Genomic DNA, 224210 nt, shown 5'->3' on the forward strand with positions numbered 1-224210 from the left:
TGATCTGCGAGGCGGTGACACCCATTGACTGCATCTTGGCTGGGTCGAGAATGACCTCGATCTCGCGGCTCACCCCGCCCCAGCGGCCCACTTCAGCCATGCCTGAAATGTTGTTGAGCCGCTTGGCCACGACATCGTCGATAAACCAGCTCAATTGCTCGATGGTCATGTCATCGGCCTGAACCGCGTAGATACCGAGGAAACCGCCTGCGATCTCGGCCTTGGAGATGCGCGGTTCCAGAATACCGTCAGGCAGATTGCCGCGGACCGAATCAAGCGCGTTCTTGACCTCGATCACCGCATCATCAGGATCGGTGCCGATCTCGAATTCAACGAAGGTGTTCGAAGACCCCTCGCTCGCGGTCGAATTGACCGACTTCACCCCGTTGATCGAGGCAAGCGAACTCTCGACAACCTGCGTGATCTGGTTCTCGATTTCGGTCGGCGCCGCGCCCGGCTGCGAGATCCGAACCTGGACGCCGGGAAATTCGACATCTGGATTGTTCGTGATGTCCATGAAACGGAAGCTGACAAGACCAGCGATCAGAAGCGCGGTGAACAGCACCAGCGGAATCACCGGATTGCGGATCGACCAGGCGGAGATGTTGCGAAAGTTCATGTGCCTACTGCCTGTTTTGCTTCAATGCGCCGCGCCAATGCGCGACCCGTAGTCTTTCAGTTACGCGCGCCGGATGCGCGCGGATTTGCGTTCAATCTTCCTGGCGGCGCGGATTGACCTTTTCACCAGGATTGAGGAAGCCGCCCGCGCTCAGCACGATCATTTCGGTGCCCACGAGCCCTCCGGTAATTGCGATTCCCTGCGGCGTAACAGCGCCCGTGGTGACAGCGGTACGGACCGCCTCGTTCTCACCATTGATTACATAGACAAAGCTGCCCTCGGAGTCGGCCAGAACCGCGCTTTCGGGGAGTACGGTGGCTTCGTATGAGCCGCTTTCGATGCGCGCAGTGGCAAAGCCGCCTGGGCGCAGTTCGGGCGCATAGGGAAGCGCGATCCGTGCGGTGCCCTGCCGACTCTGAGCATCAATCGTGGGCGAAAGTTGCCAGACCTGCCCGGTAAAGCTCTTGTCCGATCCGGTAGGAACGACGCTGGCCGAAACGCCTTGCGAAAGGCCGGCAAGCTGCGTTTCGCCAAGCTGGGCGAGCAGTTCCATCTCACCGCCACGCGCGATTGAGAACAGCGGTGGCGATCCGCCGCCAACCGTCTGACCCGGCTCGACATTGCGTTCAAGGACATAGCCCGAAGCTGGCGCGACGATGCTGAGACGCGCGGTCCGGGCACGCAATTCTGCCAGCTGAGCTTCGGCAACGCTCACGCGAGCAACGGCCGAATCGCGCGTTGCCGTCAGCCGGTCAACATCGGCCTGTGAGACGAAACCGCGCTCCACCAGCTGCAAGGAACGGTCGAGATTGGCCTGGGCCAGTTGGGCGTCGGCTTTTGCCACTTCGATCTGGGCTGCTTGCGCTTCTGCCTGCCGGGCCTGAACCGAACGGTCGATCACAGCGAGCACCTGCCCCTGTCCGACCCAGTCACCAGCGTCAACTCGAACCGAAACCACACGCCCGCCTTCGCCAACAACGCCAACCGGCATCGGCCGACGCGCAGCGAGCGTGCCCGGTGCTTCGATTACACCGCTGACAGTTGTCTTGCCCGGAGTGATGACCGTGATGACAGGTGCCTGCGTGTTATCATCGCCAGCCGCAACCGGATCACCGGCAGAGAGCGCGAAATAGGCCGCGATGGCGAGCAGGAGCGCAAACAAACCCCCGCCAGCGATCAGCAAGATCTTGGGCAGCGAAGAGCTGCGATTCAAACCATGCCGTGCAGCAATATCACCACGCAGATCGTCCTGTGCCTCGGCAGTGATGGTAGTCTCGAAATTCATTACAGTTCCCTTTTGCGGGCGGCATATCTGGGTCTGACCCAACTGGCCGTTATGATCGACCAAGTGTATTATAGATATAAGTCACCCTTCGCAATCCCTATAAGCAAGCACGCAAATCGGGGCAATCCGCGGTTCGACTGATGACTTTGAGCCTAGACGAAGGGAGATTCGGCCCCCTTGGAGCCCAGACGCAAAGACGGCGCGAACTTCCCGTTATGGAAGCCGCGCCGCCTGTATGCCTGAAACGGAAATCCGGTTCTTAGCGAACACGTCCCCGCTGGATCAGATTGACGATGCCGAGCAGGACTACCGCTCCGACAACCGCTACACCCAGTCCGGTAAGCGAAAACTCCTGCACACTGCCGGTGATACCGAGCAGCGGACCGGCAATCATATTGCCTACGATCGAGCCGACGCAGCCCACAACGATGTTCCAGAAAATGCCCATCGAGGCGTCGCGGTTCATAACCATGCTTGCCAGCCAACCGGCGACACCGCCAACGACCAATGCGATAATCCAACCGACCATATTCTTTTCTCCCTCATTTACAGCAGGTTGCGCCCTCAAAACGGAGCGCATGTGCCACTGCCCACGGCTTTATAGGCCGCGGTGGGAGAGGTCTAGCGGGTTTGGGGTGCAAACGCCAAGTCGAACAGCAAATTCAATCGCAGTTGTTCGGGTCTGGGGCTGTCTTTGTGAGCAAATTGGAAAGCGCGTATGCGCGAATCTAGTACTTCAGCTGGCGCTCGTAGAGGTCGCGGTAATGCTGGATACGAGTCACACGCAGGCCCTGCATGCCCGAGCGATCAACTGCGCGCTGCCACGAAGCGAACTCTTCGAGAGTAAGCCCGTAACGCTCAAGCACTTCGTCAATCGTCAGCAAGCCGCCATTGACAGCTGCAACAACCTCCGCCTTGCGGCGAACGACCCAGCGTTTGGTGCTGGGCGAAGGCAGGTCGTCGATCGTCAGCGGCTCGCCGAGCGGGCCGATCACCTGTGCGGGGCGGATGTCCTGGTTCTCAATCATCAATCTTCTCTACCGTCGCCTGTCACTTCATTGTCCCGGTTGCGGGGCTTGGGGGGTGCTTGTGGGGGTTCAAGCCCTTGCTGCTCCCGGGTTATGTGCGGCGAGCCTTTGCAGTGCTCTAAAGCAACAGGGTTAACGTCCCGTTCCTCTTCCTCGCGGGTTCTGAAATAGCGCGCCGCCGCATCGGCAAAGCTGCCACCGGCTGCCTCGATATTGCCGCGCGAGTCGCGCCGCAAAACCAGGCGCAAATCGCGCGCAGCGTTGAGGCGTGCTGTCAGCTCATTCCATTCGATCAGGCGCAGCGCGCCGCCGCCACCAGCACCGCCGCCGCTTGCCGGAACCTCCGGAGCGGTGTCGATGCTGCCAACCAGCAGACCTCCATCAAGCGCATCGCCGCCACCGAACTGACCGGCGATTCGATCTGCGAATCGGCCTTCGATCGGGGCGCTTTGCGCATGGGGAACAGGCTTTGCCTTTTCGAACATGAGCCTGCTTATAGAGTCGGGTTCTCAAGATGAGGTAAAACCGCTCTTTACCAGTGCTTAGGACAATTGCTGGGCCATTTGGCAACCGGATCGGGGCGAATTGCGAAGCGGTCAGGCGCGCGGGGTGGCGGTTTGCCGGGCTCTTGCCTATATGGCGGCGCGATCATGAACACCCCTTCTGCCCTAGACCCCGCGCTTGCCGAGCGGCCCGATTTCGGGCTCGACGCAGCGGCTTTGTTCGACTTGCCGCGTGATGCGAGCGAGTGCCGCATCGTTGTTGCAATGAGCGGCGGGGTCGATTCGTCAGTGGTCGCTGCATTGGCAGCAGAAACGGGCGCCGAGGTGATCGGGATCACTTTGCAGCTCTACGACTATGGCGCAGCAACTGGCCGCAAAGGCGCGTGCTGCGCTGGCGACGACATTGCCGATGCGCGCGCTGTCTCTGACCGGCTGGGGATCGCGCATTACGTCTTCGACCATGAAAGCGCGTTTCGCGAAGAAGTGGTCGAGCAGTTTGCCGACGAGTATCTCGCGGGTCGCACCCCGGTCCCCTGCATCCGCTGCAATATGGGCCCCAAGTTTACCGACCTGTTCCGCATGGCGCGCGAGCTGGGCGCGGACTGTCTCGCGACCGGGCACTATGTAAGGCGGGTCGAAGTGGCAGAGGGTGAAGGTCCGGGGCCGCACCTCTACCGCGCTGTCGATCCCACGCGTGACCAGTCCTACTTCCTCTATGCGACAACGCGCGAGCAGCTCGACTATATCCGCTTTCCCCTTGGCGGCTTGCCCAAAACGAAAGTGCGCGAGCTCGCCGAAGCCGCTGGCCTGCGCAATGCGATGAAGCCTGACAGTCAGGACATCTGCTTTGTGCCCGACGGCAATTATGCCGGCATCGTCAAAAAGCTGCGCCCCGAAGGCGGCGTGCCGGGCGCGATCGTTCACGCGGCCTCGGGCGAGGTTTTGGGCGAGCACAAGGGCATCGTCCATTACACGGTCGGCCAGCGCAAAGGCCTCGATATCGGCGGCCAGCCTGAACCACTCTATGTCATCAGCCTCGATGCAGCGACACGCGAAGTCCGCGTTGGCCCCAAGCGTATGCTTGCGGTCGAAAGCGCTGAAGTGATCGAGACGAATGTCATCGGCACAGTCCCCGAAGGCGCTGCGCTAACTGCCAAGGTTCGCAGCCTGTCCAAGCCGGTTCCGGTCACGCTGGACGGCCCGCTGGGTGATGGTGCGACCACGACACTCCGCTTCGAGACTCCTGAATTCGGCGTCGCACCAGGTCAGGCAGCAGTGATCTACGCCGGAGAGCGTGTGATCGGCGGCGGGTGGATCGACTCGACGACTTCGGTTGCGTCTTAGCCCTGCCACTCCTCCAGCACGCAGCCATAGCCTTCACGATAGGTCGCGGTTGACGCGGTGACGAGCGGGAAGCTGGCGGTGACGCTTTGCGCTTCGACATCATCGGAGAGCGAGACCAGTTCCATGCCCGCCAGCTTGTCCTTCTCGCAATCCTCAAGACTCCGGCCAGCGACAAAGCGGCATGAACACCCGACCCGCGCAGCGTAGGATGTGCCGACTTCGGCATAGCCTGCGATGGGAGCACGGTTGAACCACACAGCCGCTGCGATGGCGATGACTGCCAGAACCAGCAGCCAGAGAGTGACTCGCCCTGCGAGTGAGCGCTTCGAAGCTCGATTTGCCATTGCTTTGTTGTGACCTGTGTTGAATTGAGTGCGCGATGTTTGTCCGTTCCCGCACCTCTATCGCCGCAAGCGCGCTCCTGCCAGCCCTTGCCTTTGCAACTGTGTCCTGCGGCGGGCCAGCCGTTCCTCCTATGGAGCCGCTGACCGAAGAGGCGCTCGCTGCGATTTCGGAAGATGCGGGTGCGCCCAAGGATCAGCTGGCGCGCGCGGTGGATGATCTCTTCGCGCTCGAAGGGCTCGGCGAGACGCGCGCCGTCGTGGTCTTCGCCGATGGCAAGGTCGCAGCCGAGCGTTACGCGCCGGGATATGATGCCGAGACGCGGCATGTCAGCTGGTCGATGGCCAAGACCGTAACCGCGACGCTGATCGGGATGCTGGTTGCGGACGGCCTGCTGAGCGTCGATGAGCCTGCGCCGGTTCCGATGTGGCAACGCAGCGGCGATCCGCGTGCGGACATCACTTTGCGCCACCTGCTGCAGATGCGATCCGGCCTGCGCCACACCGAGGCAGGCGATCCGCCCTACGATTCGAGCGAGGTGCGCATGCTCTTCCTCGACGGGCGCGACGATATGGCGCGCTGGGCGAAGGAGCAGCCGCTTGAGGCAGAGCCGGGCGAGCGCTTCGAGTATTCCTCCAACACCACCGTCATCCTTGCCGACATCGCCGCGCGCGCGTTGACGGATAGCGAGGATCCCGAGGCACGGCGCAAGGCGGTGGCCGACTACCTCGAAGAACGCCTGTTCGCACCGCTCGCCATGACGTCGATCGTGCCCGAATTCGACGCGTCGGGCACGATGATCGGGGGCAGTCTGATGCACGCGACCGCGCTCGACTATGCCCGCTTTGGCGAGTTCATGCGCCAAGGCGGCCGCGCGCCGGGCGGCGAGCAATTGGTCCCGCGCCGCTGGATCGAGGCGATGACCACGCCCAGCCCAGTGTCCGAACATTACGGCTACCAGACTTGGCTCAACCGGCCCGAGCCTGATCTGGAACGCGGCCATCCGCTCTTCCCCGACCGCGCGCCTGCGAGCATGTTCGCGCTGATCGGGCATATGGGCCAATATGTGATCGTCTCTCCCGACCAGCGCGTGACAGTGGTTCGCCTCGGCCATTCAAACCGTGAAGAACGCCCGCCGATGTTGCAGCAGGTCGCGGACGTGCTCGCGCTCTATCCTCAGAGGTAGAACGAGCCTTCCACCACGGTCACGCAAGGCCCGCCTAGCCACGCGCGCCCATTCTCTCCGGCTCCATCAAGCCTTAGCGTGAGGTCGCCCCCGCGCTCGCTCGCCTGATGCGCACGAAGGTTGTTGCGGCCAAGGCGATCAACCCAGAACGGGGTCAGCAGCGAATGGGCCGAGCCTGTCACGCTGTCCTCATCAACTCCGCCGCCGGGCACGAAGACGCGGCTGACGCAATCGTAGCCCGATCCGGCGTCGCCGGGCGCGGTGGCGATGAACTGGTCATTCCCCATGGCTCCCAGTTCGCGGATCTGCGGCTCAAGCGCGCGCACTTCGGCTTCGGTTTCGTAGAGGAAGATGTGGTAGCGGATGTCCTTGCCCTGCGGCCGATAGATCGCCGCCGGATTGCCGCCCATCAGCGCCGCCGCTTCCTCGCTGGTGCCAGGCGCAGTCACCGTTGCGGGCAGGCCGACTTCGTAGCCATCGCCGTCTTTGCGCACTTCGAGGATGCCGGACTTGCGCGTCCTGAACGTGACCGCTTCTCCGCCATCGCGGGTGAGCAACACATGCCCCGCCGCCAGCGTCGCATGGCCGCACAAGGCGATCTCGTAAGTCGGGGTGCACCAGCGCAGCTCCCAGTCTGATTCGCCCGTCTCATCACGCACGACAAAGGCAGTTTCGGCGAACAGGTTCTCTCCGCCGATCCGCACCAGCACATCGTCAGGCAGCCATTTGTCGAGCACCATCACCGCCGCCTGATTGCCGCCAAAGGGCTGCGCGCTGAAGGCATCGACATGCCAATAGGGGATCGATTGGGGCATCTGGAAAGTCCTTTACGGGTAGAGCAGACTGTCGCTCCAGCCGGAGCCGTCTGCGGATCGGATGAACAGGCGGCGATCATGTAGCCGGTTTGGGCGATCCATCCAGAATTCGATTCTTTGCGGAGCTAAAGTGAAGCCTGTCCAATGCGGCGGACGCGGGACTTCGCCTGCCTCCTCATGCTCGATGCGCAAGGCTTCGACGCGGTCGATATAGGTCTGGCGGTCGGGCAGCTCGCGCGACTGGTCGCTGGCCGCGGAACCGACCTGACTGACATAAGCGCGCGAGTGGAAGTAGGTATCGGCGCGCTCTGGCGAGACCTCTTTGAGCGGCCCCTCGATCCGGATCTGGCGGCGCTGGCTCTTCCAGTGGAACAGCAGGGCTGCGTGCATGTTGGAGCGGATCTGCTCACCCTTGCGGCTTTGCGCGTTGGTGAAGAAGGTGAAGCCGCCCTCCTCGCCTTCATCCACGCCATGCCCTTTCAGCAGCACCATCCGCACCGAAGGCCTGCCATCAGCCGTTGCGGTCGCCAGCGCCATCGCATTGCTATCGTTGGGCTCGCTCTCCCGCGCCTGCGCAAACCACTCGTCAAACAGCTCATAGGGATCCGCGCCAGAGGGGATCGCGCTGTCGGCCAATTGGGCGTTGTCGAGGGTCTTCGAGTCGCTCATGCGCAGGCTCCGGTAGTCATGATACGTTGAAACATGGACCGCATGTTACACGGTCCAGAGCAAATAGTTTGCGCACCCAATTCTTGCGCAAATTGCGTGCTGCGAAAGGGAGTGCCTTGGCCATCCCACCCAACTAAGCGTTTGCATCGGAGTAGGAAAGCGCGCAAGCGATCTTGCACCTCTTAACCGTCTCACCTAGCTAACACACACCATGGCTGATCCTTACCGCACTCTTGGCGTTGCGCGCACATCTTCTGAAAAGGAGATTAAGAGCGCCTATCGCAAACTCGCCAAGGAGCTGCATCCCGATAAGAACAAGGACAATCCCAAAGCGGCGGAGAAGTTCTCCGACGCGACCAAGGCCTATGATCTGCTGTCCGACAAGGACAAGCGCGCGCAGTTCGATCGCGGCGAGATTGACGGTGAGGGCAATCCGCTCAATCCGTTCGCAGGCATGGGCGGCGGGCGCGGATTCGGGCGCGGCTATAGCGGCGGTGCCCGGCCGGGAGCAGGCGGTGCCGGCGGCTTCCGCGATCAGGAATTTAACGGTTTCGGCACCGATGATCTGGATCTGGGCGATCTGTTCGAAGGTCTGTTCGGCGGCCGCGCGCGCACGCAGGAACCTCCCCGCCGCAGCGGCATGGGCGGGTTCGGCACGCGCCCACCTCCACCTCCAAAGAAACGCGGCGCGGATATCCAGTACCGGCTCGCCGTGCCATTCGTCGACGCCGCGGCGGGGCGCGACCAGCGGATCACGCTGGCCGATGGCAAAGCGATCAATCTGAAGCTGCCCGCCGGTGTCGAGGACGGCACCCAGATGCGGCTGAAGAATAAGGGCCATGATGGTCCGGGCGGCAAGGGCGACGGGATCGTTCTGGTCGAAGTCGGCCCGCACCCCTTCTTTCGCCGTGAAGGCGACAATATCCGCATGGACCTGCCGATCACGCTCAACGAAGCGGTCAATGGCGGCAAGGTGAAGTGCCCGACCGTCGATGGCCCTGTGATGCTGACGCTCAAACCCGGTGCCAATGGCGGCACGGTCATGCGCCTGACAGGCAAGGGCTGGACCCGAAAATCGGGCAAGGCCAAGGACGGTAATCCGGCGCGCGGCGATCAGCTTGTCACGCTCGAAATCCAGATGCCCGAAGACCTCGATGGGCTGAAAGAGCAGCTGGGCGACTGGGAAGATCCGGCCAGCCCTCGCGACAAATTCGGTCTTTAGCAGCGGGGTCGCTGGGCGCATTGGTAAAGGGCACAAACCCGCACACGGCCTATCACGGGGTTGCGATCCGCTCGCTTTCTCCCGAAGCCCGCCGCCTGCGCGCGCTCGATCAGCCCGCCTATTTCTTCCGCAACCATGAAGACGCGCCGCCGCAGCCCGGATTGTTCGGCTTTGCCGCGCATTATCTGGGGCCGGGCACGCGCATTTTCGAAGTCGTGCGGCGCACAATTGTCGGCACCTATCATGATGGCTTCATCCATGCCGGCAATCTTGCCTATCTGGCGATGCTGGCCTTCTTCCCCTTTTTCATCCTCGGCGCGGCTTTGTTTGAGCTGCTGGGCGGGCGTGATCGGGCACTGGAATTGGTCACCACAGTGCTGATCGCGATGCCGCCTACGGTCAGCCGCGCGCTCGGTCCGGTTGCGGAGGAGATCATCTATGCCCGCGATGGCTGGCTCTTGTGGTTCGGCGCGGGCGTTGCCTTGTGGACGGTCTCCAGCCTGATCGAGACGATCCGCGATATCCTGCGCCGCGCCTATGGCACCCAGCCGATCCACGCATTCTGGAAGTACCGCCTGTTCTCAGCCGGATTGATCCTTGGCGCAGTCGTACTGCTGATGGTCTCGCTGTTTGCGCAGGTCGCGCTTGGCACCGCGCAGGTGGTGATCCTCTCGGCCTTCCCGCAATTGTCGGGCGTGCTCGACACTTTGCGGCTGTCGCAGATCGTGCCCGCGCTTGGCCTTGTCGGCTCGCTCTATCTGTTGTTCTACACGCTGACGCCCGAAGAATACCGGGTGAAGGCCTATCCCAAATGGCCCGGTGCGCTCTTTACTGCGCTGTGGTGGCTGAGTGTGACGAGCGCGATGCCGGTCATCCTGCAACGCTTCTTCACCTACAACCTCACCTATGGCAGCATGGCGGGAATTATCATCGCGCTGTTCTTTTTCTGGCTCGTCGGGCTTGGCCTCGTTATCGGAGCTGAATTGAATGCAGCGCTTGCCGAGCCGGAGAAGCTGGCGCGGACGCGGGACTTGAACGAGGAGACGGATACATGACGCAGCAGATGCCGGGACTTATGGAAGGCAAGCGCGGACTGATCATGGGGCTCGCCAATGACAAATCGCTCGCCTGGGGGATTGCCAAGCAGCTGGCCGATCACGGGGCTGAGCTGGCATTTTCCTATCAGGGCGATGCGCTGGCCAAGCGGGTAAAACCGCTCGCCGAGCAGCTTGGCAGCGACTTTGTGGTCGAATGCGACGTGTCGGACATGGACTCGCTGGATGGCACCTTCGCCGCGATCAAGGAACGCTGGGGCACGCTCGATTTTGTGGTCCACGCGATCGGCTTTTCGGACAAGAACGAGCTGCGCGGCAAATATCTCGACACCAGCCTCGACAATTTCCTGATGACGATGAACATCTCGGTCTATTCGCTGGCCGCTGTCGCCAAGCGGGCGGCCGAGCTGATGCCGCCGGTCCAGGAAGACGGCAGCGGTGGCGGATCGATCCTGACGCTGACCTATTATGGCGCGGAAAAGGTCATGCCGCATTACAACGTGATGGGTGTGGCCAAGGCGGCGCTCGAAACATCGGTGCGCTACCTCGCCAATGATCTGGGACCGGACGGCATCCGCGTGAATGCGATCAGCGCCGGTCCGATCAAGACGCTGGCCGCCAGCGGGATCGGCGATTTCCGCTACATCCTCAAATGGAACGAACTCAACTCACCGCTCCGCCGGACGGTGACGATTGACGATGTGGGCGGATCGGGGCTCTATTTCCTCTCTGGCCTGTCATCGGGTGTCACGGGCGAGGTCCACCATGTCGATGCCGGTTATCACACGGTCGGCATGAAGCAGATCGACGCACCCGACATCTCGCTGGTTTAAGCTCGCTTCGATGCGAATTCTGGTCACCGGCGCAAGCGGCTTTCTGGGCCGCGCGATCCTGCGCGCCGGGGCTGATGCCGGTCACACGATGGTGGCTGCGAGCCGGAATGGTGAGGCGGTTGACGGGGCTTCGGAGGCGCTTGCGACCGGCGACCTTGTTGAAAGCGCCGCCTCGCTTGACCTGTCAGGCGTGGATGCGGTCATCAATTGCGCGGCGCGGGTGCATGTCCTGAAGCGCGAAGATGCAGCGCGGGCCAAGGCGCAATATGACGCAATGAACGCAGCTATGCCGGTGGGACTTGCCCGCAATGCGCAGGCTGCGGGAGTGAGGCGCTTCATCCAGATCAGCTCGGTCGCAGCCATTGCGAGCGCAAGCGCAGCGGGCGAAGTGCTGGACGATGCGAGCCTGTCTGCACCCACCACCCCCTATGGCCAGTCAAAGCTCGCCGCGGATCTGGCCTTGGCCAAACTTGCGCAAGACGGTTTCGCGGTCATCTCGCTGCGCCCGCCAGCAATCTACGGGCCCGGTGTCGGTGCGTGGTTTGCGATGCTCGCGCGCGCCGCAAAGGCAGGAATGCCGCTGCCGGTGGGTGCGATTCGCAACCTCAGGAGCTTTGCCTATGTCGAGAATGTTGCCAATGCAGCGGTGACGGCGGCCGCCGCATCGGAGGAATTGCTCCAAAGCGGATCATTTATCGTCTCCGACAGCCTCCCCATCTCCACCGCGCAGCTCTATTCAAAGCTCCTCGCGATTGCCGGTCACAGGGACCGTGTGTGGCGCTGGCCCGAAGCTTTGATCCGGCCCGCTGCGCGCCTTGTGCTGGGATCGAGAGCGCAGAGCCTGCTGGGCAATGCGGCATTCGATGGTAGCCGGTTTGCGCAAGCGTTTGACTGGCAGCCACGCTGGAACATGGACGACGCGCTGCGCCTCACCCTGCAAGGGGACTAAAGGCTCCGACGGCGCTAGAGGCGGTGGAGCGCGGAAAATGAAGCGGATTCTCGACATTGCAGTGAGCGCCGCGGCCCTGCTCGTCCTTGCCCCTGTCATGCTGGTGGTTGCGCTGGTGGTGCGACTGGATTCGAAGGGACCGGCGCTGTTCTGGTCGCAGCGTTTCGGGCGCGACGGCAAATTGTTCTGGATGCCGAAGTTCAGGACCATGCGCACAGACGCTCCGCAATTGCCCACTCACCTGCTCCCCAACTCAGTAGATTTACTTACCCGCAGCGGGCCTTTTCTTCGGAAAAGCAGTCTGGATGAATTGCCTCAACTTTGGAGCGTTCTGGTCGGTCACATGAGCCTGGTCGGACCCCGCCCCGCTTTGTTCAATCAGGGCGATCTCATTGAAATGCGTAGCAAAAATGGGTCGTCCGTACTGCTTCCGGGTATCACCGGATGGGCGCAAATCAACGGGCGCGACGCTTTGACACTATCTCAGAAAGTTGCTCTAGATGCTGAATATTCACGGCGTCAGAGTATGGTGTTCGACATGAGAATACTAATTCTGACTGTAGTTAAAGTATTCCGCGCAGAATCTATCACGCATTAGCGTCTTAATTCTGTCTGCGGGGTGATCGCATGACTTGAATTAGGGCGTTTAATGCTTGGGTCCAATCTTTCCGATATTGCGGAAAGGCGTGTCGCCGCGTTGCTGAACGCAGGGATAGACATTGCCTCGCGCAGCATGAACTGGCCCCGCCCGGCCAAACGGCTGGCGGTGATGGCGCTGGATGCGATGCTGTGCGCGATTGCGGTGTGGATCGCATTCTCGCTGCGGATCGGAGACTTGCAGGCACCCAACAAGGCGCTGCTCACTTTTACCGGAGCGATGCTGTGCCTGTGGTATCCGATTGCGCTGCTGCGCGGCGTTTACAGCGCGATCTTCCGCTTTTCCGGCCGCGGGGCAATCATCGGCCTTACTCTGGCGGTCAGCCTGCTGACGGTGCCGATGGCGGTGCTGTTCATGGCCATCCCGCAAGACGGCGTGCCGCGCACAATGGCGATCCTCGGGCCGATTGTGTTCTTCCTGCTGGTCGCTCTGTCGCGGATCGTCGGACGCTATGTGCTGGTCGATCTGTTTAACGCCCGCAGCGCCGGTGACATGCGCAAACATGTGGTGATCTACGGTGCGGGAGCGACCGGACAGATGCTGGCGAGCGCGCTCGGGGTGGAATCGGGCATGCGGGTGATCGGCTTCATCGACGATGACCGGGCAAAGTGGGGGCGGCTGCTCGATGGCAGGCGCGTCTATCGCAGCGCGCAAGTGGCCGACCTGGCGCGGCGGCGCGGGGTGACGGACATCGTACTGGCGATGTCGGAAATCAGCTTTTCACGGCGCAAGCAGATTATCGCCGCGCTCGAGCCGCTGTCAGTCAATGTCCAGACTTTGCCACCGATGCGCGATCTGATGGCGGGCCGGATCAGCGCCGATGCACTGCGCCCGATAGAGGTTGAGGACCTGTTGGGGCGCCCTGTGGTGCCCCAACATGGTGATCTTCTCGCGCGGCAGGTGCGCGGCAAGCTGGTGATGGTTACCGGCGCAGGCGGCTCTATTGGCAGCGAGATTTGCCGCCAGATCCTCGCCCAGCGCCCCGCCGGTCTGGTCATGGTAGAGGCCAATGAATTCGCGCTGTTCCAGATCGAGCGCGAGCTGGACGCCGCTTTGGTGAAGGCGGGTGAAGCGGCAAGGCCCGCTCTCTATGCCCGCCTAGCCGATGTCTCGAACCCAGCGGCGGTCGCGCGGCTGTTTGCCGAATTTTCTCCGCAAACGATCTTCCACGCCGCCGCCTACAAACATGTCCCCTTGGTCGAGGACAATGTGGTCGAGGCAGTGCGCAACAATGTGATGGGCGCGCGGCTGATGGCGCGCGGCGCGCTGGGCTGCGGCAGCGAGCGCTTCGTCCTTATCAGCACCGACAAAGCCGTCCGCCCGCCCAATGTGATGGGCGCAAGCAAGCGGATGTGCGAGATCATCTTGCAGGATCTCGCGCGGCGTTCCGGGCGCAGCCTGCAGGCCAAGACCGTGTTCTCGATGGTGCGCTTTGGCAATGTGCTGGGGTCGAGCGGGTCGGTCGTCCCGATCTTCCGCCGCCAGATCGAAGCGGGCGGCCCGATCACTGTCACCCACCGGGAAGTCACGCGCTACTTCATGACCATCTTCGAGGCTGCGCAGCTGGTGATTCAGGCCGGCGCGATGGCGCGCGGGGGTGAGGTGTTCCTGCTCGATATGGGCGAGCCGGTGAAGATCTGGGATCTGGCGCGCAGCATGGTCCGCCTCGCCGGTTTGAGCGTGCGCGATGCGGATAATCCGGCAGGCGATATCGAGATTGTCGAACATGGCCTGCGTCCGGGCGAGAAGCTCTATGAAGAGCTGCTGCTGGGCGAACATTCCGAAGCGACCGAACATCCGCGCATCATGCAGGGAAATGAGACATGCCCCGCTCCGCGCGCGGTGGCGAGCGTCCTTGCCGAGCTGGACGAGGCGATAGCGCGGGGCGATGAGAATGCGTGCAAGGCTGCGCTCAAATCGCTTGTGCCGACTTTGCGGTTTGAGCCGAAGAGCGCCCCCGATGCTCCCGATGCACCGGCACCGACGCCCATCCGGCCTGATCTGGTCACAGCCACACGGGCAGAGGCAAAACTGGTCGCGCGCCCTGCGGCAACGCCGCCGGCTGGTCAGGGCTAGGCGGCTATGCTCAAACAGGTTCGCGCCGCTTGCACGCCGCTCAATGTGTTGCTCGCCTATATTGCGCTGGTCTTCGCCATGGGTGGAGGCGCGCGCGATGACATCGCCTCGCTTGTGGTGCTGCGGCCGCTCTCGGTCGGAGTGCTGTTCTATGCGCTGGTGATCGCGCGCGGCGAAGCCATGAAGGCCAATCGCGTGCTGTTGGGGCTGGCCGGAGCTTGGACCGCGCTGGTTGCACTTCACCTCGTGCCCCTTCCCCCTGCCATCTGGCACAATCTGCCGGGCCGCGAGCTGGCTGTGGCGATCGACGAAGCGGCAGGCCTTACCGGCCAATGGCGCCCGATCAGCCTGGTCCCCTATCGCACTTTGAACAGCCTGCTGTCGCTGACTGTGCCGCTCGCCGGACTGGTTCTGGCGGTGCAATTGCCGCGCGATCAGCTGCGGATGAGCGCCTATGCCCTGCTCGCGCTCGGGATGGTGAGCGCCTTTGTCAGCCTGTTGCAAGTGAGCGGGGGAGGAGCGGGCAATCCGTTCTACTTCTACCGCATCACCAATGGCGATTCAGCGGTCGGCCTGTTCGCCAATCGCAATCACAACGCCATTCTGCTGGCGCTTTCGATTGTTACTCTGGGCGCGCTCGCGGCGCTCCACCGGCCCAGCCGAGAATGGCAGGTCCATTGGCGGCTTGTGCCTGGCGGGATGGCGCTGGCGCTGATCCCGTTCCTGATTATCACCCAGTCGCGCGCGGGGCTGGTGCTGGGCGTGCTGGCGCTGGGTGCATTCGCGTGGCTGCACCGCCCGCAGAACTCGCAATATGGCCGCGGGCAGACAAAACCGGCAATCAGCCCGCGCTTGATCGCAGGCGCTACCGCGGCGGCGGCGCTTGCCGGAGTGACCTACCTGTTCAGCGCGGGCAATGCCCTCGACCGGTTGATGACGGGCGGCGGGGGAGATGACGAGCTGCGACTCGCGATCTGGCCGGTGACGCTTGATCTGATCGCCCAGCACTTTCCGGTTGGTTCGGGCATCGGAACCTTTGTCGAAGTCTATGAAGCGGGAGAGCCTGCCTCCACTTTGGGGGCTTCCTATGTGAACCACGCGCATAACGACTTTCTCGAAGTGCTGATGACAGGCGGCTTGCCGACGGCCCTGATCGCGGCTGGCGGGGCAATCTACCTCCTCATCGCAGGCATTCGTGCGCTGCGTGAAGGCGGTGGAGCCGACGCTCCGCTGCGCCGGTTGGGCTTTGTAACTCTCGCCATTTTCGCTGCTGGCAGCCTTTACGATTACCCGGTGCGCACCCCCAGCCTCGCACTTCACTTCATTCTGGCTCTTGTTTGGATTGCGGGCCGCGAGGCGGCGGCTACCCAATCCAATCAACCGGCCAATCAAAAGGTTAGCCGGTCGTCCTCCGCGCTCAAGACTGCCGGAGGCTCTCATGCAGAAGCCGCGTGCTGAGCGCGCGGGAGACAGGGTCCAGTTCGATGAAACCACACCGCCAGACGCTCGCGCATTTTTCCGCCATCGCGCTTGCCGCCGCCTCGCTTTCGGCATGCGCCTCGACCCCGCCATTGGGCGGCGCGCCGGGGCTGTTGGTGGTGACCGCTACGCAATTGCCGCCGCCCGCTGCGGGAGAGGCGAATTTCGCCGCGCGGCCCTATCTCGTCGGCCCATTCGACAAGCTCGTCATCGACGTTTTCGGCATTGAGGAGTTGAGCGGGCGCGAGGTGCAGATCGACGCAAGCGGACGCGCCTCCTTCCCGCTGGTCGGCTCATTCGAGGCCGCGGGCAAGACCCCGCGCCAGATCGAAAGCGAGCTCGCGGCGGCACTGGCAGGCCAATACATTCGCGACCCGCAAGTGACCGTGAACCTTGAGGAGACGGTCAGCCAGGTCGTCACCGTTGACGGGCAAGTGCGCGAGCCCGGCCTTTACCCCGTGATCGGGCGGATGACGCTGATGCAAGGCGTCGCCACCGCCAGCGGCCTCACCGAATTCGCCAAGGTCGATGATGTGGTGATCTTCCGCGAGGCTGGGGGGCAGCGTTATGCCGCGCTCTACAATCTCGGCGCGATCCGGCGCGGAATTTACGGCGATCCGGAGATTTATGCGGGCGACATCGTGGTCGTGGGCGAATCGCATTCGCGCCGCATGTTCCGCGACATTCTCGCCGCCACCCCGCTGCTGACCGCGCCGATCATCGCGCTGCTCCAGAACAATTGAGGGGACGAGCGATGAACAACAACAACCTCATCCCGATGCGCGGCTCCGTCCAGATGGGCGCACCTGCTCTGCCGCCAGTGCCGACGCCGCAGCTCAATATGCGGCCAATCCTGGTTGAATATCTGAATATCCTTCAGCGGCGCAAATGGACCATCATGGCGGTGCTCGCCGCTGCTTTGATGGCGGCCTTGGTTATCACGCTGCTTACCCGCCCGACCTACACGGCGACCACGCAGGTTCAGGTCAGCCGCGATGAGAACAACGTCACCAATGTACAGGGCGTCGAATCCGAAAATGCCGGACGCGATCTGGAGTTTTACCAGACCCAGTACGAGCTGCTCGAGGCGCGTTCTTTGGCAGAGCGGGTGGTGCGGCGGCTTCGGCTGGATTCGAACGACAATTTCTGGGCCGCGCATGGCGTTGATCCGGAGGACCTGACTGCTGGTGATACCGCTCGTTCTGGCACCTCCAGCGCAGCGATTGCCAGCAGCACGGCAAGCGATCCGCGCGGCAACACCAACACTTTGGAACAAGCCGCAATCGCCACTCTGCTTGAGAATATCGCGATCAACCCCATTCGCGGCTCGGCACTGATCGACGTTGACTATTCCTCCTTCGACCCCGCTGTTTCGGCGCAGGTCGCCAATGCCTGGGTCGATGAATTCGTCGCGCAGTCGATCGCGCGCAAATACGATTCCACTGCAGAGGCACGCGGTTTTCTTGAACAACGGCTTGAGGAGCTGCGCGGGCGGGTGGAGGAATCCGAACGCGCGCTGGTTGATTTCGCCACCGCGCGCAACATCGTCACCATCACCAGCGATGCCGGCGGTCAAGGCACCGCGCAAATCCGCGAACGCACGCTTGCGGCGGAAAACCTGCAAGGCCTCAACCAGCAGCTGATCGAGGCCACCGGCGCGCGGATCGAGGCCGAAGCCGATTTGATCGGCAGCGGCTCTGCGCAGACCACAGCGACGCTTGCTGCCTTGCGCGAACGCCGCGCTTTGGCTGCCTCGGAACTGGCCGAATTGTCGGTCCAGTTTGAACCCGGCTACCCCCGGGTGATGGCTCTGCGCGAGCAGGTTGCAACGCTCGATGACGCTATCGCCAGCGAACAGTCGCGGATTTCGGGTGAGACGCGCGAACGCCTGCAATCGGCCCGCCTGCGCGAGGCCGATCTGCGCGCGCAAGTGAGCGGGCTTTCGGGCGAAGTGCTCTCGCAGCGCCGCGATGCGATCCAGTACAACATCTTCCAGCGCGAAGCCGACACCAACCGGCAGCTCTATGACAGCCTGCTCCAGCGCTACAAAGAGATCGGCGTTGCGGGCGTCTCGGCCAGCAATATCGCGGTGATTGATCGCGCCCAGGCCCCCGACAGGCCCTCCTCGCCCAATCTGATGCTCAATCTGGTGTTCGCGATGCTGGTGGGCGTGGTCGGCGCGGCGGGCACGGTGTTCCTGCTCGAACAAAGCAATGAAGGCCTGACCGATCCGAGCAAGGTGCAAGAATTGCTGGGCATCCCGCTGCTGGGCAGTGTCCCGCTGATCGCCGAACACGAAGACCCGCGCGAGCTGGTCGCCGACCCGAAGACCGAGATTTCGGAAAGCTACATCGCGATCCGCTCTGCGCTGGCCTTCACCACCGCGCATGGCGTGCCGAAAAGCTTCATGCTCGTCAGCTCGCAGCCGAGCGAGGGCAAGAGCATGAGCGCATTGGCGCTGGCGCTGGTCCTGGGCCGGATGGGCAAGAAGGTGCTGCTGGTGGATGCCGATCTGCGCAACCCGTCGGCGCATTCCTATCTGGGCACGCACCGCGAGAGTGGCTTGTCGAACTATCTGGCTGGCAATGACGATGTGCACGCGCTGATCCAGCAGGTGCGCGAGAATGTCGATCTGCTCGCCTCCGGCCCGACTGTGCCGAGCGCGGCTGAGCTTTTCTCCAGCGACAGGCTCACGCTGCTGATCCGGCAGATGGAGGGTGAATATGATCACGTCGTGGTCGATTCCGCGCCGATCCTCGGCCTCGCCGACGCGCCGTTGGTCAGCCAGACGGTTGAAGCGGTGCTGTTCGTTGCCGAGGCGGGCCGCGTATCTGCGCGCGGGCTAAACTCGGCGCTCGAACGCATGGCCGCCAGCAGCGCGCCAGTGGTCGGGGCGATCCTGACCAAGCTCGACCAGAAATCCTCGCTCTACGGTTATGGCTACAGCTACAGCTACGACTATACTTCCAGCGAAGAGCGGCAGCTTGAAAGCGCCTGAGGCTCCTCGAACTTTCGCCAGCCACGCGCCGGCAAAGGCGGGGCGGGCCCTGCGAAGGCGCGCGCTTTATGCGGGGCTCCTCCTAGCGCCGCTCGCGCTGTTCAGCTCGGCCTATTCGCTCGCCGTCGCGACCGACACGCGCCAGCCGCAATTCTCGCAGCAATTCTATCGCGGCCTGCCCAAGGCGAAGGCGCAGCTGGGCGATCTGGCGATAGCGAATGCGCTGAGCGATCCGGCAACCAGCGCGGCGCAGCAATCCGCCGACCTTGCACGCAACTTGCCTGACCGCGCACGGGCCATGATCGACGCCAAGGCGATGTCGGCGCTGATCGACACACCCTATGCCGCAGGAGCGCTGCGCCAGCTTGCCTTTCTGGAGCGCGATTCCGAGCGGCGGCACACTTTGCTCTCGCTGGCCAGGCAGATCACGCGGCGCGATGTCGGGGCGGCTGCGCAAATGGCCGAATTGCAGTTCCTCGACGGGGAATTCGCGCAAGGTCTGGCGACGCTCGATCAGGCACTGGTCATTTCCGCTTCGCTTGATGAGCGGATATTCCCGCTGATGCTGCGGGCCACCCAGAACCGCGAGTTCGCCGCGATTTTGCGCGAGGCGATGGCAGCCGATCCGGTGTGGGGCGAACGACTGGCCAGCCATGCCAGCACCAACCCTGCATCTGCGCCCTATTTCGCTGCAATCGCTGACGCATTGCCTTCGGACTCGCGCGGATTGTCGCTCGATTATGGCGCACCATTGGTGGCCGGACTGGCGGCGGAGGGTCGCGCCAGTGCCGCCTTTGCCGCTTACGCTGCCTATTCGGCCGGTGCGCAAGACGCCTCCGCCTTCGGCACTCGCCCGCTGGCCCCACTCGACTGGCAGTTGGTTGACCGTATCGAGGTCGGCGCAAGGCTGATCGGCACCGGCGACAAGGTGGCGGAGATCTTTGCCGGACCGCGCCGTTCTGGTGAGGTGGCGCAAATCCTGCTGCGCCTGCCGCGCGGCCAACACAGGATCGCGTTGCAGCTGGCCGATCCGCGCGGGTCGGGTGCGACATTGCACCTTGCGCGCATATGCATGACTGACGAAGCGGCCGGAGAGACTTCGACAAGCGCTGCTTACATTGTCGAAGGACGGATCGCGCTCAGCTTTGCAGTTGCCGAAGGCTGCACCTATCAATCGCTACGCCTCGAAATAGAAGCCAGCGCCGAAGCGTTCAGCGCATTGGTCGAAAGCGTCGCGCTCGAGCAGGTGGCAGCGTGAGAGTGCTCGCCATCATCCCTGCCCGGGGCGGCTCGAAGGGGTTGCCGGGTAAGAACCTGCGGCTTCTCGCTGGCGAGCCGCTCATCACATGGTCAATCCGCCATGCGCTTGGTTCGGCGTGTGTGACAGATACGCTGGTCAGCACCGATTGCCCCGAGATCGCCGATGCCGCGAGACAGGCGGGCGCGCTGGTCCCCTTCCTGCGCCCCGCCGACCTCGCCTCGGACTGCGCGGCAACCGAGCCGGTGATGCTCCACGCGCTTGCCGCGATGGAGGAGGCGGGCATGTCCTATGACGTTGTCGCGCTGCTCCAGCCGACCTCACCGCTGCGCAGCCCGGGCATGACCGACCGCGCCCTTGCGCAATTACAGAACGAAGGCGCCGATAGCTTGCTCTCGGTTACGCAAAGCCACGCCTTTTTCTGGCAGAACGACCCGGTCCGCGCGAGCTACGATTACCGCAACCGCCCGCGCCGTCAGGACATCGCGCCTGCCGAGCGCCACTACCGCGAAACCGGCTCACTTTACCTCACTCGCCGCGAGATATTGCTGCGCGAGCGCAACCGACTCGGCGGCAAGATCACCCTTTTCGAAACCCCCGAAAGCGAGAGCTTCGAAGTCGACAGTCTGACCGACTTCCGCCTCCTCGAAACCCTGATGAACGAGCCTGTCTGCGCATGATGATCGACAAGAACTTGCGACCCTTTGTGGTCTTTGCCGAGGAAGAGCTGCTGATTGCCCTGCGCAAGATCAGCGATAATCGCCGCGGCGCGGTGCTGTGCGTCTCGCAGTCAGGGCGGCTCGAAGGGGTGCTAACCGATGGCGACGTGCGCCGCTGGCTGATCGAATCCGCCCAATTCGATTTTGACGTCAGCGCGTTGCAGGTCGCCAATACCGGCTTCACCGCCGCGCGCGAAGGCATGTCCGAGGGCGAGATCGAGGCGATGTTCTCCGACCGGGTCAGCTTTGTCCCGGTGCTCGATGCGCAGGACCGGGTGGTGGCGGTCGCGTGGAAAGATGCACGCACGATCACGATCGGCGAGCGCGCGATTGGGCGCGATGAGCCCTGCTATGTGATCGCAGAGATCGGCAACAACCATAATGGCAGCCTCGACCTTGCGAAAAAGCTGATCGACCTTGCCGCCGAAGCCGGAGCCGATTGCGCCAAGTTCCAGATGCGCGACATGGCCTCGCTCTACAAGAATGATGGCAGCGCCAGCGACGACAGCGCCGATCTGGGGGCGCAATACACGCTCGATTTGCTGGCGCGGATGCAGCTTTCCAATGATGAGATGATCGAGGCTTTCGACCACTGCAAAAGCGCCGGCATCCAGCCGCTTTGCACGCCGTGGGACGAAGCCAGCCTCGCCGTGCTCGAGGATTACGGCATGCCCGCCTACAAGCTCGCATCGGCTGACCTCACCAATCACGAATTGCTCAGCGCGATGGCGCGCACAGGCAAGGTGCTGATCTGCTCGACCGGCATGTCGACCCAGGCCGAGATCGAGGATGCGGTCGCGGTCCTGCGGCCCCACGCCGCGCCCTATGTGCTGCTCCACTGCAACTCGACCTATCCCGCGCCGTTCAAGGACATCAACCTCGCCTTCATGGACACTTTGGGCAAGTATTCGAACGGGCTGGTCGGATATTCAGGGCACGAACGCGGATTCCACGTGCCGGTCGCTGCGGTCGCGCGCGGGGCCAAGGTGGTGGAGAAGCACTTCACCATCGACAGGGGGATGGAGGGCAACGATCACCGCGTTAGCCTGCTTCCTGATGAGCTGCGCGCCATGGTCGAACAGATCCGCGAGGTCGAAGCGGCGATGGGCACCAATGCACCGCGCATGGTGACGCAGGGCGAGATGATGAACCGCGAAGTGCTTGCAAAAAGCGTCGTCGCCGCGCGCCCGATTGCGGCAGGCGCAGTGCTTTGCGAAGAGGATCTCGCGGTGCGCAGCCCTGGTCAGGGCCTGCCGCCCTACCGCCTCAAAGAGCTGATCGGTCGGCCTGCCAAACAGGCCATGAAACCCGGCGACTTTTTCTACCCCAGCGATCTCGAAGACGGGCGCAGCAGCGCGCGGCCCTATCGGTTCAACCGCCGCTTTGGCGTGCCGGTGCGCTATCACGATTTCGAACGCATGGCCGAGGCGAGCAATCTCGACCTCGTTGAATTCCACTTCTCCTACAAAGACCTCGAAGTGGACATCGCCAAGGCGCTGGGCGGGCGCAAATTCGACATCGAACTGGTGGTCCACGCGCCAGAGCTTTTCGCGGGCGATCATGTGCTCGACCTGTGCTCACCCGATGCCGATTACCGCGCGCATTCGATCGCCGAATTGCAGCGTGTGATCGACGTGACGCGCGAGCTTGCCAAACACTTTGCCGATCACGGTCCGGTGCCGATCATCACCAATGTCGGCGGCTTCAGCGCAGACCGCGCTTTGCCCGAGGCGCAGAAGCCGGAAATGTATGCGCTGGTGGCCGAGGCCATCGCCTCGCTCGACTGCGACGGGGTCGAGATCATCCCGCAGACCATGCCGCCCTATCCGTGGCATTTCGGCGGGCAGCGGTTCCACAACCTCTTCATGCAAGCCGACGAGATCGCGGAATATTGCAAGGCCAACAGCGCCCGCATTTGCCTCGACATCTCGCACAGCGCGCTCGCGGCGACGCATGCGCGCGCCAGTTTCAAGCAATTCCTCGAAACCGTTGGTCCGTTCACCCGCCACCTGCATGTGGTCGATGCAGAGGGTGTCGATGGCGAAGGCCTGCAAATCGGCGAAGGCTCGATCGACTTTGCGATGGTCGCCGACGTACTCGACCGCACCGCCCCCGACGCCAGCTTCATCCCCGAAATCTGGCAGGGACACAAGGATAGCGGCGCGGGTTTCTGGACCGCGCTCGACCGGTTGGAAACATGTTTCTAGGCGACATCCCTCCCCGCCGGATCGGCCTGGTGGTCGATCATCCGCAGCGCGACCTCGATGGGCTGTGCCTGGTCGCGCAATTGCTCGCCGAGCGCGGGCATGAGACGGTGTTGCTGCCGTTCTACACCCAGCATTTCGACCTCCCCAATGTCGCGCTCGATGCGATTGTGCTGAACTATGTCCGGCCTGCCAATCTGGCACTGGCAAAGGCGGCCGCCGCGCGCGGGATCGCGCTGGTGGTGCTCGACACCGAAGGCGGGCTGATCCCCGAAAATGGCCCGACATCGGCCAAGGGCATTGCGCGCTTCCTGCGCTCATCCGGGCTCGACATGCAGCTGGCGCTCTACCTGTTCTGGGGTGAGCATCTGCGCGAGACTATTGCCGCCGAAACGCGGCTCGATCCGCAGCGATTGATCGTCACAGGATGCCCGCGTTTTGATCTGTCGCAGCCCAGTTACAGCCGCGCCCAGTTCAGAAAGGATCGCGTGCTGGTCAACACCAATTTCCCTGTTGCCAATCCCGCCCATAGCGGCGGCTCTTCGACCGATGCGAAGGCGATGGGCAGTGTCGGCTTCAGCGAGAGAGAAATCGCCGATCTGGCGATGATAGTGCGCGAGGCGATGGATAACATGATTGAGGCGGTGCGCGCGCTCGCTTGCGCCCGGCCAAAGCTGCACTTTGCCATCCGCCCTCACCCCTTCGAGCGTGCCGAGCCTTACAAACGAGCCTTCGCCGACCTCGCCAATGTCAGCATTGAGCGCGAAGGCACAGCCATGGAAGCGCTCGCCGGATCGCGGTGCCTGCTCCACATCAATTGCACCACCGCGATTGAGGCTGTCCTGACCAACGTGCCGCCGATCTCGCTCGATTTCGTCAATTCGGACAGGTTGGAGGCGATGGCCCGCTTGCCATCGCAGATCAGCCATCGCGCAGGGCATCTGGAGGCGGCATTGAACCTGATCGACAGGGCCGAGACACTGCCGCCGGGGCAAGCGCATGATTGCATCACGCCGTTCTTTGGCGCGCTCGATGGCAAGGCCGCGATCCGCGCTGCGGAGGTCCTGGCCAGTGCGCCGCTTCCCTCATCGGCGGGGAGCGAACGCCAACCGCTGCGGCGGCGCATCACCGCAAGTCTAGGTGCCGCCATCGGGTCGAGCGCAATCGAGGATCTGCGCCGCAAATTCAGTCCTGCCCGCAGCGCGAAGAGCTTCTCAGCCGAAGAAGTGCGCCGCCGGATCGAGCGCCTGGCCCGCGCCCACGGACAAGATCCCGCCAAAGTGGATCAGTTACGCTCGGGGCTGGGATTGCCAATCGAAGCGCTCAAACTTAGCCCTAGCCCTTCCCGCGAGGCGCATGAATTCAATGCCTTCGGCCCAAACGAGGACCCCCAGAATGCTAGACGGTAAATCCCTATTGATCACAGGCGGAACCGGTTCTTTCGGTAAGGCGTTTGTGCGGCGGGTACTCGAAGAATATCCTAAGATTGCCCGTCTCGTGATCTTCTCGCGCGACGAGCTGAAACAGTTCGAGATGCAGCAGGAATTCTCTCCGCAAGAACACCGGGCCTTGCGATATTTCCTCGGTGATGTGCGCGATGAGGCGCGGGTGCGACGGGCGATGCAAGGGATCGATTATGTCGTGCACGCGGCCGCGCTCAAACAAGTGCCCGCGGCCGAATACAATCCGTTCGAATGCATCAAGACAAATGTTCTGGGCGCGCAAAATGTGATCGAGGCTTGCCTTGACGCTGGCGTCAGCCGCGTGGTCGCGCTCTCGACCGACAAGGCCGCAGCCCCGGCCAATCTCTACGGCGCGACTAAGCTGTGTTCGGACAAGCTGTTTGTCGCCGCCAACAATATCCGTGGCAGCCGCAACTTGCGCTTCTCAGTCGTCCGATACGGCAATGTCATGGGCTCACGCGGGTCGGTGATCCCGTTCTTTCTGGCGCGTAAGGACAGCGGAACCCTGCCCATCACCGATGAGCGGATGACCCGGTTCAACATCTCGCTCGCCGAAGGTGTCGACATGGTGATGTGGTCTCTGGGTCACGCAAAAGGCGGCGAGATTTTCGTGCCCAAGATCCCCTCCTACCGGATCGGTGACGTGGCCGAAGCGATTGCGCCTGAGGCTGAAAAGACAATTGTCGGTATCCGTCCAGGCGAGAAGATTCATGAAGAGATGATCACGTCGAGCGACAGTTTCTCTACCGTCGATATGGGCCGCTATTACGCGATCCTGCCCGCCGGCGGAGAGGAGATCGTCGCGCAATATTGCGCAGAGAATGGCGGCGAGCCGGTGAAGCCGGGCTTTGTCTATAATAGCGGAACCAATCCCGACTTCCTCTCGGTAGAACAGCTGCGTGAACTGATTGCAGATGAACAGTCTGGTGCCGCGCCTCCACGCCCGATGATGCAGGCAATCGCGCGCAAGCCCGCTGGGCAGCCCGGCGCGAATGGTGCGCGCGCGACCAACGGATCGGCCACGATAATGCCGGTCAGCGCGACTGCGAATTGATTGATTGCCGGCCAATGCAAAAGGTCGCCAGCCTCGACACTTTACCCGCCGGCGAAACTGACCCCGGCAACAGCCATATCCCCTATAGCCGCCAGCAAATCGGCGCGGCTGATATTGCGGCTGTCACTGATGTTCTGACCTCGGATTACCTGACGCAGGGGCCCGCAGGACCAGCCTTCGAAACCGCCTTTGCCGCCCGCCATGCGGTTGCCCATGCTGTCGCGGTGTCGAATGCGACGGCGGCGCTGCACATTGGTTGTATGGCTCTAGGGATCGGGCCGGGAAGCCGGGTGTGGACCAGCCCGATCAGCTTTGTCGCCAGCGCCAATTGCGCGCTTTTTTGCGGCGCGCAGGTCGATTTCGTCGATATCGATCCGGCAACGCGCAACATGTCCGTCGAAGCCTTGCGTGCAAAACTCGAACTGGCCGAGGCCAAGGGGACGCTGCCCGACCTGCTGATCCCGGTGGATTTCGCCGGGTTTCCTTGCGACCTCGCCGAGATGCGGTCGCTGGCCGACCTCTATGGCTTTCGAATCTTGCAAGATGCCAGCCATGCAACCGGAGCCGAATATCGCGGATCACCGGTCGGCAGCCACTATGCCGATGCCTGTGTCTTCAGCTTTCATGCCGTCAAGATTGTAACAGCTGCCGAAGGGGGCATGATCGTCACGCAAGATGATGCCCTCGCCGAGCGGCTGCGCCTGCTGCGTTCTCACGGCGTCACTCGCGATCCCGACGTCATGGAACGTCCGGACGAGGGGGCGTGGCACTACGAACAGACGGCGCTTGGTTACAATTACCGGCTCACAGATCTGCAGGCAGCCCTGGGCCTGTCGCAATTGCGGCAGATGGATGAATGGCGCAGCGCTCGCGCAGAACTGGCCGCGCGCTATGATCGGCTGTTTGCCGATGCGCCACTGCGCCTGCCCGCGCAGCAGCCGGATCGCAAATCCGCTTGGCACCTCTATGCCGTTGAGATCGATGCGGAGCGAGCGCCCCCGCGCAAGGCTGTGTTCGATGCAATGCGAGCAGCCAATATCGGGGTGAACGTCCATTACATCCCGATCCACACCCAACCCTATTATGCTCGCCTGGGCTTCTCCCAAGGCGATTTCCCAGCGGCAGAGGCCTATTACGCCCGGGCGCTTTCACTGCCGCTTTTCCCCGCATTGAGCGCCCAGCAGCAGGACCGGGTGGCCGATACGCTGTTGAAGCTGGTGGAATAAGGCGGTGGGCGGAAATCTCGCGATTATCCCCGCGCGCGGCGGCAGCAAGCGGATCGCGCGCAAGAACATCCGCCACTTCGCCGGACGTCCGATCCTGTGCTGGAGCATCGAGATCGCACAGAAAAGCGGCTTGTTCGACCAGATCATGGTCAGCACCGATGACGAGGAGATCGCAGAGGTTGCGCGCGAGGCGGGCGCCGAGGTGCCGTTCATGCGCTCGGGCGAGGCGGCCGATGACCACGCCCCGATTGCAACGGTCTTGCGCGAGGTGATCGGCAGCTATTCCGCAAACGACCGAATCTTTGACCGGATTTGCTGCCTGTTCGCCACCGCCCCCTTCATCGAGGCGGAGGATTTGAAAGCGGGGTTTGACCTGCTCGACAATAGCGAATTCGAAGTCGTTATCCCCGTCGCGCGCTTTGCCTATCCGATCCAGCGCAGCCTCTCGCGAAGCGGGGCCGGGCGGGTGCTGCTCAATCATCCCGAGCACGCCGACACACGCTCACAGGATCTGGCCGAGGCCTATCACGATGCCGGTCAATGGATCTGGCTCAATCCGGCCTACCTCTCTCGCGTGCAGCCACTGCTAGGCCCGGCCACCGGCTCGGTCGTTATCGACTCAAGCCGGGTCGAGGATATCGACACCGAAGAAGACTGGCGCCGCGCCCAGTGGAAATTTGAACGGCTGCAACAAGAAGAAGCCACGCTGTGACGCGGCTTTATCAGCGCCTGCCCGCGCTCGAGGCCAGCTTGAACGGCTATTCACTGCGCTGCGTTCAGGATACCGATATCGAAGCGATCCGCCGATGGCGCAACGCGCAGATGGAGGTGCTACGCCAAGCCGCGCCGATTTCATCGCTTGAGCAGGAGCAATATTTCGCGCGCACGATCTGGCCGCAAATGGAACTCGAGCGACCCCGGACCATTCTGGCCGCGATCCTGCAAGGCGATCGTGCGATTGGCTATGGCGGTCTCGTCCACTGCGCATGGGAGCATAAGCGGGCAGAGATCTCGGCCTTGTTCGCGCCAGAAATCGCCCGTGATCGCTCCGCCTATCGCGCCGCCTTGTTGGCCTTTCTGGAGATGATCCGCGAGACCGGATTTATGAGGCTGGGCTTTAACCGCCTGACTCTGGAGACCTACGATATCAGACCGTTTCATATCGGCGTTCTGGAAGAGGCCGGTTTCCAGCTTGAAGGGCGGCTGCGCGACCATGTGGTGATCGACGGAAAGGCAACCGACAGCCTGCTTCATGCCGCTTTGGCGAAAGATCAGCAGGCGGCAGGTGGGCGGATCACCTCATGCGCGACCCGTTCGATCCGCGTGCCGGCAACGGGCGGAGTGTAGGCTCCGACATCAAGGCCCAGCCGCGCTTTGATCGCCCAAATTGCGTCGGTGAAACCCAGCCGGTGGCGAAAGCCCACAGTGCTCGAAAACCTCGGGTTGATCTCGAATATGACGGGCGTGCCCGCATCCATCCGCAGCTGAATATTGATCGACCCTTCCAAGTCGAGCGCCTCGGCCACTTGCTCGCATGCGAGGGTCAGGCGCGCATCATGCACCACCTCACCCCTGCCGGTCAGGCCGCCCTGAAGGCGCCTGCGAAAACAGAGCGAGCGCGTTGCCTTCGCACCAAAACGCGCGACACCGCACGTATACTCGCTTGCCTCGTCCTTGAGCCAGCGCTGCCACAGATTGCCGCGATAGTCGCCGGCAAGCGCGTCAAACTCACCCCGCGCGACAAAGCGCAGACCCTTGCTGCCCTGCCCGCTGCGCGGTTTGATAATGCAGTCAAAATGGCCCGGCTCGTCCTCGCCCACGATCCCGCTTTCGGGCACCGCCAGCCCCGCCTGACCAAGCACCTGCGCCGTCACCAGCTTGTCCAAACCTGTGCGAACCGCCGTGGCATTGGCGCTGATGATCGCAGCGCCCGCTAGCTCACCTGCAAGCATATCTTCCGCGCTCAACCGGGCCAATTCGGCCTCGGCAAGCGGGATCACATGGCGCGCGCCGGTCACAGCGATCAGCGATTCGAGCGCGGCGAGAAAATCAGGTGCATCGGCGCGCGGCAAAGTGTGAAAGCTATCGACAAACTCCGCCCCCACTGCGCCCGCGTCGCAATCCGCGCCTATGATCGCGGCGCCGGGCAAGGCTTCGCGCAGCACTCTGGCCAGCGCGATTCCGATGTCGCCGCCTGCGCCAGTCAACAAGATCGGGCCTGCGATCACGCTTGCAGGCCCATGCGCTTGCGGGTGAGCGGATTGCTGAGCGCTTTCAGGCCCGGATCACGGCGGCGGCATTCGGCAAGCAGCCCATGGACCTGAAATTCGGTCCTGCGAAAAGCCGTTGCTCCGGTTTCGGCATGGAAGATCGCCCATGACGCGAGCCCGCCAATATCGCGCGGTTGGCCGACCGATCCGGGGTTCAGGATTGCTGGCCCGCCCGCTCCAACCCGCATGAACGGATAATGCGTGTGGCCGAGCCAGATTGCGTCGGCGTCAACGCCATGGGTCAGCCGGTCAAACCGCGCCGTCGGGGCATCGGGATAGATATAGGCGTCCGGATCAAAGGTCGCGCCATGCGCGAGGTGGATGCGATACTCGCCCAAAGTGATGTCGCGGCTGACAGGGTGGGCGGCGAGCCAGTCCCATTCGGCCTGCCCCAACTGATCCAGCGCCGCGTCGATGGCCGAGCCATATTGGCCGCGATAGGCATCGCGCGCCGACGGGTCATCGCGCGCAGCAAGCGCCATCCGGTCGTGATTGCCCTGAATACCAACGCAATCAAATGCGCTCAGCGCCTCGATCACGGCGCGCGGTTCGAAGTAATAGCCGACATAATCGCCCAGCAGGATGAGCCGCTCGATTCCCTCGGCGCGCACCTCTGCCAGAACGGCATCGAGCGCGTCGATATTGGCGTGGATGTCAGACAGAACCGCGACCTTCATGGCGCGAAGCCGCATTGGCGAAGGATATCGCGAGCAACCTCGTGCGGGGATCGAAGGGCGGCGCGCGGAGCGGCATTGGGATCGCCTTCCTCACGCAGCCTTTGCTGCATCTTCGTGGCGATCACTCCGGGCTGAATGATATGGGCGGTGACAAAGTCATTCTCTGCCTCGAACACCCGCCACGCCATCGCCGCGGCGGCTTTGCTCGCACAATAGGCCCCCCAATTCGCAATCGGTCGCAACGCAGCCCCGCTCGAGATATGGACCACGTCGAGCGGCACTGTCCGGCTGCGCGCAATTTGCGCAAGCGCACGGGCAATGGCCAACGGGCTTGTGACATTCACTCTCATCGCTTCGTCCATCTTCGCCTTGAAATCGGCATCCTGCGCCGCGCCATGCGGCAGAACAGCTGCGATATCGAAGAAGGTGATGCGCGAGAATTCGAGATCGCTCAGCATCGGACCCACAATCGCAGGCCAGTTATGCGGCCGCGACAAATCAGCGGTGATCTGGTCCAGCGGCCCATCCGCGATCGGGCCGCGCGCGATGGCGATGCAGACGATCTGCTCGCCCGCAACTCCGCCCGGCCTCTCGCCTTGCACTTCGGAGAGGACCTCGCAAATGGCCTTGCCCAGCCCGCTGCCGGCACCGGTTATGATTGCAAGCCTGCTCATGGGCGCTGCCTCGCGCGATTATGTCCATTGCCGATGTTGGTCTCGTTGCAATCACGCGCGCCGACGAAGAGTGAAGGCAGGAGAATTTTCGGGAGCTTACTATGAGCCAATCTGTCATCATCGCGGGCCGTCCGATCGACGCATCCCATCCGCCTTATCTGATCGCGGAGATGTCGGCGAACCATAACAACTCGCTTGAGCGTGCTCTGGCAATTGTCGATGCTGCGGCAGGTGCGGGGGCGCATGCGATCAAGTTGCAGACCTACACCGCCGATACGATGACGCTCGATTGCGACCGCCCCGGCTTCGTGATCGATGATCCGGCCAGCTTGTGGCACGGCCGTCATCTGCACGAATTGTATGACGAGGCGCATTTGCCGTGGGAGTGGCACACGCCGATCTTTGCGCGCGCGGCCGAGCGCGGGATCGCCTGTTTGAGCTCGCCCTTTGATGAAAGCGCGGTCGCCTTTCTCGAAGAGCTGGGAACGCCCGCCTACAAGATCGCGTCGTTCGAGCTGGTCGATCTGCCGCTGATCCGCGCCGTGGCAAGGACGGGAAAGCCGATGATCATGTCCACCGGGATGGCAACGCCTGCCGAGATTGACGAGGCCGTGCGCACCGCGCGCGGATGCGGGAACGATCAGATCGTCCTGCTCAAATGCACGAGCACCTATCCCGCGAGTGCCGAGAATACGAACATCTCCACCATCCCGCATTTGCGCGCCATGTCGGGCTGCGAAGTGGGGCTGTCGGACCATACGATGGGCTGCGGCGTGGCGGTTGCCGCGACGGCGCTGGGCGCGGTTCTGGTCGAGAAGCACTTCACCCTCAGCCGAGCGGATGGCGGGGTGGATTCGGAGTTTTCGATGGAGCCTGCCGAATTGGCCCAGTTGCGCGAAGAGACCGAGCGCGCGTGGCAAGCCGTGGGGCAAGTGCGTTATGGCGATGTGCCTTCCGAAGATGCCTCGCGCACCTTCCGCCGCTCGCTCTATATCACACGCGATCTGGCCGCTGGCGAGGTGATCGATGAAAGCGCGATCCGCTCGATACGCCCCGGCTTTGGCCTCGCGCCCAAACATCTCGGCACGCTGATAGGCAAACGCGTTTCGCAAGATGTGGCGCGCGGGACGCCCGCGAGTTGGGATCTGGTGGGCTAAAGCCGCGCGAACTTGCGCAGGTTGGGGCACCGGCATGCTCAAACCGGTTGGCGCCGCTCGCCTGCGTGAACCGATTGCCAGGCTGCCGCAAAAGCAATCCTGTCCCCGCGTGCGACGATATGCCCTTCCACCGCCCAACAGGCGAGGAACAGCGCGATCTTGATCCAGTAGGTCTCCGTCAGAACGAAGGTGAGCATCCCGCCGGTAAAGTGCAGCGTTATCCCGAAATAGACATAGAGCCCCAGCACTGACGTCATGACCAGATTGCGGTAAAGCAGCCGCAGAAACAGGCTCAAGAAAAGTGACGCGATCAAGCCGGCAAGCGGCAGCGTGAGAAATGGCAGATAGGCACCGAGCAGTTCGAAATGGACCTCGGGATAGCCGCCATTATAGGCCTGCCCCAGCTCGGTCAGCTCGGCCGCGCGGAAATAGCCTAGCTCTTTGGTCATCAGATACTGGATCGTGCTGTTACGCTCGAAATCGATCGGATCGAGCACCTCGCCAATCGCGTGGTCGTTGATCGGATCGGATGTGTTGCCGAAATCGACCCGGTCCCATGAATTGACCCAAAGCTGCACCGGTTGAACCAGCACGCGCTCGCTGATCTCGTAAACCGGATCGCGATAATCACGGACATTGTAATAGGAATTGTAGAGCAGCCCGGCGACCATAAACACCGAGGCAAAAACGGCCATTATCCGCACCGGCCTCGACGTGATGATGCGCTGCCCCAGCATGCCCGGCTCCAACTCACCGATCCGCCCTGCCTTGCGCGCCAGATAGACCAGAGCGACCGGCATCAGGTAAAACGACACCAGCACAAAAAACACGCTGAAACGGTTGCCGGTTATGACCCAATAGGCAGCCAAAGCGGCGGCAAGGAAGGCGAAGCGCATATCGAAACCCCGCCCATTGATCCGCGGCAGGATGGTGAATGCTCCGAACAGGAAATTGAGCAGGAAATTGAGTTCGTAGGCCGTTATGTGGATCGCGCCTGCGCTTTGCGAATAGGCGATCCGGTCAATGCCCTGCAGGATCGGGACGGTGCCGGTCAGGATGAAGTTGACCGCGAGCAGGCCCAGCACACCTGTGCCCAGCACAAAGGCGCCGTGGCCAGCCAGCTCGTGATAATTGCTGTAGGCCGGTCGCAGCGCGGCCAGCCGCGCAAAGCCTTTGCCGCGATCGGGAAAGACCAGCATCAGCGGCACGATGAAAGCGAGCGCAGCGTAGATGAAGACAGGCGCAGCGCCATTGCCGCCGATGAACTGGTTGAGCTCGCGCGTGTAGAACGGCCCGAACACATCGAGCGCAGTCACGTCAATCGCGCGGTAGATCAGCGGAAAGATCGTGAAGAACCCTGCAACAAACAGCGCAAAGCGTGAGCGCAGAAGGTGCGCGATCAGCAGCAAGAAACCCGCCAGCGAGAGGATGCTCAGCACGCTCATACCAGCGCCTGCCCTAGAACCGCGCGCACCAGCTCACTCTCCTCGCTCGCATCCACAAAGCGGTTTGCTCCGGCAAAGATCCGCGGGGCGGTGGTGAAGGTAGCGGTGAAGAGCGCGCGGCTGTGCCCGGCCAGGACACGGCTGCCCATATGCAGGCAGCGCGAGGTCTCGACCGCGAAGGCGCTGAGTTTGGGGGCGATCATTTGCTCCAGATCGGAGGCATCTGCGCGCGCCATCAGCCAGTCGTCAGGGGCGTGGCTGCGCAAAGGCTGTCCGGCAAGATCGGATTGCGGGCCCGGCAGGAATGTGAAGGGGCCATCCGCCTGTGAGCTGACATCGGTGAGATAGACGAAGACCTTGATCGTACGGACATCGTCATGGTCGCGGTGCCACAATTGCGACTGGCTCAGCTCGCCCGAAACAGGGCGCGAAACGGTCAGCAACACATAATCGAGCAACGGCAGAGTGCCGAGCGAGCGCGCCAGAAATCCGAGCAAGGCGGGTTGCAGCGCAAAGCGGGTGAAGGCGCTGTCATGCGGCATCTTCCCGTCGATGAGATCGGCATCAAGCGGGCGGCTCCAGAATGCCTTGTTGCTGGTCCCATCGGGTGAGGCGCTGGGTACCCCATCTCCCCCGGCAATCCGAATTGCGGCCGCCTGTTCGAGGTCCGCCAGAGCGCGCGGATCGATCAGGCCGTCAAGCCGGGCAAAACCATTTGCAGCGAGAGCGTTCGCATGGGCCTCTATCTCGGGCCCGTCCGGCAACTGCTCTGTCAGGGCGATCCGTTCGGCCAGAATGCGGCCCATCGAAACCTTGCGTGCGGATTTGACCAGCGAGGCTGCAGGCGAGCGCAGAATGCGATATTTGAGCCGCGCGGCGAGTCTAGACATGCGCCTTCCTCCCGAACCGCGATGCCTTGGCCAGGAACACGGTCAATTGCTCGCGCTCCGCACCTGTCAAAACGAACCGCCAAAGCGCGCCTGTATAGAGCAGGCCCCCGATCGCCAGCGCAGCCGCGCCGATGATCCAGCTTTGCTGCGACAAGGCAGCCGCCGCCGGACCGAGCAAGACCGCACCCAGCAGCGAGGACAGGCACACCGGACCGAGCAACGCCGCCCGCATCAGCGCCGCAATCCGCACGCCATGCGCGAGGCGAAAGACAATGAGAGTGCATACGAACATCGCCGCACCGGATATCACCAGCGCGCCAAACACAAAGCCGAGACCCCACCGTTCCAGACCTATTGCGAGCGCCGCGACAAATGCGATCACCAGCGCGAGATTGACTCGGACAAATAGGCGGAAATGCTCTTGCCGGGTCAAAGTTGCGCTGCAGTAATTGCTCGCCAGAAACAGCCCCTGAAAGGCCGAGAACGCGGCCATATATCCGGCCAGATGTCGATATTGTTCGCCCACCCACAGCTCAAGCAGGACCGGCGCGAACACTGCCGCTCCCACGAGCAGCGGGGTCGCGACGAGGTAATTGGCGCGCAGGCCCTTCACCGCAAATCCGGCCCGCCGTCCCTCGCGCTCCTCCACGTCACCGCCCGCATCAAGCCCCGCAATATGCGGCAAAACCGCAGCGTTGAGCGAGCCCTGCAGCGTCTTGATCACGCGCGGGATCCGGGTGGAGAGCTGATAGGCTGTAAGCATGACGGGCCCAAGCAATGCGCTTACGAACAATTCCGGCAGACGGTTAAAGCCCTGACTGACCAGATTGCTTGCAAAGACCGGCCCCGACATTCGCGTCAGCCCCCGAAAATGCCCCTGCGCTGACAGGCCGGGACGCAGACTGAACCACCCGCCCGACCCGCGCCATGCGACCAGCGCAAAGGCGATTGTCAGCACAAGGCCAAGCAGCTGCTCAAACAGGATCAGCGCCACCAGATCGGTTGTGGTCTGGAGCAACACAAACACACCGGCCGCGAAGATCAGACGGTCAAGAAACTCCCATACCTTGGTCGTCGCGAGCTGCTGACGCCCGGCGAAATAGGCTTTGATGACAAGACCGGGAAACCCGATCAGCAGGCCCGCCCCGATCACGGTGAGCGCGAGCCGCATCTCTTCACGGTAAGCGGGCGGGACGGGAAACAGATCGACAAAGCCGGACTGTGCGAAGGCAATCACTCCGGCTGCCATCACAAGACCGATCAGGACGAACAGGTAAAATCCGCCTGAAAGGATCCCGCGAAACGCGGCCCGGTCCCCTTCCGCCTCGAACCGGGCAAGGAAGCGCACAATCGCGCCCTGAAACCCCAGCTCGGCAAGGTAGGAAAGGCCGATAATGTTGAACAATTGCAGCGTCAGCCACAGCCCGTACCGCTCAGGCCCCAGCATCCACAGCATGTAAGGCACCAGCAATATCGCCAGCACCATGGCGGAGGATTGCTGGACAAAGCTGAAAGAGGTGTTGCGCAGCAAGGCATGCCTCCGCGCACCCTGAGCCATATCGGGGGCCACCCCCGGGGCCAAATCGGGGGCGGGCGCTTTTTCAGCCTGCTTTTCGCGCTCGGACAGAGCCTCTCTCCCGCATTGCTCGTTTGTTGCTTTGGCCTGGCTCCAATGCCTCGGCATTGGACCTAGAATGGAGCGCCAAGCTTTGGTCTGCGCCCTATGAATGGATGCCGCTGGAGGGGTTTTGGTTTCCTCCGGCTGCGATCCATCACGAACCAAGGTGAGGCCAAACGTGCAATCCCTGATCATCTCGACTTTGGCGGAATATCAGACCGAATTCTGGGCGCCTGTCGGCAAAGAGCTTGAGGCGCGCGGCTGCGCTGTGACCTTTGTTTCCTGCGACACACGCAGCACACAGATGCTCCGGCAGGCAGGGCTCGACGTGATCGAGGCTACTTTGAGCGCGCGGCTGGCCGCTTTGGGAACCTCCGATGCGGAGCAAGTCTGCACCGCTCACGGGATCGCGAACCCAGCCGCCTTGCTGACGCATGAGCGGTTTGCATTTGCCGAGCGCGACAGCGACCTGCTGCTGCGCAAACTGGCGGGCTCGCTGGTGGTCGGCGACATTGCCCTCGAACGCGCGCGGGCCAAGGGCGATCCGGTTCTGGTGCAGGAGCTGGGCGGGTTCCTCTCCGTGCTCGGCCTGCATCACGCGGCGCTTCATGCCGAGGTCGAAAGCCTGTTTATCGAGCCGAGCTTTTTCAAAGGGCGGATGCTGTTTGTTGCCAACACAATCGGCGCGCTCCGGCTGGAGCGGGAGGCGCGCGCGCCTGTTCCGCCCGAGCTGGACGCCTATTTCGACGAAGCCCTGTCCAGCGGCACTGTGGTGATCCCGCAAAAGGACAGGCACCACTATTCCGGAGCTGCGAAAAAGCTCCTCAACACCCGCAATATCCGCCGGCTGGTGGAGAAGGTGCGCGACAAATACCTGCTGGGTGCAGAGCAGGAATTCGGCGCAATCGGGCATCATGTGCGCACGCATCTGCGCATGCTCGGCGCCTCGATCCGTTTGCGCGGAGAATTCACCCCGCTCGGTGAGCTTGGCCGGTTTGTGTATTACCCGCTGCATGTGCCCGGCGATGTCGCGCTGACCTTGCGCTCGCCCCAATATCTCGATCAGTTGGCGCTGCTCGATTACCTTTGCCGCACTGCCCCTCTGGGTACGGTAATCGCCACCAAAGAGCATCCTGCGATGATCGGCGCTGTGCCGAGCGAAGGGCTGCTAGCGCTCAAGCGGCGCTATGATCACTTCGCCATCCTGCCGCCCTCGACCAACAATTACACCGTGCTGCGCGAAGCGGCGAGCATCGTGACGGTCAACTCCAAGAGCGGCGCTGAGGCCGGACTGCTAGGCAGGAATGTGATTGTACTGGGCGATGCCTTTTACCGCGAGGCACCCTTTGCTCACGCGCTGGGCCAACTCGGCGAGGTCGGACCAGCGATCGCTTCGCATATGTCCGGCGCGCTTCCCGATCCGGACGAGACAGCGACGCGCGGCTACTTCGCCGCGCTTTGGCAGCAAACCTATCCGGGAGAGCTGTATGTAGCCGATGCGCAGAACGTACCGCGCTTCACCGGATCTCTGTTGCAGGCACTAGCGGATGAGGCATGGAACCCTGCCGACAATTCTGACGCTCGGATGTCAGCCTAAACGCGGTCAAAGACCAGCAAAGTGCCGAAATGGCGGTGGCTTGAAACAAAGTCGAGCCGCCGCGTTTCGACAATGCGGATCAACCCCTCCGCCTCAAGTTTGCGCGCCGATTGCACAATCGAGCGCTGGTAGTCCTGCCGCAACACATAGGACCAGGTGGCAAGATCGCGCAGCGAGCTCATGCCCAAAAGCTCAAAGCTCGGCTCGATCAGGATCGCGCGCTTTGCACCCGCTGCGACAATGTTGCGAAAAATGCTCTCGGTCTCGCGCGGCAATTGTTCGAGGCAGTAATGCGAATAAACCGTCTGCCCCTCTAGCCTTTGATAGCCGGGAGAGGCCGGGTCGAGCAGGTCGATCCGGTCAAACTCGGCGCGCTCTACGCTGTAATGATCGGCGATTGTACGGGCGACTTCGACACCGCGCTGCGACAGATCGAGGCCGAGAAAGCTCTTGTCCGGCAATGTCGCGGCAAGCTCGAACACAATCGCGCCGGTCCCGCTCCCCAGCTCGACCAGATGCGGCGTATCGGGCGCAAATTCCTCCATTATCGAGGCAAGTCTGTGCCGGCGATATCGATAATAGCTGCGCGCCGGCATCGTGTGCAGCCGCCCCTCTACGGTGACCCGCAAATCGCGGTGCAGGTGCGCCCGTTCGGCATAGTCCGTCAGCGTCGGGTTGAGCAGCCAGGCGGCGGCGGCCTGTTCGCGCTTCCAGTCACCCGCGTCATAGTCCTGTTCAACCAGAACGCGGTCCCGGCTGCGGCGCTTGAGCACTTTGTGCGCGGCATCCACGCCTATCGAGCGCAGATAGACGAGGCTCGCCTTTACTGGCGCAACCGGGCGCGCGCCCACGGGAGCACAGGCTTCGAACGTCTCGGGCTGTGCGATGGAATGGCTGGTCACAGGCATATCCTTCTAAAGTGGTTCTTTCTGGACAGCGCGACTGGCGCTCTATCGGGTAAGCTCGCCGCGATTTGGCAGGTGAAAGCGCATGGTGGCAAACTCAGTTTCCTCGACCTCGGATGCATCAAGAGACGGTTTGGTCTCGATCATAACCCCTGCCTACAAGGCCGCCTCGGTTATCCGGGAGACGATTGATTCGGTGCAGGCGCAGACCCACACCAATTGGGAGATGCTGATCGCGGAGGATTGCGGACCCGATGACACTCGCAACGTGGTGCGCTCCCTGTCGCGCGGGGACAGCCGGATCAAACTGATCGAGCTGAGCGCGAATGGCGGCCCTGCTGCTGCTCGCAATCGTGCGCTCGCCCGGGCTAAGGGTCGCTGGATCGCCTTTCTCGACAGCGACGATCTGTGGCTGCCCAACAAGCTTGAGCGGCAAATCGATTTTCACCGGCAGATCCCCGATGCGGTTTTGTCCTTCACCGGATTTCGCCGGATCAGCGCCGATGCCAGCGCGACGGGGCTGTATATTCCGGTGCCTGCGCAGCTGACCTATCGCCAATTGCTCGGCAACACCGCGATTGCGACATCGAGTGTGATTGTGGACCGGGACAAGTCCGGCCCCTTCACCATGCGCCAGACCTATTATGACGATTTCGCCTGCTGGCTCGCGCTCATCAAAAATGGCGGGATTGCTGCCGGTCTGGACGAAGACCTGATGCGCTACCGCGTGATGGATGCCTCGGTCAGCCGCGACAAGCGCAACAGCGCGCTGCAAGTCTGGAACGCCTATCGCCGGATCGAAAAACTCGGCCCGCTGCAAAGCGCGTGGTACTTCTCCCAATATGCGGTGCGCGCGGTGAACAAATACCGCCAGTTCTGATCAAAGCTTCGGATGCGGGCGCCGATTCACTCGAGATCGGCTGCACTTCGGCTTTGCGATTCACCCGCTTCGGACCAATCCTGAAACCCGTTTTTCGCGCATTGAAGAAAGGTCGATTGTGGTGAGCAATTCCTCAGGTAGATCCTATGGCCGCCGCCGGGTTTTGGTGACAGGAGGGGCGGGCTTTCTCGGCTCACACCTGATCGACCGGCTGCTGAAACGCGGTGACGAGGTGTTGTGCGTCGACAACCTGTTCACCGGCGACAAAAGCAATATCGATCACCTTGCTGGCAACCCTCGCTTTGAATTCATGCGGCACGATGTGTGCTTCCCGCTGTTTGTCGAAGTGGACGAGATCTGGAATCTCGCCTGCCCCGCCTCTCCGATCCATTATCAGCACGATCCGGTGCAAACGACCAAGACGAGCGTGCATGGCGCGATCAATATGCTGGGCCTAGCCAAACGGTTAAAAGTGCCCATTTTCCAGGCCTCGACCAGCGAGATCTATGGCGATCCCAGCATCCATCCGCAGCCTGAGGAATATTGGGGCAACGTCAACACGATCGGCCCGCGCTCCTGTTATGACGAGGGGAAGCGCTGCGCTGAGACTTTGTTCTTCGATTATCACCGCCAGCACGGGCTCGACATCAAGGTTGCGCGGATATTCAACACTTACGGCCCGCGCATGCACGCTTCTGACGGGCGGGTGGTGTCGAACTTTATCGTTCAGGCGCTGAGGGGTGAAGATATCACGATCTATGGCGACGGCTCTCAAACGCGCAGCTTTTGTTATTGTGAGGATCTGATCGAGGGCTTCATCCGCTTTATGGAAGCAGGACCAGACGTTCACGGGCCGATCAATCTGGGCAATCCGGTTGAGTTCACGATCCGCCAATTGGCAGAGACGGTGCTGGCCAAAATCGGCGGACGGTCAAAGCTGGTCGAAGAGCCGCTGCCGCAGGACGATCCCTTGCAGCGGCGACCCGACATAACAAAGGCGAAGCAGCAACTTGACTGGAAACCTTCGATCGAGCTCGATGAAGGCCTCGACCGCACAATCGCCTATTTCCGCACAATTGTGGCTGAAAAACCGGCGCGCATTGGCGAGAGGCATTTGGCTGGTGTAAACGCTTAAGGCCTAAGGGGCCTATCCATGCGTACAGTGCTCATCACCGGATCAGCCGGATTCATCGGCTATCACCTCGCTCAGCTCTTACTGAACGAAGGGTTTCGCGTGGTCGGCTATGATGGGCTGACCGACTATTATGATGTGCGGCTGAAAGAGCGGCGGCACCAGATGCTGCTCCAGAACGCCAACTTCTCCTGCAAGGTCGGGATGCTGGAGGATTTCGAGACGCTTCACGCGCTTGCGCTGGCGGAAAAGCCTGATGTGATCGTCCATCTCGCGGCGCAAGCGGGGGTGCGATACAGCCTCGAAAACCCGCGCGCCTATGTCGATGCGAACCTTGTCGGCACATTCAACGTGATGGAATGCGCGCGCGAGCTGGAGGTTGATCACCTGCTGATGGCTTCGACCAGCTCGGTCTATGGCGCGAATGAGGACATGCCCTTTGGCGAGCGCGAGAAATGCGACACCCCGCTCACGCTCTACGCCGCGACCAAAAAGGCGAACGAGGCGATGGCGCATTCCTATGCACATCTGTGGAACCTGCCGACTACGATGTTCCGCTTTTTCACGGTGTACGGGCCGTGGGGCCGCCCGGACATGGCGCTGTTCAAGTTCACCCGCGGCATTCTCGAAGGCTCGCCGATCGACATCTACAACAATGGCGAGATGTTCCGCGACTTCACTTATGTCAGCGATCTGGTTCGCGGGATCAGGCTGTTGCTCGATGCGCCGCCTGTCCGCCCGGAAAGCGCCGAAGACATTCCCGAATGGGACTCGCTCTCACCCGCCGCACCGTGGCGCGTGGTCAATATCGGCAATAGCGACAAAGTCCGTCTGATGGATTTCGTTGAAGCGATTGAGGCGGAGTGCGGGCGCGAGGCGGTGAAGAACTTCATGCCGATGCAAAAGGGCGATGTGCCCGCCACATGGGCCGATGCGACCTTGCTGCGCGAGTTGACCGGATACGCCCCGCAAACCGAGGTGCGCGAGGGGATCCGCCAATTCGTCGCGTGGTACCGCGATTATTACGCAGTTTGATTTGGGGTCTGGTTAGTCGCCGGATTCCGGAGTGGGAGGCGGCAAATCTTCCTCACCCGGCAGCGGCGCCGAACGCTCGCGCTCCAGCCGTTCCAGATATTCACGCTCGATCTGTTCGACCCGCTCCTGTTCGGCAGCGGCATCTTCGTCGATGGTCGAAAGGCGCTCCTCCCGAGCTTCTTCGATCAGCTGGCTGAACCGGATATTCTCGCCTTCCGCGCGGTCGGCATAGGCGGCGTCGATCAGCTGCTGGGTGCAACCTGTGATCCCGCCCGCGCCTGCCGGACTGCAAGACAAGGTCCCGAACTCGCCGATATAGCGGATTGTCTCGACCTGACGGCTCCAGCTGCGGTTTTGCGGGGAGTCGCTTGAACGCAGGTTGGAGGGGATACGATAGCGATCTGCATTGACCACGATTTCGCAAACCACGATCTCGCCTTCGGCGGTAGGCTCGGGACATTCGCTTTCGTCATAGGCGATGACCATGTTCACCCGTTCGCTGCGCTGTTCTTGCGCGGCTTCCTGCGCGGCAGCGGGGCTAGCCACCGCAAGAGCGGCCAATGAGGCGACGAGCGCGAGATGCGAGTGCTTGAGCATTTTTATTCCTCTTGATTGCGCTTCCTTGCGCGAATTTCTTATCCTGCGCCTATATAGCAGCGGCTGAACGGGTTCTGAAGTCGCCGCGAGATTGCGTGCGCCTCAAACCCGCTCGCTGATCCGGATTGCGAGTTTGCAGCCCAGCCGGATCGCGCCCGATAGCAGCGGATAGGCGGGCGCGTTCTCCGCGCCATTGGCAAGCGCGGCGTCGCGGTGTTCGCGTTCATCCTCGCGGAATTCTGCGATCATTTCAGCAAGTTCGGGATCGGAATCGGTTTCGGCCAGCCGGTCGAGCTGCTGCGAATAGTGGTTGTCGATCTCTTCCTCGATCGCGGCGGTGCAAGCCATCGCGGCTTCGGGTCCGAGCAAGGCGGTGCCTGCACCCAGCGCAAAGCCTGCTGCCGACCAGAAAGGCTGCAAGGCAGTCGGGCGCACGCCCCGCTCTGCCATCAGTGCGTCAAAGCGCGCGCGGTGGCCCTCTTCCTGCTCGGCCATGTGGCGGATTTCAGCCGAATGCGGCCCGCGATCACCCATAACGGCGAGCTGACCTTCGTAAATACGCGTCGCGCCGAATTCGCCGGCTTGGTCGACCCGGATCATGCGGTGCAGTTCGCTCTTGTCCATATTGCGCTCCTGATTTGTGAGCGTCTTACTTCCTAAAGGCCGCAAGCGCCACAACCGCAGCGCCGCCAACGCAGGAAATCAGGAAATTCCAGCCTGCCAAAGAGATGCCGAACAGGCTCCACGGCGCAACATCGCAGCGGATGATCGGCGCGGCGGAGACGTCCATTACGTCGATTGCCGAGGGCAATGTGCTGCAACCGGTAATGCCTTCCCACCAGCCATATTCGACCCCGGCGTGAAAGCCCCCGATCAATCCCGAAGTGATGATCGCAAGTCCTGCCAGCGCGGCCCAGACCCGGTGCGGCACGATGACAAAGGACAATCCGGCGAACAGCAATGCGGCGAAATGCGGCCAGCGCTGCCACCAGCACATCTCGCATGGAAACAGGCCAAAGACATATTGCGATATATAGGCACCGCCCAGCAATCCGCCGGCGGTCGCCAACGCCAGCGCGCGCGCTTGTTGAAGTCCGTTCATTGCTTTTCCTTAGGCGCTTTCCCACCAGCCGTGCGGTAGCAAGTTCCTAGCGGCGAATGGCCACCGAACTTGCCGTCGTGCGGCGCAAGGTTTCGAGCGCGTAGTGCAGCTGGAAGTCGTCCACGCCCTGCTCTTCAAGCTGTTCAGCGGTGAGCTGGAAGCGAGGATCCTCGATATTGTCGTCCTCCATCTCCGCATCATCAATGCCCAGCTCGTTCACAAGGTGCCCGCGCAGATCACTCTCGCGCGTCTGATAGCGTTCGCGCAAGGCAAAATCGGGATCAGACAGCTGCGGCACACGGATATCGGGAGTGATCCCGCCTTCCTGCACCGACTTGCCCGAAGGCGTGAAGTAACGCGCCGTGGTCAGTTTGAGCGCGGCATCAGGGCCGAGCGGCAGCAGCGACTGGACCGAGCCTTTACCAAAGCTGCGCTGACCCATCACCAGCGCGCGGCGGTGATCCTGCAAAGCGCCTGCGACAATCTCCGAAGCCGAAGCCGAACCGGCGTCGATCAGGACGATCACCGGAGTGCCCTCTGCCATATCGCCGCGGAACACGGTTTCGGCATCGTAGAGCAAAGTTTCACCGCGGGCGCGGCCGCGCTGTGACACGATGCGGCCCGAATCGAGGAACAGGTCGGACAATGCGACCGCTTCATCGAGCGAACCGCCCGGATTGGAGCGCAGATCCAGCACCAGGCCGTTCATCCGGCCCGTTGCTTCTTCCTTGAGCGATTCCCACGCGCGGTAGACATCGACACCGACATCGGCGGAGAATTCGTTGACCGAAATCACCCCGATATTGCCCGCCTGCAAGGTGTGTGTCACCGGCTCGAGTTCGATCACGCCGCGCGTCACATCGACTTCAAACGGCCCATCGCGGCCCGGACGGAAAATCGTCAGCCGGATCGAAGTGCCCGCTTTGCCGCGCATGCGCGCAACTGCATCGTCGAGGTCGCCGCCATAGATCAGGTCGCCGTCAAGGTGCGTGATATAATCGCCCGCCTTGATCCCCATTTCGTCAGCCGGGCTGCCGCGGAAGGGCGAGATCACCTTGACCGCGCCATCTTCCAGAATAACCGAAAGGCCAAGACCGGAATAATTGCCGTCGATCATGGTCGTCAGGCGCTGAAGGTCGCTGCCATCGAGATAGGCGCTGTGCGGATCGAGCGCTGCGAGCATCCCGTCAATCGCGCCGCGCACCAGCACTTCATCTTCGACCGGCTCGACATAATTGGCCTGAACGCGCTGCATGATCGTGTAGATCTTTGCCAGTTCGGGTCCGGCGCGGCCATCGACCTGCGCCATCGTGGCGGTGGTTGCAGGGATAAGCGCGACAGCGGTGACAAGAGCGGCGCTGCGAAGCAGATTGGCGATCTTCATAAAGGCAAATGGCTCCTTCCAATGGTGTATTGCTATAGAATCGGGGCCATGAACGCCAGATAACTTCGATAAGCGACATTTGCCGTCCCGCAACGGGGCAATTGCGGGTCATGCCCTTAGCAAAGGGCTCTGCGCGACCGGGCATGGGTCGCTCGCGGTCGTGGTGTATTTAATTGAGGAAATTGAGCGGGTTAACCGGCTCTCCGCCGCGCCTTAGCTCAAAAGTGATCGCTGGGTCTTCGCTGCCCGCTACACCCAAAGGTGCGCCGGTTATCACTTGATCGCCCACTTCAGCATCGATCCGCGCCAGTCCGGTGACGAGGCTGGTCCAGCCGCCTTCGTGTTCAATAATGACGATTCGACCAAAGCCGCGATAGGGTCCGGCAAAGGCGACCCTCCCCGATCTTGGCGCGACCGCCTGCGCACCGGGCGCGGGAGCGAGAGCGAGGCCGGTGGAGCGCAAGCCGCTGTCGCGCAGCTCTCCAAATCCGGCGATCGTGCGGCCTTGAACGGGAAGCTGGAAGCGCGGGGGAATTGTGCTTGACGGGCTGGCTGACGGAGTGGGGTCGCTGGCAAGGTTTTCGTCCGGCACGCGCGTTCCCGCACCGCCGAGATTGGCCGGGCGCATGATCGGGCCGGGCAATGCCGCAAGCTCGCGGCGCAGAGCTGCTGCATCATCAATACTGTCGATCAGCCCGTCGAGATCGCGCGCTTCTTCGGCCAGTGCCAGCGCGCGTTCGCCCTCACGCGCCGCCGTACTGCGGGCTTCTCTCGAGGCCAGACGTTGACGCGTTTCCAGCGCGGTCAGTTCGGCGCGGCGTGCACGCAAGGCCTGCTCGCTATCGCCCAGATTTGCGAGCGCCTGCGCGGCGCGTTGCTCCAACCGCCGCCCTTCCTCCAGCTCTCCGCGAAGCGCTGATGTGCGGCGGCGAATCTCCGGCACCGCGGAATCTAGCACCGCGCGGACATAGACCAGATCCTTGAGCGATCCGGGCTGCAAGGCAGACAATGCGAGCGGGCGGCGGGCCGTGGTCTGTAGCGCTCCGGTCAGGCGGACCAAAGGCTGCTGGCGCTGCGCCAGCCGGTCGGACAGCGCGGCGCGCGCAGCCTGTGCGAGCGAATAACGTGCGCGGGCAGCTGCGATGTCAGATTCGGCCGCCTGTATCTGCGCTGCAACAGCGGCGGCTTCGCGCGCGGTCTTCTCGGCGGCTTCTGTGGCTTCGTCTGCTTCGCGGGCGAGCCGGTCTGCGCGTGCTTCGGCGCGCTGGCTCTCGCGGGTGGCGCGTTCGAGTTCCGCTTGCGCTTCGTCGGGTTCGAGCACGGCGACATCGCGCTGGGCAAAGCTGCTCGGCACAGTCAGCGCCAGCGCGACACAAGCGGCGCCTATAGCGACAGAAAGGAACAGAGTGCGGCGCATCACAAACCTACCCTGCCCGATGATAGGGATGGCCTGCAAGGATGCTCGTCGCGCGGTAGAGCTGCTCCATCAACATCGCGCGGGCGAGGAGGTGCGGCCAGGTGGCCGGACCAAAGGCGAGCAAGAGGTCAGCCTCGGCCCGCTCTTCTGCCGAATGCCCGTCCGCTGCGCCGAGCACAAAGCGTGTCTCGCGCATGCCATCGTCGCGCCATCGTTCGAGCACCTGCGCCAGTTTCTGCGACGCCATCGCCTTGCCGCGTTCGTCGAGCAGCACGGTCTTGTAGGGGGCTTGCGGTTCGGGAATCTTCCCGCCCGTCTCCGGCAATTCGGTCAGCGTTACCGGCCAGGTCAGCCGCTTCTCATAGCGCGCGACCAGCTCCGCTTCAGGAGAGCGGGCAATCTTTCCGCGAGCGATGACGTGGAGAAGAATAACGAAGACCTTTCAAGGCAAGTGCAGCCCTCAGGCGCTTCCAGCTGTCGCTTCGCCGCCTTCGAAAGACCACATGCGCTCTAGGTTGTAGAAGCTGCGCACTTCGGGGCGGAAGAGGTGAACCACCACATCGCCCGCATCGATCAGCACCCAGTCTGCCGCAGTCAGCCCCTCGATCCGCACGGGACCGTGGCCAGCCTGCTTGACCTTCTCCGCCAGTTTCTGCGCCATCGCAGCCACTTGCCGGGTCGAGCGCCCGCTTGCGACCACCATGAAATCGGCAACCGAGCTCTTGCCCGCAAGCGGGATCGAGACGATTTCCTGCGCCTGATCGTCGTCGAGCTGGCGCATGACCAGTTCGTGCAAGGTTTCCTGCGAGGAATCAGCGGGCATAGGTGGAACAGCCTTTATTGTTTCCGCCGAAGCGGGGCCTGCCTGTGTCATAGGCAAAATAGTTTCTCCAGATAGCTTGGTTCGGATGAACGTCGGCGCACGATGCGGCAAGTCGAGGTTTGAAGCGGCTGAAATAGCCGTTCATACTGCCTCGCCCTGTGGGTTGTAGCGCGGAATTTGGCGAAAAGTCAGACGATCACGCACCGGGATGCCTCGATACCTTAAGGCCCAATCGGCATCATCACGGCGAATGGCCGTTGCCGAGCGTGGGTCTGGATCGAAAGCCATGAATATCAGGGCCGGTGTACTCCCGAAATGTGTCGTCCCGCGTTTTCGAAAACTGGCGGCAGACACGCGGTATTGTCTGAGCCATGCCATAGCGGGGCTCGCCATAGCAGCCGCGTTATAGCCCGGGCGGGCGATCACTGCAATCGGCATGGTCCGCGCGATCACGCGCCAGTCTTTCCAGCGGTGAAACTGCGCAAGATTGTCCGACCCCATCAGCCACACAAAGTCGCGCTTGGGATAGCGGCGTTTGAGCGCGCGCAGAGTATCGACGGTGTAGCGCGTGCCCAGTTCGGCCTCGATCGCGGTGGGCACGATCGGCGCGCGGTGCGCCTGCACCTCGGCTGATTTGAGCCGCGCGGCGAGCGGGGCCATGCCCTTTTTCGGCTTAAGCGGATTGCCGGGCGATACCAGCCACCAGGCCTCGTCCAGCCCAAGCGCCTCTATCGCAAAGCGCGTGATGCGGCGATGTCCGCCATGGGCAGGGTTGAAACTGCCGCCAAGAAGCCCCGTTCTCATTCCCGATGAGCCGCCAATTAGGGACGCGCCTGACCGGTGCCGCGCACCAGCCATTTGTAGGTTGTCAGACCCTCCAGCGCGACCGGCCCGCGCGCGTGCAAACGCCCGGTAGCGATCCCGATCTCCGCGCCAAGTCCGAACTCGCCCCCATCGGCGAATTGCGAGGAGGCGTTGTGCATCACAATCGCGCTGTCGACGGCGGCCAGGAAATGCTCAGCCGCAGCTTCGTCATCTGTCACAATCGCGTCAGTGTGCGCTGAGGAGTGGCGATCAATATGCGCCAGCGCTCCCGCCAGATTATCGACCATTGCCGCCGATAGAACGGCGTCGAGATATTCGGTGTCCCAATCCTCATCCGTCGCAGGAACAATGCGCGGGTCCAGCGCGCAGATCCGCGCGTCACCGCGCAGCTCGCATCCGGCATCGAGCAGGTCGCCGAGCAATGCTTTTGCCTCGCCAAAGCCTGCATCAATCAGCAAAGTCTCCATCGCTCCGCAAATTCCGGTCCGGCGCATCTTGGCGTTGAGCGCGATGGCCCGCGCCATCTGCGGGTCGGCGGCAGCGTGGATGTAGGTGTGACAGATCCCATCGAGATGGGCGAGCACCGGCACGCGTGCATCCTGTTGAACACGGGCGACAAGGCTCTTGCCGCCGCGCGGCACGATCATGTCGATCAATCCGCTCGCGGTCAGCATCGCGCCAACAGCCGCGCGGTCCTGCGTCGGGATCAGCTGGACGGCGGCCTCAGGCACACCGCCTTCGACCAGACCCTTTTGAAAGGCGGCTAGGATCGCGCGGTTCGACTGCGCCGCTTCGCTGCCTCCGCGAAGAAGCGCTGCATTGCCCGCACGCACGCACAGGGCTGCGGCGTCGGCGGTCACATTGGGGCGGCTTTCATAGATGATCCCGATAGTGCCGACAGGCACGCGCACCCGGCTCATCCGCAGACCGTTGGGTCGCTCGCTCTGGTCGATCACTTGCCCCACCGGATCGGGAAGAGCCGCGACGGCCTCCACCGCGCTGGCGATGCCCTCCAGCCGCGCCTCATCGAGAACCAGACGGTCGAGCATGGCCGGCGAAAGTCCGTTGGCGCGTCCGGCTTCGACATCTTGCGCGTTGGCCGCAAGGATCGCTTCGGCCCCACTGCGGATGTGCTTTGCAGCGAGTCGCAAGGCAGAGGCGCGCGCGGCGCTGTCCATGCCTGCCAAAACGCGCTGCGCCGCGCGGCCCGCACGCGCCATCATCCCGACCAGTTCATCGGGAGATTGCGCTTGGCTGGAGTCAAAGGACTGGGGCTGGTGATTCATCGCATTGGCAATAGCAGGGCGTTATGGCGCTGTCAGGCCAGACTCGTTGAGAGCGTTGCCAGCCTGCGAATCACCCAAAACCCGCGCCGAATCGCCCGCCCGTTTACCATATGGTCAGTTTGTAAGGATGCGACAGACGCACGTTTCGTCGCAATATTGCTCGCATATGAACGCTTCACCGCGTTAAATCATCAGTTCAACGGTTACGCTTTGGTGAAGATTCGATTCTTTACAACTCGCTTGGTAGCTGTCCCTGCCTAAGCATAAGAACATAGGTCGGGGCCGCTTTGCCGGAAAATTCAGATAGACGCCCGTTAGGGGAAAGGCTGCGCTCGTGGTTTCCGGACCGCGAGTTTTTTATGCGGTCTGACGGGCAAGTCCGTTTCATCAAGATTTCTTCGCGCCTGCAAATGGGCGCTGCCGCAGCGGCGGCGTTGCTCGCGGTTGGCTATGCCGGTTCGATGGGCGTCATGGCCTGGAACAAGTATTCCGCCGAAGCGAGCCTTGCTTCATTCCAGGACGAGAAGGCCGAAGTCGCAAGCGCGCAGGAACGCCTCAGCGCCTATGGCGACGATATCGATCAGGTGGTCGAAGACCTCACTCTGCGTCAGGAAGTGCTCGACAATATGGTCGAGGTGCTGCCCGAGGAAATTCGCACCGTCGATACCAATGTGACCGATTCCAGCGAGGAAACCGCTGAAACGATCGAACAGGTCGGTGCGTTCTTCCCGCAGGCTCGCGGCCTTGCCGAAATCGAAGCGCGCCAGCTGGCCTTTGTCGAGAACATGACCCGCTATGCCGATTGGCGTGCGGCGCGCGCCGAAGAGGCGCTGCGCAAACTCAACCTCGATCCGCGCGCGATGGCACGCGTCACCCGCGCCGAAGCGGAGGCCGCCATGGGTGGTCCGCTGCAAATGCTCGCGACGTCTGCCGACGGTTCGCTCGATCCGCGTTTTGAGCGCCTTGGCCTCAGCCTTGCCCGCATGTCCGCGCTCGAACGCGCTCTCGAAGGCGTGCCGCAGGTTGTGCCAGCCGCTGACCAGCGCATCACCTCGGCGTTCGGTTATCGCCGCGACCCCTTCACCCGCCGCAGCGCGATGCATAGCGGGATCGATTTCAAGGGCGCCTATGGCTCACCGATCATGGCAGCTGCCACCGGCGAAGTGACATTTGCGGGCTGGAAATCAGGCTATGGCAAGGTGGTTGAGATTAGCCACGGCAACGGGATCATGACGCGCTATGCGCATATGTCTCGGATTGACGTGGCAGTCGGGCAGTCCGTCGATGCGGGCCAGACTGTGGGTGGCCTTGGTAGCACCGGACGGTCTACTGGTCCCCATCTTCACTTCGAAGTTCGAGTCAACGGCCGCCCGGTCAATCCGCGGCCCTTCCTGGAGAAAGCCCCCGATGTTCTCGAAGAAGCCCGCGGAGCAGGAACGGTCCGCGAACCGCGCCCCCGCCCCTAGACCCCAAGGAAAAAGCATGGCCAACGGTAACTCCACCTTCTCGGTGATCGGCTCAGACGTGTCGATTACCGGCGATATCAGCGCTTCGGTTGACCTCCATATCGACGGCAAAGTCGAAGGCGACATCAAATGCGCTTCGCTGGTTCAGGGTGAAGCCAGCGTTATCAAAGGCGGGATTACCGCCGACACCGCGCGCATGTCGGGCAAGGTTGTTGGATCGATCACGGCGAAAGAGCTGGTGATCCTCAAAACCGCCAAGATCGAGGGCGATGTGCATTACGACGCGCTGACGATCGAACAGGGCGCGCAGGTTGATGGCCGCTTTGCTCCCAATTCGCAGAAGCCGGCCGCAGCAGCGCCCGCCGCCAAGCCAGCGACAAGCGAAGGCGACCCGCAATTGCGGATGGCCAACTAAGCCTCCGACCGGTTGGAATTTTGAAACGCCGCAGCCCCGCCGGGTTTGCGGCGTTTTCTATTGGGGTGGCAGCACCTCGGCGCGCAGGGCCTTGCGGTCGAGCTTGCCAATAATGGTCTTGGGAAGCTCGTCGCGAATGACGACTTCATCGACACGCTCATGCTTGCCGATCCTCTCGTTGAGCCAGGCCTTGAGCGTATCAGCGCCAATATCCGCGTCAGGATCATCGAGCGTCACAAAGGCGCGCGGGACTTCACCGAGATAATCATCGGGTACGCCGATCACGAGCGCCTCTTTGACGGCTTCGTGTTTGACAATCGCGTCTTCGACCACGCTCGGGAAGACCTTGAACCCGCCGACTGCGATCATGTCCTTGATCCGGTCGACGATGGAGAGGAAACCGTCTTCGTCCATCGCCGCGACATCGCCGGTCCGCAGATATTGCTTACCATCGCGGGTCACGAAAGTGTCGGCGGCGGTTTCGGGCCGGTTCCAGTATCCGCGCATGATTTGCGGGCCGTGGATCGCCAGCTCGCCTGGCTCACCATCGGGCGCGAGCTTGCTTGGATCCTCTTTGTCGAGCAGCACGATCTCGGTTCCCGCCACCAGCTGACCGATTGTGCCGCGTTTGCGCGTGCCCTCATAGGGGTTGACCGAGACGACGCCCGCGCTTTCGGTCAGGCCGTAGCCTTCTACCAGCCGCACGCCGGTGGCCGCTTCGAACTTTTCATGCACGGCGGACGGCATCGGCGCGCCGCCGGATATGCAGACCTTGAGCGATGAGAGATCGGTCTTGGCGAGATCGGGATGGTCGAGCAGCGCCTGAAACATGGTCGGCACACCGGGAAAGCCGGTGGTCTTCATTGTCTCAATTGTCTTGAGTACTTGCTTGGCTTCGAAGCGGGGAACCATGGCAATCGATGCACCGCAAGCGACTGCGTGGTTGAGCAGCGCGGTGTTGGCAAAGACATGGAAGAATGGCAGCGCGCCCATCATCACTTCGCTGCCGGGATCTTCGAAGGGATTGATCGCCGCGACCTGCTGCGCGTTCTGGGTGAGCTGGCTGTGCCCCAGCATCGCGCCCTTTGGCCGGCCGGTTGTGCCGCCGGTATATTGAAGCAGCGCGAGGTCTTCATGCGTAACCTCGGGCAATTCGGATGGCTCGCGCAGCATGTCTGCCCATTGGCGCGTATCTGTGCCCCAATCGACATCGGCGATCTGGCTGCGCTTGAACAGCTTAAGCGCGAGACCCTTTACCCACGGAAGCATTTCGGAAAGCGAGCCAACCACCAGCGATTCCAGTTCGGACGTCGCAAGCACTTTCGCCGCTGTGCCGTAAAGCTCGGGCACGTCGAGCGTGACCAGCACCCGCGTGCCGCTATCGCTGACCTGCCAGTTCAACTCCTCAACTGTGTAAAGCGGCGAGAAATTGACCACCACCGCGCCCGCCATCATCGCGCCGTAATAGGCCGAGGCGTAGATCGGGACATTGGGCAGGAACAGCCCTACCCGGTCGCCCGGCTTGATCCCCGATGCGATCAGCCCGCCAGCAAAGCGGCGCGCTTCGGCATGAATGTCCTGATAGGAATAGGTCCGGCCCAGAAAATGGAGGAACGGCGCTGCTGGATTGCGCTGGACAGCCCGCTCCAGCATTTGCGGCAAAGACATATCATCGAACGTCGCATCCCAGGGGGTGGGGTGATGATAGGGGGCGGTATTGACACTCATGTCAGTAATCATGCCGCAGCGGGCAATGACGCACAACAGGCTGTTTCAGCCAATCTGGCGATTTTGTGTATCCTGTAACGCAAAAGCGCCGGTCGAGCCCTTGCTCAACCGGCGCTTTCAGAATGCGTGACCACCGATCGAGGCGGTGGCAAACGAGGCGGCGGGATTACTCGCCCTCGGGCTTTTCTTCCCCGTCTGCATCGGCTTCCGCTTCGGGAGCGGCTTCTTCAGCGGGCGGATCTGCAAAAGTCGGCGCAGGGGCAGCCTCTGCTTCGCCCGATTCCTCGGCTTCGCGCTTGGCGGCAAGCCATGCTTCGGCTTCGGCTTCCTGCGCGGCTGCGGCAGCAGCTTTGACGTTGGCGTCGCGTTCGGCGCGCAGCTCTTCGATCAGCTTGTCCTTGTCGCTGCGCCCGTCGACGACCACGCCTTCGGGAACGGCTTCTTCAGTAATGCCAGCGCGCTTGGCCGCTTTGGCGACCACCGCATCAAGTTCGCGCTGCGAACACAGGCCCAAAGTCACCGGATCCTTGGGCTGGATATTCTGGATGTTCCAGTGGCTGCGTTCACGAATCGCGCCGATCGTGTTGCGGGTGGTGCCGATCAGTTTCGAAATCTGCGCATCCGACACTTCCGGATGGCTGCGCAGGATCCATGCGATCCCGTCGGGCTTGTCCTGACGCTTGGATACCGGCGTGTAGCGCGGACCCTTGGTGCGCGTGACCTCGACCGGAGCCTTGTGCATCACCAGCGAGTAATTCTCGTCCGCCTGACCCTTCTCGATTTCGCCGAGCGTCAGTTCGCCAGCATGGACCGGATCGCGGCCGGTATATTTGCTGCCAGCAAGATCATCCGCCATCGCTTGCACTTCGAGAATGTGAAGGCCGCAAAATTCGGCAATCTGCTCAAAAGACAGGCCGGTGTGATCGACCAGCCAGGTAGCAGTGGCGTGCGGCATCAGCGGCTTTGGCTGATCCTTGTTAGCCATGGGAATCTCCGTAAAAATGTAAAGGGCCGCCCCTTTCGGAGCGGCCGTTGCGTAGGCTCAGATAGGGCAAAGCTTTGCGGACGGCAAGCGATTGATCGGGGGGAGACCAAGGCGCAACCCAATCGGCCTCGGCGGGCCGCGTCAGCTTTCCATCGGAATGAAGCCCGGCAGGCCTTCGATCCGCTTGATCCAGCTTGTGATGTTGCCGAACTCGTCAAGCGCAATCCCGGCTTCATCGGCGACATGGGTGTAAGCAAAGAGCGCGATATCAGCGAGGCTCGCCGTTTCGCCAGTGAGAAAGGCGCGGCTTGCAAGTTGTTCATCCATCAGCGCAAGCGCGGCGTGCCCCGCCACCTTCTTGCTGCCGATTTGCGCACGCTGCTCGGGAGAGAGGTTCTCTTCACCCACAAACTTCATCCAGAACCGCAAGGTCGCGACATTGGGTTCGTGGTTGTATTGTTCGAAGAACATCCAGCGCAGCATGTCGGCCTGAGCAAAGCGATCTTGCGGGATGAGGTCCGATCCGCTCGCAAGATACCAGCACGCCGCATTGCTTTCGGGCAGGAAACGCGCCTGATCTCCCTCATCAATCTGCAGAACCGGAATGCGGCCATTGGCATTCACATTGGCAAGAAATTCGGGGGTGCGGGTCTCGCCGCGCAGGATGTCGTATTCGCGGCATTCGAGAGGCACGCCCAGCAGCGCGGCAGTCAGCTTGATCTTGTAACAATTGCCGCTGCGCGAATATTCATGAAGCGTGTAAGTTTCAGCCACCGCCAACCTCCAGCACAATCTTGCCGATATGCTCGCCTGCTTCCATGCGCGCATGGGCCTTCGCCGCATCGGCAAGCGTGAAGGTCTGATCCATTACCGGCGCCAGCTCGCCTGCGGCAAAGAGCGGCCATGCATTGGCGGCGATCTCATCGGCGAGCGCGGCCTTGAAGGCGTCCGTGCGCGGGCGCAGGGTTGAACCGGTCAGTGTCAGGCGGCGCATCATGATGAGCGGCATGAACAGATCGGCCTTGGCCCCGCCCAGCACGGCGATGGTCACATGCCGTCCGTCTTCGGCGAGGCATTGCAGGTTGCGCGGAACATAATCGCCCGCGACCATGTCGAGCACCACATTCACGCCTTCGCCGCCAGTGTGCTCCTTGACCGCCTCGACAAAGTCCGCCTCGCGGTAATTGATCGCAAGATCGGCGCCCAGTTTGCGCGCCGCTTCGCATTTGGCTTCATCGCCGCAGGTCACGATCACTTCGACATCGAAGGCCTTCGCCAGCATGATCGCCATCGTGCCAATCCCCGAAGTCCCGCCATGGACCAGCAAACGCTCGCCATCGCGCACCATTCCGCGCTCGAAGACATTGTGCCAGACAGTGAAAAGCGTTTCGGGGATCGCGGCGGCGGTTTTGAGGTCGAGCTTACCCTCCATCGGCAGGCAGTGCTGCCACGGAGCGGTGCAAAACTCGGCATAGCCGCCACCGGGGGTGAGGGCCGCGACCTGCTGGCCAAGCATCTCTGCCGGAACATCCGCGCCAAGGGCCACCACCTCGCCTGAAACTTCGAGCCCCAATAGCGGCGAAGCACCGGGAGGCGGCGGATAAAGTCCCGCACGCTGGGCGCAGTCAGGCCGGTTCACGCCAGCATAGGCGACTTTGATCATCACGTCCTGGGGGCGCAGGTCAGGCACAGCGACTTGGCCTGCCTCCAGCACTTCGGGGCCGCCGGGCGCAGCAAACTGGATCGCCTGCATCACCTCTGGAAGAACTGGCCCATTCGCCCTTGTCATTGTCATATCCCCGTTTGCCTTGTCCGGCATATTCAGTGCGATCCCGAATAGGCCGGTAGCAAATACCCAGCCTGCGCATTGACAGCAAGCGGGCATAATTGCGATGTTGGGCACAATGGAAGAGGATGACCGCCCGAGAGCCAAAGGAGACGCTGCGAGCAAGCTCGCTGCCGAAGACCTCGCCCCCTATTCGCAGGATGAATTGGGAGAGCGGATTGCGCTTCTCGAAGCCGAGATTGACCGCGTGAAGGCGCACCGCGACAAGGTAGCCGCACACAGGGCTGCTGCTGACGCTTTGTTCAGCAGTCCGGGATCATGATAGCGCACCTAATAACCGATCCCGATTCGCAATCGCGCAGCTGCGCCCCATATAGTTCTCGTTTCTACCCCGCCGCCGCCCAACAGAGACCCTAAATTCATGCCCAGTTTCGCCCAAAACCTCGAACGCACCCTCCACAACGCGCTCGCCCATGCGTCAGAGCGACGCCACGAATATGCCACGCTCGAGCACCTTCTGCTCGCGCTGATCGATGATGAGGACGGCGCGCAGGTCATGGCGGCTTGCGGCGTCGACCTTGCCGAACTGGGCGAGGTGGTGAAGCAATATCTCGACCAGGAATACCAGTCGCTCAAGACCGAGGAAGAGGCCGATCCGCAGCCGACAGCGGGATTCCAGCGGGTGATCCAGCGCGCGATCCTGCACGTCCAGTCCTCCGGCAAGGACACGGTGACGGGCGCGAATGTGCTGGTGGCGCTGTTCTCCGAGCGCGATTCCTACGCGGTCTATTTCCTCCAGCAGCAGGATATGAGCCGGTTGGATGCGGTGAGCTATATCAGCCACGGTATCGGCAAAGGCGGACGCCAACTTGAATCGAATGCCCCGCAAGGCAATGAAGAAGGCGCTCCTGCCGAGGCTGAGGTCACTAAAGATGGTGGCAAGACCAAGGAAACCGCGCTCGACCAGTTTACCGTCAACCTCAACAAGAAGGCCGAAGACGGGCGGATCGATCCGCTCATCGGCCGCGGCCCCGAGGTTGACCGCACGGTGCAGATTCTGTGCCGCCGGTCAAAGAACAACCCGCTCTATGTCGGCGATCCCGGCGTCGGCAAAACCGCGATTGCCGAAGGGCTGGCGCGCAAAATCGTCGAAGGCGATGTGCCCGAAGTGCTCGCTGATGCGGTGATCTATTCGCTCGATATGGGCGCATTGCTGGCTGGCACGCGCTATCGCGGCGACTTCGAGGAGCGGCTTAAACAGGTTGTGACCGAGCTTGAAGCGATGCCCGACGCGATCCTCTTCATCGACGAGATCCACACGGTTATCGGAGCTGGTGCAACGAGCGGCGGGGCGATGGATGCTTCCAATCTGCTCAAACCTGCGCTGTCGAGCGGGACGATCCGCTGCGTCGGTTCGACCACCTACAAGGAATTCCGCAATCACTTCGAGAAGGATCGCGCATTGCTGCGCCGTTTCCAGAAGATCGATGTGAACGAGCCGACGATCGAGGATACGATCAAAATCCTCAAAGGGCTGCGCACCGCCTTTGAAGAGCATCACAATGTGAAATACACGCCCGACGCGCTCAAAACGGCGGTCGAGCTGTCGGCGCGCTATATCAATGACCGCAAGCTGCCCGACAAAGCGATCGACGTGATCGACGAGGTCGGCGCGATGCAGATGCTGGTCCCGCCCAGCCGCCGCAAGAAGAAGATCACCGCCAGGGAAATCGAAGCGGTCGTCGCGACCATGGCACGCATCCCGCCGAAATCGGTCAGCAAGGACGACAAGAAGGCGCTCGAGAATCTGGAGCGTGATCTGAAGCACGTTGTCTTCGGTCAGGACGAGGCGATCCACCGCCTGTCGACCGCGATGAAGCTGAGCCGTGCTGGCCTGCGCGATCCGGACAAGCCGATTGGCTCGTTCCTGTTCAGCGGACCCACCGGCGTCGGCAAAACCGAAGTCGCGCGTCAGCTGGCCTCGATCATGGGGATCGAGCTCAAGCGCTTCGACATGTCCGAATATATGGAGCGCCACAGCGTTTCGCGTCTGATCGGCGCGCCTCCGGGCTATGTTGGATACGATCAGGGCGGTCTGCTCACCGATGCGGTGGATCAGAACCCGCATTGCGTGCTGCTGCTCGACGAAATCGAAAAGGCACACCCTGACCTGTTCAACATCCTGCTTCAGGTGATGGATAATGGCCGCCTGACCGATCACCACGGCAAGACGGTCGATTTCCGCAATGTCGTCCTCATCATGACGACCAATGCCGGCGCTGCCGCAATGGCGACGCAGGGCATCGGCTTTGGCGATGTCTCGAAAGAAGATGCGGGCAGCGAAGCGGTGAAGAAGATGTTCACGCCGGAGTTCCGCAACCGTCTCGATGCGATTGTGCCCTTCGCCTATCTCGGCAAGAGCACCGTTGCCCGCGTGGTCGACAAGTTCATTCTCGAACTCGAACTCCAGCTCGCTGAACAGAACGTCCACATCCAGTTCGACAGCGATGCGCGCAATTGGCTCGCGGATAAGGGCTATGACAAGCTCTACGGCGCGCGCCCGATGGGCCGGTTGTTGCAGGACAAGATCAAGCAGCCGCTCGCCGAGGAGCTGTTGTTCGGCAAGCTCACCGATGGCGGCGAGGTTCATGTCAGCATCAAGGACGGCAAGCCGAGTTTCGAACTCACGCCCGCGCCGCCCAAGGCCAAACCCAAGCGCAAGACGGCAGGTAAGAAAAAGCCTGCTGCCAAGAAAGCTACGCCCAAAGATGACCCCAAGGGCGACGCGAAGCCCGAGGAATCAGGCAGCGATAAGGAAAGCTGATCTCACGCGCTGGCAGTTAGCCGCAGGTTGACGCTTGAACTTCACAATTCACCCACTAGGTTTCAATTTGAAACGGGAGAATTGCGATGTCTATCAAAGATCAAACCATACCTGTCTGGACCCAGATGCTGGGCGTGCTCGATGGGTTGCTGGCAAAGGCCGAAGCCGATCCGCGCGGTGATGCACTGCTCGAAGAAACGCTTGCCGAGGACATGCATCCGCTGAGTGTGCAGGTGCGCTTTCTGGTCAACATGCCGGGCGAAGCCATGGCGCGGCTCACCGGCCTCGACTTCACTTCACGCGATGACAATCCCGCCACTTTGGCCGAGGCGCGCGGCTGGATTGCCGAAGCCAAATCGCAGCTCGAGGAGTGGGCCTCGCGCGATTTCATCGCTGCCAATGCTGCGGTCGAGTTGGCCATTCCGAACGGCATGAATTTCGATCTGAGCGCGAGCGAATATGTGCGCGACTGGGCTTTGCCGCAGTACTACTTCCACACCACCGCCGCCTATTCGATCCTGCGCAAGGCCGGGATCGCGCTGGGGAAGGCCGACTTCGTGCCCTACATGATGCGCTATCTACGCCAGAGCTGACTTTCAGGAATCGCGAAACGCCGCCTCGACCGCTTCGAGGTGGTGTTTCGCATTCTCTGCATAATGCGCAGTTCCGATCCGCATACCGGCAATGGCCGCGTCGTTCAGTTCCTTGAACTTCTTGGCCGGACGGCCCGCCCAAAGCTCGCGCTCGCCCATCACCTTACGCTCGGTCAGCATCGCGCCTGCACCGAGCATTGAGTCGCTCGCAATCACCGACTTGTTCATTGCGATCGCGCCCAGCCCGACAAAGCCGCGATCGTGGATCGTGCAGCCGTGGATCATCGCCATATGCCCGATCAGCACGTCGTCGCCGATCACCAGCGGGCACCCTTCCTCATCGCCCGGACGCGGCGGGTCGCAATGAAGGATCGAGCCGTCCTGGATGTTCGAGCGCTCGCCAATGCGGATGGTGAATACGTCCGCGCGAACAACGCAATTGTACCAGATCGAGCTGCCCGCCCCGATCTCGACATCGCCGATGATTGTGGACCCCGGCGCAATGAAGGCGGTTTCGTGGATCTTTGGCACCTTGCCGTGGATCGGGATGATATTGGCACCGGGATGTCGGTTCATTTGGCTTGTTTCCATTGTTCAGGCGTCAGGGAGTACTGGATTAGCGGGCTACCCTCATCGGGATCGCCGAAATCAAGGTCGCGGCGACGTTCCATGCCGAGCTTTTCCATCAGCTTCCAGCTGCCCACATTCTCTTCATTGGTGAGCGCAACCAGATGCGGCGCGCCCACCGGCCCGAAAGCCCAGTCGATCACCGCGCGCATAGCCTCACCTGCAAGCCCAAGCCGCCAGCGATCCTCGCGCACCAACCAGCCGATCTCGTGATCGCCCTGATTGGGGGCGAGCGGATGATCGACGCGTTTCACCCCGCAATGGCCGACAAGTTCGCCGGTCGCTTTTTCGATCATCATCATGAAGCCAAAGCCTTCGCGAGCGAACCAGCCCATCGTCTTGGCGTGTTTCGCCTCGATCTCGTGCAGTTCCTTCACCCCGCCCAGATGCTCCATCACAGCGGGCGTGTTGAGCAGGCGGTATTGCAGTTCGGCATCGCCTTCACGCGTTTTGCGTAGCACCAGCCGATCGGTTTCGATCACGATGTCACCCACGATGACGCTCCCAGCTATCGCGACCTATCGAATAGACAATGATCACGGGATTGCCGGGATCGAAGTCGCTGTTCTCGAAATCAAGATCCTCGCGCCGCTGCATGCCGAGCCGCCGCATCAGGCCCCAGCTGCCCGCATTGCCCTCAACCGTGAGCGCGATAACTTCATCGGCACCGAAGCGGTCAAAGGCGAGGTCGAGCGAAGCAATTGCCGCCTCTTTGGCATAGCCCTGCCCCCAGGCATCCTCGCGCAGCCGCCAACCGGCCTCCATCATACCGATCGGACCGCCCTCCTGATTGCAGCGTTTGAGGCCGCAAAAGCCGAGGATTGCGCCATCTTGCTTGCGTTCGAGCGCCCAGAAAGTGTGTCCGTGATCGCGCTTGTATGAAAGCAAGCGGTCCTGCGCAGCCTCGCGCTTTTCGGAATCGCACACGCCGCCCAGCCATCGCATCACCGCAGGTGTGTTGGTGCCCGCCCAGAATTCTTCCCAATCATCCTCGCGCCAATCGCGCAGGATCAGGCGCGCGGTCTCATGATGAAAGTCAGCCATTGAGCAGGCGCGCAGCATGCGCTGCGTGATAGGTCAGCACGCCCGAACAACCGGCGCGTTTGAAGGCCAGCAGCTTCTCCATCAGCAACGCGTCGCGATCCCCGGCGCCGACCGATTCCGCGGCCTCAATCATCGCGTATTCGCCAGACACCTGATAGGCGAAGACCGGCACGCCAAAGCGCTGCTTCACGCGGTAGATGATGTCGAGATAGGCGAGGCCCGGCTTGACCATCACGCTGTCCGCGCCTTCGCCCAGATCCAGCTCGACCTCGCGCAGCGCCTCATCCGCATTGGCCGGATCCATCTGGTAGCTTTTCTTGTCACCCTTCAGCAGGTCGCCCGATCCGACCGCGTCGCGGAACGGTCCGTAGAACGCGCTCGCATATTTGGCGGCGTAGCTCATGATCTGGACGTTGTGATGCCCGCCCATTTCAAGCGCCATGCGGATCGCGTGGATACGGCCATCCATCATGTCTGACGGGGCGATAATGTCCGCGCCCGCCTCAGCCTGATTGATCGCCTGATCGACCAGCACCGCGACCGTGTCGTCATTGGTGACGTAGCCTTTGGCATCGAGCAGGCCGTCCTGACCATGCGACGTGTATGGGTCGAGCGCGACATCGGTGAGAACGCCGATATCATCGCCGCATGCATCCTTGATCGCGCGGATGGCGCGGCACATCAAATTGTCCGGATTGAGCGCTTCAGCTCCGTCATCGGAGCGACGATCACTCTGCGTGTTGGGGAAAAGCGCGACCACCGGAATGCCGAGTTCGACTGCTTCCTTTGCGCGTGCGACAATCCCGTCAACCGACCAGCGAGAGACACCCGGCAAGCTTACAACCGGGTCCTCCACCCCATCGCCTTCGGTCACGAAAAGCGGCCAGATCAGGTCGGCAGGTGTGATCAGGGTTTCGCGGTGGAGCGCACGGCTCCATCCAGTCGCGCGGGTGCGGCGCAGGCGGGTGTTGGGATAGCTTCCGGTCATTTGCGAGCGGTGTTGCCCGAAATTGCGGCCTCGATCAACGCGCTCAATTCGATCGGCGCGCGATGTCGATCTTCTCGATCTCGCGCAAGGGCTCTTCTGTTTCGCTCGGAAGCGGTTCGAGATCTTCGAGCGCAGCGCCCGGCTCGATCTCGCGCAACTGGAGCAGCTGGCGACGGAAATCGAGCAATTCGGTGCCCGAAAGCACCGAACGCGTGACGAAATCGACGCTCGCCGGATTGATCGCGCGTCCGCTGCGATACATTTCATAATGAAGGTGCGGGCCGGTCGACAGGCCGGTTGACCCGACATAGCCGATCACCTGTCCCCGCCGCACGTCCTGACCGCGCCGAACAGCCATGCGGCTCATATGGCAATAGCGCGTCTGCAATCCGCCGCCATGGTCCAGCCGCACGGCGATCCCGCAGCCGCCCGCGCGCCCCGCAGAGGTCACGCGGCCATCGGTCACGGCAACGATCGGCGTGCCATGACGCGCGCGGAAATCCATTCCCGAATGCATCCGCCGATAACCAAGGATCGGATGGCGGCGCATCCCGTAGCGCGAGGAAATTGGCCCCGGAACCGGAGCGACCAGCCCGCGGCGTTGCTCGCCCACGCCCGATGCCTCGAAAAACCGGTCATTCGAGCCCCAACGCATCAATTGCGTGCGCGGCTCGCCTGCACGATCGATGCCGGCATAGAGCAGCTTGCCCGCCTGCCGCTCGCCCGTTGCAGCGCGGCGATAGGCGATGATGATGTCGAACTCGTCCGAAGAACGCACTTCGCGGTCCATATCGATCTGGTCGTCGAGCACGCGCAGATAGTCCTGCACCGCGCTCGCCGGAACGCCCGCAGCGCGCATGGAACGGTAAAGACTCGATCCGACATTGCCGCGCACCCGCAAGGGCGTGTCGTCAACGCGGATCACATTGCGGGCAAGCGAGAGCACTCCGCCCTGCCCGGTTTCCGCATCAGCATTCTGACGCCCGATCTCTAGCTCGAGATCGAAACGCGCGCGGAACTTCAGCGCATCGAGCGGGCGCGGGGAATCGCTGTCGGGACGGCGGCCCAGAACGAGGTCAATCTGGGTGCCGGGCTCAATCTCGGACAGTGGCATTGCCCCGCCGATCAGAGCGCTGACCTCGCCGATATCGCGCGCTGAAACGCCTGCACGGCGCAGCATGCTGGCAAAGCTGTCTCCCGGGGCGAGCGTTGCCAGCCGCTCGATCTGCGGACGCTCGGGCGCGCTTGCCAATGGAATCACGTCCTCGGTTGGCCCCATCCGGCGGCCACTATCGCCGCCCAGCGCCAGCGGCATAATCATCTGGCTGCGAAATTCGTCGCGGATTTCCTCGCCCTCGGGCATCGCCGAGCGGGCCTCGAGCGGGGTCAGGTTGGGCCAGAATGCCAGCGCGAGTGCTGCCAATGCCACCATAGTGCCCAGCCCGCGGAACCAGCGGCGGCTCCCGATATTCTCGGCCAGATCGGGGGCAAGATCGAGACCTTCGAGCCACGCCGAGGCGCTCAGCTTCCATTCGTCATAACGCTCGCCCCACCCGCGCACGCGGGCGAGCACCTGACGTTTGACCTGCGCCTGTTTGGATGGCGGCGCGTATTTCTTGGAGTTCTGGAAATAAGGGGCAAGTTCGCGCGCGGTTTCGGCATCGACGCGGTGATCCCGTGTGCGTGCACGCCCATCGTCCCGGCCCGCATCATTTGCGCCGGGATTTCTGTCCGGATGGTCGCTTGGCGTGTCCAATGGTCCTGCTTTTCACCGCAATATCTTGAGCTCAGTGCTCGTAGCGCACCCTTCTGGCGATTTATGGTAAATCTGCACTTAACGCGCGATCAGACGAGTCTCGCATGCGATAAGGTGTTTTGCCTAAGGGGCAAGCCGGTGCGGGGATTTGTCCCGAGACAGGATTGCGGCGCGAGTGCGAGGCTGACACAAGGCAAGGTGTGAGCTCGCTTCCCCCCTCCCGATATGCTGACGACAGCCGCGTGCGCGCAGTGCTCGGGCCGACCAATACCGGCAAGACGCATCTGGCAATCGAGCGGATGTGCGCGCATTCCTCCGGCATGATGGGCTTCCCGCTGCGATTGCTGGCGCGCGAGGTTTATGACCGGGTGCGCGCGATCAAGGGGGATGACCAGGTCGCGCTGATCACCGGCGAAGAACGGATCGAGCCGCACAAAGCGCGCTATTTCTGCTGCACGGCCGAAGCGATGGACCGGCTGGGAGCGGGCGAAAGTGGTCGCCATGCCTTTGTCGCGATTGACGAGGCGCAGATCGGCGCTGACCCGGAACGCGGGCATATCTTCACCGACCGGCTCCTGCATGCGCGCGGGCGGGAGGAGACGATGATCCTTGGCTCAGCGACGCTCGAGCCCATCGTGCGCCATCTGATCCCGCGAGCCGAGATGGTAGAGCGCCCGCGCTTTTCCACCCTCACCCATTCGGGAACCGCCAAGCTCTCTCGCCTGCCCCCGCGCAGCGCGATCGTCGCCTTCTCGACCGAGCAGGTTTACGCGATGGCCGAGGCTTTGCGCCGGTTTCGCGGGGGTGCGGCGGTGGTAATGGGCGCGCTTTCGCCCGAGACGCGCAACAAGCAGGTCGAGCTGTTCCAGAATGGCGAGGTCGATTACATCGTCGCCACCGACGCGATCGGCATGGGGCTCAATCTCGACCTCAACCACGTCGCCTTTGCCGCGCTGTCTAAATTTGACGGTCGGCGCAAGCGGCGGCTGACCCCTGCCGAGATGGCGCAGATCGCCGGACGCGCTGGACGGCATCAGCGCGATGGTAGCTTCGGCACTCTGACAGGTGGTGGTTCGCGCTCCGGTGCTCCGCTCGAATTTTCCGAGGAAGAGATCTACGCGATCGAGGAGCACAAATTTGCTCCCCTCACCAAGCTCTATTGGCGGGAGGCCGAGCCGCGCTTTGACACGCTTGAAGTTCTGATCGGCGACCTCGAAGCCAAACCCCACAGCGAAGTGCTGCTCGCCGCACCCCAGGCGATTGACCTCGCGGTGCTCAAACGCCTCGCAGAGGAGCCGCTGGCCGGTTCGATCAAGGGTTCGGGCAGCGTGCGGCGTTTCTGGGAAGCGTGCTGTCTTCCCGATTTCCGGCAGGTCGGAGTCGACCCGCATGCGCGATTCGTGGCGCGGCTGTGGCAGGATCTGCGCGATGGCTATCTCGGCGCCGATTTCATCGCTGCACGCATTGCGGAACTCGACCGGCCCGGCGGCGACATCGATACTTTGCAGGGAAGGATAGCCGCGATCCGTTCCTGGGCCTATATCTGCCAGCGACCCGACTGGGTGCTGGCGCGCGACGAGATGGCAGCGCGTGCGCGCGCAGTCGAAGCGAAGCTCTCCGATGCGCTGCATGCGCGGCTCACGGAACGCTTCGTCAACCGGAGGACGACGATCTTGATGAAATCACTGGGACAGGATGGCAGCGCCCTGCCTGTGACCCTTGAAGCCGACAATTCGCTAACCGTTGAAGGCGAGGTGATCGGCAAGCTTGATGGCTTCCGCTTTGTGGTCGATCCGCAGGCAGGGCTTGGCGAGCGCAAGATGCTGCTCGCGGCTGGCGAGAAGGCCCTGCCCGGCATTCTGGCACAACGCGCCGAGCAATTGCTGGCCGCGGGACTTGATGATTTGATTGTCGAGCAAGGGTCCGTCCAGTGGCATGGGCAAAAGCTGGCAGAGATTGTGATCGCGGACGATTTTACCGCACCGAGGCTGGAGTTCGCACGCGAGCTTTCTACGCTGCCGGATGCTGCCAAGGCCAAGCTGGAGACAGGCCTTTCCGACTGGTTGACCGCACAGCTCGAACCGCTCAGCCCCTTGCGTAAACTGGCCGAGGCTGCGCGCGATCCGCAAGCGGGCAGCGAAGCGCGTGCTTTGCTGATTACACTGGTCGATGCGCGCGGTGTGGTGAGCCGTGAGAAAGCCGGCCTAGAACATCTGCCCAAGGAAATGCGGCCCTTTCTGCGCAAGCTTGGCGTAACATTCGGTGCGCTCGATATCTTTGCCGCAGCCCTGCTCAAACCAGCGCCGCGCCGCTTGCTTCACGCTCTGGGCCTCGACAAACGGCCCCTGCAAGAGATGATGCTGCCCGTGCTGGCCGATAACAAAACCGTTCCGGCGGGATACCGGCTTGCGGGCAGTCAGCTCATCCGCGTTGATCTGGCCGAAAAGATCCTGCGCGCCGCTTTCGATGCCCGGGCAAAGGCGAGCGCTGCCAAACAGCGCAATCCGCGCTTCCGGCTTGATCTTGCTCTGCCCATCTCGATTGGTCTGGAGCAGGACAACGCGCAAAGGCTTCTGGGCAGCGCGGGTTTCCGGCTTCAACGCGCCCGGGTCTTGCCCGAAGGGGCGCATGGGCCAGCCGCGCCAGACAGCTGGTTATGGCGGCCAAAGCGGCCCGGCGAAGAGAATCGCAAGGAAGCAAAGGGCCGCGGCAAACCCCGCCATACGGGCAAGAAAGGCAAGCCAGGCAAGAAACCGCCCCAAAAGCGCGGCGCGCAGGGCGCACGCAAACCCAGAGACAGAACGGTAGATACCGGCCCTGCCCGCGCTAGCGGTGCGTTCGACAAATTGGCGGACCTGCTCGGCGGTTGAGAACACAGTGAGCAGGCAGTGAGCGCGCAGTGAGCACAGGGGATCAAACCTCGATCCGGATCGACCGGCTGCTGGTTTACCTGCGTTTTGCCCGCACGCGCTCTGCTGCGCGCACCATGATCGAGGGGCACGCTTTGCGGCATAATAGAAAACATGTGCAGCGCGTGAGCGAGAGTGTCGCTATCGGCGATGTGCTGACTGTGGTGGTTGGCGGCGAGGTCCGCGTGGTCGAACTTTTGTCGATACCCACCCGGCGCGCATCGCCCGCGCGGGCCAAGTCTCATTATCGTGAGCTTGACCCTCAAGCCTAAATGCCCTTAGCAGCGCGGCCAATTGTTGATCAGAGTTTTAGCCTAAGGGGGCCTGTGCCCCGAACTATCCGGATGAAAGACGCCCAATGACTTACGTCGTCACCGAAGACTGTATCAAATGCAAATACACCGACTGTGTCGAGGTGTGCCCGGTCGATTGCTTTTATGAAGGCGAGAATATGCTCGTCATCAATCCCAGCGAATGCATCGATTGCGGCGTGTGTGAGCCCGAATGCCCTGCCGAGGCCATCCTTCCCGACACCGAAGACGGGCTTGAGAAATGGCTCGAGCTCAACACCAAGTTCTCTGCTGAGTGGCCCAACATCACGGGCCAGAAAGACCCGCCCGCCGATGCCGACGATCACAAGGGTGAAAAGGGTAAGTTCGAAAAGTTCTTCAGCCCAGAACCGGGCGAAGGCGACTAATTTTCACGGTCTTTTGAACGCTCACAAACGCATATTCTAACACAGGTAAGCCTGTTCGATTCGGGCGACTCGCAATTTTGTTGCGATTGTGTTATATAATGCTGCAACCGCGCTGGTTGGTCCCGGCGCTGGCGATGAAAACCGGAAAGGCCAACAACCAGCAACACCAGACTTGGACGGTTCCTGTGCGGGGCCCGATGTCTTTGAACAAGACGCGGGGCCGAAAGGAAAACTTGTCTGTCATTTGCTGGCTTGGAAGCCGCTAGAAAGGAACTTGCATGGCAAGCAATGCGCCCGCCTTCACTGTTGGCGATTATGTTGTCTATCCCAAGCACGGCGTTGGCCGCGTGATCGAACTTCAGAACGAAGAGATCGCCGGCATGCAGCTTGAACTCTACGTCCTGCGTTTTGAAAAAGAGCGCATGACTTTGCGCGTTCCGACCAACAAGGTTGAGTCGATCGGCATGCGCAAGCTGTCTTCGGACAAAACGCTGAATGAAGCGATGGAAACCCTCAAGGGCAAACCCAAGGTCAAGCGCACCATGTGGTCGCGCCGCGCCCAGGAATACGAAGCGAAGATCAATTCCGGCGAGATCGTATTGATCGCCGAAGTGACGCGCGACCTGTTCCGCCCCGACGATCAGCCCGAGCAGAGCTATTCGGAACGTCAAATCTTCGAAGCTGCCTCCAGCCGCCTTGCGCGCGAACTGGCTGCGATGGAAGAAACCGACGAGCCGACAGCGCTCGAGAAGATCCTCGAAGTTCTGCGCGAGCACGCGCCGCAATATTACGACAACGACGAAGACGACAAATAGGCGCTTCGTTGCTGTGAAAGATTGAGGGCCGCCCTGCGACAGGGTGGCCCTTTTTCGTTGGGCAAGCGAGGTTCAAAGTTACAACTAAGTTATATCTTCGCTTGAATTGCCTTCAGAGGTGTATTATGTGCACAACACGGTTTCAGAAGGCGGAGAATTCACATGAATATTTGGTTTGCAAAACGCGCGGCCCCGATCGCAGCGCTTGCCTTGGGCGCAGGTTTGGCCGGTTGCGATGTCAGGATCGATAGCAATTGGGGTGAGGTCGAAGGCGTTGCCCTCGAAGAACTCGACATGTCAGGCGAAGCGCCCGACACGATCCAGCTGGCGGGTCCGGACCGCGTCATCATCAGTGAAGGCGATGAGCTGACTATCACGCTCGAAGGCGACGCCGAGGCAGGCGAAGCCTTGCGCTTTGATCGCAATGGCGACCGGCTTACAATTGCGCGGGACCAGAGCATCTTTGACGGATCGGGCAAAGCGATTGTCCGGATGACTCTGCCCGCGCCTGAAAATCTTGAGATCGCCGGAAGCGGTGAAATCCAGGCCGCGGCCGTCGCAAGCAATGCCGAACTCGAGATCGCTGGTTCAGGCAGCATTACGGTCGATGCAGTCGATGCAGAACGGCTCGAAGTGGATATTGCCGGATCGGGTGATGTGCGCGCAGCAGGCACTGCCGATACGCTCGACATCGACATTGCGGGTTCGGGCAATGTCCGATTGGGCGAACTGCTGGCCGAGGACGTCTCGGTTGGAATCGCTGGTTCGGGTGATGTTGAACTCGCCTCCAATGGCCGCGTCGATGCCAGCATTGCCGGTTCTGGGGACGTCCGCGTCACCGGTTCGGCGACTTGCCATGTAACCACCGCAGGCTCCGGCTCGCTGACCTGCCGCCCGGCTGACACGGCTGATGAGGCCGCAACGCAAGAGGGCTCGGAAGACGCTTCGGAAGACGCGGCGGAAACCGGGGCGGAAGACGCAGCGGAAGAATAGTCCGCCAGTCTGGTCCTGACCCGGCTTGCATTCCAGACACGAGCGCGCATTGTACCGCCATGCGCGCTCGTTCTCTTTTGGGCCTCATGGCCGCCTCACTCACTCTTTCAGGGTGTATCGCAAGCACAGTGGCCGACGTCGTGACAGCGCCAATCCGTGTGGGCAGCCGCGCGGTTGACCTTGCCACGACCAGCCAGTCAGAAGCTGACGAGGCCCGCGGCCGCGAGATCCGGCGGCGCGAAGAACGGCTTGGCAAGCTCGAGCGCGACTATCGCGAACAGGTCGAGGAATGCGAGGACGGGAGTCGCAGCGCCTGCCGCGAGGCGGAAGAGACCCGGGCCGAGATCGAAGAACTTCTTCCCACCATCCCGGTTGAGCCCGACGATTAATCCGCAGCTGCCCGGCGCAAGCGGTCATTGATCGCGCGCCCAACCTCTCCATAGGGAATAGGCGCAACCGCGATGCGCGGTTTCGGGGAAGCCGCCGCCTGATGCATGCAGTCGTAAAGCCGCGCCGCCGCTTCGTTGAGATCGCCTGCACTCGAAAGCGTGCAATCGCCTTGGACAAGCCCAAACCCGATGAAGAATTCATCCTCTTCAGCCCTCGCCGCACTCAGCCGCAGCTTCTTGCCGGGCGAATAATGACGCGCCAATTGTCCGGGCGCTTCGATACCGATCGCCTCGCTCTCGGTTTCCGGCCCGAGAATTCGCTCAAGCGTTTCCCTGGTGACCGGTCCGGGGCGCAGCAGGTTCCATCCGCCTCCAGCTCGCAGTGCCACAATCGAGGATTCCAGCCCCTCCTGACTCGCGCCGCCATCGACCACGAGTGAGCAAGCAGCTCCGAGCGACGCGATGACATGTTCGGCGCGTGTCGGGCTGATCCCCTCGCTGCGATTGGCTGACGGGGCGGCAAGCGGAAAGCCTGTAGCTTCGAGCACTGCGCGCATGGCCTTATGCGCGGGTTGACGCAAAGCAATGGTCGGCAATCCCGCCGTCACGGCGCCGGCGATGGCAGCATCCTCGCGCAGAGGCAGGATCAGAGTGAGCGGACCAGGCCAGAACCTATCAGCCAGATCGCGCGCGCGTTCGTCAAAAACCGCCAGCTGCTCGGCCTGAGCAAGGTCGCTGACATGGACGATCAGTGGATTGAAGTCGGGACGCCCCTTGGCGGCATAGATCGCTGCCACCGCATCGGCACTATCAGCCCGCGCCGCGAGGCCGTAGACCGTTTCAGTCGGGATCGCGACAAGACCACCGGATTCGAGGATTCGCACGGCTCGCGCGATTCCTTCGGCGTCGGGGGCCACCACTTCCGTAACGTTCTTGCCGCTCATGCGCGCTCGCTATAGTCTTGCGCGGCAACTGCCAAGATGCAGACGCACTCGATGCACTTCACACAGGACCAGAATCGCCCGTGACACCCTTTACGCCGCCTACCCAAGACCAATTGCTGGCCATCCGCGTCAATGCAGGGATCGAAGACCTCGCCCGAAGCGAGAAGTTCGCCCATGCCGAGCCCGATCTGGTCGAGGCGGTTGTCGCCGGCGTGGGCGATTTCGCCGCCGGAGAATTCGCGCCGCTCAACCGGGTGGGTGATCTGGAGGGCGCAGTGCTCGAGAACGGCGTGGTCCGCCTGCCCGATGGCTACGGCGCAGCCTATCAGGCCTATGTCGAGCAGGGCTGGAACTCGATTGCCAGCTCGGTCGATTATGGCGGGCAAGGTCTGCCTTTCACCCTGTCCTGCAATGTGCTGGAAAATCTCGGCACCGCGAATATGGCGTTCAATCTGCTACCAATGCTGTCCGTCGGCGCGATCGAGGCGATTGAACATCACGGCAGCGACGCACAAAAGTCGACATTTCTGCCCGACATGGTCAGCGGCAAATGGTCGGGAACGATGAACCTGACCGAGCCTGCCGCCGGTAGCGATCTGGGCGCCCTGCGCGCGACCGCCGAGCCGATCACCGACGGAGAACATGCCGGCAAGTACAAGATCGCCGGGCAGAAAATCTTCATCACCTGGGGCGATCACGAGCTGGCGGAGAATATCATCCACCTCGTCCTCGCCCGCCTGCCCGATGCACCCGAAGGATCGCGCGGCATTTCGCTCTTCATTGTGCCCAAATACCACGTCAATGCCGACGGTTCGCTTGGACCGCGCAACGATGTGCGTCCGGTTAGCCTTGAGCACAAGCTCGGCATCAACGCCTCGCCCACCTGCATCATGTCCTATGGCGACAATGGCGAATGCATTGGCGAACTGGTTGGCGCAGAGAACCGCGGGCTGATGGCCATGTTCACGATGATGAACAATGCGCGCATCAATGTCGGCAACCAGGGCGTGCAGATTGCCGAACGCGCGGCGCAGCAGGCCGCGGCGTTTGCGGCAGAACGTGTGCAATCGGCGCGCGCTGGCTCTCCCGACAAGACTCCCGTGGCAATTATCGAGCATCCCGATGTGCGGCGCATGCTCCTGCGCATGAAGGCGCTGACCGAAGCGGTTCGCGCGCTGCTCTATTACTGCGCGGGGCAAGTTGATCGCGGGACCATTGGCGATGAAGCCGCTGCCAATCGCGCCGAAATCCTCGTCCCACTGCTCAAGGCATGGGGTACCGACACCGGAGTTGAAGTCGCAGGGATCGGAGTCCAGATCCATGGCGGAATGGGCTTTGTTGAGGAAACCGGCGCAGCGCAGCACTGGCGCGACTCCCGCATTGCCCCGATTTACGAGGGCACAAACGGCATTCAGGCGGCAGATCTGGTGACGCGCAAGCTGGGCCTTGAAGGCGGCGAGGCGATGATTGCGCTGTTCGAGGAGATCGGGCGCGATGCCAGTGATGAAGCAGGATTGGCAGCGCTGGCACTGGATTGCGCCAATATCGCCCGTTGGATGCGCGATGATGCCAGCCTTGATGATCGCCTCGCGGGCAGCGTTCCGTTCTGCACTATGGCGGCAGTCGCAGTCGCAGCTTGGCAGCTCAAACGACAAGCCGAGGCTGTGGCAAAGGGTGCAGCACCTGCTTTGGAAGAGATCAAGCCTGTGACAGCGCGCTTCTTCCTCGATCACATTGTTCCGGAAGCCCTTGGCCTCAAAGCCAGTGCGATTTCAGGGGCAGAACTGCTTTACGCTCTCTCTTCAGAAACACTGGCCGGATGAAGTGGGTGTGACCGGCCGGCGTGATCTTTGGGAACGGATTGCCTCCGCACTCGACCGGCTCGCACCGCCAGTGGCTGCGCCTGTCGATTGGTTGTCGCACTGTGCCTATGTCTGGGACGGAGGATCGGCTCGCCCGATTGTGGCATTGGAAACGGTCGGACTCGCTAAGTTGCGCGGGATAGACGAGCAGAAAAGCGCCATTCTCGCCAATCTCAAACGTCTCGCAGCGGGCGCAGCGGCACATGACATGCTCCTGTGGGGCTCGCGCGGAATGGGCAAGTCGGCGCTGATCCGTGCTGCAATTGACGAACTGGCTTCCGGTGACGATGGCGGGGTGGCTCTGGTCCAGATTACCTCCGGATCGCTCCCACGCATTGCCGATCTGCTGGTGGAGCTTGGCGGGCAAGAGCGCGCCTTCCTCCTCTACCTCGATGATCTCGGCTTCGATAGCGGTGCGGCTCAGGATAATCTGGCGCTGCGCAGCCTGCTCGATGGTGGCGTCATGGCACGGCCTGCAAATGTCCGGTTGGCCGTCACCTCGAACAGGAGGGCGATTGTCGCGCGTGATTGGGATGAGAGCAATGCGCGGCACGAACGCGACGAGCGTGATAACGCACTGGCTCTGGCCGACAGGTTCGGCCTGACATTGGGTTTTCACCCTTGCGATCAGGAGACCTATCTGGAGATCCTGCGCGCCTATACCGACCCACTCGATATCGAAGTGGATGAAGAGGAAGCGCTCAGATGGACGATTGCTCGCGGCAGCCGATCAGGACGCAGCGCCTATCAATATGCTTGCGAACTGGCCGGACGGGCGGGCCTCAAGCTTTAATTGACCTGCTGACCGGCCTGTTGGCGCAGGAAATCTTCCTCGAACACGGCTCTTGGATCAACCAATTCGCGCTGCGGGCGCAGCGGCTCGCTTTCAAGCTCGGCGATTCCAGCACCTGGCGTGCTTTCAGGGGCAATGGTGCGCCAGATGATGCCAGCAGTGTCGTCCGAAACCAGCAGTGAGCCATCCCCGGCCCACTCCACCCACGTCGGACGGCCTTTGGTGGTGCCGTCTTCATTGAGGAAGCCTCCCAGAACGAGAGTCGGCGCGCCTGTCGGATTGCCGAATTCGTCAAAACCGACATAGATCACGTCATAGCCAGAGGGTGGCTTACGATTCCACGATCCATGGCGCGCGATAAAGGCCCCGCTGGCCATTTCGTCGCCCATCCGGTGGCCTTCTTTAGTGAAAACCAGGCCTAGCGCGGCCACATGTGGCCCCAGCGCATATTCTGGGTTGCGCACATAGCTGTCGAGGAAGCGCGGCATCGGCGCTTCGACCCGGCGGTCGAAATTGTCGTAGTAATAGATCCACGGCCAGCCGTAATTCACGCCAAGCGGGACATTGGTAAGGTAATCGGGCACGAGATCCGAACCGAGCATGTCGCGTTCATTGACCGTGGTCCACAATTCGCCGCTCCACGGGCTGAAATCGAGGCCATTGGGGTTGCGCAGACCCGCGCCGAATGGACGGTAAGAGCCGGTTTCGAGCGTGTATTCCCAGATCATGGCGCGGCCTTCTTCGACCGCCATGCCCGATTCGCCGATATTGCTAACCGAACCCACTGCTATGAAAAGGCGGTCGCCATCGGGATGCAGCTCCATATTGCGCATCCAGTGCCCGCCGCCTGCTGGCAGATCCATAAGCTTGCGGCCCTCGCCGGTCACTTCGAGGCTACCCAACTCGTAATCATAGGCCAGAACGGCGTTGTGATTGGCGACATAGAGCGTGCCGTCCGCCCAGCTCATGCCGGATGGCGAGTCGAGACCCTCTGTCAGAATGACCTGCTGCAATTCAGCCGCGCCGTCGCCATCGGCATCGCGCAGCAGCACGATTTCATTGGGAGATTCGCCTGCGGCGCCCGCTTCGGAGAAGAGATAGCCCGCGACCCAGCCGCGGATAGTGTCCATGATCCCGCCATCGCCGCCTTCGCTTGCCGGAGCGCGGGTGAGCGTCACCAGAACATCGCCATTGGGCAGCGCATAGAGCACACGCGGGTGATCGAGCCCTTCGGCGAAGCGGTTGACCGTGAAGCCTTCCGCCGGCTCGGGTGCTTGACCCTCTTCCCAGCCCACCGGCTTGGCAATCTGGACGGTCGGGAAGCTCTCTGCCTCCGGGGCCTGCAATGTGGGTTCGGGGCCCGTGACCTCATCGACCGAGAGATCGGCAGTGTCGCCGCGCGACAGGTAGTAAAGAAATGCACCGACGATTACGATGAAGACGACGAGCGCGATTGCGAGCTTGCGAAGAATACCCATGTGGGCTGGGATAGTTTAGCGGCAGGTTCGCGACAACAGCTTAATGATACAGGATCACCCGCGATGTACGATTTCCAGCCTGACCCCGCGCTCGGCAAGGCGGAGCTTTATCGCCAGTTGTGCGATGCCGCCGACGCTCTGACCCGCGATGAAGTCGATGGTGTGGCCAATATGGCCAATGTTGCGGCGCTGATCTGGGAATTTGTGCCCGAGCTGAACTGGGCGGGCTTTTACCGGATGGGCGCCAATGCAAATGGGGCCAAGGAACTGGTGCTTGGGCCGTTTGTGGGCCGCCCCGCCTGTATCCGCATCCCCTTGGGCAAAGGGGTGTGCGGCACCGCTGCGAGTGAGGGGGCGACCCAGTTGGTTGAAGATGTGCATGCTTTCCCGGGCCATATTGCTTGCGATGCGGCGAGCCGGTCGGAAGTTGTGGTGCCAGTGATGCGCGCAGGTGAAGTTGCTGCCGTGATCGACCTCGACAGCCCCGAAGCGGCGCGATTTGATGCCGAGGACGCTGCTGGTCTCGAAAAACTGGCCCAAATCCTCGCTGAACGGATCTAGGGCCCGATCACCTTAGGCAAGGCTTTCGCCCCGAAACGAGACAGCACCCCTCGCGCAGCTTGGCCATGCGTCTGCGAGGATGATAAACCCTGCGCTAACCATTTGAAACGTCACGCGGGTGCGAGTCGCGCCTTAGATTCGGGGATTTACGCATGCATTTAGATAACAAGCTCCGCAGCATGAGCATCTTGGCCTTCGCCACTGCAATGGCTCTGCCCGCAGCTGCCCAAGCGCAAGTTTATGCTCCCGCCCCCATGAGCGATGCCGAAGTACAATCGCTCCCGCCTGAGTACCAGTCCGGTCCGGTAACTTCGGAGTACACCGAAACTTCGGTGGACGAATATGGGGTCGAAACAATCACCCGCACGCGTCGGATTGAGCACCCTGCGCCCTATCCCGGTAGCGAACCTGCCCATACAGCTACATATGCGCCCACCTATCAAGAGGCCAGCTACGCGCACGCTGGAAGTGTGTTTGAGCGCGATCAGTGGCTCGATGAGTGCGAACGCCGCACCAATGGCCGTTCGAACCGCGAGAAAGGCGGGATTATTGGAGGCCTGTTGGGTGCAGTCGCAGGCGGGATTATCGGCAATCGCGCCTTTGACAGCGAACGCCTGGGCGGCACACTGCTTGGGGTCGGAGTTGGCGGCCTGGCGGGCGGATTGCTCGGCAGCCTGATCGGCGGCGGTCGTGATGATCGTGGCGAATACGATTGTGAGGCCGCGCTTGACGGGTATCTGTCGCAGTATGGTCACTCTGGCACGGTTCCTGTGACACGCGTCGCAACCCGCTCGATTCCGGCCCGAGCGCCTGCTTATGCGGCCCCCGCCTACCCTGCCTATGCCCCACCGGTTCAATATGGCTACGGTTATGCTCCGGCTTACCAGTCCTATGGCTACACCTACCAACCGCCGCAGCAGGTTGTGTATGTACCCGTTCAGTACCAGCAACAGCAGCGCGTGATTGTGCGCGAGACCGTGCGCGAGGAGGAAGTGCCTACTGGCGCGACTCGTTCGATCCCCAGGCCGGCTCCTGCAACCACGCCTGCCCCGGCGGCACCCCGACCGGTTCCAGCGCAGCCGCGCTACATCAAGGGCAATTGATCGAGCAGCAAAGTTGCGCAGCGCAACTTTGGCAGATGAAAAAATCGGGCCGAAGTGACTAGCTCACTCCGGCTCGATTTTTGTTAAGCCTTTGATATAAAACTAGATATCGCCACCGGTAAGGCGCTGACAAAGCATGTCCAGCTGATCCAGTGTCGCGTATTTGATGGTGATTGCACCAGAGCGCGGATCTGTGTCGGCCTTGATCCTGACATTGAGGCCGAGATATTCCTCCAGATGCCGTTGCACCGCGACGATATCAGCATCGGCACCAGCATGAGGAGCACTTTCTGCTTCGGCTCCTTTGATCGACTTCGCGACCTTGCGCACCAATTTCTCGATTTCGCGGACTGACAGGTTGTCGTTCACCGCTTGTCGCGCGAGCGTTGCCGCGTCTTCGCGCCCGATGAGTGCACGAGCATGCCCCATCGACAATCTTCCAGCCTCGACCAGATCAAGCACTGCCTCAGGAAGGCCGAGCAGGCGCTGAATGTTGGCAACGTGGCTGCGCGATTTCTCGACCATTCGCGCAATTTCGGCCTGAGTCATGCCCTCTTCGTCTGAAAGCCGCTGATAGGCTCGCGCTTCTTCGACCGGATTGAGGTCTTCGCGCTGCAAATTCTCGATCAGTGCCAAGGCCATAACCTCACGATCATCCAGATCGCGGACCAGAGCGGGAATTTCGTGCAACCGCGCCTTTTGCGCCGCGCGCCAACGACGCTCGCCGGCGACCAGCTGATAACGGCCATCGCCAAGCGGTCGGACGATGATGGGTTGGATCACGCCGCGCTTCGAGATTGACGCCGCAAGTTCCTCAAGCGCCGCTTCGTCAAAATGTTTGCGGGGATTGCCCGGAAGTGGCCCGATCGAGGCAATTGTGAGTGACTTCAGCGGTGAATCCAGCGCATCTCCATCGGAAGAGCTTGCTCCACCCTCCCCGCGCACCAAAGGCTCTTCGCGCTTGGTCTCTCCCATGAGCGCACCAAGCCCTTTGCCGAGCTTCTTCTTGCGGTCAGTCGGTCCGCGCTGCGGCACCGAAAAACGGATCGGATCGCTTGATTTACTCATGCTGCTTCCCTTTCAGGGGGGAATCGACCGATCAATTCTCGCGCCAACGCGATGTAAGCGCGGCTACCGGTGCAGGAATGGTCATAGACGAGCGCGGGCAATCCATGGCTCGGAGCCTCAGAAAGGCGGACATTGCGCGGAATCACCGTTTCAAACACTAGGTTTCCGAGACAATCACGCACTTCTTCAGCAACTTCGTCGGTTAGCCGGTTGCGGCGGTCAAACATCGTCAGTGCAACGCCAATGATACCCAGCGTGGGGTTGAAGCGCTGCTGCACCCGCTCGACAGTCTGGAGCAGCTGACTCAGTCCCTCGAGCGCGAAAAATTCGCATTGCAGAGGCACGAGGAGTGTGTCCGCAGCACAAAGGGCGTTTAGCGTGAGCAAGCCCAGCGAGGGTGGACAATCAATGAAGCAAATTTCGTGGCCGCCGTGATTGCTCAAGGCGGTGCGCAGGCGCGCGGTGCGCTCTTCGACCGACACAAGCTCAACTTCTGCCCCGCTCAAGTCCACCGTAGCCGGCACGATGTCGAGGCCAGGTATGCTTGTTTCGACAACAGCCTCGGCGATCGGAACCTCATCCACCAGAAGATCGTAGCTCGAAATCTCGCGCGAGCTCGCATCAACTCCAAGGCCGGTCGAAGCGTTGCCTTGCGGATCTAGGTCGATGAGCAGGGTGCGCCAGCCTGTCGCCGCCATCGCGGTTGCCATATTGATCGCGGTTGTGGTCTTGCCCACGCCGCCCTTTTGATTGGCAATCGCAATTGTCAGCATTTCGCGCTTTTCCCTCCGCCCCTGTGGTGGGGCTCCCTCTCGGTTTACATCAGGTTGTGAGTTCATTTGCTCACGATGATACCGGCTTCTTGATCGGTCAATGAGTGTTTCACGTGAAACATCTTCCGAATCGAAGCTTTTGTTGCATTCAATTCGTGCGCTGCAGATCGACCTTTGGGCAAGAGATAGCGCGTCGCCTTTGTGGAGAAGGGTGCGGATAACCGGAGGAGTTTTTCCAGCGGTGCGAAGGCGCGTGCCGAAATGACCCAGCTTTCAAACGGTGTGACCCGTTCGAGTCGCTGGCCTTCAACCACACAATTATCAAGTGCGAGCTGCTTGACGCAAAACTCAAGAAACTCGACCCGCCGCGCGCGCGATTCAACCAGAACCACAGGGATATGCGGTCTAAGGATGGCAATCACCAAGCCCGGCAATCCCGGTCCAGCGCCCAGATCCATCCATGGTCCTGGGGCGCCGTCTTCATATGTTTCACGTGGAACATGTTCGAGCAATTGCGCGCTATCCGCGATATGGCGAGTCCAGATCTGAGCCTCTGATGGCTTACTGATCAGGTTTTGCTTCAGGTTCTCGGCTAGCAACAATTCGCAGTAGCGGACCACCTTTGCCATCGATCGCTCGTCAGCAAGGCTTTCAACATAGGCACGCGCCTCTGCCTCCGTCGAGATTAGCTTGGGTTCGGTCACGCGGCACACTGCCATCGGCGAGCATGGACCAGCAATGCCGACAGTGCGGCAGGTGTGATTCCCGGAATCCGTCCCGCGGCAGCAAGAGTGGTTGGAGCTGCGGAAGTCAGACGCTCGATCATCTCGTTGGAGAGGCCTGGAACACCATCGTAGGGAAAGTCCGACGGTAAAGGCAATTCTTCACTCGCCCTGAGGTCGCGCAATTCCGCTTCCTGACGGGCAAGATAGGGTGCGTAGGCCTCATCCTCAGCCATTTCCTCTACCAGGCTGCGATTGGCGCCCTCCAACCCGTCCAGCCATGGCATGAGCGCTGCGAGCGAGACACCGTCATGCCGTAGCCACTCACTGAGCGGCTTTTCCCCTCCATCACGCCGTACATTGAAACCCTTGTCCGCGAGTTCCTTCGCATGGACTTGTTTGGCAAAGGCGCTTGCAACGTCAGTCCTGAGTGTTTCGCGTCCTTCGAACCAATCTTTGCGTTCCTCGGCAATACAGCCCGACGCAATCCCCAGCGGGGTTAGGCGGGTCGAGGCGTTGTTTGCACGCAGGCGCAAGCGGTACTCGGCACGTGAAGTGAGCATGCGATAGGGCTCGCTCACCCCTTGCAAAGTAAGATCATCGATCATCACGGCGATGTAGGAGTTAGCACGGTCGAGCGCCGGTGCCGCCTTACCCAGAACCGCAGCAGCAGCCTCCAGGCCAGCCACACAGCCCTGCGCGGCCGCCTCTTCGTAACCGGTTGTGCCATTGATCTGCCCTGCACAATAAAGCCCCGGAATGGCGCGCAGCTGCAAGTCAGGGGTCAAAGCACGAGGGTCGATGTGATCATACTCAACGGCGTAACCCGGCACAGCCATCTCAACCGACGCAAGACCGGGCATGGCGCGGAGCATACCAAGCTGCACATCGACCGGAAGCGAGGTGCTGATCCCGTTGGGATAGACCAGGTGTGTTGTCAGCCCCTCGGGTTCCAAGAAAACCTGATGGCCGTCGCGGTCGCCAAATCGGTGGATCTTGTCCTCGATCGATGGACAGTAGCGCGGTCCAGCAGCATCGATCGCACCAGAAAATAGCGGCGAGCGATGCAGGTTAGCGCGAATAATCTCGTGGGATGCCTGTGTGGTGCGGGTGATCGCGCAGAAGATCTGCGGATTGGACCGGCGTGGCGTGAGAGCCGACATAGTCCAATCTTCATTATCCGAAGGCTGTTCATCAAGCGCCGCCCAGTCGATAGTCCTCCCGTCGAGCCTCGGCGGGGTCCCGGTCTTGAGCCTCGCCATCGGTAGATCAGCATCGCGCAATTGTTCAGCGAGCCGGATCGCTGCATTTTCTCCAATCCGTCCACCTTCAAAGCGTTCTTCTCCGCGAAACAGGATTCCGCCGAGGAAGGTGCCCGTACACAATACAATCCGCTGCGAGGCGAGAATTGTCCCGTCGGCGAGTTCCAACCCGCTCACCGCACCGCCCTCGAGGGTCAGAGACGCAGCCTCTCCTTCAACTAGCGTCAGGTTTGCCTGGTGGCGCACGATCCGCTGAACCTCAGCTTTGAACAAGACCCTGTCCGCCTGCACGCGCGGGCCCCAGACGGCACTGCCCTTGGATCGGTTGAGCATGCGGTAGTGGATCGCGCCAGCATCCGCAGCGCGGCCGATCACCCCATCCAACGCATCCACTTCGCGCACAAGGTGACCCTTACCCAACCCGCCAATCGCGGGGTTGCAGCTCATCGCGCCGATTGCATCGAGGTCGAAACTAACAAGTCCCGTGCGCGCACCCATCCTTGCGGCGGCACAGGCCGCATCAACACCGGCATGTCCGCCGCCGATCACAAGGACATCAAAGCTCTGCATGGCGCGCCAGATAGGCGTTTGCCCTCGAAGGGTCAAAGGCCAATCACCAAAACTGTTTCACGTGGAACACAATGGCATGGGCCCTCCAGGAGGTCACTTCCCGATGCAGAACCGCCCAAACAATGTATCGAGCATATCCTCCGTCGTTGCCCGCCCAATCAATCGATCGAAAGCGAGCCGCGCGCTCCGCAGTTCCTCGCCAACCAACAAGAGATCGCTCTGCTCCAGCGCGGCACGAATAGCAGCGTGAGCCTCCTCCAACCGTGCAACTTGCCGAGCATTGAGTGCGCCCTCCCCCGCCTTGGGCAAGGCAGAGCGTGCCTCAACGACCAGAGCCAGTTTCAGATCCGCAATACCCACTCCATTGGCTGCCGAGACCACATGAGCCCCGCTGGCTTTGGGTGCGAAATCCGGTGAGTCCGAGCGGGCTGCAATCTCCCACGCGTCTCGTGGCCCAGCTCCCTCTGGCCCGAGCCAAAGAACGAGATCAGCGCGCACCAACTCACTTCGTGCGCGATCAATCCCGATTTGCTCGATTTCTTCACCTCCTTGATCGCGCAAACCTGCAGTATCGACCAAAGAGAAAGGCACACCCATGATTGCCACCGATCTCTCGATCACGTCGCGAGTCGTCCCGGCAATTGGCGACGTGATCGCAGCTTCACTATCAGTCAGGGCATTGAAGAGTGTTGATTTGCCCGAATTCGGCGGACCGGCAAGGACAACCCGAAAGCCCTCTTTGAGCTTTTCTGCACGCGGAGCCGAAAGCGCTTGCTCAAGCTCCCCATCCAACTCGGCGAGGCCTTCGGTAAACCCCGCCGGCAATTCGCCAACATCATCCTCGTCAGAGAAATCCAAAGCCGCTTCAACCTGTGCCGACAATCTCAGCACTGCCTCACGCCATGATCCCACTTTCGCAGAGAGGCGCCCGTCAACATTGGCAATCGCAGCGGCACGCTGAAGCTCGGTTTCCGCCTCCAGCAAATCGGCAAGCCCTTCAGCCTCAGCCAAATCTATCCGACCATTGGCAAAAGCACGGCGGGTAAACTCCCCCTCCCCTGCCGGGCGCAACCCTTCGATCTTTGACAATGCGTCAGAGACCGCAGCCAGAACCGCTCGGCCGCCATGACAGTGGAGCTCCGCACAATCCTCGCCAGTCGCCGTCGCTGGTCCGGGGAACCACAGCACCAGCGCTTCATCAAGCAATTCGCCGGATTGGCTGCGCAATCGAGCAAGGCTCGCGCGGCGAGGTTCGAAACTACGACCTGTCAGCGCCTGCAACGCAGCACCCGCCTGCGGACCGCTGATCCGTAGGACAGCAATCGCGGCAGGGGGAGACCCGCTAGAAACCGCGTAAATAGTTGAAATCTCGTGCTTTACCACCAGTTTTTCGTTCCCGGTGCGCGATCCAGCAACCTAGTCGTCAGACGAGCCCTTTTTCGTCCCACTCGATGAGGAGCCACCTGAGCCGCGCATTCCGCCTTCTACAAAGTTCTGGAATAGCTTGAGGCCCATTTGGCCCATTGGTGCGAGCGCCTGGGCATATTCCTGCAATTGCGCGGGGTTGCTTACCCCCTTCATCGCCTTGGCGATGTTGTCGACATAGGCGCTATTGGCTTCGCTTACATCGGGAAGCCCCATGAAGCTGCGCGCCTCTTCGGGCGTACATTCGATTTCGACATTGATCTTCATGGGTGACTCCCTTGGTTCCACCATTGGTGCTGATACGATGTGTATTTGGGTTTGCACATCCCTTCTCGCAATGGCTAGACCGCGCAAAGAAACGAACCAAGAGGGAAATGGGAACCATGGGCGAAGCCGTTAGCATCGAACAATCGCTCGCCAACTGGCACCGCGTTGCCGAAAATGGCAGCAAAGCGGACGAGCTCAGTGCGATCCTGCACGAAAATGCTGTGTTCCACTCACCCGTCGTCCACACACCCCAGCGCGGACGCCCGATCGTGCATGCCTACCTGTCAGCAGCAGCTGTGGCGCTTGGAAATGACAGCTTTCGCTATGTTCGAGAAGTCGCCAGCGGGAACACGATTGTGCTCGAGTTTGAGACCGAAATGGAAGGTATCCACGTCAACGGGATCGATATGATCACATTCGACGTAAACGGTCTCATCACCGATTTCAAAGTGATGATCCGCCCACTCAAGGCTGTGAACAAGGTTTGGGAAATGATGGCCGGACAGCTTGAGAGCCAACGCTCCTAAACATTTGGAGGAGAGAGGAAATAGTCGCCTCGCGTCTTAGGATCGATCGGCACGCCCAATACAGCCTGAATACCCAAAAGCCCTGAGAGCCCACCAGCCCCGATCGCCACACCCAAGGCGATGTGCAAGCCACCCCAAAAGCTCAAAAACCAGAGCAGGATCGGGCGCGGCTTCGTGCGGAACAGCTCTCGATTTGGAACGTCGGCCTCGCGCAAGATCTCCGAGGCCAGGCTGTGATCTTCCGCCGTGACGCGCAGGCGGTATCCGCCATAAGCGAGCGACTCATAGATAGTGGCGGTGTAATGCTCCCCATCCATGCTGACAAAGATGCCATATCCGCGGAGCATCGAGGCAATCTCGATAACCTCGAAGCGCGACAGAAAAATCGCCAGCAGCACCATGGTGCCCGGACGATGCTCCTGATCGCTGACCCCTTCGAGCATTGCGCGCAGACTACTGATTCATCGTGTCGAAGAAGTCTTCGTTGGTCTTGGAATCCTTCATCTTGTCGAGCAGGAATTCCATCGCATCCACCGTGCCCATCTGCATGAGTATCCGGCGCAGCACCCACATCTTGGAGAGTTTGTCCTTCTCCACCAGCAGCTCTTCCTTACGCGTGCCGGACTTGCCAACATCGAGCGCGGGGAAGATGCGTTTGTCGGAAACCTTGCGGTCGAGAACAATCTCCGAATTACCGGTGCCCTTGAACTCTTCAAAGATCACTTCGTCCATGCGGCTGCCAGTGTCGATCAGCGCGGTGGCAATGATGGAAAGCGAGCCGCCCTCCTCGATATTACGCGCTGCACCAAAGAAGCGTTTCGGACGCTGGAGAGCATTCGCATCGACACCGCCAGTCAGCACCTTGCCCGAGCTCGGCACCACGGTGTTGTAAGCACGGCCAAGACGGGTGATCGAGTCCAGCAGGATCACGACGTCATGCTTATGCTCGACGAGGCGCTTCGCCTTTTCAATAACCATTTCAGCGACTTGAACATGGCGATTGGCCGGTTCGTCAAAGGTCGAGGAGATAACCTCGCCCTTCACGGAGCGTTGCATGTCGGTGACTTCTTCAGGCCGCTCGTCAACGAGCAGTACCAACAGGAAGACTTCGGGATGATTGTCAGTGATCGCCTTGGCGATATTCTGCAGCAACACCGTCTTACCCGTGCGCGGCGGCGCAACGATCAGCGCACGTTGGCCCTTGCCTTGCGGTGAAACTATATCGATCACCCGCGCCGACTTATCCTTCACTGTGGGATCATCACTGTCGAGATTGAGCTTCTGATCGGGATAGAGCGGGGTCAGATTGTCGAAATTGGTGCGGCGGCGAACAGCGTCAGGCTCGTCGAAATTGACCGTTTTGAGGCTCGTCAGCGCAAAATAGCGTTCGCCTTCGTTCGGCGCGCGGATTTCACCTTCGACGGTGTCACCTGTGCGAAGGCCCCATTTGCGAATCTGGTTGGGCGAGAGATAGATATCATCAGGACCAGCGAGGTAGTTCGCCTCGGGCGAGCGCAGAAAACCGAAACCGTCCTGCAGCACCTCGATAGTGCCGATACCCATGATGTTTTCTTCGTATTCCTCATCCTCAGCGAGCTCGCGCAGGATGCTGAACAGGAGATCTTGACGGCGCATGGTCGAAGCGCCTTCGACGCCCAACTCCTCAGCCATACTGACCAGTTCTGCCGGGGTGCGTGCTTTCAAGTCTTTGAGATGCATTGAATTTGTACTTTCGAACTTAGGAGATAGCCGGCGGGTCGATACCTCTTTGGACGAGGTGTCCTGATGATCTGGACGCGCACTTTGGAAATCGCAGCGCGCATTCGTAATTCTCAGCAGGGCATTCAGGTCGAGGTTGGGCTTGGAGAAAGCAGACCAGGCCACGCTTGAATGCGCAGCCGATGCCGTTTTGAAGCGTGCAAAATACGAGCGACGCGGCTCAACGTCAATCGGCAATGCGCAGAGCGAAAGCTCTAGAAGGGTTTAAGCACCACCAGCATCACGATGAGCAGCAGCAAAAGACCCGGAACCTCACCGATCAAACGCAAGGTTTTCTCAGTCAGCGGGCGCTCACCCCTCGCCATCTTCTTGGTCTGTGCCACCAGCCAGCCGTGATAGCCGGATAACGCGAAAACAAGCGCAAGTTTTGCATGCAACCAGCCATACGAAAAATAGCCGAACCCGAATGCGAGTGAGAGCCCGAAGATCCAGACTAGCAAAATGCTGGGAGTAAGGATGATCTTGCGCAGCTTACCCATCCGCTCGGCCCATTTGGCCTCGCCCTCGGAACCGGGCGCATGATCGAGCATATAGATGGCTTGGCGCGGCAACATGAACAGCCCGGCAAGCCAAAATACCACAAAGGTGATGTGACCAACTTCGAGCCAAGGCGAAATGGCTAGCAAAACATCCTTCATATCCGTCCTCTAAGCTCCGCGCACAGCACGAAGCAATTGTTCAACATGGTCAATCGGCGTGAATTGCCCGATCCCGTGACCCAGATTGAAGACATGCGGCCGCCCTTCAAATGCCTCGATGATCGCGCGCACGCGCTTGGGCAGTTCAGGCCCGCCTACCTCGACCAAAAGCGGATCGAGATTGCCCTGCACCGGCATCTCATCAGGCAAGACCAAATGGGCCCATGCCGGATCAAGCGTCTCATCCAGCCCGATAGCATCCACACCGGTTTCACGCGCATAGGCTGGAAGCTTGGCCCCTGCTCCTTTTGGAAAACCGATCACCGGAGTTTCCGGATGCGATTGCTTGATCGCAGCAGTGATCCGCGCATTGGGTGCGATGACCCAGCGTTCGAATTCGTCGGGTGCAAGGCTACCTGCCCAACTGTCAAACAGCTGCACAGCCTCGGCGCCAGCATCGATCTGACCGCGCAAATACTCGATCGACATATTGGCAATCGCATCCAGAATCGCCGCCATCCGCTCTGGATCGCGGTATGCGAGCAAACGCGCTGGTCCCTGATCCTTCGAGCCCTGCCCTGCGATCATGTACGTCGCCACGGTCCAGGGAGAGCCTGCAAAGCCCAGCATCGTCACTTTGTCGCCGATCTGCGCGCGGGTGCGCCGCACCGTCTCATAGACCGGATCAAAATGGGCTTTATGCTCGGTGAATTGATCGAGAGTGGTTTCGAGCAGCGTGGGTGAAAGTTTCGGCCCCTCGCCAGCCAGAAACTCCAATCCCTGCCCCATCGCGTGTGGAACGATTAGAATATCGGAAAACAGGATCGCGCCGTCAAAACCAAAGCGCCTGATCGGTTGAATCGTCACCTCGGCTGCAGCTTCGCTGTCATAGACCAGCTCGAGAAACCCGCCCTTTTCAGCGCGAAGTTCCCGATATTCGGGTAGATACCGCCCGGCTTGGCGCATGAGCCAAACGGGAGGGATTTCTTGGGTTTTACCTCTGAGGGTATCGAGCAAGGGGCCAGGCATGGCGTTCCTCTAATCAAATAAATTATAAATTTAAAAGGATTGTTGGAGTCTGTTGGGCCTGTGGAAAGCGGGAATTACCAGCTCCTGCCCGATTTGTTCGTCTCCGATGATCAAACTGGAAGCCGGCGAATCTGCGCGGCTGCGCGGTCAACCATTATCTATCCCCGTTCTCCCCAGCCTGTTGGCAAATCATTTTCTGTGTCGAGAAAGCTGCGGGCCCAACCTGCCCTAGTGAGGATGAAATCCCCTCCCCTTCTTGTCGACAGTTCTCTCCCGTGGTTTATGCCTCCCACTATCCACAAGCAGACAAAGAGCATCTGATCCACCCGATGAACCGCTTGAATCTCCATTTGGTCTCTGACTCGACCGGTGAAACGCTGGAGATGATCGCGAAGGCTGCGCTTGCGCAATTCGACGATCCAACAGTCAGCCGGCATTTCTGGCCAATGGTACGCTCGCGTCAACATCTCGACCGGATTGTGCCCGATCTTGCCGACAATCCAGGCCTTGTCCTGTTCACACTGGTCAATCCGGACACACGCGCTCGGCTGGAAGAGCATTGCCGTCATCTCGGACTTCCAGCCGTGCCGGTGCTCGACCAGGTGACCGCGGCTCTTGAGGCTCAATTGGGGCAAGAAGCGCATGGCCGCCCCGGCCGCCAACACATGATGGATGCCGACTATTTCAAGCGCGTGGATGCGATCCAGTACACAATCGCGCATGATGACGGGATTGGATATGAGGATTGGGAGGACGCCGATATTGTTCTTGCTGGTGTCTCTCGCAGCTCCAAAACCCCAACCAGCATCTATCTCGCCAATCGCGGATACAAGGTCGCCAATATCCCATTGGTGGTCGAAAGCCCGCCCCCAAAAGCGCTGTTTGGCCTACGCCACCCCTTGATTGTCGGCCTTACCACTGCGCCAGAGCGGTTGGTGCAGATCCGGCGCAACCGGCTCTTGTCGCTCAACGAGGGCACCGAAACCTCCTATGTCGACAATGAGCGTGTTAAGGCGGAGACCCAGTTCGCCCGCCGTATGTTCGCCGACAATGGTTGGCCGGTAATCGACGTGACGCGGCGCTCGATCGAGGAAAGCGCGGCGGCAATCATCCGGTTGGTGCAGGAACGCGATCGCAAGGACCGGGTTGTCGGTGGAGTGTCCAAGCCAATATGAGCACGCCCCAGCTAATCCTCGCTTCCAAATCGGCCTCGCGCCGCGCAATGCTCGATGCTGCTGGTGTTCAATATGACGCCATGCCTGCAGATATTGACGAACGCGTGATCGAGCAGAACTTGCGCGGCGCAACTTCATCCGAGATTGCCGAGGCATTGAGCGTGGCAAAAGCGGTCGCATTGGCGGGTAAGCACCTCGATGCATTGGTTCTTGGAAGCGATTCGCTCGTTGTGGCTGGTGGCAAGCGTTTCGACAAACCCACGTCGCGGGATGATGCTGCCGAGCATTTGCGGTTCTTTTCCGGTCAGGTGATCGAGTTGCACAGCGCAGCAGCGCTGGTGCGCGGTGAAACCTGCGAATGGAGCCATGCGGATTGCGCGCGGCTTCATGTGCGCGAACTTTCTGAGGTGTTTATCGAGAACTATCTGGAACAGGAATGGCCTGAAATCAGCTACACAGTGGGCTGTTTCCGGATCGAGGCAATGGGGGTTCAATTGTTCGAGCGGATCGATGGCGACCAGTTCACAGTGCTCGGCATGCCACTTTTGCCCGTTCTTGGCGCCCTGCGCGAACAAGGCGTGCTCCTCTCGTGAGCGCAACGCAAGTTCATGTGATTGGCGACCCGATTGCGCAGTCCAAATCTCCGCTGATCCACAATTTCTGGCTCGAGAAACTTGGGCTCGAAGGCGAGTATTCCAGCGAGCAGGTCACAATTGAGGAATTGGCCAGCTATATCGAACGGCAGCGCTCCACGTCCGGCTGGGCGGGTTGCAACGTCACAATGCCGCATAAGCAAGCGGTGCTGCCATTTCTCGACCAGGTCGATCCGGTCGCGGCGCGCCTTTCAGCAGTGAACACTATTGTCCGCGGGGCGAATGGAGAGCTCACCGGGTTCAACACTGATGTTGGCGGATTTCTCGAACCGCTCAATGCGATCCTGAAGGCTCGACACCTGTTCCGGATGGCGAGGATCCTCGGCACAGGCGGTGCGGCCAGAGCGATCATCGCAGGTCTGGCCGATCATGGGTTCACGCTCGTCGTTGCCGGACGCAATCCCGACAAAGCACGGGCAATGCTGGATGAACTCGCACCCGGCGGCGAGCATCACGCCGTGCACTTGTCGCACTTTGCACGTCCCACCGACTTTGTTTTTGATGACCGCGAAGGCTGTCTCGATCTTGTTATCAATGCGTCGCCTTTGGGAATGACCGACAAACCCCCGCTTGAATTCGATTGGAGCCACGCGCCGCCAGGCAGCATTGCCTATGATATTGTGACCAGCCCGCTTGAAACATCTTTCCTGAAAGGTGCAGCGCGAGCGGGCCACCCCGTTATTGGCGGGTTGTCGATGCTGATCGGGCAAGCGGCGATCGCTTTCGAAAAGTTTTTTGGTGTCTCAGCTCCGCGTGATTGCGATAGTGAATTGATGGAGTTGTTGACCCGATGACACGTCCAACAATTATCGGCCTCACCGGCTCCATCGGCATGGGCAAGTCAACAGTTGCCGCGATGTTTGAACGCGCTGGCGTTCCCGTATTTGACGCCGATGCCGAGGTGCGCGCGATGCAAGGGCCTGAGGGTGAGCTCAATGCAGAGATCGAGACAGCCTTTCCAGGATCGACCGGCCCCGATGGTGTGAACCGTGAAGCGTTGGGAAAAATCGTCTTTGCTGATCCAGAAAGACTCGCTGCGTTGGAAGCTATCGTCCACCCCGCAGTTGCTCGAAAGCGCGCGGATTTCCTTGCTCAGAACGCGGATCAGCCGCTGATCCTGTTCGATATCCCACTTTTGTTCGAACGCGGTGGCGATGCCGCAGTTGATGTGGTTGTGGTGGTATCCGCTCCGGCCGAGGTGCAGCGCGAACGGGTACTGGCCCGGCCTGGAATGACCGCAGAGAAATTTTCCCACATACTTGGCCTGCAGACTCCCGATGCTGAAAAGCGTGAGCGGGCCGACCATGTGATCGACACAGGCACTACCCTGGTCGAGACAGAGGTTCAGGTGCATTCCTTGATCGAGCGACTTCGCCAGATAAGCCAAGAATAGCGTCTCAATCCTCTTGCGCATCGGCAAACATGGGCCGATAACACAGCCAATGCGTGAAGTGATTTTCGACACAGAGACGACCGGACTGGACCCCAAAACTGGGGATCGGATGGTCGAAATCGGATGCGTCGAAATGGTTGGCCGAGTTGAAACCGGCAATTCCTATCACGCCTATTTCAATCCTGAGCGCGACATGCCCGCTGCGGCCGAGGCTGTTCACGGGCTTTCCAGCGCCTTCCTTTCCGGCAAACCGCTATTTGCTGACACTGCCGGCGATTTGCTCGAATTTTTGGGCGATGCACCGCTGGTTGCGCACAATGCGGGGTTCGACTTTGGATTCCTCAACTCCGAATTGGAATTGATCGGGCGCGAACCGATATCGATGGACCGGATGGTTGATACGGTCGCGATTGCTCGCAAGAAGCATCCAGGTGCTAAGCTATCGCTCGATGCGCTCTGCTCCCGCTACGGAATTGATCGTAGCCACCGCGTCAAACACGGTGCGCTGCTCGATGCAGAATTGCTGGCGCAGGTCTATGTTGAACTGACAGGTGGCCGGCAGATCGGGCTTGAACTGGCATCAGAGGCAAGCGCCTCGGAACGCGAGTTGATCGATGCGGCAGACCGCACAATCGTGGATGCTGCACCGCGAACTCGCCGCGAACCGCGGCTGTACGGTGCCTCGCAAGAGGAACTGACACGGCACAGAGACTTTGTCGCCGGGATCAAAGACGCGATCTGGTCTCGTTGACTGCGCCGCCCATGCGGCCGCCTGAAACGATGACTGCGAATAAAGGGAGGACTCACTCGAATGGACATCCGCATATCAGGACACCAGGTTGAAACCGGCACCGCTTTGCAGGAACACGCAGCGGAGCGATTGGGCGGGATTGTCGAGAAATATTTCGAGCGAGCGATCTCCTCTCACGTCACTTTCGGCAAGGCACCCGGCGGAACATTCACGTGCGACATTGTCACACATGTCAATCAGGGCATGATCCTAAAGGCACAGGGCAGCGCACATGATGCGCATGTTGCACTCGACAACTCAGCCGCGAGAATTGAAAAGCAGCTTCGCCGCTATAAACGCCGACTCACCGACCGTCACGAACGCTCGATGCAGGTTCGCGCCGAAGAAGAGGCGGCCTATACAATTTTCGCCGCCGACGAACCCGAAGAAGAGGTTGTCGCCGACGCACCTCCCATCATCGCGGAAACCAGCACATTCATTCCGGAAAGCAGCGTTGCCGACGCTGTAATGATGCTCGATTTGCGTGATACGCCTGCTTTGTTCTTTAAAAACGCTGGCACTGGGCGGCATAATATGGTTTATCGCCGCTCAGACGGCTCGATCGGCTGGATCGAACCGCGTTAGGATCTCGACAACCCGCAGACGGTAAGAAACCGTAGGGTGAATGGAAGATCCAGCTCACGAAGGAAAGGATGCTCGCCGCACCCCGTTTTCGCGGCATGCCTCCTTTATTTGCGGGTCTCCTAAGCCTTGATTGCAAGGCAGAAAACTTGTGGGATTTTAGGTTCGTAATGGACATCAACATCACCATCAAACCTGAGGCGGTAGCCTTGGTTAGTCTCGATTCGAGTGGCCAGATTCTTGCGAAGACTTCAGATATCTTTGCGCAGACCTATGGGCTCGATGCGGATGAAATACTCGAAGGGCTCGAGCAGCGCGAGGCGCTGGGCAGCACTGGATTCGGTCGCGGTGTGGCAATCCCGCATTGCCGATCAAACGCTGTCTCTCGCCCAACGGCGGCAATCCTGAAGCTTGATCACCCGGTCGACTTCAAAGCTGCGGATGCGATCCCTGTTTCGCTGGTGTTCGGGCTGGTTTCACCTGAAAATGCGGGTGCAACGCATCTTCACGCACTTGCCGCAATTTCGCGTCTGACCCGCGATGAAGCCATGCTTGGCGCGCTACTCGATGCACCTGATGCGGAGGCGTTGTTTGCCTTGCTAACCAATCAATTCCTGCGCAATGCCGCCTGAAAACGAAGGGGCTGAGCTGCATTATCGGGCGCTTGAGAGGCTTTATGTCTCTGCCCCGGTCAACCGCGTGTTCGATTCGAAACTTGAGATCACGGGCAAAGGCCATTCGCGGCTGACTTTCACGGTAACCAAGGACGTGTTCCACGCAGCAGGCGCGGCACATGGTACGATCTATTTTAAGATGCTCGACGACGCGGCTTTCTACGCGGCCAATACGCTGGCGACTGACCGCTTTCTGCTCACCACTAGCTTCAACCTTCATTTCACCAAACCGGTGCGAGAAGGCGAAGTTGTCGCGGAAGGCCGGTGGGTTAGCGGCAAGCGGCGCGTGTTCGTCGCCGAATCGCGCCTGATCGATGCTGAAGGCGATGAAATCGGGCGCGGCACAGGCACTTTCATGCGCTCTCGCATGGCTCTCTCCGGCTTGCCTGGCTACACCGCCTGAGCAGTGCATTGAGCGAAAGACTTCCCGCACACCTTGAAATTTCCGGCCTGATTCGCCTCGCCGAATCAAACGGAGGAAGTGCGATGGTGCTCAACAAAGGTGAGCGCGACGCTGGAACCGTTTTGATTGTTACCATGTTTCGCGGAAGAGATGCTCGGCTATTCGAAAGAATGCCACAGCTCGACGGAACCAGGCCTTTCATTGTTACTAAATCGCAAGATACTGAAAATCCACATGATTTCTCAGGGTATCTTGAGCGCCGCCAATCCCAAGACCCTGATATCTGGGTTTTGGAGGTGGATATCGACGATCCGGAACGGTTCATCGCACTTTTGCCGCGTTAACTTGACGTAGTTACATTTGTGACTATTTGCCCGTCTCGCTTCCAGGCGGAGGCCCTGTGAACGGCAATACGGTCGTTTGAGGGGCACGCAGACGGGGAGCAGCCGGCAGGCTTACGTGGACCACCTCCTAATTTCGCGAATCTTCGCAAATGTCCTCGCCTGTGTCTGTGCTCGCTCACCGCTCAGTAAGTAGATCCTATGAGTCGTAAGACTTATTCGCTCAGTGCTGTCGCTATTGCGGCGATGGCCAGTTTGAGTTTTTCCAATGCCGATGGCGCTGTTGCCATTGCGCAAGACGCCGCCGAATTGGCAGCGCAAAATGAAGTCGCACAATCCGAGACCGAAGAACTGGTCGAAATTGTGCCTCAACAGCCGGTCTTTGTTGCAGAGGAAGTCGTACAGACGCTTCCCGTACAGGACGCGGCCTCTGAAACTCGATCAGAATTTGAAGCATCGTCACTCCGCGAGCTTGTCGGCATTGTCGACAGCGAAGGCCAGTTGACGGAGCAAATGCGTTGTCTCGCAGGCGCTGTCTATTTTGAAGCGCGCGGTGAGCCGCTTGATGGGCAACTTGCGGTTGCGCAGGTTGTGATCAATCGCGCAGAGGATCGCCGCTGGCCAGCAAGCTATTGCGGTGTTGTCTATCAACGTTCGCAGTTCTCGTTCGTCCGCGGCGGCCGGATGCCGCAGATCAACACCTCCTCTGCCGCATGGGACCGCGCGGTCTCTGTCGCACGCATCGCACATGATGGTTTGTGGGAATCCGAGGCCGCCGACGCGGTCTATTTCCACGCTGACTATGTTCGCCCGCGTTGGAGCCGGTCAAAGACCCGCCTCACCCAGATTGACACACATGTGTTCTATCGTTGAGCTAAGCCTCTAGCGAATTTCGAGAAGCCCCGCCCGATCCGGCGGGGCTTTTTGATTCCAGCGGCTAATCTGCAAGAACCGCCCAAGTCGGCGCGTGATCGCTGGCCTTCTCGCGCCCGCGATGCTCCCGATCGACACCAACCGCATCTAGCCGATCTGCCAGCTCAGGGCTCAGCAGGATGTGGTCGATGCGAAAGCCGTGATCTTTCTGCCAAGCGCCCGCCTGATAATCCCAATAGGTCCAAACTCCGCCGCGCGGATTGAGCGTTCGAACCGCATCGCTCCAGCCATCAGCAAGCAACCTGGCATAGGCGGCGCGTGACTCAGGCTGCATCAGTGCATCAGAGGCCATTGCATTGACGGCGAAAACGTCATCATCTTCGGGAATGACATTGTAGTCACCCAGAACTGCGGCGGGGACCTCTTCGGCCCAAATATGCGCCATGCGCGCGCGCAGTTTCTCCATCCAGGCAATCTTGTAGTCGAACTTGGGGCCCGGAAGTGGGTTGCCGTTGGGCAGGTAGATGCAGACGATGCGGGTCACAGCGCCGTTTTTGGAGATATCCGCTTCGAGATAGCGCGATTGCTCGCCCTCACCCTCTTTCGGGCCATCTATGCCCAAACCGCGCTGCACCTCTTCGACTGAATAACCAGCCTGAGTGTCGGCAAGGATCGCCACACCGTTAAAGCTCTTCTGCCCGTGCCAGATCGGCTGGTATCCCAACTCCTCAAATTCGGAAGCAGGAAAGTCCTTGTCCTGACATTTGATCTCCTGAAGGCAGGCAACTGACGGCCGCGTTTCCACGAGCCATTCCTTGAGGCGAGGAAGGCGGGCTTTGATACCGTTGATATTGTAAGTGGCGATCTTCATGCGAGGCTTACTGCCTCACAATGCCTGACGGGGCAAACCTATATCCCGAAGGATGATCCGCAGCCGCACCCAGCCGCAGCCTTGGGATTTTCAACCTTAAAGGCCGCACCGCCGAGCGATTCGACAAAATCCACTATGCTGCCACCGACCAGATCGAGGCTGATCGGGTCGACCAGCAGTTTCACCCCATCCGTCTCGCTGACGCTGTCATCGCCTTGTGCGCCATCGGCCAGATCGAACTTGTACTGAAATCCGGAGCAGCCACCCCCCTCGACCGAAAGCCGCAGGATTGCTGGCTTGGATTGCTTCTCTGCGATCCAGGCAACGCGCTTCGCTGCGGCGGGTGTGAGGGTGAGTGTTTCAGCCATACAGACGATCTAAGCCTTGGCCGGCCGATCCTCAAGGGGCGGCTGCTTTGCTTAGGCAGTCTGAATGTAATCCCGCAACGCCGCTGCTTCGTGTTCGACCGCGTCGATCTTGTCCTTCACAAGGTCACCGATCGAGATGAAGGCAACCAGCTGATCGTCATCCACCACTGGAAAATGGCGGAAACGGCGGCGCGTCATCAAGGCAAGTGCATCGTCAATCGAAGTGCTCGATTCGATCGTAATCGCGGGCGAAGTCATGATTTCCCCAACCGAGCCATCGAGACAATCGCGCCCCTTCTCTGCAATCCGGTAGATGATGTCGCGCTCCGAAACGATCCCCGCAACTTTGCCATCACGCAGAACCGGCAAGGCCCCAATTCGCTTTCCCGCGAGCATATTGACGACTTCGGTCACTGGAGTTGCGACATCGCAGGCTATGATCTCGCTCGAGCTTCTGTCGCCAATAATCTTTGCAATCGTCATCGCGGTGCTCCTCCTGTTTTGGGAAAGTGCCACCAATCGGGCGAAAAGGCGAGTCCTGCCAAAATCGTAAGAACGCTTATGCAGCGGGGCTATCCCGATGCAATTCTACCATTGCCAAGTTTTGTTTGGGTGCGCATGGGGGCGACATGGTCAAGAAATCCCCCCTCGACGACCCTGCCAATGCTGCGCATGCTTGGGCGCGCTATCGCAAGATCATGCGGCTTTTGATGTTTGTCACCATGGCCACTGTGACTATCGCGATCGGGCTTCTCTATGCCTATAATGGCGCAGTTTCAGTGCATTATTATATCGCAGCAGCGCTTGGCATCGCATTTACGATGCTGCTGGGCGGAGGCTTGATGGGCCTTGCCTTCCTGTCAAATGGCACCGGCCACGATGAATCGGTCGACAACAAACTTCCTGACGCAGACGAATTGTGGAGTCCAAAGGACGACAATCAGTCCTGACCGGGGGCCGTCAGGCGAAAATCCTCTACAGGCACGCCGCCAACCAGATGTTCTTCAATAATCCGGTCGAGCGCAGCGGGACTGCATGAGTGATACCAGACACGGTCCGGCCAAACGAACGCGATTGGCCCCTTTGAGCAAATCTGCAAGCAGTCGGCTTTGCTTCGCTGGATTCCTCCTCCTGCCCCGCGCGGATGCGAAGCGGTTCGCTTCGGGCCAGCAAGCCCGTGTTCTTTCAACCTATCTTTGAGGAACTGCCACGCGGCCTCCCCTTCCTCGCGCGCGCAGCACTTTTGCTTTTCCGAAAGCGCGCACAAGTAGATGTGGCGCTCGACCTGCGTGTCACCATCGCCGTATTTCTTCACCAGTGCGGTTTGCGCCGCGAGCAGATCCAGATCACTCATTCGGCGGCGCTGCCTTCATCTCCCTCCGACTTCAGCCAGCGATCCAGCCAAGCGAAAACGGTGTTGTGCCATTGCAGCGAGTTTTCCGCGCCGAGCACCCAGTGATTTTCATCGGGGAACACTAGCAGTTGCGAAGGAATGTCGCGCTCCTGCAGTGCGGTGAAGCTTTGCAATCCCTGCGTGTAAGGCACGCGGAAATCCTGCTCACCGGCAATCACCAACATAGGCGTGCGCCAGTTGTCGACGTGATTAACCGGGTTCCAGCGCTCGTAAGTTTCGCTCGCTTCGGAATAGGATCCGCCAAAGTCCCAGCGCGGGAACCACAACTCTTCGGTCGAATAGTAAAAGCTGCGCATGTCGAAGAGGCCGTCATGCTGGACCAGACAGTCGAACCGGTCGGGCCAATTGCCAGCGATCCAGTTGACCATATAGCCGCCATAGCTCGCCCCCATCGCACAGGCGCGCTCGCCGTCAATCTGCGGGTCGAGTTCAAGTGCGGCGGCAAGGCCAAGCTGCAGGTCTTCGAGCGGCTTGCCGCCCCAGTCCCGATTGATCGAATCCATGAATTCCTGCCCGTATCCGGCGCTGCCGTGGAAATCGACCGAGATCACCGCGTAACCCTGGCTGGCAAGAACGCGCGGGTTCCAACGGCTAGACCAGCCATCGCGGAAAGAGCCTTGCGGTCCGCCATGGATGTATAGGATCGCGGGGATCGAGCCTTCCTGACCTTCGAGCCGTGTGATTTGGCCCCAGACCGTATCACCATTGGCTCCGGCAAAGCTGAAGCGGGTGGTGACGGTCGTTGCCATCTCACCCATCCGGCTGGTCGCCGCATCGGTGAGCGGGCGAGCGGTGCCCATATCACTGGCGAGAAAAAGCTCGGAAGGAACGCCGATAGAATCGCGTGTGAAGAGCAGTCGCTCACCTGCGATAGGCGTGAGGTTGCCGATATGCGCTTCATTGCCGGCCATCAGGTTCAGCTCGGTCACTTCGCCGGTTTGCGCATCGATGCTAAAAGCGGGCGTGTCGAGCACATGCGTTGCCGTGGCAAAGATCGTGCTGGAATCTGCGCTCCAGCTGAGGCCGCCGAAGGATAGGTCGGTGTCTTGGGTCAAAGCGCGGATTTCACCGGTTGCAAGATCGCGCACATGGATCACAAGACGGTCCGCCTCGTATCCCGGTCGCTCCATTGCGACATAGGCGAGGTAAAGGCCGTCAGGTGACGGTACAGGCGAAGCATCATATGCTTCGTTTGCAGCGGTCAACGAAACCGGAGCGCTGCCCGAAAGGTCTGACCAGTAGATGTCGAGATCGGTGGATAGCGGCTCGCTAGAATTGGCTTCGCGCGCCACGAAATAGAGGCCCGAGCCATCGGGTGCCCAAGCGATATCTTCGCCGCCGCCGAAAGGCATGGTCGGTGTGTTGCCGATTCCCATCCCGCCATCGACCGCCACGCCGTCGCCAACGGTTTGACCACCTTCAAGCCCGAAGACAAAGACACGGTTGAGAGTACCGGGTTCGATCCAGCGGTCCCAATGGCGGTAAAAACCCCCATCGCCTTCATAAAGGCGTCCCGTTCCGAGCCCTTCACCTTCTTCCGCGCACCCGAACTGGGTGCATTCGCGATCGACCTCGCCCCAAAGTGCGATCGCACTGCCATTCGGCGCGAGTTTGAAGCCTGCAATGTCAGTTCCGGGGATGTCTGCGACCGGCATAGGGCCTGTCACATTGCCATCAGCCTCAAGCGCCACGCGCCAGACCCGTGCGCGCTCTTCAGATTCTTCGTCAGTACTTTCGTAGCTGATGAAATAGAGGAAACTGTCCGGGCCGAATGCGAGCGAGAAACCGCGCAGACCCAATTCAAACGCGACCGGATCGGCACCCGGCGTTTGAAGGTCGAGCACATAGTGCGTCGGCGTCCGCTTGAAGTCTTCTGGATCGGTATTTGTCACCGAATAAACTGCATAACGCCCATCCGGCGTAACCGTCGGCCCGCCAAGGCGCGGCATGGTAATGAGATCGCGCGCCGACATAGGCGGCTTGTCCACACCCGGCACCGCGCTCACGGCAGTTTCGGTATGCGCCTCTGCAGCGAGCGGTGATGTTACGACCAGCGACGACGCCGCAAGCAAGGCGGCTTTCAGAATAGTGTTTCCCATGGAAGTGGGACTAACCGGACTATGCGCGGGTTTCCAGCGAAACCGCAGGGCGCGCGCTGCTTAGCCGCGCTTACTGGTGATCCGCGCGATTTCGGCCTGAACCAACGACTCAACCATCTGGGGGAGATTCTTGTCGAGCCATTCTGCCAGCATCGGTCGGAGCAATTCGCGGGTCATCCCTTCGAGCGAGGTTTCGCCCGAGCGTACGATCTGCGGTCTTGCCGGTGGTTCGGCGAGCATGGCCAGCGCTGCGAGGTTTTGCTGCATTGCGCCGCGCACCTCTTCGGTGATTAGCGAAGTGTCGTCGCTTGCTTCTTCGCTCTCGTCGAAATCTTCGGACAATTCCATTTCAGAAAGGTCGAGTACTTCGTCCTCTGCGTTTAGCGGTGTTGCTTCAACGGTTTCGTCAGACCGGGTGTCCGCTGCTTTGGCCTCTTCGACTTTGCGCTTGCGGGTACGGATTGCGGTATCGCGGCTGTCGCGCGCGATCACTTTCTTGATCGACTCAAGAATTTCCTCAACCGATGCTTCGTTCTCATTCGCCACGGATCAGCCCCCGAAGAATTTGCGACGTTAACCATTCGAATCACGCATTTGCGCGTTTCTCACGGTTCCAATACGGGGCCAATCAAGTCCTCGCCAGCGTCAATGTCAACGGTTCTGGTCGAATTCGGCGAAGGTTCCGAGTCGCGGTCCCAATCCCAGAAGCGGCCATCAACCCGGTCAGAATTGACTTGCGGATCATAGAGCGGGCCGCCGGTATCGAGGTTTAAGTCGCGCGCTTCGGCCTTGCCCATTGCGGCCAGCAGAGAGAAACCCGCGACGTAGGCGTTGCGGCGCGCGGTCACGAGCTGCGCTCTGGCAGAGAGCAATTCCTGCTCCGCGTTGAGCACGTCGATAATCGTACGATTGCCGATCGAATTCTCTGCGCGCACGCCTTCTAGGCTTAGCTCGGCTGCTTCAACCGCCGCTTGCGAGCTGGCGATTACAGCGTTCGACGCTTGCCAGCTTGAATAGGCTGATCGGGTTTGCTGGATCACGTTACGCTCGGTCGCGATCACCTGTTCGAGAGCTGCCGATTCGCGCGCGCCTGCCTGACGCTGACGCGCTGCGGGCAGGCCGCCCTGAAAAATTGGAATGGTAATACGAACCCCGGCATTAGCGGTGGATTCGGTTTGCGCAAAGTTGGACGCTACGGGTCCGCCGAGCGTGCCAAAAAAATTGCTGTAATCGTAATTGGCGAACAGCCCGATTGTCGGCAGGCGGCCGGCTCCGGCTACCTCGTAATCGTAACCCGCCGCATCCGCCCGCTCTTTGGCGGCGATGAGATCAGGATTGTTTTCAAGCGCTGTTACGACAGCCATTCCAACGGTCTCGGGCAGGCCGGGAAGTGGCGGCGGAGCCTCGAGTCCCATGGGCGCTTGCCCGACGAGCTGTATGTAAACTTCACGCGCATTGATCTGGTTCGCATAGGCTGATCGCAAATCACCCTCTGCAACCGCAAGGCGCGATGCCGCCTGCGCAACATCCGTGCGGGTAAGATCGCCAATCTCGAAGCGATCATTCGTCGATTGGAACGTTACGCGCAGCACTTCGACCTGATTGGTGGCAAGCTCGGTCAGGGCTTCTGTCCGCAGCACATCCATATAGGCGGCGACCGCCTGGCTGAAGATCGAGCTTTCGGTAGCGCGCAAATCGGCCTGACCCGCGGAAACGCGTTCCTGCGCGGCGTTGACTCCATTCCGCACCGCACCGCCAGAATAGATCGGCACCTGCAATTGAGCATTTACGCCCAGATTGCGTTCCGGTGCGGTGAAGGAGTTCGCCGAACGGCGCAAAAATTCGATATGAGTCGTGGTCGCTGTCGCGCTTGGCAGGCCCTGCGCGCGTTGGACGTTCACATCCTCGTCGGTTGCGCGCTGCGATGCCCGGGCACCTTCGAGCGTAGGGTTGGTGTTGTAGACAGCAACCAGAGCATCGCGCAGCGTATCGGCCTGCGCCGTGCTGGCAAGGACTAGCGCAGCAACGCAGGTAGAGAGCTTAGCGGCGCCGACAAGGTTGCGTCTGAAACTCACGAGAATGACCACCCCTTCGGTGCATCGAATGCGTGCAGCACCGGCAGCCCGATATCTTCAACCGCCAGCAGGCTGACATGCGCGCCAACCCTGCGGCCCGATGCAAGGCGAGTGACCCCGCGCTGCAGCAGTCCTGAAACGATGCGACCCTGCTCTTCGACCAAGTCAGCCAAAGAAGCAGGCAATTGTTCAATTGCGCCATCGACGACGACCAGCGAAAAACTTCCTTCGGGCAAGGCACCTTTGGCAGCGTCAGCCGCGCCAACAGTGGTCACCTCTGCAACCAGCGGGCGCAGCAATTCTGCGAGATATCCGGTACCGCCTTCGACGACCAGCACCCGATCTGACCGGCGCGGCGCAGCTTCGATCAATAATTTGCCGTAAAACAGCGGTGAAGCGAGGTGCGCATCTGTGCCCAATGTGATCGCCCGGTCGATATAGGCGAGATCGGCCTTGTCCGCGGGTAGAAAATCCTCACGCGCAACGGACAACATGCGCGCCAGCACATATTCTTCATTCACGCCGCTGGTGCGCAGCTGGCTGTCAATCATCGCCTTTCGGGCGGTCGCGGTATCGCGTATCAGTGTAGTGTTGCTCATGCGTACTCCGTGAAACTGTATTAGGCTTGCAATACAGTCCGTCAACCCTTCCTAGCCATCGCGGCGGCCAGTTCCAAGAAATTTGCAGCTTTTAAGGCTAGCTTTGCTTTGACCTCGACTCGGCGGGCGTCATATGGGGGTCGCATATGAAAATCCTGGGGGGACCGGCATCCGGTTTCGACCGATACCTGGAGGGCTTCGATGAGTGACATTGGCAAAACGGTTCAAAATGACGGGCAAATCTTCGGCGCGACCGGAGAAGTGCGGATAGAAAGCGACTCGCTGGGTGAGGTCGCCGTGCCCGCTTCGGCCCATTGGGGTGCACAAAGCCAGCGCAGTCTGGCCAACTTCGATATCGGGGTTGAGACTATGCCCGAGCCGCTGATCAAAGCGCTGGGAATCCAGAAGCAATCGTCAGCAAAGGCCAATATGGAACTCGGTGTGCTGGCCGCAGAGATCGGCAATGCGATTGTCGAGGCGGCAGGCGAAGTGATCGACGGAACGCTGGCAGACCAGTTCCCGCTTTCGGTTTGGCAAACCGGCTCAGGCACCCAGTCGAACATGAATGCTAACGAGGTGATTGCGAGCCGCGCCAACCAGATCCTGACCGGCCAGCATGGCGGCAAGGAGCCCGTTCACCCCAATGACCATTGCAATATGGGTCAGAGTTCGAACGATACGTTCCCGACTGCGATGCATATCGCCGCCGCGAGCGAGACGATTGAGCAGCTGATCCCAGCGCTTTCGCATCTGCACGGTGCGCTGGACACAAAGGCAAAAGCCTTTGCCGATATCGTCAAGATTGGTCGCACCCACCTTCAGGATGCAACCCCGCTCACACTGGGTCAGGAATTTTCCGGCTATGCCAAGCAGGTAGAATACGGAATCGAGCGGCTGAAGGGTGCGCTCCCTCGCATACTCGAACTTGCACAGGGCGGCACGGCAGTCGGAACCGGGATCAATTCCAAGGCGGGATTCGCAGAGAAGTTTGCCGAGCACGTTGCCGCTATCACCGGCCACGACTTTGTCACCGCACCCAACAAGTTCGAATCGCTTGCAGCGCACGATGCTCTGGTGGAACTTTCGGGTGCGCTGAATACCATTGCGGTCAGCCTAATGAAGGTTGCCAATGATATTCGCCTGCTTGGCTCCGGCCCGCGTTCGGGGCTCGGCGAGATCGCGCTTCCGGCCAATGAGCCGGGCTCTTCAATTATGCCGGGCAAAGTCAATCCAACCCAGTGTGAGGCGCTCACCATGGTCTGCGCGCAGGTGATGGGGAACAATACGACTGTCAGCGTTGCAGGATCGCACGGCCATCTTGAGCTAAACGTCTTTAAGCCTGTGATGATCTACAATGTCCTGCAATCAATCCGGTTGCTCACCGACGCCTCGCGCAGCTTTACCGACAATTGCGTGGAAGGAATCGAAGCCAATCGGGGCCGTATTGATCAGCTGATGAATGAAAGCCTGATGCTCGTCACCGCGCTCAATCCGCATATCGGCTATGACAATGCCGCGAAGATTGCGAAAAAAGCGCATGCCGACGGCACTACGCTGAAAGAATCGGCGCTAGAGCTTGGCCTGCTTACCGAGGAGCAATTCGCCGAATGGGTTGTGCCTGCTGAAATGATAAAACCCCGGGACTGACAACCCGGTTGAACACGCGGCTGACAGCGCTCATCGGCTTTGGTGTGCCGTTGGTCCAATCTTTCACCGGCTCGCAACATTCGACCAAGCGAGGACTCGGGCCGACGACCGGTTGGCGCTTTGTGACGTTAGGCGCTATCTGACATCGAAGATCATGGACCTGAGCAAACCTCCCGAAGCGCCAACCAAGAAGGCGCATATCTCGGTACCGTTCCGCACGGTGCTGTTTTCGATGGTTGTGCTGTGGGCGACCTATTTCCTGCTGATCACCTTCCGCAGTTACATGTTCGATCTCGACATGCAGTCAGAGATGGCGGTCCGTCGACTGCTCGTCACAATAGCGGGCATTGGCCTGACGGTTGTGCTGTGGGCGCTGCTGCGACTTGTAGATCGGCAGGCCTTATGGGCGAAGATAGGAGCGGCGATCCTGTTTGCGATGCCCGTGGCGATCGCGATCGGGCAGATCAACTATTACACGTTCACCGACATTCAGGAGAAGATGGAGCAGCGCTTTGCTGAGGAGCAGGGCTTTCGTTTTGATGAAGAAGGCAACCTGCTTTACGACCTGCCCGAAGGGGTCAAGGTCAAGGCACCCGGAGGTCCGGATGGGGCAGGCCCACCGCAATTTTCCGAATCGCTGATCATCGCGCCTGCGGCCTTGCGTCAGGAATCGTGGAAATCTGTCCTCGAGATTGCGTTGGGCCGGTATTTCCTACTTCTCGCTTGGGCTTCGACATATTTTGCGCTTCTTGCCGGCTATCAGGCGCGCGCGGCAGAACGGCGCGAGCAGCAATTCAAGTCCGCTGCAAAAGCCGCCGAACTGCGCAGCTTGCGGTATCAGGTGAACCCGCATTTCCTGTTCAACACGCTCAATTCGCTCTCAGCTTTGGTCATCACCGGCAAGGCCGAGCGCGCCGAACGGATGATCCAGACGATCAGCCGCTTCTATCGTCACAGCCTGGCCGATGAGCCGACAAGTGATGTGACGCTCAAGGACGAGTTCGATCTTCAGCAGCTTTATCTCGATATCGAAGCAGTCCGATTTCCGGAGCGCTTGGTCTGCAAATTCGACCTTCCCACAGACTTGGAGGAGGCACGCGTGCCCGGCATGATCTTGCAGCCTCTGGTCGAGAATTCGGTCAAATATGCTGTGTCTGCGGTCTCTCGCCCGGTCACGGTCACGGTTTCCGCGCGTGAAGAGTTCGACCGGTTGGTGGTAAGCGTGAGCGATGATGGCCCGGGCGTGCCCGAAGGTATGGCTCACGGATTCGGGATCGGACTTGCGAATGTCCATGACCGCCTCGAAGCGCGCTTTGGACCCGATATCGCCTTTTCCTCCGCTCCAATTCCGGGCGGCTACAACACCGAGATGCGCATCCCCCTTTCGCGCCCAAACCGCTAAAAAAACGAGCAAGAGATGGCTGACTCTGAAACTCAAGCGCAGGCATTGCGCACCATGATCGTCGATGATGAACCCTTGGCGGTCGAACGGATTCAGGTGATCTGCGCCGAGTTGCCAGCCATCAATGTCGTGGGAACGGCTAGCGATGGCGCGGCTGCGTTGAGGCTTGCCGAGAAGCTCGCGCCCGATCTTGTGCTGCTCGATATGACTATGCCTGAGCTTGATGGTCTGGGTGTGGCGCGCAAGCTCGCCGATAAGGACGAGGCGCCAGCAGTCATCTTTGTCACCGCGCACGACCATTTTGCAGTGGAAGCCTTCGATCTCGAAGCGGTCGACTATGTGCTCAAGCCAGTCTCACCGGACAGGCTTGAGCGCGCCATTGAACGCGCGGTTGCCAGGCGCGGTGAGCGCAAGGACAGCCCGAGCAAATGGCTCGATGAACTTTGGGTTCCGCATCGTTCAGAGTTGCTGCGGATCGCGGTGAGTGAAGTGCACCAGATCGACGCTGAGCGCGACTATGTGCGCCTTCACGTCGGCAATCCTGGAGAAGCAGGAGAGCCTTCGCGCTCCTATCTCCTTTTGCAGACGATTGCTGGCCTCGAGGCGCGGCTTGACCCTGAAGAGTTTATCCGCATCCATCGCTCAACAATTCTGCGGCGCGATAATATTCGCGGGCTACGGCATGACGGGTTGGGTGTGTGGTCAGCAGAACTGCAAAACGGTGAGGCCTTGCGGATTGGCCGGACCTATCTGTCCAAGGTTAAATCAATGGCCGGACGCTGAACCAAACGCGCCAGGACCCTATCGCTGCCCGTGCACGTCACCAAACATATAAAAAGAAGCGGCCCGAACCCCGGGACTGAATAGGGTTCGAGCCGCAATGTCTGCGCTACGGGGAGCGCAGGATCTGGACGCGGTTCAACCGCCGCGACGCTGATCTTCGATAATCACAGCAACCTGCTGCTGGGCACTCGCTCGCGCTTTGGCGAAGCATCGTTGTGCTTCCTGCGAACGAATACGGGTGCCGGTGCGGATATTGTCGACCTGACACACCTCGCGTGCGGCTCGGTCAATTCGCCGGTCAAGCATACGCTGGCCTTCGGGGGTGGCCAGATCGAGCCCGGCAATGCTGATTGCCTGATGAGGAAGCTCAGCCGGATCGGCAAAAGCGGGCGAGGCGGTGAAAGCAAGGCCAAGTGTGGCCGTGGCAATCGCAAGGGTCTTCATGGTGTTTCTCCAACTAGCGAGGCGGCAGTGTTCGAACGGGGTTTCGAACCGGGGATGCCACCGCCTTGCTATGTCAGTTAGATAGACCCGCATCCGATTCCGGTCATGCGATGCTCGACCAAACCACGCTTGTCCGTCGATTGGCGGCGCATCGGAATGACCGATGCGCAACCCGGTCCGACAAAGCGTCATTTCCATCCGATCGGCGATTACGCCATAATGGACAGCGTGATTCTGCCCCTCGCCATTATCTTCATGCTCGGCATTGCCAATTTCGCTTTGCATCGCGCAGTACTCGAAAGCGGCCATCCATTGCTTGGACAGATGCCGGGCTTTGTTCAATCGCTCGGCGGGAGGCTGACCTATCTGGCGGAGTTTCTGGTGCTGCTCGCTGCGATGGCGCTTGCAGCCAATGGCTGGCCGGGATTGGTCTGGGCCTATGGTCTATATAGTGCGCTTAACGCCGTATCGGCATGGTTGATGCTAAGCGGGCGGATATGAGTGCGATGGATTTGTGGTTGCGCTTTGGCGCGCGGCGCGCTTGGGCGGTGAAGCCATGACAACCCGTTTATTTCATATCAGCGATGTCCATTTCGGTGTGGAGGACCGCTGCGCACTCGAAGCAGTTGAGCAGGCTGTGCGCGACGAGAAACCCGATGCGCTGATCTGCACGGGAGACCTGACGCAGCGCGCCAAGGACTCAGAATATGCGGCTGCGGCGAATTGGTTTGGCGGACTTGGTGTCCCGGTCGTGCTCGAGCCGGGCAATCACGACATGCCCTATTACAATCTGATCGAGCGTTTCACCGATCCGTACCGTAGGTATCGCAAGCTTGAGGCTGCGGTTGGGTGTACCCTCGAAACCGAGCATGTTGTTTTGGTGTCGCTTAAGACGACCGTGCGCGCGCAGAAGCGTTTTCCTTGGTCGGACGGCGTCGTAACGCGTCAAGCGCTCGACCACACGCTTGCACGATTGGAACAGCTGAAAGAGGATGGTCGATCCATAATTGTCACCGGACATCATCCCTTGCTCGGTTCCGATGATGCGCTTTCCAACCCCACCAAAGGAGGTGACCGCGCATTTGCTGCGATTGCAAAGGCTGGCGCCAATGCGATCCTTTCCGGTCACATCCACAAGCCCCTTGACGAAGTCCGCGAACGGGATGGCCATTCGATGCGAATGATCGGAGCGGGCACGCTCTCGACCCGGCTTCGGCATGGGGCGCCGCCTTCCTATCGCGTTATCAGTTGCTTTGCCGACCGCACGATCTCGAGCGAATTGCGTTTGCTGCACGCCGAGCCTCGGTAAGATAAGCGGCGTTCAACTTAACTGTGTTTGGCCGTGACGCGTTAAGGGATTCTTTGGGATAATCATCAATAGGCCCGACGATCCGAAGTTTCGGGTTGTGGGATTACCGCAAGACTGCGGATTGCAAGTCTATTGGAGACCAAGCGATGGACATGTTGAAGGCGATGGCATTTGGGGCGTTGGTCACTGGCTGCATAGCCGTGGTGATCGGCACACAAGGTTCTGCAGGTGGCCAATTGGCGATCCATGCGGTGGATGTTGCCGATTACCGGGTCTATTGGTCTTGGCCAATGTTCCTGGCTGGTACGGGTCTGTTTTGGGGACTGCTTTTGCTGCAGCGCTAAGAAGGTTCGTGTGCCCGAAAGCAAAAGAGCGGCGCTCCCCAACGGAGCACCGCTCTTTTCTTTGGAGCAATCGAAAGAACTGAAAATCAGCGCTTCGAGAACTGGAAGCTCCGGCGTGCTTTCGCGCGGCCATACTTCTTACGCTCAACCACACGGCTGTCGCGGGTGAGGAAGCCAGCGGCTTTCACTTTGGCGCGAAGCTCGGGCTCGTACTTTGAAAGAGCCTGGCTGATGCCGTGCTTTACTGCGCCAGCCTGACCCGAAAGACCGCCGCCTTTAACGGTGGCGATTACGTCATACTGACCCTGACGATCGGTGATCGTGAAGGGCTGGTCGATGATCAGACGCAGCGTCGGGCGCACGAAATAGACTTCCTGATCGCGGCCATTGACGGTGATCTTACCGGTGCCCGGCTTGATCCAAACGCGCGCCTTGGCATCCTTGCGGCGGCCAGTGGCGTATGCGCGGCCTTGCGCGTCAAGCTCCTGCTCACGCAGGGGCGCAGCAGGGTTCTGAGCGATTTCTGCGGCATCCGCAGCAGGTGCATCGCCAGCGATGTCCTTCAGATCCGACAGATCAGTGACGGTTTCGGTGTTGTTTTCGTCAGCCATTATGCAGAGGCCTTGTTTTTGCGGTTCATGGAGGCAACGTCGAGCACAGTCGGCTTTTGGCCGTCATGCGGGTGCTCGGTGCCGTTATAGAGGTGCAGCGCGCGCATCTGCTCACGGCCAAGCGGGCCGCGCGGGATCATACGCTCGACAGCTTTCGCAAGCACACGCTCGGGAAACTTGCCTTCGAGCACTTTTGCCGGGGTCGTTTCCTTGATGCCGCCGGGGTGGCCGGTGTGCTTGTAATAGATCTTGTTGGTCGCCTTGTTGCCGGTGAATTTCACCTTGTCGGCATTGATAACGACCACATGATCGCCGCAGTCCACATGAGGGGTGTAGCTTGGCTTGTGCTTGCCACGCAGATGGTTGGCAATAATCGCGGCAAGACGGCCCACTACGAGACCGTCGGCATCAATGATGTGCCACTTCTTTTCGACGTCGGCCGGCTTAACCGACTGCGTCTGCTTGCTGAGAGCCTTCATGGCTTACGTCCTTAAAAAGCAAAGGGTTTGCGAAAATTCGAAAAGCCGCCCTTTTTGATTCGATGATGGAATCGGCGGATTGAAGGCGCGCATTTGTCGCTGAAAGGCTCTCAAGTCAAGCAAAAGCGCGGGTTTCAAGGGAGGTAAAATAATACCGTGCGCTAATTGACTCACACTTTGGGTCTATAGCTCGCGCATCGTCCAGACTTCGCGGGCGCGCTGTTCGCTTCCCGCAATCCGGGTGATAACCTCACGCTCTGCGTCGGCGAGCCATTCGCCTTCTTGAGCTGAGACCGCATCGTAGGTCACCTCGAACTCACCGGTCAGCCCACCTGGCAAATCGACCGCCCGGACCGAACGCATCGGACCGAGGCGTGGGAAGAACAGGTCGTCGGGCAGCCGTGTAAGCAGCGACGAACTCGCTTGTTGAAGTTCCGCCAGATATTGCATCTGCGCCTCTTGCTCAGAAGCAGGAATCGGGCGACCAGCGATGATCTCTTGGGCTTGCGCAATTGCGGCTCGGAGATCCTCCTCGCGTGTGCCGCTACCCGTTCCCACAATCCTGCCGTCGCCAGAAAGCATGATCGGCCACATATCATCGGTCGAGCGATTCTGTTCGATTGCAGCCAATGGTGCGAGTGAATCGGGTGCGTTGACGGAAGCCTCAATCTGATGGCCGGTGATCGCAAATCCAGGCCCTTGCAACGCAAACTCGATCGCCCAGCTGCGATCAACGCTCAATAGGCTGCCATCCCTGAGATTTCGTTCAATACGACGCGAAAGACGCATCGGAGAGGAAGGGCAGGCCACTGTTTCATTTGCCCGCCCAATCGCAGGCCGCAGCATAAGAACGGCCGAAACCCCACACCCAAACATCAGGCCAAGCGCCCCACGGCGAGTCGATGCTTTCATCGTCATCCTTCAACCGTTTCCGACCGTTCCGCAAAGCCATTGCATCGTAGCCGGATGGGCTGCGTCACAATTCCAGGCTGTGATTGCGGGTGTATCATAGGGATGGCACTCACCCAAACGGGCGATCAGGCCTTCGATCTGCAAAGCCGTTGTTTTGAACAACACTCCAATCTCGGCCGAACTGGTGACCTCGCCTTGCCATTCATAAATCGATTGCATCGCCGGAATGATGTTGGCGCAGGCAATGTAGTTCTCTGCGAGCAACACAGAGGCTGCTTTATGCGCTTCCTCGCTATCGTGAAAGGGACACCAGACGAGAGCGGGGACCTGCTCGGTCATGCGTCTTCTCCAAGCATTCGCTTCTGTTGTTGGAGCCCATCCGCGTGCATCGCCCGGGCTGCCGCGATCACCAGTAACGCTCCCGTTAATTGATGCGCCGCCGCGAGCCAGAGATTGACCTCACTTAGCACTGTCGCAATTCCAAGCAGGATCATCAGACCGAATGCGCTATGAACTTCGATCGAAGCGCGGCGATGGTCCTTGCGAACTCGCCGCGCAAGATAGATCAGCGCGCCCACGGCAACCCACGCCCACCAGCGATGGAGGAAATGCAGCAGGAAAGGATCGTGGGTTAGTGTCCACCAAAATCCCCGCTCAAACCCCACTTCCGGAACCAACCGCCCGTTCATCAGCGGCCAATCATAAGCCGCGTGACCGGCGTTCAGGCCCGCTACCCAGGCCCCAAGCAGCAGCTGGAAAAACAGGATGATCGCAACCCCGCCGGCAGCGCGTGTCAGGGGCGCGGCCTTCGAATCAGGTTCACGTGCTAGAACCCGCATATCTCGCGCCGTCCATGCCAGCGCGCCGAGCAACAACAATGCTGTCAACAGATGCAATGAAAGCCGGAAATGGCTGACATCGGTCATGTCTCCCACCAGCCCGGATTGCACCATCAGCCAGCCAAAGAGTCCTTGCAAACCGCCCAGCGCCAAGAGGGCCAGCAATCGCCCCTTGTATCCTGCGGGAATAGCACCTTTGGCCCAAAACCAGACTAGCGGAACGGCGTAAACCACACCAACTAGCCGTGCGAGCAAGCGGTGGAACCATTCCCAGAAGAAGATGAATTTGAAGTCCGTAAGGCTCATCCCGCCAAGGCTGGCCTCGAGCCGGTATTCGGGTGTCGCCTGATATTTGGCAAATTCCGCCCGCCACTCGGCCTCGTTGAGCGGTGGGAGAACACCAGTAGCGACATTCCACTCAGTGATCGAAAGCCCGCTTTCGGTGAGCCGCGTGATCCCGCCGACCAGCACGATCACCACCACAAAAAGGGCAACAATTTCGAGCCAACGGGCGATCGCAAGCGGCTGCGCGCGATCTGGCGAGGGAGGGAATGCCATAATGCGGTGCTAGATGTGCCGCATTCCCGCTGCATGCAAGCCCGTTTGCCGCATACTCGCGTGCGATTCCTGCAATTGCGTGACCAAAATCGCACGCAGATATGCGGGACCCACTTGCGAAATGTGATAATGTTACATATGTCAGCCCCGCAATGACGGAAACTCAGGATACAAATTCGGCGATTCGTCGCCATCTCGACAAGACGGGAATCGCGATATCCGCGCTTTGCGCGGTGCATTGCGTGCTAACGATTATTATCGTGTCGGGCCTTGGTGTCGGCGGTCAGTTTTTCTTCAGCGAGGAGATTCACCGCTACGCATTGGTCGTTGCCCTGATTATCGCGGCGGTTGGGATCGGCTGGGGCGCCTTGATGCACCGCCGGCGCGAGCCGTTTGTGATCGCGATGATGGGCTTGAGTTTTATGGGCGGCGCGCTCGCATCGCCGCACGGCACACAAGAAGCGATCCTGACAATTATCGGCGTCGCATTGGTTTCGCTCGGCCATCTGCTCAATCTCCGCGCGCACAAGTAACCGAAGTTTTAGAGCCTGCATCAAAACTTGCAGGTTGCCTGCACGCGCCATCTGCGTATTTCGGGACACATGAGCGAAACCAAGAGCATCACCCTGAACGGAGAGCCGCGCAACACCGCGGCATCAACTATCGCCGATCTTGTGCGCGAACTTGAGCTGACACCGGAGAAAGTCGCCGTGGAGCGCAATGGCGAAATCGTTCCGCGCTCGACGCTGGAGCAGGCTTCAGTGACCGCAAACGACAGACTGGAAATCGTTCACTTTGTAGGCGGAGGCGATCACAGCGACACTTGGTGCGTAGCGGGGCGTACCTTCACCTCGCGCCTGATCGTGGGAACGGGCAAGTACAAGGACTTCGAGCAAAACGCCGCCGCCGTAGAGGCTTCGGGCGCAGAGATCGTCACCGTTGCGGTGCGCCGTGTGAATGTCAGCGATCCGAAAGCGCCGATGCTCACCGACTATATTGACCCCAAGAAGACGACTTACCTTCCCAACACCGCAGGATGCTTCACTGCCGACGATGCAATCCGGACTCTGCGCCTGGCGCGCGAAGCGGGGGGTTGGGACCTGGTCAAACTCGAAGTGCTGGGCGAGGCGCGCACGCTCTATCCGGATATGCGCGAGACATTGACCGCAACCGAGACGCTCGCGAAGGAAGGGTTTCTTCCGATGGTCTATTGCGTCGACGATCCCATTGCAGCGAAGCAATTGGAAGATGCAGGCGCGGTCGCGATCATGCCGCTGGGCGCGCCGATCGGCTCGGGGCTTGGAATACAAAACCAAGTCACGATCCGCCTCATAGTGGAAGGGGCCAATGTGCCAGTTCTGGTTGATGCAGGCGTGGGAACAGCGTCTGATGCTGCGGTCGGCATGGAGCTGGGCTGCGACGGCATCCTGATGAACACTGCAATTGCCGAGGCAAAAGACCCGATCCGCATGGCCCGCGCGATGAGGCTTGCGGTTGAAGGTGGGCGCGAAGCCTATCTCGCTGGCCGGATGGGCCGGCGCAAATATGCCGATCCTTCGAGTCCGTTAGCCGGACTGATCTGACACCCGACCGGATGGCGCGCAGGTCCGAAAGACCAAACAATCGCGCCTCATGGTTACTACGTATTAACCAAAGTGTCGCAGAACCGTCTTCTGAACTCAGGAGACCGTAATTGACCCTTGCCAGCACAGCCACCTTGGCCATTGCCGAAATGCGCGAATTCGCAGAATTCAGCGCGTGCGAGCAGCGCTATATCAAGCGTAGCCTCGATATTGGCATGTCGCGCTGCGATGCGTTCAAGCTGTGGGGGCGCAGCGAGGCGGAGAACACCGCCATCCGCCGCCAATATGTCGCCTATCAGGACTTGAAGGCGCTGCGCGGCCTAATTCCGCAAGAAGGTACAATCGGCGAAATTGAGCGCTTCATTGGAAAGCTTGTGCGCATGGCCGCCTTCGATCTGGCGCAAGAGCGCATCTCAAGCTTTTCAGCCTTCCGGTTTCTTTATGAGCGCATGCTCGGCCCGGAATCGCGCCCGTATCTGCCCGCAGCATTCTGTGCCGCAGCAGCTCTGCCATTGATCCGCCCGCAGCATCGCAAAACATTGCTTCAAAGCCTGAGCGAAGCGGCTGCAACTGCACCGGGCTGGTCGAACAAAAGCCCGAGTTTCTATCCAGAATATGTCGAAGAGGCTGAAGCAGCCTAGAGCTCTTCGACGATGAGATAGGTCACGGTCGTCTCGCCGATATTCACGACCTCGTGCCAATCGACCCCATTGCTTGAATAATGCGAGCCGGTGGAGATTTCAGCCACGCGAACACCCTGCTCGCTGGTTAGCTGCATCGTACCGCCGCTCAGCGCATAGCCGTAATGTGCGGGGTGAAAGTGGCGTTCATGCCCCACGCCGGGAGGGAAAGTGCAGCGAAGGACGCGGTGGGTCTGCGTTTCATGTTGCAGCTCACAAACCGGCTCTCCTTCCCATCCCGCCGCGAGCGCATCGGGAAGTTGCGGCGTGCTGGCATAGACTGCCGTGGCTGCAAAAAGAGCGCATGCGCCTAGGCTCAACACTCGGCCAGCACTCGACATCAACGATACAGCCCGTCAACCCGATCCTGGTAGCGGTCGCGGATCTTGTGCCGCCTGATCTTCATGCTCGGGGTCATTTCCTCGTTGTCGATTGAGAACGCCTCGTCCGCAAAAGCGAACTGGCGTACTTTCTCGACCACCGACAGATCAACATTGGTCCGGTCAACGGCTTTGCGCACCGCCTGTTTGAAGGCGGGTAAATCTTGCAAGGCGGCCATGTCGAATTTCTCGTCATTGGCGCGCGCCCACTCGAGCGCCCATTCAGCATCAGGCACGATCAGACCGACCACATAGGGCCGCTTGTCGCCGCTCACCATCGCCTGCGCGATCTCGGGTTGGAGCGTCAGCATGCCCTCGATCTTTTGCGGGGCAACATTGTCGCCCTTGTCGTTGACGATCATGTCTTTCTTGCGGTCGGTGATGACGATCCGGCCAGCTTCATCAAGATGGCCGATATCACCTGTGTGCAGCCAGCCATCGACGATGGTGCGCTCGGTCTCGGCCTCGTTGCGCCAATAGCCGTGCATAACCAGCTCGCCCCGGCACAGGATTTCGCCATCCTCAGCGATCTTGATCTCGACCCCCCGCATGGGAGGGCCAACTGTGTCCATCTTGAGGCCGGTCTTGGGCCGGTTGCAGCTCATCACAGGTCCGGCTTCGGTCTGGCCATAGCCTTGCAGCATGGTCAGGCCCATGGCTTCGAAGAAATTGCCAACCTCAGGATTGAGCGGAGCGCCGCCTGAAACCATCGCCTTCATCCGGCCGCCAAAGCGTTGGCGAATCTTCGGGCGAAGCGTCTTTTCGACCAACAGATCAAGCGGACGGTCGCGCTTGCGCTTCTTGCCGTCCTTCGATTTTTCGCTGATCTTGAGCGCGCTATCCATCATGAAGTTGGCAACGCGGCCCTGTTTCTCAACCTGCTTCATGATCCGGGTGCGCAACACTTCGAACAGGCGCGGGACCACGACCATGATCGTCGGGCGGGTTTCCTCGATATTCGAGGCAAGCTTCTCCAGACCCTCGGAATAGAAAATCTCCGCCCCCACCGCGATTGGCAGATATTGCCCTCCGGTATGCTCGTAAGCATGGCTCAGGGGCAGGAAGGAGAGGAAACGTTCATCCGAGATCCCGAAATCATTGATCAGAATTTCAGCGGCGCCAGCGGCATTGCACAGGATCGAACCATGATGCTGCATCACTCCGCGCGGGGCGCCACCCGTGCCGCTGGTGTAGATCAGGCATGCGGTGTCACCGCGAGCAATCTTGGCGATGCGCTCATCGACCGCCTTACGGGCAGCCGCCGCATCGCCAACGACCAGATCAGCCCAGTTGTGATATTCAAAACTGCTTGATTGCTTGCGGTGTAGGTCATCGATGCCGATCACATGATCGACAATTCCTGTGCGCCCGATTGCACCGACAACCGGCGCGAGCAGTTTCTCCGTCGATACGACCACTGCCCGTGCACCCGAATTATCGAGGATATGCGCGTGGTCACGCTCGGTATTGGTGATGTAAGTCGGCACAGAAACGCAGCCAGCGGCCATGATTGCAATATCGGCGATGCACCATTCGGGGCGGTTCTCGGAGACCAGCGCGACCCGCTCACCATATTTCAGTCCGATGCGGCGCAGGCTCTCGGCAAGCAGGCAAATCTGCTCAGCCACTTCACTCCAGCTTTGCGTACGCCATTCGCCATCTTCCCGGCGGCCGAGGAAGGGCGCATCGCCCTTCTCGTCGGCGCGCATCAGAAACAGTTCGACAAGGTTCCTCGCGCGGTCGACGTCCTGAAGGATCGGGTCGTCGCTTGGATCAACGATGGGCGGCGTATTGGGGGCGTGCACGGACAATGACTCCTCTCCCGGCTCGATGGGACTGCATCCAGCCTCTCGCGAGCGCGCGACAAATCTACATGGTAATGCGAATTAGAGCCACATTGCCCTAGCGGCAAGCATTGCAATCGCTAGTCGTGGCAGCCGGGCACCGACCGACGGCTCGAGAGCAGCGCTCTATTCGTAGCCGAGCAGGTCGGCGACGCGCGGGTCTCCAGCGGATTCCCAGCCATCTTCGGTGCGCAGCAGTGCGTTGGCCTTGCCCCGCGGTGAAAGCAGGCGAATCTGGCTATGGCCACGTGCGCGCAGGTCATCGACCATTGATGCGATTGCACTACCTTCCTCGGTGATGACAGTGGGTCCGAAGGCCATGATGAGCGGAAGGCCAAGGGCCTCCTCGGCGCTCATCCCGAAATCGAGCACGCCGATGATCGAGCGAGCAACTTGCACTGGTATCGTTGGACCGCCGGCTGCGCCGATCACAAGGATCACCTCACCGTTCTCGTCAAACACGATAGTCGGCGCCATCGAGGAGCGCGGGCGCTTTCCGCCTTCGACGCGGTTGGCGACAGGCATTCCGTCAATCTCGGGCGATAGGCTGAAATCGGTCAGCTCGTTATTGAGGTAGAACCCGCCCCAATGGAGGCCCGAACCGAATGCGCCTTCGATAGTGGAGGTGTAGCTCACCGCGCTGCCATCTGCATCGACGACTGAGAAATGGGTGGTGCCGTTCTCGGCTGGCTCGTCACCATCCGCGCGAGCAAGCGGGGCTCCGGGAGGTGTTCCCGGCTCGACCGAATCGAGTGCAGATGCGGGATCGATCATAGCGCTGCGCGAGGCAATGTAGTCGCGGTCGATCAGGCCAGCGACCGGCACTTCGACGAAGTCGGCATCGCCAATATAGAGCTCGCGGTCGGCATAGGCGATCCGCTGGGATTCAACGAACAGGTGCCAGAATTCAGGGCTTTGCGGCCCGAGTGCGGCAATGTCGAAGCGTTCGAGCTGGCCCAGCATCTGTGCGACCGCAACACCGCCAGAGGAGGGTGGACCCATCCCGCAAACCGTATAGCTGCGATAGGGGCTGCACACCGGATCGCGCAGCTTGGCGGTGTAGGCGCTGACATCGGATGGGGCGAGCCGGCCATCTTGTGGCGTCTCGCCCGCGACATAATCGGCGAATTCCTGCGCCGAGCTATCATAGAACGCACCAGGGCCGTCCGCTGCCAGCCTTTCGAATGTATCGGCAAGATCGGGGACGGTGATGCGGGTGCCCACAGGTAGCGGGTTGCCATCCGCTCCGAAAAAGATCGCACGCGCTGCTTCGGTTTTGCCTGCGCGCTCTAGCCGGTCCGATAGCGTGCCGTGAAGGCGGCGGTTCATTACAAACCCGTCGCGGGCAAGCGCAATGGCGGGCTTGAACAGGTCAGCCCAAGGCAGCTTGCCATATTTCGCATGCGCATCGGCTGCGAGCGCGATGTTTCCGGGCACCCCAACACTCAGGCCTGAGGTGGTCCGGATCGATCCGGGCAGCCTTTCGCCATTCTGATCAAGAAAGCGCGCGCCGGTTGCAGTTGCAGGCGCTGTCTCACGCCCGTCAATCGTTGTGACCCCATCGGCGCCCGCGTGGATCATAAAGCCGCCTCCGCCAATGCCGGAGCTTTGCGGCTCGACGACCGTGAGCGCGAGCATCACCGCGATGGCGGCGTCGGTTGCGGAGCCGCCCTGTGCGAGAATGGCTTCTCCGGCTGCGGTCGCACGCGGGTCTGCACTGCTCACAGCACCTTGTGTCGCGCTGGTGGCTGGTTCTGTCACGCCGGCGGCGGAGGCAGCAATCGGGTTGGCGTAATCCGCGCAGCCGGTCAGCAGCAGGGCAAGGGGCGAAAGCAGTGCGAGCGGTTTGAACATATCGAACCCTCGCTATTCGCTTCCCACCGCATCGGCAAGCCGTGTAAAGCCGTCGCGCTTCATCAGGCGCTCCAACCCGCGCGCAATCTGTGCGCCAAGTCCAGGGCCATGATAGACCATTGCGGAATAGAGCTGGACGAGGCTCGCACCTGCACGAATACGCTCCCACGCATCCTCGGCGCTCGCTATCCCGCCAACGCCGATGAGCGGCACGCCGCCTCCAGTCGCCTGGCGGAAATCGCGCAATCGCTTGAGCGCCAGTTTACGCAAGGGTGCGCCTGAGAGGCCTCCCGCTTCACTTGCATGACGTGAGGACAAGCTCGGGCGCGAAATCGTAGTATTAGAAACGATCAGCGCACCCAACTGCTTGTCGTGCGCAATGCGCGCTATGGCGTCGATATCCGCTGGTTCCAGATCTGGTGCGACCTTGAGGAAAACTGGCGGCGCATCGCCTTGGGCAACCGCATCGCGCGCCTCGATGACACCGTCGATCAGTGCGCTAAGTGCGCCTTCGTCCTGCAAGGCCCGCAGGCCCGGCGTGTTGGGGCTCGACACATTGACCGCAAGGTAGCTGGCATAAGGCGTCATAAGCTGCGCCATCTTTGCGTAGTCGGCGATCCGGTCGTCGGAATCCTTGTTTGCGCCGATATTGATGCCAACAATTCCGGGCTTGCCCTGCCGCGCTTTCATGCGGACCAAAGCCGCCTCAGCCCCGCCATTGTTGAAGCCCATTCGGTTGATGACCGCCTGGTCCTCTACCAAGCGGAAAAGCCGCGGTTTGGGGTTGCCTGTCTGTGGCAAAGGTGTGAGCGATCCGACTTCGGTAAACCCAAATCCCAAGCCAAGCAGCGGATCCGGCACTTCTCCATCTTTGTCGAATCCTGCTGCAACGCCAACCGGATTGGGAAATTGCAGCCCGGCAACTTCGACCGCCAGCGCTGCAGTCGATTGGCGCGAGCGCCTCGCTGGCATCGCCTTGAGCGCGCGGATCGCCAACCGGTGGCCCGTTTCAGAATCCAGCGCAAAGATTGCGGGTCGGACGAGACTGAAGAGTTTGGGAGTTAAGATCATCGCAGCCGCCTAAGCCAAATTTTGGCCGCGCTGTCGAGCCTTGATGGTCGCGCCGCCCCTACCGAACGGTAGGGGCAAACTGCTCAAAACTTTGCGAGAATGACTGAACCGCCAACCTTGTCGTTTGCATACAATTCTTCGTGGCCGACCCCGTCTAGACACCTTCCTGCGACCCGAAGGGCTCGAAGCAGCAATGCAAAGAGTTCCTCAACTCAAACGGGCGGTTCTTTCGTGGAGCCGCCCTTTTTTTGTGTCATAACAATCTCAAAGCCGTTACACGCTTCCTCACGGGGCGACTGAAATGGTTCAATACCAAGAACAGATAGAAGCCGAAGACGGCATCGACATGGGCGAAATTGGGTTCGAGCTTACCGAAAGCTCGCTCATCTTTGTCGACTATATCGCGCCGCCTGCGGCGATCAGTGACTACGTTACCACGCTCTATCATTTCCGCTGCGACGAAACGAAGATCCGCGACGTTCAGCCCGCATCCGTCGGCCACCTTGCGATTTTCCCGCACGGCAAGGGCGAGATGCATTTTCGTGCAGGCCACCGTGACCCCAATCCGGAAATCGCGATGATGACGCCCCTTTCGACCGCGAATCCGATTGTGGTCGACGGGCCGTTTCATGTTATGGGCGCGGCTTTGACGCCGCTTGGTTGGGCTTCGCTGACTGGCCTTCATGCTGGCGAACACCGCGACCGGCTGCGCGAAGCGAGCGAAATTCTGGGTGATGATGTTGTGAAGCTGGGAGAGCGCCTCAACAATCAATATCGCACGGGCGAAATGACCGGTCGCGACTGCGCGCTCGCTTTGGCAGAATATATCGGCAACAAGGTCAAGCCGATCAATTCGCGCCACGCCGATCTCATCAAGGTGGTGAATACCTGGCTAGGGTCTTCGCTGAACCCCGACCTTTCCGACTTGCTGGAAAGAGCAGCCTATTCCGAACGGCAGGTTCAGCGGCTCACTGAGCGCTATTTCGGCCTTTCGCCTCAGGCGCTTGCGCGCAAGTATCGCGCATTGCGAGCAGCGGCCCTGCTCTCTTTCCCGTCGCTGACACCTGAGTTCGAGGCTGAACTGGGCGAGGCCTTTTTCGATCAGTCGCATATGATCCGCGAAATCAATCGTTTTGTCGGACGCACCCCTGCGCGGCTGCGTGACAGCGATAGCCCATATCTGTCGGAAATGATCGACCCCAAAAATCTGCGCGAGTTGGGAGGCTGAGAAGAGCATTCTGGCAGGACTTCCCGCCGCGCATCTGAACCCGTTCACTTTTCTTTTCGAGGACAAAAGGAAGATTATCATGCGCCGCTTTGCTTCTCCCACATTCACCTTGTTTACAGCCTCGCTAGCGGCGATTGCTCTGGCAGGCTGCGCGAATATGTCGCAAGCACCGGTCGCCAGCGCGCCAGCACCCGATCCTGTGGCCGCTGACGCAGCCCCCTCCAATTCACAGGCTCTGACTGAACATTTTGCCGGCTATGACGCTGCGCGGCTCGAAATGTCGCCAATCGGAAAGGCCTATCGAGGCATACGCGACGCGGATTATGGCCGCTGGGATGAAGTTTCGGATGCAGCTGACGCCGCCGATTTCCAGCTTCTGCAGGACGCCGTTGCGCAGATGCAGACGGGATATGATGTCACTGCTCTGTCCGATCAGGATGCCTTGTCCTATCGGCTGTTCGAGCTGCTCGGTGAACGCCGTGCCTCGCTATACCCGTACCGCGAATATGGCTTTCTGTTCGATCACCGGCGCGGCGCGCACACCAATATTCCGGCCTTCCTGATCAACATTCACCGCGTAAGCACCCTAGAAGATGCCGAAGCATATGTTTCGCGGATTGAAGGCATTGGTCCGCAACTCGACGCTCTCATTGCCGAAGCGCGAGAACGAGCCGATGCTGGTGTGATGCCGCCTGACTGGGTCTATCCCTATGTCATAGCCGATCTCGAAGCGCTGATCGAAGCGGGCGACAACAATGCGATCCTCGAAGATTTCGACGCAAAGCTCGCCCCGCTGACCCCGGACCTTCCGGCAGCAGGTGTGGCTGGTGAAAGCGAGACGACCTACCTTTCAGAATTGGCGCGCGAAGCATGGAACAATTCGGCGCGGCCGGCCTATCAACGCCTGTTAGAGGAGATGCGCCGCCAGCAAGCCATCGCGCCCACCGATGACGGCATCTGGCGCTTGCCCGAGGGTGAGGCCTATTACGCGGCGCTGCTGCAAAGCTACACCACCACCGATCTCACCGCAGACGAGATCCACAATATCGGCCTGCGCGAAGTCGAGCGGATTCATGGCGAGATGCGCGCAATCATGGCGCAGGTCGGCTTTGAAGGCAGTTTGCAGGACTTCTTCGAATACACCCGCACCGACGATCAGTTCTTTTACACCAGCCGAGAGGAATATGTTGCCGATGCGCAGGCGGCCATTGACCGGTTGGCGGAGCGTATGCCCGAATTCTTCGGTGTGCTTCCGACCGATCCGCTGGTGATCAAGCCAGTCGAAGCCTTCCGCGAGCGTAGCGCGGGCAAGGCGTTCTACCAACGCCCCGCTCCCGACGGATCGCGGCCGGGCACCTATTACGTCAATCTCTACAATCTGCGCGATATGTCGAAGAACGAGATGGAGGCGCTGGCCTATCACGAGGGCCTTCCCGGCCATCACTTGCAGCTCTCCATCCAGACGCAACTGGGCGATCTGCCCGCTTTTCGCCGGTTTGGCGGAGTGACAGCATATTCAGAAGGGTGGGGCCTCTATTCGGAGGAACTGGGCAAGGATATGGGCTTCTACACCGATCCCTATTCCGATTTCGGGCGGCTCGGGATGGAGCTATGGCGCGCGTGCCGTCTGGTGGTTGATACCGGCATCCACTCCAAACGTTGGAGCCGCGAAGAAGCGATCCAGTATCTCACCGACAACACGCCCAACCCGCAGGGCGATATTGTTAAGGCGATCGAGCGCTATATCACCACGCCGGGTCAGGCGACCGCCTATATGATCGGCAAGCTCAAGATCATGGAGCTGCGCGCCCGCGCCCGCGAGGAACTGGGCGAGGATTTCGACATTCGCGGTTTCCACGATGCGATCCTCACCAGCGGGCCGGTCCCGCTTTCGATCATGGAAGAGAATGTGATGGCATGGGTTGAAGAGGTTCGTGCGAATTAGGAGCAATCTCGCTCCAAAGCGCGTTGGATAAAGCATGTCGCTCAGATACAAGGCGTTATGACCCAGCGCGGATATTCAAACAAGCAAGGGCCGCGTTCGCGCGGTCCAGCAGCGCCTGTCGCAGAGGCACTGGGGACGGGTCGGCCGACGGGTCGCACCGGGTCGGCCGAACCGTCCCACTATGCTCGCCAGGACGCGAGCAATGACCGCTTTAAGCTCACCTATTACGACCCACCAGCCGGGCTGGAGCGCCATGTTCTCGCGCTCTTTCATTTCGAGTGGGACGAAGATGAGATCGTCGACCGCCACCCGGGCGCTCTTGGCCAGTTGTTCCTAACGCCGCGAGGCCGAGGTGAGATCACTTTCGGAGCGCATGCGCAACCGGTTGAAGGCGGCGTCGCTATGTTCAGCGGCTTCGAGGTTGCAGCGCCTTTTCGGATCGAAGGGCCTTGGCATTCATTCGGAGCTTCGCTGTCACCACTTGGCTGGGCGTCACTGGCACGTGTGCCAGCCAATACGTCGCTCAACCGTTTGTTGCCTGCTCACGACATACTCGGTGACGAAGTCGATGGTTTCGCAGATGATCTCAATCATCGCTATCGCAGCGGCAAAACCAGCGGCGAACAAGCTTGCCGCGAGCTGGGCGAATGGATTGCGCCGAGGATCAAACCGATTGCGGCCGCCCATGAAGCAGTGATCGAGCGTACGCTTGGCTGGCTGGGCTCCTCGCTTAACCCCGACGTCGAGAGCTTGTTTGCAACACTAAACTATTCACGCCGTCAGGCTGAGCGGCTCGTAACGCGCTATTTTGGCTTCACCCCGGCAGCTTTGGCGCGCAAGATGCGGGCGATCCGCTCTGCAAACCTGCTTTCGCAACCCGATCTGACCGACGAAGGCGAGGCGGAAATCGCTGCGGCATTCTACGATCAGCCGCACATGATCCGCGAAATCCGGCGGTATTGCGGATACACACCCGCCCGGCTTGGCGGAGCGGGGGAACCGTTGTTCCAGACGATGTTGCGAATGAAGAATCTCGACCGTCTTAAGCACTACCGCAATATCGGAGCGAAAGACTCTGGTTGAAATCGGAGCAAAGGCTGCGTATTTGAAATCCGACTGATTCAGTCCGATTTAAGAACCATTCGCAATAAGCCGGATTTTGCCCCCTCATGCGCCTTTCCAACCTTGCCGATTATGCCGTCATTACGATGTGCCAGGCCGCGACCCATTGCGGCGATGGCCGCGTAAGTGCGGCAGAACTGGCGAGCGAGACGGGATTGCCAGTGCCGACGGTGCAGCGCCTCGTCTCAAAACTCACGGCAGCGGGTCTGCTGCGTTCTGTGCGCGGTGCAGGTGGAGGGTTGCAGCTTGGCCGTCCTGCGGCAGCGATCAATGTCGCTGACATTGTCGAGGCAGTCGAAGGCCCGATCGGCCTCACCGCCTGCATCGACAACGGCGAATGCGAATACGAAGTGGGCTGCTCGATGAAACCGCACTGGCCCCTCATCAATGACAAATTGCGCGGCGCACTGGCGGATATCACGCTCGATCACCTGCGCCCGACTGCCACGCCTCCCCTGAAAGAACACGCGGCATGACCGACAATCTCGACCTTAAGCCTGAGATGGACCAAGATGCCAAGGACGCCGCAGCAGCGGCAGCCGAATACGAGCACGGCTGGTCGTCCGACATCGAAACCGAATTCGCGGAGAAGGGCCTCACCGAAGACACGGTGCGCTTTATTTCCGGCAAAAAGGGTGAGCCGGAATGGATGCTCGATTGGCGGCTGAAAGCGTTCCGTCTGTGGCAAACACTCGAAGAGCCTGATTGGGCGAAGGTCGGTTATCCAAAGATCGACTACCAAGACGCCTATTATTACGCCGCCCCAACAAAGAAGGTTGAGCTGGATTCGCTTGACGATCTCGATCCCGAAATTAAGCGCGTTTATGACAAGCTGGGCATTCCGCTGGGTGAGCAAGAAGTGCTGGCCGGCGTAAAGGGCGCGAAGAAAGTGGCCGTGGACGCCGTATTCGATAGCGTCTCGGTCGCCACCACCTTCCGTGAGGAACTCAAGAAAGCGGGCGTGATCTTCCTTTCGATCAGTGAGGCGCTGAAAGAGCATCCTGAACTGGTCAGGAAATGGCTCGGCAAAGTCGTGCCGCAGCGCGACAATTACTTCGCCTGCCTCAACGCAGCGGTCTTCTCCGACGGCACCTTCGTCTACATCCCCGAGGGCGTGCGCTGCCCGATGGAGCTGTCGACCTACTTCCGCATCAATGCCGAAAACACCGGCCAATTTGAGCGCACGCTGATCATCGCGGAGAAGGGCGCTTACGTCTCCTATCTCGAAGGCTGCACTGCACCTATGCGCGACGAAAATCAGCTCCACGCCGCCGTGGTTGAACTGGTCGCGATGGAAGATGCCGAGATCAAATATTCCACCGTCCAGAACTGGTATCCCGGCGATGCCGAGGGCAAGGGCGGGATCTACAATTTCGTCACCAAGCGCGGCCTGTGTCAGGGCGACCGCTCCAAGATCAGCTGGACGCAGGTCGAAACCGGCAGCGCGGTAACGTGGAAATATCCGTCCTGCGTGCTCAATGGCGAGAACAGCGTCGGCGAATTCTACTCGGTCGCGGTGACCAACAATTACCAGCAGGCCGATACCGGAACCAAGATGATCCATAACGGGCGCGGCAGCCGCTCGACCATCATCTCCAAAGGCATCAGCGCGGGCCATTCGAACAACACCTATCGCGGCCTCGTCCGCGTGGGACCGAAGGCCGAGGGTGTGCGCAACTTCACCCAATGCGACAGCCTGCTGCTCGGCGACAAAAGCGGCGCGCATACTGTGCCCTATATCGAGGTGAAGAACCCCGGCGCGCAGATCGAGCACGAGGCGACAACTTCCAAAATCAGCGACGAACAGCTGTTCTACGCAATGCAGCGCGGACTGGACGAGGAGGAAGCGGTCGCGCTGATCGTCAACGGCTTTGCGAAGGACGTGCTGAAAGAGCTTCCGATGGAGTTTGCTGTAGAGGCGCAGAAGCTGCTGGCGATCTCGCTGGAAGGGAGTGTGGGGTGACGTTCACAAAGGAGGAGATTTCCGAGAAGTTTCACCAATGTTACCATTGGAGAACCCGCGACGACTTCGAAAAGATTTACGCTGAAGAATCTCAACGCGCTGAGCGGGGAATCGGACTGACGCGGCTCAAGGACGTCAAGGACTTTTGGCTCGTCATGGCGATCAAACTCCCGCAGCCAACCTTCAGTGGCGATGCCCACAGTCAAATTCCTTGGCTCTATGACATCGACTGGCACTTCGATCGGTTTGACCAAGGACTAGTGGAATACGGGACGAGGGTTCCAAATGAAATTTTGGGTTATATCCAAAAGGCCTCTGCCGGCGCTCGCCAATTGTTTAATGACGGGCAAACCGACCCCGCGTCTTCACTAATGTTCCGAGTATTTAGTTTGAGCTGGACTAGGAAAGACTCGCTTCCAAAATGGGCCAAGCAATTCGATGACTGACCGCAAAACCCTCAAACTCGGCGATCCGTCGGAAATCACGCCCAGCCTCAACAAGAAGGGCCGCGGGTGGAAAATCTCGGACAAGCGTCTCGACGAGCTGCATGATCGTGCGCGCGAGATGAAGCGGTTTGCTTCGCCTGCGCACAAGGCTCTGGCCGATCGTTTCGCCAAGGCGGATCTTGGCCGCTACACCTTCAAGCGCTTTGCCGTCGTCGGCAGCGCGATTGTTGATTTCAATTGCCACAATCTTGGCATGGCGATCATGATCGATGAGGACGATCAGGACGAAGCGCTCGCCAAGCGCAGGGACAAGAGCCTTGAAAGCGTCGGCATCCGCGTGATGCGGCTCAAAGCCAGCGACATACTCGAGGACATCGACCCTGTCCTCCAGCGGATCACCGCCGGAATGCGCATGCGGATTGACGACAAACGACAAGCAAGAAGCGAACACCGCTCGAACTTCCAGTCAGGCACAAGCAAACGGGATGAGGCCCAATGACCAGCCTTTCACTTATACTCGCACCTTTGATGGCGCTTCAGGGCGTTGGACAGGCACCGGTGGCGATCGCGAACGATACGCCCGAAACCTGGACGCTCGAATATCCGCGTCTGATCCAGCCCTTTGTCGAAGATTATCGTCGCTGTCTTTCCGGCCGAATGCGCCAGGTGAGGGGAGAGGCTGATTTTGAAATTCAGCACCGCTCTGATGTGCCGAGCTGCGAGGAAGTATCTCTTCAAGCGCAGGATGCCGCCACGGCGGCTCTGGCAGGGCGCAGTGAATATTCCGACTACAGCGCCGATGATGTGCGCGAGATCTTTGAACATATTGGCCGCATCCACATTGCTCGCGGGGCCGATCTCGATCAGCAATTCACCTTCTTCCTCGATCGAAGTCAGGCGGCACAGGAGCAATACGAAGAAAACAAGCCGCGCGGGCTCGTGCTCGAACTGCACGATGCTTCGGTCGTGAAAGCGCGCACCGATGCAACCGCAGAGGCAGCAGAGGCCGCACACCAGCGGCGCGAACAGGAAACGGAGGCACGCGGTGCTAACGATTGAAGGCCTTCACGCCGAAGTTGACGGCAAAGAGATACTCAAAGGCCTGAGCCTCGAAATCGCAGCGGGCGAGGTCCATGCAATTATGGGGCCCAATGGCGCGGGCAAGTCGACGCTCGCCAATGTGCTGGGCGGCAAGCCGGGATATGACGTGACTGCTGGTTCGGTGACGTTCAAGGGCGAAGATCTGTTCGAACTCGACCCGCATGAGCGCGCGGCGACTGGGCTGTTCCTCGGATTTCAATACCCGGTTGAGATTCCGGGTGTTTCCAACGTCCAGTTCCTGCGCGAAGCGGCCAATTCGCAGCGCAAATATCGCGGCGAAGAACCGCTTTCGGGCGGCGACTTTCTCAAGCTTGCACGGGAAAAAGCCGCGCTGCTCAAACTCGACATGGAAATGCTCAAGCGGCAGGTGAATGTCGGCTTTTCCGGCGGTGAGAAGAAGCGTGCCGAGATGGTCCAGATGGGCATTCTCAACCCCGCCTTTGCAGTGCTCGACGAAACCGATAGCGGGCTCGATATCGATGCCCTGCGCGTTGTCGGCGACGGGATCAACGCGATCATGCGCAGCCCCGATAAGGCCGTGTTGCTGATCACCCATTACCAGCGCCTGCTCGATGTGGTGAAGCCCGATCGTGTGAGCATTCTGGCCGGTGGGCGGATTGTCCAGACGGGCGGCCCAGAACTGGCCTTGCGCCTCGAAGATGAAGGCTATGACGCGGTGATGGCTGATGCCTGAAGTGGCGGCTCTTCCCACGCGGCGCGATGAGGCGTGGCGTTATTCCGATACCGATGCAATGGCACGGATCGGGGTGGAGGCGCTTGGCCAATGGCGCGAGATCACGCTTGGCGATGGCGAGAGCCTGCGCGAATGCATGATCGTCGGCAGCGACCAGCCGGAGCTGCATCGCATTCGTCTGACACTGGGCGAGGGCGCGCGCGCAGAGCTGTTTGCGACTATCCGGGGCACAGACTTCACCCGCGTTGAAGTGGAAATCAGGCTCGGTAAGGGCGCGCACTTTGAATTTGGCGGCGTTACGATCGGCGGCGGCGATGCAGTGCGCGAATTCGTGACTCAAACCGTCCACGCCTCTCCCCAAGCAACCAGCAACCAGACGGTCCGCGCGGTCCATTGGGGCAGTGCCACCGGCAATTTCCTCGGCGAGATCAAAGTCGCGCGCGATGCGCAAAAGACCGATGCCGCGCAGGATTTCAAAGGCCTGCTGCTCGAAGCCGGCGCAAGCGCCAATGCGGTCCCGCAGCTCGAAATCTTCGCTGACGACGTGAAATGCGCGCATGGCGCGACCGTCGGTCAGCTCGATGAAGCCGCGCGCTATTACATGGCCGCTCGCGGGCTCTCGCCTGATCAGGCGAAGAAGCTGCTGGTGCAGGCCTTTATCGGCGATGCGCTTGTCGAACTCGATGACGAAGCGCAGCGCGAGAAGCTGCTCAATGCGGCGCTTGAAGCGCTGGAGGGGGCATCGCTGTGAATGCCCCTTCGACCTTGACCCGCGACTTGCGCGCTGACTTTCCCGGTCTTGTGACTCGCGAAGGCGCGCCGTGGCATTATCTCGACACCGCTGCGACCGCGCAAAAGCCTCGCCAGGTGATTGAGGCGATGGCGCGCGCAATGGGCGAGGATTACGCGACGGTTCACCGAGGGGTCTATTCGCGCTCTGCCGACATGACTCTGGCCTATGAGGCTGCGCGGCGACGGATTGCGCAATTTGTCGGAGGCGGCGACAACGAGATTGTCTTCACTCGCGGCGCGACCGAGGCGATCAATCTGGTTGCGAACAGCTGGGGCAGGGCGAACCTTAAACCCGGCGACCGCATTCTGCTTTCGCAGCTCGAGCACCACTCCAATATCGTCCCGTGGCAGATGCTCGCAGAGGCTGTGGGCGCGCAAATCGATGTTGTGCCGCTGACCTCCGATCACCGGATCGACCTCGATGCAGCAGAGTCGATGTTGACCGAGCGCCATAGGCTGGTTGCCTTTGCGCATGTCTCAAACGTTCTAGGGAGCGTGCTCGACGCGCGGCGCGCCGCTGAGCTCGCTCACAAAGTGGGGGCCAAGCTGCTGCTCGATGGCTGTCAGGCGGTCCCGCATATGCCGGTGAATGTCGCGGTGCTCGATTGCGACTTCTATGTTTTCAGCGCGCACAAGCTCTACGGCCCGACCGGGATCGGTGCGCTATGGGCGCGCGCGGACATTCTTGAGGCCATGCCGCCATGGGAAGGCGGCGGCTCGATGATCGACCGCGTTACCTTCGAAAAGACCACATACGATGCGCCACCGCAGCGCTTTGAGGCGGGCACCCCCGCTATTACCGAGGCAATCGCCTTTGCCGCTGCTGCCGATTACGTCGCTGAAGTTGGGTTCAATGCCATGCACGAGGCGGAAACCAGCCTTGTGACGCGCTTGCGGCGCGAGTTGGTCGCTATGAACGATGTGACCGTTTTCGGGCCAGAAGACTCCGCTGGCATCGTCAGCTTTGCAATCGACGGCATCCACCCGCACGACCTCGGCACGATCCTCGATGAGAGCAATGTCGCGATCCGCGCAGGCCATCATTGCGCACAGCCGCTTATGGATTATCTCGGCGTCCCCGCCACAGCGCGCGCGAGCTTCGGCCTCTATTCGACTGAGGCGGATGTCGACGCGCTGCTTGACGGGATTACCCGCACCCGCCGGATTTTTGGGAAAGCATCATGAACAAGCCGAATGATGAGAAAGACTTCGTCGCCGCGCCTGCGCCCAATGACGTGGTGGTAAAGCCGCCGCGCGCACGGGTTGAGGATGCGATTGATCCAGACGAGCAGGCAACGGAACCAGTCGAGAAGCGCGAGCGCGACTATCTCGAAGGCTTCCTCGCGGCCAAACCTGCCGAGGACGCGGTTGGCGGTGCGGGCAGCGATCTCCAGCAGGCGGTTATCGACGCGCTGAAGGAAATTTATGACCCTGAAATCCCGGTCAATATCTACGATCTCGGCCTGATCTACGGCGTCGAGGTCGATGACGAGGCCGACGCGATCGTCACCATGACGCTCACCACCCCGCACTGTCCGGTCGCTGAATCCATGCCGGGCGAAGTCGAGCTGCGTGCCGCTTCGGTGCCGGGCATCCGCGATGCTGAGGTCAACCTTGTGTGGGATCCGCCATGGTCGCCCGAGAAGATGTCGGACGAAGCCCGCCTCGAACTGGGAATGCTGTGATGACTGACACAAAGACCGCAGAACGCCCTGCCGCGATCATCCTTACCAAAGGAGCCGAGGAGCGCGTTGCGCATCTGATGAGCCAAGCCCCTGAGGACGCGATTGGCGTCAAACTTTCGACCCCGCGTCGCGGCTGTTCGGGCCTCGCATACTCGGTCGACTACGTCACCGAAGAGGCAAAGTTCGACGAAAAGATCGAGACACCTGGCGGCACCTTTTACATTGACGGCGCTTCGGTGCTCTATCTGATCGGGTCGACCATGGATTGGGTCGAGGACGACTTCACCGCCGGATTCGTATTCGAAAACCCCAATGCCAAGGGCGCTTGCGGGTGCGGCGAAAGCTTTATGGTCTGACCACCTAGGGTCGCACGCTTACTCGCCCTCTTCGATAATCTGCGCGATCAGACGGCGTTCGAGATCGTCAACCTCGCCGTCAGCTTCGATCATTTTGTCGAGCCATTCCTGCTCGAAATCGGTGACCGCTTCGCCCGACGCTTCCTGTTCGGCAAAGCTTGGGCCGGTCTTGCGCTTGCCGAAGACCTTGCCGAAATGGTTGGCGACGTTGGGCGCTTCCTTGGCCATTTGGCCGAAGAAGCGGCCGACATTGGCTTTGTTGTCGGCGATGAAGGATTGGAGTTCCTTGGCGCGGCCATGCTCAAGCTGCGCGTTCTGGAGCGCGAAGCCTTTCAAGTAATTGCTCACGCCGTCGAGAAAGAGATCGTCCCATTCAGGCGCGTTCTCGTCAGCAATTGTCTCATCCTTCAAGCGGAAGAGCATTTCGGCATCGAAACGGCTGACTGCGGCAGGGCCATAGCCTCCGCTGGCAAAGATCACGCGGCGAAGGATGCGCGCTTCTGCGGTTGAGATATGCGTGGCTGAAAGATCGCCGCCATTGCGGGTCGGGCCGGTGCCGGTGAGCACTTCCTTTTCGACCTGCGCGAGCACGTAGTCCTTGAGTTTGGTCGACACGTTTTCAGCGCGCTCAATAATCCGCACCATGGTTTCAAGCTCGACAAAGCTCTCTACAACGCCGTCATGGTCGACCTGATCGATCAGCCATTGCGCTTCATTGTCGTCGCATTGCAGGCGCGGCTCGCTGCCGTTGAGCACGAATTCGCCAATCGCTTGAACGAAGAAGTCGCACCATTCCTCATCGCGCGTATCGAGCGCGTTGTTGAGCGCAAACAGGGCCTCGGCTTCGTCGCGGTGGATGACACCATCGCCCCAGCCCTGACGGCGAAGCGCAAGCACCTCTTGCGAGGTCACTTGCCCGTCGGCAGCGGCGCGCTGCGCGAGATCGGTGAAATGCGTGGTCATTTGGCCCTGAATTCCTTTTCCTGTGCTTCGGGCATGGCACAGGTGTGCTTAAGATCGAGTTACTGCGTCAAAATCCGGCGGACCTTTCGGGGGTCTATCTGCGCCGTGCAGCGCTCTCGACTTCGGCGATGCAGTTAGCGCGGTCAGCCTCCCCGCCGCCTTCGCGCGCGCGGGCCTCAACATGGGTGGCGACAGGGGCGGCATTGGCTTCGAGAGGGTAGAGATAAACGTCAAGCACACAATCGTCAGAGGTGAACTGCAACTTGCGCGCATCCCCTTCGGCGAGGTCAATCCGCGCTTCGCCAAAGCGGCTGGTCAGATCGTTTGCGCCCGCTCCGATCACGCTGTCGACGCCTGCACCGCGCATCACTTGCGGAGCGCGAAAGGCTGGGTTGGGAGTGGTCTGAGCGGGCTGGGTAACCGCTGGAGTGCTGCGCACATAGGACCCGTTGGCCGCCCCGCTCGAACAGGCGCCGAGAGCGAGGGCAAGCCCGAATGCAACCGCCAGCCTAAGCATGTTCGGCGCCTTCGCGGGCTGCGATGGCCCGGTGGGTCAGGTGCGTCCCCGCTGCTGCACCAAGGATCGGAGCTATGAACCCGACAAACGGCACCATCAGCATGGCCGCCACAATGGCTCCGAGTATAAAGCGATCAGATCTCGCGACCGGATTGCCTGCAATGTCACCTTGGCAATGGCGCAGCCACGCCATGTCGGTCAGCTCTCGGCCCAGCAACCAGGCATTGACGAGCAGGAACAGGATCGCTGGACCCACACCGGTGATGAGCAGCACCAGCGCAACCGGCAAAGCCAGCAGGTTCACCCCAATCGCACGCCCGGCTCCGCGCAATGAATTCGCAAGATCGCGGCGGAAGGGCAGTGGCTTCGCGCGGCAAGCGGCTTCGGGAAAGTGCCTCGCTTCGACCGCTGCGACGATCTCGTCCGCGAAGAACTGCAAGACTGCGAGCGCCACGACCCGGAACAAGAACCATCCCGCCAACGCAACCAGCAGCACTGCCGCAGCGGCTTCGATCCATCCATTTGCGGCTGCGCTCTGGCTTGCTCCAACCCAAATCAGCCCGTGGTAGAGCGCGATCCCCAGTGCGGCGAAGACCAGTAAAGTCACGAGGATCGACTTCGCCACTACGCGCAGGATCGCCGTGTCACTCAGCTGGCCAAACGCTTTGGCAAGGGCTTCGAAAACCGCGCTCATAGGTCAGCCATGCGCAGGCTGCGTTTCCAAGTCAAACGGGGCACTGCTCCTTCTCCACTCCCATCCGCGCTCATTCATGCTTGGCCTGAGGCCCTCATCCCGCTAGGCGCGCACGCAATCTTTCCTTCATTCTTGCAACCACAGGACTTTTCCCTTGGCTGATACAAATTCCGAAACCCGTTACGACGTCATCGCTATCGGCAACGCTGTCGTCGATGTCATTGCCTCTTGCGAAGAAGGGCTGATTGAGGAGCTTCAACTCAACCGAGGCGGGATGACGCTGATAGACGAAGCGCGTGCTGACGAGCTCTATGATGCAATGCCGCCAGCGCGCGAAGTGTCGGGCGGTTCAGCAGCGAACACGCTGGCCGGGATTTCGACATTGGGGCTGCAATGCGCCTTTATCGGCCAGGTTGCAGACGATCAGCTGGGCAAGGTGTTCCGCCATGATATGCGCGCAACCGGGATCGATTTCGACACGCCAGCGCGCGAAGGCGAACCGGCGACGGGCCGCGTGCTCATCTTCGTCACGCCGGATGGCGAGCGCACGATGAACACATTCCTCGGCGCGGGTCAGTTCCTGCCCGCCGCCGCGCTGGACGAAGATCTGATCGCAAGCGCCGCGATCCTCTATCTCGAAGGCTATCTGTGGGACCCCGAAGAGCCCCGCCGCGCCATGCGCCGCGCAATCGAAGTCGCCCGTGCTGCGGGCCGCAAGGTCGCCTTCACCGCTTCTGAAAGCTTCGTGATCGATCGCCACGGCGATGATTTCCGCGCGATGATCGATGATGGCCTGATCGACATCCTCTTCGTCAATGAAAGCGAGCTGGCGACGCTGACGGGCGAGGACGATTTTGACGCCGGCTTTGCCGCGGTCGCCGCCAAGGTACCGGTGCTGGTTGCCACACGCAGCGCCGATGGCGCCGTTGCATCGGCGCATGGCGAAAAGGCCGTGGTCGCCGCTGATCCGGTCGAGAAAGTGATCGACACAACTGGCGCTGGCGACCAGTTCGCGGCAGGCTTCCTTGCAGGTTATGCGCGCGGTGAAGCGCTCGAACGCTGTCTACGCCGCGGCGCAATTGCCGCTGCCGAAGTCATCTCCCACTACGGCCCGCGCCCCGAAGCGGACATGCAATCTCTCATGGAAGCAAAGCTTTAGCAGCAATCCAAGGGTGCTCGTTCAGGAATCGGGCACCTTTCCTGTCGAGACATGGACCGCCTGTTACACGGTCCTGGGGCAAAAATCCCAGCCCCTGCAAAGAGACGGTTTTGTGCCTGCGCACCTGACAGATGCGAACCCCAATCCAACGATGTTAAAGAGCCGGGCGCTATCTATCAGGCGGCGGGCGTGTAGGAAAATCACGGCTGCGGCACGTAATCCTCGCGCCGCAATTTGATCAGATAGTCCGCGATCTGCTCGACATGTTCGGGCTCCAGATCGAAATCCATCGCCTCGGGATAGTTGTGCGCGTCGGTGAGCCAGCTCGCCACCGTCGCTTCGGTCAGCCCCTCGCGATTGGCGATGCTTTCAAAGCTGGGCACCTCGGGATTGGGTGAGAGGAAGGGCGGTTCAACCGAGTGGCACCCCCCGCATGCCGCCTCGACAAAGGCGGGCGGCGAAGGCGCGGTTTGGGCGGGCGCGGAAGCATCAACAGGAGTGGAGGCGACGGACGGCGCTCCGGCGGTGTTTTGGCAGGCTGAAAGCGCGAAGGCTGTCAGCAAGGCGGCGGTAATGGGGCTTCTTCTCATGCTGAGAGAACAGCAGATTTGCGACAACCACGCATTGATCTGCATCAAATTTGTTGGCTCTCGCTGCCATTGGTGGGGCAGTTGCAACCACGTGTATGGAGGCTTCGTGCGCTGGATGGCGGGCGAAAGATGCGAAGACGCAACCGATTCGCGACACCATCCAAGCGCGAATCAGGCTGACTAAAAGACGCTGATATCAGAAGAAAATGTCAATGATTCGCGCTCCGAACGCAGTCACACAGACCTGATGCGTAGATGGGTGCTGTGGATAACGGGCGTTATCCCCAAATCAAATATGACTCTTGCGTGCGTCGAAACCCTAGGGTTTCCCGCGAGTCCCACTCCTGATTGGTTCCGCAATGGAACGCAATCTGCGTGGATAAAGATATCCACATGCCTGTCCCACTTGCATGAATCAATGGTCTTACTCATGATCGCAGCATGGCAACGAAAAGCCGGACTTCGCATAGCAAAGCCCGGCCAATCGTTCGCTGGTACAGCTCGAGGCCGCCCAGTGCGAAACGGCTCCTCTAAGAGCGTCAGTTAGACTGCTGACGTTTGCCGGATCGGTCAAGGCCTCTTCGTAAGAAGGAGCCCTGCCATGGGACGCAAAGTGCCGCGCCAAACGGCGCACCGTAGCTCTGTTGACGGAAAATTTGTCACAGAGAATTTTGCCAGAAGAAACCCGCGTGAGACAGAACGGGAGCAGATTAAGCGCCCCGACTGGAGCCGCTAATGATGACGGCAAGCTTCAATTCATCAGCTATCACCAGTGCAAGCTACGATCCCGATTCTGGTGGGCTTCGGATAGTGTTCACGAGTGGGCGTGGGTACGACTTTTGCCGCGTTCCAGTCTCTGTATGGAACGGACTCTGTGGCGCTTCGTCGACCGGAGCGTATTACAACGATGTGATTAGAGATAACTATCAGTGCTAAAGAATGGCGGGGGCGCCGATTTGGTCCCCGCCATTTCATCATTCCCCCTCCCGCGCCACTTCCTTCCAGCCGATGTCGCGCCTGCAAAAGCCGCTCGGAAAGTCCACTTTGTCGAGCGCTTCATAGGCGCTGCGTTGGGCCTCGGTCACATTGCCGCCCATCGCCGTCACGTTGAGCACGCGGCCTCCATTGGCGACCAGGCCGCCGTCTTCGCTGCCCTTGGTTCCGGCGTGGAAGACCTTTGCGCCGCCCGCTGCCGCAGCCCCTAGATCAATCTCGCCGCCCTTTTCTGGCGTACCGGGATAGCCTTTCGCTGCCATCACCACGGTGAGCGCGGTTTTGTCTGCGAAATCCGCCTCCGCGCCTGCCAATTTGCCCTTCGCGCAGGCCATCATCAGCGCGGCCAGATCGCCCTGATAACGCATCATCAGCACCTGGCATTCGGGATCGCCAAAGCGGCAATTGTATTCGATCAGCTGCGGGCCGGTCGCGGTCAGCATCAGCCCGGCATAGAGCACGCCCGAATAGGGCATGCCCTCGGCCGCCATTGTGTCGACCGTCGGCTGGATGATCTCGGCCAAGGCGCGGGCCTGCAGTTCCGGCGTGAGCACCGGCGCGGGGGAATAGGCGCCCATACCGCCAGTGTTGGGGCCGACGTCGCCCTCGCCGACCTGCTTGTGGTCCTGCGCGGTGCCGAAGGGGACCACACTCTTACCATCGGTCAGCGCAAAGAAGCTTGCCTCTTCGCCCGCGAGGAATTCCTCGATCACAACCTGCGCGCCCGCTTCCCCGAATTGCCCGCCGAACATGTCGGCAAGCGCCTCTTCGGCCTCGGCGTCGGTCGCAGCGATCACCACGCCTTTGCCCGCTGCGAGGCCGTCGGCCTTGAGCACATAGGGCGCAGTGAATTTGCCGAGCGCGGCGGTTGCTTCTTCGAGTGAGTGGGTGCGCACATAGCCGCCGGTCGGGATGCCCGCGCGGGCGCAGAGATCCTTGGTGAAGCCTTTGGAGCCTTCGAGCTGCGCGGCGGCTTTGGAGGGGCCGAAGGCGGGGATGTCAGCGGCGCGCAAGCTGTCAGCAAGACCATCAACCAAGGGCGCTTCGGGTCCGATCACCACCAGACCGATGGCATGGTCGCGGCAGAAGCCGACAACTGCACTATGGTCGGTCACATCCAGCGAAACGCATTCCGCTTCCTCCGCGATCCCCGGATTTCCGGGCGCAGCGTAAAGCTTGGTAAGCGACGGGGATTGCGCCAGCTTCCATGCCAGCGCATGTTCGCGGCCACCCGAACCAAGCAACAGGACATTCATGGCGCGCGCTCCTTCTTCTTCCGACACCGACGGGCTGCCAAAGAGCCTGCTAGCGCGCGTGCCACCGGGCGACAACGCCCAGCCGCTCTCGATCACCGAGATTTCGCAGGCGTTGAAGCGCACGGTGGAGGACCAGTTCGGCTATGTCCGCGTGCGCGGGGAGATTTCGCGGGTTTCGCGGCCGCGCTCGGGGCATGTCTACACCACGTTGAAAGACGACAAGGCCAATCTCGATGCGGTGATCTGGAAGGGCAATGCAAGCCGCCTTGCCTTCAACCCCGAAGAGGGGATGGAGGTGATCGCAACCGGCAAGCTGACCACTTTCCCCGGCCAGTCGAAATACCAGATCGTGATCGAGAGCCTCGAACTGGCGGGCGAGGGGGCTTTGCTGGCGCTGCTGGAGAAAACCCGCGCGCGGCTGGCGGCAGAGGGACTGTTTGCAGAAGGGCGCAAGCGTCCGCTGCCCTTCCTGCCGCGCACCATCGGCGTTGTGACCTCGCCAACCGGATCGGTTATTCGGGACATCCTTCACAGGCTCGCGGATCGCTTCCCCAGCCATGTGATTGTGTGGCCCGTTCTGGTGCAGGGGCAGGGCGCAGCCGAGCAAGTAGCGGGGGCGATCCGAGGGTTTTCAGGGCTTGCGGAAGATGGAGCGGTGGCGCGGCCCGATGTGGTGATCGTTGCGCGCGGCGGCGGATCGATTGAAGACCTGTGGGGCTTCAATGAGGAGGCGGTGGTGCGCGCGATTGCAGAATGTACCATTCCGGTTATTTCTGCCGTGGGCCACGAAACCGATACAACGCTGGCAGACTACGCCGCAGACCGCCGCGCTCCCACTCCCACGGCGGCTGCCGAGATGGCGGTGCCGGTGCGCGCAGACCTTGCCGCGACGCTTACCGACTTTGGCGGAAGACAGCGCCGCGCGGTGCACCGGCCGGTGGAACTGGGGCGCGAGCGGCTGGAGGCACGGCTCCGCCGGATGCCCAGCGGCGAGGCCCTGCTCCAACCCCAAGCCCAGCGGCTCGATGAACTGTCCGAGCGATTGCGGCGGGGGCTGACCGATCGTGCGGGCAAGGGACGTGAGCAGCTGGCGGGTGTCGCTTCTCGCCTGTCGCCCAGCGTGCTGATCCGCTCCCATGCCGAGGGGAGGCGGCAATTGGAGCGTGCGAGGCTCACACCTGCACTGGTCGAGCGCCCGATCGCCACAGCGCGCGACCGGCTGGCCGCGCTGGCGCGGATTGCGAGCCAGCTTCATCCCGAAAAGCCGCTCGAGCGCGGGTATGCGATTGTGCGCGATGCTGCGGGCAAGGCGCTGACCGGCAAGGCGCAGGCGGCGGCAGAGCGCAGGCTTACCCTGCAATTCAAGGATGGCGAGCTGGGCGTCGGCGTTGGAGATGCCGTCCCACCCGCTTCGCCTCTCGCTCCGGCTCCCAAACCGCCGCCAAAAACACGCAAAGCTGCACCGCCACCGGGCCAAGATGATTTGTTCGGCTAGCCAAAGCTGCTAAGAGATACGCCATGTTGATGTCCTCCAGCGATAAAGCAGCCAAGCTCTATTACGGCCCTTCCGGTTTCCGCGTTTTGCGCCCCGGCCAGCACGTCCTCTGCGCCGTTTCGGGAGAGGTGATCCCGCTCGAAGAATTGCGCTATTGGAGCGCCGAGCATCAGGAGGCCTATGCCTCTTGCGAGATCGCAACGCGCCGCCTGCTTGGCGAGGCATGAGGGCGTCTTCGAGGATCTGGGTTGCATTTGCGCCCGCCGCTTTGGGACTAACAGCGCTTGCAAGCTGCACCGGTAGCGAAGCGGCTGCCCCCGAGAGCGCGAGCGAGCCGATGCCCGAGGCGGCGAGCGTGTCCGAAATGGCGGAACAACCCGCGCCAGCCCCTCCACCCGCGATGCCGCCCGAATGGGTGTTCTCGGGCGAGCTGACCCAAGGCGGCTATATTCGCGGCAGAGCGCCAGCAGGTACGGTGCAGGCTTCGCTGGGCGATCAGGCGCTCGCACTTTCAGACGACGGCACATTCTTCGCCGCGTTTGACCGTGACAGCGCCGATTCGCTCGCACTGACGGCTACGCTTGGCGGCGGCGAGATCGTGCGCGAGCAACTGACAATCACCCCGCGCGACTGGCAGATCGAACGCGTCAATGTCGCGCGCAGGCCTGGCGGAGCGAGCGCGAGCTTTATGCAGCGCCGCCAGCCGGAACTCGACGCGATCTGGGATGCTCGCCAGCGCCAGACCGGCGCGCAAGGGTGGTCGCAGGACTTCATCTGGCCAGTCAAAGGGCGCATTTCAGGCCGCTTTGGCCGCCAACGCATCTATCGCGGTGAGCCGGGCGGCTACCATTCGGGCATCGACATCGCACCCGGCAACGGAGTGCCCTTTGTCGCGCCCGCTGACGGCGTGGTGGTGCTCGCGCGGACCGGATTCAGCCTCGAAGGCGGGCTTATCATCATCGATCACGGGCAGGGGCTTAACAGCGCCTTCCTTCATGCCTCACGCATCGTGGTCGAGGAAGGTCAGGCGGTCCGTCAGGGCGAGCATATCGGCAATGTCGGATCGACCGGCCGCGCGACGGGTCCGCATCTGCACTGGAGCCTGAAGTGGCACCTATCGCGGCTCGATCCGCTGCTATTCGCGGGGCCGATGAACTGAGATGAGAAGAGGCGGCAGGCTCGGACCGCGAATGTTCGCGGCGCTCGCGCTTGCAGTCCTGTGCGCGCCTGGCACTTGGCTGCGCACGGAGGTTCCCCGGACGCTACCAACCGGCATCGAGTTCAATCGCATCGCCGGAGCCTCACCGACCGATCTGCTGCAATGGAACGTCGCAGGCGTTTGGCACTACACCAGCGATCCCAGCCGCTTTTTCGGAGGATTTTCGGCGATGCTGCCGCTCAGGGACGGTCATTTGCGTGCCTTCTCCGATCGCGGCTCGCGCTTCACCTTCACCGAACCGGATTTGCCCGATCCGGCAATGCGCGCGCCCAGTGTGGTGCTTCAACTGGTTGCGCCGAGGCACTCAAACGTATTGTGGGACATCGAATCGGTCACGCGCGATCCGGTCAGCCGTGATTACTGGCTTGGCTATGAGGGCGCCCATGCGATCCACCGCTTCTCGGTTGCCAGCGAGATCGAAGAGGTCCGCTTTCTGGACGGCGAGGTCGACTGGTATGTCAATTCGGGGGCAGAGGCGATGCTGCGGCTTTCCGATGGCCGCTTTGTCATCATCCCCGAAGGCCGCGGTGAAGCGCTGATCTATGCCGGTGATCCGGTCGAGGGAGGCACGCCGGTCACAATCGACTTTACCGTGCCGGTAGAGGATTTTGTTGTCACTGCCGCCGCGCAAATGCCCGATGGCCGCGTCCTGCTGTTGATGCGTGACGTGGTCTGGGGAGTGCCGCCCTTTGCCGGACTGCTGGCGATTGCTGACACTCCGCCGACTTCGAGCGATACGGAGTGGAGCGCGGATGTTCTCATTCATTTCGACGGAGTGATCCCGCCTGAGAATTACGAAGGACTGGCGGTGCGTGGGCAAGATGATGGCACCGTCGCAGTCTGGGTGATCTCGGACGACAATTTCTCGATCCAGCAGCGCACCTTGCTGGTCAAGCTGGTGTTCGATCCAGCTGCCGATCGAGCCACCGATCTCTCGGCAGACCTGTCAAATTGACACGCAAAAGGGGCGCGGTGAACCAACACCGCGCCCCTTTGATCGCAGACCGGACCTCGAAAGGCCCGAGGCACGCGTCAATCAGGCAGCAACAGCCGCTTTTTTCAGCTCGCGCTTCACTTTGAGCGCGCGCGCAGACAGCTTGTCGTCCTTGGTCTTGAGCAGCCAGTTATCGAGGCCGCCATTGTGCTCGACCGAGCGCAGACCGTGGGTCGATACGCGGAACTTGAAGCTGCGCTCGAGCTTTTCGCTCATCAGCGTAACATTCTGAAGGTTCGGCAGGAAAACACGCTTGGTCTTGTTGTTGGCGTGGCTAACATTGTTGCCGACCTGGCGGCCCTTGCCAGTCAGTTCGCAAATCCGCGACATGATATCTCTCGTCTCGTTAACAGTGGCGGAAACAGCGCCCCAAGAGGCGACCCGTCGATTAGGGTGTTCCGGAAAGCGCGCCGCATAGCGGGCCACTTGCGAATCGTCAATTGATTCGTGGCGATGTCAGGCTTAGCGCTGATGCACGATGAACCAATGGCCGGTCCCTCTAGCAATGAAGCGCGCTTTGCAAGCCGCGCATGAAGCCGCCGATGCGGGCGAAGTGCCTGTGGGCGCGGTTGTGATGCGCGGTGACGAAGTGATTGCGGTTGCCGCCAACGCAACCCGCTCTCCCCCCGACCCGACCGGCCATGCCGAGGTGCGGGCGCTGCGTATGGCGGCAGAGGCGCTGGGGCAGGACCGGCTGACCGATTGCGAGCTGTGGGTGACGCTGGAGCCTTGCGCGATGTGCGCAGGCGCAATTAGCCATGCACGCATCTCCAAGCTCTATTATGCCGCCAGCGACTCCAAAGGCGGAGCGGTCGAACACGGCGCGCGTGTGTTTGAGCAAGAGCAGTGCTTGCACTCGCCCGAGGTCTATTCGGGCATGGGCGCGGATGAGGCGGCGCAGCTGCTGCGCGGGTTCTTCAGGGAGCGGCGGTGATCAGAATCGGACTCACATTTGCTTTCTGCATCGCACTTGCTTTCTGGCTTGCGGCGGACATCTATGTTGGCTCGAGTGGCTCAGTAGTAAGATACGCGCTACTCATTCTGCTCATCGGATTGGTCGCTCTGGCCTTAGCGATGTCCTTTCAACAGAAACGGCTGGTTTGGCGTATTCCAGTCACAATAATTGTTTGCATTGTCGGCGCTCAATTTTTGTGGCGCGATCTTATCCATCCTCTTCCAGATTTTAAGCTCTTAGCGGGGATGTTGTTTTCTGCCGGACCATTTATCGCCGCGCTAGGGATTGTTGCACTACTAATTGAATTGCGTGAATTCAGGTCATTTCGGGCCTCGGGCTTCTAGCAAACTCCCTTCACTCCACTTCAATCTCGCTCACAGTCCCGTCTGCAGCCACCACGAACAGCGTCCCGTAATCCTGCTCGGTCAGTTCGGGCGCAGCGTTGCCGCCGAAGCGGGTGATGAGATCGCCAACGGTGTTGCTGTGGCCGACGACCAGCACCGATCCATCGCCAGCGCGGACAGCAGCAACCAGAGCATCGGGATTGCGCGGATCGTATGGCGTGATTTCAACCCCGATCCGGCCCGCGAGCGGAGCGCCGGTTTGCATGGTTCGACGTGTTGGCGTGGAGTAGATTCCCGTGATGTTTGCATCCTCGAGGATTGAGGCCAGCACTTGCGCATTGGCCGCGCCTTCGCTGGTGAGAACGGGGTCATCGCCCTGCGCCTTTTGCAAATGCCGGATCACATAGACCGTCTGCTCGTCCGGAGCCGACACTCCCACAGCGCCGCGCTCGGGCTGAGCCGGTGCCATGCAGGCACCCAAAGCGAGCGCCAGTAGCAGCGCAATTCCCCGCCAATTTGTCATATGTGTTTCCCGTCCTCGCCCGTTCTGACCGCGCAGTCTGCACCGGCGGGACTATCGGCGCAACCTTGCAGGCCGCGCGAGACCCGCCCAATGCAGAGCGTCAATAGCTGGATGGAGCGATCAGGGCGCCGAGCAGACCTCGCCTGCCATTTCGTGCTCCGGATCGGGCAGACCTTCGCTGAGCCAGGCGATCGCCTCGTCCTGTTCGTCAAGGTCAAAGCTCTTTATCGCCGGCTTCACCAGCGCGCCGAAGAATCCGGCGAGATTGCCGATCCAGGCGGGTCCACCGACAATGGCATAGCGTTCAAGGTTCTTCAGCAGTTCGAGCTTGCCTACCATCACCTTGCGGCTGATCGCGGCGTCGGGGTCAAAGCCGTGCCAATGCCGGATCACCATCATCAAGCGCGAGCATTCGGGCGCTTCGAGCGCGGCTCTGACCATCGCCACTCCGCGCTCGGATTCCTCACGGTCGAGCCTGCCGGAAAGCTCGTAAGCCGCGATTGCGGGGTTGCCGCTGTCGATCTCGCGAAACGCGCCCCTGTGCGGCTGGTCGGTTTCTTCTAGCACCCAGGCGCGCGCGGCCTCTGCCTCGTCATCGTCATAGACCTGATAGACGACCCGTGGCAGCAGCGCGCTTTCGAGCCGCGCGGCCGTGCGGATCCACTTCTCGTCGGAGATGATCGCGATGCGGTCGAGCCCGTAAATATACTTCATGAAGGTGCCCATATGGCCGATCTCCTCGGCCACCGCGGAGAAGGAGAAGCTCGCCATGGATGTGACATCGATGAGCAGGTTTCCGCCGCCGTCGGATTCGTTTCGCTCCTTGACGAAGTTGAGCAGGGTTTTGACGTCGCCCTGCCGGAATTCGGCAATGGCGATAATGCGATGCGCGTGCGGCGCGATGGTTTCGATTTCGATCATGCCCGCATATTGCCCCGATCAATGCAGGCGCGTCATTGATGCGGATCAATTTGGGCTCAAAGCCCTCGCCAGATCCGCGCTCTCTGCCCATCGCGCGCGCCCAGCCGCCGCGCATCGCAGCGCGTGGGGCGAAAACGGTCATTGTAGCACAGGCGGATTTCTTCCAGCCAACCGTCTTCGTTGAGCTTCACGCCGACCATGCTCGGCTGCCACATGCGGCCATTGGCGTCGGCAAAGGCCTGACGGATGCGGCCTGCGGTGAGGCCGTCCTCGCGGCTGATCCGGTCATAATCGGGAATGCGCAGGCTCTCCCACAGCACGCGGGTGACGTTGAGGTAAGTCTCGGGCCGGCGGACCATGCAGGAGCCATGCTTGGCCCATTGCCGCGCGATCAGGCGGGTTGATGGCATCATACACATGTTCGCGCGCGCCTGCGCCGGTGAGACCCGCTGGCTCGTGGGGCACCATTGCGGATAGGCGCGCGCGCCTTGCGGCCAGAGGCCATGCACGACGAGGCCAAAGCGGCCATTATCGCCCGAGCACTGCACCCGGTGCGAGCGTGAGTCCTGCCGCGTCCGGCAAAAGGCAGGCGACCAGCTCAGCGCGAGGGTGTAGCCGGTGACCGGCACGACGCGGGGGCGAGCATCGGGCGCGATCTGCGGGACGCTCGAGATGGACGGCGCGCGGCATTGGTATGCTTGGGCGTTGCCGACGGCGGGGAGCAACAGGGCGACGACGAAAGCTATGGAGCTATGCAGTTTCCGCACCATCGGCTCCTCCTTGCGCGAAGTATCGGCTTGCCCTCGTGGTCCAAAGCAAAGCGGCAAGCGCGAGCGGGATAAAAGCCAGCATCAGGCTTGGTAAAAGCATCCGCGGATAGGTGCTCGCATATTCGAGATTCGCAAGGATCAGCGCGAGGGGTACGAAAGCAATCACGCTAATGAACCAACGTGCAAACGAAGCGGCAAACGCAAGAACGAGGATGACTGGGATCATGTCGATGGTGAACCATGCGCAGATGGCAATGATCGCCAGATCGCGGTTCCACTCAACGAATGTGAACATGTTTCGGAAATCGAACATCGTCGCATTGAGATTGCCAAGACTTCCGATGAGCCGATTGACGGCAATGTAGGTCGTCGCAGAGGCAAAGAGCCAGATCGGCCACGGCCTAGGCCCGCGCGCAATCCTCATACCAGCGCGAAATCCAGCCCAACATCCGCCGCAGGGGCGCTCTGGGTGAGTCTGCCGACCGAGCAATAGTCCACGCCGCTTGCTGCCTTGGCTGCGATGGTGTCGAGGTTGATCCCTCCGCTGGCCTCGGTTGCGGTGCGGCCCGCGACCTTCGCCACCGCCTCGCGCAAGGTTTCGGGTGACATATTGTCGAGCAGAAGGTGATGCGCGCCTGCTGCGATCGCGGGTTCGATCTGGTCGAGCCGGTCGACCTCGCAAATGATTGGTTTGACCCCGGCATCGCGCGCACGGCGCACCGCTTCGCCGACGCTGCCCGCGACCGCGACGTGGTTGTCCTTGATCATCGCGGCATCATAGAGCCCCATCCGGTGGTTCTGTGCGCCGCCCTGACGGGTCGCGTATTTCTCCAGCACGCGCAGACCAGGAAGGGTCTTACGGGTGTCGAGCAGGGTGCAGGTCGCGGAGCCTTCGCGCATCGCATCGACATAGGTGCGTGCCATGGTGGCGATGCCGGAGAGGTGCTGGACGATGTTGAGCGCGCTTCGCTCAGCCGTCAGCATCGCGCGGGCATTGCCGGTAAGGCGCATGAGGTCCGATCCCGCTGCGACCGCATCGCCGTCGCTCACCAGAGTCTCGATCTCGACGTCAGGATCGAGATGGCGGAAGAACGCCTCGGCCAGTGGCAATCCCGCCACCACAATCGCATCGCGGCTGTCCATCACGCCTGCAAAGCGCGCATCGGCAGGAATGACGCTTTCCGAAGTGACGTCCTTGCCGCCGCCCGGCAGGCCCACGCCGAGATCTTCGGCAAGCGTTTCGGTCACAAAGCGATCAAGGTCAAAGCCGGGGAGGGTGAATTCAGTCATGTGGTTCTGCTTGGCCGTTTTTTTGTTTCGCCTCAAGCGCCGGCGTTCGCGTCAAGAAGCTGGGCGCTCACTTGGCTTCCGCGCCATAAGGCGCGACGGGCGGTCGCCCTTTGACTGCCGTGACCAAGGTTCTGGCTTGGAATGGCTCGACGCCGAAGGTGTCGCAAGCGCGACCGCGCGCCCGAGCTTATGCGAGGAAAGCCAAGCGGGCCGGACGGCCTGCGCCCGGCGCTTGAGGACGCAACAAACTAATGCACAAACCTAGCCACGACATCCCTATACGAGCGCGAGACCTTCACCTCGGCGCCGGAATCGAGCACCAGGAAACACTCTCCATTGGTGTGCGGCTTCACTTGCCGGACCTGATCGAGGTTCACGATCGTAGAGCGGTGGACGCGCTGGAATTTGCGCGGGTCCAGCCGGCGTTCCAAGTCCTTCATCGTCTCGCGCAGGATCAGCGAATTGTCGCCGGTATAGATGCACATATAGTCGCCCGCCGCCTCGATATGCTCGATCGAATCAACCTCGACGCGGAAGATCTGGCCGCGATCCTTCACATTGATGAGCTTCTCGAACCGCTCCGCGCTCTCGCCGCCATCGCCGCCAAAATCGGCGGCACGGTCGGGCGCGACTTCGGCCAGCACGTCGAGCAATTGCTCGGCATCCTCGGCGCTCTTCTTCTCAGCGAGGCGCTGGCGCACCCGCTCGACCGTGTCGGCAAGCTTGTCCTCATCAACCGGCTTCATCAGGTAATTGACCGCATTGGCCTCAAAAGCGCGGATCGCGTGTTCCTCGTAAGCGGTCACGAAGACGAAGAGCGGCGGCTCAATTTCCATCACGCCTTTGACCACCGAAAATCCGTCAAAGCCCGGCATCTGAATGTCGAGGAAGACAAGATCGGGCTTCTCGGTCTTGATCTTGCGGATCGCCTCGCGCCCGTTCGAGCACGTGTCGATAATCTCGACATCGTCAAAGGGCTGGAGCCTCAATTGCAGGCCTTGAATGGCGAGTTTTTCATCATCGACGAGGATGGTGCGAATGGTCATCACGTATTTCCAATGGCGCGTTGGTGTTTCAGGGGGGAGTTGAGGTTGATCACATTGTCAGCGGCCGCATTGTCGGGGAGTGCTGCGGCTGGTTCAGTGGCTGCGGGGTGGGCAGTTTCTTGCGAGGCATAGGGCTCGGCCCGGCGCTCGGTTTCAAACGGGATTTCGATCAGCACTGTAAAGCCGCCGCCCGCTTGCGAGCGCGTTTCGAACAGATGATCGTCATCATAGCTTTGCATCAGACGGTTGCGGATATTGGCAAGGCCTACGCCGGTTGAGACGCGGCGATCGGCGATCCCGCCAGCGCTATCCTGCGCATGTTCGAGCATCGAGAGCTGCACCGGACCATCCGCGCCGGGCCCGTCATCGGTCACTGCAATGCGCAGACGCTGTCCGACCACGCGCGCGGTGAGCGTGATCTCCGCGCCGTCCTCTTGCGGGCTGACGGCATATTTGACGGCATTTTCGACCAGAGGCTGGAGCAGCATCGAAGGAAGGCGAGCATCCAGCGCAGCCTCTTCGATATCGAAATTTGTGCGCAGCCGCTCCTCAAACCGCATCCGCTCGATATCGAGATAGAGCTGGAGTGTCTCAACCTCCTGCGCCAGCGTGACCTGACTGCCCGGCTCGGTAATCAGCGTGTGGCGGAGGAAGCCCGACAGCCGCGTCAGCATCGCATTGGCCGGCTCGGTCTGTTTGAGCAGGACCAAAGTGCTGATCGAGTTGAGCGTGTTGAACAGGAAATGCGGGTTGAGCTGATAGCGCAGCATGGCGAGCTGCGCCGAGGTTGCCTGCGCCTCTAACCGTTCAAGCCGGTCCGCCTGCCTCTCCACCGTCAGGAAGAAATTGATCGCGTAATAAAGCGCGCTCCAACCGCCCAGCAGGGTGAGCGGGATATAGGTGATCCCGACAAAGCGCTGGGCAAAGCTCGTCTCGCTCAATCCCGAATAATACAGATCCTGCACCCAGGCATCGATCCCGGCATGGATGATGACCGCTGTCATTAGCGCGACAGCGGTGCCGCCCCATGTCACGATCGGTTTGCGGTCGATCAGCTGGCGGTAAACGACCGACAGGATCAGGCTGAGCGAGAAACCGGTGAGCGTCGTCACCAGAATCAGCACCAGCAGATTGTAGGGCAGACCGTTGGCGAGCGCGTTGACCGCGCGCAGCAGGAATGCGCTACCCCAACCGGCCAGTTGGAGGTTCCAGAAGGCGCGGTTCTTGCTTGCAAAAAACGGCGCTGGCTGGAGCGGGATCATCGACATTGCGCCTAACTGTAGCCGATTTTTCTGCCGCTGGCATGGTCAATTGCCCGGCCGCTTGCGAGTGGGCGCAGGTGATGAACCATTGGGCGCAAGCGAGCGCTCATGAGTCGGGGTCGATCTCGCGCCGGAAATGCGTCGCCCAATCGGCCTTGCCGGTCTCTTCCAGCAGCGCCTCGATCTGAGCCAGCTCACCCGCGATGAATTCGGCGCGCTCATCCCAGCCATCGTGGCTGCGGTCGCGCAGCAGCCCGCCATCGTGGCGCGGTCCCCATTCCTCCATGAAGCGCACTGCCGCAGACGGGTCATAGCCTGCATTGGCGAGCAGCCACGGCATCAGCCGGTCAGCCTCGCGCTCGATCCGGCGGACATTGCCCATGCGCCGTCCGTGCCGGTCGAGCCATTGGCTGTGTCGCAGCAGATTGTGCGCCAGTTCATGCGCGACGGCGCCAGCAAACAGGTCTTCGGGATAGGCGAAACCGGGAAAACGGATTCCGATCACCACGCGTTCGCCATCGGCAACTGCGCGCTTGCCCTCACCCAATAGTTCGAAACGAGTGGCGCAGGCGGGGACGGGGGTGAGATGAGCGGAGGCTCCATCTGCGAATGCGACAGTCACAGCCCCCTCATCCGCGAGGCTGGCGTCGATGAAGTCATGCGCGCGGGTGAGCCGCTGCCAATCGAGCTTTTCGCCTGCTTCCCATCCATTCGGATTGTCGCCGCCAATGCGTGTGACTTCGCGATTGGCGGAGAATTGCCCGCTCTGCGCAGACGGCGAGCCCGCAGCCGCCGTTTGCACCGCAAAGTCGCCGGTCAGGCCGAGCGCACGGCGCGCAACTTCGGGTGAGCCGTAACTGGCGAGATCCTGCAATTGCAGGCCAACCGAAGGGATCACTCGCGGGCAAAAATCAACATTGCCGCGCACGAGCTTCCACCCGGTATCCTGCAAGCGTTGGTCAAAGCGCTGGAAAGCCTCGATCGCCGCACGTTCTTCAGCAAGGTTGATCCGGTCCCAATTGATTTCGGCACTCGCCGGTGTCGCAAGCAGGCCTAACGACAGTGAGAGCGGCAAAGCGAGCAGGAGGCGCATCAGCTATCCGCGTTGTCGATCAATTCTTTGAGCCGGTCATAGCCAACCGCGCCCTCGACCGGAAAATCGCCCGCCACAAAGGCAGGCGTGCCGCCAAAGCCGAGCGATCGCGCCAGCGAGAGATTGCGCACCAGCTCGAGCGAGACGGCTTCGGACGCGGCATCGTCGCGCGCGCGGTCCATATCGAGGCCTATCGACTGTGCGGCGGCTTCGACCGCTTCGGGCGTAGTTGGGCCAAACTGGAACATGGCTTCGTGAAATTCGCGGTATTTGCCCTGCATTCCGGCGGCGAGCGCCATGCGCGCTGCGCCTTCGCTGCCTTCGAAAATCGGCCATTCGCGCATGACAACTTTCAATTCCGGGTCTTCTGCGACCAGGCGCTGCACATCGGCGAGGCTCGCTTCGCAATAGGGGCAGTTGTAGTCGGTGAACTCGATCATGACTTTCGAGCCTTGCGGATTGCCCAGAACGACTCCGGGGAACGGCTCGAAAAGCTCGTCGCCAATCGCGCTTAGCCGCTCGCGCGCCTCTTGCTCAGACAGCGCTTGCGCAACGTCGCGCAGGATCTCGGGATTGTCGAGCAGATAGGCGCGGGTCCGGTTGTCGGCGAGGCCGGTCAAAGACCACGAGGCCGCCCCCAGAAAGCCGAAGACAAGCGCCAGCAGCGCGGTGAACAGGGTGTTTCGCATTGTCGGTTCCATTGGGAAGGGCTCTTAGCGGTTGTCGCGGATACGTTCCAGCGCGGCGCGCGCTTCGAGAGCGACATCCTGCGCGCGGATCCAGTCGGGCGAGCCATAGGGCAGCCCCGCCTCAGCGGCTTGCGCGCTTCTGAGCGCTTCGGGGAAGCGGCGGGTCATCACCTGTTGTTCCGCGCTGGCAAGGCGTGCGCGCGGAATGTCGCCGCGCGCGGCATAGACCACGCCCAGCTGATACCATGCGAAGGGATTGAGCCGGTCGCGCGCAACCGCTGCGCGCAGCACGCGTTCGGCCTCTTCGTAATTGCTCTCATCCTCGGTCGCGATCAGCGCATGGCCAAACAGACCCGCAATCAGCGGCTCGTTGCGGGTGATGTCGGTTGCACGGCGCAGAGGGGTGAGCGCCTCTGCCGGGCGGCCCGATTCGAGCAGGATCTGGCCCTTGAGCTCAAGGAAATAGGGGTTGTCCGGATCATCCGCGAGCAACGCATCGGCTTCATCAACCGCGTTCTGGACCAGCGCATCCTTGTGATAGGCGTAGGCCCTCGCATAGCGCGCTGGGACGCTGTTATCGCTCAGCGGATATTGCTGATATGTGCGCTGCGGCTCAGCAAGATAGCCATAAAGCTTGGCTTGAACGGCTTCGAAGCGGGACTGGATGTCGGGATCGTCTGGCGCTGCCCATGCGGCGTCTTCGGACAGAAGCCCGCGCAGGATCTCGATCCGGTCACCGGCGAGAGGGTGTGTGCGCACATAGCCTGCATCGTCGGACTGGCTGAAACCGCGGCGGATTTCCTGATTGCGCAGCTTTTCAAAGAACGAGATCATCCCGCGCCCCGAAATGCCCGCGCCAGAAAGGTAGCGCGCACCGGCAAGATCGGTGGCGGCTTCCTGATTGCGGTTGAAGGCGAGGAAGCTTCCCTGCGCTGCCGTCTGCCCGGCCATCAACGCGCCGAAGGCCGCATCGCCGGCGCCCGCCAGCGCCGCGCCAACGCCCAGCAGAAGCGAGAGGATGGTGATCCCCTGTGCCTGGCGTACCCGCTCGTCAAAGCGCACGACATGGCCAGCGGTGATATGGCCCAGCTCGTGCGCGATCACGCCTTGCACTTCATTGGCGGTGTCGGCTGCACCCAAGAGGCCGGCATGGATGTAAACGACCTGACCGCCAGCCACGAAGGCGTTGATCGAAGGGTCGTTGATCAGGACAATTTCGACATTCTCAGGCTCAAGCTCGGAGGCTTCTATCAGCGGATAGGCCATGTCGCGCAGCAGCGCCTCCGTCTCCGCATCGCGCAGCACGGATTGCGCAGCAAGAGGCTGCGCGGCGAAGGACAGCGCGGCAATCAGGGCAGCGGCAAAGGCGAAGAGGGAGTTGAGCGAGCGCATCAGGCGCCAGTGCTAGCGCGTTTCGGCCTGAACAGGAACTGAAGTTTCGGCCGCCAGGTCGTCGGGGGCAGTGACCGAATAGGCGAAGGCTGAAATCACTTCCACAAGGTCGGAATCACCGCGAAACGCTGTAGCGAGCGCGATGAGCGGGCCGTTATGATCCATCTCCGGCTCGATCGCGGTCAGCGCATTGGCTCCGGCTTCGTTCAGCAGCTCGGCCAGCAGGCGCGAATTGCGCGCGCGAACCAGCGTGTCCTTTTCGCCGTGGACCAGCAACATTTGCGGCGCATCTTCGCGGACAAAATTGATCGGCTGGGTCGAAGCTGCATCTTCGACATGGCCGAAAGCGGCGATGGTAGAGTCGCTGTCAAACGGAGCGAAGTCGTAGGGGCCGGCCATGCCGACAACGCCCGAAATATCGCTGGTCGAAAGCCCGCGCCGCCCGAGCCATTGTTCCTCGAGCGCAATATGCACGACATTGTAAGCACCAGCCGAGTGCCCCGCGATCACGATCCGGTCAGGGTCGCCGCCATAGAAGGCGATTTCCTCGTGCGTCCAAGCGATCGCATTGGCGGTGTCTTCGAGCATGCCGGGATAGATACCGTCCTCACCCAAACGGTACCCTGACAGCACCACTATGAACCCCTTTGGCACAAAGCTGCGCGCAAGAAAGCCGTATCCGTCCGGATCGCCGCTGCGCCAGCCGCCGCCATGCGCAAACAGCAGCACGGGAAGCGCCGCATCGTCGGGATTGCGGTTTACGGGGCCCCAGACATGCAGCTTTTGCGCTGGATGCGGACCGGTCGTAATGCTGGCAAGCTCGGCCGCGCCGCGGTCTCCGCTTATAACGCGGTCAGCTGCACTGATGAGACGAGGGCCATTGGTCGAAAGCGTCGAATACAGATAGAACCCGCCAACGGTAAGAAACACCGCCAATACGCCCAGCGTCCACAGCATCTTTCGCACTCCCAATCTCCCGTTTCAGCGCGCAAGACAGTGCGGCCAGAGAATTACAGGAGATGCGCCTAGCCGCCCGAGGCGATCAGGCCAAGCGATTGCTGGATTGCGGTGAGGAGCTGTTTAGCCCGCGAGCTTCTTGGCAACGCGCTCAGTCAGCGCCGCGTCGTCGCCGACTTCGCCGATCACCGAGACATTGCCAGCTTCATCGCGGCGCAGCACTGCGAGCGAGAATTCGGGGCCTTCGCCAGCCAGGGCTTCGAGCGAAAGCGCTTCGAGTTCGCGCAGCTTTTGCGCCAGCTTGGCGCGGATATCGCCAGCCTCTTCGACCTGTTCTCCGCTTTCTTCGCGGCGCAGGCGGCGTTCGGCATTGACCACGCCTTTGAGACCGCCATCGGCTTCTGCAAGGAAAGTGGCCAGTGCTCCGCGCTCCAGCCCGACACGATGTGCGTGGCTAAGCACGGCGGCGTATTCGGTGAGGCGGGTCTTGTCGTAATCATGGCCAAAGACAAGCTTGACCACCGGCGTCATCGGAGCGCGTTCCTGCACCGATAGCCCGCTATCCTCGATCAGTTCCTGATAGGCCTCAGGCTCGTCCTGTGCGGCGAGCGAGAAGTCATAGGCACGTCCAACAGCGGCATAGAGCGCCTGACGGCTGCGATCTTCCGAAGCACGGGCAGTGTGCGCCAGTTCGCGCGCCGAAGCGAGGCAATCATGCAGCCCTGCATCTTCGCTGCATTCAGCAATCGGTTCTTCAACCGGCACATCGCTTTCCACCGGAGCAAAATCTTCCGGCACGGCAACAGGCACCAGGTTGGACACCGGCTCCGGCACAGGTTCCGACATAGGTTCCGACACAGGCAGGTCAACAGGCTCATCGCCGATTTCGACCGCATCGCTGGCGCCGTCTTCTACCCGGTAATCATCCGGGTCGAACCGGTCGGCATCCAGATCGATCGCCTTTTTGACCGGCGCCTCGATATGGTCGGTGAGCGAAGCGAAGCTGTAGGAGCTGCTGCCCTCATCTTCTTCCTCGATCTCCTCGCCAAACTCGTCCACTTCGGGATCGTCGAGCGAATATTGGCCGAAATCGGGAAGCGGCAGGCCGTTTTCGTCCAGCTCGCTCCCGTCCTCGCCATCATCATCATTTCCAGCGAACAGCGCGACATTGTCAGGCACGATGTCCGGCACGATCTCGCGCGCATCGCTTTCACCGATAGGATTGATCTGGGGCACATCGGTCGCGGCGGGCTCGTGCGAAGGCGAATCCGCCCAATCGGTGACCGGATCGGCGTGGTGTTTTTGCGGCTGGTCTTCGTCTTCGACCGGCTCTTCGTCATCCAGCTCGAGCGCCTGATCGATCTCGAGAAGTAGCTCATCCGCAGTCGCCGCGTCGGCCGCCTCTTTCCAATTGATGACACCGTAGATGAAATCGATTGTCTCCAGATCGCTGGAGAAGGGCAACAGAATGCCGCGATAGAGGATCGAAGCCCCGCGCTGATTCACGAATTCGGCTTCGAAACCGATCGGTGCCTGATTGGCGAGGATCTGCATATAATGATCGGTGATCCGGCTGAGCAGCGAGCGCGGCGGAACGTCGGAGAGCTTTCCGATGGTTCCTACTGCGCCGCATTCTTCAGCAAGCTTGTCACCCAGATACTGGACCGACGGATCTTCGATGCCCGACGAAAAATCGAGCAGGACCGAATTGGGCCCGAAATCAGGAAGGTTTTCTGGCTCTAGCTCTTCAATCGAGGGGAAGGTCGCATCACCCAGCAGGCTCGCCCAGTGATTATAGGCGCGCACCTGCATGCGGCGTTCGTCCTGGCCGATCGCCTCCGGCGGCAAATCGCGTACGTTCTCTTCCTCGGGTGCGCCCTCGTTCGAAGAGGTGTCCGCATCCCAATTCTGGCTTTCGTCCGCGGGAATACCGCTGTCGAATGTGCCCCGAAGATTGTCCATGGCTGGCCCTATGCCCCTTGATTAACGCCTATTCCGGACTGTTCTGGGGCACCGTGGTAAACATCGCGTTAAGTTGCGCGGGAAAGTTGCGGGAACTGCCAGCATGCGGGAGCGGAGCGGAATCTACCGCAGCTCAGCGCCTATCTGCCAATCGTTAATTGAGGGCCGAGTTTTGCATACAGGCTAGAGGAAATACCGCATCTTGATGGTCATGGATCGGGAAGATCCGCCCATTTCAAACACCGCATCGTCCCAGTCGGGCGGCGCCATGCGCACCGGAGCATCGCGCGAGAATCCGTAGCCCTCGCGCGGAGCCATGCCGAGCACGCGATCGATCTTGCCATTCTCGTTTTCATCATGGAGCACCGCGATGGCATATTCGCCGGGCGCGACATCATCGAAGCGGATCGTAACAGTGTCGCCAGAGCGCACTGTGGAGCTGCGCGAATTCGGGTCACGGTCGCAGCGCGGAAAGGTGCTTTCCATCGCAGTCAGACAGGCCCGAACCACGCCGTCGCTAGAGCGCACATCGGTGATCGTAACGGTCAGGCTCTGAGCTGCAGCCGGTGCCGCCATACCCAGCGCAGCGATGCCCATGCTTACAGCCACCGCGCGCCTCACGACCGCGCCGCCCCTTGCTGATCGAGCCGCCGCGAAAGCCCGCGATCGGTCCCGCACAGGCGATCCCAAAAGCGGAAATACAGACCGTAATTGCATCGATAATCCTCGTGGTGCTTTTCGTGATGGCTGGCGCTTATCAGCCATCCACCCAATACAGAATGAACAAAGCGGCGCGGGAATATCTCCCACCCAATGTGATTGATCACTCCCATCAGTGTCGCGGTCGCCAGAACTGCGCCTAGCATGGCAAGATGAATGGGAATGATAAACACCAGAACCGGAATGACGAGCGCGCCGGTGATCGATTCTAGCGGGTGAAAGCTCATCGCTGTCCACGCCGTCGGGGGACGGCTGTCATGATGCACCTTATGCGCAAGGCGGAACAGCAGCGGTGAGCCATGCATCGCGCGGTGGGTCCAGTAGAACCAGCTGTCCTGCGCAAATAGATAGAGAAAGGCCGATAGCAGCAGATACCACAGCGGGTAAGCGTTCCAATCGGTGTACAGCAACGTCGCTCCGTGATGGTTCCACAACCAGAAAACTGCGCCCGTAGGCAGGCCATAGATGAACGCTGCGATCACCGACCAACCAATTTCGCGCCGGATTTGCGGGCCGAGTTTCCGATAGAGCCCGGGCCGCATTATCCGCGTCAGCCAGGCGAACAGCCCGCTCGCAAGGAAATAGCGCAATAGCACAATCACGCTCATCGCACTGCCTGCCAACAAAAAGGCGATCCAGATCGGTGTGTCGGCGGGGATCATGCGTCCCGCTATGGCGCAAATGCAGCGCCTGGAACAGCTTCGTGGCGCCCGGGCACTGCCCTATCCGCCGATTTTCCCGCAATCGGGATCGAGCAGCGCGGTGTGCCGCCGCATCGCAATACGCGCGAGTCTTTCCACCTGAACCTTGCGCCGCGCGGCAGCGAGCGGATCAAGCGGAGCCTGACGCAGGATCTCTCCGTCGTATCCATCAGCAACGATCACTCCGCACTTGTCCGGCTGGTAGGCCTCGGTTTCCAGTGGCGCCCGATCAAGTCCCGGCGGCACGCCCCAATAGAAACGGTCGCAAAAATCAAGATAATCGGGCCACTTGCTATCGCCCAGCAGATCGCCTCGCGCGACCTTGATCTCGACAATGACAATCAGACCCTTGGCATCCACGCCCATCAAATCGGCGCGGCGATTGTTCTTGAGCGGGACTTCGGCAAGACACCAGATATCATTGCGCGCAAACAGTCGCGTGATCCCGCGCGCAACATCGGCTGCGATCGGCAGGGGCTGGGTCGAATCAAGTTTGGAAGCGGCGTCCTGCATGCCCCACAATTGGAACATAGCACGAACACAGTCAAGCGGGTTGGCTTAAGCGGCTGCGACCCCGATTTGAGGCTGGACCAGCGACAGCACGGCTTCGCGGGCATGGTGGAATTCCCGCCACAAAGCCTGCGCGGGAGCGCTCGCGTCAAGCCCGCGCGCAGTAACTGTGCCGAGAGCTGCCAGACCGGGCCGCATCATCGCGTCGATATCCTCAAGCCCTTGCGAGGCCAGATCGCGCTGCCATTCGCCCGCATCCGCCAGCAGATCGGGAAAGGCCGCAAGCCTTGCGTCGAACGGTTCAGCCGAAAGGCGCGCCAAGCCGGCAAGCTGCTCGGCACTCGCATGGAGATCGCGCCATTTCTGTGCGAGCGAACCGGCTGGCTCGCTTGCCCGGGAAGCGGCATCGCGCATGGTGCGCATCTGTTCAGGAGGAAGTGCTGACATGATTGGTAAGTTAGAACGTCGCTCTTGCCGATTGGTTAAGCTCCGCCCGACCAATCGAAATTCTCCATCCGGTTGAAGGTTACTCCGGATAATTCGACTGGCGCGCCGCCAAGAGGCTTGCTAAGCGCCGCCCATCGCACGCATCCATGCCGCGACCCGCACCCGTAGCTCAGCTGGATAGAGCGCTGCCCTCCGAAGGCAGAGGTCACAGGTTCGAATCCTGTCGGGTGCGCCATTTTTTCAATGACTTAGCGAAGCGCCACTTGTTCCGTATGGAATGAGTATGGAAAACATAGGGTCTGTCGCGCATTCATTTTCTATCGACTTTCTTAATGTAACGACTCATCATGAGATCGACCGATGGCCAATGAATTCACCTTCCGGATCGCCGGTAGCTATAAACCGGGCGACATACCGATGGAGCGACTTGGGGAATACCTGGTCGCGTTGGGCGATCTGTTGGGCGAGAAGAGTGCAGTGCACTTCGATCGGCTCACTGAGAGTTCGACCGTAGTCCATGCGAAGATCGATACTGCGGCTTTGCCAAAGGTAGAGAAGCGCGTGCGCTCTGTTGCGGCGGGCGAGGGTTCGAAAGGCGCACGGAACGCCTATAACCGGCTGGACGATATGCTCCGGGCCGACAATGCCACCGGGAGTTTGATCGGCGGAGACGGCAACGTAATCCGTGTCGACTTTCAAGGCCGGGATAGACCGGCAGAACTCACTTATGGGCCGATCAAGCAGATGGGCACTCTGGACGGTGAAGTTGTCCGTGTCGAAGGCCGCGATGCCACCGTGCATGTCGGCATTGTTGACGGCACAGCAACCTACTCGCTTGAGGCACCCGAGGCTATGGGGCGCGAACTTGCTTCCCTGTTTAGAATTGGCACTGTGCGCTTCCATGGTGAAGGCAGTTGGCTTCGCCATGGCGATGGCCGCTGGGAGCTTCGGCGATTCAAGATCGACCGCATCGATAGCAAACTTGATCGGGCTCCTGTGAGAGATGTTCTGGAGGAATTGCGCAAGATCGGTTCGGGCGGCTGGGCGACGTCCCGCGATCCACACAGCGACCTCTTGGCCGAGCGCAACGGTGGGGAGAGCGAGCATTGATTGTCGCCACCGATGCTTCCGTGCTGCTCTATTTAATTGATCCGGATTTGCCGGCACCGCTGGACGAAGACGGGCAGCCTGTGACGAAGTGCAAGGAGCGTTTAGATTACCTGCTCGATACGATGTCAAAACGTGGCGACGTCCTTGTAATACCGACGCCAGCATTGGCAGAAATGCTTACGAGGGCGGACGCAGTCGGCAACGACTGGCTTGCTACCCTCCACGGTAAGAAGGCCGTCCGCATTGCACCATTTGACGAAATGGCGGCGATCGAATGCGCCGCACTCGCACGCACCCGAAAGAGCCGGAATCCGAGCGCGACACGTACCAAAGCAAAGTTTGATGAGCAGATTGTAGCGATCGCAGCTACTTCACGAGCAGAGGAAATCCTTTCTGACGATAGCGACATAAGAGCACTTGCACCCCCCGGAATTATCGTCCGTGGGATCGCTAATTTGGACATTCCGCCTGAGGACCCTCAAGGCGACATGTTTGCTTCTCCACAAGACGATTGATCACGCGAAGCATATGCTCAAGCTGGCGAGTCCTACCCCGCGAAGGCATGTTGCCTATGCGATGGGCGACCGTTTCTTCTCAGGCTAGGCTGCTTCCGGGCATTAGTTTCAGTTGGAAGTTACAGTTTGCGCAACGGCTAATTGGCTCTTCAGAAAAGCGAATTGCATGGATCGCAGACAACTCCCCGACATTGGCAGATTTTAATCGTTACTTCAGAGACTTGTCGTACAGTGAGTTGGCTGCGGATCGGTGCAAACCCGCTCTACTCGTAGACGGGTTGATTCCGCCCAAACCGCATTTCACCAATAACTAGAATGGCTTATGTCCCGAAATCGCGGGGTAGGGTGTGCTCCTGTTTCCAGCTACGGTGAAGGATCCAGGAGAAGCGAGAAAAAATGCTGATGGGACAAAGCCATTTCGTGCCGATGGATTTTGAGCCAAGCTGGCGTTTGAGGCTGTTTCTGGGCCGAGAGCGGATTGTCCGGTCGTAGGCAGCGAACAGGTTAAAGCTGACGCAGGGAACTCGACGCCTTTATCGGGAGAGCTCTGCTGGCTGGGAAGAGCGTGAATCTGGGCATAGGGTAGCGCCTGACCGTGTCGCTGCGATGCGCGTTTGCTCCTGACTCCATGACTCAGCAGAACCGGGTGTTTGCCGCTTCTGGTCTCGATTTTCTCGGCAGGTTTCTCGTAGCCCGCTCCCCTAATCACTTCGACCAACCGGGCAAAGTCGCTCGGGAAAGCTGCGCGATCTCGAAGATGGACAAAACTACCCCGTGCGGCGTTTTTTTCGAGCGGCAGCTTGGCGGATGCGAGGGCGGTAACCACTGAGCCGGAGGGTGCGACTTGGGCTACTCAGCGGCCCGCTCGCTTGAGTTCGGCAAGTTGGCAGCGCTGCTTCCGGCGAGCACCTCGATCACTCTGCACTCGGCCACAGTGCCGTGCTTGCAACTCTCGACCACTTTGGTGAGCTCTTTTCGAAGTGCTCTGAGATCGGCCAGCTTGGCTTCGACCTCGCGCAATTGGGCGCTGGCTATCTTGTCGACCGTTTCACAAGGCTGGTCGGGATCATCCGCCATCGCCATGAGCTCCTTTACCTGAGCCATCGAGAAGCCAAGTTTGCGCGAACGCTTTATGAAACGAAGGCGCGAAATGTCTTCTGGCCCGTAGTCGCGATAATTTGACGATGTCCTTGGCGGCGGCAGCAGCAGCCTCTCACGCTCGTAGTAGCGGATTGTTTCTGCCTTGGTTCCAGTGACTTTCGCCAGCTCGCCGATACGCATTGCTTGACCTTGTAGTTACTACAAGGTGCATATGCCCTTGCGACTCGAACAATTCAAGGAGAGTGGCATGGCCAAATCTTGCTGCCAAGCGCCAGAAAATGATCAGAGCGCGCACAACAATCCGCGCTGGAGGCTGGTCTTATGGATAGCACTGGTCGCGAATGCCGCCATGTTCGTGGTGGAGATACTCGCGGGCATCGCAGCCGACTCGCGCGCGCTGCAGGCCGATGCGCTCGACTTCTTTGGCGATTCGGCAAACTACGCAATCAGCTTGGGGGTCGCCGGCCTCGCTTTGACATGGCGAGCGAAAGCCGCGTTGCTTAAGGCAGCCACTATGCTTGCGTTTGGCCTGTGGGTTATCGGTTATGCGATTTACGGCCTCATCGTAGGTTCAAGCCCCGAGCCCCAAACCATGGGGGCTATCGGAACTCTTGCGCTTCTGGTGAACGTGGCCGTCGCATTGCTGCTGTTCCGGTTCCGCACTGGTGACGCCAATATGCGCTCGGTCTGGATTTGCTCACGCAATGACGCAATCGGCAACGTGGCAGTTCTGGCTGCAGCGCTGGGAGTATTCGGCACCGGACAATCATGGCCTGATCTGCTGGTCGCCGGACTGATGGCCGGTCTGGCTATCTGGGGCAGCGCTGAAGTGTTCGCGCAGGCACGTGGAGAGCTGAAATATGATTGACCGCACACCTTCGCGCATCGCGGCATTTCTGGCTCGCGAATATCAAGCGGCGCAAGCGGCTGAAGATTTAGGGCAGATTGATCGGTCCTGGTATCACCTTGAGCGGGCTCATATCGTAGCGCAGGCCCGGCTGAAGCCGCATTGCTACTCGCATTGGCGCATGCTGGCACTTGCCTTCCGGCAGCACGACTGGACGGAACTGCGCGGACAAGTTCTCCGACTGCTGCTCGCGCCACTGGGCAATGCCTCGGAACGCTTGCCGATCGGCAATACTGGTCGCTCCAATGTCAGCGCCTTTGCAGCGATGGAAATTCCCGCCGATCTATCAGAATTAATTGCAAGCACGTCGCCCGGCACAGGAGGTAGCTCACGATGAATGTCCTGAGCAGTGCGGAGACGAGGAAACTCTATAACCGGATCGCGGGGGTCTATGATCTCTGCCTCAAGGCCTTCAATGCGGTGGGGACCAATCGATGGCGTTCGCAGCTTGTGGCAAATTTGCAGATCGAGCCAGGCGACCATGTCGTAGATCTGTGCGCGGGAACAGGTGCGAACCTTCCCTATCTCGCAGAAAAACTTGGAGCCGAGGGTAAGCTCATTCTCCTCGATCTTTCGGAAGGGATGCTGACCAAGGCGAAAGAGCGCGCGGAGAGGCTTGGCCTGACGAACGTCGAAATCGTCCAGATGGATGTGAACGAGTTTCAATTTCCGCCAAAAGTCGATGCCATTATCAGCACGTTTGGGCTCGAAATGGTGCCCGCTTACCCGGCGATCATCGAGCGGGCCGTCGCTTCACTACGACCCGACGGGCGGATCGGTCTGCTGGGACTGAAACACCCGGAAAACTGGCCGCTATGGGTGCTACGCATAGGCATCCTTGTGACAAAACCCTTTGGCGTTTCCCGAGACTACGAGGACTTTAAACCGTGGGTAGCTGCCCGAAACGCGGCCAACCAAGTCTGGTTTGAAGAACACCTTGCAGGAGCTGCCTACTCCTTTGTCGGGCAACGCAAAGCGGCATTGTCCGAGAAACAATAATGCTTTTAAGTTCAAGCCTTCTTCGCTATCCGCCCGCCATGCGTTTCGTTTTCACTCTCTTCGCCGCGATGGCGATTTTGGTTTCCGGCATCCACGCCGGACCATCGCAGGCGCATGAAAATGATCCCGCGCATGCCAGCGAGTATCACGCCCAAAGCGATGATGACGATGGCGGTTCGGAAGCCCCAACAAAAGGTGACCAGCATGGCTGCCATCACCATTGTCCGAGCACCGCCGCGTCCAATCCCGGCAAACTGGCATCAGCGGACCACTTTGCCAGCGCGCGTCTGGTGCCTTCGAAGTCGTTTCCGCTTAGCTCGACTACGCGTGCACCGCCACTAACCCCTCCCAAGGCCTGATTGTTTGCGCCGCGCGCGGCCTGAACGCGCGCTCTGAAGCAATCTGCCAAGGGATGATTCCCAATGAAATCGATAATTTGCGTGTCCCTGTTTGCCGGGGTCGCGGGGCTGTGGCCCGCAACGCTTGCGGCTCAGCAGCTGACACTTGACGAAGCGGTCGACCGGGCTGTCGCCGCAGCGCCTGAAATGGTCGCAAGAGAGGCGAGAGTCGAGGCCGCGCGTGCCGAAATCCGCCAGGCCGACGTGCGCCCCAACCCCACTGTGTCGGTCGAGGCCGAGAATTTCGTCGGCAGCGGTGGGTTTAGCGTGCTGGAACAACCTGAAGTCACAGTGACCTATGAACAGCGCATCGAGCGTGGCGGCAAGCGCGAAGCCAGGCTGGGATACGCGTCGCGCGGCCTCGACCTTGCTCAGGCAGAGGCGCGCCTGGCCCGGCTGGAGTTGGCGCAGCAAGTGCAGCGCGCCTTCATCGACATTCAAATTGCTGACCAAATGGTCTGGATAGCCGAGCGTCGGCTCGAGACAGAACGCGAAATGCAAACGGAAGCCCTGCGCCGCGTTCGCGGTTACCGAGACCCTCTGTTTGTCGAAACCCAGGCTGCAACGCGTGTCACTTCGGCTGAACTCGCGCTTGAAGAAGCTCAGGCCCGATCAGCCGCCGCCCGCAATCTGCTCGCCTCTTTCTGGGGCGGAGAGGGCGAGTCGCTTGAGGTGTCAGATGGCATAGAAAGACTGGCCAGCTCGCAGGGCGAACTGGCGCAGGCCGATGCGAATGTTCGCGAGGCAGCCGTGGCGCGAGCCAGCGCGGAAGTGGTCCTTGAGCAATCACGCGCTACTCAGGATTACACGATTGGCGGCGGCATCCGTTTTCTTCGGGAAACCAACGATGTCGCCCTCGTCGCAGGCATTTCCATCCCGCTGGGCCGTTTTGATCGCAACGAAGGCAATATCGATCGTGCCCGCGCTGAACGCCGGCGGTTGGAGGCCGAGGCGGAAGCCGACCGCCTCGCGCGATTGCGCCGACTGGCAGCTTTGCGAGCCGAAGCCAGCGCTGCTGCGAGACGGGCAGATGGGCTGATGCATGAAGTCTATCCGCAAGCTGTCCGGACCCTTGAACAGGTCCGCGAGGGCTACAATCGCGGAGGCTTCCGCTTTTCCGATGTCCAGGACGCCGCTGACACGATCATCCAAGTCCAGCAACAATGGGCCGATGCGATGACGATGTTCCGCGACGCCCAATCCGAAATCGATCGACTGACCGGCCGCTTTGACGTGGCTGCGGAGAATCTCCCATGATCAAGAAAATTTTTGCACGCTGCGTTCCATTCGCGCTTATTCTTCTCCCGCTGGCTGGCTGCAGTCCAGCGCCCGATGGCACCGAGGCAGAACACAGCGAAGGCGCCGAAGCACCTGAAGGTCCGCACGGCGGCAGGCTGCTAACCGATGGCGATCTTGGGCTTGAAATCACCATATTCGAAACCGGGCAAGAGCCGCAGTTTCGCGTCTATCCCTATTGGCAGGGTGAGGAGCTCGATCCCGCCAAGGTCAACCTTCAGATCACGCTGTCGCGCCTCGGCGGCAAAGTCGATCGCTTCACCTTTACTGCGCAGGATGATTTTCTGGCTGCTGCAGGTGTCGTCGAAGAACCGCACAGCTTCGATGTCGAAGTTGTCGCATCAGTTGATGGCAAGCGCAGCCGCTGGACGTATGAAAACCATGAAGGCCGCACGACAATTTCACCAGAAGCCGCCGAGCAGGGCGGGATCGCAATCGCCACTGCCGGGCCAGCAACGATTGGCGATACGCGCGAGCTCTTCGGAACGGTCGAGCTCAACCCGTCAGCACGGTCCGAAATCCGCGGCCAATTTCCCGGACGCGTGGTCTCGGTAACCAAGCAAGTGGGTGACACGGTGCGCAGCGGCGAATTGCTCGCCCGGATGGAGTCGTCGGAGAGCCTTCAGATTTATCCGGTCTATTCAACCGTAAGCGGGGTCGTGGCCGAACGCGGCGGTAACCCCGGCGACATGACGCATGACGCTCCGCTTTATGTGATTACCAATCCCTCAGCGACAACGGTCGTCTTCAATATCTTCCCGCGCGATCTTGGGATCATCCGGCCAGGCATGCGGGTCGAGGTCCAGTCGCAGGACGGGCGGGCAGTCGGTGCAACCACGCTTGGCCAATATCTGGCCGAGGGCAATCCTCAGGCCGGAACGGCTCTGGTGCGCGCGGCCATCCCCAATCGCGGGGGGTGGATCAGGCCCGGCATGACCATGCGCGGCCGTGTCATCATCAATGCGGAAACTGTGCCGCTGGCGGTTCGCACCGAAGCAATCCAGCCCTTCAGAGACTTCCAGGTGGTCTACGCCAGATATGGCGATGAATATGAAGTGCGGATGCTCCAGCTTGGGCGTCGGGGTGCCGAGTACACCGAAGTCCTCTCGGGCATTGAACCCGGGACGCCTTATGTCACCGAAGGCTCCTTCCTTGTGCGTGCAGACGTCGAAAAGTCCGGCGCAAGCCATGACCATTAAGGGAGGGGCAGCTCATGCTTGAAAATATCGTCGGATTCTCGATCCGCCAGCGCTGGTTTGTCCTCGCTATCGTAATGCTGCTTTGCGCGCTCGGCGTGTGGAGCGCGTTGCGCCTGCCCGTTGACGCCGTACCGGACATCACCAATGTCCAAGTGCAGATCAACACCGAAGCGGAGGGCTATTCGCCGCTTGAATCCGAGCAGCGCATCACATTTCCCGTCGAGACCGCCATCGCGGGTATTCCGAACCTCGAATACACCCGCTCGATCTCACGCTATGGCCTGAGTCAGGTGACGGTTGTGTTTGAAGACGGGACCGACATCTATTTCGCGAGGCAACTCGTCAACGAACGCATCCAGCAGGTCAAAAACCAGCTCCCCGATGGCATTGAGCCGCAGATGGGGCCAATTGCCACCGGTCTGGGTGAAATTTTCATGTACGCAATCGAGCCGGAGCCTGGTGCGCGTAAACCCGATGGCAGCGAGTGGACGCCGACCGATTTGCGGACATTGTCCGATTGGGTCGTGCGGCCGCAGCTCCGGACCATTCCCGGTGTCGCTGAGGTCAATACGGTCGGCGGCTACGAAAGGCAGTATCACGTTACGCCGGACCCAATGCAACTTGCCGCACTGGGCCTTTCACTATCGGACGTGGTCGAAGCGCTCGAACGCAACAACGCCAACAGAGGCGCTGGCTATGTCGAGCGCGGCGGCGAACAGATCCTGATCCGTGTGCCTGGTCAAGCCGCGAACGAAGCCGATCTCGGCAGCATTATCGTGGCAACGCGCGGAGGCATTCCGATCCGCGTGACGGATGTGGCGGAGATTTCCATCGGCGCTGAACTGAGGTCAGGTGCAGCAACCGAAAACGGCCGCGAAATCGTGCTCGGTACGGTGATGATGCTGACCGGCGAGAACCCCAGAGTTGTTGCGCAGGCCTCTGCGGATCGGCTTGAGCAAATTACCGCCACGCTTCCCCAAGGTATTATCGCGCATCCGCTCTATGACCGCACCGAGCTGGTCGATCGTACGATCGTCACGGTCGAAAAGAATCTTGCCGAGGGCGCGTTGCTCGTCATCGTCGTGCTGTTCCTGTTGCTCGGCAATTTCCGTGCGGCCCTGATCACCGCTGCCGTTATCCCCGTGGCGATGCTGATGACTCTGACAGGCATGTTGGCTACACGAACTTCTGCCAATTTGATGAGCCTGGGCGCGCTCGATTTTGGATTGATCGTCGATGGCGCAGTGATCATCGTTGAAAACTGTCTGCGACGACTTGGCGAACAGCAAAAACGTCTCGGGCGGCTGCTCGATCGCGATGAACGCTTCGGTCTCGTGGCCTCGGCCAGTGCTGAAGTCATCAGGCCGAGTATTTTCGGCGTCATCATTATCACCGTGGTCTATCTGCCGATCTTTGCGCTCGAAGGGATTGAAGGCAAAACCTTCCATCCCATGGCGATTACCGTCGTGCTGGCGCTGACAGCCGCGATGATCCTGTCGCTGACCCTCGTTCCGGCTGCTGTGGCGATGTTCGTGACCGGCAAGGTGGAAGAAAAAGAGAACCGGCTTATGCGCTGGATCTCGAATGGCTATGCGCCGCTGCTTGGTAAGGTGCTCTCTCGGCCCAAGCCCGTTCTGGCAGGTGCGGTTCTGCTTGTCGTAATCGCGGGCTTTGGCGCAACGCGCTTAGGGTCCGAGTTTATTCCCGAGCTCGACGAAGGTGACATCGCCATGCATGCTTTGCGCATACCTGGCACCAGTCTGTCGCAATCAATTCAGATGCAGGAAGCGCTGGAAGAGCGCATCCGGCAATTCCCCGAGGTGGAACGGGTCTTCGCCAAAATCGGCACACCCGATGTGGCGACTGATCCCATGCCGCCATCGGTGGCTGATAATTTCATCATGCTCAAACCGCGCGCAGAATGGCCCGACCCGCGAAAACCGCGTGAGCAGCTCGTGGATGAACTCAACGAGGCGGTCGCCCTGATTCCGGGCAACAATTATGAGTTTACACAGCCCGTCCAGATGCGGATGAATGAATTGATCGCGGGCGTTCGCGCTGATGTCGCTGTCAAATTGTTCGGCGACGATCTCGATCAGCTTATTGCCAGCGGGCAGGACCTCGAGGAAATCGTTGGAAGCATTCCTGGTGCCGCCGATGTGAAACTTGAGCAAGTTACCGGACTGCCGGTGCTGTCGATCGTTCCCCGCCGTGATATGCTCGCCAGCTACGGCGTGAACATGGTTACCGTGCAGGATATCGTTGCAACCGCCACCGGCGGGCAGCAGGCTGGTCAGATATTCGATGGCGACCGGCGCTTCCCGGTGGTCGTGCGCCTGCCCGAAGACCTGCGCACCGATCTTGACCGGCTGAGCAATCTGCCCGTGCCACTGGCGAACGGCGCATCCGTACCTTTGGGAGAACTTGCGGATATTACGCTGGCTGCCGGACCGAACCAGATCAGCCGGGAAAACGGGAAGCGGCGCGCGGTGATCACTGCGAATGTCCGCGACCGCGATCTCGGGAGCTTCATTGAGGATTTGCAAGCCCGTGTTGACAGCAAAGTTGAGCTGCCAAGCGGATATTACGTCGAATATGGCGGAACATTTGAACAGCTACAATCTGCCACAACCAGATTATCCATCGTGGTTCCGCTGGTGCTGCTGCTGATATTCGGCCTGCTATACACACTGTTCAGGTCATGGCGTGATGCGGGTATCGTTTTCACAGGCGTTCCGTTGGCGTTGACCGGAGGCGTTGCTGCGCTTGCGCTGAGGGATATACCGTTTTCCATCTCGGCGGGTGTCGGCTTCATCGCCCTGTCCGGCGTGGCGGTTCTCAACGGCGTGGTGATGCTGTCCTTCATCAGCGACCTTCGCCAGCGCGGCGAAGCATTGCTCGAAGCGATCCGCCACGGAGCCCTGACGCGCCTGCGCCCAGTGCTGATGACCGCGCTCGTCGCTTCGCTCGGCTTCGTTCCCATGGCCCTGAACGTGGGCGCCGGATCGGAAGTCCAGCGCCCGCTAGCTACGGTGGTGATCGGGGGTGTTCTGACTTCGACCATGCTGACGCTGCTGGTGCTTCCCGCACTCTATCTTCTGGTGCATCGGCGTGAAAACAGCGGTTCAAAGGAGACGCAATGAGCGCGGGACACGATCACGATAGCGAGTCCATGAGCGATGTCCGGCTTGTCTGGGCGGTCTTCGTCAATGTCGGCCTGACGATTGTTCAGATCATCGGCGGGATAGTCTCGGGGTTCGTTATCGCTGATTGCGGACGCTATGCACAACTTCGGTCATGGATGCGTAACTCGCGATCGAAGAAGCGCGCGGCCCAATCTGCTTCTGGCTTAGTGAGCGTTTAGGACCAAACTTGGGCCCCACATTCTTTCGGACTCGGTTCTGTGACGAAGGATCAAACTGTAACTATATCGTTGTCTTTCTCCTTAGCCGAAATGGCCTTGGAGAGTGCCTGCTTTCGGGAATTAAGATCTTGAATGGCTATGTCCTGGATGGGGCGTAAATCGGCCATTTGCTGCGCTCAATCGCCGCGCGGCTCTTGCAGCACAGGGTTTTTCCAGAATGGTTGATCCGAGGTGTCTACAAACCGAGGGGAAAGCGCGCGCAAGTCGAATCTGGCGAGCACACCGTACCCCGCGAATTCGGGATGTAAGGGTATGTTTTGTAATTGAAATAGCGTTTTGGGCGGAATCAACCCGTCCACGAGTAGAGCGGGTTTGCGCCGAACCGCAGACAACTCACTTTGCGATAACTAACTACAATAAAGAGATATTTTCACGCGCTGCGGCGGGTCGCAGAAGAGTTGCGAATTTTTGCGCAAACCGTCGGCGGTTCGCTGCCTTGATAGGCACAAATTTCGCGCACTCGCGGGGCTGATCAAGGTAGTGGCTCCACAGTGTTATCAGCTTCACATGCACTTCCTCTGTGCCTGAGGATGGCAGGCAGCGCTTTCGCTCACAGCGCCAACTCCCCAAGTGCTTTCACCGCTGCATCGCTGGCAAGGTGGCCGTAGTGTCGCTCAATCATTTCGGCGCTCGTACCGGAAATCTGCGCGATCGTCAGAAGCGGAAGGCCTGCGCTCACAAGGTCAGTGATGGTGCTGTGCCGTAAAGTGTAGGCGGTGGTATCGGCTGGCAACTCGGCAGCGGTCACGGCGGTTGCAATGGGCCGTTTCCAACTGTCTTTGTCCCATGCCTTGCCGATGGCGCGCATGAAGAGCGGTGCGCCTGGCAACTTGTTCTTGGCCTGCTTGGCGAGCAATTGTGCTGCCTCTTGTGGCAACTGGATCCGGCGCGGCTTTCCCGTCTTGTCCTTGCCGATTGTCAGCTCCGCCGTGCGCTTGTCGAAGTCGCCAGCCGTAAGCGCCGCCATAGCGCCGGGGCGGAGCGGTAGAAGGCATAGAGCGCGGACAAAGGGTGCTGCCTCTGCATCGGTGTTTTGGATTAGCTTCTTGCGCTGTGTGCGGTCCAGATAGAGCGTACGGCGTCCATTGGCGTTGGGGATAGCCTTTAGGGCTTCCTGCCAAGCCGCTTCGCTATTCGGTGCGCCGGGAGACAGGACCTTGCTCAAGGCTGCTCGCAGGACTGCCATGTCACGATTGACGGTCGAGGGTGCCCGCTCGCGCTCAATTGGATTGCCCTTCTTGCGTCGGCTCACCAGTGCCGGTTGCGCCGCCAGCCGCTCCCGCCATTCCTTCACGTGACGACGGCGGAGCTTGTCCAGCTTCACCTTGGCAATTGAATCCTCATAGACGTAGCGCCTGAAGCGCTGCTCCGCCTCTGGGCGGCTCTTGGCATACTCACGGCAGGCATCGGCTACCGTCTCAATCTTGGCGCGGATTTCGCCGCCCGATTCCACAAGCTCGGCAAGCTTCTCGGCTTCCTTCTTTGCCGCCGCGAACATCTCGTTACCGGGGAGCGTCCCGAAATCGCCAAGCGACTTGACCTGATACTTGTTCGTGTCCTCGTCATAGACGCGAGCGATCCAAGTTCCCTTGCCGCCGCGCTTGGAAGCACGGAAGCCAAGGAAGCATCCGGCGCGCAGCCTTTGCCAATGAGGTTCGCGTTGCACTTTTAAGCGCTCCCGGTTGCCGACTTTGCTCAGATCCAATGCCACTGCTAGTTCCTTCATTCCGTTCCGTATGGAATGCGTATGGAATACATATGGGGATGAGCAGATACAAGCGGGGATACAGAATGATGCAAATTCAACAGGTTCGATGTTTCAGCTTGTCCCGGATTGTGCATGAACTCTGCCCTCCGAAGGCAGAGGCCAGAGGTTCGAATCCTCTCGGGTGCGCCAGTTTCTCCGCTCTCCCCTTTTGGTAAATTCTTGTAAGATGTGGCCAGAATTGGGCACATTCCTTTGCCGAGTTTACAATTTCCCGCTCTAACGGGGCACAGGAAGCCTACGCCGGGAGAGTTGTAGGTCAAACAAGAGCAAAACCAACATGAGAATTGCGATTGCCGATGACGATCCCGAACTGCTCGAGCAGTTGGGAAACGCGATTGACGGGACCAATCACCATTGCGAACGTTTCCGTTCGGGGACCGAGCTTGGGACGTTCCTCAAGCGCGAAACCTGCGATGTTGTGCTGGTCGACTGGAACATGCCGGGGCGTACCGGGCTGGAACTGGTGAAATGGGCTACCACTAGCCTGCAGAAGCCGCCTGCCTTCATCATGCTCACCAGCCGCTCTGACAAGTCCGATGTGGTGCTGGGGCTCGAAGCAGGGGCTATCGACTATGTGGTGAAGCCGGAAAGCGAGGAAGTCATTCTCGCCCGGATCGAAGCAGCTGCGCGGCGGATGAAAGACACGACCTCCGATCGATTTGCCAAGTTCGGCGAATATGAGATCGACCGGGTCACCCGCCAGATCTCGCGCGAAGGTGAGGCCCTCAACCTCACCAACAAGGAAGCCGAACTGGCGATCCTGTTCTTCGAAAATCTCAACCGGCCGCTTTCACGAGCCTATATCTTTGGCGAGGTCTGGGGCAGCGTGCCGCAGGTTGAAAGCCGGACGCTCGATCTGCATGTCTCGCGCATCCGCTCGAAACTCGAATTGCGGCCCAAGCATGGCTTTGCCATTCAAACCGTGTTCGGTTTCGGCTATCGCATGGACAAGATTGTAGAAAACAGCGAGGCTGTTTGATCTCTTCTCGGGGGCTGGAATTGCTGTGAAACTTGATGGATCGCGATCCGTTCTGGCGCTTGCCGGTCTGGCTCTGAGCGCATCGGCGCTGGGCGGCTGTTCGGTTTCCGAGCCGCTCCAACTCCGGTCAACTACCAGCGCCAGCGATGCTGCGCGCGATGCAATCGTGTTCGCTGTGGCTGATGAGGAAGCGGGCACATTGCGCGGGCGGTTTGCTGGCGCATTGCTTGATGCTTTCACCTTCCGCGGGGTGACGCCTCAGCCAGAGGCTCGGCTGGTTGCGGACTTTTCCGTCTCCAAAGGACCTGCCGAAATTGGCATCCAGCGCCCTCCTGCTCCGGCAACCACACTGGAAACCGGGCCTGACTGGATCGAGCCGCCGCGCAATTCACGCCGGTTTGACCGCTGCAAGGCGCAGGAATTGCGCGGGACATTGATGCTGGTTGATCGCCAAAGCGGCGCGTTGGTCTATCGCGGGACCGGAACAGCGACCGAATGCGAGTTTGGCGAGGATGAACTGCGCGCGCTGGCCGATGGGCTGGTTGCGGAATATCTGGGCGGCTGAACCCGCCTTCCAGCCCATTCTACAGAGCGATTGTGAACTGGGTGCCCTCGCCTTCGCGTGAAGCGACGGTGATTGTGCCGTGATGGGCGTCGACCACCTTTTTCACCAGCGCCAGACCCAGTCCCGCGCTTGGCCCAGCATGGGTTGCATGCGCGCCAAAACGGGCAAAGGGATCTTTCAGGCGCGCTTCGGGCAGACCTGCTCCGTTATCGGCCACTATGATGCGCGGCTGATGGCCGCCATTCGCCTCGAGGCGCACTTCTATCACGGAATTTTCCGGCGAATATTTGACCGCATTGCCAATCAGATTGTCGAGCATTCGGGCGATCAGCGAGGCATCGACATCGGCAAAGCATGGCTCTTCGGGTAGGTGTTGCTCGATGCTGATCTGCTTGGCCTCTGCCAGCACATAGGCGCGGTCGCAGGCCTCCTCGATCAAGGCTCCGATATCGCTATCCTCGAGTTGCAGATTGGGGCTTTCGAGCCGCGCGAGCTGGACAAAGTCATCGGCGAGCTTGAGCGTTCGGTCGGCCTGCTTGCGGATACGCGCCATGGTGTCGGCGCCTGACTTCCCGCTCCCATCGCCATTGCCATGCCCGTTCTTGCGGGTGAGACCAATGATCGCGACCTGCGGCGTGCGCATGTCGTGCGAGAGAAATTCGAGCATCTGCTTGCGCTCCTGATCGAGCCTGCGCAGATCGGTAATCTCGCGCAGCGCAAGAATCTCGCCGACAAATTCAGGCACGGTTTCGTTATCCATCGCAGCGCGAGCGATCAGGAAAATGCGCCCGTCCTCGCTCACCATTTCGCTGCCAGACCGTTGCAGGGTCGCACCGCCAAAGACGATCAATTCGTCCAGGGTCGGCTCCTCCATCTCTTGCCAGCCCGAAAAGATCCCCGCGGCGCTTTCGTTGAGCATTTCGACCCGCCCGCGCCCATTGATGACGATCATCGCATCGGGTGCGGCCTCGATCACCTGTTTGAGAAAGGCGAGCGAATCCTGAATCGAGTGGATCAAGCCGCGCATCCGTTCGACCTGGCGCGCGACATATTCCATGCCGCCATAGGCCTGCGCAGGCCGGTCGCCGCGCATCCGCTTTGCCTCCCGGTTGAGATAGCGGCTGACGCGGGTCAAACGCCGCCAGCTCCACAGCGGATAGGCGAGCAGGATCACGATGATCGCGGGCGCAACCGGCAGCCACAACTGACCCAAGGCCAACAGGCCGATGCTTGTGGCAAGCAGAACAGCGACCAGCGCAATTGCGATGTAGAGCGTCATTCGCGGAGGCAGGAACCAGAACGCGATAAACAGCGCCACCAAGGTCGCCGCCGCGATGGAGTTTTGCCAAAAGGCGCTGATCGGTTCGATCAGCGCGTCTGTCATCAGCGCGTTGAGCAGGTTGGCTTGTGTTTCCACCCCGGTCATCAGCCCGACATCGCCTGCAGCGACCGAGAACCGGTCGCCCATCCCCAAAGCCGTTGCGCCGACCAGAACGATCTTGCCTTCGACCAATTCGGGCAGGAACGAGCCGTCCAGAATATCTATCGCGGGCTGGTGCTGGATGCTGCCTTCGGGCTGGAAGGTGATGAGTGCGGTTCCGGCGGTTGCCGCACCCTCTTGTCCATCCAAATGCTTAAGCGCGCGCACCGAAAGATGCGTAAATGCGCCGCGATCGGTGGCAAGTTCGAGGTCAAAGCGGCGCAAGATGCCGTCTGCGTCAGGGAACGCGGCAACATGGCCTATCCCCGCGGCTGCGCGCTCCAGCTGCGCCAGCGGCATCAAGGGATCGACCCCTGTTTGCGCATTCACCCGCGCGGCGAAACTGTGCGGGAGCACGACATTTCCGGCCCGATCGATTGCATCGGCCAGCGCCTGATCCTCTTGCGGAGTTGAGGCTTCGATAAACAGGACGTCGAGCACAATCAGCCGCGCGCCAGCATCGCTCAACTGGTTGACAAGCTCTGCATGCACACTGCGCGGCCACGGCCAGCTGCCCACCGCTTCGAGGCTGGTGTCGTCAATCGCGACGATGGCGATATCATCGCTGAATGCGGGTCGGGCCAACGCCGAGACTTTGTCGAGCAGCTGGTTATCGATCCGCTGTGTCGCCTCGCTTGATTGCAGGGCAATAGCGCCCAGCACCGATAGTGCGAGCAGGATTGCCCATTCAATCGTGAGCCGCATCGTGCTCAATGGAAATTCCCTTTCCGGCCCACCCCGTAAAGGCTCCTGTCTGACTATTCAGTTATGACGAGCGTCTCGGCTGTGCCCCAGATTTTCAGCAGGCCCTCTTCCGCATCGGCCTGCGCGACCGCAACGCGCCATTGATAGCGCCCGCGCTCTAGGTCGGTAAGGATCACTTCGGTTTCGGTAAGGCCGACCTCGTCGACTAGCAGCGTCTGCGGATTGGCTTCGTCCCACAGCTGGAAGGCAAACAGGCTCTCGCCTTCACCATTGGCGCGCCAGGCGAACCGGAAGCCTTCATAGTCATCGCCGGGCCCGGCCTCGGCGGCTACGCCCAGTTGCTTGCGGCGGAAGGTATAGGCTTCTGAACCCCCTTCGAGGCCGTTTGCGGCTATAGCCCGCCCGCGAACAAAATAGCGGCCATCATCGATGTCAGTGAATGTTGTTTGCGTACCATCGACGCGCTGCTCGTTGATGACATCGAGAAAGCCTGCTTCGCGCGCCAGCTGGACGCGGTAGCCTACCGCATTGGCTATCGGTTCAATTGCAAATTCGAGCGCTTCTCCGGTCTGGATCGCTCCGCCATTGATGAATTCGGGCGCGCCCAGCAAGGCCTGCGGCTCGCCGACGCCTTCTGCGCTGCTGGCGATGCCAAAGCCGGCGGGTGCTGCGATCTGGTCGCCTCCGGCTGCGACATTGACTTCGCCTTCGGTGACTTCGGTTAGGCTGAACTCACCGCTTTCAGGATCATAGGCCACGCGGAACTCGGTCCCGCGCACCGCCGTAACCGCAAGCGGCGTGCGCATTTGCAGCCGGTCTTGCCCCTCTAGGCTCGGCGAGCTGGCGCTTGCCCGTCCGCGCTCGACCTTGAAATCCAGATCGAGAGTATTGCCCAGCGTATAGCGCCTCGCACGCACCAGCCGCGCGGCCGTGTTGGACGGCAGCGAAATGCGCGCGCCTTCGTTTGTCAGCAGAGTAACGAAGCCGTTGCGACGGGTCTCGATCACATCGCCCTCGTTCACGGCCTGCTCCGTTTGAGCGCCAGTGCCTGCGATGCTCACCGGGCCGGAGAGCCTGAACACTGTGATTTCAACTGGTGTAAACTCCAGCATCTCGCGCGGGATGCGGATCGCCGAGTTGATCCGCAGGCCTCGGGTGTTGCGCACACGATTGTAATCGCGCAGCTCGTTCACATTCACGCTGTCGAGCAGGAAGCGCTCCTTGATCCCGTAAAGCGTGTCACCCTTCTGGATCGTATAGGTGAGATCGTCGGATTCTTCTGCCGCCGATGGAGCCGCGCTCAGCGCAAGCAAACCGGCGGCACCAACCGCAACACAGTTTCGGATCAGTTTGAGCATGATTTTCCCGTCCCTATAGGTGACAGAGCAATCGCACATAGCGCACAGAACCGCCAGTTTTGCGGCATAGTGCTTACAAGAAATTACGCGCGCAGGATTATGACGCGAAGCCGTTATCGATAAACTCGATCGCGCAACCCGCCAGCATTGCGACACCGCGCGGCAGAGCGCTTTCATCGACATGCATGCGCGGCGAGTGGATTGCGCAGCACGCGCTCCAATCGTCGCCTTCGGGCGCAACACCAAGGAAGAACATCGCGCCGGGCACTTTTTCGAGCAGATAGGAGAAGTCTTCTGCCCCCATGATCGGATCGGCCAGATCGCGCCAGCCATCGCGTCCGCCGATCTCGCGCGCGACCTTGGCGCCGAGCTGTACGGCGCGTTCGTCGCACAGTGTGACGGGGAATCCTTGCACAATTTCGCAGGTGGCTTCGACTCCGTGCGCCTTTGCGGTGAGCGTGGCGGTTTCGGCGATAAGATCATGCACTTTGGCGCGGTGTTCTGCCGACAATGTGCGGATGGTGCCCTGCAACACCGCATCATCGGGGATGACGTTGAAGGTCGTTCCGGCCTCGATCCGTGTGACTGTCACGACCACCGCATTGGTGGCTTTGAAGCGGCGCGTGACCATTGCTTGAATGGCGGAGACAATCGCGGCTGCTGCGGGCACGGGGTCAGCGCAATCATGCGGCATCGAGGCGTGACCACCTCTGCCCTTGACAGTGATCGTGAACTGGTCGGCAGCGGCCATTAGCGGCCCCGCTCGCCCCGCCAGCACGCCGAATTTCGCATTGGGCATGATGTGGAGCGCAAAGGCGGCATCGGGCAGCGGATCGATCAAGCCATCGTCCAGCATGAAGCGCGCACCGTGATGGCCCTCCTCGCCCGGCTGGAACATGAAATCGACCGTTCCGCCCAGTTCCTCGCGCCGGTCGCAAAGCACTCGAGCCGCTCCCGCAAGCATCGCGGTGTGCGTGTCATGCCCGCATGCATGCATCCGCCCCGTGATAGTCGAAGCAAACTCAAGCCCCGTCTTCTCGTCCATCGGCAAGGCGTCCATATCGCCGCGCAGCAGCACGCGCGGGCTATCCTTGCCTGCTTTGCCGCCCACCAATGTTGCCACTTCGCCGGTTGTCGAAGGGCCAGAGCGCCATTCGAGCGGGAGGTCGGCGAGCGCCTCGCGCACTTTGGCCATCGTCATCGGGCAGTGCAGACCCAGTTCGGGTTCGGCATGGATCGCGCGTCGCAGCGCAATGATTTCGGGCGCGAGCATGTCGGCGGATTTGAGCAGGTTTTCGGTCAGCATGGGAGCAGGATTAGCGCGGGTTTGACGGTTAGGCCAATGCCAAATCCGACGCATTGTCGCAGACTAGAGCAGACCTTGTCCTTGCCAAAATGCGATCTCCGCCAATGTAGCCCGGCAACGACACCCTTCATCGATTGTATCGCGCCGCACAAGAAGGCGGTGGCAAAACCCCCGTTCGCTGAGTAAAGGACTTCGTATGGCACCGCCGATCTACGAATTCGCGCAAGTGCCGCATGTGGATAAGCATGCGGAGCGCGATGCGCGTGCGCGTCGGCAAAAGGCCCCAGGCGAAGCGCCCTGTGTCGGTGTTATCTACAACCCGCGCAGCCACGGTAACCAGGGTGCTGATTTCGACTGCGGGATCACTCCGCATGTTCACATCGCGCAGCCCGGTGATCGCTCGCAATTGCCAGAGGCGCTGGCTGAATTTGCCCAGCGCGGGATTGATCTGCTGGTCATCAATGGCGGTGACGGGACAGTGCGCGATGTGCTGACTTGCGGTGCGGGGATTTTCGGCGAGAATTGGCCAGCGATCGCTGTCCTACCCAAAGGCAAGACTAACGCGCTGACCGTCGATCTCGGCGTGCCGGGCGACTGGACTTTGCAGCAAGCGGTCGAGGCCTTTCAGGCAGGTAAGCGCATCCACCGCCGCCCAATCGAAGTGGCAACGCAGGGCGATACTCCAGCGGGCAAGGTGCTGGGCTTTATCCTTGGCGCGGGCGCCTTCACGACCGCGACCAAAGCCGGGCAAGGCGCACACAAGCTGGGCGCGTTCAACTCGATGGCGGTTGGTGTCACGGCCGCCTGGGGCATCCTGCAATGGTTCTTTGCCGGACCCACCAATTCCTGGCGGCGCGGCTCTCCGATGAAAATCCATCTCGGTGAGCAGCAAACCCCGATGGAGCATAGCGGCCTTGGATCGCCCGATTGGAGGCAGTTTATGCTGGCCTCCACGCTGGAGGTTCTGCCTGCAGGTATCAAACTGTTCGGCCCCCTGACCAAGGGGTTGAAGATGATCGTGCTCGACCAGATTCAGCGCCGTTCGATTCTCCTCATTCCGTCGGTCTTGCGCGGCAAAGTGCCGAGCGGGCTGCGCGAACGCGGCATCCACCAGATCAGCACGCCGCAATTCACGCTCGACATCGAAGCCCAGTTCATTTTCGACGGCGAAGCCTTTCCTGCGGGCAAATATCGCATCGGGCAGGGTCCCGAGCTTGAATTTGTAACGCCCTAGGGCGACAAGCGCGCCGCAATGTCCGGCCCAGCAACTTCCCTGACCCAGCGTATTTCCGAACGGCTCGACGCTCCTGTCGATCCGGCAGTCGCCGATTTTGCACGGGCGCTGGCCGAAGATGCCGGGGCGAGCGCGGTGCTGTTCTACGGATCGAACCTGCGCACTGGCTCGCTCGAAGGGGTGCTCGATTTCTATGTGCTGCTGCCTGGGGAGGAGCAAAGCCGCATCTGGCCGCGCGTTAGCTATCATGAGCGCGAGCATCGCGGCGATACTTTGCGCGCCAAGGTTGCGACCATGGCGCTTTCAACCTTCGCCGAAGCTGCTTCCGGAGAACTTTCCGACACGACAATCTGGGCGCGGTTTGTCCAGCCTTCGGGTCTGGTTTGGCAGGGCGGCGATGATGCCCGTGAGGCTGTGACCGAAGCGATTGCGTCGGCGGCTAAGACCGCGGCGCGACTGGCGGTCGCGCTCGGCCCGCAATCGGGCAGCGCCGATGAATATTGGCGCGCGCTGTTTCAGGCGACGTACAAGGCCGAGTTTCGGGTCGAAAAGCCCGGGCGCGAGAATGACATATTGAGCGTCAATGCGGCGCATTTCGCAGGTCTGCTCCCGCTCGCGCTTGAGGCTGCTGGAATCGCTTTCACCGAAAATGGCGAACGGATCACGCCCAGCCTCGCCGCGAGCGAGCGCATGCGTGTTCTGGCTTGGTGGAAACGGCGCCGCAGGCTCGGCAAACCGCTCAATTTCGCGCGGCTGGTGAAAGCGAGCACGACTTTTGAGGGTGCCGCGCGTTATGCTGCTTGGAAGATCGAGCGGCACACCGGCATGCCGGTCGAAGTGACGCCCTTTCGGGAAAAGCACCCGGTCCTATCAGCGCCGGGTGTGTTGTGGGCGCTTAGGAAGCACCGCAAGAGCAATCGCTCCTAGCTGAAATACTTCATCGTCACCGCGATCGAGCGCACTCCGCCGCCAACGCTGAAACGTGTCTGGTCGACGCCGGGCTTGCCGAGGTTGAAGATGTTGATCGACGGATTGTTCGACATGCCGCCTCCATCGGTGCGAATGTCGGTTTCGCCATTGCCATTGACGTCATGGCGGATCGCGACGGCGTAATTGCCGCTGGCCGGCACAGGCAGGCAAACGGTCATGCGTCCGCGCCTTGCAGGCAGTTCGATCCGGTTAAGCCAGCGCCCGCTTTCGAGCCAGTCGGCGCTTGTGCCGTTATAGACCTGCGCGCGGATCCTGCCGGTGGAGCTTTTCACCCCGTTGATCGTCACGCGGATCGCAGGGCCTGCGCCCGGCGCACAGGCGCGCATATTGTTGGAGATGATATTGCGATAATCGCTGCCGCTTGACGCTTGCGCGGCGGCAGGCGCACTCACGCCCGATGCGCCAAGAGCCATCAGCGCCGCAGCGCTCAGCCCGCCAGCCATCATCCTGATCCGCAAATTCGAAACCATCTTACCCTGCCTAACATATCGATTGGAGCGGCGCGCCCATTTTTCTTCTGACGCTTCTTTCAAAGCACTATTTTGCCGCAAGAATATGACTGGCAACTGCCCGATTGGTGCTGAATTACGGCTGAACTGGCGAGTCAGAGAGCAGGGGTAAATGTGTAAACCACCCTCCACAGGGTGAAAATGATTGTAACGCATATGAAAAAGGGCGGGGAAAAGCCTCGCAAGCGCGCTTGCTGCGCGAATCACGCCTACCCTAAGGCAAAGTGCAGTCGAAAAGGCTCGCCGATTAACCATGCCACCGCTGATTTCCCCATCCATCCTGTCAGCCGACTTTGCGCGGCTAGGCGAAGAAGTGCGCGCCGTCGATGAGGCGGGGGCGGACTGGATTCACATCGATGTGATGGACGGGCATTTCGTGCCGAACATCACGATCGGCCCCGATGTCGTAAAGGCGCTGAGGCCGCATACGGACAAGGTCTTTGACGTCCACCTGATGATTTCGCCGGTCGATCCCTATCTGGAGGCCTTTGCCGAAGCGGGCGCGGATATCATCACCGTCCATCCCGAGGCGGGACCGCATGTCCACCGCACGCTGCAAGCGATCCGTTCGCTGGGCAAGAAAGCGGGCGCGGTGATCAATCCGGGCACGCCGGTTGAAGTGCTCGACAATCTGATGGACCTGGTTGATCTGGTGCTGGTGATGAGCGTCAATCCCGGCTTTGGCGGGCAGAGCTTTATCCATTCGCAGCTTGAGAAAGTGCGCCGCATTCGCGCAATGATCGAAGCATCAGGACGGGACATCCACCTAGAGGTCGATGGCGGCGTGAACCCTGAAACCGCCAGATTGTGCGTCGAGGCTGGCGCAGATGTGCTGGTCGCAGGCTCCGCAACCTTCAAGGGCGGCCCCGGCCAATACGCGGCCAATATTGCTGCGCTCAAGGGTCAGGGCTGATGGCGACCCTCTTCAACAAAGAGCCCGTCGAAGCCGAATTTGAACCTATTTCCGCTGAGGCGGCGGCAGTCGGGCTCGGCGGCGAGGCAGAGCCGCAGCGCGAGGAAAGCTCCGCCATCGATGATGGCGAAGTCGGGCACGAAACCGCCCGCGCGCTTGCTCTGACCGATGTCATCGCGCCGCGCAGCAAGCCGGGCGAGGCCCTGATCCGGCTGGCCTATCGAATGGGTGTACCCGGCCATGCACTGGCCGCGCCTTTCCGCAGGCCCACTGCGACGCGCGTTCTGGCGACGGTCATGAGTCCGGTCACGGGTGACCGCACCGCTGGTATTGCGCTCAGGGCAGGCCATTTCCTCGTCCATGGCGCCAAAACGCCTATCGGTCAGCTCGATTTCGACAGCAATGCGCGGCACAATCCCGGGCTTGAGCGGGTGGTTCACAGTTTCTCCTGGCTCACCGATCTCGCTGCGAGCGCGCCGCGCGCGGATTGTATCGCGATTGCCGAGCGGATCACTGGTCTGTGGCTCGACGCCAATCCCTCACCGGCCAAGGGGCCCGCATGGGATGTCGAGAACACCGGCCTGCGCCTGATGGCGTGGCTGGTCCACGCGCCGTTGGTTCTCGCGGGACAGGATGGGGCGCTCAAACCGCGCCTGCTTGCCGCTTTGGCAGAGACGGCAAACTGGCTCGACCGCAAGACTGTGCGCAATGGCGCAGGGCTGGGGCAGGTTGCCGGATGGGCGGCGGTGACGGCAGCGGGTCTTTTGCTTCCCAAAGGCAAGCCGCGCAGGCTCTATGGCGAAGCGGCGTTGATCAAATCACTGGGTGATCTGGTGGCCGAAGATGGCGGCTCGCTCGCCCGCTGTCCGGCCGCGCAGATGACCGCGATCCGCGTGCTCACCGATCTGATCGCCTGCTACGAAGCCGTAGGCCGCGAGGCCCCTGAAGCGATCTGGGTCATGCGCGAGCTTCTGGTCCCGCCCTTGCTGGCGCTGCGCCACGGCGATGGTGCGCTCGGTTCGTGGCAGGGGCAGGGAGCTATTCCAGCTGACGAAGTGGCGAGCCTGATTGCTGCCACCGGGATCCGCACCCGCGCGCTCAACGAGCCGCAGCATTGGGGCTATCAGCGCCTGCGCGGCAAAAAGACGGTGGTGCAGTTTGACGCCGGTCCGCCGCCTCGCGCGCGGCACACGCGCTGCGGCTGCGCATCGACATTGGCGTTCGAGATGTCCGATGGCACCTCGCGTCTGATCGTCAATTGCGGCGGCGCGGCTTTGGCAGGCGGGCAAGTGCCTGCCCGCATCGGACAGGGCCTGCGCGCCACGGCGGCGCATTCGACGCTGGTCCTTGATGACGCCAATTCGACGGCAGTCCTGCTCCACGGCAAGCTCGGTAAGGGCGCGGAGACTGTCGAAGTCGAGCGCCGCGTGATCGAGCAGAAGGGCCGCGAGGCAACCCGTGTCGAGGCCAGTCATGACGGCTATGCCGCCCGCTTTGGCCTCACCCATCGCCGCATGTTGACCCTGCGCGCGGACGGCACCGAGCTGTCAGGCGAAGACATCCTCCTGCCGGTCAGCCGCAAGGGCAAGCGCGGCAAAGTCGGCTTTGCGATCCGCTTCCATCTCGGGCGCGGGGTCGAAGCGCATTTGAGCGAAGACGGGCGCGGGGCGAGCCTGCTCACCGCCGATGGCAAGCTGTGGCAATTCCGCCTGCGCAGCGATCCGGCGGGCAAGGACGACGTCAAACTGTCAGCCGAAGACAGTCTGTGGGTAGATGGCGAAGGACGCCCTCACGCAACCGAGCAATTGGTGATAGAGGGCCTCACATCGCGCGGCGGGGGGCAGTTCAGCTGGCTCCTCAAGAAAATGGGATAAGAGCTAGGTCGTAAACTCCTAAAGGACACCATCGAGGTTTGAGTCAAAATGGCCCAGCACGAGAAGGAAAGGCGCAGGAATACCGGCGGTCTTTCAAGCCTTTTCGACGATGGGATGGGCCATTTTGATCAAATCCTATTAGGACGCGGGAATGACTTCCATTTCGACCAAAAACGCGCTTGGAAAGGCAACCAGCCTTCCTGGCGCGCGCTTTCGCCCAATATGTTTGTCATTCCGGCGCCTCGAAGGTGCCCTTTAGGAGTTTACGACCTGTCATGACATCGACGACTATCAAACGGGCGCTGCTTTCGGTGTCCGATAAAGAAGGTTTGGTAGAGCTGGGCACGGCGCTCGCGGCGCGCGGCGTCGAACTGGTCAGCACCGGCGGCACGGCGCGGGCATTGCGCGAAGCGGGCCTCGAAGTGCGCGATGTTTCCGACCTCACCGGCTTTCCGGAAATGATGGACGGTCGGGTCAAGACGCTCCACCCCAAGGTTCATGGCGGCTTGCTCGCCCTGCGCGACAATGACGATCACGTCGCCTCGATGAAAGAGCATGAAATCGGCGCAATCGATCTGGTTGTGGTCAACCTCTACCCGTTCGAAGCGACCGTTATGCGCGGGGCTGAACGCCCTGAAATCATCGAGAATATCGACATTGGCGGGCCGAGCATGGTGCGCTCTGCGGCAAAGAACCACGGATTTGTGACGATCATCACCGATCCGGCGGACTACGGAACGCTGCTCGTGGAGCTTGAGGCGAATGACGGCGCGACGTCGCTGGAATTCCGGAAAAAGATGGCAGCGCGCGCCTTTGCCGCCACGGCTTCTTACGATTCGATGATCAGCCAGTGGTTCGGTTTTGCCGACCAGCAGCAGATGTTCCCCGAATTTCTGGCCGTTAACGGCAAGGCTCCGCAAGTGCTGCGCTATGGCGAGAATCCGCACCAGATGGCGGCGTTCTACACCCCCACCGGGCCGCATGTTGCGGGCGTCGCGCAGGCCGAACAATTGCAGGGCAAGGAATTGTCCTACAACAACCTCAACGATGCCGATGCCGCGCTTGAACTGGCGGCAGAATTCGCTGGTGGCGATCCGGCGGTGGTGATCGTCAAGCACGCGAATCCCTGCGGTGTGGCGCAGGGCGCAAGCTTGCTCGACGCATGGAATGACGCGCTGCAATGCGACAGCGTTTCGGCCTTTGGCGGGATCGTGGCGGTCAACACCGAACTGGATGGCGCGACGGCAGAGGCCATTGCCAGCATCTTCACCGAAGTGGTGATCGCGCCCAAGGTTAGCGCCGAAGCGCGCGAGGTCTTCGCAGCCAAGAAGAATTTGCGCTTGCTCGAATGCGGCACCCTTCCTGACCCGCGGCGCGGCGGGCTCGCGGTCAAGACCATCGCAGGCGGATTGCTGGTCCAGTCGCGCGACAATGGCGCGGTGACCGAGGCTGACCTCAAAATTGTCACCAAGCGCGAGCCGACCCCGCAGGAATTGAAGGACTGCCTCTTCGCCTGGACGGTCGCGCGTCACGTCAAGTCGAACGCGATTGTCTATGCCAAGGACGGCGCGACTGCGGGAATCGGTGCGGGCCAGATGAACCGCCGCGATTCAGCGCGGATCGCCGCAATCAAGGCGCAGGAAGCTGCCGAAACCTATGAATGGGCTGCGGCCAAGACTGCCGGAAGCGCGGTGGCCTCTGACGCATTCTTCCCCTTCGCAGACGGCTTGATCGCCGCTGCCGAAGCCGGAGCCACTGCTGTGATCCAACCCGGCGGTTCAATCCGCGATGACGAGGTGATTGCTGCTGCTGACGAGGCAGGACTTGCCATGGTCTTCACCGGAATGCGCCACTTCAGGCATTGATGTTTGCGAAGACGCCTCCGCGTCTTCGTCCTCGCTAGACCCGCGGCAAGCCGCGCCCGCTGCGGGCGGGCGCCCATTCGTAGGCGTCCTATGACTGCCGTGACCAGGTTATCGGGGCTTTCCTACACGCGGGTGGCGCGGTATTTTTGTGCGCTCCAACTGGCCCTGTTCATGGCTTCAAATGAGACTTTTCGAAAGTTGACACATCGCGCCCCCGCAATCCCTCTTTATCTCAAGCGAAGCAGTACTTTGCGCCCTGAGCGAATTTTGCAAAAAATGCGACCTGCGTGGTCCAGATCTGCCTCACAGGAATGAAATTTCCGCTTCATTAACCATCTTTTTCCGAGTTCTACCGTAACTAAAACACGGTTCGTATCGAATTGTCGCAAGAGACCGGTTGTTCATTCAGCCGCAAGTGCTCGGCGAATAATCGAACGGCAACGAAGATGAGCAACCCCGCGTGAGACAATCCATGAACCTCTTTTCCGAAGATCTTTACCGCAATTTCGGCCTCGGCTTTCTGGCCGGAGCGTTGATGGTGGCTGCCGCTACAATCGGCGATTGGGGTTCCGGCATCGAGTCTCCCGCGCGCGCCGCACAGCCGCTTGAAGCGCCGCAGCCTGCGGACGACTTTCTGATCGCGCCGCTGGATTCAAGCGAGTGATCCGAGCCCGGATTTTTGCCGCCGCACTGGCGCTTGCGATCCCTGCAAGCCCAGCCTTCGCGCTCGATGAACCGGTCAACGCCCCCGCCCCCTCACGCATCGCCAAGGAAGGAGCGGGCCTGAAGACCGCGATCTTTGCAGGCGGGTGCTTCTGGGGTGTCGAAGGCGTATTCAGCCATGTGCGCGGTGTGCGTTCTGCCGAAAGCGGCTATCACGGCGGCTCGGCCGCAACCGCGCAATATCGCCGGATCGTTGCTGGCGGCACCCAGCATGCCGAAGCCGTGCGGATCACATACGACCCCTATGTCATCCGTTACGACGAATTGCTGCGCATCTTCTTCTCAGTCGTCGCCGACCCGACCTTGCGCAACCGACAAGGGCCCGATGTTGGCGCGCATTATCGCAGCGCGCTGATCCCCACGAGCGCCGAACAGCGTGCGGTCGCGGAGGCTTATCTGGCGCAGATGGGGCGTTCGGGCGTTTGGAACCGGCCAATCGTTACGCGGATCGAACGCGAGCGCGTCTTCTATCCGGCGGAAGCCTACCACCAAGACTACATGGTGAAGAACCCGCGCAGCCGTTACATCATTCGCTGGGATGCGCCGAAAATCGAGGCACTACGCCGCATGTTCCCGAGCGATTTTCGAGCAAACTTCCTGCGCGACGGCTAAGCCCCGAGAAAGCCTGTGCGCCATGGCTGGCGCAAACCCGCTTGCACGCCTATATTCGCGTCTATGGCAAGCGCACATCATCATTCCCACGAAGAGCATTCGGGCGAAAGCCTGATTGCCGCAGCCCGCGATGCATTGACCGCATCGGGCGAGCAATGGACCAGCATGCGCGAGGCGGTGTTCAGCGAACTCGCCACGCATGAACGCCCAGCATCGGCCTATGACATTGCCGATAATCTGTCGAAGGCGCGCGGCAAACGCGTCGCGCCCAACTCGATCTATCGTATCCTCGACCTGTTCGTGGCGAACAATCTCGCGCTGCGGGTCGAAAGCTCCAACGCCTTTCTCGCCAACACCCATCCGGGCTGCGAGCATGATTGCATCTTTCTCGTCTGCGACGAATGCGGTGAGGCGAGCCATGTCGACGACGAGGATGTGAGCAAATCGGTTCGCGCTCTCGCAGCATCGCGGAGTTTCAAAGCAGAGCGGCCTGTGCTTGAAATCCGCGGGCTTTGCCGACTTTGCGCTTGAGCGTGCAGCGACGAACCGTGTTTTTTGAGCGATAAGCCGTTTATCGACAGTTCAGAATTAAAGGTCTAGAGCACCGCCTTATGAGTGTCCCTCCCGAAACTCCGCTGCTGGATCAGGTCCCTACGCCTGACGAACTCCGCCAACTCAAACCCGATCAGCTCCGCCAATTGGCCGACGAGCTGCGCGCCGAGATGATCGATGCTGTGAGCACGTCGGGCGGACATCTGGGATCGGGCCTCGGCGTGGTCGAACTGACCGTGGCGATCCACTATGTGTTCAACACGCCGGACGACAAGCTGGTCTGGGATGTCGGGCACCAATGTTACCCGCACAAAATCCTGACCGGACGGCGTGACCGGATCCGCACGCTTCGTCAGGGCGGCGGGCTTTCGGGTTTCACCAAGCGCAGCGAGAGCGAATACGACCCGTTCGGCGCAGCGCATAGCTCGACGTCGATTTCCGCAGCGCTTGGCTTTGCGGTTGCGAACAAGCTCAAGGATGAGCCGGGGCGCGGTATTGCTGTCATAGGCGACGGCGCGATGAGCGCTGGCATGGCCTATGAGGCGATGAACAATGCAGCTCAGGCGGGCAATCGTCTGGTGGTGATCCTCAACGATAATGACATGTCGATCGCGCCTCCGGTGGGCGGCCTGTCAGCCTACCTCGCGCGGATGGTCTCCTCGAGCGAGTATCTTGGCCTGCGCAGCCTCGCGTCCAAAGCGATCAAGAAGATGAGCCGCCGTATGCACGAGGGCGTGCGCAAGGCCGAGGAATACACCCGCGGCATGGTGACCGGCGGGACGCTCTTTGAAGAGCTGGGCTTCTACTATGTCGGCCCGATTGACGGGCACAATCTCGACCATCTGATCCCCGTGCTCGAAAATGTGCGCGACACCTCCGAAGGTCCGGTGCTGATCCATGTCGTGACCAAAAAGGGCAAGGGCTACAAATACGCAGAACAAGCGTCCGACAAGTATCACGGCGTGCCCAAATTCAACGTCATCACCGGCGAGAAGCAGAAGGGTTCGGCAGGCCCGCCCGCTTACCAGAATGTCTTCGGTGATACGCTCGCCAAGCTGGCCGAAACCGACAGTCGTATTTGCGCGATCACTGCGGCGATGCCTTCGGGAACCGGGGTGGACCGCTTTGCCAAGGCGCATCCCGAGCGCAGCTTTGACGTTGGCATCGCGGAACAACACGGTGTGACCTTCGCCGCAGGCCTCGCCGCGCAAGGCATGCGGCCCTTTGCGGCGATCTACTCGACCTTCCTGCAGCGCGCCTATGACCAGGTGGTCCATGATGTCGCGATTCAGAACTTGCCGGTTCGCTTTGCGATTGACCGCGCGGGACTGGTCGGCGCGGATGGATCGACCCATGCAGGTTCTTTCGACATCACCTATCTGGCGACTCTGCCCAATATGGTGGTGATGGCCGCAGCCGATGAGGCGGAGCTGGCCCACATGACCTACACGGCTGCCGAACATGACGACGGCCCGATTGCCTTCCGCTATCCGCGCGGAAACGGCATCGGAGTGCCTCTCCCTGAAACTCCGGAGAAGCTTGAGATCGGTAAGGGCCGCGTGGTCCGTGAAGGCTCCAAAGTGGCGATCCTGTCTCTGGGCGCGCGGCTTGCAGAAGCCCGGAAGGCTGCCGACACGCTGGAAGCTCGCGGCCTATCAACCACCGTTGCCGACATGCGCTTTGCCAAGCCGCTCGACACAGCACTGATCGAGCGCCTGATGCGCACGCATGAAGTCGTGGTGACGGTCGAAGAAGGCGCAATTGGCGGGCTGGGCGCGCATGTGCTGACCTTTGCCAGTGATGAAGGGCTAACGGATGGCGGATTGAAGGTTCGCACCATGCGCTTGCCCGATACCTTCCAAGATCAGGATTCGCCGGAGAAGCAGTATGAGCAGGCTGGCCTCACCGCCCCGCATATTGTCGAGACAGTGCTCAAGGCGCTCAAGCACAATTCGCAAGGTGTCGAAGAAGCGCGGGCCTAATGTCAGTGGGCGCTACGATAGCGCCGTTGGAAGCGCGGTACTCTCTCATTAAGCTGCTGGGCTGGATGGGCTTGTTGGTGCCAATCCTTGCCATATCGGGCTACTGGCTTCTCGAAGCTGCCCAAGCTGGAATGAGTCTAAATTTCGCAGCGGCTCTGATCGCTTGCCTGCTTATAGCTGGGATATTCGCCAGTTTTTTGCGTTTGATGTTCGACAGGCGAGTCCAACTGCGTATTGATCAGGCCGGTATTTATGTCAGGTCACATCATACCAGCGCAATTCCGCTGCGCTCGCTCGTGGGAATCCATGAAACCAGCGGACGAATCATCTTCGGCATAGTGAAGCCGGAGCGATTTCCGATCCAGAGCCAGTGGCGCCGTTTCCTGATCCGCATTAACAGCCAATCGGCGCGGCAATACTTCGGCGATCTCTGGATTTGGACATCACTCCTCGATTGCACCGCCAACGACGTCTACAATGCTATTCACGATTTTCGGGTGCCAACGGACTTTGAAATGGAAATGCGCGCGCGCGGAGCTTCGGCCAGAAGTGATCTTGTGCCGCACCGGAAGTAACCCCAGGTCCGAATAAAGAGCTGGTTAGCGTCTCCGCGGCTGGGTGATCATCACCGCGACCTCAATCGGCGGCAGCTCGCGCTGGTGATCGATCATAGCTTGCGGCGTGTCGTCTGGCACAGCCGGCGCTTCAAAATCATCGTCATATTCGATCGCGTCGAGGCCTTCCTCGATTTCGCGCAGGATCGCTGGAGGCGGTGGCGGTTCCACCCCGCGTAACTCGGCGATCTCGCGCTCGCGGCGATAGAGGTAGGTGTCGCGGCGGGCAGCATAGGGATCGATCGTTTCCCCGATCCGCTCCAGCTCCTGATCGACTTCAAGCCGCGCTTCGAGATTGCTCACGATGAAGTAGGGCACCCCATATTCGGGCGTGTTGAAGGGCTTGCCCACGGCGAACGGGACCACTGCCTGATCGAGCGTATCGCCGATAATATCGCGAAGGCTCGTCGCGCCGGTGATCGGCAGATAGAGATAGGTGCCTGACCCGACTCCGTAATAGCCCATCGTGTTGGCAAAGCCGTTGCGGCGATAGGGCAGGTCGATGTTGGAAGTGGCTGCGACATCGATCAATCCGCCAAGGCCGATGGTCGAGTTGATTGCAAAGCGTCCCAAAGTCTCAAACGCATCGCCGATTTTGAACTGGAGCAGAAAATTCAGGAAATTGACCGGTTCGCGCAAATTGCGCACGACATTGCCGAGCCCGTCACGGATCGGGCCGGGCAAACCGTCGCGATAGCCATATGCCAGCGGTCCGGTGATCGCGGAATCCAGGTCCTGCGTGATCCGGTAGCTTGTCTCGTTAAAAGCCGCCACCGGACCAGCCTCGACCGGACCGTAATCACCCTCGACCACGATTTCGTTCCCCGTCTCGTCCTGGCCTTCAAGTTCATCACCGGCTTCGGGAGCACTGCCAACGGGGGGATCGCCTTGCTCCTGACCTGCGACAAGCGACCAGCTGATCGGCAACAATTCTGGCCGTTTGAATGAGACCTCTTGCGCGGCAATAGCAGGCGGCACAATTGCAGCCGCCGCCGCTACATCGACTGCAGGTGCCGGTCCAAGCAGCATCGGGGACGTCAAAACGATCAGGGTCGAGTTGGGCATTCAGCTAAACTTTCCGAAACAGAGGCACTTAGCGTAACACGCGGGCGCATAGTTCACACTAGCACACTAATCTGGCTATAGAATTTATGACAAATGCGTAATTCATACTCTTGAAGGGGCTTCCGCCAATCCATGTCCTTGCTCAACATCACAACAGACGGTCCGATCACCACTCTAACGATTGATCGTGCAGATAGCATGAACCCTCTGGGAGCGCCGGGCGATGGGGACGAGTTCCACCGTGTCTGCGTTGAGATCAACCGCAATTCTGCGACACGATGTGTCATTCTCACCGGCGCGGGGCGGGCGTTTTCTGCTGGCGGCGATATCAAGGCGATGCGCGATAAGAGCGGAACTTTTGGCGGAACCACACCTGCGATCTCTGACGGGTACCGGGACAATATCCATATGATGCTGCGCGCGCTGCACACTTTGCGCGTGCCCGTAATCGCTGCGGTAAACGGTCCGGCCATCGGGCTGGGCTGCGACGTTGCCTGTCTCGCCGATATCCGCATCGCGAGCGAGAAGGCGAAGTTCGGCGTGACTTTCCTGAAGCTCGGGATCATTCCGGGCGATGGGGGGACCTGGATCCTTCCGCGCGTGATCGGGATGAGCCGTGCGTCCGAACTGTTCTATACCGGCGATGTAATAGACGCAGCCACCGCACAGGAATGGGGGCTGGTGAGCCGGGTGGTACCGCATGACGATCTGCTTGCTTCAGCGCAGGAGCTGGCGGGCAAGATCGCCAAGATGCCTCCCCACGCGCTGCGCCAGTCAAAGATGCTGCTGCGTCAGGGCCAGCAGGTGAGTTACGACACCGCGCTAGAGATGGCGGCCAACACGCAAGCGATGATGCACACGACGCAGGATCACGCTGAAGGCGTCGCAGCCTTGATCGAAAAGCGCGACGGGCGCTTCACCGGAGAATAGGGTGCTCGGCACACTCGCTTTCCGCATTCTGGTCGGTGCGGCGACGGCCTATATCGCCTCGCTAGCGATCCTGTTCGCGTTCCAGTCGCGCTTTATCTATCCTGCCCCGCAAGAGCCTGCGCCGCTAACGCCGGGATATGAGCAAGTTGAACTGACAACCGAGGACGGCCTCACCTTGCGCGCCTTCTATCAGGAAGCGGCGCCGGGCATGCCGACGGTTCTGTATTTCCACGGAAATGGCGGGACGCTTCAGGGAGCGAGCGTTTCGAATGCGGCGCTGGTCGAAGCGGGCATAGGCGCGCTGCTGGTCGAATATCGCGGTTATGGCGGCAATCCCGGCTCGCCATCCGAGCAAGGCCTTTATTCCGATGGTGAGGCCGCGCTGAACTGGCTCAATTCGCGAGGTGTCGCTGCTTCGGATCTTGTGGTTGTCGGCAATTCGATCGGTGGCGGAGTGGCAGTGCATATCGCCGGCGCGCTCACCGACAAGGCCACGCCGCCAGCCGCACTGATCCTTGTCGCGCCGTTCAGGTCCCTACCTGATGTCGCTGCTGAAAAGCTGTGGTGGTTTCCCGCGCGATTGCTGGCCCGCGACCAGTTCGACAATCGCGGGAAGATCGGAGAACTGGCGCTGCCCGTGCTGATCCAGCACGGGGATGCCGACACCTTGATCGATGACAGCCACGGCAAGGCGCTAGCCGCAGCGGCGCGCGATGCGCGGTTTCAACCCTTCGCAGGTTCGGGCCACAGCCTATCATTTGAACGCCGTTCGCAAGAGGCGCGGCGTGACTGGATATTGGCGCTACAGCGTTAGAGCCAGCGCCAGATCCCTGCCGCAATGTCACCGATCGGCATGTGCAGCCAGCTCAGCAATGCGAAGAGCGTCAGCCCGATTGCCCATGGCAATGCGCCAACGCTGAACAGCGCACCCCAACGCGGCCAATAGCTTGTGCGGCTTTCCCATTCCTTCCACGCATCGCCCATCAAGACCTGCTTCTTGCGGTCCTGAAGTCTTGCTCCGACCAGAGCGAGCAGGGTTATCGCGAGCGCGGTGATGGTGGTGCGCAGGCTCCAGTGGAGCACAATGTGCGAAATGCCCCAGAGCGCGAAGCCCCACATCATCGGGTGACGAGTGACCTTGAATACGCCTTTGGGCTCCTTGCGAGCCTGCTCTGCCGCATTGGGAACAGGCAGTGCAGGATTGCCCATCATTGATCCGGCATAGAGCACCATTGCGGGCAGCGTCAGCAATGTGGCGACAATCCAGCCAATATCGCCCGAACCCGGCAAATCGGCGGGAGGCGCGGCGGTGAAGGCGAAATAGATCCACACAAAGGCAACCAGACTCATGGCCGAATAGGCAATCTGGAACCCGGCATTGCCCAGCACCCTAACCATAGGCGCCCGCAGCGGATGCGACATGGCGAAATGCGAACCGAGTAGAAAGATATTCGCAGCGATGAGATTGAACAGCGTTTCGTTCATGACCGTATTCCCCCTTCGATCTGAAGCAGTCTATTCTTCGATGGAGATAAGCTCCACTCTGAACAGCAATGTCGCGCCGCCGGGGATCGGCCCGCGCCCTCTCGGCCCGTAGGCAAGGCCTGCGGGAGCGGCGAGCTCGATCGTCTCACCAACGCGCATTTGCGGGATCGCCATCTCCCATGCCGGGATGAGGCCGCTCAAGCCGAAAGTCGCAGGTGTGCCGCGCGCAAACGAGCTGTCGAACACTTCGCCGTCGATGAACGAGCCTTCGTAATTCACCGTCACCGTATCGGACGCAGTCGGGCTTTCGCCGGTGCCGCGATAATCGACATAGCGCCAGCGCAGCCCGCCCTCCATCGTGTACCAGCCATCGCTGGCAAACAGACCCGCGAGATGCGCCTGCTGCGCGTTGTGATAGGCGCGCTCTGCTTGCGCTTCGGCCTCGGATTGCTCCGGAGCTTCGCTCTGTTCCTCGTGGCTATCCGCGATGGCTGGCGCGCTGATCAATACCGCAATGGCGGCGAGAAAGGCGGGTTTGCGCATCAATCATAGGCCTTTGGCAAATCGCTCTCGTCGAGATCGCGATAGCGTTCACGCAGACGGCTTTGATGGCTGGCGAGCGATTGCTCGACCCCGCCGATAAAGACGCGGGTTGGCACCGATCCGACTTCGAGCGGGTCGCCGTCCCAGATGACCACATCGCCCAGCGCACCCGGCGTGAGCACACCGGCCTGTCCCTCATATCCGCTGATCGCGGCGGGAACCGAGCTGATCGCGGCAAAGGCCTGACCCCAACTCAGCCCGCTCGCGCCCGGAATGCGTTGCAAGGCGACCAGATTGCCCGCCGCCTGCGGCATATTGCGCGGATTGGTGCCGGAATTGGCGCTGATCGCGACTTGAACACCGGCACGCATCATGCGGCCGATATTGCTTTGGGTGGCGGCAAGAACCTCGAAGGTTTCGGGCAGATCGTCGAGCGCGTCGGCGATCACCGGCACGCCCGCTGCCGCGATTTCATTCGCGACCAGCCAGCCCTCACCAGCTCCGACAAGCACCATGTCGAGACGCGGGAATTCCTCGCGCAATGCCAGCACTGCACGGATGTCAGCTGCCCGCTCGACTTCGACATAAAGCGGCTGCGAGCCGTTCACGACCGTCACCAGTGCCTCAGCATCAAAGCGGCCGAGCAGCACTTCGTCGTCGGTTGTGATCTCGGTTGTTTGCGGTGTTCCGTTCGCTCCTGAGAGCGCGCGCGCCTCGCGCAAGGCGGCATGGAACAGCACGAATGCCGATGCACGGCTGCCCCCTGCTAGCCGCCCGCCGCGTTCGCCCAGTGACACCATCTGGAACGCGCGGGCGCGCATCACCGGATTGGCATCGCCATCCAAGTCGATCATCGCGCCTTGTCCGGCAAAGATCGATCCTGAGGGCAGCATGGTGGTCGCCGCGCGGGTAATCCCGGCGCTGCGGCTGACCAGAATGTGCTGCGAGCCGGGGTTCACAATCGGCGCCACGTCAAGCGCTGCGCTGAACGGCGAGCCGCCAGCGCGGGTATCGTTGCTTTCGCTAACCGCGCCCACGTCCCACAGTCCGAGCGTGGTGACAGTGGCGAAGAGGCCGGGCGTGACCCAGGCATCGCCAGCATCGATCACGCGGTCGGTCGAGTATGTGCGGCCATCAGCAGCGCCCGCATAGGTAACGCGGCCACCTTCGACGATGACAACACCGTCTTCGATGGGCTCGCTGCCATCGCCGGTCGCGACGGTGGCATTGGCGATCACAAAGTCCTGTGCAGCGGCTGGCGCTGCGGCAAGAGCAAGGGCGGATGTGGCAAGTGTCAGAAGGCGCTTCATTTCACATCTCCTTCACCCGGCTGGCCGAGCTCGAAATCGCTCACCGGACGCCTGCTACGATCATTTGCGTCATAGAGCAGCGCGCCATCGACCCAGACCCGTTCGGGCCTCGAATAGACGCTCAAAGGATCGCCGTTCCACAGCACCACATCGGCCATTTTGCCCGGCTCAAGGCTGCCGGTCATTTCGTCGATGCCCATGGCCTTGGCTGCGTTCAAGGTGATCCAGCTGATGACATCGGCATCGGAAAGCTCGATGCCCAACCGCCGACCAGCAGCCTGCGCTTTGGCAGCCTCTTGATTGAGCCGCTGGATATCGTTCTCGCTGTCCGAGTGGATGACGACGCAGGCGCCCGCTTGCTGAAGCAGAGCTGCGTTTTCGAGGATGCCGTCATAGGCCTCCATCTTGAAGCCATACCAATCAGCCCAGATCGCGCTGCACACGCCGTTTTCGCGCAGCAGATCGCCGATCTTGTAGGCCTCGACCGCGTGGTGGAAAGCGGTGACGCGGTATCCCATCTCCTTGGCCATATCCATCACCAGCGCCATCTCGTCCGCGCGGTAGCAATGGTTGTGGACGAGGATGTCTCCGTCGAGCACGCCGACCAGCGTTTCCATCCCCAGATCGCGATCCGCGTCCTCATTATTGGCGTAGTCGATCGCGTCGAGCCATGTCTGACGGTTCACCGCAAAGTTGCCCATGCGGGTCGAAGGCATGCGTCCGCGATTGCCGTAGACGCGCTTGGGATTCTCGCCGCAAGCCATCTTGAAACCATAGGGCGCGCCGGGGAACTTCATCCCTTGCACTGTGCGGCTCGGGACGTTCTTGAGCGTCACCGAGCGTCCGCCCATCAGGTTGGCGGAGCCGGGGAGGATTTGCAGACTGGTGATCCCGCCATTGGCAAGCGCGCGGCTGAAACCGGGGTCTTGCGGCCAGACCGAATGTTCGGCCCACACTTCGGGTGTGGTCGGGCTGGTCGCCTCATTGCCGTCGCTATGCGCGTCTACACTCGGCGTGGGGTAATCGCCCAGATGCGAGTGGATGTCGATGATGCCCGGCGTCACGAATTTGCCGGTGGCGTCGATGACGTCATAGCCCTCGGTCGAAAGCGAGCTGTCGCCGACCGCGACCACTTCGCCATCGCGGAACAGGACAGTGCCGCCCTCGATCATCCCGCCCGCGCCATCAAACACGGTCGCACCGACCAGAGCGGTCGGGCGTCCGGGATAGCGTTCATAGGTGGAAGCGAAGGGGCCGGCTGAGCCTTCGCCCATTGGCGTAGCAGCTGCGTAGCGCGGGGCCTCGTCATCGCTGTCGGTGGATGCGCTGGCTGAGCCAGTCGTCGCGCAGGCTGCGAGCGCCATCGTGCTCGCCAGCGCTACAAGCGCCGCCCCTCTCATTTTGCCTCTGAGATTATAGCGCCCGTTCTGCGCCCCAAGATCGATCATTGCTGGTCCCCTGATCTGCCGATGCAAGTCCTGTGAAGGCACTTGCTTGACGGCAAATCAGGGGCTTGTCCAGCGTGTTGCCTGACGCCTCGTCAGGCGGGTGGTTTACGCTTTGGTCGCCGGTGTTGCGGCGGCAGCGGCTAGCGCGTCCTCTGTAGCGATATCAGCGTCGTCGTCCTTCAGCGTGTCGAGATGCATCAGCTTCTTGATCAGCGGGCTGATGATCATCACACCAACGCCGATCACGACAGCGTAGAGCCCGACCGTCCAGTAAACGTCGAGCACCACTTCCTTGCCCGAAGCATCGCCGACGCCTTCCGCGCCGGTCGCTGCTGCGATCAGGCCAGCGGCAAAATTGCCGGTCGCTGAAGCAAAGAACCATGTGCCCATGATCAGCGACGCCATATGCGCAGGCGCAAGACGGTTCATCGCCGACAGACCCACAGGCGAGAGGCAAAGCTCACCGGTTGTGTGCAGCAGGTAGATCAGGAAGATGAAGGCCACCGGAACTGCAATGTCGAGGCCGGCGCTTTGCGCGCCCCAGACAAGCACGAGGAAGCCAAGGCCCACCTGAATTACGGCAAGGCCGAACTTCATCGGCGTTGACGGATCAAGCCCTCTCTGCCCCAGCCATGTCCACAAGGTCGCAAAGACCGGTGCGAGCAGGATGATGTAGATCGCGTTGATCGATTGGAAGGTCGAGGCCGGAACCCCGCCGCGGTCAACGTGGCGGTCAGTGAACAGGTTAAGCGACGAGCCCGCCTGTTCGAACAGCGCCCAGAAGACAATCGATACGAAGATCAGGAACAGCGCCGCGAAGATCCGATCACGGTCTTCGGCAGACAGTTTCATAACCGCTGTGCCAACGACATAACCGACCAGAAGCAAACCAAAGCCGCCGAGCAGCCAGCCGACAACAGACTGGTACTGGATCAGCACCCAGCAGACCGCCACGAGGCCGAAACCGATGCCGTACATGCTCCATTCGGTGCTCTTGGCGAGTGCCTTCGGCGGCTCGCCGCGACCGAGCAGCAGGCCTTTGCCCAATGTGAAGACAATCAGGCCGGCCAGCATGCCGATCCCGGCCAGGCCAAAGCCATAGGCCCAGCCATAGGTCTCACCGACATAGCCGCAAATCAGCGCGCCAATCGCCGCACCGAGGTTAATTCCCATGTAGAAAATCGTGTAGGCACCATCACGGCGCACGTCGGTGCGCGGATAGAGCTGACCGACCATCACCGAGATATTGGCCTTCAGGAAGCCCGAACCGACGATAATCAGCGCCAGAGCCAGCCAGAAGATGTAGATCACCGGATTATCGGAATTGCCCGCTGCCGGCTCCCCTTCGAATGCCATGAAGAAGTGGCCGAGTGTCAGCAGGACAGCGCCGAATGCGACGGCTTTCCTTTGCCCCAGCACTTTATCGGCCATGTAACCGCCAACTGCGGGCGTGATATAGACCAACGCCGTGTAAGCGCCGTAAATGATCCCGGCATCGCTGTCCGAAAACAGCCAGTGTTTGGTGAGGTAGAAAATAAGCAGGGCGCGCATTCCGTAATAGGAAAAACGCTCCCACATCTCGGCGAAAAATAGCACGAAGAGACCCTTGGGGTGCCCCAGGATTGTGCCTGCGCTGTCGCCGTGCGGCAAAGCTTGACTGGTCATATCTGTAAAATATCCCTCTTTTCGCGCCCTTCATATTGTTGGAGTGAGGGCGCGTCCCGAATGCGCGGCACACTAACGGCCAAATTTCGCGTGTGAAGCTTTTGTTTCGCAAGCCATGCGCATTCTTGCTTTCCGAAGCTTAGCTTGACGCGCATGAGTGTATTATGGCACTGATGCACCTGAGCAGAGACTGACATGACCCAATCACGACCCGTATACCTCAAATTGCGCGACCAGATCGCGGCTGCCATCATTCAGGGCGACTATCCTGAAGGCGCAATGCTGCCATCGGTGCGCGCCTTGGCGGCGGAGCAGGGTGCGAACCCGCTCACAGTGGCCAAAGCCTATCAGCAATTTCAAAACGATGGCCTGGTCGAGGTTCAGCGCGGCGTGGGCATGTATGTGGTCAAGGGCGCAGCGGAATTGCTGCGCAAGCGCGAGCGCGACCTCTTTCTGCGCGAGGAATGGCCGGAAATCCGTGCCCGCATGGCGCGGCTTGGCTTGAGCGCGGCCGATCTGGTCGAACAGGCCTGATCCACCGGCTCTGATCGACCCGCAAAGTACGCTCCTTTGCATTCGAGCCAAAGGGTTAGAGTTAATTCCCGATAAACTTAATTCTCCGCCCGCCTTGCTTGGCGTGCTGCATTCTGGCACCTAGGCACCTTGAGTGTTGCCTAGCGGGTCCGGGCAATTGGGAGAGTAGCGGGCTTGATGTCCGCAGCGGTGCAATGCGGAAAATCAGGGGCCGCATGCGCGTCGGGAGGGCTACATGATAAGATCCGAATTGCTGCAAGAACTGCATAAGGACAATCCCGATCTACGGGTTGAAGAGATCGAGCAGGTTGTCGATGTCTTTTTTGACGAGATCGCGCAGCGACTGGCCGAAGGCGGCCGGGTCGAATTGCGTGGCTTTGGCGCCTTTTCAACACGCGACCGCGAAGCGCGCGTCGGGCGCAATCCGCGCACCGGCGAAGCGGTCGAGGTCCCGGCCAAGCGGGTGCCCTATTTCAAAGCGGGCAAGGAAATTCGCAAACGCCTTAATGAGTGAGGCTGGCGAATAGCTACATATTCCAGATTCGAAGGAATGGACCGCGCTGCTTAACTGCGACGGGCTCCTGATTGCTCACCTGACAAGTTAAGTCACCAGAACAGCGCCGAAGAATGCATTACCTGTGTTGCCCCGGCTTGCGGCTTTCGGCTATCGCGCCTTGCTGGCCATTCGGCCTGCGGGTGTGGCGGAATGGTAGACGCCGGGGACTTAAAATCCCCTGATCCTATAGATCGTGTGGGTTCGAGTCCCACCACCCGCACCATTAGCCTCACCTTAACCCATTTTGTCCTAAGGCGATTGTTCCCGATCAGGACATTCGCCGGTGCATTCCCATGTGAGCCGGCGGTTGTGACCAGGCGAAGATGAGTATGGACAGTTCAGCAAGCACACCCAATGCGGACGATGCGACATCGGTTTCGCTTGACGAGGCGCTTGACGGCGCGCCCGGAATCGAGGCTGGGTTCGAACCCGAAAAACGGGCCACGCCTCGCTTCACTCTGTTGATCCGTGCGGCAAAACTCGTCACTTCGCAGGGCGAATTTGTGTGTGTCTTGCGAGATGTTTCCGAGCAGGGTGTGAGCATCCGCCTGTTCCACAGGCTTCCCCATGGCGACCCGATCGAGCTGCATATGCCCGGCGGCGGAGTTTATGAGGTCAAGACCATCTGGCAGGAAGAGAACGAGGCCGGATTTGAGTTCGTTGGCGATATTGACGTCGCGCAGATGATCAACGAAGCGGGTGAGTATCCCAAGCGCGGCCTGCGTCTCGGCCTGTTCTTTCCGATCAAGATCACCTCTTTGTCGGGCACCTGTGAGGGGATTGTCGAGAACCTGTCACAGCAAGGCGCACGGTTTGAATCCGATGGCCGTTTCTCGATCGATCAGAATTTGCGCATCGAAGGCATGGATGGCGGCCCGCAACTCAAAGATGTGCGCGCCAAAGTGCGTTGGCGGCGCGATAGCCAGTATGGTGTGGTCTTTGACAACACGCTGACCCTGGGTGAATTTGCACGACTTGCTGCACGTTTGCAGTGCCCGGTCCTGCTGGATTGATCGCTACTGGCTCAATTGCCTAGGTGAATTTACCCATTCGCCGTCAAATTCCCGGCAATTAAGAGGCCGCGTTTACCACCCGCTAACCAATTTCCTTCACTCCTGATCATCGAACCGGGCGCAGTCTGTGCGCGCGGCGATCTAACGGGGGCTTGCATGACGCAGCACGGCGCTGAACCGACAACAATCGGGCAGGCAGGAATTATCGATGTGGACGTGGCGATTATCGGTGCGGGGCCCGCTGGGCTGACCGCCGGATATCTGCTGACCAAGCAGGGCAAATCGGTCGCGATCATCGAGAAAGACGACACCTATGTCGGCGGCATCAGCCGCACGGTCGAACATGAAGGCTACCGGTTCGACATTGGCGGGCACCGCTTCTTCTCGAAGAGCCAGCAGGTCGTCGATCTGTGGAACGAGATCCTGCCCGACGACTTCATCCAGCGCCCGCGCATGAGCCGCATCTATTACGAGGGTAAGTTCTATTCCTACCCGCTGCGCGCCTTCGAAGCGCTCGGCAATCTGGGCATCCTGCGCTCGACCGCGTGCATGCTCTCTTACCTGCGCTACAAGCTCTTCCCGATCAAGGATGTGAAGAGCTTCGAGGACTGGACCACGAACCAGTTCGGCAAGAAGCTCTACTCAATCTTTTTCAAGACCTACACCGAGAAAGTGTGGGGCATGCCGTGCGATGAGATGAGCGCGGATTGGGCGGCGCAGCGGATCAAGGGGCTGTCGCTCTGGAACGCTGTAATCGATGGGTTGAAGCGCTCACTTGGCCTCAACAAGAAACCCAATGACGGGCAGGAAGTGAAAACGCTGCTCGAAACCTTCCGCTATCCGCGGCTTGGACCGGGCATGATGTGGGACGCCGCGCGCGACCATATTCTGGCGACTGGCAAGGGTCAGGTTCTGATGGGCCACGCGCTTGAACGGCTCGCCAAGATCGGCCCCAATGATGAGGGCTTCGACTGGTCCATGACTGCAACAGGCCCGCAAGGCCTCGCGCAAATCCGCGCGAAAGACGTCATCAGCTCAGCGCCGATGCGTGAGCTGTCCAAACGCATCCACCCGCTGCCGCAGAGCTCGCTTCAGGCGAATGACCTCAAATATCGCGACTTTCTGACAGTGGCCCTGATGGTGAAGAGCGAAGACCTGTTCCCCGACAACTGGATCTACATCCACGATGACCGGGTGCAGGTTGGCCGCGTGCAGAACTTCCGCAGCTGGTCGCCCGAAATGGTGCCGGATGAGGACATGGCCTGTGTTGGTCTGGAATATTTCTGTTTCGAAGGTGACGGGCTGTGGTCCTCGGACGACGCCGATCTGGTCAAGCAAGCCACACGCGAGATGGAGATTCTCGGGCTTTGTGATCCGAAGCAGGTCGTCTCGGGCGCAGTTGTGCGTCAGGAAAAGGCCTATCCGGTCTATGACGATGCCTACGAAGCCAATGTCGAGGCGATGCGCGCTGAACTTGAAGCACAGCATCCCAGCCTGCACCTTGTCGGTCGCAACGGTATGCACCGTTACAACAATCAGGATCACGCGATGATGACCGCGATGCTGACGGTCGAAAACATCATCGCCGGCAGCCGCGTCTATGACACGTGGTGCGTCAACGAGGACGCCGAATATCACGAAGCGGGTGACGAGGGCGCTGAAGCCGCGATCCCGAACCGCGAAGTGGCATCCGAAACCAAGCCTTTGAACGAGGATCAGGTCGCAGCGCTCACCAGCCTGCGCGGCGTTCCCGAACGGATCGTGCCAGAGGCTGAAGCAGAGGAAGAGCTGCGCAAGTCGGCCTAGTTCCTATGGACGTCCTTGTTTCCTCTATCCTTTCCAAACTGCGTGACATTCGCTTCGTGCGCTACGTGCTCGCCAGCGTCGGCGCGCTTGCCGTTGACGTGGTCTGCTTTCTCGCGCTGCTTTCGCTTGGCATGATGGCAGCTTTGGCGTCGGCGATTGGCTATTCGGTTGGCATTCTTGCCCATTGGCTGATGTCGAGCCGCGCGGTGTTTCAGGATAGCGTGGCCGAAGGCGGCATGGCGCGCACCCGGCAAAAGGCACTGTTTGTGATCTCCGCACTGGTAGGGCTGGCGCTCACCACGGCGATTGTCGGCGCGGGCGACTGGAGCGGGATTGACCCGCGCATCGCCAAGGGCGCAGCCATTTTCGTCAGCTTCTTTGCCACATGGCTTTTGCGCAGCCGCGTTGTGTTTCGCAGCGAGACGTCCGCGACCGGCGGGGTGTGAGGCCATGCTGGTCGAACGTCGCCGGGCGGCATTCCCGCTGGAGTTTCTCACCCGTGTCGGCATCGCCTGGGCGATTGTCAGCGCATTGTTGTTGGCGATCAACTGGAGCGCTATCATTGCTGGCCGGTTCCCCGATCCCGATGACATCATGCGGCTGGTTCAGGTCCGCGACCTGATCGGCGGACAAAGCTGGTTCGACCTCACCCAATACCGCGTCGATGTCGCCAGCGGCGGTGTGCCGATGCACTGGTCGCGGCTGGTGGACCTGCCGCTTGCGCTGGTCATTCTGGTTCTCACGCCCTTGGTCGGTTCAGGTGCGGCCGAGACGGCTGCGCTTGTGATCGTCCCTCTCGTCACCCTCGGCATTGCGATGCTGCTGGCCGCGCGGATCGCTTGGCGCTTGATGGGCGATGAGGAGGCAACGCTGACTACGCTGGTGGTCGCGCTGTGCGTGCCTGTTCTCTTCCAGCTTGGTCCGATGCGGATTGACCATCATGGCTGGCAGATCGTCTGCGCCTTGGCGGCGGTCAACGGCCTGGTGTCCCGGAGCCCTCGCAAAGGCGGATTGATTATCGGCGCGGCGCTGGCGACATGGCTTTCGATCTCGATCGAAGGGCTTCCGCTGGCTGCGCTGTTCTTCGCCGTGTTGGCGCTGCGTTGGTTCCTCAAGCGCGAGGCGCGGGTGTGGCTTGTAAGCGCGATCCAGTCCTTTGCTGTGCTGGGCGCGGGCCTGTTCGTGTTGACCCGAGGAGTCTCGGATTTCGCCACCTATTGCGATGCGATCAGCCCGCTGCACCTCCTCATGTTCGCGTGGGGCGCCGGTGTTTTGAGCGTGCTTTCCCGGTTCGAACCCGCACCGCGCGGAGTGATCCTTGCAGGCTTTGCGGTCGCGGGCGGCGGTGCGTTGGCCATGCTGCTTGCCTCTGCTCCGCAATGCGCAAGCGGGGGCGGCTTCTCCGAACTTGATCCGCTGGTCGCGCGTTACTGGCACGCCAATGTCCTCGAAGGGATGCCGATCTGGCGGCAGTCGCTTACCACCGCGCTGCAATATGCGGTCACGCCTGCGATTGCTTTGGTAGCCTCGATCAATCTGGCTTTGCGCTCGGGCGACTGGCTGCGCGCGTTCTGGCGCGATTATGCGATCGTCCTTGGCGGAGCGCTGCTCATCTCGATCCTGATCTCGCGTGCCGGAGCGGTTGCCGGCGTGCTCGCCGCGCCGCCGCTCGCTTGGCAGCTGCGTCAATGGCTGCGCTCTATCCGCGTGATGAAGCGGCCTGCTCCGCGTCTGGCAGCCTTGATCGGCGTGTGCTGCGCGCTGCTTCCGGCCTTTCCTGCTATGCTGCTTGCCAGTGCGATGCCCGCGCGCGCTTCACTGGGCGGAGCGGGTGAAGCGCCGGTCAAGGCAGTCGAGTGCCGCATTCGGGATGCCGCCGGAGTGCTGGCTGCCCTGCCCAAGGGCGAGTTCTACGCCCCGCTCGACATCGCGCCGGAGCTGCTGCTGGTGAGCGATCACACCGTACTCGCCACCGGCCACCACCGCGGACACGAAGCGATGCGGGTGCTGATCGAGACGGCTTTGGCGGATGAGGCGGAGGCCAAGGCTGCGCTGACCGAACGCGGCACAAGCTACGTCGCGATCTGCCCCTCGCTTGCCGAAGCGCGGATGTATGCGCGCATTGCGCCTGAAGGCTTCGCTGCGGACCTGGTTAGCGGCAATGCGCCGGACTGGCTTGAGCCGGTCGATCAGGCGCAGTCCAACGGCCTCAAGCTTTGGCGCATCAAGTCGGAATGAAGTCCCCCCGACCTATGTCGGAATGAAATCCATCGCCACGCCGTTGATGCAGTGGCGCTTGCCGGTTGGGCGGGGGCCATCGCCGAAGATGTGACCCAGATGCCCGCCGCAATCGGCGCAGTGGACCTCTGTGCGCGGAACCCCGATCTTGTAATCCACCGACGTTCCGACCGCGCCGCTGTCGATCGGTTGCCAGAAGCTCGGCCAGCCGGTGCCGCTGTCGTACTTGTGCGCAGAGGAATAGAGCCGGTTGCCGCAGCCTGCGCAGGTGAAGGTCCCGCGCCGCTTCTCATCGTTGAGCGGAGAGGAATAGGACCGCTCGGTCCCCGCTTCGCGTAGGATCCGGTATTCGGAGCGGGTCAGCTGGCGGCGCCACTCGGCGTCGGTCCGCGTGATCCGGAACTGGCGCTCCTTGCGCGCCTCAACCACGCCTCCGCCGCAACTCGCCAGCAGCGGCATGGCGGCGGCAAGGCCGGTTGCGGCGATGAAGCTGCGGCGGCTCGACAGGTTGAACTGCATGATTCCTGCTCCCGATTGAAGGCGTATCCTACCTCTATCTACGTCGCGGAAGTCCCAAAGGTTTCACCCCCGCTGTTTGAGGCCAGAGATGGACCGCCGACAGGGGGTTTTTGAAAAACTTTCCCAATCCCGCATATGTCTGAAAACACAAGAGAATTGCCGCCGTAGTGACTGCGCAAGTGTAACCTTAGCGCTTTTGCGGTTGGAGCGCGGTCCAAGTCGCAAAAAGGGGCCGCCAGAGCATCAACAGTGTCAAAGAGCCGAGCCGCCACAATAGCAGCCGCGCTCTTTGTAGGAAAATGCCCGCAGGAGCGCGGGTGCGCTCCTAGAATTCGGTGATTTCGACCTCGAGCTTGCGGAAACCGTGGACGAAGTTTGCCCGCACCCGCTCGACATCGCCGGCGACATGGACCCGCATCCGGCGCTTGTGCATCTCCTCAAGCAGGATGCGCAATTGCAGCTCTGCCAGACGCGCACCCACGCAGCGGTGAATGCCATAGCCAAAGGCAATGTGGCGGCGGGCATTGTCGCGGGTGAGATCAAGCTTGTGCGGGTCAGGGAAGATCTCTTCCTCGTGGTTTGCGGCGAGATACCACAGCACCACCTTTTCGCCCTTCTTGATGGTCTGGCCGAAGACCTCGGTGTCCTCGGTGCAGGTCCGGCGCATATGCGCAAGCGGGGTCTGCACGCGGAGCATTTCCTGCACCGCATTGGGGATGATGTCGGGGCTTTCCTCAAACAGTTTGCGCTGGTCGGGGAACTTGTCGAGCGCATGGATAAAGCCGCTCATGGAATTGCGCGTCGTATCGTTGCCGCCGACGATCAGCAGCACCAGATTGCCGATAAATTCTTCGGGCCGCATCTGGTTCATCGCAGGCGAGTGGATCATCATCGAGATGAGATCGTTGCCCGGTTCCTTGTCATGGGTGCGCTCGATCCAAAGCGACTGGAAATAGGCCGCCATTTCGTGAAGCAGCTCCCAGCGGAATTCATCCAGCTCGCGCACGCCGGCAAGCTCGGTGTCGCCCGACCAGTCGGACCAGAAGGTCAGGTGGCGGCGGTCTTCCCATGGGAAGCCGAACAGGATCGCCAGCATGCCGGTGGTCAGCTCGATCGAAACCGTATCGACCCAGTCGAAAACCTCGCCGCGCGGCAGCGAATCGAGCAATTCGCCGGTGCGTGCGCGGATTTCGCCTTCCATTTCGGCCATGCCGCTGGGGGTGAATTTGGGCGCGACGGTGCGGCGCTGGCCGGTGTGTTCGGGCCGGTCCATGGCGATAAACATCGGCAATTCGCGCCGGTCGGCGTTGCTTTCGGCAAGCTGTTCCTCGGTGAGCCGCTCAAGGATCGTAATCCCGCCATGTTCCCAGCTGGAGGAGAATATCTCGGGCTGCGCCTCGATATGCTGGATCGCTTTGTGCCCGACGACCGACCAATAGGGGCCATAGGGGCTTTCATCGATCCAGTGCAGCGGACCGGCGGCCTGCATTTCGGCCACCATGGGTTGCCACTTATCCTCGAAATAGATGTCCGACCGGCTGAGGTCCCATTTGTGCGGATGCGAGGGGCGTTCCTCGGGATGCTTTTCGTAATGCTCCTTGAGCGCTTCATACGCGGTTGGCGAAGTGCGGACTTTGGGGCGCTCGGGTGCTACAGTAGCCATGTCTCTCTCCATTGCGAGAAGCCGCAGCTTAGCTGCCTGATGGGCTTCTCCCTCACCCTGCATCCTGCCCTAACTGACAGCCTTGTCAATACGGGTTTCGAATTACCACTTATTGTGCCGGTTCGAGTTCCTTGGAACGACGGTGCCAGAAACGCTTTTTCTTCTCGCGCCCTGCGCCGCCTGACTTCATCACCCGCTTGCGGAACAGCATCGATCCGCCTTTGACCAGCAGGACCACCCACAGCGCCTGCCAGGCAAGGCCAGCGGCATGGATCCACAAGGTCTCCTCCATCGCCGCGCGTGCGAGCATGGCAAAGGGTGAGGAGAGCGGGAAGCCGACCGCGAGCAGCTCCATCGTCGATCCCGGACTGGTCACGCTCGCCGCGGCGAGGAAGAACACCATCAGTTGGAGCATCGTCACCGGCATCGAGAGCGTCTGCACTTCGCGCACCGTGTTCGCCATTGCGCCAATGGTGAGGAACAGCGATCCGAGCAGCAGATAGGCCATCGAGAAATAGGCGATCGCGAGCGCGATGAAGACCGGCCAGCCCACAGCCGGGCCGGGCAGTACGCGGAAATTGGTCTGGGTGACAGTGACAATGGCGTCCTCGGCGATTGCCCAGAAACCCCAACCGAGCATGCCCCACACCGCGATCCCGACAAAGGATACGCCCAGCATCGCAAACAGCTTGCCCATAAAGACCGAATCCATCGGGATCGCGGCTGCGAGGATTTCGATGATCTTATTGCCCTTTTCCTCAGCCAGATTGGAGAGGACCATGCCCGCCAGCAGCATGGTGAGCAGGAACATCACCATCTGCGCGGCGGTCGCGGTCTGGATGCGGGTGGAGCGCTCCGACGCCGCGCTCGACGTGACCGTCTGGCTGGAGGATTGGGGGAAGGCGAGCGGGGTTGCGGCGGTCGCTTCGGCCGCGATCAGCTCGACCGCGCCTTGCCATCGGCGCACCTGCCGCTCGGTCCCGACGATGACGGGTTCGGCCAGAGTGCCGGTCACAATCGCGGCGTAATTGCCCCGGCGTGCTTCCATATAGGCACCCGCTTCGAAGCCCGGCTCGCGCGCTTCGGGGACTTCACTCAAAGACGGGACGGCAGGGCGCAATCTTTGCCCCAGCCGCTCGCGCGCGGCGATCATCGCGGCATTGTCCTCGATGCTCATCGCAAGGCCGACTTCGGTGACGACGGCCTGCTTGTTGTTCTGGCTGCCAATGCTTCCGGCAAGTCCGCCGACCAGCACCGGGAAAAGCGGCCCGATCAGGAAAAACAGGAAAGCGCGGCTGAACAGCACCGCGATGAAGTCGCGCCGGGCGATGACCCATGCGGCTTCGAGGCGGGAGAGGCGGGGGCGCGCATCGATGGCGGCCTGATCGTGAGCGCTCATTGCTGGCCTCCTGCGGCATCTGCCTCAAGCTGCTTGGCCGCCGCTTCGCCCGCAATCGCGACGAACGCATCGTGCAGCCCGGCGCGCTCGATGCTGAGCGAGAGAATGCCTGCCTCGCCGTCGATCAACTGTTTGAGCAGCGGCTCGACGCCCGTTTCGGGGAGCGCGAAGTAGAAGAAATCACCCTCGCGGCGGGCGTCCTGTGGCAGCGCGGCGGTCCATGCGCCTTCGCGCGCCCGCGTTTCCAGTCGGACCTGCGCGGGGATGCGGTCGCGCGCGGCTTCGACGCTGCCCGCATAGGGTACTTTGCCGCCCGCGATGATCGCGACGCCTTCGCACAGCCGCTCGGCATGGTGGATGACATGGGTTGAGAAAATCACCGTCACGCCTTCTTCGGCAAGGCTGCGGATCATCCCTTCGAGCTTGCCCTGATTGATCGCGTCGAGGCCGGAAAACGGCTCGTCGAGCACCACCAGACGCGGGCGGTGGATCAGCGTGCCGAGCAGCTGGACGGTCTGCGCCATGCCTTTCGATAGCTGGCGAATCTGGCGGTCAGCGGCGTGGAGGAGCGAGTGCCGTTCAAGCAGCGCCATCCCGCGCTTGCGCCCTTCGGCCAATGGAAGCCCGCGCAAAGCACCCATAAAGGCAATTGCCTCGATGCTTTTCATCGCGGGGTAAAGACCGCGCTCTTCGGGCAGATAGCCGATGAGCCGGCCAATATCATGCGGGCGGTCATGGCCGAACACGCGGCGCACGCCCTCGTCAGGGTCGATTATGCCCAGCAGCATGCGCAAGGTCGTGGTCTTGCCCGCGCCATTGGGGCCGAGCACGCCGTAAATCGCGCCCTCGAGCACGGAGATGTCGACGCCGTCGACCGCGCGGGTGCCGTCAAAGCTCTTGACCAGACCGCGCGCCTCGATTGCCAATGGCCGTCCGTCTTGACGCACTTCAGCCACATTGTCTGACGTCATATGTTCGCCTACCTGCATATGCATGGGCGCGAGCGTTAACGCGCGAAACTGAACGGGAGCAACTCCAAGCGTGGTTAACAGCGCCGCAAGGATTAACCTAGCGAAAGCCCTTGAGGCAGAGGCGCGCGCGCTCGGCTTTGCGGCTTGCGGATTTGCGAGTGCTGCCGAGGATCCCGTGCGCGCCAAGCGGCTGGAGGAGTGGCTGGGCGAGGGCCATCATGGCTCAATGGAGTGGATGAAAACCCGCCTGCACCACCGCCGTTCCCCGCAAGATCTATGGCCCGAAGCCAAGAGCGTGATTGCGCTCGGCATGAGTTACGCGCCCGCGCTTGATCCGATGGCGCTGGAAGATGCGAAGTCCCGCGCGCGCATATCGGTCTATGCGCAGGGCAAGGACTATCACGATGTCGTCAAAAAGCGGCTCAAGGCGCTCGCGCGGTGGCTGGTGGCCGAAGAGCCCGAAGCTGAGGTCAAAGTCTTCGTCGACACCGCGCCGGTGATGGAAAAGCCGCTGGGCGAGGCGGCGGGGATCGGTTGGCAGGGCAAGCACACCAATCTCGTCAGCCCCGACCATGGTAGCTGGCTGTTTCTCGGCGCGATCTACACCACGCTCGATCTCGAAGTGGCCGAGCCTCACCGCGACCAGTGCGGATCATGCCGCGCCTGCCTTGACGCCTGCCCGACCGGCGCGTTCCCCGGCCCCTACCAGCTCGATGCGCGGCGCTGCATTTCCTATCTCACGATCGAGCATAAAGGCCCGATTGCCGAGGAATTTCGCGAGGCTCTGGGCAACCGTATCTATGGCTGTGACGATTGTCTGGCGGTCTGCCCGTGGAACAAGTTTGCCCAGGAAGCGCAAGGCATGCGTGAATTCCTGCCGCGCGCTGAACTGACCGCGCCGCGCCTCGCCGAACTGCTCGCGCTCGATGATGCAGGGTTTCGCGCGCTGTTCTCCGGCTCTCCGGTCAAGCGGATCGGGCGTGACCGGTTTGTGCGCAACTGCCTCTATGCCGCCGGGAACAGCGCAGAATCTGGATTACTGGATCAGGTGACAGCGCTCACAAATGATCCCGATCCGGTGGTCGCAGATGCGGCCCAGTGGGCGCGCGCGCGGCTTACGCCATCTCTTTGAGCTGGATTTCCGCGTCGGCGAGAAGCTCGGGATCGATCTTCTCGACCCCCGCTTCCAGCAATTTACGTCCCTGCACATAGTCCTTCATCGTGTTCACACAGTCGAAGGCAATCGGGCGGCCTTCCTTGAGATACACGACAGTAAATTTGCGCGTCTCTGGATCGCCGCGCAGCACGGTCGCGTCGTATCCCAGATTGAGGCCCGCTGTTTGCAGCTTGAGGTCATACTGGTTCGACCAGAACCATGGCAGCGCGTGATAGGCCTCTTTATCGCCCATGATCGCGCGCGCGGCGGTGTTCGCCATATCATTGGCGTTCTGGACTGACTCCAGCCGGATCACTGCGCTGTCAGCAAAGGGATTGGCATGCGCGGCGCAATCGCCGATCGCATAAATATCGTCGAGCGTCGTGCGGCAATAGATGTCGACATCGACGCCGTTCGACCCTGCTGCACCCGCTGCGATCAGCGGCGCAACCGCCGGAACAATCCCAATCCCAACTACCAGCATGTCGCAATCAAGCGTCTCACCATTGTCGAGCAGGAGGCCGGTGACATGGCCGTCTTCGCCAATGACTTCCGAGACGCCTTGCGACAGGCGGATATCAACCCCCTGACGCCGATGCTCGTCTTCGTAAAAACGCGAAAGCTCTTCGCCAGCGACGCGCGCGAGGACGCGGTCCTGCATCTCCAGCACAGTCACTTCGCAGCCGAGCTTGCGCAAGACCGCGGCGGCTTCGAGGCCGATATAGCCCGCGCCGATAATCGCCGCGCGTTTGGCCCCATTCTCGAGCGCTTGCATCATTGCATCGGCATCGCGCTTGTCGCGCACATAGTGGATGCCTTTGAGGTTCGATCCCGGCACGCCGAGCCTGCGCGGATCGGCTCCGCCAGCCCAGATCATCTTGCGATAGGTGATCCTCGATCCGTCAGACAGGGTGACGCAGTGTGCCAGCGCGTCGATTTCACTGACGCCGCTGCCGAGCCGCAGCTCGATGGCCTTGTCCGCCCAGAATTTCTCTGGCCGGATCATGATCCGCTCGAACGTCTTGTCTCCGGCGAGATATTCCTTCGACAAGGGAGGCCGTTCGTAAGGCGGCACTGAGTCGCGCCCGATCATCACGATTGAGCCTTCATGCCCCTTTTGCCGCAAGGCAATGGCGGCTTGCGCGCCGCCATGTCCGGTGCCGACGATAATGACGTCAGCCGCTGTCATGCTCTGTCCACTCATGGCTGCACGGGTTTTCGCAAAAAGGCCTGCACGTCAAGCGTGATGCGGCCCAATAGAGCCTAGCGTTCGAGCAGATTGCGCGCCTGACTGCCGATCTGGGCCAGCATTGCGGGTGCCACCGGTGGCCGCGCCTGCGCCCGGGCAATCATCGCGCGGAACTGCGTGACGGCGGCGGCATTGTGCTCTGCCCAGCCGGCGATTGCGCCCAGTGGGTCATCTTTGCCGGTCTTGCGCCGCATCAGACGGGCAAGGAAATCGAGCCGCATATGCTGGAAATCGCGCGCCAGCCCGTCGACCAGCAGACGCTCCCAGATATCGGTCGGGGTCATATGCGCCGCGGTGCCCTGCGCCCAGTCGAGCCCGATCCGCTGACCGATATCGCTGAATGCGCGGGTCAGTTCGATCGGATCGATCCCGGTCTTGATCGCGAGATCAGCCAGTCCGATGGACCCGTCAAAATCGAACAGATCGCACACGCGATTGGCCAGTCCGTCGGGACATCCTTGCTCGACAAAGTGGCTGCGCAATGCGCCCGAACGTTCGGCATTGTCGCCCGAAATCAGTTCGGCACGCCCTTTGCGAAGCGTTGCGACGTGCTCGCCGAGGCTGGCGATCATCGCCCCTGCCTCGACCCTTCCCGATGCAGTGCGCAGCGCGTCGGACATCAGATTGCCCACCGCTGCGGCCAGCCTGTCGAGCAATGTCAGGCGTGCGGTCTCGCTCATCGCCTGCGCGTCGATATCAGCCCACAGGCTTCCAAGGTCGAACAGTCGCTCGACAACTACAAAGGCGGCGGCGACATCGGCCAGGCCGACGCCTTCTTCTTCGGGAAGCTCGAAGGCGTGGACCAGACCCAACCGGTTGACGATCCGGTTCGAAAGGTCGGTCGCGAGCAACTCGCGCCGCAGACGGTGTTCGCGGATTTGCGAGGCGTAAGTCTTGCGCATCGGAGCCGGGAACATCCCGATCAGCGAGTCTTCAAGGATCGGCTCGTCGGGCAGGCTGCTTGCCTCGATCGCGTCCTGCAAGGCGAGTTTGGCGCTGGAAAGGACGACCGCCAGTTCGGGCCGGGTCAGCCCCTGCCCGTCAGCCGCGCGGCGGGCATAGGCTTCGCTGTCAGCCAGCCCTTCGGTGCGGCGGTCAAGGCCGCCCATTTCCTCAAGCTGTTCGATCAGACGGATTTGCGATGCGGTTGCGCCTGCGCCGCCGGATTCGGCAATTGATAGCGCGAGCGCCTGAAGCCTGTTGTCCTCCAGCACGATCTCGGCGACTTCGTCAGTCATCTTGGCGAGCAGATTGTTGCGTTTGGCTTCGGTGAGCGCACCTTCGCGGGTCGCAGCAGCCAGCGCGATCTTGATATTGACCTCGTTATCCGAGCAATCGACCCCGGCCGAATTGTCGATAAAGTCGGTGTTGATCCGCCCGCCCTTCAGCGAGAACGCGATCCGTCCAGCCTGTGTGGCGCCAAGGTTCGCGCCTTCGCCGATCACCCGCGCGCGGACTTCGCCGGCATTGACGCGCAAGGCGTCGTTTCCGGGATCGCCGACATCGATGTGGCTCTCATGCTCGGCCTTGATATAGGTGCCGATTCCGCCGAACCAGATGAGGTCGACCGGCGCGCGCATGATCGCAGAGACCAGCGCATCGGGCTCGATCTCGCTCTCTTCGATGCCCAGCAGATCGCGCGCTTTCTTGGAAAGCTTGATCCGTTTCAGATCGCGCGAATAGACCCCGCCGCCCTTTGAAATAAGGTCGGAATTATAGTCCTCCCAGCTCGAACGCGGCAGGTCGAACAGGCGCTTGCGCTCTTTCCAGCTCGCCGCGGGATCGGGATCGGGGTCGATGAAGATGTGGCGGTGATCGAAGGCCGCGACCAGCTTGATCGCCTTGGACAGCAGCATCCCGTTGCCGAACACATCGCCCGACATATCGCCGCAGCCTGCGACGGTGACGCTGTCTTTCTGAACGTCGATCCCCATTTCGAGGAAGTGGCGCTGGACGGAAACCCATGCACCGCGCGCGGTGATGCCCATGGCCTTGTGGTCGTATCCGTTGGAGCCGCCGCTCGCGAATGCATCATCGAGCCAGAAACCGGCCTTTTCGGCGATACCATTGGCAACGTCGGAGAAGCGCGCAGTGCCCTTGTCGGCGGCGACCACGAAGTAGGGGTCTTCGCCGTCATGCACTTCGACGCCTTCGGGATGCACGACTTTGCCAGCGACGATGTTGTCAGTGACGGACAGCAGCGTGCGGATAAAGACCTCGTAGCTCGCCTGACCTTCGGCGGCCCATGCGTCGCGGTCGATCGCGGGTGAGGGGAGCTGTTTGGGATAGAAACCGCCCTTCGCGCCGCTCGGCACGATGACGGCGTTTTTGACCTTCTGCGCTTTCATCAGGCCGAGGATTTCAGTGCGGAAGTCATCGCGCCGATCCGACCAGCGAAGGCCTCCGCGTGCGACCGCGCCTGAACGCAGGTGAATGCCTTCCACACGGCGCGAATAGACGAAGATTTCGCGCCATGGCACGGGCTTCGGCAGATTGGGGACGAGGCTGGAGTCAATCTTGAAGGCGAGCGCTTCCTCGGCCGCCGGGGCAAAGGCATTGGTGCGCAGGATTGCATCCACCACCGCGCGGTAGAGGCGCAAGAGGCGGTCATCATTGATCGCGCTAACTTTAGCGAGGCCGCGGGCATAGGCGCTTGTCGCCGCCTCGATTGCGGCTTTGCGATCGCCAGTGAATGCGGGATCGTGGCGCGCGACAAACAGGTCGATCATCGCCTGCGTCACTTGCGGCGCACGGCGCAGCGCGTCGACCACGGTGTAGATCGTGAAGCCCATGCCGGTCTGGCGCAGATAGCGATAGATTGCCCGCAGCCAAATCGCCTGCTGCGCGCCCAGCCCGCCGCCGACCACTAGCCGGTTGAACGGATCATCCTCGGACTGGCCGTTGAGAACTTCGGAAATGGCAGCTTCGATAATGTCTGCGCGCTCAAGCAACGCCTCGGCCTCGACCCCTTCAGCAAGTTCGAGCGTGAATTCATGGATCGTGCCCAGCGCGCCATCGTCGAGCCTTGTGGGCATCTCTGCCAGCACACGAAAGCCGAAATTCTCCAGCGCCGGGACCGCATCCGACAGCGGCATTTCGCCGGTCGTGTGATAGATCTTGAGCCTGAGGTCGCCGACCGGATCGTTGTCGATCTTGTAGAGCCGGCAGGTGCGCGCTTCTTGATTGTCGCTGAGCGTAATCGCACGCATCTCTATAATGTCGAGCGCGGCTTCCCCAGCGCCATAGCGGGCGCGGTAGCCTGCCGGGAACGCCCCGGCATAGCGGTGCGCAATGGCCGCTGCCCGGTTGCCTTCCTCGGCTTTTGCCAGATGTGCCTCGACCGCTTCGTTCCAGCCTTTGAGCAGGTCAACGAGATCGGCCTCGATCCCGGCTGAATCGGGCATCTGTTTAACTTCGCGCGTGTCGAGCAGGAATTGCAGCATGGCGAGTGTGCTGCCTTCAACCTCGAGGCTCCAGCTGAGCACGTCGACGCCAGTGGTCTGGGTCAGCAGGTCCTCGATCTGCAACCGGACATCGGTTGAAAGAAAGTCACGCGGAAGCCAGACAAAGGCAAAAACGTGCCGGTCCAGCGCCGATTGCACCAAGACAATGCGCGGGCGTGGGCGATCGACCAGACTCATCATCGTGGTGGCGAGCCGCTCAATATCCGAGGTGGAGAATGCGGTCAGCAGATCGTGCGGGAGCGCAGTAAAGGCGTGGACCAGTGCCTTGCCCGCATGGCCGCTGGGATCAAAGCCGAGCGACGCGGTGATATCGTCCAGCGCCTTGCGCAAAACCGGCACTTCGGCTGGCGGCGCGGCGAGCGCGGCGCTGGTCCACACACCCGCATGGATGGAAAGCGCGGAGACCTTTCCGCCCTCGCGCCCATCTTCCCGCAGCGGCACGATGAACAGGTCGAGCGGCACGCGGCGGTGGACATTGGACAGGCGGTTGGCCTTGATCACAAGCAGATCGCGGCGCTTGCCGTCCGATCCCTTGGCATCGAACCAATCAAAGGCGAGGTCGAATGAAGCCTCTGCGAGGATCGGATTGGCGCTCTTGCGGCAAATGCCCAGCACGTCCGAAATCTCGCCCGAGCGGGTGCGCTTGAGGTGGCCCAGCTGAGTCAGCATCCCGCCATTGAGCCATTCGAGCAAGGCGGCATATTCGGCATTGCTTGCCGCCGCGCGCGTGGCATCATCGGCCATCGCGCCGCGCATCTTCGGCCAGTCGCTCACCGCTGCGCGCACATCGCCCAGCGTTTCGCGCAAGGCGGCTGTCAATTCGCGTCGCTGCTTCGCGTCGATCCGCGGAGTCTCAAGGTAGATGAACGACTCGGGTGCGCCCGCGCCGCCTTTTTTGCCAAGCCTTTGCAAGATGCCCGAACCGTCGCGTTCGACCGCGATGACCGGGTGGATCAGCTGATCGATCCCGAGGCCCTGTGCGGTGATCGTCGCGGCAATCGAATCAACCAGAAACGGCATGTCGTCATTGATGATCGCAATCCGCAAACGGCGCTCACCCGTATCGGATTCGATCTTCAGCGCAGAGCGCGAAACGGCACGCTTTTCAGCGCCTTCAAGCAGGAATCGGGCTGCATCCTCCAGCGCTTCGTCGCTTAGCGCAGCATCGCCCGGCAGGATTGCTGCCTTGAGCTGCGACGTCAGCGATTTAAGGAAGGGTTTGGCATTCGCTGGGGTCTTCGAGCCGGAATTCTTGGCGCTCATAGACAGTGTGCTCCTGGCGTCCTGCACCCGGTCAGACATGCGGCTGCGTTTATGCTGCGGCGCTGCCTGTAATATTATTGTGCCGGGCTATTTTTTTCGTGCTTGCGCCAATACTCGCTTTTGCCCCCGAGGCGCAAGCAAGTTCACGGGCCATTTTGACAAAGGCGAACGCGCTAGGCGCAGGCTTCCAGCGTCAGCTCGAGCGAGCGCAACCTTGCCTCGGGGTCGAAGGTGGAGCCGCACAGCATGATTTCATCGGCGCCTGTGCGTGCTGTGAATGCCGCAATGTCCTCGCGCACCTTGGCGGGCGTGCCGATCGCAGCAGCTTGCCCCAAGTGATCGAGCATGGCGCGCGATGGGGCGGGCAGCGTCGAGGTGTAGTCCTCGATAGGCGGCGGCAGCTTGCCCGGATTGCCAGTGCGCAGCGCGACAAAGCTCTGCTGCTGGCTTGAGGCGAGCAGGCGCGCTTCGGCTTCGGTTTCGGCGGCAAAGACATTCATGGCGACCATCACATGCGGCTTGGCCAGCGCATCGGACGGCTCGAAATCGCGGCGATAAAGTTCGAGCGCGGCGTCGAGATGATCCGGCGCGAAATGCGCAGCAAAGGCATAGGGCATGCCCAGTCTTGCCGCGAGCTGCGCGCCGAACAGGCTCGATCCCAGCATCCAGAACTCGACATTGGCACCCAGGCCCGGTGTTGCCGTGATCGGCAAATCGACATCGCCGGTCATCAGGGCGCGCAATTCGGCAACGTCTTGCGGGAAATATTCAGACGCCTGATGCAGATTCTTGCGCAAGGCCCTTTGCAGCTCCGGCCCAGCACCCGGCGCACGGCCCAGCCCCAGGTCTACCCGGCCGGGAAACAGAGCATCGAGCGTCCCGAATTGCTCGGCGATCTGGAACGGCGTGTGGTTGGGCAGCATGATCCCGCCCGAGCCGATGCGGATGGTGCTGGTCGCATTGCCGATATGGGCGAGCACAACCGACGTCGCGCCGCCCGCGATCCCCTCCATCGCGTGATGTTCGGCGACCCAGAAGCGTTTGCACCCCACTTCCTCTGCCTTGCGCGCAAGCTGCGCAGCGTTGGACAGCGCCTCGCCAACGGTTCCGCCTTCGCGCACCGGAACTAGGTCGAGGACGGAGAATTCGGTCATGGCTGATTCTGCGGGGGCGGCGCGCTGATCTGCGCGAGATAGTTCTGCGCGATTTGCGCCGCAGGGCCATCAGGATCGAGGTCGATCACCGATTGCCAGCTCGCGCGCGCGGCCTCTTCGCGGCCAGAAAACAGCGCGATAATGCCCGCTTCGAGACCAACCAAGGGATCGCTCGGCGACAACTCGCTGGCGCGTTCGATCGCCGGCTGGGCTTCCTCAAGACGCTCCAGACGGCGCAGCAAAGTCGCCTTGAGCAGCCAGCTTTCGGCGTTGTCAGGCTGGAGCGAAGTGGCGAGGTCAAGCTCTGCCAGCGCGGCATCGGCCTGTTCCAGTGCCACCAGAACCCGCGCGAGATCGGTCGCGGCGATAGCCTGTAACGGGGCGGAGGCGGCGCTTTGTGCGTCACTCTTGGCACGGCGAAGAATTGCATCAGCGCGCGGCAGATTGGCGCTGGCGAGCGCGGCATTGCCTGCCATCGTGCCGAAGCGTGCCTTCAACTGCATTTCAGCGTCAGGCGTTTCGTCGCGCGCAGCCTCAAAAGCGGAGATCGCGTCTTCCCACAGGCCCAGCTCGCTCGCAGCGAGGCCGAGGCAGTGGTTGGCCAGCACCCGTTCGGGACCGACCGTGCCGATGCGCTGGATCTGCGCCATCGTATGCGCGCGCGATGCATCCTGTTCGAGCAGGTCGAGGCATTCGACCAGCCATTCGCTGGCTGGATTTTGGGCCGTCTCCTGATCTTCGACGCGGGGGTTTCTATCGCGCAATTCCTGATGGCCGTCGGTTGGCGGAAGAGTGACCGGATTGGGGCCGACCTGAAGCGCGAATGCAAGGAGTGATGATGAAAGGAGCACTAGGTTGTCCCGTTAGTAAAAGCTAGCCACGGCTGCTTTGAGCAGCGCGATATCCTGGCCGCGCGAAAGGCGGTGATCGCCGTCCTTGACGAGACTAACCTGTATGTCATCCGAACGCAGCGCCCGCGCGAGATCGAGGCTGGTCTGCCACGGCACATCCGCATCGCGCTGGCCGTGGAGCAGGCGGACGGGGCAGGTGATCGCGATCTCGCTATCGAGCCGCATCTGCGCCTCCGCATCGGCGAAAAAGCCGGGATGGGTGGGAGTTGGCTCGGGGCCATAGGGGTTGTCTTCGTAGAGGATCTCACCCGCGGCCAGCGTCGCGCGTTGCTCCTGCGTGTAGCCCCAGCGGGTGAAATCGGGCGCAGCGGCGATGCCGATCATGCCTGCGAGTCTCTCACCCAGAGCCTCACCCACCAGCAGCATCAGCCACCCGCCCATCGATGATCCAACCAGCAGGACCGGGCCTTGGACCTTGGCCTCGATCAGCGCGAGAACTTCATTGCGCCATCGCGACAGAGTGCCATCGGCAAAATCGCCCGAACTCATCCCGCAGCCCGAATAGTCGAGCAAGAGACATGCGCGGTCATGCGCCTGCGCCTCTTCGAACAAGGCTGTCGCTTTGCCGCCCGCCATGTCGGACATATAGCCGGGCAGGAAGACAAGCGTCGGCCCCGTTCCGACGCATTGGCGAAACGCGATCCGGCGGCTATCGGCCATAATGTGAAATTGCGGGTCAGACATTGCCCTCTTGTGCCCGCAGCGATCATGCAAGCGCAAGTCTTGTCATTGACGCGCAACCTCCGGCCAGTAGCGTAGCGATATGATAAAGACCGACTCAGCCGCCGAGCAGCCCGCCCCGTCTCCAAACATGATCTCGCGCCGCGGCGTATTCGCGCTCGCCGGAGCTTCGGCTGCGATAGCCGCCGCACCGGCCACCGCGCGCGGTTTCGGCTCCGGCTTCACCCACGGCGTCGCAAGCGGCGAGCCGCATGCCGGCCGCGTGCTCCTCTGGACCCGCTATGTTGCCGATGCAGAAACGGTGCTCGAATGGCAGGTCAGCGAGAGCGCCGACTTCAGCCGCACCGTCTCCGAGGGTCAGATCATCGCCTCTCCCGACCGCGATTTCTGCGCCAAAACCATCGCCAATGGCCTGACGCCGGACCGTTGGTACTTCTACCGCTTCGTCGCGCCCGATGGCACGACCTCCATGACCGGCCGCACCCGCACCTTGCCCGAGGGGCCCTCAGCGAGGTTCCGCATGGCGGTCTTCTCCTGCTCGAATTTCGGGTTCGGCTGGTTCAACGCCTATGCCCATGCAGCCGAGGCCAATGATTGCGACCTTGCGGTGCATCTGGGCGATTACATCTACGAATATGGCGGCGGCACCTATCCCAGCGGCGATCAGCGGCACCCGGAACGTACGCTGGAACCGGCCGAGGAGATCGTGGCGCTTGCCGATTACCGCCTGCGCTATGCCACCTATCGCGCGGACCCCGATCTCCAGCGCCTGCATCAGGTGCTGCCCATGATCGCGGTGTGGGACGACCATGAAAGCGCCAATGACAGCTGGGAGGGCGGCGCGCAGAACCACCAGAGCGACAGTGAAGGAATCTGGGATGCGCGCAAGGCGATTGCCAAGCGGGTCTACCGCGAATGGATGCCGGTCTCAGATGAGCCTTACGCAGCCTATGAAGTCGGCGATCTGGCGACATTGTTCCGGCTCGACACGCGGCTGGAGGGGCGCGAGGAGCAGTTCAACATTGGCAAGGTGATCGAGGGACGCGAGAATCCGCAGGCGATGGTCGCCGCGCTCGCCGCTTTCCGCGCGGGTGATTATGCTGACGCCGAACGCCAATTGCTGGGAGCAGCGCAGGAAGAGTGGCTGGGCGAAGGCCTCGCAGTGTCAAAGGCGCGCGGGGCGACCTGGCAGGTGCTGGTGCAGCAGGTGTTGATGGGCAAGCTCTCCTCGCCATCGGGGCTGGTCGAATTGCTGGGCGATAATGTGCCAGACTTTGCCCGGCGCCGTCTGCAAGCCGCCGCCTTGGCCGAGCGCGCAGGACTGCCGCTCAATATGGATGCGTGGGACGGCTATCCCGCAGCGCGCGACCGTCTGTTCGAAAGCGCGCTTTCCGCCGACGCCAACCTGCTGGTTCTCGCAGGCGATACGCATAATGGCTGGGGTTTTGACCTTTCGCATGAGGGCGAAAGGGTCGGGGTGGAACTGGGCGTGTGTTCGGTCAGCTCACCGGGGTTCGAAACCTATCTCTCCGCGATCCCGCCCGAGCGCATGGCGAGCATGCTGGTTGAGACAAATGACGAGCTCAAATGGGCCGATACCTCCAATCGCGGCTATATGGTGGTCGAGTTGACGCCGTCTGCCGCGACCACCGAATACCGCTTTCTTGCTGGCATCAGACAGCGTTCGACCCGCCTCGCGGGAACGAAGCGGGCCGTCAACTCAGCCGGGGCCAAGCAACTGGAGGTTTAGTCCCGGCTGAAAATCTCCTCGATCGGCAGTTCGAAGACTTCGGAGATTGTGAAGGCAAGCGGGAGCGAGGGGTCGTAGCGGCCCTTTTCAATCGCGTTCACGCTCTGGCGGCTCACTCCCAGCCTGTCGGCGAGATCCTGCTGGCTCCAGTCGCGTTCGGCGCGAAGGACTTTGAGGCGATTGTTCACCGGATCTCTCCATAGGTGCCGTATTTGACCTTGTTGAAGATCGCCCCGACGCCGAGTCCCAGACACCAGATTGTTGGCCACCAGAAAGCAACGACCGGATCGACAATCTTGTAGGTTTCAAGAAAGCCCCAGATTGCCGCCAGCGTGAAGGAAATCGCTGTCGCGATCAGTCCCTGACGGACATAGAGCAGCCTGTAGAACTCGTCCTTCTCCTCGATAATCAGCCCGCCAAACACCCAGATCACGCCGGCAAATGACAGGCCGGGCAGGAAGGCGAGCAAGGCCGCGAGCCAGCCGGTGACGCCGCGATCCTCGATGAAATGTTCCGCTATCATCAAGGTGATCAGGTAGAACGCCATGGTGAGCGCCATGCGCAGCAGATAGCGATGGGTCGCGCGGGTGTTTTCCTTCGTCAGCGACAGGCCCTTGACGAGAGCAAAGACCATCAGGCTGATCGGGAGTATCGCCAGCACATAGGCGGTATTGGTGTCGATCGCGTCCGACTTCCAGATGAACATCAGCGCAAGGGCGCTCAGAACCGACGAGCCCGCTGCACCGAGCGAGAGTCTGACCGCAGCCGGAGCAGATTTTTTGGCGGCGGCGCTCATTGCAGGCACCCGCGCCCGCAAGCGCCTTCCGATTGGGTGGAGGCGAGAGCCGCACCGGTCAGCCCTCCGATCACACCGAAAGATGCGCCGGTGCTCATTTCCAGCCCGGCCATGATGAGCGCCGCCGAAATGATGATCGCGGCCCAGATAATTGCTTTGTTTCTCACAGTCATTGGTAAAGTGTCCTTTCAACTATGGAAAGCACACTTGTCATTGATTCGCGCTGATGTCAAGCAGACTTTCCAAATTGACGCGGAAGCTTTCCTTAGTGCCCCGTGCGCAGTCGCTTGGGTAATGACATCTCAACCCATCGCGCCTATGTGCATCCGCATGGCACAGATGCTGACCACAACCACCACCACTACCACCTCGGGTATCCGGGGGCGGTTGCGGCTGGGTTAGGTCCGGCGGCTTCGCCACCCGATTTCGGGTGGCGCGGTGTCTTCCCGAAATCGTTCAAACGAAACAACACCGCTCTTTCGGTGCGCGCGCCAATGGCTTAAGGCGCGCGCCAAACGAGACGGATTTTTGTGATGACCGAACTTCTTAAGATCAGCCTGCCCGATGGATCAGTGCGCGAGGTCGAGCCGGGTTCAACGCCTGCCGACATCGCTGCCGCAATCGGGCCGGGGCTTGCCAAGGCTGCGCTGGCCGCGCGGGTGGATGGTGAAGTGCGCGACCTCAACCGCGCGTTCGAAGGCGATGCCGAATTGGCGCTCATCACGGCGCGCGATGAAGAAGACGCGCTCGAACTCGCGCGCCACGACTTTGCCCATGTCCTTGCCGAAGCGGTGCAGGCGCTGTGGCCGGGCACGCAGATCACCTTTGGCCCGGCGACCGATGACGGTTTCTATTATGACGTGATGGCTCCGGCCTCGCGCGAGCCGTTTGGCGTCGATGATTTGCCCGCGATCGAGGAAAAGATGCGCGAGATCATCAAGGCAGACAAGCCGCTGGTGCGCGAAGTCTGGTCGCGCGCCGACCTGATCGCGAAATGGGAAGCCGACGGCGAGGCGTTCAAGGCCGAATGGGCGAAAGAGCTGCCCGAAAACGAGGAGCTGACGGTTTACTGGTCGGGAGAGCCGGGTTCTGACGGTGCGTGGCTCGACATGTGCCGCGGCCCGCATCTTGCCTCGACCGGCAAGCTTGACCCGGCCGCCTTCAAGCTGATGCGGACGGCGGGTGCCTATTGGCGCGGCGACCAGCGCAATGCGCAGCTGACGCGCATCTACGGCACCGGCTGGCTCAACAAGAAACAGCTCAACGCTCACCTTCACCGGCTGGAAGAAGCCGCCAAGCGCGACCACCGCAAGCTTGGCCGCGAGATGGACCTGTTCCACTTGCAGGAAGAGGCGCATGGCTCGGTTTTCTGGCACCCCAAGGGATACCGGATCTGGCGCGAGCTTGAGGCCTATATGCGCCGCAAGATGGATGGCGGCGGCTACCGCGAGATCAAGACGCCGCAGCTGATGGATGTGCGCCAATGGACCCAGTCGGGCCACTGGGGCAAATATGCCGAGAACATGTTTGCCGTGCCCGACATCGTTCCCGAAGTGGACGATGAAGGCGAGACCGCTGCTGCCCCCAAGGTCGCGGATGACGCCGACTGGATGGCGATCAAGCCGATGAACTGCCCGGCGCATGTTCTGGTCTTCAAGCAGGGCATCACGTCCTATCGCGACCTGCCGATCCGGCTGGGCGAGATGGGCTGCTGCCACCGCAACGAACCGCATGGCGCGCTCCACGGCTTGATGCGCGTGCGCCAGTTCACGCAGGACGATGCGCATATCTTCTGCACCGAGGAGCAGGTGGTCGAGGAAGTGCGCAAATTCTGCGCGCTCGCGGACAGCGTCTACAAGGATTTCGGCTTCACCTATCATGTGAAGCTCGCGCTGCGGCCCGAGAAACGCTTTGGCAGCGAAGCCGACTGGGACAAAGCCGAGCAGGAATTGCGCGACGCTGTGGCCGAGGCCGGTATGGCCAATGAGCAATATGGCTGGGAGGAGTTACCGGGCGAAGGGGCGTTTTATGCGCCCAAGCTCGAATGGCACCTCACCGATGCGATTGGTCGGACGTGGCAGGTTGGCACGATCCAGGGCGACCGCGTGCTGCCCGACCGGCTCGATGCCACCTATGTGGGCGAAGACGGCGACCGGCACCGCCCGGTTATGCTCCACCGCGCGATTTTTGGGTCTTACGAGCGCTTTATCGGCATTCTGATCGAGCACTATGCTGGCCGCCTGCCCGCATGGCTCGCGCCGGTGCAAGCTGTGGTGGCGCCGATTGTGTCTGATGTGGATGGCTACGCGCAGGAGGTTGAGGCCAAGCTCGCCGCGGCAGGCATCCGTGTGGAGAGCGACCTTCGCAACGAGAAGATCAACTACAAGATCCGCGAGCACTCGCTCGCCAAGGTGCCGCATCTGTTTGTGGTCGGAAAGCGCGAGGCCGAAGAGGGCACTGTCGCGATCCGCACTCTGGGCGAAAAGGATCAGCAAGTCCTGCCGCTGGACGAAGCGGTTGCCATGTTGAAGCTGGCAGCGACCCCGCCTGACCTGCGCGAAGCCCCAGACCTGCACGAAACCGAAGCCTAAACCGCTTTGGAATTCCTCGCCGGTTTCAGCCTTGTGCAAATCGCGGTTGCGATCGCTGCCACTCTTGGTGCGGCCTTTATCCGCGGGCTGACGGGGTTCGGTTTCGGCATTCTGCTGGTCCCGATCCTCGCACTGGCGCTGACCCCGGTCGAGGCGGTGCTGGCGATCAACATCATGGCCGGGCTGCTCGCCTTTACCGAGATCCGGATGATTTTGCGCGAGGCGGAGAAAAGCGCGCTGGTGATCGGTGCGCTGGTCGTGGTTGGCACGCCGATCGGCCTGCTCCTGCTCGACGCGACACCGCAAGCGATTGCGCGGTTGCTGATCGCTTTGATCGCCTTGTCGGCCTTCTTTGCAGTCCTGATGCCGAAGCGCGGGCCGGAACAGCCGGGCATTGGGGTGACGTCTGGCGTGGGCATCTCAGCAGGCTTGCTCACTGGTTTCGCCGCCATGCCGGGCCCGCCGGTGGTTCCCTATTATGTCGGGCGCGACATTCCGCGCGTTACCGCCAAAGCCTCGATGATCGGTATCTTTGGGATTGCAGCATTAGCCGGAGTTGGCTCAGGCGCTGCGATTGGCGTGCTGGAGACGCGCATCATCCTGCTGGGACTGGCGCTCTTTCCGCTGGTCCTGCTCGGCAACTGGATAGGCAGCCTTGCTTTCGGCAAGGTCAGCGACAGGCTGTGGCGGACATGTGTGGGCGTGGTGCTGGCAGCAGCCGCAATCGCGGCGCTCGTGAAGCTGCTTTAGAGGGCCAGTAGCTAGAGGGGGAGCGGCTGTCCGGCGAAGATCAGCGCGGCTCCGCAGGCAAGCACAATCACGCTGCTCGCTACGTCAGCGCGGCGTTGCTGCATGGCGGTAATGGCGCTGCGCGAAAGGCTGATTGCACGGTTCATGGCTCGCAAAATCGCGCAAATTTCCTAACGAGTCGTTAACCTCTCGCCGAAAGAGCGGGCATTTGCTGGCTTGCGCAGTGGAAACCGCCGCCGCCTGCAAGCACCGCTTCGGCAGGCAGGCCGATGCAATCGCGGTCCGGGAACAGTTCGGCAATCGCCTCGACGCCTTCATCGTCATGCCGCGAACCGAAGGTCGGGACCACGACCAGATGCGTGGTGATCGCGAAGTTCACATAGCTTGCCGGTTCAATCGCGCCGTCCCGGGTGATCCGTCCGGGAGAAGGAATTGTGATGACTTCGACCCCGGCATTCTGCGCACGGCGCTTTGCATCAGCATAGATTTCGTCGTTGGGATCGTTTGAACCGGTTGCTTCGGGAATGACCATGCGATTGGGGCCGACAAAGCGCGCGAGATTATCGACATGGCCATCGGTGTGGTCGTTGATAAGCCCCTCGCCCAGCCACAGAAAGCGATCAAAGCCCAGCATCCGCGCCAGTTCGGCTTCGATTTCTTCGCGCTCCATGGCGGGGTTGCGATTGCGGTTGAGCAGGCATTGCGCAGTGGTCGCGGCCAGCCCGGTGCCGTCGCCGTCAATCGCCCCGCCTTCGAGGATCATCGGCGAGGCCCCGACCGGCAGACCGGCATCGCGGGCAAGCTCTGCGCCCACTTCCTGATCGCCCGGCATCAGATATTTCCCGCCCCAGCCGTTGAAGCCAAAGCGCCGCGCCGCCCGCTTGCCTTCTTCCAGCACCACGAGCGGCCCGGTGTCGCGCAGCCAGATATCGCCATAGGTGCGGCGCTCAAGCGTCACCTTCTCGCTGACCAGCTCGCGTGCGCGCGCCTCATTGGCTTCATCGCGGACGAGCAGTCGCACCTGCTGCCCGCTTTGCGCAACCTCATTGGCGAAGGCTGCGATCTGCTCTTGCGCCAGTTCCAGCCAGCCGGGCCATTCATCGGCCAGATGCGGAAAGCCGACCCACAGCCAGTCCTGTTTTGCCCATTCGGGCGGCATCAGGAGGGCCATGGATCGGCTCTTTTCGCTTTCAACTGCGGTTTTGGTCGATCAGCAACCGGCATCCGAGCTGGCGCAGCTTTCGTCGCGCACGCCGCGGAATTCGTCGCCATCGTTCCAGTTCGGCCAGCTTTCGCTCATCGCCATCATCCGGCCAAGGCGATAGAACAGCTGCAGGTCAGCCATCACGCCCGACCAGTCCCAGTTCTCGTCAAATTCATCCTTCGGACCGTGATAGCGGTTCTCGCGATATTCGGCTCCAACCGCAGCGCCGGCTTCACGCCCGCCTTCGACCAGATCCTCGCCGCCATCGACATAGAGCATTGGCACGCCCTGCTTGGCGAAGGCGAAGTGGTCGGAGCGGTAGTAATAGCCGGCCTCCGGGTTCGGATTGGGCGTCGCGGTGCGTCCGTCTGCGACCAGAGCCGCTTCGAGGAAGGCATCGAGCTGCGATTTGCCCGGGCCGACGACCGTCACATCACGCGAAGCGCCAGCGACAAGGAACGCATCCATGTTGATCCCGCCTACGGTCTGGTCGAGCGGGAAGACCGGGTTCGACGCGTAGTAATAAGCGCCCAGCAGACCCGATTCCTCTGCCGTTACGGCGAGGAAGACGAGGCTGCGCTTGGGAGCGCCAGCCTTGGAATGCGCTTCGGCCAGCGCGACCAGAGCCGCTGTGCCGGTCGCATTGTCGACCGCGCCGTTGCAGATGTCGTCGCCGTCAGCCGCAGGCGGGTTGCAGGTGCCAAGGTGATCCCAATGCGCGGTGTGGATGACATATTCATCCGGTGCTTCGGTGCCCGGCAGCACGCCGATCACGTTTTGCGAAGCAAAGCTGCGGAAGCTGTTCTGGAAGCTGGTTGAAGCCGAAAGGCCAAGCTCGACCGCTTCAAATTCTTCCGTCTTCGCAGCGGCCGTCAGCGCGTCGAGATCCTGCCCGGCTGCGGCGAGGATTTCGCGGGCGACTTCCTTTTGCACCCAGCCATTCATCGTGGTCATCGGCGGAGCATTGTCGCCGCGCGCGGCATAGGCCTGCGGGCCGCCCCACGAGCTTTCGACCACGCTCCAGGGATAGCTGGCAGGCTCAGTATCGTGAACGATCAGAACCGCCGCAGCACCCTGCCGCGCGGCCTCTTCATATTTGTAGCTCCAGCGGCCGTAATAGGTCATCGCCTTGCCGTTAAAGGTACCGTCGAGCCCTTCGGTTTCCCAATCGGGATCGTTGACGAGGACGACCACGGTCTTGCCGGTGACATCGACGCCTTCATAATCGTTCCAGCCGCGCTCAGGCGCGTTCACGCCATAGCCGACAAACACCATCTCGCTATTGGCGATCTGGGTGGCGGCGTCTTCGCGGTAGGTTACGCCAGTCCAGTCGCTGCCATATTCAAAGGCAAGCGCGGTTTCGCCGCCAGTGATCGTCAGCGGGGCGAAATTGCTTCCGGTTATCTCGATCAGCGGCACTTCCTGCACCCAGCTATCGCCATTGCCCGGTTCCAGTCCGGCAGCGGCAAAACGCTCGGTCAAAAGCGCGACGGTGAGTTCCTCGCCTTCGGTGCCCGGCATGCGTCCGCCAAATGCGTCCGAGGACAATTCGCGGGTAATGTCGATCATCGTCGCTTCGGAGATGTCACCATCGGCGACTTCGGGAATGTCGAGCTCGGCAGCGGCATCGCCGCCGCCCATCATGGCGTCGCAGCCTGCAAGGGCCAGCGCGCCTGCGGCCAGACCCGCAAATGCAATTGCGCGTTTCATCATCGGAAAAGATCCTCTCATCTCGTAAATTCGTGGCGCTTCTCTTGCAGATGGGCTTGCGGGCCGCAAGCGGCTTGGCCAAGGACTGATGTGTAATGGCGCATATGGCGGACCCCGACTGGAAAGAAGCGATCGCGCGGGCGCGGGCCCATGCTCCGTTTCTGGCGCGGGCGCTGGACCGACAACCAGAGCTCGAGGCGCTGTTGCAAGCGGGCGAGGGCGAGGCCGCGCTCGAATGGTCCAAAGCGCGTGGGTCAGGCGAAAGCGCTGATATTGCGCTGCGCCGTCAGCGGATCGGCATGGCAGCGGCGCTTGCGGTCGGCGATCTGGCGGGCGCCTTCCCGCTTACGCGCGTCATGGGCGAGCTTACCGACTTTGCCGACCACGCGCTCGACACCGCGATCCGAACCGCGATTACCGAGCGCACGGGCGAGGAGCGCGCCGACGGGATGATCGCGCTGGGCCTTGGCAAGCAAGGCGCGCATGAGCTCAACTATTCCTCCGACATCGACCCGATCCTGCTTTACGATCCCGCGTCTCTGCCGCGCCGCGACAAAGATGATCCGGGCGAGGCGGCGCAGCGTTATGCGCGCCGGATCGTCAAACTGCTCTCTGACACGACGGCGGAAGGCTATGTGCTGCGGGTCGATCTGCGCCTGCGCCCTGCCGCCGAGGTTAGCCCGCTCGCCGTCCCGCGCCGCTCGGCCTTGTCGCATTATCAGGGGCAGGCGCTGGCATGGGAGCGCGCGGCCTTCATTCGGGGGCGAGCTGCGGCGGGCGATATTGCGGCGGGCGAAGAATTCCTCGGTGAGATCGCGCCCTTTATCTGGCGGCACACGCTCGATTTCGGCGCGGTCGAGGAAATCCGTGATCTGACTTTGCGCATTCGCCAGAGCTATGCGGGGCCGCCTCGACCGGGGCCGGGCTTTGATATCAAGCGCGGACGCGGCGGCATTCGCGAGATCGAGTTTTTCGCGCAGACCCATCAGCTGATCCATGGCGGGCGCGATCCCAGCTTAAGGGTAAGGGGCACGCGCGCGGCGCTGGACGCTTTGGCAGCGGCAGGCCGGATCGAAGCGGACAATGCACAGGTTCTGGGCGAGGCCTACGACCGCCTGCGGCAGATCGAGCACCGGCTGCAAATGGTCAATGACCGTCAGACGCACAGCCTGCCGGACGGCGCCGCGCTCGATAATGTCGCGCAGCTCGATGGGCTGGCGGATGGCGCGGCTCTAGTGGCCGAACTGACGGCGCTGACCGAGGCCAGCGGGAGCATTTATGAAGGGCTGATTGGCGACAAGGCGCGCGCGGTGCCGGTTGCTGCTCCGGCCAGCGATCTTGCGATTACGCTTAAGAAGCTCAGCTTTGCCAAGTCCGAGGCACTGGCAGCACGGATCGAGGAATGGCGCGATGGCCGCTTTGCCGCGATCCGCAGCCCGCAAGCTGTCGAGGCTTTCGATGCCCTACTCCCTTCGCTTCTCAGCGCTTTTGCCGAAAGCGACGATCCGGAGCGCGCGATCAATCGCTGGCAGGCGATGATCGAGCGCGCGCCCTCGATGATCACCGTGTTCCGGCTGCTGCTGGCCGAGCCGAGCTTGCTCGAACGCTTGGTCGAGGCGCTGACTCTCTCGCCCACATTGGCTGACCAGCTCGCGCGGCGTCCCGAACGGCTCGACGTGCTGCTCGATCAGCAACCGATCTCCGGCCCCACAACGGTTGCCGAGATTGCCGCGCGGATGGGTCAGGATCTGGTGCGCGATGATTACGAGGCGCGGCTCGATGCGATCCGCCGTGAGACGGGCGAGGCACGTTTTATCCTCGGTCTGCGCCTGATCGAAGCGCAGCGTCCGCCGGTCGCGATTGCCCGCGTTCTTGCCAATCTGGCCGAGGCCGCGATCAGCGTCGCTGCCGAAGCCACTATCGCAGAGTTTGAGCGCAAGCACGGCAAAGTGCCCGGCGGAGAGCTGGTCATTCTCGGGCTTGGAAGGCTGGGCGGACAGGTGCTCACCCATGCCTCTGATCTCGATATCATCTATCTGTTCACCGGCG

At 61.0% G+C, this 224210-nt stretch carries 228 protein-coding genes and 2 tRNA genes (2 of these 230 cut by a window edge); 118 read left to right on the top strand and 112 right to left on the bottom strand.

Annotated elements, in window-relative coordinates:
* From Q0887_RS11790 to Q0887_RS11810, 5 genes are all read right to left on the bottom strand, one after another.
* Positions 1-619 carry the 5' portion of an efflux RND transporter permease subunit gene (locus tag Q0887_RS11790; RefSeq protein ID WP_299195620.1) on the bottom strand. The gene continues 2924 nt to the left of window position 1, outside the view, so 619 of the gene's 3543 nt are visible here — the first part of the coding sequence; the start codon lies at positions 617-619; its stop codon lies off the left edge, out of view.
* A 91-nt stretch (positions 620-710) separates the two neighbouring features.
* On the bottom strand, positions 711-1904 hold the full coding sequence (locus Q0887_RS11795) for an efflux RND transporter periplasmic adaptor subunit (protein ID WP_299195622.1): 1194 nt from the start codon (positions 1902-1904) through the stop codon (positions 711-713).
* Between the two features lie 259 nt (positions 1905-2163).
* Positions 2164-2433: a GlsB/YeaQ/YmgE family stress response membrane protein gene (locus Q0887_RS11800; protein WP_299195626.1), complete on the bottom strand. Its 270-nt coding sequence runs from the start codon at positions 2431-2433 to the stop codon at positions 2164-2166.
* A 199-nt stretch (positions 2434-2632) separates the two neighbouring features.
* A complete protein-coding gene (locus Q0887_RS11805) occupies positions 2633-2932 on the bottom strand; it encodes a DUF1153 domain-containing protein (protein WP_299195628.1) in 300 nt (99 codons plus the stop codon).
* Entirely contained in the window at positions 2932-3417 is a 486-nt protein-coding gene (locus tag Q0887_RS11810) for a hypothetical protein (protein WP_299195630.1), read from the bottom strand. Before Q0887_RS11810 ends, Q0887_RS11805 begins: the two co-directional genes overlap by 1 nt.
* 165 nt (positions 3418-3582) lie before the next feature.
* Here Q0887_RS11810 and mnmA point away from each other — a divergent pair, with 165 nt between their 5' ends.
* The gene (gene mnmA / locus Q0887_RS11815; RefSeq protein ID WP_299195632.1) at positions 3583-4779 is read left to right on the top strand and encodes a tRNA 2-thiouridine(34) synthase MnmA; all 1197 of its coding nucleotides are present in this window, start codon (positions 3583-3585) and stop codon (positions 4777-4779) included.
* Here the strand turns inward: mnmA and Q0887_RS11820 are convergent.
* Positions 4776-5123 carry a hypothetical protein gene (locus Q0887_RS11820; protein ID WP_299195634.1) on the bottom strand — a complete coding sequence of 116 codons (348 nt, stop codon included), beginning with the start codon at positions 5121-5123 and terminating at the stop codon, positions 4776-4778. The genes mnmA and Q0887_RS11820 overlap by 4 nt on opposite strands.
* A gap of 35 nt (positions 5124-5158) precedes the next feature.
* Between Q0887_RS11820 and Q0887_RS11825 the strand changes: the two genes are divergently transcribed.
* Positions 5159-6307: a serine hydrolase gene (locus Q0887_RS11825; RefSeq protein ID WP_299195636.1), complete on the top strand. Its 1149-nt coding sequence runs from the start codon at positions 5159-5161 to the stop codon at positions 6305-6307.
* On the opposite strand, the gene Q0887_RS11830 is transcribed toward Q0887_RS11825, so the two are convergent.
* A complete protein-coding gene (locus tag Q0887_RS11830) occupies positions 6298-7122 on the bottom strand; it encodes a PhzF family phenazine biosynthesis protein (RefSeq protein WP_299195638.1) in 825 nt (274 codons plus the stop codon). The two genes, Q0887_RS11825 and Q0887_RS11830, sit on opposite strands and share 10 nt — an antisense overlap.
* 12 nt (positions 7123-7134) lie before the next feature.
* Positions 7135-7791, bottom strand: a complete 657-nt coding sequence (gene pdxH / locus Q0887_RS11835; RefSeq protein WP_299195640.1) for a pyridoxamine 5'-phosphate oxidase — start codon at positions 7789-7791, stop codon at positions 7135-7137.
* A 211-nt stretch (positions 7792-8002) separates the two neighbouring features.
* On the opposite strand from pdxH, the gene Q0887_RS11840 reads away from it, so the two are divergent.
* From Q0887_RS11840 to Q0887_RS11920, 17 genes are all read left to right on the top strand, one after another.
* Positions 8003-9013, top strand: a complete 1011-nt coding sequence (locus Q0887_RS11840) for a DnaJ C-terminal domain-containing protein (protein WP_299195642.1) — start codon at positions 8003-8005, stop codon at positions 9011-9013.
* A gap of 20 nt (positions 9014-9033) precedes the next feature.
* Positions 9034-10068, top strand: a complete 1035-nt coding sequence (locus Q0887_RS11845) for a YihY/virulence factor BrkB family protein (protein WP_299195644.1) — start codon at positions 9034-9036, stop codon at positions 10066-10068.
* An 8-nt stretch (positions 10069-10076) separates the two neighbouring features.
* Positions 10077-10901: an enoyl-ACP reductase FabI gene (fabI, locus tag Q0887_RS11850; protein WP_299196740.1), complete on the top strand. Its 825-nt coding sequence runs from the start codon at positions 10077-10079 to the stop codon at positions 10899-10901.
* Between the two features lie 10 nt (positions 10902-10911).
* Positions 10912-11850, top strand: coding sequence for an NAD-dependent epimerase/dehydratase family protein (locus Q0887_RS11855; protein ID WP_299195646.1), 939 nt, complete (start codon positions 10912-10914; stop codon positions 11848-11850).
* A 37-nt stretch (positions 11851-11887) separates the two neighbouring features.
* On the top strand, positions 11888-12448 hold the full coding sequence (locus tag Q0887_RS11860) for a sugar transferase (RefSeq protein ID WP_299195648.1): 561 nt from the start codon (positions 11888-11890) through the stop codon (positions 12446-12448).
* Positions 12449-12583: 135 nt separating this feature from the next.
* Positions 12584-14584 carry a nucleoside-diphosphate sugar epimerase/dehydratase gene (locus Q0887_RS11865; RefSeq protein WP_299195650.1) on the top strand — a complete coding sequence of 667 codons (2001 nt, stop codon included), beginning with the start codon at positions 12584-12586 and terminating at the stop codon, positions 14582-14584.
* 6 nt (positions 14585-14590) lie between these two features.
* Complete coding sequence (locus Q0887_RS11870) at positions 14591-16042, top strand: O-antigen ligase family protein (RefSeq protein ID WP_299195652.1); 1452 nt, start codon at positions 14591-14593, stop codon at positions 16040-16042.
* A gap of 26 nt (positions 16043-16068) precedes the next feature.
* Positions 16069-16806 carry a polysaccharide biosynthesis/export family protein gene (locus Q0887_RS11875; RefSeq protein WP_299195654.1) on the top strand — a complete coding sequence of 246 codons (738 nt, stop codon included), beginning with the start codon at positions 16069-16071 and terminating at the stop codon, positions 16804-16806.
* 11 nt (positions 16807-16817) lie between these two features.
* Positions 16818-19061 (top strand): polysaccharide biosynthesis tyrosine autokinase, encoded by a 2244-nt coding sequence (locus Q0887_RS11880; protein WP_299195656.1) that lies wholly within the window; start codon positions 16818-16820, stop codon positions 19059-19061.
* On the top strand, positions 19048-20319 hold the full coding sequence (locus tag Q0887_RS11885; RefSeq protein ID WP_299195658.1) for a hypothetical protein: 1272 nt from the start codon (positions 19048-19050) through the stop codon (positions 20317-20319). Before Q0887_RS11880 ends, Q0887_RS11885 begins: the two co-directional genes overlap by 14 nt.
* The gene (locus Q0887_RS11890; protein WP_299195660.1) at positions 20316-20999 is read left to right on the top strand and encodes an acylneuraminate cytidylyltransferase family protein; all 684 of its coding nucleotides are present in this window, start codon (positions 20316-20318) and stop codon (positions 20997-20999) included. Before Q0887_RS11885 ends, Q0887_RS11890 begins: the two co-directional genes overlap by 4 nt.
* Positions 20996-23245 (top strand): N-acetylneuraminate synthase family protein, encoded by a 2250-nt coding sequence (locus Q0887_RS11895; RefSeq protein ID WP_299195661.1) that lies wholly within the window; start codon positions 20996-20998, stop codon positions 23243-23245. Before Q0887_RS11890 ends, Q0887_RS11895 begins: the two co-directional genes overlap by 4 nt.
* Positions 23236-24651: a surface carbohydrate biosynthesis protein gene (locus tag Q0887_RS11900; RefSeq protein ID WP_299195663.1), complete on the top strand. Its 1416-nt coding sequence runs from the start codon at positions 23236-23238 to the stop codon at positions 24649-24651. Before Q0887_RS11895 ends, Q0887_RS11900 begins: the two co-directional genes overlap by 10 nt.
* On the top strand, positions 24638-25759 hold the full coding sequence (gene pseB, locus Q0887_RS11905) for a UDP-N-acetylglucosamine 4,6-dehydratase (inverting) (protein ID WP_299195666.1): 1122 nt from the start codon (positions 24638-24640) through the stop codon (positions 25757-25759). Before Q0887_RS11900 ends, pseB begins: the two co-directional genes overlap by 14 nt.
* 14 nt (positions 25760-25773) lie before the next feature.
* Positions 25774-26985: a UDP-4-amino-4,6-dideoxy-N-acetyl-beta-L-altrosamine transaminase gene (gene pseC / locus Q0887_RS11910; protein ID WP_299195668.1), complete on the top strand. Its 1212-nt coding sequence runs from the start codon at positions 25774-25776 to the stop codon at positions 26983-26985.
* A 4-nt stretch (positions 26986-26989) separates the two neighbouring features.
* Positions 26990-27697 carry a pseudaminic acid cytidylyltransferase gene (pseF, locus tag Q0887_RS11915; RefSeq protein ID WP_299195670.1) on the top strand — a complete coding sequence of 236 codons (708 nt, stop codon included), beginning with the start codon at positions 26990-26992 and terminating at the stop codon, positions 27695-27697.
* Positions 27694-28332: a GNAT family N-acetyltransferase gene (locus Q0887_RS11920; RefSeq protein WP_299195672.1), complete on the top strand. Its 639-nt coding sequence runs from the start codon at positions 27694-27696 to the stop codon at positions 28330-28332. Before pseF ends, Q0887_RS11920 begins: the two co-directional genes overlap by 4 nt.
* Here Q0887_RS11920 and Q0887_RS11925 read toward each other — a convergent pair.
* Genes Q0887_RS11925 through Q0887_RS11935 form a run of 3 tightly spaced genes read right to left on the bottom strand, consistent with a single transcriptional unit; the run spans position 28257 to position 30606 of the window.
* A complete protein-coding gene (locus Q0887_RS11925) occupies positions 28257-29213 on the bottom strand; it encodes an ATP-grasp domain-containing protein (RefSeq protein WP_299195674.1) in 957 nt (318 codons plus the stop codon). The genes Q0887_RS11920 and Q0887_RS11925 overlap by 76 nt on opposite strands.
* Complete coding sequence (locus Q0887_RS11930; protein WP_299195676.1) at positions 29210-29947, bottom strand: metallophosphoesterase family protein; 738 nt, start codon at positions 29945-29947, stop codon at positions 29210-29212. The genes Q0887_RS11925 and Q0887_RS11930 overlap by 4 nt, the downstream gene beginning before the upstream one ends.
* On the bottom strand, positions 29929-30606 hold the full coding sequence (locus Q0887_RS11935) for an SDR family NAD(P)-dependent oxidoreductase (RefSeq protein ID WP_299195678.1): 678 nt from the start codon (positions 30604-30606) through the stop codon (positions 29929-29931). Before Q0887_RS11935 ends, Q0887_RS11930 begins: the two co-directional genes overlap by 19 nt.
* Before the next feature lie 101 nt (positions 30607-30707).
* On the opposite strand from Q0887_RS11935, the gene pseI reads away from it, so the two are divergent.
* The gene (gene pseI, locus Q0887_RS11940) at positions 30708-31763 is read left to right on the top strand and encodes a pseudaminic acid synthase (protein ID WP_299195680.1); all 1056 of its coding nucleotides are present in this window, start codon (positions 30708-30710) and stop codon (positions 31761-31763) included.
* Positions 31764-31801: 38 nt separating this feature from the next.
* Here the strand turns inward: pseI and Q0887_RS11945 are convergent, their stop codons facing one another.
* From Q0887_RS11945 to Q0887_RS11955, 3 genes are read right to left on the bottom strand one after another with little or no spacing between them, the layout of a single operon-like run.
* A complete protein-coding gene (locus Q0887_RS11945) occupies positions 31802-33208 on the bottom strand; it encodes a DUF6418 domain-containing protein (protein ID WP_299195683.1) in 1407 nt (468 codons plus the stop codon).
* Positions 33205-34098 carry a hypothetical protein gene (locus tag Q0887_RS11950; RefSeq protein ID WP_299195685.1) on the bottom strand — a complete coding sequence of 298 codons (894 nt, stop codon included), beginning with the start codon at positions 34096-34098 and terminating at the stop codon, positions 33205-33207. The genes Q0887_RS11945 and Q0887_RS11950 overlap by 4 nt, the downstream gene beginning before the upstream one ends.
* On the bottom strand, positions 34091-35656 hold the full coding sequence (locus Q0887_RS11955; RefSeq protein WP_299195687.1) for a lipopolysaccharide biosynthesis protein: 1566 nt from the start codon (positions 35654-35656) through the stop codon (positions 34091-34093). Before Q0887_RS11955 ends, Q0887_RS11950 begins: the two co-directional genes overlap by 8 nt.
* A gap of 238 nt (positions 35657-35894) precedes the next feature.
* Here Q0887_RS11955 and Q0887_RS11960 point away from each other — a divergent pair, with 238 nt between their 5' ends.
* The gene (locus Q0887_RS11960; RefSeq protein ID WP_299195689.1) at positions 35895-37313 is read left to right on the top strand and encodes a hypothetical protein; all 1419 of its coding nucleotides are present in this window, start codon (positions 35895-35897) and stop codon (positions 37311-37313) included.
* Here Q0887_RS11960 and Q0887_RS11965 read toward each other — a convergent pair.
* Complete coding sequence (locus tag Q0887_RS11965) at positions 37310-38215, bottom strand: class I SAM-dependent methyltransferase (protein WP_299195691.1); 906 nt, start codon at positions 38213-38215, stop codon at positions 37310-37312. The two genes, Q0887_RS11960 and Q0887_RS11965, sit on opposite strands and share 4 nt — an antisense overlap.
* Before the next feature lie 88 nt (positions 38216-38303).
* On the opposite strand from Q0887_RS11965, the gene Q0887_RS11970 reads away from it, so the two are divergent.
* The 3 genes from Q0887_RS11970 (at position 38304) to Q0887_RS11980 (ending at position 41265) form a co-directional block, all read left to right on the top strand.
* Positions 38304-39098: a glycosyltransferase family 2 protein gene (locus Q0887_RS11970; RefSeq protein ID WP_299195693.1), complete on the top strand. Its 795-nt coding sequence runs from the start codon at positions 38304-38306 to the stop codon at positions 39096-39098.
* A gap of 121 nt (positions 39099-39219) precedes the next feature.
* Positions 39220-40233, top strand: coding sequence for a UDP-glucuronic acid decarboxylase family protein (locus tag Q0887_RS11975; protein ID WP_299195694.1), 1014 nt, complete (start codon positions 39220-39222; stop codon positions 40231-40233).
* An 18-nt stretch (positions 40234-40251) separates the two neighbouring features.
* Complete coding sequence (locus Q0887_RS11980) at positions 40252-41265, top strand: GDP-mannose 4,6-dehydratase (RefSeq protein ID WP_299195695.1); 1014 nt, start codon at positions 40252-40254, stop codon at positions 41263-41265.
* Between the two features lie 12 nt (positions 41266-41277).
* Here Q0887_RS11980 and Q0887_RS11985 read toward each other — a convergent pair whose 3' ends face one another.
* The 9 genes from Q0887_RS11985 to Q0887_RS12025 all read right to left on the bottom strand — a co-directional run bounded on the left by Q0887_RS11985 (position 41278) and on the right by Q0887_RS12025 (position 48699).
* Positions 41278-41862, bottom strand: a complete 585-nt coding sequence (locus tag Q0887_RS11985; RefSeq protein ID WP_299195697.1) for a hypothetical protein — start codon at positions 41860-41862, stop codon at positions 41278-41280.
* Between the two features lie 102 nt (positions 41863-41964).
* A complete protein-coding gene (locus Q0887_RS11990; protein WP_299195699.1) occupies positions 41965-42486 on the bottom strand; it encodes a demethoxyubiquinone hydroxylase family protein in 522 nt (173 codons plus the stop codon).
* A gap of 25 nt (positions 42487-42511) precedes the next feature.
* Entirely contained in the window at positions 42512-42964 is a 453-nt protein-coding gene (locus Q0887_RS11995; RefSeq protein ID WP_299195701.1) for a disulfide bond formation protein B, read from the bottom strand.
* Between the two features lie 46 nt (positions 42965-43010).
* Complete coding sequence (locus Q0887_RS12000; RefSeq protein ID WP_299195703.1) at positions 43011-44348, bottom strand: S41 family peptidase; 1338 nt, start codon at positions 44346-44348, stop codon at positions 43011-43013.
* A 169-nt stretch (positions 44349-44517) separates the two neighbouring features.
* Entirely contained in the window at positions 44518-45765 is a 1248-nt protein-coding gene (locus Q0887_RS12005; protein ID WP_299195705.1) for a peptidoglycan DD-metalloendopeptidase family protein, read from the bottom strand.
* Positions 45766-45772: 7 nt separating this feature from the next.
* Complete coding sequence (locus tag Q0887_RS12010) at positions 45773-46195, bottom strand: 23S rRNA (pseudouridine(1915)-N(3))-methyltransferase RlmH (RefSeq protein WP_299196741.1); 423 nt, start codon at positions 46193-46195, stop codon at positions 45773-45775.
* 30 nt (positions 46196-46225) lie between these two features.
* Positions 46226-46588: a ribosome silencing factor gene (gene rsfS, locus Q0887_RS12015; protein WP_299195707.1), complete on the bottom strand. Its 363-nt coding sequence runs from the start codon at positions 46586-46588 to the stop codon at positions 46226-46228.
* Between the two features lie 141 nt (positions 46589-46729).
* Positions 46730-47392, bottom strand: a complete 663-nt coding sequence (locus tag Q0887_RS12020) for a nicotinate-nucleotide adenylyltransferase (RefSeq protein WP_299195709.1) — start codon at positions 47390-47392, stop codon at positions 46730-46732.
* 17 nt (positions 47393-47409) lie between these two features.
* Positions 47410-48699 (bottom strand): glutamate-5-semialdehyde dehydrogenase, encoded by a 1290-nt coding sequence (locus tag Q0887_RS12025; RefSeq protein WP_299195711.1) that lies wholly within the window; start codon positions 48697-48699, stop codon positions 47410-47412.
* A gap of 359 nt (positions 48700-49058) precedes the next feature.
* Between Q0887_RS12025 and Q0887_RS12030 the strand changes: the two genes are divergently transcribed.
* A complete protein-coding gene (locus Q0887_RS12030; RefSeq protein ID WP_299195713.1) occupies positions 49059-50165 on the top strand; it encodes a peptidoglycan DD-metalloendopeptidase family protein in 1107 nt (368 codons plus the stop codon).
* A 16-nt stretch (positions 50166-50181) separates the two neighbouring features.
* On the top strand, positions 50182-50580 hold the full coding sequence (locus tag Q0887_RS12035; protein WP_299195715.1) for a polymer-forming cytoskeletal protein: 399 nt from the start codon (positions 50182-50184) through the stop codon (positions 50578-50580).
* 57 nt (positions 50581-50637) lie between these two features.
* Here the strand turns inward: Q0887_RS12035 and Q0887_RS12040 are convergent, their stop codons facing one another.
* The 4 genes from Q0887_RS12040 to Q0887_RS12055 all read right to left on the bottom strand — a co-directional run bounded on the left by Q0887_RS12040 (position 50638) and on the right by Q0887_RS12055 (position 55082).
* Positions 50638-52308 carry a long-chain fatty acid--CoA ligase gene (locus tag Q0887_RS12040; RefSeq protein ID WP_299195717.1) on the bottom strand — a complete coding sequence of 557 codons (1671 nt, stop codon included), beginning with the start codon at positions 52306-52308 and terminating at the stop codon, positions 50638-50640.
* 166 nt (positions 52309-52474) lie between these two features.
* On the bottom strand, positions 52475-53293 hold the full coding sequence (locus Q0887_RS12045; protein WP_299195719.1) for a DUF1013 domain-containing protein: 819 nt from the start codon (positions 53291-53293) through the stop codon (positions 52475-52477).
* A 141-nt stretch (positions 53294-53434) separates the two neighbouring features.
* Positions 53435-54067, bottom strand: a complete 633-nt coding sequence (locus Q0887_RS12050) for a glutathione S-transferase family protein (protein WP_299195721.1) — start codon at positions 54065-54067, stop codon at positions 53435-53437.
* On the bottom strand, positions 54060-55082 hold the full coding sequence (locus Q0887_RS12055; RefSeq protein ID WP_299195723.1) for an NAD(P)H-quinone oxidoreductase: 1023 nt from the start codon (positions 55080-55082) through the stop codon (positions 54060-54062). Before Q0887_RS12055 ends, Q0887_RS12050 begins: the two co-directional genes overlap by 8 nt.
* A 115-nt stretch (positions 55083-55197) precedes the next feature.
* Here Q0887_RS12055 and Q0887_RS12060 point away from each other — a divergent pair, with 115 nt between their 5' ends.
* The 3 genes from Q0887_RS12060 to Q0887_RS12070 all read left to right on the top strand — a co-directional run bounded on the left by Q0887_RS12060 (position 55198) and on the right by Q0887_RS12070 (position 58496).
* A complete protein-coding gene (locus Q0887_RS12060) occupies positions 55198-55401 on the top strand; it encodes a DUF1192 domain-containing protein (RefSeq protein ID WP_299196743.1) in 204 nt (67 codons plus the stop codon).
* Between the two features lie 99 nt (positions 55402-55500).
* Positions 55501-57903: an ATP-dependent Clp protease ATP-binding subunit ClpA gene (clpA, locus tag Q0887_RS12065; protein ID WP_299195725.1), complete on the top strand. Its 2403-nt coding sequence runs from the start codon at positions 55501-55503 to the stop codon at positions 57901-57903.
* An 86-nt stretch (positions 57904-57989) separates the two neighbouring features.
* The gene (locus Q0887_RS12070; RefSeq protein WP_299195727.1) at positions 57990-58496 is read left to right on the top strand and encodes a DUF1993 domain-containing protein; all 507 of its coding nucleotides are present in this window, start codon (positions 57990-57992) and stop codon (positions 58494-58496) included.
* 3 nt (positions 58497-58499) lie between these two features.
* On the opposite strand, the gene Q0887_RS12075 is transcribed toward Q0887_RS12070, so the two are convergent.
* From Q0887_RS12075 to Q0887_RS12095, 5 genes are read right to left on the bottom strand one after another with little or no spacing between them, the layout of a single operon-like run.
* Positions 58500-59072, bottom strand: coding sequence for a gamma carbonic anhydrase family protein (locus Q0887_RS12075; RefSeq protein ID WP_299195729.1), 573 nt, complete (start codon positions 59070-59072; stop codon positions 58500-58502).
* The gene (locus Q0887_RS12080; RefSeq protein WP_299195731.1) at positions 59069-59617 is read right to left on the bottom strand and encodes a GNAT family N-acetyltransferase; all 549 of its coding nucleotides are present in this window, start codon (positions 59615-59617) and stop codon (positions 59069-59071) included. The genes Q0887_RS12075 and Q0887_RS12080 overlap by 4 nt, the downstream gene beginning before the upstream one ends.
* Positions 59610-60167, bottom strand: a complete 558-nt coding sequence (locus Q0887_RS12085; protein ID WP_299195733.1) for a GNAT family N-acetyltransferase — start codon at positions 60165-60167, stop codon at positions 59610-59612. The genes Q0887_RS12080 and Q0887_RS12085 overlap by 8 nt, the downstream gene beginning before the upstream one ends.
* A complete protein-coding gene (gene hemB, locus Q0887_RS12090; protein ID WP_299195734.1) occupies positions 60160-61155 on the bottom strand; it encodes a porphobilinogen synthase in 996 nt (331 codons plus the stop codon). Before hemB ends, Q0887_RS12085 begins: the two co-directional genes overlap by 8 nt.
* A 43-nt stretch (positions 61156-61198) precedes the next feature.
* Complete coding sequence (locus tag Q0887_RS12095) at positions 61199-62911, bottom strand: M23 family metallopeptidase (RefSeq protein WP_299195736.1); 1713 nt, start codon at positions 62909-62911, stop codon at positions 61199-61201.
* A 299-nt stretch (positions 62912-63210) separates the two neighbouring features.
* Here Q0887_RS12095 and Q0887_RS12100 point away from each other — a divergent pair, with 299 nt between their 5' ends.
* From Q0887_RS12100 to Q0887_RS12125, 6 genes are all read left to right on the top strand, one after another.
* Positions 63211-65781 carry a helicase-related protein gene (locus tag Q0887_RS12100; RefSeq protein ID WP_299196745.1) on the top strand — a complete coding sequence of 857 codons (2571 nt, stop codon included), beginning with the start codon at positions 63211-63213 and terminating at the stop codon, positions 65779-65781.
* A 29-nt stretch (positions 65782-65810) separates the two neighbouring features.
* Positions 65811-66092: a S4 domain-containing protein gene (locus tag Q0887_RS12105; RefSeq protein WP_299195738.1), complete on the top strand. Its 282-nt coding sequence runs from the start codon at positions 65811-65813 to the stop codon at positions 66090-66092.
* Positions 66093-66178: 86 nt separating this feature from the next.
* The gene (gene fdxA, locus Q0887_RS12110) at positions 66179-66517 is read left to right on the top strand and encodes a ferredoxin FdxA (protein ID WP_299195739.1); all 339 of its coding nucleotides are present in this window, start codon (positions 66179-66181) and stop codon (positions 66515-66517) included.
* A gap of 278 nt (positions 66518-66795) precedes the next feature.
* Positions 66796-67332, top strand: a complete 537-nt coding sequence (locus tag Q0887_RS12115) for a CarD family transcriptional regulator (RefSeq protein ID WP_299195741.1) — start codon at positions 66796-66798, stop codon at positions 67330-67332.
* 162 nt (positions 67333-67494) lie between these two features.
* A complete protein-coding gene (locus Q0887_RS12120) occupies positions 67495-68325 on the top strand; it encodes a head GIN domain-containing protein (RefSeq protein WP_299195743.1) in 831 nt (276 codons plus the stop codon).
* 86 nt (positions 68326-68411) lie between these two features.
* A complete protein-coding gene (locus Q0887_RS12125) occupies positions 68412-68714 on the top strand; it encodes a hypothetical protein (protein ID WP_299195745.1) in 303 nt (100 codons plus the stop codon).
* Here Q0887_RS12125 and Q0887_RS12130 read toward each other — a convergent pair.
* Positions 68711-69658: an L-threonylcarbamoyladenylate synthase gene (locus Q0887_RS12130; RefSeq protein WP_299195747.1), complete on the bottom strand. Its 948-nt coding sequence runs from the start codon at positions 69656-69658 to the stop codon at positions 68711-68713. The two genes, Q0887_RS12125 and Q0887_RS12130, sit on opposite strands and share 4 nt — an antisense overlap.
* A gap of 80 nt (positions 69659-69738) precedes the next feature.
* Here Q0887_RS12130 and Q0887_RS12135 point away from each other — a divergent pair, with 80 nt between their 5' ends.
* The gene (locus Q0887_RS12135; RefSeq protein WP_299195749.1) at positions 69739-71481 is read left to right on the top strand and encodes an acyl-CoA dehydrogenase; all 1743 of its coding nucleotides are present in this window, start codon (positions 69739-69741) and stop codon (positions 71479-71481) included.
* Positions 71482-71488: 7 nt separating this feature from the next.
* Positions 71489-72313: a DUF815 domain-containing protein gene (locus Q0887_RS12140; RefSeq protein ID WP_299195751.1), complete on the top strand. Its 825-nt coding sequence runs from the start codon at positions 71489-71491 to the stop codon at positions 72311-72313.
* On the opposite strand, the gene Q0887_RS12145 is transcribed toward Q0887_RS12140, so the two are convergent.
* Entirely contained in the window at positions 72310-73791 is a 1482-nt protein-coding gene (locus tag Q0887_RS12145; RefSeq protein WP_299195753.1) for a PQQ-dependent sugar dehydrogenase, read from the bottom strand. The two genes, Q0887_RS12140 and Q0887_RS12145, sit on opposite strands and share 4 nt — an antisense overlap.
* Before the next feature lie 63 nt (positions 73792-73854).
* Here Q0887_RS12145 and Q0887_RS12150 point away from each other — a divergent pair, with 63 nt between their 5' ends.
* Together Q0887_RS12150 and Q0887_RS12155 are read left to right on the top strand one after the other, a co-directional pair.
* Entirely contained in the window at positions 73855-74352 is a 498-nt protein-coding gene (locus Q0887_RS12150) for a GAF domain-containing protein (protein ID WP_299195754.1), read from the top strand.
* A gap of 179 nt (positions 74353-74531) precedes the next feature.
* On the top strand, positions 74532-75455 hold the full coding sequence (locus tag Q0887_RS12155; protein WP_299195756.1) for a hypothetical protein: 924 nt from the start codon (positions 74532-74534) through the stop codon (positions 75453-75455).
* A gap of 102 nt (positions 75456-75557) precedes the next feature.
* Here the strand turns inward: Q0887_RS12155 and Q0887_RS12160 are convergent, their stop codons facing one another.
* The 6 genes from Q0887_RS12160 to Q0887_RS12185 form a co-directional block, all read right to left on the bottom strand.
* Positions 75558-76523 (bottom strand): ParB/RepB/Spo0J family partition protein, encoded by a 966-nt coding sequence (locus Q0887_RS12160; RefSeq protein WP_299195758.1) that lies wholly within the window; start codon positions 76521-76523, stop codon positions 75558-75560.
* On the bottom strand, positions 76520-77296 hold the full coding sequence (locus Q0887_RS12165; protein WP_299195760.1) for an AAA family ATPase: 777 nt from the start codon (positions 77294-77296) through the stop codon (positions 76520-76522). The genes Q0887_RS12160 and Q0887_RS12165 overlap by 4 nt, the downstream gene beginning before the upstream one ends.
* A gap of 62 nt (positions 77297-77358) precedes the next feature.
* Positions 77359-78000, bottom strand: a complete 642-nt coding sequence (gene rsmG / locus Q0887_RS12170) for a 16S rRNA (guanine(527)-N(7))-methyltransferase RsmG (protein WP_299195762.1) — start codon at positions 77998-78000, stop codon at positions 77359-77361.
* Positions 77997-79850 (bottom strand): tRNA uridine-5-carboxymethylaminomethyl(34) synthesis enzyme MnmG, encoded by a 1854-nt coding sequence (gene mnmG, locus Q0887_RS12175; RefSeq protein WP_299195764.1) that lies wholly within the window; start codon positions 79848-79850, stop codon positions 77997-77999. The genes rsmG and mnmG overlap by 4 nt, the downstream gene beginning before the upstream one ends.
* A gap of 93 nt (positions 79851-79943) precedes the next feature.
* Positions 79944-81233 carry a tRNA uridine-5-carboxymethylaminomethyl(34) synthesis GTPase MnmE gene (gene mnmE / locus Q0887_RS12180; RefSeq protein ID WP_299195766.1) on the bottom strand — a complete coding sequence of 430 codons (1290 nt, stop codon included), beginning with the start codon at positions 81231-81233 and terminating at the stop codon, positions 79944-79946.
* Between the two features lie 33 nt (positions 81234-81266).
* The gene (locus Q0887_RS12185; protein ID WP_299195768.1) at positions 81267-81542 is read right to left on the bottom strand and encodes a DUF6489 family protein; all 276 of its coding nucleotides are present in this window, start codon (positions 81540-81542) and stop codon (positions 81267-81269) included.
* A 116-nt stretch (positions 81543-81658) separates the two neighbouring features.
* Between Q0887_RS12185 and Q0887_RS12190 the strand changes: the two genes are divergently transcribed.
* Positions 81659-82069, top strand: coding sequence for a nuclear transport factor 2 family protein (locus Q0887_RS12190; RefSeq protein ID WP_299195770.1), 411 nt, complete (start codon positions 81659-81661; stop codon positions 82067-82069).
* Here the strand turns inward: Q0887_RS12190 and Q0887_RS12195 are convergent.
* From Q0887_RS12195 to hemE, 4 genes are all read right to left on the bottom strand, one after another.
* Entirely contained in the window at positions 82066-82512 is a 447-nt protein-coding gene (locus Q0887_RS12195; protein WP_299195772.1) for a hypothetical protein, read from the bottom strand. The genes Q0887_RS12190 and Q0887_RS12195 overlap by 4 nt on opposite strands.
* Before the next feature lie 10 nt (positions 82513-82522).
* Complete coding sequence (rho, locus tag Q0887_RS12200; RefSeq protein ID WP_299195774.1) at positions 82523-83788, bottom strand: transcription termination factor Rho; 1266 nt, start codon at positions 83786-83788, stop codon at positions 82523-82525.
* 254 nt (positions 83789-84042) lie between these two features.
* Positions 84043-84486, bottom strand: coding sequence for a CopD family protein (locus Q0887_RS12205; protein ID WP_299195776.1), 444 nt, complete (start codon positions 84484-84486; stop codon positions 84043-84045).
* 9 nt (positions 84487-84495) lie between these two features.
* Positions 84496-85515 (bottom strand): uroporphyrinogen decarboxylase, encoded by a 1020-nt coding sequence (hemE, locus tag Q0887_RS12210; protein ID WP_299195778.1) that lies wholly within the window; start codon positions 85513-85515, stop codon positions 84496-84498.
* Positions 85516-85844: 329 nt separating this feature from the next.
* On the opposite strand from hemE, the gene Q0887_RS12215 reads away from it, so the two are divergent.
* The 10 genes from Q0887_RS12215 (at position 85845) to Q0887_RS12260 (ending at position 92399) form a co-directional block, all read left to right on the top strand.
* Complete coding sequence (locus Q0887_RS12215; protein WP_299195780.1) at positions 85845-86690, top strand: pyruvate, water dikinase regulatory protein; 846 nt, start codon at positions 85845-85847, stop codon at positions 86688-86690.
* Positions 86687-87283, top strand: coding sequence for a Maf family nucleotide pyrophosphatase (locus Q0887_RS12220; RefSeq protein WP_299195782.1), 597 nt, complete (start codon positions 86687-86689; stop codon positions 87281-87283). The genes Q0887_RS12215 and Q0887_RS12220 overlap by 4 nt, the downstream gene beginning before the upstream one ends.
* Positions 87280-88137, top strand: a complete 858-nt coding sequence (aroE, locus tag Q0887_RS12225) for a shikimate dehydrogenase (protein WP_299195784.1) — start codon at positions 87280-87282, stop codon at positions 88135-88137. Before Q0887_RS12220 ends, aroE begins: the two co-directional genes overlap by 4 nt.
* Entirely contained in the window at positions 88134-88736 is a 603-nt protein-coding gene (coaE, locus tag Q0887_RS12230) for a dephospho-CoA kinase (protein WP_299195786.1), read from the top strand. The genes aroE and coaE overlap by 4 nt, the downstream gene beginning before the upstream one ends.
* Before the next feature lie 49 nt (positions 88737-88785).
* Positions 88786-89487: a DNA polymerase III subunit epsilon gene (dnaQ, locus tag Q0887_RS12235; protein WP_299195788.1), complete on the top strand. Its 702-nt coding sequence runs from the start codon at positions 88786-88788 to the stop codon at positions 89485-89487.
* A 60-nt stretch (positions 89488-89547) separates the two neighbouring features.
* On the top strand, positions 89548-90111 hold the full coding sequence (gene raiA / locus Q0887_RS12240) for a ribosome-associated translation inhibitor RaiA (RefSeq protein WP_299195790.1): 564 nt from the start codon (positions 89548-89550) through the stop codon (positions 90109-90111).
* Between the two features lie 167 nt (positions 90112-90278).
* Positions 90279-90740 carry a PTS sugar transporter subunit IIA gene (locus tag Q0887_RS12245; protein WP_299195792.1) on the top strand — a complete coding sequence of 154 codons (462 nt, stop codon included), beginning with the start codon at positions 90279-90281 and terminating at the stop codon, positions 90738-90740.
* Positions 90730-91185 carry a PaaI family thioesterase gene (locus tag Q0887_RS12250; RefSeq protein ID WP_299195794.1) on the top strand — a complete coding sequence of 152 codons (456 nt, stop codon included), beginning with the start codon at positions 90730-90732 and terminating at the stop codon, positions 91183-91185. Before Q0887_RS12245 ends, Q0887_RS12250 begins: the two co-directional genes overlap by 11 nt.
* A gap of 8 nt (positions 91186-91193) precedes the next feature.
* Positions 91194-91529: a DUF1491 family protein gene (locus tag Q0887_RS12255; RefSeq protein ID WP_299195796.1), complete on the top strand. Its 336-nt coding sequence runs from the start codon at positions 91194-91196 to the stop codon at positions 91527-91529.
* 198 nt (positions 91530-91727) lie between these two features.
* A complete protein-coding gene (locus Q0887_RS12260; protein ID WP_299195798.1) occupies positions 91728-92399 on the top strand; it encodes a cell wall hydrolase in 672 nt (223 codons plus the stop codon).
* Between the two features lie 64 nt (positions 92400-92463).
* Here the strand turns inward: Q0887_RS12260 and xth are convergent, their stop codons facing one another.
* The 3 genes from xth to Q0887_RS12275 are packed head-to-tail and all read right to left on the bottom strand — an operon-like array spanning position 92464 to position 94121.
* A complete protein-coding gene (xth, locus tag Q0887_RS12265; protein WP_299195800.1) occupies positions 92464-93270 on the bottom strand; it encodes an exodeoxyribonuclease III in 807 nt (268 codons plus the stop codon).
* A gap of 38 nt (positions 93271-93308) precedes the next feature.
* On the bottom strand, positions 93309-93638 hold the full coding sequence (locus tag Q0887_RS12270; RefSeq protein ID WP_299195802.1) for an iron-sulfur cluster assembly accessory protein: 330 nt from the start codon (positions 93636-93638) through the stop codon (positions 93309-93311).
* Between the two features lie 51 nt (positions 93639-93689).
* The gene (locus tag Q0887_RS12275) at positions 93690-94121 is read right to left on the bottom strand and encodes a CBS domain-containing protein (protein ID WP_299195804.1); all 432 of its coding nucleotides are present in this window, start codon (positions 94119-94121) and stop codon (positions 93690-93692) included.
* Between the two features lie 146 nt (positions 94122-94267).
* On the opposite strand from Q0887_RS12275, the gene Q0887_RS12280 reads away from it, so the two are divergent.
* The gene (locus Q0887_RS12280) at positions 94268-94588 is read left to right on the top strand and encodes a hypothetical protein (protein ID WP_299195806.1); all 321 of its coding nucleotides are present in this window, start codon (positions 94268-94270) and stop codon (positions 94586-94588) included.
* Here Q0887_RS12280 and Q0887_RS12285 read toward each other — a convergent pair.
* From Q0887_RS12285 to Q0887_RS12305, 5 genes are read right to left on the bottom strand one after another with little or no spacing between them, the layout of a single operon-like run.
* Positions 94579-94992 carry a (2Fe-2S) ferredoxin domain-containing protein gene (locus Q0887_RS12285; protein ID WP_299195807.1) on the bottom strand — a complete coding sequence of 138 codons (414 nt, stop codon included), beginning with the start codon at positions 94990-94992 and terminating at the stop codon, positions 94579-94581. The two genes, Q0887_RS12280 and Q0887_RS12285, sit on opposite strands and share 10 nt — an antisense overlap.
* Entirely contained in the window at positions 94989-97151 is a 2163-nt protein-coding gene (locus tag Q0887_RS12290; RefSeq protein ID WP_299195809.1) for a S9 family peptidase, read from the bottom strand. The genes Q0887_RS12285 and Q0887_RS12290 overlap by 4 nt, the downstream gene beginning before the upstream one ends.
* Positions 97152-97211: 60 nt before the next feature.
* The gene (locus Q0887_RS12295; RefSeq protein WP_299195811.1) at positions 97212-97697 is read right to left on the bottom strand and encodes a DUF2497 domain-containing protein; all 486 of its coding nucleotides are present in this window, start codon (positions 97695-97697) and stop codon (positions 97212-97214) included.
* A gap of 59 nt (positions 97698-97756) precedes the next feature.
* Entirely contained in the window at positions 97757-99226 is a 1470-nt protein-coding gene (locus Q0887_RS12300; protein WP_299195813.1) for a TolC family outer membrane protein, read from the bottom strand.
* On the bottom strand, positions 99223-99825 hold the full coding sequence (locus Q0887_RS12305; protein ID WP_299195815.1) for a protein-L-isoaspartate O-methyltransferase: 603 nt from the start codon (positions 99823-99825) through the stop codon (positions 99223-99225). The genes Q0887_RS12300 and Q0887_RS12305 overlap by 4 nt, the downstream gene beginning before the upstream one ends.
* 201 nt (positions 99826-100026) lie before the next feature.
* Between Q0887_RS12305 and fumC the strand changes: the two genes are divergently transcribed.
* The 3 genes from fumC (at position 100027) to Q0887_RS12320 (ending at position 103657) form a co-directional block, all read left to right on the top strand.
* Entirely contained in the window at positions 100027-101472 is a 1446-nt protein-coding gene (fumC, locus tag Q0887_RS12310) for a class II fumarate hydratase (protein WP_299195817.1), read from the top strand.
* Between the two features lie 154 nt (positions 101473-101626).
* A complete protein-coding gene (locus tag Q0887_RS12315) occupies positions 101627-102874 on the top strand; it encodes a histidine kinase (protein WP_299195819.1) in 1248 nt (415 codons plus the stop codon).
* A gap of 15 nt (positions 102875-102889) precedes the next feature.
* Positions 102890-103657 carry a LytTR family DNA-binding domain-containing protein gene (locus tag Q0887_RS12320; RefSeq protein WP_299195821.1) on the top strand — a complete coding sequence of 256 codons (768 nt, stop codon included), beginning with the start codon at positions 102890-102892 and terminating at the stop codon, positions 103655-103657.
* Positions 103658-103792: 135 nt separating this feature from the next.
* Here Q0887_RS12320 and Q0887_RS12325 read toward each other — a convergent pair whose 3' ends face one another.
* Positions 103793-104101 carry a UrcA family protein gene (locus Q0887_RS12325; RefSeq protein ID WP_299195823.1) on the bottom strand — a complete coding sequence of 103 codons (309 nt, stop codon included), beginning with the start codon at positions 104099-104101 and terminating at the stop codon, positions 103793-103795.
* Between the two features lie 156 nt (positions 104102-104257).
* Between Q0887_RS12325 and Q0887_RS12330 the strand changes: the two genes are divergently transcribed.
* From Q0887_RS12330 to Q0887_RS12340, 3 genes are all read left to right on the top strand, one after another.
* Complete coding sequence (locus Q0887_RS12330; protein WP_299195825.1) at positions 104258-104602, top strand: hypothetical protein; 345 nt, start codon at positions 104258-104260, stop codon at positions 104600-104602.
* A gap of 55 nt (positions 104603-104657) precedes the next feature.
* Positions 104658-105410 (top strand): metallophosphoesterase, encoded by a 753-nt coding sequence (locus tag Q0887_RS12335; RefSeq protein ID WP_299195827.1) that lies wholly within the window; start codon positions 104658-104660, stop codon positions 105408-105410.
* A gap of 146 nt (positions 105411-105556) precedes the next feature.
* Positions 105557-105754, top strand: a complete 198-nt coding sequence (locus Q0887_RS12340; RefSeq protein ID WP_299195829.1) for a hypothetical protein — start codon at positions 105557-105559, stop codon at positions 105752-105754.
* A gap of 86 nt (positions 105755-105840) precedes the next feature.
* Here Q0887_RS12340 and rpsI read toward each other — a convergent pair whose 3' ends face one another.
* The 5 genes from rpsI to Q0887_RS12365 form a co-directional block, all read right to left on the bottom strand.
* On the bottom strand, positions 105841-106365 hold the full coding sequence (rpsI, locus tag Q0887_RS12345) for a 30S ribosomal protein S9 (RefSeq protein ID WP_299195831.1): 525 nt from the start codon (positions 106363-106365) through the stop codon (positions 105841-105843).
* Positions 106365-106844 (bottom strand): 50S ribosomal protein L13, encoded by a 480-nt coding sequence (gene rplM / locus Q0887_RS12350; protein ID WP_299195833.1) that lies wholly within the window; start codon positions 106842-106844, stop codon positions 106365-106367. Before rplM ends, rpsI begins: the two co-directional genes overlap by 1 nt.
* A gap of 183 nt (positions 106845-107027) precedes the next feature.
* On the bottom strand, positions 107028-107585 hold the full coding sequence (locus Q0887_RS12355) for a hypothetical protein (protein WP_299195835.1): 558 nt from the start codon (positions 107583-107585) through the stop codon (positions 107028-107030).
* Between the two features lie 180 nt (positions 107586-107765).
* The gene (gene cutA / locus Q0887_RS12360) at positions 107766-108095 is read right to left on the bottom strand and encodes a divalent-cation tolerance protein CutA (RefSeq protein WP_299195837.1); all 330 of its coding nucleotides are present in this window, start codon (positions 108093-108095) and stop codon (positions 107766-107768) included.
* Positions 108092-109153 (bottom strand): COX15/CtaA family protein, encoded by a 1062-nt coding sequence (locus tag Q0887_RS12365; RefSeq protein ID WP_299195839.1) that lies wholly within the window; start codon positions 109151-109153, stop codon positions 108092-108094. The genes cutA and Q0887_RS12365 overlap by 4 nt, the downstream gene beginning before the upstream one ends.
* A gap of 152 nt (positions 109154-109305) precedes the next feature.
* Between Q0887_RS12365 and Q0887_RS12370 the strand changes: the two genes are divergently transcribed.
* The 3 genes from Q0887_RS12370 (at position 109306) to Q0887_RS12380 (ending at position 111377) form a co-directional block, all read left to right on the top strand.
* Positions 109306-109686, top strand: a complete 381-nt coding sequence (locus Q0887_RS12370) for a MerC domain-containing protein (RefSeq protein ID WP_299195841.1) — start codon at positions 109306-109308, stop codon at positions 109684-109686.
* A 69-nt stretch (positions 109687-109755) separates the two neighbouring features.
* Complete coding sequence (gene thiS / locus Q0887_RS12375) at positions 109756-110736, top strand: sulfur carrier protein ThiS (protein WP_299195843.1); 981 nt, start codon at positions 109756-109758, stop codon at positions 110734-110736.
* 110 nt (positions 110737-110846) lie between these two features.
* Positions 110847-111377: a hypothetical protein gene (locus tag Q0887_RS12380; protein WP_299195845.1), complete on the top strand. Its 531-nt coding sequence runs from the start codon at positions 110847-110849 to the stop codon at positions 111375-111377.
* Here Q0887_RS12380 and Q0887_RS12385 read toward each other — a convergent pair.
* From Q0887_RS12385 to Q0887_RS12400, 4 genes are all read right to left on the bottom strand, one after another.
* A complete protein-coding gene (locus Q0887_RS12385; protein WP_299195847.1) occupies positions 111374-111757 on the bottom strand; it encodes a cupin domain-containing protein in 384 nt (127 codons plus the stop codon). The genes Q0887_RS12380 and Q0887_RS12385 overlap by 4 nt on opposite strands.
* Positions 111757-113505: an AMP-dependent synthetase/ligase gene (locus tag Q0887_RS12390; RefSeq protein WP_299196746.1), complete on the bottom strand. Its 1749-nt coding sequence runs from the start codon at positions 113503-113505 to the stop codon at positions 111757-111759. The genes Q0887_RS12385 and Q0887_RS12390 overlap by 1 nt, the downstream gene beginning before the upstream one ends.
* A 261-nt stretch (positions 113506-113766) precedes the next feature.
* Entirely contained in the window at positions 113767-115494 is a 1728-nt protein-coding gene (ggt, locus tag Q0887_RS12395; RefSeq protein ID WP_299195849.1) for a gamma-glutamyltransferase, read from the bottom strand.
* 12 nt (positions 115495-115506) lie between these two features.
* Positions 115507-116565: a quinone-dependent dihydroorotate dehydrogenase gene (locus Q0887_RS12400; RefSeq protein WP_299195851.1), complete on the bottom strand. Its 1059-nt coding sequence runs from the start codon at positions 116563-116565 to the stop codon at positions 115507-115509.
* 301 nt (positions 116566-116866) lie between these two features.
* On the opposite strand from Q0887_RS12400, the gene Q0887_RS12405 reads away from it, so the two are divergent.
* The 13 genes from Q0887_RS12405 (at position 116867) to Q0887_RS12465 (ending at position 127897) form a co-directional block, all read left to right on the top strand.
* On the top strand, positions 116867-117793 hold the full coding sequence (locus Q0887_RS12405) for a helix-turn-helix domain-containing protein (RefSeq protein WP_299195853.1): 927 nt from the start codon (positions 116867-116869) through the stop codon (positions 117791-117793).
* 79 nt (positions 117794-117872) lie between these two features.
* A complete protein-coding gene (locus tag Q0887_RS12410; RefSeq protein WP_299195854.1) occupies positions 117873-119738 on the top strand; it encodes a DUF885 domain-containing protein in 1866 nt (621 codons plus the stop codon).
* A gap of 57 nt (positions 119739-119795) precedes the next feature.
* Complete coding sequence (locus Q0887_RS12415) at positions 119796-120821, top strand: helix-turn-helix domain-containing protein (protein ID WP_299195856.1); 1026 nt, start codon at positions 119796-119798, stop codon at positions 120819-120821.
* A gap of 86 nt (positions 120822-120907) precedes the next feature.
* Positions 120908-121336 (top strand): Rrf2 family transcriptional regulator, encoded by a 429-nt coding sequence (locus Q0887_RS12420; RefSeq protein ID WP_299195858.1) that lies wholly within the window; start codon positions 120908-120910, stop codon positions 121334-121336.
* Positions 121333-122823, top strand: a complete 1491-nt coding sequence (gene sufB, locus Q0887_RS12425) for a Fe-S cluster assembly protein SufB (protein ID WP_299195860.1) — start codon at positions 121333-121335, stop codon at positions 122821-122823. Before Q0887_RS12420 ends, sufB begins: the two co-directional genes overlap by 4 nt.
* Positions 122820-123269: a hypothetical protein gene (locus Q0887_RS12430; protein WP_299195862.1), complete on the top strand. Its 450-nt coding sequence runs from the start codon at positions 122820-122822 to the stop codon at positions 123267-123269. The genes sufB and Q0887_RS12430 overlap by 4 nt, the downstream gene beginning before the upstream one ends.
* Entirely contained in the window at positions 123262-123768 is a 507-nt protein-coding gene (locus tag Q0887_RS12435; RefSeq protein WP_299195864.1) for a DUF559 domain-containing protein, read from the top strand. The genes Q0887_RS12430 and Q0887_RS12435 overlap by 8 nt, the downstream gene beginning before the upstream one ends.
* Positions 123765-124328: a hypothetical protein gene (locus tag Q0887_RS12440; protein ID WP_299195866.1), complete on the top strand. Its 564-nt coding sequence runs from the start codon at positions 123765-123767 to the stop codon at positions 124326-124328. The genes Q0887_RS12435 and Q0887_RS12440 overlap by 4 nt, the downstream gene beginning before the upstream one ends.
* Positions 124315-125064 (top strand): Fe-S cluster assembly ATPase SufC, encoded by a 750-nt coding sequence (sufC, locus tag Q0887_RS12445; protein WP_299195868.1) that lies wholly within the window; start codon positions 124315-124317, stop codon positions 125062-125064. The genes Q0887_RS12440 and sufC overlap by 14 nt, the downstream gene beginning before the upstream one ends.
* Positions 125057-125815, top strand: coding sequence for a SufD family Fe-S cluster assembly protein (locus Q0887_RS12450; RefSeq protein WP_299195870.1), 759 nt, complete (start codon positions 125057-125059; stop codon positions 125813-125815). The genes sufC and Q0887_RS12450 overlap by 8 nt, the downstream gene beginning before the upstream one ends.
* Positions 125812-127041 (top strand): SufS family cysteine desulfurase, encoded by a 1230-nt coding sequence (locus Q0887_RS12455; RefSeq protein WP_299195872.1) that lies wholly within the window; start codon positions 125812-125814, stop codon positions 127039-127041. The genes Q0887_RS12450 and Q0887_RS12455 overlap by 4 nt, the downstream gene beginning before the upstream one ends.
* Entirely contained in the window at positions 127038-127541 is a 504-nt protein-coding gene (locus tag Q0887_RS12460; RefSeq protein WP_299195874.1) for an SUF system Fe-S cluster assembly protein, read from the top strand. The genes Q0887_RS12455 and Q0887_RS12460 overlap by 4 nt, the downstream gene beginning before the upstream one ends.
* Positions 127541-127897: an iron-sulfur cluster assembly accessory protein gene (locus tag Q0887_RS12465; protein WP_299195876.1), complete on the top strand. Its 357-nt coding sequence runs from the start codon at positions 127541-127543 to the stop codon at positions 127895-127897. Before Q0887_RS12460 ends, Q0887_RS12465 begins: the two co-directional genes overlap by 1 nt.
* An 18-nt stretch (positions 127898-127915) precedes the next feature.
* On the opposite strand, the gene Q0887_RS12470 is transcribed toward Q0887_RS12465, so the two are convergent.
* From Q0887_RS12470 to Q0887_RS12480, 3 genes are all read right to left on the bottom strand, one after another.
* Positions 127916-128860, bottom strand: coding sequence for a hypothetical protein (locus Q0887_RS12470; protein WP_299195878.1), 945 nt, complete (start codon positions 128858-128860; stop codon positions 127916-127918).
* A 94-nt stretch (positions 128861-128954) separates the two neighbouring features.
* Positions 128955-129377 carry a hypothetical protein gene (locus Q0887_RS12475; RefSeq protein ID WP_299195880.1) on the bottom strand — a complete coding sequence of 141 codons (423 nt, stop codon included), beginning with the start codon at positions 129375-129377 and terminating at the stop codon, positions 128955-128957.
* Positions 129370-130071: an EI24 domain-containing protein gene (locus tag Q0887_RS12480; protein WP_299195882.1), complete on the bottom strand. Its 702-nt coding sequence runs from the start codon at positions 130069-130071 to the stop codon at positions 129370-129372. Before Q0887_RS12480 ends, Q0887_RS12475 begins: the two co-directional genes overlap by 8 nt.
* A 154-nt stretch (positions 130072-130225) precedes the next feature.
* On the opposite strand from Q0887_RS12480, the gene Q0887_RS12485 reads away from it, so the two are divergent.
* Positions 130226-131230, top strand: coding sequence for an adenosine kinase (locus tag Q0887_RS12485; protein WP_299195883.1), 1005 nt, complete (start codon positions 130226-130228; stop codon positions 131228-131230).
* 200 nt (positions 131231-131430) lie between these two features.
* Here the strand turns inward: Q0887_RS12485 and Q0887_RS12490 are convergent, their stop codons facing one another.
* Positions 131431-131820 (bottom strand): hypothetical protein, encoded by a 390-nt coding sequence (locus Q0887_RS12490; RefSeq protein WP_299195885.1) that lies wholly within the window; start codon positions 131818-131820, stop codon positions 131431-131433.
* A 738-nt stretch (positions 131821-132558) separates the two neighbouring features.
* Here Q0887_RS12490 and Q0887_RS15040 point away from each other — a divergent pair.
* A complete protein-coding gene (locus Q0887_RS15040) occupies positions 132559-132756 on the top strand; it encodes a KTSC domain-containing protein (protein ID WP_363317689.1) in 198 nt (65 codons plus the stop codon).
* Between the two features lie 38 nt (positions 132757-132794).
* Here Q0887_RS15040 and purD read toward each other — a convergent pair whose 3' ends face one another.
* Positions 132795-134069, bottom strand: a complete 1275-nt coding sequence (gene purD / locus Q0887_RS12495) for a phosphoribosylamine--glycine ligase (protein WP_299195887.1) — start codon at positions 134067-134069, stop codon at positions 132795-132797.
* Here purD and xseA point away from each other — a divergent pair.
* From xseA to Q0887_RS12515, 4 genes are all read left to right on the top strand, one after another.
* Positions 134068-135564: an exodeoxyribonuclease VII large subunit gene (xseA, locus tag Q0887_RS12500; RefSeq protein WP_299195888.1), complete on the top strand. Its 1497-nt coding sequence runs from the start codon at positions 134068-134070 to the stop codon at positions 135562-135564. The genes purD and xseA overlap by 2 nt on opposite strands.
* Positions 135565-135587: 23 nt before the next feature.
* The gene (locus Q0887_RS12505) at positions 135588-135791 is read left to right on the top strand and encodes a DUF2093 domain-containing protein (RefSeq protein WP_299195890.1); all 204 of its coding nucleotides are present in this window, start codon (positions 135588-135590) and stop codon (positions 135789-135791) included.
* A gap of 137 nt (positions 135792-135928) precedes the next feature.
* Positions 135929-136723, top strand: a complete 795-nt coding sequence (locus tag Q0887_RS12510) for a M23 family metallopeptidase (RefSeq protein WP_299196747.1) — start codon at positions 135929-135931, stop codon at positions 136721-136723.
* A 31-nt stretch (positions 136724-136754) separates the two neighbouring features.
* Positions 136755-137738 carry an esterase-like activity of phytase family protein gene (locus tag Q0887_RS12515; RefSeq protein WP_299195892.1) on the top strand — a complete coding sequence of 328 codons (984 nt, stop codon included), beginning with the start codon at positions 136755-136757 and terminating at the stop codon, positions 137736-137738.
* An 81-nt stretch (positions 137739-137819) separates the two neighbouring features.
* Here the strand turns inward: Q0887_RS12515 and rpmB are convergent, their stop codons facing one another.
* Entirely contained in the window at positions 137820-138107 is a 288-nt protein-coding gene (rpmB, locus tag Q0887_RS12520; protein ID WP_299195894.1) for a 50S ribosomal protein L28, read from the bottom strand.
* Between the two features lie 175 nt (positions 138108-138282).
* Here rpmB and Q0887_RS12525 point away from each other — a divergent pair, with 175 nt between their 5' ends.
* Together Q0887_RS12525 and Q0887_RS12530 are read left to right on the top strand one after the other, a co-directional pair.
* On the top strand, positions 138283-138711 hold the full coding sequence (locus Q0887_RS12525; protein WP_299195895.1) for a nucleoside deaminase: 429 nt from the start codon (positions 138283-138285) through the stop codon (positions 138709-138711).
* On the top strand, positions 138708-139076 hold the full coding sequence (locus tag Q0887_RS12530; RefSeq protein ID WP_299195898.1) for a hypothetical protein: 369 nt from the start codon (positions 138708-138710) through the stop codon (positions 139074-139076). Before Q0887_RS12525 ends, Q0887_RS12530 begins: the two co-directional genes overlap by 4 nt.
* Positions 139077-139086: 10 nt before the next feature.
* Here the strand turns inward: Q0887_RS12530 and Q0887_RS12535 are convergent, their stop codons facing one another.
* The 16 genes from Q0887_RS12535 to Q0887_RS12610 form a co-directional block, all read right to left on the bottom strand.
* A complete protein-coding gene (locus tag Q0887_RS12535; protein WP_299195900.1) occupies positions 139087-139599 on the bottom strand; it encodes a phosphoglycerate mutase family protein in 513 nt (170 codons plus the stop codon).
* A 120-nt stretch (positions 139600-139719) separates the two neighbouring features.
* A complete protein-coding gene (locus Q0887_RS12540) occupies positions 139720-140520 on the bottom strand; it encodes an STAS/SEC14 domain-containing protein (RefSeq protein WP_299195902.1) in 801 nt (266 codons plus the stop codon).
* Positions 140521-140576: 56 nt separating this feature from the next.
* The gene (locus Q0887_RS12545; protein WP_299195904.1) at positions 140577-141290 is read right to left on the bottom strand and encodes a ribonuclease T; all 714 of its coding nucleotides are present in this window, start codon (positions 141288-141290) and stop codon (positions 140577-140579) included.
* Entirely contained in the window at positions 141271-141714 is a 444-nt protein-coding gene (locus Q0887_RS12550; RefSeq protein ID WP_299195906.1) for a hypothetical protein, read from the bottom strand. Before Q0887_RS12550 ends, Q0887_RS12545 begins: the two co-directional genes overlap by 20 nt.
* Positions 141711-142580, bottom strand: coding sequence for a carboxylating nicotinate-nucleotide diphosphorylase (gene nadC, locus Q0887_RS12555; protein ID WP_299195908.1), 870 nt, complete (start codon positions 142578-142580; stop codon positions 141711-141713). The genes Q0887_RS12550 and nadC overlap by 4 nt, the downstream gene beginning before the upstream one ends.
* A gap of 248 nt (positions 142581-142828) precedes the next feature.
* The gene (locus tag Q0887_RS12560) at positions 142829-143626 is read right to left on the bottom strand and encodes a LytTR family DNA-binding domain-containing protein (RefSeq protein WP_299195910.1); all 798 of its coding nucleotides are present in this window, start codon (positions 143624-143626) and stop codon (positions 142829-142831) included.
* Positions 143626-144894 carry a histidine kinase gene (locus tag Q0887_RS12565; protein WP_299195912.1) on the bottom strand — a complete coding sequence of 423 codons (1269 nt, stop codon included), beginning with the start codon at positions 144892-144894 and terminating at the stop codon, positions 143626-143628. Before Q0887_RS12565 ends, Q0887_RS12560 begins: the two co-directional genes overlap by 1 nt.
* A gap of 100 nt (positions 144895-144994) precedes the next feature.
* On the bottom strand, positions 144995-145981 hold the full coding sequence (locus Q0887_RS12570) for a hypothetical protein (protein ID WP_299195914.1): 987 nt from the start codon (positions 145979-145981) through the stop codon (positions 144995-144997).
* Positions 145981-146670: a DsbA family protein gene (locus Q0887_RS12575; RefSeq protein ID WP_299195916.1), complete on the bottom strand. Its 690-nt coding sequence runs from the start codon at positions 146668-146670 to the stop codon at positions 145981-145983. Before Q0887_RS12575 ends, Q0887_RS12570 begins: the two co-directional genes overlap by 1 nt.
* A gap of 24 nt (positions 146671-146694) precedes the next feature.
* On the bottom strand, positions 146695-148062 hold the full coding sequence (locus Q0887_RS12580) for a M48 family metalloprotease (RefSeq protein WP_299195918.1): 1368 nt from the start codon (positions 148060-148062) through the stop codon (positions 146695-146697).
* A 12-nt stretch (positions 148063-148074) separates the two neighbouring features.
* Positions 148075-149019: an alpha/beta hydrolase gene (locus tag Q0887_RS12585; RefSeq protein ID WP_299196748.1), complete on the bottom strand. Its 945-nt coding sequence runs from the start codon at positions 149017-149019 to the stop codon at positions 148075-148077.
* Between the two features lie 123 nt (positions 149020-149142).
* Complete coding sequence (locus Q0887_RS12590) at positions 149143-150981, bottom strand: hypothetical protein (RefSeq protein ID WP_299195920.1); 1839 nt, start codon at positions 150979-150981, stop codon at positions 149143-149145.
* A 183-nt stretch (positions 150982-151164) separates the two neighbouring features.
* Positions 151165-151590 carry a DUF2141 domain-containing protein gene (locus Q0887_RS12595; RefSeq protein WP_299195922.1) on the bottom strand — a complete coding sequence of 142 codons (426 nt, stop codon included), beginning with the start codon at positions 151588-151590 and terminating at the stop codon, positions 151165-151167.
* Between the two features lie 8 nt (positions 151591-151598).
* On the bottom strand, positions 151599-152363 hold the full coding sequence (locus tag Q0887_RS12600; protein WP_299195924.1) for a sterol desaturase family protein: 765 nt from the start codon (positions 152361-152363) through the stop codon (positions 151599-151601).
* Between the two features lie 60 nt (positions 152364-152423).
* Entirely contained in the window at positions 152424-152915 is a 492-nt protein-coding gene (locus Q0887_RS12605; protein ID WP_299195926.1) for an MmcB family DNA repair protein, read from the bottom strand.
* Between the two features lie 45 nt (positions 152916-152960).
* Positions 152961-153359, bottom strand: a complete 399-nt coding sequence (locus Q0887_RS12610) for a hypothetical protein (RefSeq protein ID WP_299195928.1) — start codon at positions 153357-153359, stop codon at positions 152961-152963.
* 158 nt (positions 153360-153517) lie between these two features.
* Between Q0887_RS12610 and Q0887_RS12615 the strand changes: the two genes are divergently transcribed.
* From Q0887_RS12615 to Q0887_RS12625, 3 genes are all read left to right on the top strand, one after another.
* A tRNA-Arg gene (locus tag Q0887_RS12615) sits at positions 153518-153594 on the top strand.
* Between the two features lie 125 nt (positions 153595-153719).
* The gene (locus tag Q0887_RS12620) at positions 153720-154469 is read left to right on the top strand and encodes a hypothetical protein (RefSeq protein ID WP_299195930.1); all 750 of its coding nucleotides are present in this window, start codon (positions 153720-153722) and stop codon (positions 154467-154469) included.
* On the top strand, positions 154466-154984 hold the full coding sequence (locus Q0887_RS12625) for a hypothetical protein (RefSeq protein WP_299195932.1): 519 nt from the start codon (positions 154466-154468) through the stop codon (positions 154982-154984). The genes Q0887_RS12620 and Q0887_RS12625 overlap by 4 nt, the downstream gene beginning before the upstream one ends.
* A gap of 849 nt (positions 154985-155833) precedes the next feature.
* Here the strand turns inward: Q0887_RS12625 and Q0887_RS12630 are convergent.
* Positions 155834-156265 (bottom strand): helix-turn-helix domain-containing protein, encoded by a 432-nt coding sequence (locus Q0887_RS12630; RefSeq protein WP_299195934.1) that lies wholly within the window; start codon positions 156263-156265, stop codon positions 155834-155836.
* A gap of 67 nt (positions 156266-156332) precedes the next feature.
* Between Q0887_RS12630 and Q0887_RS12635 the strand changes: the two genes are divergently transcribed.
* The 8 genes from Q0887_RS12635 (at position 156333) to Q0887_RS12670 (ending at position 164248) form a co-directional block, all read left to right on the top strand.
* Complete coding sequence (locus tag Q0887_RS12635) at positions 156333-156953, top strand: cation transporter (protein ID WP_299195936.1); 621 nt, start codon at positions 156333-156335, stop codon at positions 156951-156953.
* A complete protein-coding gene (locus Q0887_RS12640; protein WP_299195938.1) occupies positions 156946-157329 on the top strand; it encodes a DUF3703 domain-containing protein in 384 nt (127 codons plus the stop codon). Before Q0887_RS12635 ends, Q0887_RS12640 begins: the two co-directional genes overlap by 8 nt.
* The gene (locus Q0887_RS12645; protein WP_299195940.1) at positions 157326-157991 is read left to right on the top strand and encodes a methyltransferase domain-containing protein; all 666 of its coding nucleotides are present in this window, start codon (positions 157326-157328) and stop codon (positions 157989-157991) included. The genes Q0887_RS12640 and Q0887_RS12645 overlap by 4 nt, the downstream gene beginning before the upstream one ends.
* A complete protein-coding gene (locus Q0887_RS12650) occupies positions 157991-158350 on the top strand; it encodes a hypothetical protein (protein ID WP_299195941.1) in 360 nt (119 codons plus the stop codon). Before Q0887_RS12645 ends, Q0887_RS12650 begins: the two co-directional genes overlap by 1 nt.
* Before the next feature lie 63 nt (positions 158351-158413).
* Positions 158414-159646 carry a TolC family protein gene (locus Q0887_RS12655; RefSeq protein WP_299195943.1) on the top strand — a complete coding sequence of 411 codons (1233 nt, stop codon included), beginning with the start codon at positions 158414-158416 and terminating at the stop codon, positions 159644-159646.
* The gene (locus tag Q0887_RS12660) at positions 159643-160884 is read left to right on the top strand and encodes an efflux RND transporter periplasmic adaptor subunit (RefSeq protein ID WP_299195945.1); all 1242 of its coding nucleotides are present in this window, start codon (positions 159643-159645) and stop codon (positions 160882-160884) included. The genes Q0887_RS12655 and Q0887_RS12660 overlap by 4 nt, the downstream gene beginning before the upstream one ends.
* Positions 160885-160898: 14 nt before the next feature.
* Positions 160899-164027 (top strand): CusA/CzcA family heavy metal efflux RND transporter, encoded by a 3129-nt coding sequence (locus tag Q0887_RS12665; RefSeq protein WP_299195947.1) that lies wholly within the window; start codon positions 160899-160901, stop codon positions 164025-164027.
* Complete coding sequence (locus Q0887_RS12670) at positions 164024-164248, top strand: hypothetical protein (protein WP_299195949.1); 225 nt, start codon at positions 164024-164026, stop codon at positions 164246-164248. Before Q0887_RS12665 ends, Q0887_RS12670 begins: the two co-directional genes overlap by 4 nt.
* 610 nt (positions 164249-164858) lie before the next feature.
* Here Q0887_RS12670 and Q0887_RS12675 read toward each other — a convergent pair.
* A complete protein-coding gene (locus Q0887_RS12675; RefSeq protein ID WP_363317675.1) occupies positions 164859-165974 on the bottom strand; it encodes a tyrosine-type recombinase/integrase in 1116 nt (371 codons plus the stop codon).
* Positions 165975-166353: 379 nt separating this feature from the next.
* On the opposite strand from Q0887_RS12675, the gene Q0887_RS12680 reads away from it, so the two are divergent.
* On the top strand, positions 166354-167055 hold the full coding sequence (locus Q0887_RS12680) for a response regulator transcription factor (protein ID WP_299195953.1): 702 nt from the start codon (positions 166354-166356) through the stop codon (positions 167053-167055).
* A gap of 25 nt (positions 167056-167080) precedes the next feature.
* A complete protein-coding gene (locus Q0887_RS12685) occupies positions 167081-167620 on the top strand; it encodes a hypothetical protein (RefSeq protein ID WP_299195955.1) in 540 nt (179 codons plus the stop codon).
* 19 nt (positions 167621-167639) lie between these two features.
* Here the strand turns inward: Q0887_RS12685 and Q0887_RS12690 are convergent, their stop codons facing one another.
* The 3 genes from Q0887_RS12690 to Q0887_RS12700 form a co-directional block, all read right to left on the bottom strand.
* Positions 167640-169805: a CHASE2 and HATPase_c domain-containing protein gene (locus Q0887_RS12690; protein ID WP_299196750.1), complete on the bottom strand. Its 2166-nt coding sequence runs from the start codon at positions 169803-169805 to the stop codon at positions 167640-167642.
* Positions 169806-169858: 53 nt separating this feature from the next.
* The gene (locus Q0887_RS12695) at positions 169859-171163 is read right to left on the bottom strand and encodes a FecR domain-containing protein (RefSeq protein WP_299195956.1); all 1305 of its coding nucleotides are present in this window, start codon (positions 171161-171163) and stop codon (positions 169859-169861) included.
* 97 nt (positions 171164-171260) lie between these two features.
* The gene (locus tag Q0887_RS12700) at positions 171261-172469 is read right to left on the bottom strand and encodes a M20 family metallopeptidase (RefSeq protein ID WP_299195958.1); all 1209 of its coding nucleotides are present in this window, start codon (positions 172467-172469) and stop codon (positions 171261-171263) included.
* 196 nt (positions 172470-172665) lie between these two features.
* On the opposite strand from Q0887_RS12700, the gene Q0887_RS12705 reads away from it, so the two are divergent.
* Together Q0887_RS12705 and Q0887_RS12710 are read left to right on the top strand one after the other, a co-directional pair.
* Positions 172666-173703, top strand: coding sequence for a diacylglycerol kinase family protein (locus Q0887_RS12705; RefSeq protein WP_299195960.1), 1038 nt, complete (start codon positions 172666-172668; stop codon positions 173701-173703).
* An 18-nt stretch (positions 173704-173721) separates the two neighbouring features.
* Positions 173722-174630, top strand: coding sequence for a hypothetical protein (locus tag Q0887_RS12710; RefSeq protein ID WP_299195962.1), 909 nt, complete (start codon positions 173722-173724; stop codon positions 174628-174630).
* Here Q0887_RS12710 and Q0887_RS12715 read toward each other — a convergent pair.
* The gene (locus tag Q0887_RS12715) at positions 174627-175163 is read right to left on the bottom strand and encodes a DUF2141 domain-containing protein (RefSeq protein WP_299195964.1); all 537 of its coding nucleotides are present in this window, start codon (positions 175161-175163) and stop codon (positions 174627-174629) included. The genes Q0887_RS12710 and Q0887_RS12715 overlap by 4 nt on opposite strands.
* Before the next feature lie 292 nt (positions 175164-175455).
* Between Q0887_RS12715 and rpe the strand changes: the two genes are divergently transcribed.
* The 8 genes from rpe to Q0887_RS12755 all read left to right on the top strand — a co-directional run bounded on the left by rpe (position 175456) and on the right by Q0887_RS12755 (position 184298).
* Positions 175456-176115, top strand: coding sequence for a ribulose-phosphate 3-epimerase (gene rpe, locus Q0887_RS12720; RefSeq protein ID WP_299195966.1), 660 nt, complete (start codon positions 175456-175458; stop codon positions 176113-176115).
* Entirely contained in the window at positions 176115-177989 is a 1875-nt protein-coding gene (locus Q0887_RS12725) for a heparinase II/III family protein (protein ID WP_299195968.1), read from the top strand. The genes rpe and Q0887_RS12725 overlap by 1 nt, the downstream gene beginning before the upstream one ends.
* Before the next feature lie 275 nt (positions 177990-178264).
* Entirely contained in the window at positions 178265-179854 is a 1590-nt protein-coding gene (purH, locus tag Q0887_RS12730; RefSeq protein ID WP_299195970.1) for a bifunctional phosphoribosylaminoimidazolecarboxamide formyltransferase/IMP cyclohydrolase, read from the top strand.
* Between the two features lie 472 nt (positions 179855-180326).
* Entirely contained in the window at positions 180327-180518 is a 192-nt protein-coding gene (locus tag Q0887_RS12735; RefSeq protein ID WP_299195972.1) for a hypothetical protein, read from the top strand.
* Complete coding sequence (msrA, locus tag Q0887_RS12740) at positions 180515-181189, top strand: peptide-methionine (S)-S-oxide reductase MsrA (protein ID WP_299195974.1); 675 nt, start codon at positions 180515-180517, stop codon at positions 181187-181189. The genes Q0887_RS12735 and msrA overlap by 4 nt, the downstream gene beginning before the upstream one ends.
* Positions 181190-181252: 63 nt before the next feature.
* Positions 181253-181720 carry a transcriptional repressor gene (locus tag Q0887_RS12745; protein ID WP_299195976.1) on the top strand — a complete coding sequence of 156 codons (468 nt, stop codon included), beginning with the start codon at positions 181253-181255 and terminating at the stop codon, positions 181718-181720.
* Between the two features lie 80 nt (positions 181721-181800).
* Positions 181801-183723: a 1-deoxy-D-xylulose-5-phosphate synthase gene (gene dxs, locus Q0887_RS12750; RefSeq protein ID WP_299195978.1), complete on the top strand. Its 1923-nt coding sequence runs from the start codon at positions 181801-181803 to the stop codon at positions 183721-183723.
* On the top strand, positions 183723-184298 hold the full coding sequence (locus Q0887_RS12755; RefSeq protein WP_299195979.1) for a hypothetical protein: 576 nt from the start codon (positions 183723-183725) through the stop codon (positions 184296-184298). Before dxs ends, Q0887_RS12755 begins: the two co-directional genes overlap by 1 nt.
* A 24-nt stretch (positions 184299-184322) precedes the next feature.
* On the opposite strand, the gene Q0887_RS12760 is transcribed toward Q0887_RS12755, so the two are convergent.
* Entirely contained in the window at positions 184323-185402 is a 1080-nt protein-coding gene (locus tag Q0887_RS12760) for a VacJ family lipoprotein (RefSeq protein WP_299195981.1), read from the bottom strand.
* A gap of 132 nt (positions 185403-185534) precedes the next feature.
* On the opposite strand from Q0887_RS12760, the gene Q0887_RS12765 reads away from it, so the two are divergent.
* Both Q0887_RS12765 and Q0887_RS12770 read left to right on the top strand, forming a co-directional pair.
* A complete protein-coding gene (locus Q0887_RS12765) occupies positions 185535-186332 on the top strand; it encodes a crotonase/enoyl-CoA hydratase family protein (RefSeq protein WP_299195983.1) in 798 nt (265 codons plus the stop codon).
* Position 186333: 1 nt separating this feature from the next.
* A complete protein-coding gene (locus tag Q0887_RS12770) occupies positions 186334-187146 on the top strand; it encodes an alpha/beta hydrolase (RefSeq protein WP_299195984.1) in 813 nt (270 codons plus the stop codon).
* On the opposite strand, the gene Q0887_RS12775 is transcribed toward Q0887_RS12770, so the two are convergent.
* The 5 genes from Q0887_RS12775 to Q0887_RS12795 form a co-directional block, all read right to left on the bottom strand.
* Entirely contained in the window at positions 187143-187817 is a 675-nt protein-coding gene (locus tag Q0887_RS12775; protein ID WP_299195986.1) for an NnrU family protein, read from the bottom strand. The two genes, Q0887_RS12770 and Q0887_RS12775, sit on opposite strands and share 4 nt — an antisense overlap.
* Before the next feature lie 30 nt (positions 187818-187847).
* Entirely contained in the window at positions 187848-188360 is a 513-nt protein-coding gene (locus Q0887_RS12780) for an FKBP-type peptidyl-prolyl cis-trans isomerase (protein ID WP_299195988.1), read from the bottom strand.
* Complete coding sequence (locus tag Q0887_RS12785) at positions 188360-189670, bottom strand: amidohydrolase family protein (RefSeq protein ID WP_299195990.1); 1311 nt, start codon at positions 189668-189670, stop codon at positions 188360-188362. The genes Q0887_RS12780 and Q0887_RS12785 overlap by 1 nt, the downstream gene beginning before the upstream one ends.
* Positions 189667-191118 carry an amidohydrolase gene (locus Q0887_RS12790; RefSeq protein ID WP_299195992.1) on the bottom strand — a complete coding sequence of 484 codons (1452 nt, stop codon included), beginning with the start codon at positions 191116-191118 and terminating at the stop codon, positions 189667-189669. Before Q0887_RS12790 ends, Q0887_RS12785 begins: the two co-directional genes overlap by 4 nt.
* Before the next feature lie 105 nt (positions 191119-191223).
* Positions 191224-192783, bottom strand: a complete 1560-nt coding sequence (locus Q0887_RS12795; RefSeq protein WP_299195995.1) for a peptide MFS transporter — start codon at positions 192781-192783, stop codon at positions 191224-191226.
* A gap of 195 nt (positions 192784-192978) precedes the next feature.
* Here Q0887_RS12795 and Q0887_RS12800 point away from each other — a divergent pair, with 195 nt between their 5' ends.
* The 7 genes from Q0887_RS12800 to Q0887_RS12830 all read left to right on the top strand — a co-directional run bounded on the left by Q0887_RS12800 (position 192979) and on the right by Q0887_RS12830 (position 198930).
* Complete coding sequence (locus Q0887_RS12800) at positions 192979-193317, top strand: GntR family transcriptional regulator (RefSeq protein ID WP_299195997.1); 339 nt, start codon at positions 192979-192981, stop codon at positions 193315-193317.
* A 235-nt stretch (positions 193318-193552) separates the two neighbouring features.
* Positions 193553-193831, top strand: coding sequence for an integration host factor subunit beta (locus Q0887_RS12805; protein ID WP_299195999.1), 279 nt, complete (start codon positions 193553-193555; stop codon positions 193829-193831).
* A 178-nt stretch (positions 193832-194009) separates the two neighbouring features.
* A tRNA-Leu gene (locus tag Q0887_RS12810) sits at positions 194010-194096 on the top strand.
* A gap of 106 nt (positions 194097-194202) precedes the next feature.
* Entirely contained in the window at positions 194203-194886 is a 684-nt protein-coding gene (locus Q0887_RS12815; protein WP_299196001.1) for a PilZ domain-containing protein, read from the top strand.
* Positions 194887-195042: 156 nt separating this feature from the next.
* Entirely contained in the window at positions 195043-196692 is a 1650-nt protein-coding gene (locus Q0887_RS12820; RefSeq protein WP_299196003.1) for an NAD(P)/FAD-dependent oxidoreductase, read from the top strand.
* Between the two features lie 5 nt (positions 196693-196697).
* A complete protein-coding gene (locus tag Q0887_RS12825; RefSeq protein WP_299196005.1) occupies positions 196698-197138 on the top strand; it encodes a GtrA family protein in 441 nt (146 codons plus the stop codon).
* Between the two features lie 4 nt (positions 197139-197142).
* Complete coding sequence (locus tag Q0887_RS12830; protein ID WP_299196007.1) at positions 197143-198930, top strand: hypothetical protein; 1788 nt, start codon at positions 197143-197145, stop codon at positions 198928-198930.
* Between the two features lie 12 nt (positions 198931-198942).
* Here Q0887_RS12830 and msrB read toward each other — a convergent pair whose 3' ends face one another.
* The 4 genes from msrB to Q0887_RS12850 all read right to left on the bottom strand — a co-directional run bounded on the left by msrB (position 198943) and on the right by Q0887_RS12850 (position 203482).
* Positions 198943-199449: a peptide-methionine (R)-S-oxide reductase MsrB gene (gene msrB, locus Q0887_RS12835; protein WP_299196009.1), complete on the bottom strand. Its 507-nt coding sequence runs from the start codon at positions 199447-199449 to the stop codon at positions 198943-198945.
* A gap of 325 nt (positions 199450-199774) precedes the next feature.
* On the bottom strand, positions 199775-201112 hold the full coding sequence (locus Q0887_RS12840) for a cytochrome P450 (RefSeq protein ID WP_299196011.1): 1338 nt from the start codon (positions 201110-201112) through the stop codon (positions 199775-199777).
* Positions 201113-201221: 109 nt separating this feature from the next.
* On the bottom strand, positions 201222-202511 hold the full coding sequence (locus Q0887_RS12845; protein WP_299196013.1) for an ABC transporter permease: 1290 nt from the start codon (positions 202509-202511) through the stop codon (positions 201222-201224).
* Complete coding sequence (locus Q0887_RS12850) at positions 202508-203482, bottom strand: ATP-binding cassette domain-containing protein (RefSeq protein ID WP_299196015.1); 975 nt, start codon at positions 203480-203482, stop codon at positions 202508-202510. Before Q0887_RS12850 ends, Q0887_RS12845 begins: the two co-directional genes overlap by 4 nt.
* Before the next feature lie 70 nt (positions 203483-203552).
* On the opposite strand from Q0887_RS12850, the gene queG reads away from it, so the two are divergent.
* Positions 203553-204614, top strand: coding sequence for a tRNA epoxyqueuosine(34) reductase QueG (gene queG, locus Q0887_RS12855; RefSeq protein WP_299196017.1), 1062 nt, complete (start codon positions 203553-203555; stop codon positions 204612-204614).
* On the opposite strand, the gene Q0887_RS12860 is transcribed toward queG, so the two are convergent.
* The 5 genes from Q0887_RS12860 to Q0887_RS12880 all read right to left on the bottom strand — a co-directional run bounded on the left by Q0887_RS12860 (position 204598) and on the right by Q0887_RS12880 (position 213363).
* Positions 204598-205827, bottom strand: a complete 1230-nt coding sequence (locus tag Q0887_RS12860) for an FAD-dependent oxidoreductase (protein WP_299196040.1) — start codon at positions 205825-205827, stop codon at positions 204598-204600. The two genes, queG and Q0887_RS12860, sit on opposite strands and share 17 nt — an antisense overlap.
* A 74-nt stretch (positions 205828-205901) precedes the next feature.
* A complete protein-coding gene (locus Q0887_RS12865; RefSeq protein ID WP_299196042.1) occupies positions 205902-210614 on the bottom strand; it encodes an NAD-glutamate dehydrogenase domain-containing protein in 4713 nt (1570 codons plus the stop codon).
* A 173-nt stretch (positions 210615-210787) separates the two neighbouring features.
* Positions 210788-211768 (bottom strand): LLM class flavin-dependent oxidoreductase, encoded by a 981-nt coding sequence (locus Q0887_RS12870; RefSeq protein WP_299196044.1) that lies wholly within the window; start codon positions 211766-211768, stop codon positions 210788-210790.
* Positions 211765-212619 carry a tetratricopeptide repeat protein gene (locus tag Q0887_RS12875; RefSeq protein WP_299196046.1) on the bottom strand — a complete coding sequence of 285 codons (855 nt, stop codon included), beginning with the start codon at positions 212617-212619 and terminating at the stop codon, positions 211765-211767. Before Q0887_RS12875 ends, Q0887_RS12870 begins: the two co-directional genes overlap by 4 nt.
* Positions 212620-212631: 12 nt before the next feature.
* On the bottom strand, positions 212632-213363 hold the full coding sequence (locus tag Q0887_RS12880; protein ID WP_299196048.1) for an alpha/beta hydrolase: 732 nt from the start codon (positions 213361-213363) through the stop codon (positions 212632-212634).
* 79 nt (positions 213364-213442) lie between these two features.
* Between Q0887_RS12880 and Q0887_RS12885 the strand changes: the two genes are divergently transcribed.
* Positions 213443-215110 (top strand): alkaline phosphatase D family protein, encoded by a 1668-nt coding sequence (locus Q0887_RS12885; protein ID WP_299196050.1) that lies wholly within the window; start codon positions 213443-213445, stop codon positions 215108-215110.
* On the opposite strand, the gene Q0887_RS12890 is transcribed toward Q0887_RS12885, so the two are convergent.
* The 3 genes from Q0887_RS12890 to Q0887_RS12900 are packed head-to-tail and all read right to left on the bottom strand — an operon-like array spanning position 215107 to position 216079.
* Positions 215107-215298 (bottom strand): helix-turn-helix transcriptional regulator, encoded by a 192-nt coding sequence (locus Q0887_RS12890; protein WP_299196052.1) that lies wholly within the window; start codon positions 215296-215298, stop codon positions 215107-215109. The genes Q0887_RS12885 and Q0887_RS12890 overlap by 4 nt on opposite strands.
* Positions 215295-215906 carry a hypothetical protein gene (locus Q0887_RS12895; RefSeq protein ID WP_299196054.1) on the bottom strand — a complete coding sequence of 204 codons (612 nt, stop codon included), beginning with the start codon at positions 215904-215906 and terminating at the stop codon, positions 215295-215297. Before Q0887_RS12895 ends, Q0887_RS12890 begins: the two co-directional genes overlap by 4 nt.
* Positions 215903-216079 (bottom strand): hypothetical protein, encoded by a 177-nt coding sequence (locus tag Q0887_RS12900; protein WP_299196056.1) that lies wholly within the window; start codon positions 216077-216079, stop codon positions 215903-215905. The genes Q0887_RS12895 and Q0887_RS12900 overlap by 4 nt, the downstream gene beginning before the upstream one ends.
* 360 nt (positions 216080-216439) lie before the next feature.
* On the opposite strand from Q0887_RS12900, the gene thrS reads away from it, so the two are divergent.
* Both thrS and Q0887_RS12910 read left to right on the top strand, forming a co-directional pair.
* Positions 216440-218497, top strand: a complete 2058-nt coding sequence (thrS, locus tag Q0887_RS12905; protein WP_299196058.1) for a threonine--tRNA ligase — start codon at positions 216440-216442, stop codon at positions 218495-218497.
* A gap of 6 nt (positions 218498-218503) precedes the next feature.
* The gene (locus tag Q0887_RS12910; RefSeq protein WP_299196060.1) at positions 218504-219247 is read left to right on the top strand and encodes a sulfite exporter TauE/SafE family protein; all 744 of its coding nucleotides are present in this window, start codon (positions 218504-218506) and stop codon (positions 219245-219247) included.
* Positions 219248-219258: 11 nt separating this feature from the next.
* Here the strand turns inward: Q0887_RS12910 and Q0887_RS12915 are convergent, their stop codons facing one another.
* Genes Q0887_RS12915 through Q0887_RS12925 form a run of 3 tightly spaced genes read right to left on the bottom strand, consistent with a single transcriptional unit; the run spans position 219259 to position 222161 of the window.
* Complete coding sequence (locus Q0887_RS12915) at positions 219259-219393, bottom strand: hypothetical protein (protein ID WP_299196062.1); 135 nt, start codon at positions 219391-219393, stop codon at positions 219259-219261.
* A gap of 35 nt (positions 219394-219428) precedes the next feature.
* Positions 219429-220418: an agmatine deiminase family protein gene (locus Q0887_RS12920; protein WP_299196064.1), complete on the bottom strand. Its 990-nt coding sequence runs from the start codon at positions 220416-220418 to the stop codon at positions 219429-219431.
* 39 nt (positions 220419-220457) lie between these two features.
* Complete coding sequence (locus Q0887_RS12925) at positions 220458-222161, bottom strand: M28 family metallopeptidase (protein ID WP_299196752.1); 1704 nt, start codon at positions 222159-222161, stop codon at positions 220458-220460.
* Positions 222162-222265: 104 nt separating this feature from the next.
* Between Q0887_RS12925 and glnE the strand changes: the two genes are divergently transcribed.
* On the top strand, positions 222266-224210 hold the 5' portion of the coding sequence (gene glnE / locus Q0887_RS12930; protein WP_299196755.1) for a bifunctional [glutamate--ammonia ligase]-adenylyl-L-tyrosine phosphorylase/[glutamate--ammonia-ligase] adenylyltransferase. Its footprint extends 773 nt past the window's final position; only the first 1945 of its 2718 coding nucleotides appear in the window; its start codon is at positions 222266-222268; its stop codon lies beyond the right edge, outside the window.

Origin of the sequence: uncultured Erythrobacter sp., from assembly GCF_947492365.1 — a bacterium.
GTDB lineage: Bacteria > Pseudomonadota > Alphaproteobacteria > Sphingomonadales > Sphingomonadaceae > Erythrobacter.

What these genes read in the sequence shown, in the direction of transcription:
- Q0887_RS12815 (WP_299196001.1), top strand. Translation starts at nt 194,203, where the DNA reads ATGGACAGTTCAGCAAGCACACCCAATGCGGACGATGCGACATCGGTT.
- Q0887_RS12820 (WP_299196003.1), top strand. Translation starts at nt 195,043, where the DNA reads ATGACGCAGCACGGCGCTGAACCGACAACAATCGGGCAGGCAGGAATT.
- Q0887_RS12925 (WP_299196752.1), bottom strand. Translation starts at nt 222,161, where the DNA reads ATGAAACGCGCAATTGCATTTGCGGGTCTGGCCGCAGGCGCGCTGGCC.
- Q0887_RS12370 (WP_299195841.1), top strand. Translation starts at nt 109,306, where the DNA reads ATGACGGAAACTCAGGATACAAATTCGGCGATTCGTCGCCATCTCGAC.
- Q0887_RS12755 (WP_299195979.1), top strand. Translation starts at nt 183,723, where the DNA reads ATGTCAGTGGGCGCTACGATAGCGCCGTTGGAAGCGCGGTACTCTCTC.
- pseI (WP_299195680.1), top strand. Translation starts at nt 30,708, where the DNA reads ATGAGCCAATCTGTCATCATCGCGGGCCGTCCGATCGACGCATCCCAT.
- Q0887_RS12290 (WP_299195809.1), bottom strand. Translation starts at nt 97,151, where the DNA reads ATGGGAAACACTATTCTGAAAGCCGCCTTGCTTGCGGCGTCGTCGCTG.
- Q0887_RS12490 (WP_299195885.1), bottom strand. Translation starts at nt 131,820, where the DNA reads ATGAGAAGAAGCCCCATTACCGCCGCCTTGCTGACAGCCTTCGCGCTT.
- Q0887_RS12340 (WP_299195829.1), top strand. Translation starts at nt 105,557, where the DNA reads ATGGACATGTTGAAGGCGATGGCATTTGGGGCGTTGGTCACTGGCTGC.
- Q0887_RS12155 (WP_299195756.1), top strand. Translation starts at nt 74,532, where the DNA reads ATGAGCATCTTGGCCTTCGCCACTGCAATGGCTCTGCCCGCAGCTGCC.
- Q0887_RS11900 (WP_299195663.1), top strand. Translation starts at nt 23,236, where the DNA reads ATGTTTCTAGGCGACATCCCTCCCCGCCGGATCGGCCTGGTGGTCGAT.
- Q0887_RS12885 (WP_299196050.1), top strand. Translation starts at nt 213,443, where the DNA reads ATGATAAAGACCGACTCAGCCGCCGAGCAGCCCGCCCCGTCTCCAAAC.
- Q0887_RS12600 (WP_299195924.1), bottom strand. Translation starts at nt 152,363, where the DNA reads ATGATCCCCGCCGACACACCGATCTGGATCGCCTTTTTGTTGGCAGGC.
- Q0887_RS12000 (WP_299195703.1), bottom strand. Translation starts at nt 44,348, where the DNA reads ATGAAGATCGCCAATCTGCTTCGCAGCGCCGCTCTTGTCACCGCTGTC.
- Q0887_RS11970 (WP_299195693.1), top strand. Translation starts at nt 38,304, where the DNA reads ATGGTGGCAAACTCAGTTTCCTCGACCTCGGATGCATCAAGAGACGGT.
- Q0887_RS11945 (WP_299195683.1), bottom strand. Translation starts at nt 33,208, where the DNA reads ATGAGCGTGCTGAGCATCCTCTCGCTGGCGGGTTTCTTGCTGCTGATC.
- Q0887_RS12220 (WP_299195782.1), top strand. Translation starts at nt 86,687, where the DNA reads ATGAGCACGCCCCAGCTAATCCTCGCTTCCAAATCGGCCTCGCGCCGC.
- Q0887_RS12860 (WP_299196040.1), bottom strand. Translation starts at nt 205,827, where the DNA reads ATGACAGCGGCTGACGTCATTATCGTCGGCACCGGACATGGCGGCGCG.
- dnaQ (WP_299195788.1), top strand. Translation starts at nt 88,786, where the DNA reads ATGCGTGAAGTGATTTTCGACACAGAGACGACCGGACTGGACCCCAAA.
- Q0887_RS12695 (WP_299195956.1), bottom strand. Translation starts at nt 171,163, where the DNA reads ATGCTCAAACTGATCCGAAACTGTGTTGCGGTTGGTGCCGCCGGTTTG.
- rho (WP_299195774.1), bottom strand. Translation starts at nt 83,788, where the DNA reads ATGCATCTCAAAGACTTGAAAGCACGCACCCCGGCAGAACTGGTCAGT.
- xth (WP_299195800.1), bottom strand. Translation starts at nt 93,270, where the DNA reads ATGAAGATCGCCACTTACAATATCAACGGTATCAAAGCCCGCCTTCCT.
- mnmG (WP_299195764.1), bottom strand. Translation starts at nt 79,850, where the DNA reads ATGCAGAGCTTTGATGTCCTTGTGATCGGCGGCGGACATGCCGGTGTT.
- Q0887_RS12320 (WP_299195821.1), top strand. Translation starts at nt 102,890, where the DNA reads ATGGCTGACTCTGAAACTCAAGCGCAGGCATTGCGCACCATGATCGTC.
- Q0887_RS12335 (WP_299195827.1), top strand. Translation starts at nt 104,658, where the DNA reads ATGACAACCCGTTTATTTCATATCAGCGATGTCCATTTCGGTGTGGAG.
- Q0887_RS12480 (WP_299195882.1), bottom strand. Translation starts at nt 130,071, where the DNA reads ATGAGCGCGGTTTTCGAAGCCCTTGCCAAAGCGTTTGGCCAGCTGAGT.
- Q0887_RS12475 (WP_299195880.1), bottom strand. Translation starts at nt 129,377, where the DNA reads ATGCTTAGGCTGGCGGTTGCATTCGGGCTTGCCCTCGCTCTCGGCGCC.
- Q0887_RS12540 (WP_299195902.1), bottom strand. Translation starts at nt 140,520, where the DNA reads ATGATCGAAATCGAAACCATCGCGCCGCACGCGCATCGCATTATCGCC.
- Q0887_RS12385 (WP_299195847.1), bottom strand. Translation starts at nt 111,757, where the DNA reads ATGTCGAGTGCTGGCCGAGTGTTGAGCCTAGGCGCATGCGCTCTTTTT.
- Q0887_RS12680 (WP_299195953.1), top strand. Translation starts at nt 166,354, where the DNA reads ATGAGAATTGCGATTGCCGATGACGATCCCGAACTGCTCGAGCAGTTG.
- Q0887_RS12205 (WP_299195776.1), bottom strand. Translation starts at nt 84,486, where the DNA reads ATGAAGGATGTTTTGCTAGCCATTTCGCCTTGGCTCGAAGTTGGTCAC.
- Q0887_RS12765 (WP_299195983.1), top strand. Translation starts at nt 185,535, where the DNA reads ATGTCCTTGCTCAACATCACAACAGACGGTCCGATCACCACTCTAACG.
- Q0887_RS12160 (WP_299195758.1), bottom strand. Translation starts at nt 76,523, where the DNA reads ATGAGTAAATCAAGCGATCCGATCCGTTTTTCGGTGCCGCAGCGCGGA.
- Q0887_RS12060 (WP_299196743.1), top strand. Translation starts at nt 55,198, where the DNA reads ATGGAAGAGGATGACCGCCCGAGAGCCAAAGGAGACGCTGCGAGCAAG.
- Q0887_RS12245 (WP_299195792.1), top strand. Translation starts at nt 90,279, where the DNA reads ATGGACATCAACATCACCATCAAACCTGAGGCGGTAGCCTTGGTTAGT.
- Q0887_RS12215 (WP_299195780.1), top strand. Translation starts at nt 85,845, where the DNA reads ATGAACCGCTTGAATCTCCATTTGGTCTCTGACTCGACCGGTGAAACG.
- Q0887_RS15040 (WP_363317689.1), top strand. Translation starts at nt 132,559, where the DNA reads ATGACGGCAAGCTTCAATTCATCAGCTATCACCAGTGCAAGCTACGAT.
- Q0887_RS12780 (WP_299195988.1), bottom strand. Translation starts at nt 188,360, where the DNA reads ATGCGCAAACCCGCCTTTCTCGCCGCCATTGCGGTATTGATCAGCGCG.
- Q0887_RS12865 (WP_299196042.1), bottom strand. Translation starts at nt 210,614, where the DNA reads ATGAGCGCCAAGAATTCCGGCTCGAAGACCCCAGCGAATGCCAAACCC.
- Q0887_RS12035 (WP_299195715.1), top strand. Translation starts at nt 50,182, where the DNA reads ATGGCCAACGGTAACTCCACCTTCTCGGTGATCGGCTCAGACGTGTCG.
- Q0887_RS12760 (WP_299195981.1), bottom strand. Translation starts at nt 185,402, where the DNA reads ATGCCCAACTCGACCCTGATCGTTTTGACGTCCCCGATGCTGCTTGGA.
- Q0887_RS12790 (WP_299195992.1), bottom strand. Translation starts at nt 191,118, where the DNA reads ATGATCGATCTTGGGGCGCAGAACGGGCGCTATAATCTCAGAGGCAAA.
- Q0887_RS12880 (WP_299196048.1), bottom strand. Translation starts at nt 213,363, where the DNA reads ATGTCTGACCCGCAATTTCACATTATGGCCGATAGCCGCCGGATCGCG.
- ggt (WP_299195849.1), bottom strand. Translation starts at nt 115,494, where the DNA reads ATGTTCAAACCGCTCGCACTGCTTTCGCCCCTTGCCCTGCTGCTGACC.
- Q0887_RS12365 (WP_299195839.1), bottom strand. Translation starts at nt 109,153, where the DNA reads ATGGCATTCCCTCCCTCGCCAGATCGCGCGCAGCCGCTTGCGATCGCC.
- Q0887_RS12665 (WP_299195947.1), top strand. Translation starts at nt 160,899, where the DNA reads ATGCTTGAAAATATCGTCGGATTCTCGATCCGCCAGCGCTGGTTTGTC.
- Q0887_RS11930 (WP_299195676.1), bottom strand. Translation starts at nt 29,947, where the DNA reads ATGCGGCTTCGCGCCATGAAGGTCGCGGTTCTGTCTGACATCCACGCC.
- Q0887_RS11895 (WP_299195661.1), top strand. Translation starts at nt 20,996, where the DNA reads ATGATGATCGACAAGAACTTGCGACCCTTTGTGGTCTTTGCCGAGGAA.
- Q0887_RS11935 (WP_299195678.1), bottom strand. Translation starts at nt 30,606, where the DNA reads ATGAGCAGGCTTGCAATCATAACCGGTGCCGGCAGCGGGCTGGGCAAG.
- Q0887_RS12440 (WP_299195866.1), top strand. Translation starts at nt 123,765, where the DNA reads ATGACCAGCCTTTCACTTATACTCGCACCTTTGATGGCGCTTCAGGGC.
- Q0887_RS11865 (WP_299195650.1), top strand. Translation starts at nt 12,584, where the DNA reads ATGAACTGGCCCCGCCCGGCCAAACGGCTGGCGGTGATGGCGCTGGAT.
- Q0887_RS11800 (WP_299195626.1), bottom strand. Translation starts at nt 2,433, where the DNA reads ATGGTCGGTTGGATTATCGCATTGGTCGTTGGCGGTGTCGCCGGTTGG.
- Q0887_RS12405 (WP_299195853.1), top strand. Translation starts at nt 116,867, where the DNA reads ATGGTTCAATACCAAGAACAGATAGAAGCCGAAGACGGCATCGACATG.
- Q0887_RS11820 (WP_299195634.1), bottom strand. Translation starts at nt 5,123, where the DNA reads ATGGCAAATCGAGCTTCGAAGCGCTCACTCGCAGGGCGAGTCACTCTC.
- Q0887_RS11875 (WP_299195654.1), top strand. Translation starts at nt 16,069, where the DNA reads ATGAAACCACACCGCCAGACGCTCGCGCATTTTTCCGCCATCGCGCTT.
- Q0887_RS12330 (WP_299195825.1), top strand. Translation starts at nt 104,258, where the DNA reads ATGACCGATGCGCAACCCGGTCCGACAAAGCGTCATTTCCATCCGATC.
- Q0887_RS12605 (WP_299195926.1), bottom strand. Translation starts at nt 152,915, where the DNA reads ATGCAGGACGCCGCTTCCAAACTTGATTCGACCCAGCCCCTGCCGATC.
- Q0887_RS12505 (WP_299195890.1), top strand. Translation starts at nt 135,588, where the DNA reads ATGTTGATGTCCTCCAGCGATAAAGCAGCCAAGCTCTATTACGGCCCT.
- Q0887_RS12025 (WP_299195711.1), bottom strand. Translation starts at nt 48,699, where the DNA reads ATGAATCACCAGCCCCAGTCCTTTGACTCCAGCCAAGCGCAATCTCCC.
- Q0887_RS12525 (WP_299195895.1), top strand. Translation starts at nt 138,283, where the DNA reads ATGAAGCGCGCTTTGCAAGCCGCGCATGAAGCCGCCGATGCGGGCGAA.
- Q0887_RS12795 (WP_299195995.1), bottom strand. Translation starts at nt 192,783, where the DNA reads ATGACCAGTCAAGCTTTGCCGCACGGCGACAGCGCAGGCACAATCCTG.
- Q0887_RS12515 (WP_299195892.1), top strand. Translation starts at nt 136,755, where the DNA reads ATGTTCGCGGCGCTCGCGCTTGCAGTCCTGTGCGCGCCTGGCACTTGG.
- Q0887_RS12250 (WP_299195794.1), top strand. Translation starts at nt 90,730, where the DNA reads ATGCCGCCTGAAAACGAAGGGGCTGAGCTGCATTATCGGGCGCTTGAG.
- Q0887_RS12660 (WP_299195945.1), top strand. Translation starts at nt 159,643, where the DNA reads ATGATCAAGAAAATTTTTGCACGCTGCGTTCCATTCGCGCTTATTCTT.
- Q0887_RS11950 (WP_299195685.1), bottom strand. Translation starts at nt 34,098, where the DNA reads ATGTCTAGACTCGCCGCGCGGCTCAAATATCGCATTCTGCGCTCGCCT.
- Q0887_RS12260 (WP_299195798.1), top strand. Translation starts at nt 91,728, where the DNA reads ATGAGTCGTAAGACTTATTCGCTCAGTGCTGTCGCTATTGCGGCGATG.
- Q0887_RS12620 (WP_299195930.1), top strand. Translation starts at nt 153,720, where the DNA reads ATGGCCAATGAATTCACCTTCCGGATCGCCGGTAGCTATAAACCGGGC.
- Q0887_RS12415 (WP_299195856.1), top strand. Translation starts at nt 119,796, where the DNA reads ATGACCCAGCGCGGATATTCAAACAAGCAAGGGCCGCGTTCGCGCGGT.
- Q0887_RS12735 (WP_299195972.1), top strand. Translation starts at nt 180,327, where the DNA reads ATGAACCTCTTTTCCGAAGATCTTTACCGCAATTTCGGCCTCGGCTTT.
- Q0887_RS12655 (WP_299195943.1), top strand. Translation starts at nt 158,414, where the DNA reads ATGAAATCGATAATTTGCGTGTCCCTGTTTGCCGGGGTCGCGGGGCTG.
- Q0887_RS12130 (WP_299195747.1), bottom strand. Translation starts at nt 69,658, where the DNA reads ATGAGCGGCAAGAACGTTACGGAAGTGGTGGCCCCCGACGCCGAAGGA.
- fumC (WP_299195817.1), top strand. Translation starts at nt 100,027, where the DNA reads ATGAGTGACATTGGCAAAACGGTTCAAAATGACGGGCAAATCTTCGGC.
- rpe (WP_299195966.1), top strand. Translation starts at nt 175,456, where the DNA reads ATGCCACCGCTGATTTCCCCATCCATCCTGTCAGCCGACTTTGCGCGG.
- Q0887_RS12705 (WP_299195960.1), top strand. Translation starts at nt 172,666, where the DNA reads ATGGCACCGCCGATCTACGAATTCGCGCAAGTGCCGCATGTGGATAAG.
- hemE (WP_299195778.1), bottom strand. Translation starts at nt 85,515, where the DNA reads ATGCCTGGCCCCTTGCTCGATACCCTCAGAGGTAAAACCCAAGAAATC.
- Q0887_RS12560 (WP_299195910.1), bottom strand. Translation starts at nt 143,626, where the DNA reads ATGACCATTCGCACCATCCTCGTCGATGATGAAAAACTCGCCATTCAA.
- Q0887_RS12045 (WP_299195719.1), bottom strand. Translation starts at nt 53,293, where the DNA reads ATGGCTAACAAGGATCAGCCAAAGCCGCTGATGCCGCACGCCACTGCT.
- Q0887_RS11980 (WP_299195695.1), top strand. Translation starts at nt 40,252, where the DNA reads ATGCGTACAGTGCTCATCACCGGATCAGCCGGATTCATCGGCTATCAC.
- Q0887_RS11810 (WP_299195630.1), bottom strand. Translation starts at nt 3,417, where the DNA reads ATGTTCGAAAAGGCAAAGCCTGTTCCCCATGCGCAAAGCGCCCCGATC.
- thiS (WP_299195843.1), top strand. Translation starts at nt 109,756, where the DNA reads ATGAGCGAAACCAAGAGCATCACCCTGAACGGAGAGCCGCGCAACACC.
- Q0887_RS12470 (WP_299195878.1), bottom strand. Translation starts at nt 128,860, where the DNA reads ATGACCACGCATTTCACCGATCTCGCGCAGCGCGCCGCTGCCGACGGG.
- Q0887_RS11825 (WP_299195636.1), top strand. Translation starts at nt 5,159, where the DNA reads ATGTTTGTCCGTTCCCGCACCTCTATCGCCGCAAGCGCGCTCCTGCCA.
- Q0887_RS12900 (WP_299196056.1), bottom strand. Translation starts at nt 216,079, where the DNA reads ATGACTGTGAGAAACAAAGCAATTATCTGGGCCGCGATCATCATTTCG.
- Q0887_RS11795 (WP_299195622.1), bottom strand. Translation starts at nt 1,904, where the DNA reads ATGAATTTCGAGACTACCATCACTGCCGAGGCACAGGACGATCTGCGT.
- sufB (WP_299195860.1), top strand. Translation starts at nt 121,333, where the DNA reads ATGACCGACAATCTCGACCTTAAGCCTGAGATGGACCAAGATGCCAAG.
- Q0887_RS12915 (WP_299196062.1), bottom strand. Translation starts at nt 219,393, where the DNA reads ATGAACCGTGCAATCAGCCTTTCGCGCAGCGCCATTACCGCCATGCAG.
- purH (WP_299195970.1), top strand. Translation starts at nt 178,265, where the DNA reads ATGACATCGACGACTATCAAACGGGCGCTGCTTTCGGTGTCCGATAAA.
- Q0887_RS12325 (WP_299195823.1), bottom strand. Translation starts at nt 104,101, where the DNA reads ATGAAGACCCTTGCGATTGCCACGGCCACACTTGGCCTTGCTTTCACC.
- rplM (WP_299195833.1), bottom strand. Translation starts at nt 106,844, where the DNA reads ATGAAGGCTCTCAGCAAGCAGACGCAGTCGGTTAAGCCGGCCGACGTC.
- Q0887_RS12145 (WP_299195753.1), bottom strand. Translation starts at nt 73,791, where the DNA reads ATGGGTATTCTTCGCAAGCTCGCAATCGCGCTCGTCGTCTTCATCGTA.
- Q0887_RS12690 (WP_299196750.1), bottom strand. Translation starts at nt 169,805, where the DNA reads ATGCGGCTCACGATTGAATGGGCAATCCTGCTCGCACTATCGGTGCTG.
- Q0887_RS12020 (WP_299195709.1), bottom strand. Translation starts at nt 47,392, where the DNA reads ATGAGAACGGGGCTTCTTGGCGGCAGTTTCAACCCTGCCCATGGCGGA.
- Q0887_RS12115 (WP_299195741.1), top strand. Translation starts at nt 66,796, where the DNA reads ATGGCAAGCAATGCGCCCGCCTTCACTGTTGGCGATTATGTTGTCTAT.
- Q0887_RS12400 (WP_299195851.1), bottom strand. Translation starts at nt 116,565, where the DNA reads ATGATCTTAACTCCCAAACTCTTCAGTCTCGTCCGACCCGCAATCTTT.
- Q0887_RS12830 (WP_299196007.1), top strand. Translation starts at nt 197,143, where the DNA reads ATGCTGGTCGAACGTCGCCGGGCGGCATTCCCGCTGGAGTTTCTCACC.
- Q0887_RS12165 (WP_299195760.1), bottom strand. Translation starts at nt 77,296, where the DNA reads ATGCTGACAATTGCGATTGCCAATCAAAAGGGCGGCGTGGGCAAGACC.
- pseC (WP_299195668.1), top strand. Translation starts at nt 25,774, where the DNA reads ATGCAAAAGGTCGCCAGCCTCGACACTTTACCCGCCGGCGAAACTGAC.
- Q0887_RS12275 (WP_299195804.1), bottom strand. Translation starts at nt 94,121, where the DNA reads ATGACGATTGCAAAGATTATTGGCGACAGAAGCTCGAGCGAGATCATA.
- Q0887_RS12845 (WP_299196013.1), bottom strand. Translation starts at nt 202,511, where the DNA reads ATGAGCGCTCACGATCAGGCCGCCATCGATGCGCGCCCCCGCCTCTCC.
- purD (WP_299195887.1), bottom strand. Translation starts at nt 134,069, where the DNA reads ATGAATGTCCTGTTGCTTGGTTCGGGTGGCCGCGAACATGCGCTGGCA.
- Q0887_RS12565 (WP_299195912.1), bottom strand. Translation starts at nt 144,894, where the DNA reads ATGTCGATGATCCCGCTCCAGCCAGCGCCGTTTTTTGCAAGCAAGAAC.
- Q0887_RS12585 (WP_299196748.1), bottom strand. Translation starts at nt 149,019, where the DNA reads ATGCTGTGGACGCTGGGCGTATTGGCGGTGTTTCTTACCGTTGGCGGG.
- Q0887_RS12285 (WP_299195807.1), bottom strand. Translation starts at nt 94,992, where the DNA reads ATGAGTGATCTGGATCTGCTCGCGGCGCAAACCGCACTGGTGAAGAAA.
- Q0887_RS12775 (WP_299195986.1), bottom strand. Translation starts at nt 187,817, where the DNA reads ATGAACGAAACGCTGTTCAATCTCATCGCTGCGAATATCTTTCTACTC.
- thrS (WP_299196058.1), top strand. Translation starts at nt 216,440, where the DNA reads ATGACCGAACTTCTTAAGATCAGCCTGCCCGATGGATCAGTGCGCGAG.
- Q0887_RS11955 (WP_299195687.1), bottom strand. Translation starts at nt 35,656, where the DNA reads ATGGCTCAGGGTGCGCGGAGGCATGCCTTGCTGCGCAACACCTCTTTC.
- Q0887_RS12580 (WP_299195918.1), bottom strand. Translation starts at nt 148,062, where the DNA reads ATGCGCTCGCTCAACTCCCTCTTCGCCTTTGCCGCTGCCCTGATTGCC.
- Q0887_RS12510 (WP_299196747.1), top strand. Translation starts at nt 135,929, where the DNA reads ATGGCGGAACAACCCGCGCCAGCCCCTCCACCCGCGATGCCGCCCGAA.
- Q0887_RS12305 (WP_299195815.1), bottom strand. Translation starts at nt 99,825, where the DNA reads ATGAGCAACACTACACTGATACGCGATACCGCGACCGCCCGAAAGGCG.
- Q0887_RS12195 (WP_299195772.1), bottom strand. Translation starts at nt 82,512, where the DNA reads ATGCTCGAAGGGGTCAGCGATCAGGAGCATCGTCCGGGCACCATGGTG.
- Q0887_RS12085 (WP_299195733.1), bottom strand. Translation starts at nt 60,167, where the DNA reads ATGGCTGACTTTCATCATGAGACCGCGCGCCTGATCCTGCGCGATTGG.
- Q0887_RS12125 (WP_299195745.1), top strand. Translation starts at nt 68,412, where the DNA reads ATGGCCGCCTCACTCACTCTTTCAGGGTGTATCGCAAGCACAGTGGCC.
- clpA (WP_299195725.1), top strand. Translation starts at nt 55,501, where the DNA reads ATGCCCAGTTTCGCCCAAAACCTCGAACGCACCCTCCACAACGCGCTC.
- Q0887_RS12075 (WP_299195729.1), bottom strand. Translation starts at nt 59,072, where the DNA reads ATGAACCGACATCCCGGTGCCAATATCATCCCGATCCACGGCAAGGTG.
- Q0887_RS11860 (WP_299195648.1), top strand. Translation starts at nt 11,888, where the DNA reads ATGAAGCGGATTCTCGACATTGCAGTGAGCGCCGCGGCCCTGCTCGTC.
- Q0887_RS12805 (WP_299195999.1), top strand. Translation starts at nt 193,553, where the DNA reads ATGATAAGATCCGAATTGCTGCAAGAACTGCATAAGGACAATCCCGAT.
- Q0887_RS12645 (WP_299195940.1), top strand. Translation starts at nt 157,326, where the DNA reads ATGAATGTCCTGAGCAGTGCGGAGACGAGGAAACTCTATAACCGGATC.
- Q0887_RS11985 (WP_299195697.1), bottom strand. Translation starts at nt 41,862, where the DNA reads ATGCTCAAGCACTCGCATCTCGCGCTCGTCGCCTCATTGGCCGCTCTT.
- Q0887_RS12535 (WP_299195900.1), bottom strand. Translation starts at nt 139,599, where the DNA reads ATGACAAATTGGCGGGGAATTGCGCTGCTACTGGCGCTCGCTTTGGGT.
- Q0887_RS12005 (WP_299195705.1), bottom strand. Translation starts at nt 45,765, where the DNA reads ATGCGCCGCACTCTGTTCCTTTCTGTCGCTATAGGCGCCGCTTGTGTC.
- Q0887_RS12800 (WP_299195997.1), top strand. Translation starts at nt 192,979, where the DNA reads ATGACCCAATCACGACCCGTATACCTCAAATTGCGCGACCAGATCGCG.
- pdxH (WP_299195640.1), bottom strand. Translation starts at nt 7,791, where the DNA reads ATGAGCGACTCGAAGACCCTCGACAACGCCCAATTGGCCGACAGCGCG.
- xseA (WP_299195888.1), top strand. Translation starts at nt 134,068, where the DNA reads ATGGCGCGCGCTCCTTCTTCTTCCGACACCGACGGGCTGCCAAAGAGC.
- Q0887_RS11995 (WP_299195701.1), bottom strand. Translation starts at nt 42,964, where the DNA reads ATGAACGGACTTCAACAAGCGCGCGCGCTGGCGTTGGCGACCGCCGGC.
- Q0887_RS11880 (WP_299195656.1), top strand. Translation starts at nt 16,818, where the DNA reads ATGAACAACAACAACCTCATCCCGATGCGCGGCTCCGTCCAGATGGGC.
- Q0887_RS12055 (WP_299195723.1), bottom strand. Translation starts at nt 55,082, where the DNA reads ATGACAAGGGCGAATGGGCCAGTTCTTCCAGAGGTGATGCAGGCGATC.
- Q0887_RS12185 (WP_299195768.1), bottom strand. Translation starts at nt 81,542, where the DNA reads ATGAAGATCAATGTCGAAATCGAATGTACGCCCGAAGAGGCGCGCAGC.
- rpsI (WP_299195831.1), bottom strand. Translation starts at nt 106,365, where the DNA reads ATGGCTGACGAAAACAACACCGAAACCGTCACTGATCTGTCGGATCTG.
- Q0887_RS12670 (WP_299195949.1), top strand. Translation starts at nt 164,024, where the DNA reads ATGAGCGCGGGACACGATCACGATAGCGAGTCCATGAGCGATGTCCGG.
- Q0887_RS12570 (WP_299195914.1), bottom strand. Translation starts at nt 145,981, where the DNA reads ATGCGCCTCCTGCTCGCTTTGCCGCTCTCACTGTCGTTAGGCCTGCTT.
- fdxA (WP_299195739.1), top strand. Translation starts at nt 66,179, where the DNA reads ATGACTTACGTCGTCACCGAAGACTGTATCAAATGCAAATACACCGAC.
- Q0887_RS11830 (WP_299195638.1), bottom strand. Translation starts at nt 7,122, where the DNA reads ATGCCCCAATCGATCCCCTATTGGCATGTCGATGCCTTCAGCGCGCAG.
- dxs (WP_299195978.1), top strand. Translation starts at nt 181,801, where the DNA reads ATGAGTGTCCCTCCCGAAACTCCGCTGCTGGATCAGGTCCCTACGCCT.
- Q0887_RS12700 (WP_299195958.1), bottom strand. Translation starts at nt 172,469, where the DNA reads ATGCTGACCGAAAACCTGCTCAAATCCGCCGACATGCTCGCGCCCGAA.
- Q0887_RS11805 (WP_299195628.1), bottom strand. Translation starts at nt 2,932, where the DNA reads ATGATTGAGAACCAGGACATCCGCCCCGCACAGGTGATCGGCCCGCTC.
- Q0887_RS12450 (WP_299195870.1), top strand. Translation starts at nt 125,057, where the DNA reads ATGCCTGAAGTGGCGGCTCTTCCCACGCGGCGCGATGAGGCGTGGCGT.
- mnmA (WP_299195632.1), top strand. Translation starts at nt 3,583, where the DNA reads ATGAACACCCCTTCTGCCCTAGACCCCGCGCTTGCCGAGCGGCCCGAT.
- Q0887_RS12640 (WP_299195938.1), top strand. Translation starts at nt 156,946, where the DNA reads ATGATTGACCGCACACCTTCGCGCATCGCGGCATTTCTGGCTCGCGAA.
- Q0887_RS12070 (WP_299195727.1), top strand. Translation starts at nt 57,990, where the DNA reads ATGTCTATCAAAGATCAAACCATACCTGTCTGGACCCAGATGCTGGGC.
- coaE (WP_299195786.1), top strand. Translation starts at nt 88,134, where the DNA reads ATGACACGTCCAACAATTATCGGCCTCACCGGCTCCATCGGCATGGGC.
- cutA (WP_299195837.1), bottom strand. Translation starts at nt 108,095, where the DNA reads ATGACCGAGCAGGTCCCCGCTCTCGTCTGGTGTCCCTTTCACGATAGC.
- Q0887_RS12650 (WP_299195941.1), top strand. Translation starts at nt 157,991, where the DNA reads ATGCTTTTAAGTTCAAGCCTTCTTCGCTATCCGCCCGCCATGCGTTTC.
- Q0887_RS12635 (WP_299195936.1), top strand. Translation starts at nt 156,333, where the DNA reads ATGGCCAAATCTTGCTGCCAAGCGCCAGAAAATGATCAGAGCGCGCAC.
- Q0887_RS12100 (WP_299196745.1), top strand. Translation starts at nt 63,211, where the DNA reads ATGTGCGCGCATTCCTCCGGCATGATGGGCTTCCCGCTGCGATTGCTG.
- Q0887_RS12715 (WP_299195964.1), bottom strand. Translation starts at nt 175,163, where the DNA reads ATGGTTTCGAATTTGCGGATCAGGATGATGGCTGGCGGGCTGAGCGCT.
- Q0887_RS12575 (WP_299195916.1), bottom strand. Translation starts at nt 146,670, where the DNA reads ATGCGAAACACCCTGTTCACCGCGCTGCTGGCGCTTGTCTTCGGCTTT.
- Q0887_RS12460 (WP_299195874.1), top strand. Translation starts at nt 127,038, where the DNA reads ATGAACAAGCCGAATGATGAGAAAGACTTCGTCGCCGCGCCTGCGCCC.
- Q0887_RS12270 (WP_299195802.1), bottom strand. Translation starts at nt 93,638, where the DNA reads ATGGCTGAAACACTCACCCTCACACCCGCCGCAGCGAAGCGCGTTGCC.
- Q0887_RS11990 (WP_299195699.1), bottom strand. Translation starts at nt 42,486, where the DNA reads ATGGACAAGAGCGAACTGCACCGCATGATCCGGGTCGACCAAGCCGGC.
- Q0887_RS12190 (WP_299195770.1), top strand. Translation starts at nt 81,659, where the DNA reads ATGGGCGAAGCCGTTAGCATCGAACAATCGCTCGCCAACTGGCACCGC.
- Q0887_RS12745 (WP_299195976.1), top strand. Translation starts at nt 181,253, where the DNA reads ATGGCAAGCGCACATCATCATTCCCACGAAGAGCATTCGGGCGAAAGC.
- Q0887_RS12315 (WP_299195819.1), top strand. Translation starts at nt 101,627, where the DNA reads ATGGACCTGAGCAAACCTCCCGAAGCGCCAACCAAGAAGGCGCATATC.
- pseB (WP_299195666.1), top strand. Translation starts at nt 24,638, where the DNA reads ATGCTAGACGGTAAATCCCTATTGATCACAGGCGGAACCGGTTCTTTC.
- Q0887_RS12630 (WP_299195934.1), bottom strand. Translation starts at nt 156,265, where the DNA reads ATGCGTATCGGCGAGCTGGCGAAAGTCACTGGAACCAAGGCAGAAACA.
- Q0887_RS12850 (WP_299196015.1), bottom strand. Translation starts at nt 203,482, where the DNA reads ATGACGTCAGACAATGTGGCTGAAGTGCGTCAAGACGGACGGCCATTG.
- Q0887_RS12120 (WP_299195743.1), top strand. Translation starts at nt 67,495, where the DNA reads ATGAATATTTGGTTTGCAAAACGCGCGGCCCCGATCGCAGCGCTTGCC.
- Q0887_RS12410 (WP_299195854.1), top strand. Translation starts at nt 117,873, where the DNA reads ATGCGCCGCTTTGCTTCTCCCACATTCACCTTGTTTACAGCCTCGCTA.
- Q0887_RS12150 (WP_299195754.1), top strand. Translation starts at nt 73,855, where the DNA reads ATGTACGATTTCCAGCCTGACCCCGCGCTCGGCAAGGCGGAGCTTTAT.
- raiA (WP_299195790.1), top strand. Translation starts at nt 89,548, where the DNA reads ATGGACATCCGCATATCAGGACACCAGGTTGAAACCGGCACCGCTTTG.
- Q0887_RS12465 (WP_299195876.1), top strand. Translation starts at nt 127,541, where the DNA reads ATGACTGACACAAAGACCGCAGAACGCCCTGCCGCGATCATCCTTACC.
- rpmB (WP_299195894.1), bottom strand. Translation starts at nt 138,107, where the DNA reads ATGTCGCGGATTTGCGAACTGACTGGCAAGGGCCGCCAGGTCGGCAAC.
- Q0887_RS12895 (WP_299196054.1), bottom strand. Translation starts at nt 215,906, where the DNA reads ATGAGCGCCGCCGCCAAAAAATCTGCTCCGGCTGCGGTCAGACTCTCG.
- Q0887_RS12545 (WP_299195904.1), bottom strand. Translation starts at nt 141,290, where the DNA reads ATGGTGCGGAAACTGCATAGCTCCATAGCTTTCGTCGTCGCCCTGTTG.
- Q0887_RS12420 (WP_299195858.1), top strand. Translation starts at nt 120,908, where the DNA reads ATGCGCCTTTCCAACCTTGCCGATTATGCCGTCATTACGATGTGCCAG.
- Q0887_RS12785 (WP_299195990.1), bottom strand. Translation starts at nt 189,670, where the DNA reads ATGAAGCGCCTTCTGACACTTGCCACATCCGCCCTTGCTCTTGCCGCA.
- fabI (WP_299196740.1), top strand. Translation starts at nt 10,077, where the DNA reads ATGCCGGGACTTATGGAAGGCAAGCGCGGACTGATCATGGGGCTCGCC.
- Q0887_RS12030 (WP_299195713.1), top strand. Translation starts at nt 49,059, where the DNA reads ATGCGGTCTGACGGGCAAGTCCGTTTCATCAAGATTTCTTCGCGCCTG.
- Q0887_RS12710 (WP_299195962.1), top strand. Translation starts at nt 173,722, where the DNA reads ATGTCCGGCCCAGCAACTTCCCTGACCCAGCGTATTTCCGAACGGCTC.
- Q0887_RS12825 (WP_299196005.1), top strand. Translation starts at nt 196,698, where the DNA reads ATGGACGTCCTTGTTTCCTCTATCCTTTCCAAACTGCGTGACATTCGC.
- Q0887_RS12280 (WP_299195806.1), top strand. Translation starts at nt 94,268, where the DNA reads ATGGTCAAGAAATCCCCCCTCGACGACCCTGCCAATGCTGCGCATGCT.
- rsfS (WP_299195707.1), bottom strand. Translation starts at nt 46,588, where the DNA reads ATGCCCGCTGATTCCTCGCAGGAAACCTTGCACGAACTGGTCATGCGC.
- nadC (WP_299195908.1), bottom strand. Translation starts at nt 142,580, where the DNA reads ATGACTGAATTCACCCTCCCCGGCTTTGACCTTGATCGCTTTGTGACC.
- Q0887_RS12840 (WP_299196011.1), bottom strand. Translation starts at nt 201,112, where the DNA reads ATGGCTACTGTAGCACCCGAGCGCCCCAAAGTCCGCACTTCGCCAACC.
- Q0887_RS12610 (WP_299195928.1), bottom strand. Translation starts at nt 153,359, where the DNA reads ATGTCAGCACTTCCTCCTGAACAGATGCGCACCATGCGCGATGCCGCT.
- Q0887_RS12435 (WP_299195864.1), top strand. Translation starts at nt 123,262, where the DNA reads ATGACTGACCGCAAAACCCTCAAACTCGGCGATCCGTCGGAAATCACG.
- Q0887_RS12725 (WP_299195968.1), top strand. Translation starts at nt 176,115, where the DNA reads ATGGCGACCCTCTTCAACAAAGAGCCCGTCGAAGCCGAATTTGAACCT.
- Q0887_RS12590 (WP_299195920.1), bottom strand. Translation starts at nt 150,981, where the DNA reads ATGGACAATCTTCGGGGCACATTCGACAGCGGTATTCCCGCGGACGAA.
- msrB (WP_299196009.1), bottom strand. Translation starts at nt 199,449, where the DNA reads ATGCAGTTCAACCTGTCGAGCCGCCGCAGCTTCATCGCCGCAACCGGC.
- hemB (WP_299195734.1), bottom strand. Translation starts at nt 61,155, where the DNA reads ATGACCGGAAGCTATCCCAACACCCGCCTGCGCCGCACCCGCGCGACT.
- Q0887_RS12920 (WP_299196064.1), bottom strand. Translation starts at nt 220,418, where the DNA reads ATGGCCCTCCTGATGCCGCCCGAATGGGCAAAACAGGACTGGCTGTGG.
- Q0887_RS11840 (WP_299195642.1), top strand. Translation starts at nt 8,003, where the DNA reads ATGGCTGATCCTTACCGCACTCTTGGCGTTGCGCGCACATCTTCTGAA.
- Q0887_RS11855 (WP_299195646.1), top strand. Translation starts at nt 10,912, where the DNA reads ATGCGAATTCTGGTCACCGGCGCAAGCGGCTTTCTGGGCCGCGCGATC.
- Q0887_RS12390 (WP_299196746.1), bottom strand. Translation starts at nt 113,505, where the DNA reads ATGCGCGCCGACGAGAAGGGCGATGCGCCCTTCCTCGGCCGCCGGGAA.
- Q0887_RS12550 (WP_299195906.1), bottom strand. Translation starts at nt 141,714, where the DNA reads ATGAGGATTGCGCGCGGGCCTAGGCCGTGGCCGATCTGGCTCTTTGCC.
- Q0887_RS12040 (WP_299195717.1), bottom strand. Translation starts at nt 52,308, where the DNA reads ATGAGTGTCAATACCGCCCCCTATCATCACCCCACCCCCTGGGATGCG.
- Q0887_RS11870 (WP_299195652.1), top strand. Translation starts at nt 14,591, where the DNA reads ATGCTCAAACAGGTTCGCGCCGCTTGCACGCCGCTCAATGTGTTGCTC.
- Q0887_RS12870 (WP_299196044.1), bottom strand. Translation starts at nt 211,768, where the DNA reads ATGACCGAATTCTCCGTCCTCGACCTAGTTCCGGTGCGCGAAGGCGGA.